We start from the raw sequence: 230,686 nt of genomic DNA, 5'->3' as shown, positions 1-230,686 counted from the left end.
GAAGGTGATGGCCCGCTGGAAATAGCCCGTCCGCGGATGGCTGTGCGTGCCGCTCTGTGTAGAGGAATTCCTTGCCCAACTCCTCGGCGATCGTCAGCGCGATAAACGCACCTTCAACGAACGGACCACAAATGTAGTCGAACTCCAAATTGGCGAGTCGTGCGGCAAGGGCTTGGGCCAGGGGGCGAATGCGTGCCGGTTGCAAGCAAAGCAGTTCGAGATAGAGCCAGAGGCTGCCGTGATGTCCTGACTCGAACAGGAAATGTCCTCGCCGCGCGGAGAGCAGTTCGAGAATCTGGTTCTGCATGGGTTGTTTCCCTAGTTAGGACTGGTACAGGACAAGAATAAGAGATGTGGCCCTTGGACAACGGATATGCTCGACGGCGGTATACTTGAGAACTATGGCGACCGGAAAAACTTTCTATATCGAGACCTTCGGCTGCCAGATGAATGCGCACGATTCCGAAAAAGTGATCGGAACGCTGGAGCAGCAAGGATATGCCCAGGTGCAGGATGAAGCTGAGGCTGACCTGCTGGTGTACAACACCTGTTCGATCCGCGATAAGGCGGAGCAGAAGGTCTTTCATCGGCTGAACGATTACAAGAAGTTTTACAAATCAGGCAAACGCTTTGCTGTGATCGGCTGCGTGGCGCAGCAAGAGGGCGAGCGCATCTTCGAAAAGGCACCCTATGTCTCGCTCGTGGCAGGCTCGGCCTCGTATCGCAAGCTGCCGGAGATGATTGCGCGGCTGGAAGCAGGGGAGTCTCGGATTACTGGTCTGGATGACCGGCAGACGGACGAGACGTTTGAGACGGAGTTCACTTCGCGGCAGAATCCGTATCGGGGATACATTACCATCATTGAAGGTTGCGACAAGTTCTGCGCTTACTGCGTGGTTCCGTATACGCGCGGCAAGGAACGCAGCAGGGGATCGGACTCGGTTCTGGAAGAGGCAAAGCGGATAGCGGACCTTGGGTATACCGAGATCCAATTGCTGGGCCAAAACGTAAACAGCTACAAAGACTCGAGCGGCAAGCTCAGCTTTGCCGAGCTGCTGGCCGCGGTTGGGCAGGTTCCGGGTATCCGGCGGGTGCGGTTTACGACCAGTCATCCGCGGGACTTTACCAAGGATATTGTCGAGGCAATCGACGCTTACGATACGCTGTGCGATCACGTGCATCTGCCGGTGCAGTCCGGCTCCTCGCGCGTGCTGCGGGCGATGGCACGGGAGTATACGCGGGATTGGTATCTGGAGCGGATCGCATGGATGAAGTCAGCGCGGCGGAAGATTTCGATTACGACGGACATCATCGTCGGGTTTCCAGGAGAGACGCCAGCGGAGTTTGAGGAGACCGTCGAATTGCTCAACGAGGTTCAATACGACGGAGTCTTCGGCTTCAAGTATTCGCCACGGCCTAATACTCCGGCGCTGGTGATGATCGATTCGATTTCGGAGGCGGAAAAATCGCTGCGGCTTCAGGTACTGTTGGATCGGCAGCGCGAGATTCAGAGAGTAAATTATGACAAACACTTAGGGGAAACCCTTGAAGTGATGGTTGAGGGAATGAATCCGACGCGAGGGCAGGTGACTGGGCGCAGTTCGCAGAATAAGCCGGTAAACTTCACGACGGCTTCACCGATTGCGCCAGCGCCTGGCAGCTATGCCCGGGTGAAAGTAACCAAGACCTTTCCCAATAGCCTGGCGGGAGAAGCGGTATAGGAGGTGTGGCATGGACGTGGAAGTTCGGGTACGCGGGTGGATGATGGATCCGAATACGAATATGCCCATCGTGGTGCTGAAGGATGTGACCTCGGATGCTGTGATGCCGATCTGGGTCGGCATCTATGAGGTGAACGCGATCGCAGTGGAGATCAATAAAGAGGTCGGTCCTCGACCAATGACCCATGATCTGGCGCGAAATCTAATACAAAACTTGAATGCCCACCTGGATCGTGTTGTTATTACAGAGCTTAGAGATGATACATTTTACGCTGTTCTGTGGTTGACTCAGAACGGCGAGGTAGTCACCGTGGACGCACGACCTTCCGATGCAATCGCACTGGCGCTGCGGGCAGATTGTCCGATTTATGTCTCGGAGCAGGTGTTGGCAGCAGCGAGATTGACTCCGCCGTCATCCATGGAAGGCCCCAGCAACGAGGACCTGCGCAAATGGCTTGAGGGACTCAATGACGAAGACCTCGGACGCTACAAGATGTGAGCTGTGTGTTTTTTCACCTCATGAGTGAAGGAACACAAGGGAAGAGATAGAAGGAATAGGGGGTTAGGCGAAGGCGCTTTTATATCGATGTTTGGTTTACAGAATATCTGTTATCGGACATGATCTAATAATCCACCACCCAAGCCCGCTTTGCTTGTAGTTGTCCATTCCTGCTGCGGTTCTGCAACATCTCGCATCATTTCATGGCAAGTTTCACAGCACGGTTGAAAAAGAATTGGTGCAATCGTTCGTCTCCAATTCCAGAACAACACGATTGCGGCCAATTTGAGGTCGTAGCCGATTCTTCTAAATAAATGAACGGGATCGGCCAGTGCCCTTTCTCGTATATGCTGCGGTACACCGTAAACCACAGTTCGGGCAGCGACTTGCAGCAAGCGAAATGAACGATAAAGGTGCGTTCCCTCCGGATAAATGTTCATGAACAGCAGGGTGGAAAACCCTTTATGTCGCAGTGGCTTCGCGCCGGCTCTACGCTCCCAAGGGTGATAAACCCGGGCGTCGCGAAGAAACATGACCGGAGAGAATTTCAAGGCCCTCAAATACAGATCCATATCTTCGTTTGCAGCAAATCGAAATCGCTCGTCGAATCCCCCGATTTCGTTGAACAGGCTGCGGCGGATTGCAAAATTACAAGACCAAAGATGGCCGCCGTCCTCGTTCTCGGGTACGACATCTGCGAAGCCGCGCATCCGTCCAGTCGCGGAAATTCTGCCTTCAAATACAGATACTTCCGGGGTCCTAAAGGACGCGGCCAGGTAGCTGTCGATCAGACCCGCGTCCGGAATACAATCGTCATCCAAAAAGATAAGCAGTTCTCCAACCGCATGTGCTGCACCGAAGTTGCGATTAGCGGCAGGTCCCTTTTTAGGCCCCTGAACGACGGCCGCCTTGAAGCCGACGCCATCGATCACTCGGCGGGTTTCATCGGCGTCACCATCGTCACTGATGATGATTTCGTAATCTGCGCTTGCATCGAGGCGCTCGACACAACGTAGCAGTGAGTCAGGGCGTCCGCGGGTTGGAATCACGATCGAGACCGCTGGAATGTTCATGCCGTCGTGACCTCATCCATGAGAGCCGTTCCAGTACGCATTTGGGCATGAGAAGTACCTGCCGGGACAATCTTGTCCTTCATGCGAAGAATATGTCGCTCGACACCATACCAAAGGCCGTATGCGATCGCTAAACTGATGGGAATGCCGATTACAACCGCTAACACGGCTGCGAATCGGGTAGATAGATGCAGAGTAGCTACCCAATCGGCGGTGAGGAATCGTACCGGATAATTGAATAAATAGAGACTATAACTCACCATGCCAACCGATCTTAGCCAGCTCATTCGAAAAGTCCTAACTGACAGGCGATCACTTCCAGCGAAGCGAATGAGGTAAAAGGTAATCAACGCAAAAGAGACGTCGGCCAGAACCAACCCCGGAGATGTTATCCAGGCCGAAGACTGGTTTCCATGCAAAGCGACCCAATATATGACGCTGATTGCCGGGATAATCAGAGCCGCCCAGTTGAAGAATGCGTCTTTTGCTCCCCAGTCTTTAAGATTGCGATTGCGCAGCCGGACAAGAAAAGCAACTACTGCCCCATAAGCCAATCCGTCCATTCGGCAGTAGAAGGTAAAGATCTCTGGAAATTTTGGCGTGTGAAAATGCCACCGCAAGAACGGCGGCAACAGGATCATCAGGGCTATCGTCAGCATCAGGCCCGGTTTTCTCAAATAACGCACGATCGGCGCCCAGATCGTGTAGAAGATCTCTTCGACAGACAACGTCCACAAAACAGCGAGGCCGGCACCGACAGCTCTCGGAATGACAGGCGGCACGGCCATTAAGGCTTTAGGCTGCCCAAGAAACAGGCTGGTGTAATAGAAGACATATTGCAGCCAGAGGTCCCAGGTTCCATGCAACCCTGAAATCATGCTGTAAGTGATATAGATCGCCAGACCGATCAAATATGGAGGAAAGATACGAAGTGCGCGCCTACTGTAGAAGACTCTGAAATAATGTGGCTTGGATCGTAGATCAAGCAATATGCTGGTGATCAAGAAACCCGACAAAATGAAGAATAAATCGACACCTAGCCAACCGTAATTGGATCCGGTAATAGGCGCCCAGGGAAGGTAATGATTGAGTAGAACAGCCAGCACAGCAATTCCGCGCAATCCATCGAGCTCCCTAATACGCATTCAGGAGCTCCTCCTCAACCTGCTTAAGCCCTTTTTCGGGAGCATCAAATCTGCCTCCAAATCCATTTAGGACGCATTTAAGAATTAAAGAACTACATCTTCGACTTTATCGTGCGGAGCTTCAAAGCACAAGGAGCCCAAAGTACTCTCGCTGAGGAGTTCTTGACAGCCGCCCGTGCCGTTGTTTCGAACACGTTAAAACAGAAGAACAGGCTCTCAATTGGCTATTGTCTCGATCCATTAAGTTCTGTGATATCAGGCTGTCTAAATCAGAACACGAATCATTTCACTGTTATCTGGCACCTGCATCTCACGAATAGCGGGGTTGTTCAAAAGCTACAGAGGTGGTTAAAAATTTGATGCCTGGTCGACCTTATCTCCACTGCGTGTTGGGCATCCTCTGCTTGTCAGGTGTGCCCCGTACGGGGCAGGCGATGGGGGATGAAGGAAATTCGCACACGATCGTACAACAGGCTGTTGCCACCGAGTTGACCGCGGACCGGAACGATCACACACACTGGCTTTACTTTGAAGTGGATAAAAAGCCCGACAAGGCGGTTTCTCAATGGGTGGCCGAGACGGCTCACGGAAATCTCAAGCGGGTTGTCGAACAGAACGGCCAGAAGGTGCCCGAGACCCAGCAGCGCAAGTCAATGGACAGCTTTTCGCAAGACCCAGATCAGGTCGCCAAGCAGCGCAAGAATGAGCAGCATGATGACGCACAGGCTACGGAGTTGCTGAAGTTGCTGCCGCAAGCTTTTGTCTGGACCAAGACTGACGAGGCGGATGGGAATATTACGCTGCATTTCAAACCGAATCCCCAGTTCCATCCTCCGGACTGGGAATCGCGAGTTTTTGCAGCGATGGAGGGCGACATGGTGGTGGATATGGCTGAACACCGCATCGTGAGCCTGAAAGGCAAGATGATTCGTGATGTGAAGTTTCTTGGCGGACTCCTGGGCGGCCTGAAGGCCGGAGGGACGTTTGATGTTGAGCGGCGCAAAACCGGCGGGAACGAATGGCAGATTACCGAGACGCATGTTCATATTCAAGGGCGGGCCCTGCTTTTCAAGAGCATTTCTGAGAACGAAGACGACGTGAAGACGAAGTTCAAAGAGTTGTCCGCCGACGTATCTCTGCACCAGGCTGAAGACGATCTGATGCATGCCGCGAGCTAGCTGAATTCCCGCATTATGCTGCTTCCCTTCCCAGGATTCGCTACCATTTGAGGTTCATTGCGGCGTCTGTTCGATCTAAGCGCTATGCCGCTGCATGGGGAGGTGGGGAGCATGACATTGAAATTTACGACCTCGTTTCTTGAGGACGCGATCGGCGTTTTTCAGCGCTACAAGAAGCTTGCGGAAGCTGCGATGACACAGGTATCGGAGGAGCAACTTGCGGTTGCGCTTGACGAGGAATCAAATTCAATCGCGATCATCGTAAAGCACATGGCTGGGAACATGCTGTCGCGGTGGACGGATTTCCTGACAACCGATGGTGAGAAGCCGTGGCGCGACCGGGACTCGGAATTCGAAGTGCCTCCAGCTAACCGGGAGGGGTTGATGGCTCTATGGGAGCGGGGATGGGGGACGCTGTTTGAAGCGCTTAATGGGCTGACGGAGGCCGATTTAGCCCGTACTGTCATGATCCGAAGCGAGGCGCATTCGGTGATGCAAGCGGTGAATCGACAATTGGCGCACTATCCGTATCACTGCGGACAGATCGTTTTTATAGCCAAGCATTTAGCGCGCGAAAAATGGAATTATCTTTCAGTTCCGCGCGGGCGGTCTCAGGAGTTCAATGCGCAGGTAGTGGCTGGAAAGATCAGCCAGCGCTGAGTTCAGAGTGTTTCCAGGGCTTCCGAGCTGGCCGAGGCCAGATTCAAGCGAGATGATGAATGGCGCCAGCGGCGCAAGAGAAGCAGTGAGATTATGATCAGCGCGAGGGTGAGCCCGATCCAGGTGCCGTAGATACCCCACTTGAGAACAAAGCAGAGGATTAGTCCGAGCGGCAGGCCAAGGATCCAGTAACCGATGAAATTGGCGATCATGGGGGTGCGGGTTTCACCCAGGCCCCGGAGGGCTCCGGTGCACACGGTCTGGATGCCATCGAAGATCTGGAAGGCGGCGGCGATCCAAAGCAGGCTGGGGCCGACGGCGAGAACTCGAGGGTCGTTGGTGAAAAGCTCGATGAGCGGTTTCGGCGCAACAACAAAGACAACCGCAGCTAACAACATGAATGCGGTTCCGAGGCCAAGGCAAAACCAGCCAGCGCGGCGAGCTTTGGCTTCGTCTCCAGCACCGATGGCATGGCCGACGCTTACCGCCGCTGCCGCAGAAATACCGAGCGGGACCATGTAGGTGATGCTTGCGTAGTTGATAGCGATCTGATGGGTGGCTACGGCAACGGGTGAAAGCCAACCGGCAGAGAGAGTGGCTGTATTCCACGCTCCTACTTCAAGAAGAATCTGCCCTGCAGCTGGTAAACCTAAGCGGCAAAGCTGTTTAATTCGATCAATTTGTGGTCTTGCCCAATGCTTGAAAAGCGGATGGCCGCGCTTACGCTCATAGCGCCAGGCGAAGAGCATGAGGAATACGCCCATGGAAATGCGAGCGATGACGGTGGAGAGAGCCGAGCCTCGGACACCCATGGCTGGAAAGCCCCAATGACCGTAGATGAGGACCCAGTTCCCTCCCCAGTTGAGCAGGTTGGCGGCGACATAGACGAGCGTGATGACGCGTACCTCGCCGACGCCCTGCAGGTATCGGCGGGCAGCGGAATAAACCAGCAGCGGAAAGAGGCTCCATACCAGAACGCGGAGATAGGCTGCTCCGGGGATGGCTACTGAGGGAGTGATGCCGACGCGGACGAAGGCGAAGCTCGCCAAAGCTGCGAGGATCATGAGCGGCGGCGTGATAAAGATAGCGAGATAGATGCCCTGGGCGAGCCAGCGATGGCATTCGTCGTAGTCTTTACGACCCTGGGCCTGAGAAACGAGAGTGTCGAGGCCGAGCTGCAGGCCGACGCCGAAGAGCGACGGGGTGTAGAAGACGGCGTTACCCACGGCAACTGCACCGATGGCCGCAGGACCGAGGCGGCCTACCATGATGGTGTCCACGACACCTTGCGCCATCCAGCCGAGTTCGCTCAGGACGACGGGAACGGCGAGCTTTGTGAGCTCGGCCAGTTCCCTTCTCCAGATATGGCTCTCTATGCGCTCGACGGCCTTGGGCATCCCTCTAATGTAACCGGTCTTGCAGTGGATTTGAGGGGCTGTCGTCTAATGCCAATTCATTGTATGTTACAGATTATTGGCGGAGTAAAATAAATATTTTCTTCATGTTAAATTGTTTTTACGAATATTTACTTTATCTAAAACCCTTGATTCTACTGTTGACATTGAATTTACTTTTCAGAAATCTCGTAAATCTCTGAGCCTGCGGGCGGGTAGGCACTGAAGACATAGCTGGAGGGTGGCTCTGACAAATGGACAGCGATGAATATGAGACACTGGGAGAGTAGAAGCTCTTGTTGGGCGGCCCGGCTGGCGTGCCCGAACCAACTTCAACAATTTTAGAAACAAGACGCCCGGCGGGTGTTCCCTGTTGTGTGGCGCAAGGCTTGCCGCTTGGAGTGCGCGGCTGAGGATTGGGAGCAGATGATCAGCGTTAGCAGTGTGTCAATGCGTTACGGTTCGAAGATTCTGTTTGAAGACGTGAGCGTGACGTTTACGCCGGGACGGCGGTATGGACTTACGGGGCCGAATGGTGCCGGAAAGTCGACGTTTATGAAGGTGCTGACGGGCGAGCTTGAAGCGCAAAAGGGCTCCGTAGTAAGGCCGCGCAAACTGGGCGTGCTGCGGCAGGATCAGTTCCAGTTCGATGCGTTTCGGGTGATCGACACGGTGATCATGGGCAATGCCCCGCTGTGGAAAGCGCTTGAGGAGCGAGATCGTATTTATGAGAAGCCGGAGCTGACCGATGAGGATGGCATGCGGCTGGGCGAGCTCGAAGGCGTGATCGGCGATGAGGATGGGTACACGGCCGAGAGCGATGCCGCGGTACTGATGCAAGGGCTGGATATTTCCGATGAACTGCATGAACGCAAGATGGGTGAGTTGCAGGGCGGACAGAAGGTGCGCGTGTTGCTGGCGCAGGCACTGTTTGGCAAGCCGGACGCACTACTGCTGGACGAGCCCACGAACCATCTCGATCTCGAATCGATTCACTGGCTGCGCGAGTTCCTAGTTGGATTTCAGGGGACGCTGATTACGATCTCGCATGACCGCCATTTTTTGAATGCGGTGACAACGCATACGGCGGACATCGATTATCAAACCATCATCGTTTATACCGGCGGTTATGACGAGATGGTGGTGGCGAAGACTCAGATTCGTTCGCGGCTGGAATCTCAAAACGAGCAGCGCGAAAAGAAGATTGCACAGTTGAATGAGTTTATCTCGCGGTTTGCAGCCGGTACTCGTTCGACGCAGGTAACGAGCCGCAAGAAGGAAGTAGAGCGGCTGCAGACGGCTGAGCTGGCGCGGTCGAATATTCAGCGCCCGTTTATCAAGTTCGATCAGCTACGGCCGAGCGGCAAGCACGTGCTGGAGTTTGAAGGGCTGGCGAAGGCTTACGGCGATCAGACGGTCATCAAGGGTTTCAGTGGCGCGGTGATGCGCGGCGAGAAGGTTTGTCTGATGGGGCGCAACGGCGTGGGCAAGACGACGATGCTGAAGAGCCTGCTGACCGGCTCGAAGGATGTGGCCGAGAAAGACTTTTCGCTCGACGGCGGCGTGGTAAAGTGGGGTCACGAGGCGCAGATCGGGTATTTTCCTCAGGACGTGACGGGTCTGATCGAGCCGGGGCTCACGGTCAATGAATGGCTGCATCAGTGGGATCCGAAGGTAACGCTGGAGGAGATTCGCGGGCTGCTGGGACAGATGCTCTTCCGCGGTGAAGAAGGACTGAAGCCGACCAAGGCGCTCTCAGGCGGCGAATCGGCGCGGCTGCTCTTCTGCAAACTGATGCTGCTGAAGCCGAACATTCTGGTGCTGGATGAGCCTACCAATCACCTCGATCTTGAATCGATCAATGCGCTGAATATTGCACTGCAGCGGTATGAGGGGACGGTGTTCCTGGTGACGCACGATCAGGATCTGATCGAAGAGGTGGGAACGCGGCTATGGAACTTTGAGCACGGCGAAATCGAAGACCACAAGGGACCGTACGAGGAGTGGGCGGAGAAGAAATAAATCTCCGCTCAGACACGGAAGTTGTCGGGACGCCAGTGCTGTATGCGCTCTTTAATCTGCTTGCGATCCAGATTCTTATCGAGCGTCGTTTCCACCAGAGAAGCCAGTTCTTCATCAGAAGCGAAGCGCAGGCCGATGAGCTGATCTTCGGATAGCTCAGGGATACGCTTACGCAGTGAATCCGGGAGAAGAGCGTCTAGCCTCAGACGCTCTTCGAGGCGGATAAGACGGTCTTGCGCTTTCAATGGGTAGAGCCGGGATTTGAAGAGCGCGATGCTGAAGATACCGAATGCGCTCAGCATCCAGGTGGAAAGCAGAGGCTCAGTTCGCACGTGCAAAACGAGAAAAACAATCAGTGTGATCAGGTTCACCAACAGCAGAACACCGCCTAAGCCGTGGAACCAAGGGTCGAACCTGGAATGATTGCGAAAGCTTTGTGGTTTTTGCTCGGACATGTTCCCTCAACCTGATCCGCGTGTTGTGCCGATGGGCAGACTGCTAGGGCTCGTCGGGAGTCTCTGAAAGATGCACAGGGACGGCAGCAGCTCCATCTTGGAGCGATACTTTCATCTCTGCAGATCCAAACGAATTTTCAGATTGCCACCCAGCACCTGTCAATGAAGGAATGGGAGGATTAACAAGTGCTGTGAGGTTGGCGGGGTCGGCTGTTGGGGGATTTTTGGGAATCAGGTTGTATCGCCCACGAATGAGATAGTCTGCGGCAATTCCGGCTGCTATATACGGATTCAGGATGACGACGGGGATGACATATCCATTCGTGACCAGGGTTTCGGCTACGCCGTGGATGGACCGGCTTTCATGGCGGAAGCCGGGAATCTGCGGTATCTCGACGATGGTCAAGCCTGCTTCAGAATGATGCTTGCCGTATTTCACGAGCACATAGGTTATGTGCTTTGGCGTGGTGATGCCGGCGTCGGGAAAGATGGACCGCTTGAACTGATGCGGAAAGTAGTGGTTGAGGATGAATCGGTCGAAGTCGGCACAGTTGTTGTAGAGGATATTGAAATGCGATCTATTGGGACGGGCATTCAACTCCTCAATGAGGGATTCATCCTGCTCCAGCGTAGTATTGAAGCGAAAGGCGTAGGTACGCCGGTCGTAGGCTGTGCCGACGAGCTCCGTCCAACCTCCGTTGAAAAATCCACCAGGAGGCAGATTTTCCCCGAAAGAACCGAGTACGGTTTCGCGGTAGTGATTGCGCAGGCGATTTACGGTTTCCTGATCGGCGCGATCCGGTACGTCTGGAAGATTTTCGACGGAATAGAGATATGGGATGAGCGGAATGGCAACCCAGTCGTATCCGTTGAGGCCTTTGTAGCGGCTGATGACAACACCGTATTCGCCTGGTGTGCAGAGGCGCAGATGAACTGGAGAATCAGCGCACGCGCGCGCCAGATAGAGCGCGGCGTGACCAGTTGGATTGAGCGTGCCGAAAACCCCGTAGGGCTGCTCCATCAGGAGTGCGGCTTGCCCGAATGCCTTTGATCCGGCGGCCGAAACTAACGCCAAGCATACTGTATAGATCACAGACCGGATAATGGAGCCTCGGGGAAAAAACATCATTCGATTTCTCCGTTGAAAAGGCAAATAAAACAAAGCCGGTGCGGCTTGTGCCTGTGCCGGCTCTGACGGAAGATAAAATCAATATCGTCATTAGCGAAAAACAGGTAGAGTCTGTGAACTACTTCCGCACAGGTGCACATACCTTGTTGTTTTGACACCAATTTCACGAGAAAAGTTGTGGCTGCGGCTGTTTAATCGCCGAGATCCTCTGACTCGTGGTCGGATCGAAAATAGCTACTTCATAGAAGTGACGATGTTTACACGGATGGTTGTATGTGGCTATTTCATGTCAAGGCATGATGATTGCTTTTTCCTGCACAAAGCACGGATAGCCGCAATGAATTGCCGGGCTCTTTTTCTTACAGCGCTGAAGGGGGTTGCCTTGATGTCTTTATCGTCGTGAATGCGCTGTGGATTTGATATGCAGAATCGGAGCGAGGACGAACGCTTGCGCGGTTTGGACTGAGGAGCTAAGCGATGGTAAACTCGTGTAGATCACCTGCCCTCTAAGATGCGGAGAGTTGGCAGAGCCCGGTTGAATGCAGCTGACTCGAAATCAGCCATACCTTTATGGGTATCGGGGGTTCGAATCCCTCACTCTCCGCCATAAGCGCTCTATTTTCGAAATGTAAAGGCTTATAGATACACAGAGAAAAGCCATCGTACGTGTGCACAACACGATCCAACTATTCGATCATCTTTGGTGCGATGCCTTCCCTGCCTGCGTAGAGTGCCTACAGATCATCGGTAGAGATGTGCACCAACATGGCGTGTCTTCATCAGACATGCCAGCAGAAGAGCAACCACTCACGGCCTTTATGTTTCCTTATCTAAAACGGGATGCTGGAGCGTCGTTGCTCGCGGCCGAGGCTGAACTCTAATTACGCCATGTCTTCGAATCGCAGGCGTCCAGCTTTTGTTGAATGGTAAACGTCCAAATACAATCGGCCGGAGATTAGTCAGACAGGCTTTATTTCTTCTTCTGGGCTGCCCATCGCCTTTTCACCGCTGCTGCAATTCGTGCTCTGCCTTCAGGCGTCAGATTGCGCTTCTTCCGAATTTTACCTGTCGGAGTCAAGGTCACAGATTGAGGGAGTTCGCCCTTTAGCAGTTTTAGTGCAGCATCAATGCGTTCGCGTTCCGCTTCAAGGGCGGTAATTATCTGATCTATGTTCATGCACAAATTCTAAAGGGAATGGGAGAACCAAATCCCAGACTTATCCTTAAGATTTGTAAAAGTCAGTCATGCGTTTACCTGCACAGACAATATCTCTTCAGGTTGTGCTTGCTCTCCAGAGGATTTTTAGTGCATAGTTACACCCGTATCTCTAACAACTAACGGCACACTGTATCGTTGGTTGTGTGTCGCACGAAGCGGGCTTGTGATGGTATGAGCAGCCGTTATCCCACACTTTCTGTAAAGAACGCAGAAAAGATGGGGCACAGCGCAATCCAGCCGCAAAAAGTGTGAATCAGATATTCATCTAACAAGAGGACCATGATTGAAAACAAATGTGTAGCCGTTTAAATCCAGGCTTACGGCAGCGCCAATTTCCATGGTTTGATAATTTCCTATACCTACCCATTGTTGTCCTTGATAGCGTTTACTCACTAAATTAACTATCTCTACATTGTCAAATTCAACACATACCCATAAACGGGAATTTTGTTGAGTAACACACTGGATAGCCGCCTTTCGAAAAGCTTCAAATACTGCGGTAATGAAGTATCGAGATTGCTCTTCGTCATCGAGAACAACATGAGAATGAGCACCGTGTCCTGCGTACTGGAGTGGGTTACTCGATGTTGCCATGTGTTTTTGGGCCTTGGATTTCATTATGTAAATGGAGTCTGTCTGATCTATATATCCGTCTGAGTGTGAAAGGTCTAAACCAGAAACATTTCCCTGTGTTATCAGGGTGCCGTTGAAGTTGCCAGTTCGTATATTCATATTCTTTAGTCCTTTTGAAAGCTGAATTAAAGTCATGAACCGCGAAGAGCAAAGTATATCTCCTCTGCAAAGTCAACTATCTAAATTTAGGAGATTGGATGATAACCATAGTCACATGATTGGCAAGCTTGCGCTCTCACATTTGACATGCAGATTGAATCCTCAACTTTGCGAGAATGGCGCGGGGACATTGTCGGGCCGATATACACTGGCTCTTTTCAAGGATGAGACGCAAATGAATCACTCCATTCTCCATTCCAAAGAGCTGACGATGCGCTGTTGCGTTGCGCTTTTTCTATCTGTACTTGTGTGCTGCGCGAATGCGTTTACTCAATCGGCTAAGCCTAGCGCTACGGATACGTATGAGCCTTTCGTGCTCTCTGCGCAATATAAAGAGGTGCAGCGACATCTGGCGCAGGGATGGAATACGTGGGACGCGAACAGCGTTACGACGCATGTGCTGCTGCCGCAGGGACTGGCGATTCATGTGAGCATAAAGCACAACTCGACTGAGTCTGGCGATGCTCTGTTGGCGGATACTTTGATTGGACGCTTCGGCAACTCTGCCGAACAGGTGAAGCCTGGGCCTCATGCGTGGGATGGGAGTTATACCGATCTGCGCGTTATGTGGATGGGGCATGCTTGGCGCGTACAGAGTGCGCATGACGGCAAAGATCTGGTGCTGCTGGCGACTCCGCTGGCGTCACAGACGAAGGCAGCGCTGGCACCTACGATCATTTTCTCGGTTGATTATCTGTGGAATCGCGAGGGTACGGTTTCGTTCACGGAAAACCATGGCGCAGGAAGCGGGATGATTGCACGGTCGGCGGCGGGCGAGGTGCCTATCTACTGCACATGCTCGCGGGATGATGGCAGTTCCCTCTCCCCACGTGTTCTGAACATTTCACCGATTACGGGGCCTTACTTTGCTACAGATTTTACGGAGCCGGTAGCGGTGACGACGGGCAAGGCTCTTAGCGTGGCTGAGGCGCAGGCTGTGGTGGAAGGCGCGCGGGTAAAGTACGAGCAGTCTCTGGCTGGCGACAAAACGACACAGCCGTTAGAGGACGCAATCGAGACGACGCTGGGGTGGGACACGATTTATGAGCCGGAGAAGGGACACGTGGTTTCTCCGGTGAGCCGGGTATGGAGCGTGAACTGGGGTGGGTATGTGATTTTTGACTGGGACACGTTTTTTGCTGCGACGATGGCTTCGATTGGCAACCGCGATCTGGCCTATGCCGATGCGGTGGAGACGCTGCGTGAGTCGACGCGCGAGGGCTTTGTGCCGAACTACGCGCGGGCTGGCAACTGGAAGAGCTATGACCGGTCCGAGCCTCCGGTGGGGGCGATCACTGTGCTGGGGCTGTATCGCAAGTTTGGCGATCTGTGGTTTCTAGAGCAGACGTTTCCACAGTTGCTGAAGTGGAATCGGTGGTGGGCACAGCATCGCGATGTGGATGGGTATCTGACCTGGGGCAGCGATGGTAAGAATCTGCCGGGAAACTTCGATGACGATTCGCGCGGGACGCGGGCGGGAGCGATTCTGGAGTCCGGGCTGGATAACAGTCCGATGTATGACGATGCGGTGTACGACGAGCGGACGCATCTGCTTGAGTTTGCCGATGTGGGCCTGATGAGTATGTACATTGCTGATTGCGAGGCGCTGGCGAAGATTGCGGATGCCCTGCACAAGGACGCCGAGGCGCGGGAGCTGCGCGAGAGGAGCGGGCACTATCGCGCAAAGTTGCAGGCGCTATGGAATGGGGATGCGGGGATTTTTGAGAACAAGGACCTGCATACGGGGAAGATGAGCAGCCGACTGTCGCCGACCAATTTCTATCCTATGCTGGCTCATGCAGCGACGCCGCAACAGGCACAGAAGATGGTGGACAAGCATCTGCTGAATACGGATGAGTTCTGGGGTGAGTGGGTGATTCCGTCGATAGCGCGGAATGATGCCGCATTCAGAGATCAGAACTACTGGCGCGGACGGATTTGGGGGCCGATGAATTATCTGGTGTATCTGGGACTGGAGAACTACGACGTGCCTAAGGTGCGACGGGAGTTTGCTGAGAAGTCGTATGCGCTATTTCTGAAGGAGTGGACTGAGAAGGGGCACGTTCACGAGAACTACAACGCCGTACTTGGGACGGGGGATGATGTTGGGAGCAGCGACCGGTTTTATCACTGGGGCGCGCTGCTGGGGTTTGTTGAGTACCTGGAGCAAACGACGGGTAAGTGAGCACGGCCTGGAACGTCGCATGTCACAGAGGCCCTCTGTATAGTTGAGGGCCTCTGCGAATTGCGCTAGTTTTGTGCCGGTTCGGCTAGTCGTAGTATTCGAGGCCGAGGTGCGTTATCAGGTCTTCACCCATGATGTGGCGCAGGGTGTTCTTGAGCTTCATGAGCTGAATAAAGAGATCATGCTCGGGATAGAGACCGGGAGCGGTTTGCGGGCTCTTCCAATAGAAGCTGAGCCACTCCTGGATGCCGATGTTGGCGAGCTGCGGAGTTCGCTTGGCGAGATCAAGGAACAGGACAAGGTCGAGCGCGATGGGAGCGGCGAGGATAGAGTCGCGGCAGAGGAAGTCGACCTTGATCTGCATGGGATAGCCTAGCCAGCCGAAGATATCGATGTTATCCCAGCCTTCTTTGTTGTCGCCGCGGGGTGGGTAGTAGTTGATGCGGACCTTATGATAGATGTCCTTGTAAAGGTCGGGATAAAGCTCGGGCTGCAGGATGTAGTCGAGCACGCCGAGCTTGGACTCTTCCTTGGTTTTGAAGCTCTCAGGGTCATCGAGCACTTCGCCGTCGCGATTGCCGAGAATATTGGTTGAGTACCAGCCGGAGACGCCGAGCATTCTTGCCTTGAAGGCCGGAGCAAGGACGGTTTTCATGAAGGTCTGGCCGGTCTTGAAGTCTTTGCCGGTGATGGGAGCTGAGTTCTGTCGGGAGAGCTCAACCATGCAGGGCAGATCGACGGTAAGATTGGGTGCGCCGTTGGCGAATGGCACTCCGCACTTGAGAGCGGCATAGGCGTAGATCTGCGAGGGCGCGATGGAGGGATCGTTATCGACCATTCCCTTTTCGAAGGCGGCAATCGACTGGTGAACTTCGGTCGGCTCCAGGTAGATTTCAGTCGAGCCAGCCCAGAGGACGACGACGCGATCGACGGTCTTTTGGAAATTCTGGATGTCAGCTATGACCTGCTGGGCGAGATCGCACTTGTGCTTGCCCTTCTTGACGCGCGTACCATTGAGGCGCTTGACATAATGCTGATCGAAGACGGCTGGCATGGGCTGGATGGCCTCAAGAAAGGGGCGAATCTGCTGGAGATGGTCGTGGTCCAGTACCTTGGCGTGAGCCGCTGCTTCGTAGACGTTGTCGTCGAAGATATCCCAGCCTGTGAAGACGATGTCGTCGAGGCTGGCAAGGGGCACGAAATCCTTAATCAACGGCGAATTGCCGTCGGTGCGCTTTCCAAGCCGGATTGTGCCCATCTGGGTCAGTGATCCGATGGGCTTTGCCAGACCGCGCCGAACTGCCTCTACTCCAGCGATGAGCGTGGTCGCAACGGCGCCCATGCCAACAACCATAATTCCCAGCTTGCCCGTTGCTGGCTTGATGCCGGCGGTCTTCTGGCCGCCTTGTGCTTCTACTGCCATGTCTACCTTCCCTTCTACTACTTCTTCAGACTGCAGTGCCCTGATCTGGCACACGCAAAAACAGCCCGCGCTGTGGCAGGCCGTCTATGCGTCGAGTCTAAGCTTCGTTAAGAGCTTGTCCGCGCTTTTTCCAGTGCGTCCAGACAAACCAGACAATCCCCGCAACGAGCGCCAGTTCCACAAACAGATGGAAACGGTGAAACCACTCGTGAAAGCGGGGATCAGTATTCCATCGGTCGCCTAGCTGCTTTCCAACATAAGCCAACGCAAAGCACCATGGCCACGAACCGACGAAAGTATAAATGTGAAAGCGTAACTGCGGCATCCTGGCGATTCCAGCGGGAAAGGCAATGAACGTCCGCACTACTGGCAGCAATCTGCCAATCAATACCGTGATCGAGCCGTATTTCTCGAAGTAGGCATGCATCCGGTCCAGATCATGCGGACTCATCAGGACGTATTTGCCATAGCGGAGAACCAGCGGACGGCCACCCCACGCGCCGATCCAATAGGCGATCACGGAGCCGAGGTTGCAGCCAATGGCGCCGGCAGTCGCTACCCAGACCAATCCCATGATGGCATCGCCACCGCCAAATCTTCCGGTCGAAACCAGGTATCCGGCAAACGGCATGATGACTTCCGATGGCAGTGGAATACAAGCGGATTCGATCCCCATCAGAAGAGCGACACCCGCGTACCCGGTGGATGAGATCGTCCAGATGACGAACTGCACAATGCTGGCGAGGATGTGTTCGGTCACAGGCCTTCAGTATACCGTTCGGTACCCTGTTGCGAATGGCCGATCCGATCCTCGCCAGGAATGCGATAGAGGCTAATAATTCGTCTTTGCGTCCACGAAGGCATGGGCTATGGTGCGGACAAAATTCTGAGCGCCTTGCGGCACGGCCACGTCCCCGCGAAGAATGGTGCGGAATCCGTAGCTCTGGCCGTAGTACACGCCGGTATCAGCGACATTCTGGCTGACGGTAGCGCCGTTCAGGTCAATTCCTGCAAACAATCCCTTGCTGCGCGAATAGGTCAGCAATTCGGCATTGAGCTTCCAATCGGTGGCTGCCTGTGAGTTTCGTCCGACCGGTCCGGCCGTCGCTGCCACATCTCCGCCGAGCTTAAATTTGCTCTTGAGCAGATCCTGAAATCCGTGGTCGTTCACTGCAACCAGCACCAGATCTGTCGCCTGTCCGCCAGCCTGGAAGCCAAAGGAACCGCCCGCGAGACGAATGAATACTGGCCCACTCCAGCCATGTCCGGTTCGGCAGGTGACCACACCCTGCCCGTATTCTGCTCCGATGAGGAAAGCTCCCTTTTTCAGGCTTGGAATTACGGCCACACAAGTCGCCATCTTCAAAATATTCATCGGGATACCGTTGTCAGGCGTCTTCAAAATCTCGTCCAGCACAACTTTGGCGGCATCAATCCGATCCTGAAGATCTTCCCGGCTCGAGGCCGCGTTGGCAGCGGGCGCGCAAGCCCAAATCCCCATGCAGAATAGCAGAGCTGCGGAAATCCATTTCTTCATCATCTTTCTCCTTATATCCGGGGCCTCTTGGGGCCCGTTTTGCAAATACTTTGCTTTCATCCTGAGTCCATTCTCAAAACCGGGCTCAGGTACTCAATTTGCAACCCTATTTGACTTTACAAACGCCGGGGACGAATTCCGTTGAATTCCCGGGCAATCCGGCGTGACTGCGCACCAAGGGCGTCAACCCACGCCAGCCTACATCGCTGACGCATTCCTTACCGGAAAGTCGCTGTGGGAGAAAGCAATGGACCAAATCTATACACAGCTGATGCCGCAGACATGGCCGGTCCGCGCGATGAGCCAGGACGCACCAGCCTGGTCTGTGCACTCAGCTTTGAGCAAAAAAGAGGACTTCAACAGAATGCTGACGAGTCAGCACTCAGCAGAAGTCCTTTCCCCAGATCTGCGTTGTTACTGTAAACATTGTCACCAGTGTCCGAGAATGCAACAACATAACCAACGTGCAATGTCTTGAAGTAACTCATATCGGTAATTAGAGCTATTTTATGAATGATTACATGACATATAAATCATGTGTTCTAAAGCATGAAATCTAAGTGCGTACTCCAAAAGAACCTTAGAAGATACTTGGACAATGAAGTTTGAACGAGGCTTGACGCTTCGGTCGGGCTTCCGCGGTCTCCTACTCGTTCCATGGAAACGCAGAATGGATGGGATATATGCTGGGCGATGATCCTTAAGTTTCTACGTGAACCTAAACACAGGCACAATAGGCCCAGAGGGCGCGAGGGTAATTCGCAGGTTCCCTCTTCTTGAACCTAAAGTTGAGAGTGTAAGAACGATGAGTGGGTCAAAACTTATTAATTGATGCTAATTACCATAAGAAACTTCCGTCGATCGTGGACCTGCGATCACGGAGTCTCCCAGGGCGCGTTCGATATCGCAGAGTTCCAGCCGGAAACTGCGCGTTGACTTCGCATCGATTCCTGCATTTTCTGTATCGAAAGCGAGACCCGGTTCTCGGCTCCTGTCTTGCGCAACAGGCTTGCTACATAAGCCTTGACGGTGCGCTCCTCGATCCCCAGTTCATCTGCAATTTCTCGGTTAGAGCGAGCCGTCATGATGAGATCCAGCACTTGCTTTTCTCTCGGGCTGAGCGGAGTTGCCGGGGATGTGGCTAATTGCTGCTGGTTCAGATATTTATCAGCCAGAAGCGAGAGAACACGGCGGGGAGCCCAGATCGTGCCCTGGATCACCGACTCCACGGCGCGCCGCACTGCGAAGGCACCTGAACTGGAGTGCAAAAAAGCTCGCGCACCAGCCATGATGGATCGCAGAATCATCTCATCGCCTACACCGGGCCCAAGAACGATCTGCCGGATATCCGGACGCATGCTGCGAACCATTTGCTGCATATCGATCCATCCATCATGATCACTCAGGTCGAGAATGATATAGCCCAGACTGCTATCCGCGAGCAGTTCATGGAGCGTAGCGTTCACCAATTCGATCGACGGAATCTTCTCGAAAACTGTTTCCAGTCCCGCTAGCCGTATTGGCTCCCTCGACACCACTCCAATGCGCGCAGTAACTTCCCTTAACTTCCAATGCATGACCAGCCCCCGAGGTCAGCCATTTGTTGTCCTGCGCTTCGTCATCAAGGCATCTTCCGAATTACCCGGTCTACTGCAATTCGGAAAATGCGTTAGCCCCCTGGCACGAAACACATAAGACACACATTTCCTATGTTGAGATATTTGTCCAATCGAATGGAGATGGTGGGAACAGGAAAATTCAGATAGCCCCGTGTTCTTTCACAACCCGATTCCGGCTAAATATCAAATGATGTATTTAACAAATAATATCGACGTTATACTTCGACACGTCAAATCGAAGTTAATTCGCCTCTTTTCGGGAAGAACACGAATCAAACTACATACCTGTAATCCATGCCCGCCAAAGCACGAAGGAACCATCTGCGAAGATTGTTTATCGATGCTCACAGCAGACCCGATCTTCGGTCAGATGCCAATCCCACATATTTGGAATCGACATCTGACCGGTCTGTGTTAACGGGAAATTGACGCTCAAAGGCGCGGAAGCACAATTCCATGTTGTTTCTGGTATTTGCCCTTGCGGTCCGCGTAACTGACCTCGCAGGGCTCATCGCCGCGGAAGAAAAGAATCTGGCACAGCCCCTCGTTGGCATAGACCTTTGCGGGCAATGGAGTCGTATTGGAAATCTCCAACGTTACGTAGCCTTCCCATTCCGGCTCGAAGGGGGTTACATTCACGATGATTCCGCAGCGCGCATAGGTGGATTTACCCACGCAGACGCTGATCACATCCCGCGGGATCCGGAAGTACTCCACCGACCGGGCGAGGGCAAAGGAATTTGGGGGCACGATGACCGACTCGGCCTGCACACTCACGAACGAACGCTCATCGAAGCTCTTCGGATCGATGATGGCATTGTTGACATTGGTAAAGATCTTGAACTCGTCCGAGACGCGCAAATCATATCCATAGGAGGATAATCCGTAAGAGATGACGCCCTCACGGACCTGTTTCTCGCTAAAAGGCTCAATCATTCCATGTGTCAGAGCCTGTTCCCGAATCCAACGATCACTCATTATCGACATGCTTTGCTGTTTCCTCTCGTCAGGCTGTTTTGCATCAGCCTCGATATGTTGTGCACCACCGGTGGGCTCTGACTGCCGACCGGATTGCATCTCTCCACACCTTACCCTATGGCGACCGGAACTGTAGCCAGCAAATATGCCGCATTTTCCAGAAGAATGGGACCGAAGTGCTTCAAATTGTTTATGGTATTGGAGTAGGCCCGGATTGACAACGGCCCTGGCTCCCAATAGCATCTCGCCAGTGGCTGCTTCCATCGAGGCCTCAATCTTCCGATCGAAAGGCGACGACTTTGATCAAGCAGGATATCGTGCATCATGTCATCGAGCGGACCGGTTTGCCGCGCGCAAAGGCAGAAGCGGCAGTGGACACGGTATTCGAAGGGCTGAAACAAGCGCTGGCTGCAGGTGATCGAATCGAGTTGCGCGGTTTTGGCGTCTTCAGCGTCAGGCCACGAAAGACCGGCATTGGCCGCAATCCGCGCACCGGTACTGAAGTGAGCATTGCGCCGGGCAAGGCCGTTCGTTTTAAGCCGGGCAAGGAACTGCACGCGTTGCATACCGACACACCGCATTCCTAGAGCACTTCCTAGTGAGGTTCTTCCACCCACGTGCTGTAGTGTTTGTTAATCTCTGCGGCGGCGAAACGATTCACGACGTCGTTTCGGCCGCCCGAACCGAGCCAAACTGGCACATCGCTGACCGCAGCCAGATTGTCTGTATTGAATCACCCCTCCAGATTCTTCATGCCTGAAATACGAGCACCCCGATGGCGCACCTTTGGGATTCCCACCGTGCTGCTTTTGCTGAGCATCATCACGACAACGGGGATTGGCGCCCGGTTCATGCAGAACTATCACGATGGCCTGCCGCTCGTTGCGCATGAATCCGATTTGTGGCCATGGCCATGGCTGTTGCAGAGCCCTGCTCGATTCCTGCTGGGGTGGCCTTTTTCAGTAGCGCTGCTCTCTATTCTGCTTACTCACGAATTTGGCCATTACATCGCCTGCCGTTTGCATTCCGTCGATTGCACCCTGCCGTGGGTTCTGCCGGCGCCTACGTTAAGCGGCACGCTGGGGGCTATCATCCGTCTCCGTGGACGGATTCCAGATCGCCGCGTGCTTATCGATATCGGTGTCTGGGGGCCAATTGCCGGATACGTGGTTTCGATTGCAGCGGCCATGATAGGAATGAGTCTCTCGCTTGGCCACGTCACTTCTTACGTTCACTCATCGATGGAGATCGTCAACTTCAGCCCGCCATCTTCCCTGGAGCTATTGCGGTCCATGATGGAGCATCTTTTTTTGGCCCATCGGGTACACGCGAATGTTTCGGTCGATCCTGCGGTCTGTCACCCGATTCTTCTTGCGGCATGGATTGGTTTGTTCATTACTTCGCTCAATCTCATCCCTTGCGGCCAGCTAGACGGAGGGCACATTTTGTACGCCATCTCGCCGCACCTGCACCGCATTGTGAGCCGGGTATTGCCGGTTGTGCTGCTTGTTGCGGCTTGGTACTGCTGGGTTGGATGGGCTGTCTGGGGGATCATTCTTCTGATCCCGGCCATGCGCCATCCACGCGTTCTTGGCGACGCTCCACCGGGAGCCGGACGGAAGATGCTTGCAGTATTTGCAATGGTGATCTTTGCGCTCACGATTACTTCAACGCCGTTTCCCGGCAACGCGATCCGGGATCTCTTCCTGTCTCAGTAATGGAAGAGTGATGGCCGATTCGGTGCCGTCACGCGCTTTGCTTAATGTGTACTTAATTTTTTTCTGAGGCTAATTTGCAGCGGCTTTCGACAAATCAACAGGCGCGCCTGCTACAGGCCGCGCCACAATTCCGTCCACATGATCGTGCTTCACTTTCTGCAAGCGCCCCGTGCGGGTAAAGTCCAGCTTCCATTCCATTGCGCGAACGCCAGGCGTTACATCGGTGAACTCAACCCTTGCCGTGCCGTCTTTTGCGAGATTCAGTTGTGCGGGTGGATACAGCGGGAATTGATCCGGAACTTCTGAAACGAGCGCGGCACGCACATGTCCGCCAGCCAGCGCAGCGTAGCAGAGCCCCAGCGTCAGCCAGTCCGGAGAGAGTCCCGAGCCGCCTTCCAAGACCATGTGATTGAAGTCGTTCAGCGTGATGGCATTGGAGGAGGATGGTGTCCAGAGGGAGTAACTTCGACGCCACACTGGAATTACGCGGATGTGCCCTTCTCCGCGAGGAATCGCAACGGAGAATAACGTGACGTCTCCGCGACCGTCGATTCGGCTGTAGTCAAGGATGAGGTGGTTCGGGAACACGGGACAGACTGCCTGCTCGTAGCCCCAGCCGCTGCCTTCCGCCAGGTTGAAGCCCTGGAATGCAGCGCGGCGCGCAATTTCACCCTGACTTTGTTCTGCCAACTGGCGATCCGCGGCTGTCATCTGGTCAGGCGTCAGAAACTCAAGTTGCGTCCTGGCGGTCGATTTGTCGTCTGCTGGGAAAATTGTCGCTACCGGTTTGTTGTCCAGTTGCTTGACTGTGATGCCCAGCGGGGATTGAGACGATGTGCTGGAAGGGCTTTGCCCACGCACGATCAGCCCAGAGGTAACGAGAATCGACGCAATCACGAGGAAACGCGATCGGAATGGGGGAATTCTCATCTTGACATCAGCTTACCATCCGTAATCCGCACGCCATGGTTAAAGGCATACAGCCTGAGCAAACAAAACAGCGCATCCACAAGGGATGCGCTGTTTCTCGTACTCTCCTGATGCAACAGTTTTAGTTGGAAGAAGAACGGTGGTGTGCCGCGGAGGGCTTATGCGCCGGTGTCTTCTTTTCGCCCTGCAATTCACCGTCGCGCATGATGATTTCTTCCGGATTCTGCGTATAGGAATCAAAGGTGCCGATCAGATTCGTCTCATCGGTTCCCACAGCCAGCTTTGTTTTCTCCGCAGCCGTCAGAGGCTTTTTCAGGTTGATGGTGAAGTCAGGCTTCTTGTCGGCCTTCGCATCATCGGTTACAGCGATCTTGACCTGCGTGCCGTCATCGCTCACCGACATTATGGTGCCCGGAATCTGCGCAACCTGATCCTTCAGCGTCGCCCAGAGCTTATCCGCGTTGTCCTTGGAAGCGTTGGCGAGGATGTATTCCTTATCCTGCAGGGCAAGAGTCGTCAGATCGGGTGTGCTGGCCACGACGCCATCGGCAATGTCTTTAGGCGTGGGAGCCGGGGCAATCGTGAACCCGTCCGGCGGGAAGACCGAGTTGGCTGAAGCGGCGAGCACGGCCTCAAAGCTGTCTTCCTTGCCGTGGTAGCGCTTGTACCAGTAGCGGGCCTGCTTGTCGATCTGCGGCTTAAAGTTGGCTGGCGCGAAGTTCTCGGCGCGGGTCAGGAACCAGACGCCGTTGATCATGTCGGGAGGCGTGAGCTGGGTGTAGGTCTGGCCCAGCAGCAGCGTATCGTTCAACCCCGGCGGGACCTTGGTCAGATCCGGGTTATTCTTGGCCATCCACTCCAGCTCTGTGCGGAAAGCATCGACGGCTGCCTTGAGATCCTTCTTCGAGTAGAGCTGGTCGTTCGAGAGGATGGAGTAGAACACAGGGAATGTCGCGGCGGTTTGTTTGTCCCACCCGTCCTGCTGCACATCGGCAGGCTTGGTTGCGGCAAGGCCTTTGCTTGCCATCGCCGCAGCATCATCGAGCAACTGCGCAGCCTGGCCTGGATTGGCCGCAGCCTGCTGCTTCTTGAGCAGAGCAATCAAATAGATGGATTCGAGATTGTTGGGCTCAAGTTGCAACAGACGCTGTGCAGCGTCAATCGTCTTGTCGGTATTGTTGGGAATCTGAGCGTCGGCCTGAACGAGCTGCTCCAGAACCGTCTTTTTCACTATGCTTTGTGGATACTGCTGCAGAAACGACTCACATGCCGAAGCCTTGGCCGCAGGACTGGTCTGCGTGATGGCGTTCTGATATGCGTTGAACTCCGCAGGATCTTTAATTGTGATCTGGTCAGAGGAACCTTGGGCTGCCTGGGCAAAGGCAGTAGGCGCCGCGACCGTCATGACCCCTGCACTCAGCAGTGCGGAAGTCGTCGCGGTCGCGAACAGGGATGCGAGAAAAACCTTCTTCATTCAGTGCTCCTGGGAGATCGAGAAATCCTGCTAATAGCAATCAACCGCATCGGGCCATCTCCCCTGGCAAGTCCAGAAGACGATTTTCCATGGTGAGCAAGATCAGGTCCTGCCTTCCTTGCGGCGATGTGGGGATTATAGAAACACGCGCACCATGTGACAAGCCACGAATCGAACACTTTACATTTCGGCCTCACGGCGCACGGGAATTCACGGAGATCTAATGTGCTCGAAACGCGCCCGGCTGGCGCTCTCCGGCAACGAGTGGTTTATCCGATTCCATTCACCAGCCTGACCAGTTCAGCCTGTTCGGAGAGAAATGCGTCATGTCCGTGATCTGAAATCATCTCGCAATAACGAACGTTTTTCCCACCTGACGAAACAGCGTTTCGCACAGACTCCGCCAGTCGGCGCACATCGGTTTCCGGAAATAGCTGGTCCGAACTGATTCCGACGAAGGTCATCTGCGCCTGAATGCGTCCGAATGCTTTTCTCGCATCGCCAAACTCGCGCTCCGGTTCCCATGTCTCCATCGTTCTTAGGATCGCCAGATATGCGTTCGCGTCGAACCGCTCCACGAATCCCCTTCCCTGATAGTCGAGGAATCCGGCTACATCGAACCGTCCGCCGGTGAGTCCACCGCCGTGGTCGTCGAGAGACCAGGGATCCTCCCCGTTCCGGTTCGGATTTCTGCCAAACCGCTCGGCAAACAATTGCGGTGACTTATAACTCAGCGTTGCTATTTCCCGCGCCAATGCGAGGCCTTTTCGGGGCTGTTTATGCGGCCAGTAGCGCCCTTCGAGCCAGTCAGGATCGCTCTGGATGGCCTGCCGTTGCAGGTGATTGAGTGCAATCGCCATCGCGCCCAGCGGCGCAACACCAATCACTACGGCCTGCTCCACTCGCCCGGGATAAAGAATCGCCCAGTCCAGCGCCTGCATGCCGCCGATTGATCCGCCGATCGCGAGCTTCCATTTTGCAATTCCCAGCGAATCCATAAGCAGAGCCTGCGCGCGCACGTTGTCCGCAATGGAGATCAGTGGAAACTCAGGTCCGTATGGCTTACCTGTCTCCGGATTAATCGACCCTGGCCCCGTCGATCCATAGCAAGAGCCAAGCAGGTTGATGCAGATAACACAATCTTTCTCAAGATCGACAATGCCGCGAGCTCCTGCAATGCCCTTCTCACTTAATCCTGCCTGCGATGTTTCTAACTTTGAAGCTGACTCGATCTGCGAATCTCTTGCAAATAACTCAGGCCACCACGAACCAACCAGGGCCGAACCGGAAAGCGCGTGGCAAACCAAGACTGCATTGCTGCACCCGGCATTCAACCTGCCATAAACGGCATAATGCAGCGTTGGGCGCACCAATGTGCGTCCGCATTGCAACAGCAAGTGGTCTTCAATAATGAAGTCCCCTTCATAGGTCGGCGCAGGAACAGCTTTGACCGACTTATTCACTCTCTTAGGCACGAGCATAGGACGACCCATGAAGGAAAGCGTAGCTTCCTTAGCTACACTTTCCTCTGGTTTGCTTGCTTCCGGCGGCTTTGCCAGCTCTGTCTGACTCACTTCGTCACCAGTTCTTCTTTCGTTCCTGGAGTTGCTTTGACCAACGCCTGATTCAGATCGGCCAGAATGTCCTTGATGTCTTCTATGCCGATCGACAAGCGAACAAGTTCCGGTGTAACTCCCGCATCCGCTTGTTCGGACGTCGTCAGTTGTTGATGCGTCGTGGATGCCGGATGAATCACCAGAGATTTGGCATCACCGATGTTCGCCACATGAGAGAAGAGCTTTAGCGAATCGATCAGCGTCTTCCCGGCTTCGTAGCCACCCTTGATTCCGAAGGTGATGATGGCGCCCTGTCCATTCGGAAGATACTTCTGCGCCCGTGCATAATATTTGCTTGACTCCAGGCCCGGATAATTCACCCATTCCACGCTTTCGTTCGCCTCTAGCCACTTCGCCACGGCTAACGCATTTTGCGAGTGACGCTCCAGTCGCAGATGCAGCGTTTCAATTCCCTGTAACAGAAGAAAGGAGTTGAATGGAGAAAGTGCAGCGCCGGTATCGCGCAGCCCCTGCACGCGTGCTTTCAGGATGAACGAAAGATTGCCGAACGCTTCCCAGTAAGAGAGCCCGTGGTAAGACGGATCAGGCTCCGTGAACTCGGCAAACCGACCGGAAGCCTTCCAATCGAACTTTCCTGCATCCACGATTACGCCGCCGATGGTTGTTCCGTGTCCTCCTAGAAACTTGGTAGCCGAGTTGACTACGATGTCGGCACCCCACTCGATCGGACGTACCAGAGCAGCGGACGGCGTGGTGTTGTCGATCACCAGCGGTACCCCGTGCTCATGCGCGATCGCCGCGAGCTTCTCGATATCCAGCACATCCAGCTTCGGATTGCCGAGTGTCTCCGCGTAGATCGCACGCGTCTTGCCTGTGATGGCAGCTCTCAGCCCGTCAAAGTCATCGGCATCCACAAATTTCACTTCAATTCCGAGCCGCGGTAACGTGTAGTGGAACAGGTTGTACGTGCCGCCATACAAAGAGGTAGTCGAGATAATTTCATCGCCAGCCTTCGCTAACGTCGTCAAGGCAAGCGTGGTTGCAGCCTGTCCACTGCCTGTGGCCAGCCCTGCCACGCCGCCTTCGAGCGCCGCCACGCGCTTCTCGAACACGTCCGTTGTCGGATTCATGATGCGCGTGTAAATATTGCCGAACTCCTTCAACCCAAAGAGCCGGCCGGCGTGGTCCGAGTCCTGAAAGACATACGATGTCGTCTGATAAATCGGCACCGCGCGAGCTCCTGTAGCTGGATCGGCTACCTGTCCGCCATGCACCGCAATCGTTCCCAACCCCTGCTTTGCCTGTTCCTCGCTCATGCTCATTCATCTCCTCATCTCATGTTTCCCAATAATCCTGGCACGCCAGCCATGCTAGCTCTGCCGCCGCTAAAAGCAAAACGGCCCGAGTCCATTTAGACCCGGGCCGTTTGTCTCAAACCGTTTGCGCTTATCGCATGCGCCGCTTCTGAGCCAAAGGCACGGATCCCCCGCACATACACGTGCAGCACATGCACACGGTATCTCCGGTTTGGCGCAGAAAAGACATCTTTCTCAGTATCTGTATACCCCCTTGTTAAGTCAACAGCAGCGATACAGTCTCGTGCGCCAGCCTCTGCCCTTCAACTCCGGATGTTACGATGAATCCGCCTGAGGAGAGGACCTGTTCAACGATGCCGCCTATTGATCTTCCCCGCCGTAACTTTCTCCGAACCAGCAGCTTTGGCCTTGCCGCTGCCGGTTTTCCAGCTGCCGGTCTTGCGTCACAGCTTTACCATTCTGAAGGAGAAGCGCCAAATCGTACTGGATTTACCGGAACGGCCGGCATCTTTGATGTACGCAACTTTGGTGCGAAGGGCGACGGCAAAACGCTCGATACCGACGCCATCAATCGCGCTATCGATCAGGCATTCGCTTCGGGCGGCGGTACTGTGCTCTTTCCCGCAGGAAGTTACCTGACTTTTTCCATTCATCTCAAGAGCAACGTTCATCTGCTGCTGCAGCAGGGCTCGATCATCCTTGCCGCCGACTCGCCCAAGTCCGGCGATAAGACTGGCTACAACGGCGGTACATACGATGCAGCCGAGCCAAACGACCCATGGGAGCCATACCAGGACTACGGCCACAACCACTGGCATAATTCGCTGATCTGGGGCGAGAATCTGCACGACATCAGCATTACCGGGCCTGGTCTCGTCTGGGGCCGGGGGCTATCGAATGGCCGTAATCCCAAAGGCAACGTTGTGTTTTTCGTTGCCGAGCAGGCAGGCGTGGGCAATAAAGCCATCGCGCTCAAGAACTGCCGCAATGTTACTCTCGCTGATTTTTCGATCCTGAAAGGCGGCCACTTCGGGCTGCTGCTTACGGGAGTCGATAACCTCATCATTGACGGCCTTACCATCGACACCGACCGCGACGGGATGGACATTGACTGCTGCCAGAATGTCCGCGTCTCCAACTGCGCCGTCAACTCGCCTTGGGACGACGGCATTTGTCCGAAATCCAGTTATGCGCTCGGGTACGCGCGGCCCACGCGCAATCTCACGATCACGAACTGCTACGTCACCGGCCAGTATCAACTCGGCACGCTGCTTGACGGTACATTCAAAAAATTCGCCCCTGAAGAACATGTCTCCCGCACTGGCCGCATCAAGTTCGGCACCGAGTCCAACGGTGGCTTCATCAACACCACTGTTTCGAACTGCGTCTTTGAAGGCTGCCAGGGGCTTGCGCTGGAAACAGTCGATGGCGCTCTCTTTGAGGACATCGCAATCACCAACATCACGATGCGCGACCTCTCGGCGTGCCCGATCTTTCTGCGTCTGGGAGCGCGGCTGCGCGGTCCGAAGGAAAGCACAAAGGTGGGGACGCTGCGGCGGGTGCTCATCAGTAATCTTGAGTGCCACAATGCACCGTCGCGCAATGGCTCGCTTCTTGTGGGCATTCCCGGCTACGCCATCGAAGATGTGAAGCTTTCAAATATTTTCATTGAATCCGCGGGTGGCGCGCCTGCGGAATCCGTGCAAATCAATCCCGCGGAGAACGAGACCAAGTATCCCGAGCCCAACATGTTCGGCGCAACGCCGAGTCATGGGTTCTTCCTGCGCCATGTGAAGCATCTTGAGATGAGTCACGTTGAATTAGCCACCATTGCACCTGATCCGCGTCCTGCCTTCTACCTTGAAGATGTGGACCGCGCTGACTTTTTTGCCATCACTGCGCCTAAACCCTCGGGACCAGGAGCGGCGGCGGGCAATTTCGCCATGCGCCAGGCGAAAGATTTGCGCATCGGCTGGAGCAGGGCGGCGGCGGACTTCACCTCGTCGAGTTTCGACGGGATTCTCTAGCTCAGCCTTATCGGTATCACACCAATCTTTCCGTGCCTCATGGGAAAGATTGGTGTGAACGACGCTGTGTCTGCGCCTTATGCTCGTCCTGGAGCATCTCATAAACTCAAACTCAAGCCATGATCTCCAATCAGACTACGAGCAAGCCCATCAACACCCCGCGCCAGGTGCTTTTCGCCAGCCTAGTCGGCACCACCGTTGAGTTTTTTGACTTCTACATCTACGCCACTGCCGCTGTTCTGGTCTTCCCTAAGCTGTTCTTCCCCACCAGCGATCCGGCCACCAGCACACTCGCCTCGCTCGCAACCTTCGGTATAGCTTTCCTTGCGCGGCCCATCGGCTCGGCACTCTTTGGGCATTTTGGTGATCGCATCGGACGCAAGCGTACCTTGGTTGTCGCGCTCTCAACGATGGGTTTCTCCACCTTCATCATCGGCATCCTGCCTTCTTACCAGGCCATCGGCATTGCTGCACCGCTGTTGCTGGCGCTGTGCCGCTTTGGTCAAGGCATCGGGCTCGGCGGCGAATGGGGCGGCGCCGTGTTGCTTGCTGTCGAAAACGCGCCGCCTCATAAACGCGCTCTTTACGGCATGTTTCCGCAGTTAGGCGCGCCTATCGGATTCCTGCTTTCCGGAGGCATCTTCCTCCTTTTGTCTGACGTGCTTACGGACCACCAATTCTTTTACTTCGGCTGGCGTCTGCCCTTTCTTGCCAGCGCCGTGCTGGTGCTGCTCGGCCTTTACGTCCGCCTCACGATTACCGAAACACCCGTCTTCCAGAAGTCGATCGAGCAACACCGCCCTACGGGCGTTCCTCTCTGGTCAGTCTTCCGCCATAATTTCATGGCGCTCGTTGCGGGGACGCTGGTCTGCATCTGCACCTTCGTCCTTTTCTACTTGATGACAGTCTTTGCGCTTTCATGGGGCACCAGCGCACTTCACTATTCGCGCGGAACGTTCCTGATCATTCAGCTCATCGGCATGCTCTTCTTTGCAGCTACGATTCCGCTCGCTGCGCGGCTAGCCGAGCGCGGACGACGGCCTGTGATGATTGGCGTCACCATCGCTATCGCTCTCTTCGGACTCGTGCTTGCGCCGCTGTTTAGCGCGGGCACCCTTGGAGCTACAGCGATGATGGTACTTGGGCTGTCGCTGATGGGCATCACCTACGGCCCGTTGGGCACGGTCGTTTCTGAACTCTTCGCTACCAGCGTGCGTTATACCGGCAGCTCTATCGCATTCAGCACGGCAGGCATTCTTGGAGCTTCACTGGCCCCGTACGCTGCTACATGGCTTGCCCAGCATTGGGGTCTGGCATGGGTCGGTTACTACCTTAGTGCATCAGCGCTGCTAACTTTGCTGGGACTGCTCATGATCCGCGAGACCAAAGATGCCGCGCTCTAAGATGTTGACAGCTACGCATACCTAATTCAGGCGATTTGCATCCACCTCATTGCCTGGTTTTGGGTTCATCCGCCATCATCGTTCCGTCACAGCAAAGGAGTTCCATGTCCACTGCACACCTCTGGACCGACGAAGAAGCTGCAACGAACTCACGGGTAGCAGCTGTCTTCGCCGATATCCGCGCCACGCGAAAATCTGATTTCATCAACAATTTCTGGCGTGCGCTTGCCAACCAGCCCGATCTGCTGGAGCGCACCTGGAACACAATCAAGCAGGTCATGATCGCGCCCTCGGCGCTCGACCCGCTGACCAAAGAGATGATCTACATCGCCGTCTCCAGCGCCAACAACTGCGGTTATTGCATCCATTCGCACACTGCTGCTGCACGTGCCAAGGGCATGACCGAAGCTCAGCACGCTGAGTTGAATGCCATCCTCGCCCTGGCTTCCCAGACCAACTCCATCGCAACGACCCTGCAAATCCCCATCGACCCCGTGTTCCTGATCGAATAACATCAAATCGCTGCACAGTGGCGGAGTCGTGGCCACATTTCGGTATCAGATTTGCTCAAGGGGACCACTGATGAAACTCCTCCTCGCCGTCACGCTCTTCGCCATCTCTGCACCCATGCTTCATGCTGCCAATTGCGCTTCGCTCAAATCCGTTCATCTGCCGGAAACCGCGATTGCGTCGGCAGAAGACGTCACCGGTGGCACATTTCTGCCGCCCGACGCAGATCCAGCGAAAGACAAGCCATTCGCCGATCTTCCGGCCTTTTGCCGCGTTACGGGTAGCTTCCATCCATCCGCTGACTCGGACATACAGTTCGAGATATGGCTGCCGGCGAAATGGAATGGCCGCTATGTCGGCGCGGGCAACGGAGGCTTCGCCGGTTCCATCTGGTACAACGAGCTTGCAGCGTATGTGCAGAAAGGTTTTGCCGTCTCTGGCTCCGACGCTGGTCACCGAGCCGGCGGTGAAGATGCGTCGTGGTCCCTTCACCATCCAGAAAAAGTCAAAGACTTCGGCTGGCGCTCCGTACACGTCACTGCGGAACGTACCAAAGCGCTCATCCAGGCCTACTACTCCAAGCCTGCCACAAAGGCATATTTCGACTCCTGCTCAGACGGCGGCCGCGAAGCCCTCATGGAGGCTCAGCGCTTTCCTGACGATTACGACGGTATCCTCGCCGGCGCGCCCGCTAACAACTGGTCGCATATGCTGGCGTCTGGCGTCGATATAGCCCACCGCACGCTCAAAGATCCGGCCAGCTATATCCCCGCGGCCAAGCTGCCCGCCATCGAGCGCGCCTCACTCGCTGCTTGCGACACACCGGCAGGCAGCGTCGACAATCTTAAGGACGGTATCGTCAGCGACCCGCCGCACTGCCACTTCGACACATCTGTTCTGCTCTGCAAAGGCGCCGACTCCAACGACTGCCTGACGCAGCCACAGATCGACGCTCTGAATGCGTACTATTCTGGCGGCAAAGACAGCCACGGCAATTCGATCTTTCCCGGCTATGTGCCAGGCGATGAAGAGGGTTGGGGACAATGGGTTGTAGGCACCGGTCCTGGCTCAGGTTCCGGATCGCACTACATCCAGAGCTACTTCCGCTACATAATCACCGGCAATCCCAACTGGGACCCGGTGACCGCCAGCGTCGATGAATCACTTGCGCAGTCCATTGCAAAGGGCGGCCCTGATCTCGACTCCACCGATCCCAACCTCGCACCTTTTGCCGCTCATGGAGGCAAGCTTATTCTGTATCACGGCTGGAACGACCCGGCGGTCTCGCCGTGGAATACCATTGACTACTACGAGAACGTCCAGAAGACCGTTGGTGAACAGAAGACCGCAAGCTTTGTTCGCCTTTACATGCTTCCCGGCGTGGAGCACTGTGCTGGCGGGCCTGGGCCAAATCTTTTCGGCCAGTTTGGGATACCGGCCCAGGGGCACGGGATCTTCGATGCGCTTGAGCTTTGGGTGGAGAGCGGCACAGCGCCCTCAGGCATTGTAGCTGCCAGCTATAACGACGATCACACGGTCAAGGCCACGCGTCCGCTCTGTGCGTATCCCACCATTGCGGCTTACAAAGGCACGGGCAACACCAATGAAGCAACCAGCTTTACCTGTGCAGCGCCATAATTGAAAGAAGCGTGAGGTGCAAAGCCTGGAAATTCTTCAGCTGTGCCTCACATTTCTATGTTTGTTCCACCACTCGCTCCGCGCCGCGGAACAGCCTTCTTAGCGCCTTCCACACAAACCGCATCATCAGGACAACACCCACAACCAGCGCCAGCGCTATTCCGCCTGCTAAATAGGGATGCACGGTTGCAAGCCATGTCAACCCCACCGCACACACATCCTCTGCCGTGCTCAGCGCCGCATTGGAAAATGGCTCTGGCGATGGAGTAACAGCCGCTCGCGCTGCAGTTTTGCCTCCGTGTGCGGCGAACGCTATCGTCCCACCGATTGCCGCAGCCGCAGCCTGCTCCAGCGGAGAAAGTCCGCTCGATGCCTGATATGCCAGCAGAGCCGCGACAGGCACGCGAATAAATGTATGCAGCGCGTTCCAAACCAGATCGAAAGCCGGGACTTTATCGGCAAAAAACTCCACACCAAATAAGACTGAGCTTGCACCGATCATCCACCAGTTCGTAAGCAGGCTGAGTGAAGGCGGCAGCTCCAGCCAATGCGTGTGCCCGAGCAAACCCAGCGTCGCAACGGTAGCGTAAACGTTCAACCCCGCGGCAAACGAAATCGCCACCAGTATCGCGACGGGCCCCTGCCCCGGAAGCGCCAAGAGAGAAAATCCAGTCGATCGCACGCAGGCAGTATAGACCGGCAGGTTCACTCAAAGAAGACACAGCCTCGGCACAATCCGCTACTATTCTTCCGGCACAAAAATCTTTTGCGAGACACCCATGAAACGAATCATCGCCACCCTGCTTGCTTTCGCAGCTACTGCTGCAACCGCTCAATCGCCCAAGTCCGTTGACGTTTTCTCCGCCGATCAGATCAAACATCAATTTGCCCAAGCCCTGCTGCAAGCCAACCAGAAAGGCTCCGGCGGAAGCGTGCTTGCGGACTATGGCAATCATGACATGCGCGTCTCAACCCGCACTGCCAACGGAGGCGCGGAGGTCCACGCGCATTTTGCCGATGTCTTCTATGTCGCTTCGGGTTACGCCACTCTTATCACTGGCGGGACGGTCGTCGATCCTACGACCAAAGCGAATGGCGAAACTCTCGGCAAGTCTATTCAGAACGGTGTCTCGCGCAAGCTCGGTCCGGGCGACTTCGTCCACATCCCAGCCGGTGTTCCCCATCAACTTCTCATCCCCAAAGGCAACGTCTTCAACTACCTGGTGGTCAAAGTCCACGAGTAATCTGCCATAGCACTAAAAACGAATTCTTCTGGATGTGCGGCGCATGCCGGGAACCTGGCCTCGCCCGGCTGTGCATGCTAACGTCCTTTCCATCGTGAATCTTTGCCGACTGCTTCTCGCACTGGGCAGGTTTTGCCTGTGTACTTTCCGTTACAAAACTCTGTTTTTCATCCGCTTCTATTGCCCAAACCGCTCAATCCGGCGCTGAACCGACAGCTGCGATCCTGGTTGGCATAGGCCGGCCTTCAAACTCGCTCTCGCTCATCACATAAAAATTGCATACGGTGTTGATAACGACGATGTTGATGAGTCCGAATCTCGCGATTTGGTGCGCTTGTTGCAGGTAGCATGACAACGTTGGGCGCTCTGCAAGCCGCAACCGTCAATGCGGCAACCATGTTCAGTAAAGAGAAGCAGGTCGGAACCGTCGACCGGCCGGATTGCCGATATCGTCGCCGTCACCGGCAATCCGCTCAAGGACATTACCATCATGTATCACGTTAACTTTGTGATGAAGGGCGGGTCAGATTATCAAAGATCCGGCGTATCCAGATCGCAATCCAGTGATACATGTTCCGTAGCAGCGATGAGCGAGAGGAATACAGATGCCGTCAGAACAACGCGGTTACGGCTATTGAGTCAAAATCAACGCAGGGCTGCCTTTCTTCATGGCACATGTTTCCTATTTGGGTACCGGAGATCCGCAAAGGACTTGATATGCACCTGTTTCAGAAGGAAGACGATTTCGTTTTCCGGGATGATTCGTCCAACCCATTGCGATTTGGGCACTCTGCACATTGTTAACAATTTGGTTCGAGTGCCAATTTGACGGAATGCGTAAACTAACAACGTTTTTTCGTTCAAGTTTCCTTTGACACTCGTTGCTTGATAACGACATCTTGTTAACTGCATAATTAACGTAGAGGATACCGTTTTCAATTTCACAAAGATCTCATAACTTCTGTTTCGAATTGACCAGAACTTGCACGGTTTTACCTATCATTGTTTGATATTCTTCCCAAAGGACTTGGAGGTCCGACTCGATGCGCGTGCTCTTCCTGAATCCTCCGTTTCATCCCCGGTTTTCGCGAGAACAGCGCAGCCCGGCAGTGACCAAGAGTGGGACTCTTTACTATCCGAAATGGCTCGCAACGGCTGCAGGAGTTGCTATCAAAAATGGTCACGAAGTTGACCTGGTCGATGCACCCGCGGCTGAATACTCCGTCCAAACTGTGCTTGATCGCATTGCGGCCAAGAATATCGAGGCAGTGGTCTGCGATACTTCCACGCCAAGCATTATCAATGACGTTCATGTCATAGAACAGCTAGTTGCAGCGCGCCCTAATTTGCATGTGTTAATGGTTGGCCGCCATGTTTCCTCACTCCCGAGGGAAACCCTTGCCATGTCCAATTCCCTGCAGGCAGTTGCGATCCGCGAATATGAATACACTGTGCGCGACTGGCTGGAAGCCAAAGCCTGTGGGGCAGATCTGTCGGATGTTGACGGGCTGGTGTGGCGTCGCTCCGCAACGGGAGAGGTCGTTCACAATAAGCAACGGGAAGCGATCCATAATCTCGACGAATTGCCGTTTGTAAGCGAGGTCTATAAACGATTTCTGCACACTCCAGACTACTTTTACGGGCACTCCCTCTGGCCTCTGGTCGTATTCGACACGAGCCGTGGTTGCCCTTATCATTGCTCCTTCTGCGTGTACCCGCAAACCTTCAGCGGTCACACGATGCGTTATCGATCAGTGAGCAACGTTGCCGACGAGTTTGAGTTTGTCGCACGCGAAATGCCCGAAGTCAAGACCGTCATGCTCGAAGACGATACATTCATCGTGAGCAAGCCGCGTACTCTCGAGCTTGCAAATGAGCTTATCCGGCGCGGAAACAAGTTGCCGTTCGACGCCAATTGCCGCGCCGATATCGGCTCAGATGTTGAGTTTCTCTCGACGGTTCACAAAGCAGGAGCGCGGCTCTTCTGCGTTGGCTTCGAAAGCGGCGACGTGGAAGTCATCAAGGGCATGCACAAAAATAATGATGACCGGCGCGACTCAAAATATCACGACGAGGCGCATAGGTTCGTCAGGCGATGCCAAGATGCCGGCATCATGGTGCATGGCTGCTTCATGGTAGGCAATTTAAATGAGACCCCGGCCAGCATGGAGAAAACGCTTAATTTTGCTAAGAAGCTGCGCCCCGATACTGCGCAATTTTTCCCCATTATGGTTTATCCCGGCACAGTAGCCTACCAGGAAGCTAAGAAGCGCGAATATATTCAGATTGAAGATTGGAATGCGTGGCTCACGAAAGATGGACTTCACAACAGCGTTGTGACACTGCCAAATATCACGCATGAACAACTGGTCAGTTTCTGTGATCGGGCGCGGCGCAGCTTTTATCTCGCTCCATCGTATCTTGCATACAAGCTGAAGCAATCTCTGAAGGACCGGCGCGAATTGCAACGAAATCTGAAGGGATTTATCACGTTGTCGAAATATTTGCTGCGAGGCAGTCAGCACAAGAAGACAGACGTCACTGCAAAACAGGGCGAAGTAGCAGCCTAATGCAAGGTCAAAATGACCTGCTCGCTTCTGAGCATGCCACCCAGCGTTTGGTGCCCCAGACATTGGTGGCATTGAGCTTGTATTCTTCATCAAGATTTCTTCTCTCTGCTTGAACGGGGTGCGCCATTCCAGACCAGTTCATATCTGTCATCATTCCTACCTTTAACGGCGCTTCCAGAATTTCTCACTGTATCGATGCGCTGCTGCATCAATCCACAACGAATAGCTTCGAAATACTGATTGTCGATGATGGCTCAACAGACGACACCGCAGGGGTAGTGCAACAATTCCCCCGCGTGCGCCTTCTCCGGCAGCAAAACGCTGGACCTGCGACCGCACGCAATCTCGGAGCACGCGAAGCAAAAGGTGAGATTGTGCTCTTCACCGATGATGACTGCGTTCCGGTGTCTGACTGGATCGAATCGATGATTGCACCGTTTCGTGATCCAAAGGTTGTGGGTGCGAAGGGTATTTATCGCTCAAAACAGCGTGAGCTTGCGGCTCGATTTGTGCAGATCGAATATGAAGACCGATATCGCCTGATGGCGATGCTGCCATCTATCGACTTCATCGATACATACTCGGCCGCATTTCGCCGTGACAACTTTCTTGCGATGAATGGCTACGATACGTCTTTTCCGGTGGCGTGTGCGGAAGATATCGAACTCTCTTACCGTATGTCCGCGCGCGGGTGGGTCATGCTATTTGCGCCTGATGCGATTGTGTATCACACGCATCCTAACTCGTTCGGCAAATATTTAAAGAAGAAATACAAATTTGCTTTCTGGCGCGTGCTTGCCGTCCGTAAAAATCCGGCCAAAGCGGTGAAGGATAGTCATACTCCACAGATCATGAAGCTGCAATTGCTGTTTCCGCCAGCGCTGCTGGCAGCCGTTCTGACGGACGCAATCCGTCGTTCTGCACTTTTTTCACCAATTGTTTTGGGTGCCTTTCTTCTCAGTACTATTCCTTTCGCGGCCCGGGCCTTTCGTAAAGATCCTGTAGTCGGCATCCTTGCTCCATTTGTGCTAATCGCACGAGCTTTCGCTCAGTTTTCCGGTGTCGGTGTCGGCTTGATTCGGGCGAGGCAAAAGCCGATAGAGGTGGTCAGCGTCCGGCCCGCATAAATTTCCTTACCGGTATTGAATCGAACTTCCAGTTTCGATCCGGGGTCAGACATTTCTCTCAACTTATGCACTTTTTTGCTGTGAGCATGCACTCCACTCTGGCTAAGTTCGCTGTATCGCGTCTTAGATTTTCGGTGTTATAAGACCTGCAATCATCAGTGCCAACGATATCGCTTCTCCCATTTTGGTGGAGAGATTCCAATCTGGTACTGACCTATTTCTCTGGGCTATTTGGACCGCCACAATCCTCTCTTCTGCGTGGAAGATTGGCTTAGATGCATCGGAATGGCAGACGTTGCCGAAACGCCTATTCAAGCGGATTTTCACCGCTGATCAAAGCGCTTCCGATCTAAGCACTGTTGAGCAGCTTGTGGCTCATAGAAGAACACCACGCCATCTGCCGGATATTCCGGCGCGGCACGGTTAAAAGACTGGCCCAGTCTGCACATACTTTTTCTCCCCAACCGCGAATTAAGTTCCGGAAAAGAGATCTATGTCCCTGGCAATGGAATACGACCATTGGAAATCCGTTGTGCGCGGCCTGAGCAAACCCAAAGTTCCCATCGAACCTTATGTTCCGGTTGATCGTCGTTCCCCATCGAGACATCTTCCGGTTCCTTCCGCCTGGGAAGGTATTCCATCTATACTTGCCGACATCTTTCAACGCTTTCGGCTGAAAACCCGGCTTTGTCTGGAATTTGGAGTTGAGTATGGCTATTCGACTGTGGCCCTCTCCTCGTTTTTTGACCACGTCATCGGTGTCGATACCTTTGAAGGCGATAAACACACCGTCAACAAGTCAAACATCTTCGAGTTGACGCAGGAGCGGCTCTCCGTCTATCCAAACATCTCTCTGGTGCGCAGCGACTATCGGGACTACATCCGAAACGAAGTCAGGAACTTTGACCTGATCCACGTAGACATCGTCCACACCTTTGCCGACACCTATGCTTGCGGTCTGTGGAGTGCGCAGCACTCACACTGCACACTGTTCCATGACACCCAGTCTTTTCCGCAAGTAAAGCAGGCGGTGCGAGAGATTGCGCGCGCTACAGGAAAGCGGTTCTATAACTACCAAGAGAGCCATGGCCTTGGCGTGCTCTTGTAAATGCCAGAACCCGTTGGTTGTTATAGGAAAATCGCCGGCTTGCAGCGGAAGCCGGCTCTGATTTGATACGTTTCGAGGCTAGTTTTTCCGTCGCGAAATCTCACACCTTGCGAGTGAATTCAATGTTGTCACCATCGATTTTTCCCGCGTAGACAATGCGAACTTCATCTCCGCTCATATCCAAAGCTTCGACGAATGTGATATTGTCTCCGTCGATCTTTCGCTCTTTCAGCTCGGGGACGCTTGTGGAGGAGCGAGATGTTCCCGGAAACGAACGGAAAGAGCCTTTCCGAAAAGCATATGCTCCATGGTTTTCCGATCCACATTCTTGGGCGTGAGTAGACTTCACTGGTTGGGTTTTTGTTGGCTCTTTGAGCTGTTCGGTTTTCCATCGCGGCTGATTTCAAGCGAGCGCATCATCTCCACGTCACGCTCATCTTTCTTGTTCTTCACTTCGTCGAATCGCTTTGACTGTTGTTCCAGGCGTGGATCGCGAGTGCGGGCGTACAACAGCAGCAGACCGTAATTGCCGGCGTAGTTATCCGGATCGAGTTTTACTGCACGATCAAGATATGTCGAAGCTTCTGTGTTGTCTCCTTTGCTCACCGCGATCTGCCCCAGCTCAGCCAAAACGCTTGCCTGGTTCGGAAGCAACTGCAGTGAGTCCTTGAGCTCGCCGGTTGCTTCGCTGATATTGCCCTGCAGGCGGGCGATTCGCCCAAGATAGTAGTGCGCTTCTGCGGCCGTAGCCGGGTGCACGACAGCCTGCCTGAGCCACGTCAGCGCTGTGTCGTAATCCTTGGCGCGAAAAGAAGCATCACCTAGCGCCAACAGTCCGTTTGGATCCTGCGGCCGCAGTGTGTGGTACTTCAGTAGATAAGGCATGGCCTGTCCAGGATCTTCAGAAAAGGACACCACAAGGCCCATTCCGTGGTTGTAATCGGGATTGTCTGGTTCAATTTCGAGAGCTGCGCCGATTGCTTTGCGCGCTTCGGCATACAAACCCATACGCAGGCATATGACGCCAAACTCGTATGGGAGCGTCGCGTCCGTGGGTCGCAGATCGCGCGCATGCGCCAGGTACCCCAAAGCTCCCTGGTTATCGCCGGCGGCTTTAGCCACGCGAGTCAGGTCGATCAGAATCTCGACAGAAGTACTATCTGCGGTAAATGCTTTTTCGAGCGTGGCTCGCGCCTGGCCGAGTTTCCCATCCGCCTCCTGCGCCAGACCCAGCATTCGCAGCCCCGCAGGTGACAGCGGGTGCCTCTCCGCTGCAGAGGACAACAACTCCTCGATCAAGACCGCGCGATGTGCAGCACGTAGTGCAGACACGCAGGGATTGGCGTCTTCTTCGGTAAGGTCAGTATTGGACGCCAGCATATGTGCGGCTCTGTCTGTAGCCTCGCGATGTCCAAGTGCGGCATGGTCTTCGCAGATAAGCGCCTGCGCGCCAATGGCGGTCTGTGCCTGGGGACTCAGTCGCTCAAGCTCCGCAAGCGAGCGTGCGTAGTTCTTTTCCCATGCAAGAATCGTAGCGATCTGATAATGCGCTTCGTCATTCGCAGTATCCATCTGCACTACTCTCTCGCTCATGCGCAGGGCCTCGGCGCGGGCTGTCGCGTCCTTTGCAGCTGTTTGCATATCCAAACGGCTTAAATTCATGTATGCGCCAACCAGCCGCGGATCATGGCGCACAGCTGCCAAAAATGCCTGCCGCGCAGCAGTCAAATGCCCATGCTGAGCCTCGATCACACCCAACAGGTTTTCAAGACCGCCATTGTTTGGATATTGCTTTTCCGCCTGCACAACTGCTGAGCGCGCGCCTTCAAGGTCGCCCGCGTCGATCTGCTGCTGAATAGCCAGCACGCTCTGCCGGTACGCATCTCCGCTCTGTTGCGCAGCGGCAGTGAACGACACGAAGCCGACAAGCACCAGCAGGAACGACCTACACTGCGCGCTAAGCCATAGGCTACGACGGGCCATTGCTATAAAGCTCTCCACTATACTGATCCTCATGACCTCTCGGAGTGCATTGTTGCTGGCACCGCTGCTGGCTCTCGCATTTATTGAATTCGCATCGCCATCTAATGCCTCTGCACAAGCAACCGAGGATGCCACGCCGCGTCTTTCTGCCATTGCCTCGCTTGGACTGCCCACTCCGCGCGCCGCTGAGCTTAAGCAGGCTATAGACGCACACAACTATCCTACAGCGGAAAAAATTCTGCTCGCTGAGATTGACCGCGATCCACATTCGGCTTCTGCCGGGCGCATGCTCGCATTTGCTGGTGTAGTTTATTTTGTCGATCAGGATTATTTGAACGCCGCTATCGCCTGGAAAAAATCTAACGCAATTGCTCCGCTCAACCCCAACCTTCGCTTCTCTCTGGCGATGAGCTACATCCGCCTCTCTCATTCGGATTGGGCGCGTCCTGAGCTCGAGTCGTTGTCGCAGCAAGACCCGCGCAATGCTCTGTTTCCTTATTGGCTTGGCCGCGTCGATTACGATGCTCATCAGTACGAGGAAGCGATCCATTACTTTCAGCATGCCATTGAGCTGGATTCTTCTATGGCCCGGGCCTACGACAATCTCGGCCTCTGTTACTACTACAAGAATCAGAACGCACTGGCTATCGAGAACTATAAGAAAGCCATCGAGCTTGACCGCAGCTCGCAACATCCTTCTCCTTGGCCCTATCTGAATCTAGCGATCGTGCAGCAATTCCTCGATCAGCCTAAAGATGCCGAGGCCAATCTACGTGAAGCGCTTCGTCTTGATCCGTCACTCGCGCCAGCACACTTCCAGCTTGGCACTCTTCTTGAAGGTCTCGGTCAATTGGATAATGCCGTTGCTGAACTTCGCGAAGCAATTCGTTTGAATCCGGCCTACCCGGAGCCGCATCTGGTCCTCGCCCGCATCTATCACAAGCTCGGCCAACAGCAAGCAGCACTAGACGAAGCAGCAACTTATCAGAAGCTTCGCCCGCATGCTTCCACACCATAGTCTTCCGGTGCCGCTTCTGCAGGATCGCAATCTACGGCTGCCGTACATCTGCCCGATGAAACAACGCCATCAGGCTGAAACCAGCCTGATGGCGTGTAAGTGATGCGCTAAAGTTAACGGCCAGCTTAGAATTCAAACCGTCCCGCGAACTGGATCGTACGCGGCGTCGATGCGTCGCCATTCCAGGTTCCAAAGGCCGGGTTGGCTACATCTGTGACAAACGCACCACCGGGGCCGTTTCCTTGCGAAATCAGTGCGTGATAGTTGAGAGCATTGAAGAAGTTTGACGAGAACTTGAAGTTCAGCCTTTCGGTGATCTTCGTGTTTTTGGTGAAGGACACATCCAGGTCTTGATAAGAGGGTCCATAGACGGTCGAGACCCCCTTCCCATAGCCCGTGTATCCGAAGGCGGTGAAGGCGCTTTGGTTTTCAAAGGCCGCGGCGTTGAGGTAGTTCGACGCATGTGCTGGATTGAATCCATCCCGTCCGTGTGGCTGCGTCGGCTGCCCTGGGACGACGCCCGGTACGCAACCTTCGCGGAAGGAACCTGCGACAGTGGACGTGGTGCAAGTCGATGAGCTGAACGAGAACGGTGTTCCGAACTCGTACCGGTAGATTGGGCTAATTTGCCACCCACTTGCCAGTTTGTTCATCGCGCCGCCTCCGTTCAGGAGCTGCTTGCCGGTGCCGAACGGCAGATCGTACACCACAGCGAGCGATCCGGTGATCGGAACGTTATCCGGAGCGATGGCCCAGGCACGCCCGGGGTTATAGGGAGAGAACGCCGAAGTGTTGCCAGAACCACCTGAGTTCCCCTGCGTTGAAAAGGTGCCATTGGTGTAGAGCTTCGCAAGGGTAATCGAGCCCAGCAGGTACAGGCCGTTGTTGATGTGACGCTCGATCTTCCCCTGGAAAGAGTTGAAGATGGAGTTCGCGTGTCCCTCGTTATCGCCCTGCAGGTCACCGCAATACTGCGGATATGGCAGCAGTGCCTGCTGAATCGTCGGCGAGCAACCTGTCATCTGGGTTGCCCAGCCTACGTAGGGAACGGCTATACCATCCTTGGCAAAGGTCGCTGGACCATCGGCGGCGGTGTAGCTTACGTTCAGGTCGCTGCCGAGTGCAAAGATTGCCGGATTATTCGGGTTGAGTACGTTCAGTGGGCTGAGAGCCGACGGCAGGTGCGTCCCCTTCGTACCTACGTAGGAAACGGAGGCATAGAAGTTGTGAGGCAACTGATGCTCGATTGTCAGGTTCCACTGGGACGAATACGGCCTCTTGTTTCCGTCTAAAGGACGATACAACGATGGGCTTGTTCCGTTGTCGAAGCCGGAGTTAATGTTGCTCGCCGTCGACCCAGTCTGTCCAGCAGAGATACCGTTATTGAGGTACAGAGCCGGTACTTTGAAGGAGCCGCTGGGCGATTCGCTCAGGTTCAGATATTTGTTGAATCCATCCTGGCTCATGCCGCCACCCCAGCCCGGGTAGAACGCCTGGCCGAAGTAAATGCCGTAACCGGCGCGCACGACGGTCTTATCGTTAACCGCATAAGAGAAACCGACGCGCGGAGCCAGATTGTTGTGGTGCGCCATTTCCGGAAAGTCGGCGCCGTAGCTCGCCGCGCCCCACTTGGTGCCGGCAAATGCCAAACGCCCGGCAAGCTGGGTGCCGCTTGTTGTCACCGCATCCGGATTCGCGCCCAACGGATCGAAGAACGAGAGATTGTCGAACTTTTCCCGGAATGGCTGAATGTAGTCCCAGCGCAGGCTGTAATCCAGCGTAAGCCGGGGATTGATGCGCCATGAGTCGCCAATGTGCGCGGCGTAACCGTCCTGCCGTGGATATTCCGCATGCACGTTGTAGTACGTCACTGAGGCGCCGCCGACGGCGCCCAGATAGAAGCTGGCCATCGGATCACCAGGGCAACCCGCAGGGCAGAGGGCCGTGCTGGTGGTGCCGGTGGTGTCGGCGTTGAAGTTGAAGGTGCCGCCTTGGTTGGTTCCTTCATGGATGGAGGTTCCTGCCAGGCGCCATTCAAAGCCGCCCTTCAACGTATGCCGACCGATCACGCGAGTGGCTACGTCGTTCAGAGCATAGGTGCCACGAGTCGTCTTCGTCTCAGCCGAGTCCGGCGGATCGTTGTTGCCCAACTGGGAATAGTAGCTGCCGAACGTCATTTCCGGTAGATAAGCCGGATTGGCTACGCCGGAGACCTTGGGCAGACTAGCGTGACCGTTCAGCGCATAGTAGCCTTCGTTACGGTTGAGGTAACCGAGGGTGAGATGGTTGGTCATCACATCGGAGAAGTTATGCTCCCAGTTCAGTCGTTGGATGGGCGCATTCTCCGGGTTGGCTGGGCTGGCAGTCGAAAGCGCGATCGGCAGGTTGGTCTGGGCATTGATGCCGCTGTACTGCCACCAATAGGTGTAGTACAAGTGATCCCTGCTACCCAGGTTGAAGTCCGTACGCCAGAAGTAGACGTTCTCACTGCTTGTCAGCGATCCCTGTCCGGCAACCGGAATGTAGTAGTTGTTGATCTCTCCGTTGTTCGTTGGGGTGGGCATCGCCGCGATCCAGGCCGCCGCGATCGGGTCCTCGTAGATGGGATTGATCTGATTCGTCACCCCGTTGTAAGCGATGGGAGTTCCAGCATCAGTACCATACTTGGCGGGATCGTTCGGGTAATACAACTGCGATCCCCATCCGCTGAAGTTGCCGTTGCGGTCAGCTGCCGAAGCGATCGACAGCGTTGACGAGTTGGCACCGCCGTGGTCCTGGAAACCTTCCCAGTTGAAGTAGAAGTATCCCTTCGCCCAGGAGTGATCGCCGTGCAATTTAGGCAGCCAGATCGGACCGCCAATGTTGGCGCCGAAATCATTTTCCTTATCCGGCGGCTTGGTGCCTCCGTATGGCGTCGCGTTCAGATCGTCATTGCGGATGTATTCGTAAGCGCTGCCGTGGAACTTCTCTCCGCCGCTCTTGGTCTCGACAATGAGCTGACCGGAAGTAGTGTTGCCGTATTGCGCGTCGTAATTCGCGGTCAGGATATGCACTTCGCTCGTGATATCGGGCGACATGCCGAAGTCGGTCTCCAAGCTCACCATGCCGCTCTGGTTCATGAAGCCTTCCATCGCGGTTGCACCGTCGACAATAGCTTCATCTCCCGAAACCAGGCCGCCGTTGCTGCGTGAGTTATAGGCATTGCCACCGCCACCCGTCGTTACGCCGGGAAGGAGGATGGCAACCGTTACGGAGGAACGTGGCGCACCTGAAATAGTCAGAGGGAAATCCTGCAGGGTTTCCGGTGCGATACCGCCCTCCAGGGTTGGGTTGTCGTAATTGATCAGCGAGGCGTCGCCGCTTACCGTTACAGTCTCGGCCGCGTTGCCTATCGCGAGGTGTAGGTCCAGCCGGGCCGCCTGGTTGATCGCCAGCTCGATTCCCTTTTGTGTAGACGACTTGAAGCCTGTGGCCTCCGCCGCCAAGTCGTACTTGCCGGGAGTCAGGTTGTGGAATGAAAATTCGCCGCTTGCATCGGAAACGAAGTTCGTCTGGAAGCCTGTCGCCAGATTGGTCAGCGTCAGTTTCGCTCCCGGAATAGCAGCATTGTTTGGATCGGTCACTGTCCCTTCGAGGGAAGCGTTTGTATCCTGGCCGTATCCGCGGGAACCCGCGAACACCAGAAACACTCCCAGGAAAAGAAGCAATAAGCTGTGCTTCTTGGATGTGAATTTTTTCATGGCGTCTCCTGGTAAATCTGTTGATATCGGATCCCGGTCGTAAATCTTTCTGCCCGGCTAAGGCCAAGGCAGATCAGCTTCTGAAGCTGCCTCTAACAGACCAATCCGGATCTATCTTTTACCGAGATTCCATAGCTCCGACGCTTGCTTGCCGTCGCGCTCCTACATAGAACCCACTGCTTGCGTTTCCATCCTCTCCGTTTTCTGCCACGGGGCAGGAATTACAAGACACATTGGAAACGTTTTCAGCGGCGTCGAAAAATATACGCCATTGCGATCAGCACTGTCAATATCGTTCCGTATTACGGGTTTTATGGGCGTGAACCTGCTGAATATGTATACGCTTGCTTTGGCCCAGTAAGGAATAAGAAATCAGCCATATTGAAGATCCCTGGCCAAGCGGTATCGTGCAGCATTTTGGCAGTCCGACCGTTGACCGTAGCCTGCGAAGCGCTAAAGAAGGAGTGTCTGCCAAAATGTTCAGCGCGGCTCCACCATCGTCAGCACCTGGTCCGCTTTTACATTCGTCAATGTCTGCTTCACGCCTGTAGGCCAGGCCAGTTCGATCCGTTCGATCGTCGTGGCTTTACCCAGTCCGAAATGTACTCGCTTATCACTCGATGAGTTATAGCCCACCGCTGTGGTCGCTTCGTTGTACTGAACGCCTTCGCTGGTCGTAATCTTCACCTTCGTACCCAACCCATCACGGTTGTCCCTCGTTCCCACCAGCTTTAGGAGAATCCAGTGATTCCCATTCGCTGTCCGATTCATCAGGATCTGAGGGCGGGCGTTGATCGAACTTGTCACAATGTCAACCGCACCGTCGTTGTTAAGGTCGCCGAAGGCCGCCCCGCGATGCGACCGTAACGCCATGAATGCGGTTCCGGCCGTGGCGCTGGCATCGGTAAACGTAAAGTTGCCGTTGTTGTGCAGAAGGCCGTTCGGCTGCAGTGTTGGCCGATGCAGCACCTCCTGCTCGTTATCCAGGATCGCTCCGCCATCAACGAACAAGTCTTTCCATCCGTCGTTATCGAAGTCATACGCGCCCGTGCTCCAGGCCGTCATGCGACGACTGAACGCCGTAATTCCGGAAGTATCGGTGATTTCGTTGAATTGTCCGTTGTCATTTCTGTACAGGGGAAATGTATTGCCATACATTGCCGTGTGAAAAATGTCGGGCTGGCCATCATTATTCAGATCGCGAAAGTCCGTGCCCATGCCTGCGACCAGCGATCCATTCGCGGTGTACGCTACACCTGCTTCAAGCGCTACATCCTCGAAGGTTCCATCGCCGTTGTTGTGCAGCAGGAAGTTTGGAAATGAATCGTTCGACACGAACACGTCCGTGAATCCGTCGTTATCGTAATCGGCAAACGCGAGTCCCATGCCCTTGCCCACGTACTGCGCAATGTGCGACTGCTTAGACACATCCGTGAATGTGCCATCTCCGTTGTTGCGATAGAGAATGTTCGGTGTTCCCTTGAAGTTCCCAGGGGCGCAATAGGTTCGCACATCGCCTATAGAACATAGCTTCGCCGTAGCGATGTTATAGTCGAGATAGTCGATCACCAGCAGATCCAAACGCCCGTCGTTGTTGTAATCGAACCAGCCTGCCGTCACCGCCCAGGGCTTGCCATAGCCGGGCAGAATGCCAGCTACGCCTGCTTTCTCCGTGACATCGGTAAACGTCCCATCGCCGTTGTTGTGGAGTAATTGATTTCGGTTGACGCCTGTCACGTACAGATCCACAAATCCATCGTTGTCGTAGTCGCCGGCCGCCACGCCCATGGAGTAGCCCACCCCTTGCACACCCGCCTGCACCGTGACGTCCGTGAACGTTCCATCGCCATTATTGCGGTAGAGCCGGTTCCAATACCTCGGATTGCTCTTTTCCAACGAAGGGATCGTCGCTCCATTCGTAAAGAAGATATCCAACAGCCCATCATTGTTGTAGTCGAACAGCGCCACGCCAGCCAGCATGGTTTCGATCGAATAGCGTTGCGAACTGAGGCTATTCGTAAGCTGGAACCGGATGCCCGATTTTTCAACCAGGTCTTCGAAGCGAATCCGGTTCTCTTGGGTCGCGTTGTGAGCATTGTTTTTTCGAGTTGCGTCCGCTGAGTTCTGATAAGCCAGACTTCTAACAGGATAAAAAACAACTAAACTGGCGATCGCCCACGTTACAAGGATTGCAAGATACCGTGCTCTACGCGGCCATTGCGACGCCATGCAAAGGCGGCTGTTGCGCTTTTCAACCTGCCTCCATGGCAGTAAAGCGCGCAAATATTTACCGTGGTTCTTGAACATTTGACTCGGCATTAGGATATCGTGGCAGTTCACTGTGGCGACGGTTAATAGTGACGCAACCTGGCCAACGTCAAATGGTGGTTTTTCGCCACTATTTGACCACCACCTCAAGGCGATCCCAGCTGAAGCGAAACCAAGCAACGCCAAAAGTAGCATGGGAGCAGCTTAATAAGGTTTTAGTAGAGGAGCGAATCATGTAAATGACGCACTCTATGGTGCCCGGAGGGGGATTTGAACCCCCACGGCCTTGCGGCCTGCGGATTTTAAGTCCGCTGCTCTTACATTTAAGATATTTATATTGAATGGTTTAGTGATCATGCCCGTGTTGACTGTGTAAGAGAATGTGACAGTCGTCGGGTTTTCCGATGAATTTCATTTTTTAAATGCTTTTTGATATTGATTTGTTGCGAAGAGGGTTTTGCGCGTACTGTCGGGCCTGGGCATCCAGACACGATTTTTTTTCGCTGGAACAAAGAATGACGAAACTTGTTGGGCGTACACACCGACCCATAAGGTCAGGGATCGATTGGTGCCATCGGATAACAATCATCGTTGTGCTAAGTGAACGAGAATTCCTTGGACCGGCAATGCACCGAAAGCAAGACGCGAGGAAGCTAACCTCACACAGCAAGAAGCGGCATTAAGGCTAGGCCTCACGCAAGCCTACCTGTCGATGCTCGAACGAGGGCGTCGCCCCGGTGATTACGGAACTTGTTGCAGAGGCAGCGAGTGTATTTTAGCTGCCGCCCAGAGGCCTCCCGCTTAGGGTTGGTTCACCTCCGGCTTTGGACGATAGCGCGTTCAAGTAGGAACTGGGTGCGCTGGGATATCCAGGTTTTTGTATCTGCTACCTTACCCGCGTCTGTTGAACGCGGGCCTGCGTCACATCTTGTACAAAGCCCTGAACTTGGTGACTGCCTGAATCGATCTTCGCTGCTCGAATTCCTACACGATGGAATCTGTTACGCCTTTCCTGCTCGCCGCTGATATAAATCCGCCGTGGATTTGTCCCAAACACTGGGAGATACCCATTATCCTTCGTTTTGGTGAAACCAACGATACCCCAGCCAAGTACGCTCAATGGTATAACTAATAGCATCCTTCCTTTCTCCCGCGCGGAGAGTTTTGCATGTCTGCTATGCCTGGTGATGTCACAGAACTCCTGCAAGAATTAAAGCGAGGCAACAAAGCTGCTGAGGCGAAGCTAATCCCCTTGGTTTACAAGGAGTTGCGCCGCATTGCAGCAATCTACATGCGCCGTGAGTCCCCCGGGCACTCTCTGCAACCTACGGCGCTGGTTCACGAGGCTTATCTTCGTCTTACCGGCATACGTGAAGTGGATTGGCAAAGCCGGTCTCACTTTTTCGCGGTATCGGCGACAATTATGCGCCGGATTCTAGTGGACCACGCGCGGGCGAACCAGACGAGCAAGCGGGGCGACGGCTGGGACGCAGCGAGCCTGAATGATGCTATCTTGCCATCGCCGCAAAAAGCTCCCGAAATTCTGGCATTGGATGAGGCGCTTGACCGTCTCGCGCTGCTTGATGAGCGCCAAGCGAAGATTGTGGAACTGCGATTCTTTGCCGGAATGAGCGAGGAAGAGGCCGGGAGCGTTCTGGGAATTTCTTCACGGACAGTGAAACGCGACTGGCGGGTTGCGAAGGCCTGGCTCTTTAAAGAGTTGAGCTGCTAACGGAATGGCATGCTGACGATTTTTCCGAACTTCTGTAGATACTATGACCCCGGACCGATGGAAAACTGTGAATGAGATATTTCACGCTGCGCTGGAACTCCCGGAGGCTGAAAGGGGGGGATATGTCACGGCTGCCTCCGGCGGGGACAGGCTTCTCGAACAGGATGTTCTGAGCCTGCTGAAAGCAGATTCACAGGCGGAAGACTACCTGGAGATACCTCTTTTGGGATATGAGGCCAGCGAAAATCCCTATTTTTTAACTCCTCCTCTCGCCGCTGGAGACATTCTCGAGCGACGCTTCCAGATTGTTCGTTGCCTGGGGTCTGGAGGGATGGGGCATGTTTTTGAGGCAGTGGACACCGATCTGAAGATGCGGGTTGCAGTGAAGGTAATTCGCCCCGAGATTGCGGCCAATCCTGTGGCTCTCGAGTATTTCCGGCGCGAGGTTCGGTTTGCTCGAACGATTACGCACACGAATGTCTGCCGGACGTACGAGTTCGATAAGGGATGGGCGAGCCGGGGGGAGGAAGAGACGATCGGCGAACTTTACTTTCTGACGATGGAGTGCATCGACGGGGAGACTCTGGCTGCGCGGATCCAGCGCGAGGGCAAGCTGACGCCAACCGAAGCACGGGAGGTTGCCGTTCAGATTGCCTCCGGATTGAATTCGGCACATGCGGCTGGTGTAATTCACCGCGACATTAAACCGGGAAATATCATGCTGGTCGAAGCGCGCGAGGAGGATCGGCCTCCTCGCGCGGTGCTCATGGACTTTGGGTTGGCCCGTCGCGACCCGATTCATGCATCGGGCAGCGACTCAGGGTTTAGCCAAGCCGGAATGGCGGGCACGTTTGCTTACATGGCTCCGGAGCAGATGGAATCTGACAACAGGGTCTCGCCGGCAGCGGATATATACGCCTTTGGGCTTGTGTTGTATGAGATGGTGACGGGCCGGAGGGCGTTTCCGACAGACAGTTTATTGAACAGTGTGGCGCAGCGCTTGAGCGGAGCTATCCCGAGTGCGCGCAAGTTCACACCCGATCTTTCGGAGGCGTGGGAGCGGGCCATTGAAGGATGCCTGCGTCCCGTTGCATCGGATCGATTCCAGTCCGTTGAAGAGGTTATTGAAGTACTTGAAGGCAGAGGTGCAGCACAGGTGGCAACTCTGCTGCAGAAGGCTGAGGCTCGCTCCGGCCGGCACAAACGAAGAATATGGATTGCGGCTGGTGTGGTCTGTCTCTGCATCGTGTCCCTGTTTGGCGCATGGTTTCGCATAATCCGTCAGGAAGCAAACGCAACGGTTGCTTCGGGTTCGCTTGTCTATCTCACTCCGGTGAGGAATCAGACGGGGCATAAGGAGCTGGACAATCTCACGGAGCTGTTTCGGGCAAGCTTAAGCCAGTCCGTGCAGATCAATCTTCTTGACCAGGGACGCATTGGTGACGCCTTGCAGTGGATGACAAAACCTCCGGACACGGTAATTGATGCGCCAACGGCGCGCGAGATAGCGATGCGTACGGGCGCACACCGTGTGGTGTTCGCGAGCGTGACCGGATCCGGTAGGATGCGGCAGCTGAATATCGACATTGAGCAACCTGGAGATTCACCAGAACGCTCAGAGAATCAGTGGAGGAACACCTTTTCATGGCAAGAAGCGAGCGCGCCTTCAGAGACAATTCCGCCAGAACTGCTCAGTGCAGTGAGAAATGCATCGGAGTGGGTCCGATCCAAAGCAGGCGAATCGAAGAAGGACATTGCACAGTTCAACTCTCTGCCGGGCGATATCACAACGGCGAACTGGCATGCGCTGGAGCAGTTTGTATATGCAACGTCGTTGGACATGAAGGGGGATGCGGAAGGAGCGCGAAAAGAACTGTCGCAGGCGGTTCAGACAGACCCGTCGTTTGCCCTGGCATATGCACGCATGGCGGATATCGATTACGAGCTTGGCCATGCCAGTGATGGATTTGCTGCCTATCAGCGGGCACTCGATCCGGGATTGAGTGTTCGGCTGACGCGGCGCGAGAGAGACAGGATCCTCGGTATGTTTGCCATCGATACTATGGATTTTTCTGCTGCGAATGCGGCCTTCCGCGATTACACATCGTTTTATGGTTCGGATTACGCAGGGTGGGCATACCGCAGCTACCCTCTGATGATGCTTGGCCGAATGGACGAGGCTATCGATGCTCTGCACACTGCGATGCAGATGGATCCCAATCGACATTTTGCGCCGGAAATGTTAGCGAGATATTTGCTAATTGAAGGGCGCTATGGCGACGCCGCGCTACTGATTGGAAAGATCCGAGCGCTGGGCGACGGCACTTTTGCGGACGCGATTCAAGGCCAACTGAGCTTTCTGCGAATGAATATGGGACAGGCCGAGCAAGCATTTGCTCAGATCACGAATGCCTCCAATCGTTCACGCCAAGCCGAGGGGCATGCACTGCTGGCCAGGCTGTGGGCGGAGCGCGGAGAGTATGAGAAAGCGTTGGCAGAACTCTCTATCAATCTCGAATCGAACGACACGAAATCGAATTTGCACGAATTGGCGCTGCGGCGCGTAGATATTGCCTACGTTGATATGCAGCTTGGTCGAGATAGCGAGAGCCTGAGGAATCTCAAGGAAGCTGTGGCTAGCGATTCCGACCTGTATGTCCTTTTTAACGGCATTGACATTCTAGACATGATAGCCACGAGAAACCCAAAGCCAAGAGTACGTCAGGAAATCAAATCAATCCTCACGCTCCTGGTGCGATGGATCCACAAGGACGAAGAGAGTGTAGCCGATACAATTTTGCGCGCGAGGGTGAGTGCGACGAAGGCCCTGTTGTTGGGTAATGCTGTGAAGGCGGAGAAGGCGTTCCGAGAGGCGGATCAACTAATGGCCCCTGCTGTGCCACGTACGTCTTTTGCGGTTTTCCATCTAGCAGCCGCACGGCAGGCTGGTGACGTGCGTCAGCGAGACCGAGCAACGTCTCTTGCGCTTGCGGCATACAAGGTAGCCGCCGATCGGCCGGAATCTATATGGGGTAGGCCTCTTCAGTTTCCACCAGGCTACTATCTTGCGAGTGCAAAGGCTTATCTGCAACTTGCCAAGAAGCTACAAATCTCCGACGCGAGCACAAAAGTCTGCAAGGAGCGAATGGACAAATTCCTGTCCGCCGCAGCTCTTAAATCGCGAGAGCGCGGGGAATCGCAATTTAACCGATCACCATCTAGAGGAGGAGAAAGACAATGGCAGATGATCCAGTAATGCAAAGCCAGCTTCTGCAGCTTTGGACGATGCTCACCACAAACCCCGATCTTTTCGTTGGCACCACGCCGGTAGACTGGAACGCAACCGCTGACCAACAACAGAATGCTGCTCAGCCTATCGTCGATGCATTGAAGCCCTATATCGATTCGGTTAACAGCCCTATTTTGGTCGAATTGATCGGCAAAACGCTGATCCGCGGGAATCCAGACTCTCCGGAACCCGGCACATGGGAAATGATGAAATACACCCGACAGATTTATCAAACGTACTCTCAAATGTTCTGGAGTGGGGGAACACCGCATCCTGGTGGCAACGAGCTTGCGACATTCTTCAACGAGAACCTCGTTTCCAACCCTGCCAGCGAAGAATAAAGAAAGGACGAAACGGCCATGCGCTTCGGTGCAATTCGAGTGATCGTGCTATGTGGAGCAGCCATCTGTTCCATTGTTGCGCTCTTGGGTCACATGAAGAGCGGGCCGTTCCATTTAGCTACGGCGGAAGCGAAGGAACCGGCAGCCACACACGTGGATGGACAGCCACAAATGCCACTGGAGGAGGCGACCAAAGATCTCAAGTCTCTGCTGTTTCAGGCATCGGACACCAACCCCATGCCGGACAAAATGTTCACGTGGTTTACGAAATGCGACCTAGGTCTGGAACCGTGCACTTCCTCGAAGCCCAGTGTCTTACTTGACGAGGCCTGCGCAAGCCTTTCAATGAGCAAACCTGCCGGAGGAGCGGTTGTTTCCGCGCACACACCAGTTGCACCGTTCCAGTGGAAACCGAGTCAAGCGGTAATCGATGCTGCGGATGCCGCTTTTGAACCCGCCAAACAGGGTATAGGCATTGCCGAACATAACTCCGAGACTAACTCGCAGGTTCCTCAACAAGCATTCAACTCTGTTTTGTACGATCCTAAAGCGGCGTGTACGATCCGACAGCTGGGCAAGAGCCAGGCCCAGGTGTACACGAGCCTGATGAGTGCGGCTCAGTCCGGAAATAAGCCGAGCCTGAACTTCCCTGATGGCGCCACGGTCGTGAAGCTGATCTGGGAGGTTGCGCCGAACGTCTATACCGGAAAAACAATTACGCAGATTCCAGCTGTGGAGACCGGCAATCTTGTGGTAGCAAATGGGAAATCGCAAGTACTTCCGACGCTTCCACTTGGGGGCGGCGGAGCCTTGCCTCCGCTCTTTCAATGGTCTACTAACAATTTTGTCGCAAACATTTCCATACAGAATGCGAATAAGCCGCCATGCGCCGATTCACCGAAGTCATATACGTTTTCGCCTTCCTGCTTTACCTTCATTAAAATTCCGCCGGATATGGCTGCAAGAATCGTCCAATGGGGCGAACAAGGTAAGATTGTGTTTGCCCCACATGCGTCAATCCAAGATATGGGCTATCTGGTTCTAACTGGAATCAACGTGATGAAGTTTCAGAGCAAGACTAAGCAGTGGCTTTTCTCTGCCTTCTGGTGGGCACAGCAGCGTCCGCATACAGCGTTGTTCGCACCATCGCAATGGGTGCATTTTAGCGGGTGTGCAGTCCAGCAGGCGCGCACTGGTGGTATATCGGAGGACAATGTTTGCCTGAGTCCGTATCTGGAGGGGCTGGAGAACCCAAATGGCGCATATTCTAACTGTGCTAACTGCCATAATGCAGCAAGTTTTCAGGCGGTCAGTGGGCTTCCGAGCGTCGCTTCTCAAAGCGGGCTTCCACTGCATACCAATTATCTAAGCTGCAAAAGCCTACTCGACCCAAAAGGCAATACTCCGGACTGCAATTCGGTGCCAGACGGAACTGGACCTGCGGTTGATACGCATCAGCTGTGGAGTTTGGCGGATATTCCTGTGCCGTCTACATCTGCGGTAGCGAAGACACAGAGCAAATAAGACGATCTTCTACCTGTTCAGAGCAGGAAACGATTTGAGCCGGCACGCCTCGCGGGGATTTCGCGTGGCGTGTCCCGTTTTGATGCGCCTTTGCGCCTTTCTTGGCATAGAGACTCGATAACAGTCCGGCACCGGACGAAGAGGACTACGCGCAGAAACAGCGAGGAACTCCAAGAAAGGCTGTGTGTTATGGCAAGGTTTGTAGCGCTTCCTGCAAGTCAATGTCATCTGCTTCCCTACTCGCGTTTGGCAGGCCAAATCGATCATTCGACGATTGCTTCAATCACCGTTCGCGTGCGGTCCCGGGGAGATCTGAGAGAGCTCAAAGAGCTTGTCGAAACCCAGGGCTCCCAGGTGCCAACGCGGCGGAAGTATCTGACGCGGGCAGCCTTTGCATCGCGCTATGGAGCGCGGCCTGACGACCTCGATGCGGTGGAGCGCTATGCATCCGGACACAATCTGTTGATCGAAAGACGGTCTGCTGCGGAGCGCGTGCTGAAGCTCCGTGGCGAGATGGGCGATATTCTGCGGGCGTTTCCAGCGCATGTGAGGCTGTACCACCACGCGCACGGAACTTATCGCGGGCGCTCCGGAGAGATTCAGGTTCCCGCGCATCTGAGCGAGATTGTGACGGGCATCTTCGGGTTCGATACGCGGCCGCTGCGCCGCAGGGGATTTCGTCAGCGGGTGTCGAATGGCGGACCGGGCGGCGACAACGGCGTTGCGGCCAGCTTTTTTGCGCAACGATATAACTTTCCCGTGGAGTACAACGGAAAGAAGCTCGATGGCGCGGGACAGAGCATAGGAATTGTCGAGCTTGGCGGCGGTTACGACGTGAAGGATCTGCAGGACTATTTCAGCACGGTCAAGGCGCCCGTGCCCAATGTTGTGCCAGTGTCCGCAGGCGCAGACAACAGCCCGGGTTCGAGCTCGGATGGCGAGGTAATGCTAGATCTAGAAGTTGCGGGCACGGTAGCGCCTGCCGCAAATCTGGCGGTTTACTTTGGCACCAACACAGGCCAGGGCTTTCGCAATGCGGTCTCTGCTGCCGTGCACGACGACCAGCGGCAGATCGATGTGATCTCGATTAGCTGGGGCAGCCCGGAGCCGCGCGGCGGTATTACACAGGAAGTGCTCGACTTTAACAGCATCTTTCTTGAGGCGGCATCGCTAGGCATTACGGTTTGCGTCGCGACCGGCGATTATGGCACGGCAGACAATGAGCCGGCAAACTGGGACCGCCAGATCCACGTTGACTATCCTGCGAGCGATCCATATGTGATTGCATGCGGCGGAACGCAGATTGACCAGACCTCCGGCCAGGATGTGGTCTGGAATGATAATGAGCCATTCGATCCGGACTTGCCGGACAGCGGCGGATGGACAACGGGAGGCGGCATCAGCAAATGTTTTACGGATATTCCAAATTACCAGAAAAACGCGAATCTGCCTGTGTCCATCGACGGGAATACACAGGGACGCGGAGTTCCAGATCTTGCCATGAGCGCGACGAACTACTTTGTGCAGGTAGACCAAGCTGTGTATGCGAGCGGAGGCACGAGCGCGGTAGCGCCGCTAATGGCTGCGCTTGTGGCCCTGTGCAATCAAGCCAAGAATAAGAGGTCGGGTTACCTCAATCCGGTGCTGTATGCGAATCCGCAGGTATTCCACGATGTTGTGAGTGGGAACAATACAATCCCACCCTCGGCGTCGGGCACCGACGGTGCACAGGGTTACAGCGCGGGTCAAGGCTGGGACGCCTGTACAGGCCTTGGAACACCGAATGGTACGGCCATCCTCAATCTGCTGTAGTACATGATTTATGTCTGCGGCCGCCGCAGCTTTCTGAGCACTTGCACGATCAATTTCGATTTTTCCTGAAGATGAACGACGAAAGCGTTCATGTTGAAGCTGTGCTTCGTATTGCTGCATCCACCTGGTGATTCACGCAGCCTAGACCGGCTGTGATGTGGGCAGATTCGGATGTCGGGCACCCCCAGTTTTCTTTTTCTTAGCTTGATCATCGGCATTGATCCTGCTCAACGCAGACACATCTCCTGATCTTCTTTGTCACATTTCGATCTCAGCCACCCGACACTCACTGAGTTTTGCTGTCTCGTTGCGCCGCCGTTTCACGCTATGATCTGGAGAACTTCACCAGTCTCCAATTCCGAGTGAGGGAGAAGGTTCTTCCGGTCGATCCGACAAATCCTTAAGTATCCACGAACCGTGAGATAGTCGACAGTTCGAACGCAGATGACAAGGCCGCCGCACCGCCCTCGGATTGCTATCCGCCTGGTTGCCGACCGACCTTGGCGAGCCTCAACTTGAGGTAGGTCGCTTCAGGGGTTCCGAGACACATCCGTGATTTCTCAGGCGGATGATCCCGATCTGTCGATAGGTCAGTGATCATGGTTACAGGGGATGACAACGATGCGGACTCGTGTTCAGCAGAGCCTCCTGTCCGCAGCTCACCTTTGCCCCAGCGCGGGCTGTGGACGCCTTGTCACAATAGTCGGCACTGCAGTTATTTAGATCCTAGATACTCCTTCCGGCGCCGATGCGGCTTGAGATCATCGGCGGCGCCTATTGCAACATCAGTGTGCGACTGTCCCCTTCTCTACGCGCTTATCGCCTATTAGGACAGGACCATATGTGGTCTTCGAGAAAGGATCAGCGAAACATGAACACTATACGGAAAGCAGCACATCTCACCCAGTTGGATGCCAGAAGAAAATCGCCTGTTAGGCTCGATAACCTGTTCCGTTCCTTCGATTCGCCAGGCGCAAATGCTAGTGGGGTCGCTGTTACCTCCTACGGCCAAGGGCAGGTTAGCGGTGTCACCTACACGGTGCCGGCGCACGGGGAAATCGAAGTTGACTTCGAGTTAAACATTTTCTGCGTCACTCCGCAGGACGTAGCCACGCTGAGTGCTCTCATTCGTTCCCTGCTCGACGCTTCACACCAGCACCTTTTCGACGAGATCTCGCGCACAGACATCAGCGGTGGAGCAAGTCTATTCGGGTTTTTCAGTTTTGGCGTTTCAGCGTCTTACAGCGATACGAAACACACTATGGACAGCTGGGGCCTGAGCGAGGCAAACCAAGAAGCGATCGTAAACGCAATGATGAAAATCGCCCAGCAGACGAGCAAGTTCAATTACTCGGGCACCGTTTATAACCGTGACTACGATTATGACGTCAGCGGCAATATGTTTGCGATTGTCATGGACGCCGCGATTCAGCAACAGCAATACAATAATCAGCTTCGCTTCCTGGCGCCGAACCCACATTTGCAAAGCACGGACGGCAGCATCACTCTGCCGAGCGTCGGTAACCTCTACTGATGAACGAAATGTCTCGGCGGAATTCCTAGCCTCGGTTACCAGACTGGGGATCCGCCGTTCTCGCTCGACGGGAGACGCAACTATCATGACGAAGTGTTTTTGTTGTGCGCGACTGTTGCTCGTAGTAATTCTCATTACAGCTAGCAACCCGTGGCTTCACCCCCAGACTCCAGCATCCACTGGCCCTAGTGAACAGTTATTATCGTTTAGGCCAAACGAAGGATCGATATTAGTTAAAGGAGCTCCTCTGTCTTTTACTGCGGACGTCGTGCTTGTCCCTTCCACGTCTGAATCAGTTCAATATGTAGCACTGTTGACAGTCTCTCGGAGACACTATCGTCCTTTTACCACGTTATTAACTCAAAGCACGGCTCAAGGCTCCGTAGGCGGAACCGAATCAATGACATGGGACACTCGGGTACTGGGTCCAAAGCATATGACTGTCCAGTTGACTCTGACCGGCATTGGGCAGTCGTCCCGTGTTCATTTCAACTTCGCCGAGATTCGTAGGACCTATTTAGTTAAATGCAATTCCAAGCAATGGTGGCCATTCAGGAAGCTTGACGCTCTCTTCGGGTGTTGCTCTCAGTAATTAGCGCATGAAGTCATCGACCTCGTTGTGTACTGCCCTAGGGCGGCCAGGGCCTCATTTACCTAGGTGGCGCGAGTACGGAAACGACTTGACCGACTATCTGACGAGACACTGAGGGTGCTTTGGCAGACGACGCATACTCGCGTGCAACGGCTGCAGGTGTTTCCTTGCTATCACCCAAATCTTGAACGTGGCGCTGCCCATCGGGCATCTTTACAGCTGCGCTAAGGGGCCGACCAGGCTCAACCTCAATGGATTCGTGTTAGCCCATGTCGCCTACCGGGAGCACGTGTTCTTCAGCACGAGGAAGGGGGATGAACTTATGCATCTGGCCCGCACGGGAAGACTTGTTTAGCACATTCAACCTCTCCCTATCCCATTTTCCGGTTGTTGGTCCCGAGCAGATGCCGTTGCTACGCTGAATGAGCCTCGCTAGGATCACTCAGTTTCCTCGTTTTATTCCAATGAGAAGGCGTACAACATCGCCGAGACGGTTTTTCATAGATCTCTCGGGTTGCCGAGAAGTGACCCTCTTGTATCACGGCTGCCACCCACTATCACGGTAATGGAAGCGGGCATGTCCCCATTTGACGAGCATCTTCGCTTAAGAAAGTGAGCTCGATCTGCGGAGCTTTCCTCAGTTCAGTTCAATTCATTGGTAGTTGCGCACCCTTCAGGAGGCAGATGGGTCGTCTTTCTGGCGTTGAGCGCTGCGATGGCCGGAGAGAGCATGAAATTGGGGTTGCCTGTGAGCACGCACCATAGGGTCAACATCGCTGATTGGCCAATCGATTTCCTTGAGGTCAGTCAACTTGAGATAGGCCTCATGAACCAACGCCGTGGCTTGGAACGAATGACCCGCTCTTTCATGGCGGAGATTGATCGAGGCAATACGGCGCAACTCATTGTAAACAAGGGGAATAAGCCTCTGTTCGGCGTCCGGGTCGCCTTGTTTCAATTGTTGCAGAAGACGTGTGACCTCGCCTTGCGCCGCATTCACGGAAATCCTCTGGGAAAATCGGGTTATCCCAGCTTATATCAGTCCGAATGCAGATTTCACCGCGCCTTTGCGGCCAGTTGGACTCGTAGACGCTATGCCTCGGGGCTCTAGCGAGAGATAGATACGCAGAAGCCTCCTTCGAAAGTCTTTGTCCTCTTTTTTGGTAGGTTCCCGCTTATCGAGATAACAAGGCAGTTTTCGCCGCGATGGCCGAGTCGCTCACGGACGTTCCTGTGCGGTTCACCACTTCCGACGAAGCTGCGCACTCTGTGAGGTCTCTCATGCCCCGATTCGTTCCGTTGCCTGGAAGCATACGTGTACCGCTTCCGCACTCTCGTCCCGCAGGACCGGTCGACCGGTCTCAGATGGCCAGCATCACGGTTAGAGTCCGCTCAGCCGCCCCACTGGCTGAACTAGAAGACTACATCCGCACTGAAAGTGCCATGCCTCTTGCACAGCGGACTTATCTGTCTCGCGAGGAGCTGGCGAGCCGCTACGGTGCGGGCCCCGACGACCTAACGCGGATCGAACAGTACGCGGCGTGCCACAACCTCTATGTCGTGAGCCGTAGCGCAGCGAAGCGCTCCATCGTACTGCAGGGTACGCTCGGCGACTTACTGCGAGCTTTTCCCGCCAAAGTGAGTCTTTATCACCATAGCCTGGGTTCTTATCGCGGTCGTATTGGTGCGATCCAAATCCCGGAGGAACTGGAAACAGTTGTTACAGGTATCTTTGGTTATGACACGAGGCCCAAACGAAGGTTGGTTTTTGGAAATCGTGTCTCCGCTGCGGGCGGTCCAGGCGGCGACAACGGACAACCGGCCTCCTTTTTCGCGAATCGTTATAACTTCCCCAAAGACTTCCAGGGCACACTACTTGACGGAACTGGCCAGAATATCGCGATCATCGAGCTCGGCGGCGGGTTCCAGACCAGCGACCTAGAAGCTTATTTCAATGAGATCGGCTCACCTGTGCCGTCTGTCGCGTTCATCTCGGTCGACTGCGCGACGAACAATCCCGGCGAGGATCGGAACTCAGACGGGGAAGTCATGCTGGACATTGAGGTCGTCGGCACGGTCGCTCCGAAAGCCAACGTATTTGTTTACTTTGCGCCGAATACCGACCAAGGCTTTATCGACGCCATCAGTGCGGCGGTCCACGATACCGAGCGACAAATTGACGTGATCTCGATCAGCTGGGGAAGTCCTGAGCCCGACCTAATGGCGAATCCCGATGAGAAGCAGGAACTAGATGCGTATGATCAAGCTTTCCAAGCTGCTGCTGCTGTGGGCATAACGGTGTGCGTAGCCACCGGCGATCACGGAACGGCGGACGAAGAGCAATGGGATGGTAAGATCCACGTCGATCACCCGGCTTGCAATCCTCGAGTGATCGCATGCGGGGGAACACAGATCGACGCTGCTTCAGGCAACGATGTCGCATGGAACGAGGGTACGGGATCCGATCCGAGCGCAACGAACGGAATCGGATGGGCTGGCGGTGGAGGAATCAGCAAGTGCTTCTCTGTGCCGTCCTACAAGCGAATGCCAATCTGCCTGGTTCGATCGATGGTGGCAACGCAGGGCGTGGCACGCCTGACATCGCCATGAGCGCCACGAACTACTTTGTCCGTGTCGATTCAGCAGAATTTGCCAGCGGAGGCACAAGCGCCGTAGCTACGCTGATGGCATCGCTTGTTGCGTTAATCAACCAAGCAAAGAAAAAAAACGTGGGATTCCTGAACCCCTTCCTCTATTCCATGGCGGGAGTTACCAAGGATGTCACTCAGGGAACGAACGGATTCCCGCCGTCGGTGCAGGGCTATAGTGCTGGCGCCGGATGGGATGCTTGCACAGGCCTTGGCACACCTGACGGGGCCGCGATCTTGAACCGGCTCTAATTTCCCACTTTCTACAAAGGTCAACTGTCCGCAGCGACCCTCGCGAAGGATCGGTGCGGACCCTGAAATCCAAGCTGGAGGGTTATTATGCGATCAAAATCGATGATCTTATGGATGACGACTGCGCTTGCGCTCCTCACACTGCAGCTCGATCTTTATTCACAAACTACTTGCTCCTACGCGGCAGTGAATGGCAACTGCAGGCTTGAACTAGATCGCATCGATCCAATGGCCCCACCGACGATTTATGTCAGGCATGGCAGTAAGATCCAGATCACTGTGAAAGTTAACAGTCCGCTGCCATTTGAGCATCTCTCCGTGGACCTTAAGTCGGCAGCGGAGAAGGTTCCGGTAGATCAGTTCGCAAGCGGTTTTCAAAACATAACTTCGGCGCTGGGTGGATTGGAAATCGTCACTACTCCCGCAGGAACTAATATTGCGCATATTTTCGGCGCGCCGCTATGCCCAAGAGGAACCACAGACCACCCTCTTTCTGCTGCCACGATCTTGGACTGCCAAAACACCACCTCGAATCAACTGAAGGACGCATTGAAATTCGATGTCTCTGTGCCGGACCACCTAAATTTTGCCTCTTGGACCTACGTCCGGTTGTGCCGGGTTCGCAGCCTGTTCCTTCCTCTCGACTCCAGCGCCGTAAGTCCCGGCGCGGGGCTGAAGGCTTGCGAGGATCTAACTGGCTCTTTGTCGTCTCCCGACGTTCCTAAAACCCCGGACGCTCTGCAGACCTGGAAGCAGGATTTCGATATAGGAAGCGAGGTGCTCACGAAACTGAAAGCCGATGATCTCAAGAAGATTTTGGACAACCTTGACGTGGATATAGCTCAGTCGAATAAGACCACTCTGTCCGCACGCGATGCCGCTCAGATATCTGCCAATCAGCAGGCGCTCCGCGTGGCGCTCGGCACCTATACTTCCGTTCAAAAGAAGATGTCGAGCCTGAAGGAAAAGGTCGACCTATTGGGGACCCGTGATGAACCCTCTGTGTTCACAATCAAAGACATTCAACCGAGCGACAAGAATGATGTGGTGCAGACCTGGGATTTGAATGCAGCGAACGCTTTGTCGCGTGTCGCAAGCGCGGTCAAAGCCGATAAGTTCGGGGATAAGATCGGGGCTCTCTTGGCTGCTCTAGCCGACGCGCCGACCAAGCAGACCGTTGTCGAATTCAAGATTCAATTCACCAACGAGCCGCACGTCGAAATCTCGGGAGGTCTCCTTGTTCCCTTCCGGCCTTACCACAGCTTCACGGTTGCATTGCCCTATACATCAGCTGTGGCCGCTACGGGTTGCACAGCGGGCACAGGGACTTCCACCACACCTCCGACCAATTGCCCCATCGTTCAACAGTCGCTTTCGACGGCTATCATTCCGGACGTATCGCTGAATTTCCGTCTTGGTCCTGATTGGATTGTTGGCAAGCAACGTAGCGCGATCCTGTTTACGGTTGCGCCAGGCTACAATTCGGCCACCACCACGGCAGCCTTTGGTGTCGGCCTCTCCTATTCGTATCGCTCTATGGTATTCAGCCCATTGGCCGTGATTGACCGGGATGTGCATCTTACCGGTGGATATGTGGTGAATGAGTCCGCGGGAACTGCGACCGCCCCAACCACAACAAACTACTGGAGAGTCAGCCCGTCCTTCGGAATCAGCATGCGCGTTGCGCTGGGAGGCGGAGGCAAATGAGTCGCAACCCAGCGGTAGTCTCCCGTGAAAGATTTTAAGGAGTGAACCCATACATTCAAGAGTTAGTGGATTTGGAGTTCGTCATGAATATCTCCTCGCTGTTCCGAGTTCTCGCTGTAGTTGCAGTAGTCAATGCTCTGATCGCCCGCGCAAACATAGTCGCCACGCCATGCCGTGATGATGAGATGACTCGCATTGAGGCTGCCGATGGGAAGTGGCGAACCTATGTCAAGTGCGTTCGCCTGAGCGCCGACGAGGACGTCCAAGCCCTCTATCTCATCCCGAGCCAGCTTACGGGGGCAGGAACATCGATCCCAGCATCCAACATCCGAGTCGTACAACCGCAGCCGTTGAAACTAGACAAAGGCAATGGGCAGCCAGTGTGGCTCGAAATTGATACTTCTCTCGCCCAAGGAGACATTCGCGGCATCCTGGCGGCATCCACTGCGGCGAACAAATCGAATCCAATCTCCTTGGGGGAGATACGACTTCGCTTGGGAAAACTGAACGTGACAACCTTACCAGCTACGTTCTCGTTCCAGTTGACTCGCTGCGGCAACGCATTCACCTGCTGGATCGCGGACCGTCTGCCCGAAGCGCTGCGGAATCCCGACCGGCAATGGGGATTTCAGAATCAGGGTTCGGCGGCGGTGGCCTGGATCCCGGAACAACTTATAGTTCGTGGCGACAAGTCGGCGACGTTCTCCAACATCGGAGTGCTCGATGAGCACGGAAAACAGCTTTCAGAGTCAGTCCCGCTTCTCCCGGCGTCAAAACCGACTGTCTTTCGATTTGCATTCTCTCGCGACTCCATCGAAGCGGATCATTACCAGGGGCAATTCTTGGCGAAGCTAAAGAATGTAGACGATCTCGATGAGGAAGGACACAAGGAAGTCGCTGCTTTCGACGCCATCTCCGTGCCGTTTGCTGTTGACGTGCGCGACGGGCCTCTTCTCGCTCTCGTCGTACTTGTTGTCGGCATTGCGCTCGGACGACTGATTCAGTCATCGAACTCACCCCAGGCACAGGCAAGGGTGCGGTTGATGCAAGCTTTTACTAAGGTCTCAGCCGATGTCAACGCCGTTCGCGACGTCCGGGCGAGGGGTTTTCTGCAGCTCCGACTCAGTCAGATTCTGATAGACATCGAGTCCGCGTCGCCGGACGAATCAGCTCTTTCCAGCCAACTCGTCCTCATAGCGAGACTCATGGCGGATTGCGAAAAGCTTGACGACCTTGCACAGAAGATTTCCGCGTTGACGGATCCCGACCTCAAAGCAAACTTAAGTTCGCTTTTGAGCGACGCACGAGCAGACATCCTGATTCCAGATGCAGTCGCGGCTGAGACGGCAATTCAAAAAATGGACAGCCTGCTTTCCGGGGGTGCAGTCGCCGCAGCCGTGCCGGCAGGCGCAGCTTTCGCAACCGCCCCTCCTTTGTTACCAACACCGGCAACCGGACCTATTTCAAAGGCTCTTTCGTGGCTCTCGGGCGCCGCACCCCAAGGCGGAGAATGGATGTTTCGATACGGCAGACCGCTGATGTTCCTCCTGCTGCTCGTCCTTCTCGCATTTGTTGGACTCTACAACTCTTACGTCAAAAATGCGACGTTCGGCTCCGAGGGATTTTTCGACTACCTAGGTTTGTTTCTTTGGGGAATTAGCGCCGATGTGGCCCAGAAAACACTTCAAAACCTCACACTCAATCGATGACACATATGTCTATACACGCTTTGAAACTAACAAAGAAACCTAATCTACCCGAGCGCACGCTAAAGCACGCCTTCGAGTGAGAAGTCAAAAGGCCCCGATCTCCATGAGGCTCTCGAACACACATTGCGGGAAGAGAGAGTTCACTTGAACGCAGATGTCGAGGCTGCGGTAATCGAAGGCGTGACCTGCCCCCAAGTACCGTACAGGTGATTCAGTAAATTTAGCCCGTAGCCGGAGCTGTGGGAAAGTTGAAAACACCGTGAGTGTTTTCAAAGTGGGCGGAGCCCACGTCTTTTCCATAGCTCGGGGTTAGTGCCACGCGTGCAAACTCAGCGGGCGTTCTGTAGCCGAGGCTGCTGTGGGGCCGTTGTTCGTTGTACTCCACTTTCCAATCAGTGACCTTCCGTCGTGCGTCGAACTGATTCGTGAACCAGCTGATCCGCAGGCACTCTTCGCGCAGGCGGCCATGGAAACTCTCGACGTGTGCGTTCTGGGTGGGCTTACCTGGTTGGATATGCCGCAGTTCGATCTTCCATTCCAACGCCCAGGCCAGGAAATGGCGGCTCGTTAGCTCCGGGCCATTGTCACAGCGAATTGCTTGCGGACATCCGCGACGAGCAATGATCTGCTCCAGAACCCGCGTCACTCGACTGCTGGCAAAGCCCGTGTCCACCTCCAGTGCGAGACACTCCCGTGTGAAGGCGTCAACCACACTGAGTACGCGGATGTTGCGACCCGCAGCCAACACATCGTGAGCGAAATCGAGCGCCCACTCCTGGCTGGCTCCAGTCAGCATGGGGCGCGGCGATCCAACGCGTACGCAGTGCCGGCGCTTCTTCCGCTTCAGGCACAACCCTGCCTCGCGATACACCCGCCACAACCGTTTATGGTTCACTCGCTCGCCCTCCCGTTTCACCAGCACCTGCAATCTCCGATAGCCATAGCGCGGCTTCTCTCTGCCCAGCCGAACCAGCTTTTCCCGCAGCGATTTATCCGATCGCCGCGACTGATACCGATAACTCGACACTGCTATCGACAGCAGCCCGCACACCCGGCGCTGGCTGACTCCATAGTTCATGCAGAGCCAGTGAGCGGCCGTCCTCCGGTCTACGAGCTGAGGCCGTTTTTTGAAATCACCGCCTTCAGCATCTCCTTGTCCAAGCTCAGGTCCGCAACCAGACGCTTCAGACGCGAGTTCTCGTCTTCCAGCGATCGGAGCCGCTGGGCCTCGCTCACTTCCAGGCCACCGTACTTGGCCTTCCATGCGTAGATCGTGGCTCCGCTGACTCCACACTGGCGGGCTACATCATCCACCGTGCGGCCTGCTTCAACTTGCTTCAGTGCAGCGATGATCTGCGCCTCCGTATGCCTGCCCTTGTCCATCTCGTTCCCCTCCCGCTTCCAGAAATCCTAGTCGGTTCTGTGCGGATCGAGGGGGTAGGTCAGGCGCCGTCTAGCGTCTTCGCCTAAAGTCTGCTCGAAGCCGAATCATTACGAATGTGGGTCGCTCGATCTCAAATCCACATCTAGATAACAAGTAGACTGCAAGCATCGGCTTTCGTTCCTACTCACGCATCCGAATTGACCTTCCGGCATTCGTTGGTATCGAAAGGTACGAGTGAGGCACAAGCCGACATTGGGACAATCGACGAAGGAGCATTACGGGCTTGTCATTAGAGAGCCAGAGCTTTCGCGATAGAAGCTTTGGCTCTGCAGACTAACATCGACGAACTAGTATTCACTTCGAAGCCAACGACCGGCTGAGACGATAGCTTCATCTGCCGCTGCTATCTTGTGTTTCTCGAATCAATCCTATCGATACCAGATAGAGCATCCGGTACACCCTTTCATCCGAGGTCATGGATTCGAGGGGGCCCCCTCCGCTACCGCTTCCTTTGAAGTCCACTAAATCTAAATGGGAAATGTCGTGCCCACCGCTTTTTCGAACTACCTGGATCAGGTCCCGGTTTATCTGGCCGATCCGTTTCATACGCTCGTCCACGCTAAGACGGCTGACCGCGGCAATTGAATCCACACCTCCCAGATCAATATTCGGCTCTGTCCTTCCGGAGAGCCGAAGAAATCGATCCACTGCTCGATGATTGCCAAATGTGTTGTATAGGATGCTTTCTATTCCGACCCATTTTTTCAACCATGTTCTTCGGGCAAGATTCTCATCATTCTTCGGCAACAGGGCGTACGCAATAGGGAGTTGATGACCGAAGTCTTCAAATAGCTTGCGCCTTATTCTTAAAATCTCGTCTTCAAGCGAACACCCTATGAACACAACGTGATATTTCAGCATGACGGCCGAGAGGAAGGCCGTGATCTGAGGGTTCATGAGGTACGCGCGATCATATTCCTCAGTCGACAGTACGATGGCGCCGCCGTTTGAAGATCCGTGCAGTTTTACGAGGAATGGCCCCTGGGTTTGATTACCGAGCAGCGAGCCTATCGCAGGTTCACCAGCGGAGTAAGATGCCGCGAACTGTTTTTTAAAGCTTGTAAGCGCCGCTTCGATCAGCTGGTCATAGTTCGTGGTAATGAATCCAGCCCCTCGCCTACGGTGACTTGTGCCTGCCGCGGTCCGAAACGGAATCCGTCTCGCTGCTGCCCCAATGTCTTCCTCGGTGGTAGGGCTCGTCTCTCATTGTCTTCGGGCATTCGCAGTGGATGCTGTTATTGCAACAGTCAACAGACTTGAAAATGTGTAGCAAAGGCGCAACCCGTACGTGCTCTTGCATCTTTAATTAAGCGCAATATTATCAGCTTGATACGGCGTGCACTCGTTGACCATATGAGGCATGAAGTCCGCTGCGTCTATCGCCAAATGTGTCTTGCAGCCAGAAGTCGATGCCAGCTTGTCTCAAGTTTAAAGGGATTTGCGGTGGTGCCCGGAGGGGGACTCGAACCCCCACGCTCTGTCACGAGCGACGAATTTTAAGTCCGCTGCGTCTGCCGATTCCGCCATTATAATAAACAAATTACATAGACAAGCGATACGTGTGTGTAGCAATATGTGCAAGTTTCGACGTTCTTCAGAATTTTAGAACGCTTCGCCTTCGGTCCAAGACTGACCTGCATGCAAATCCTAACTTCAAAACCTGCGCACCGTCGGGGGTGTTCTCACACGCGAGTTGTACGATATGGCTTCAGACCGACGGCTGAGATCTGATGCTCCGCTTAGCTTCTAAATCTCGCCATCTCAGCTTTGATTCATCTAAACTTTGCTTCAGCGCCTCCAGACGGGTCTGCCGTTCCTCGTCCTCTCTCTGAAATTCCGCGTCTTCTCGTTCCCATTCTCGAAAGCTGAGTTGAACCTGCTCAAGCCCCTCACGTGCGTTTCGGGCGATGTTCACAAGTCCGTTATAAGAAGTCCATACCGTTTCAGAGCGCTCTCTCACGAGGCGGATGAGGTTCGCCCGATAGTGCTTCATTTCTGCCTTATCAATGCGCTTCTCAATCAGTTTCCCAATCAATAGCATCACTACCAAGATCGTTGCCGCGAGCAAGCCTTTTCTGTCCTCCATTCTTAGGATTCTCCACAAATGCTCTCCGCCTCGGTGAATGAGATCTTCAAGTACCTTGTCCACCATATAACTGAGCACCAGTAGCTGAACCAGCACCCGCCAAAGCTCTAGACGCAACCACGAGACCTGAGAGACGAATGGCACCTTATAAACCCGCTCTTTTATCGCTTGTATTTGAAATATGGAAAAACTGTCTACAGCGTCGCGGAAGGATTTGCACGTTGCGCTCAATTCGGCAGATGACTTCTGCAGCCGCTCCATCATGGCAAAGGATTCTTCCGCCTGCTTGTTCTGAGCAACGGCCATCTCTCTTAAATGCGGATTAGATATTTCGTCGATTTCGTCTTCGGACAACAACTCCGGTTTCCCTAACGGGTGGTCTTCCTGTTTAGAGAGGCTCGCAAACAGCTCTTCTTGCCTCTTGATATCGCTAATTGCGGCGTCTCCCATCTGCTTGATGCGGATATCGGCGCCTTCCCTCCTGAACCTCAGGATGATCTCGTGCCGGAGCCTTCTGGCCGCCTCGAAAGAATCGAGTTCCTGAATTTTTTCCATGTAGTCGCCTAATATCTCCAGGGTGCTTTCTCCATCTGAAAAGCCAGAGACCAGAGGGGCGAAATCCTCGAGAACTGCCTTCGCAGCCATGAGTGTTTTCCTCCCCTCGGTTGGAAAAGCCGTGAAGGTGAAATTGTCCAACCACATTTCGATGACGCTCACCGCCTCCTCGTATTTCCGTTCGAGTTGGAGGCATAGCACCATTCTGAGGACGGCGCTTTCCTTGAGATTCGCCAGATCGACGCGAATTTCAGAGGGCATTTGGTCAAAAGCTTCAAGCGCTTGGGTTAGCCAATTCCTGGCTTCTTTAAATTGTCCCAGCTCACTAAGAGCGGCGCCCCCAAGATTGAGATAGTTGCACAGTCGAATTCGGTCGGATGGGTCGACCACCTCTGAAACAGCGATCCAACGGGTCAAACGCTCGGTCTCAATCCTTAAGTTCTCGATTCCGTCAGAGAATTCGCCCTCTGCCAATTGTTTAAGTGCCCTAGCTCCGTACGGCCCAGGAATAGTCCGGGAACTGATGATTGCAGAGTCTATTCGACGCTCCGACGCGAACCGATAGATCCACGATAGAAAAGGAAGGCGTCGCGCCTCTTCGTCGTAGATTTTGGAAATCTCAAAATCATAAAACGCCCCCATTTCCTCCCCGGCACTCCGAGGGTTGTCATACAAGGATCTGAGGCTCTCTCGATTCTTAGTCGCCAGCAATAACGCGCAATGCTGCCAAACATTCATTTGCAACTCCTGTGCACGGAGCAAGCCGGGGCGATGCTAATACAATAGCGCACATCTTGCTGGACCGGTGGAATCGCTCTTTCCGCTTTGTGCGCACTATCGAGGGAGACATCTCGTCTCAATTCCTCGGCTGTCCTTCCGCGATCGTTGGCGATGACCTGCGCATCGAAGGCCCCTCGTAAGAGGACGACGTAGACCCTTGAAACATGGGCCGCTTGTCACCGAGCGGTTACTTCTCAATAAGTAACCGTTCGCTCCCTTTACCAAATGTCACCATTCGGTTACTCTAGTAGTGCATTGCAGGAGACTCCAGCTTATGAAAATACGGACAGCCGCAGATCTGGGCGCTTTCATCAAGGAACGCCGAGTCAAGCTGGGGATGGACCAGAGCGACCTAGCGGAAAAGGCCGGAACAAGTCGCAAGTGGATTGTGGAAGTGGAACAAGGGAAGCCACGTGCCGAGATCGGTCTTGTTCTCCGAACCCTCAAGACATTGGGAGTTTCTCTGGACATTGCCATCGATCGTACTCAGAAGGCATCTGCCGCCAGCGAATCCGGGAACGTGGATATCAACAATATTCTCAACGCCCTTAAGAAGCGCCCATGACGAACCAACTTTTTGCGCTGCTGGACGGCCGGGAGGTCGGGACAGTCCACTACAAGGACTCCCGACTTTCATTTACTTACAGCGAAACGTGGAGGGACGACCCCAATGCGTATCCGCTCTCGCTCTCCATGCCGCTCGGCTCGGCGACGCACGGCCATGCCCGGATAGAGGCGTTTCTTTGGGGATTGCTGCCCGATAACGACCGAGTTCTCCAGAGCTGGGGCAAACGCTTCCAGGTGTCGCCAAAGAATGTCTTCCGACTGATCACCCATGTAGGCGAGGATTGCGCCGGAGCCGTTCAATTTGTCAGCCCTGAACGGCTTGATACGTTAATCGCGGAGCCGAACGCAAGAGAAATTCAATGGCTCACAGAAGAGAATGTGGCGGAGCGCCTGCGCACCTTACGCGCCGACCATTCTGCATGGCGAGCCGCAAGCGATACAGGACAGTTCAGCCTTGCCGGCGCACAGCCGAAGACGGCCCTTTTATTTGAGCGCAGGCGGTGGGGAGTGCCATCGGGCCGTATTCCGACCACTCACATCCTGAAGCCACCGACCGGAGAGTGGGACGGCCACGCAGAAAATGAACATTTCTCCCTGCAACTGGCACGATCGGTCGGCCTCATTGTTCCGAACTCCAACGTCCTGCGCTTTCAGGATGAGATCGCTATTGTCGTCGAGCGGTATGATCGCGCGCGCGCTGGAAACAGATGGGTGCGCATCCACCAAGAAGATATGTGCCAGGCCCTTGGACTTCACCCTACGCGTAAATATGAAAGCGACGGCGGTCCGGGAGTGCGAAGGATAGTGGAACTTCTCAGGGAGCAGTCCAGCAGCCCGGATGAGGACGTTCAATCTTTTCTCGACGCCATTGCCTTCAATTGGCTCATCGCGGGCACAGATGCTCATGCCAAGAACTATTCTCTACTGCTTGGCCAGAATGGGACCGTGCGCTTAGCGCCTCTCTATGATCTGGCAAGTATCCTCCCGTATTCTGCCGTGGACGTAAGCAAGGTCAAGCTCGCTATGAAGATTGTCGGGGAGTATCGACTTCGAAACATCGGCTTGCGGCATTGGCAGAAGCTCGCGGTCGAGTTGCGCTTGGACGAGCTCAAACTCATCGATCGAATCAGAACAATGGCTCAGGCTTTGCCAGATCTCGTCACAACCATTCAAGAACAAATCGAAGCACAGGGCCTGTCGCATGTAACGGTTAGAAGGCTCTGCACGCGGCTCAAGACGCGAGCGAGCGCCTGTCAAAAGATCCTGCAATTCTCTGGTTCAAGTTCTCGTCGATGATCAGGACTAATCGACGTTTGCGGCCCGACAAGGGATAAAAGCGACGTCATTGACCGCCGCGATCTGTCGCCTCGCTGGTCGTCGAGCATCGAAGTGGCTTTCCGGTCGCGCAAGCCCTAACTGCCTATTCCGACTCCCATTCCACGAGTGCGCAGAAGTTGTGGCGATTGCGCGACTTCCTGTTGCATGGGAGAAATTGTCTTCTCCGGCTTATACGCACTCTCGTGAGAAACGTCTCGGCTTAACGCCTCGGCTAGCCGGCTTCGATCATTGGTGAAGATTTGGGCGTCGGAGGCTCCGCGCGAGACGGCGACGTATGCCATGCGATTATTAAGCAGGTCTTTCGCCGGAAGATCGGTATCGACATGGATCAGAACGCGATCAGCAGTTTGCCCTTGACCGGAATAACTCGTAACGGCATAACCATGATCCAGATGCGGGTGGCGCTGCGGATCGATTTGCAAGTCCCGCCCGCTCTCAAGCCGAATCGCCATTCTCCCGCTTTCATCAATGGACTTGATTGTTCCAAGCTCCCGGTTTGCAATTTTTAGATCCTGATTCGGAGCTGTGAACTGAACCCGATCGCCGACGGAGAAAGCTCGCTGCTCATCACGGTAGACCGATACTCCGGTGTGCCGGCGCGGATCATACGTGCGTTCACTCCCATCCACCCGTAAGACGGTTAGCAAGTTGCTGCGCGTGTCTATGCTTGTGACGCGCGTGTACTCCCCTTTTTTGATTCCGGTCTCATCAGAGGTGCGCGAATATCGCAACACATCGTTTACCTGGTACCTCTGCGCCCAGCTGCGGTCGGCACCGGTCAAGTCTTGGCGAGAGACGAGCGTTATCACCTGATGTTCTTGCCTGCTCACTGCGCCGTGCTCCTGGAGTTCCTTACGAATCCGTTCATTGATCTCAGTCCGCGAGCGGTTATCCGGCGAAATCACTAATGTACTGCCAGGAGCCTTCACGTACTCATGTGCGATAGCCGCGATTCGATCTGCCCGCAATGGCATTTCGATGACTCGTCCCTGCCGCTCTAGGCCGGCTACGGCTGCCGTCACATCTCCCTGGGCCAATTGCTCTACAACCTGTTTCAGGGCTGGGTCGCGCTGTCGCACGATCTCGTCGAGCTGCACTGTTTTAATTCCGTGCTCTTGAAGTTGCGCAAAGGGGCGACCCGCTTCGACCGATTCGTGCTGCCGGGTGTCTCCCACTAGCAACACTCTGTCGTTCACCTTCAATCGGCTTACAAACGCATGCATCTGCTTCGTGGATGCCAACGAGGATTCATCCAGAATGTAAAATCGCCGACCGCTGGTGTCCGGCTGCTCACCAAGAGCGAGGTGGCGCTGCAATGTTGAGGTTTCGATTCCTGCCTCGGCAAGTTTCTGCGCCGCACGAGATGTTGGTGCGAATCCTTCAATGCGATAGCCTTCGGCCTCAGTTGCCTCGCGAACAACCGAGAGGGTCGTTGTTTTCCCAGCTCCTGCTCTGCCGTCAAGACCGATGACCTGTTCTCGCGAATTCAAGATTTCGCTAACGGCAGTCCGTTGCGCGGAATTCATCTCAGGGTGATGCTTCAGTATCGAAGTGCTCGTCTCCGAACGAACTAGCGGAGGCTTCGTCACACCGCGTCGATTGCCCTCCTCAATTCGCGCGATTGTTTCCTTCTCAAGCCAAATCATTTCAGCCGTTGAGTAACGTCGACCGGGCTCTCCACCCTGCGGCTCAAGTATGCGAAACTCCCCCGCTTTCACCCGCCGCTGCAGTTCCTCTCGCGCATCCTGAAAGCTGATTTGGCCCATTCCACGATCGAGAGCTGAGTGTAGGACCATTCGTTCGTCACGAACAGCGGCGCGTTCAAAGACATGACTGCGAGCGTACGTCACTGCCTGTTGGGCGATCTTTTCCGGTTGCTGAGAGTGTGTCGGGCCATGCTTGCGGGCCTCGGCGACAACTCGATCCGGTTGATGCCCGTATTGTGCAGACAATTCGCGATGCCGCTTCAGAACGTCCTCCGGGGAAAGCAGTTCTTTCTGATCCCGGGTTCTGTGGGCAGCTACCTGGGCGGCACCAGCACCCTCCATTCCTATTGATTGCAGGTGTTCCTTGATTTGCTCTCGCCGCGGACTGGAGGCATTGAGGTATTCCTGCGTATACCCCTTTATTTCCGGTTGTCCATACTTCCCCCGCTCAATCGTGTAACCAAGATCCTTAAGCCGAAGGGCGAGTTCCGATCGGTAAACGCTCGTCACATAATGCTGCGATTGGAAGAGGCTGCGTTCTTGAAGCGCTCTCGCCTGACCGTTCTCGCGGACTGTCACGTTGAAAATGACAGCATGGGTGTGCAGTTGCGGCGCCGCATAGCCTTCAACAGGCCGCGCCGTGTCGTGTTCGAAGGTCGCCGCTATGAACTTCCCTGTAGTTTCCGGAATCCGTGTGTTTCCCATTCTGGCCTGCGTATACCGCTCTAATTCTGTCAAAGCAATACGAACGCTTTCGTGATGTGCTTCGCGGATTCGATCATCGCCGCCAACCAGAGCAGTTAAGGAAACGGACTTAGGCGCAGAAAAGGTCGCATCCCAACCAGCACGATGTTCGGAGCTAGTGATCTGCCTTCCATATTCGTTCTCATACGTTCGAGCGGGCTGATGTTTAATAAGCTGTTGTCCAGTCTCGGGATGTTGACCTTCGCTCAATTGCGCGAAATGAGATGCCCCCACTGAACCCTTGAGATCCCACTCTTCAGCGAGTCCGCCACGCCATTCGGTATGTGTGCGCTGGTTTTTGCTCCAATAGTTCTGTTCTTCTGAAGCGAACTCCTTAGAGTGGTACGTCTGCGCCTGCCCAGCCGAGAGCGCCTTTGAAATGGTCAGCATATTCTTCAACTCCAGAGTTCAATGCATCTCAGAGCCTCTTCAAATCGGGTGGTTAAGGTTCAGTCGATCCATTGGGATTCTTGCCATTCGGCGGGCTCGGCATTCACGATCTGCCGCTGCTGAGCAAGGGGGAACATACCGCGCCTGCCGTCGGGATCTTTCGATGGCATCGGGATGACAGTGTCCTGAGCGATTGATGGAGCGGTCTCTCTTATGATCGTTGGCTTCGGAGGAGGCGGAACTGCTCTTTCGAGAAACGCTGGCTGGCGGGCAATAGCCTTGATGTATGCAAAACGGACCTTGGCCACGAGATTCTCTTCTTTGACATAACCGTTCAGTGGTTCCAATCCAGCAATTTCCGAAGCCATCACAAGCGGCTTGTTTGCGATCTCCATGGTGTATTGACGGCTACTAGGCAGCAAGCTGTGCCGCCGCGACTCCTTTAGGCGCTCCACTTCGATCTCCCCAATCGCATCCGAAACCCACTTCGAAGAGTGCGGCTCCGAAGTCTTCAGAAAGACCTTTGTAGCTGGCTGGGACAGCATTGTCTCAGCGTCCTTGCCGTACCTCTTCTCGATTTGGCTACGACCTTGGAATCCGAGCACTACTGGATTGCCGGATTTGCGAGCTTCGGTCACAGCCGTATGAAGCTGAGGAAGCTTATTGAGGCTCGCAACTTCATCAAGAACAAACCAGACGGGTGTGGCAGTCGGGATCGCGCGCTCCATTGTGCGGAGGATCAGCATATCCAGCCATGCACTATGAAGAGGCAGAATCTTCTGTCGAGAGGCCGGGCTAGAAGTGAGGAATATCCACCCGCTTCGTTCGTTGTTCCAGCGACCCGAGGAATAAACTGGACGCGCGGCGTCGTTAGAGGGCAGGAGTTCCAGGCTGTCGGCGATCATATTGAAACTTGAAAGCACGCCCCCTCTCTGAGCAGGGGCACCAGGGTCAAGGAATGACGCGTAGGGGGTGCCTTTCGCCATTGCTTCTATTTGGTCGGAATCGCTCATCCACGCGATCAACTGCTGAGGGCTCGGCCTACTGCGCATCAGGAATGTAAAGACACGGCGGGGAGCGTCGGTGAAATAGTCCTTCTCGAAGTCCTTGTCTGGAAAGAGAGCGGCCGCCATAGCGGCGTTGGCGTCGTCGGATTCGGATTCCTCCGCGATATCCCAATAGGGGCACCTGGCGTCCAGAGGATTCAGAATAATGTCGCCCCGCTCTGGCGAATAGAACTCGGGTGTGAACTCCAGAGCTGGGTCGTATACGACCGCGACGGCTTGCCGGGACGATACTTGTCGAAGTATTTGGCGCATTGCGGAGGTCTTCCCGCTTCCACTGTCGCCCATGATCAAAATGTGGTTCGATTCGAGATTTCTGCGAATCCCAAGGGAAGTTCTGTGCAACCGAAACCGGAGACCATCTGGCCGAAGCCGACCGTTCCACTCCGCTGGTGAAACCAGCTCAGGCCCCTTGGTCCTCCGTCCATGCCGCTCCTCTTCTCGCCTCGGCGAACTCAATCTTCGCTTAATAGCGACGACCACGATTGCGAATGCCACAACTGCAAGGAAGCCAAGTACTAGAGGTTCCCCGATAATCCACCTGGCACTGTGACCGTTGAAGATGCCCGCCTGCAGTACCGCATGCAATTTCGCAGAGTCCACTTTCTCCGGCGTACCCGCTTCGATGCCCGTCCAGCCCTCGTCATGAGCCGCAGTTGAGAGGCCGAGACCCAGCTTCGCTCGGGTTTCAGCCTGAACGTCGCGGTCCTGAAGCAGAGTGCGATGTCGGCCCGGCGCGACCTTGTAAAGCCAGGCAATCGGGGTCGTTGGGCTGCTTCGACGGAAGATCGTCGAGCTTTCGAGGTAGGGGAGCAGGTAGTGCCGTTGCAGCGGCGGCTCAATCAGGAATGTCAGGGAACCAAGTAGTGGGATCGCGGGCAGCACGAACAACAGGCCCAGAAGGAGGACGAATATGGAGAGGGACTTGCGAGGAAATCCGAGCGGCGGCAAAGTGTGACCTCCTAGATCTTCCCTGTCTTTCCTTCCTTTCGGCTTGCGAGAAATTCTTCAGCTTTCTGGAGCTTTATCGAATCCGCATACGCTGTCATCTTACGGATAGACTCGTCGGTGAGCGGACCCTTCGAGGCGGAGGAAAACAGGTTCACGAGCAGGTTCCGCATCGCCATCAACTCTGCGAGCAGGACAGGGTCCGTGCCGCCGGATTGCTGTGCACGGCACTTGGCAAGGGCCACCTCGCGGAGCCATTCGGAGACCTTCTTCCCCTCGGCCGAGGCAGCTGCTTCAATCTCCGTGAACTCTGCCTCGGTGATCCGCGTGGCGATGGATTTGGCCCGAAAACTCTCACCTGCGCGGGAAGACGGCACAGCTGGAGGGACCAAAGAAGGCGGTCTGGATTCGGGGGAAGACATCGTGCCGTCGCCTTACACGCAAGCTAACCCCGAGCTTCGTCCCATGTCAAATGAGGACGGTCTAACCTGCTCAATCCAAAGATGTTCACATTTATAGGCTTCACGAAGCCGGCCTGTTTACAAACGAGAAGCCGATTCCCTCAAGTCTCTCAAAAACCATGTGTTCACATATCGAGGTCCAGGCCATCCCATTCGGGGATGACGTGTCAATCCTCCACCCGCTGCATAGCAGCGCGCTGCGATTGGCGATACCGGAAAACCCCAATCCATCTCGATTTCGCCCTGTCTGAACCCCACCGCATTTGTCTCGCCACCGGTGCGACAAATACGGATGTCCTTCCTCCGGCCCTGACCAGAGCGGCGCGATCAGAACACCGCGACTTTTTGTTTCATGAACGGAAAATGTCACAGAGAGAATCACGATAAACTGCAAGCGCCTCCAACGGTCTCGCTCTTGCCGCGGTTTCCGCGCGGTCAGCAGGTCACATAGCCAACTCCTCCAGCAACTAACGCATAGACGTTTGTGGGGAGACGCGCCCCCTCTCCCCACGCCCCTCTACCCCACCTTCCCCGGTTCGCACTAGACCTAGATTCTTCGGGGGCCCGACACCGAAACAGAGAAGCGACGGGATTCGATCGAGGGAAATGCTCGTTCGGAGCTTCCCGCTCGCTAACAGCATCGCGGCTATTTTCTAAAGCGAAAATAGCTCTGGACACATGCCGGCCTCGTTGCGACCTTTCCGGTATCAGAGGCGAGGGACGAATTTCAGTGAGGATAGTGCCGTCCGACTAAGACGGGCAGCAGCGCGTCAAAATGCGGTACTGTTCTTGCCAGGTTCCGGGACATTGGTCATTGATTGGTCGTTATTCTGCTACTCTCTTGCAGGGTTTGGTCTCGATCTTGCTTAACCTTTCTCCTAAATCGCATCCACATCCAATTTGCGGTAACGCAGCTCGCCGAACACAATCTCGAAGCCATCCTCGGTAAGAGGCCGTACCAACAGGGGCGAGAGAACGCCCTGGCTCGGATGTTTTCGACCAATTCCTTGAGGGCGGAATCTTCAAAAGTGCGGCGTGGGTTGGTGGCGGACTCGGTGAGGACGGCGAGGGGAAGGTTTCGGTATTCAGTCGCGGTGTTCGTGTTCATGGATTGCTCTCTTTGAGCGGTTGGGTTTGCGGGGAGTTGAGCGGACGGCGCGGGGCCGTCCGCATCTTCCAGGTCGCGGTTAGCTGGCTTGCGCCAGTTCCGGCTCCGGATCTTCGACTGTCACCGCTTCGGATTTTTCGATTGCGGAGAGAATCACGGCGGAAGTTTTCTGGATCACTTCCAAGCTCTCGGTAAGCAGGGCGACGTTTCCGTGATACAGCTGGATGTAATCCGCCGATGCCCTGCCGGTTTCAAGGCCAATGGTCTTTCCGACCACAAAGGCCACGGCCTCGGCCTCGGTTTCGCGTACGGTCTTGGTGGTGGCTGTGCGGCGTTCGGCTTTGTGCAACATCTCATGCGCCAATTCATGCACAAGGGTTGAGAACTCCTCGGCGGAAGACTGGCCAGGGAGTAAGGCGATCTTGCCTCCGTAGCTCATTCCAAGGGCAGGTGCAATGCTCTCTTTGAATTCCAGTGCGATGCCCTGAGCAATAACAAAATCCACAAGGCGGTCGCGGTACTCTCCGGCGCAGCCGGAGACGCGCTCGGAGAATTCGGGAAGCTCCTTGCCTTCCGTCTGACTCACGTCGAAGACATAGGCAGCGCGGAATCCTATCAAAACGGCCTGATTCTGGGTGCGGACGTCCTTTTCGGCTTCCTCGTCCTTCTTGCGGCGAATTCCGATCACAGGAGCGAGAATGCGGATGCCGTGCTCACCCTTCTTGACCTTGCGGCCAAGCTGGTTCCACGCGTGGAGGCCGGCAACGCGGGTTGCGTCCGGTTTCTGCCGTGCAATCTCCAGAATGTTGCCAAAACTGTAAGTGTGAAACCTGCCCATTGCGGTCAGGTAGGCGGTGAGAGTTTCGGAGTGTCCCTGCTCCAACTGCTCGATCAGGGCTTGCACGTTGGCCGCGATTACTTCTTTCGCGGTCTGCTTCTGCTGCTTGTTTGTGTTCGTGCTGGACAGGTTGACGGCTGTGACGGTGGTGTTCATGGGTGCTTCCTCCTTGGGCTGTTGCACTAGCCTTTGCCCTTAAATCGGGCGGCGGCGTGTACATACATGCCGAACGCCTCCTGGCGAAGGCGGGGGGTAGCAAGCGCAGGGGGAGGGGGATCTCCCACCCTTGAAACGAAGCGAAGCGGGAGTGGAAAGGGCGGAGCGAAGCGGAGGGCTGCACAAGCGAAGCGCGGAAGCCTGGGGAAACCCCTTGCGGGCGCGAGGGGCGGAGCTCCCCTTAGAAGTTCTGGCTTTTGCCTTTCACTAGGTCAGGACAGCACTCAAACTTAGGTCTATTCAACAGTTGAAAGTGCGATTGGTCACGCCATATCGATAGCAACTCGAAGAGATTTCGAAGTAGAAAACTGCAGCTCTTCGAGAGCTGTCCGGAGTGGGATAGCGCGATGCCCACGCAAGGGTTCAATCAAATCGTTCGCCTCGCCAAGTTCGATCCATGCGATTGCCTGGATTAGATACAGAAGCAGCCGCGAGACAGTGTAGAACCGATATAGCCGACAGCGCGACACAATCTGAGAGCCCCAATCTTCGTGGTCAGGAACTTGGTCCTCACCATGGAAGAGAAAGTTTCTGAACTCTCGGCAAATTTCGGCCGCTGTAATGAAGTTGTGGCCCGAAAATCGAGTCTTCAATCGATCCAGGCGCTTGTCGAGCAATTCACCTTGCCTGCACTCGTACACCGCAAGGCGAACGAGGTCCTTCAAACCTGCAAAGCGATCCGAGAGGTCGGGGCGCGCTTCGAATAGCCGCCGTCCGCGTTCCCCTAGGCGCTCTCCCTTCAAAAGTCCAACGAGTTCATTCGGGGCCGCAAGAGCAACCGCCGACTCGTAAGCTAGCCAAAGGAAGTTGAAAATCGTCGCCCCTGCAACATATTTGGATGCCATCTCGCTTTGAGCGTTTTCGTAGTCAATCGTTGGCTCGCAGAATTCGAATACCAGAGGATCTTCGACATATCCTGTATCAGCGATTACGTCCTCAATGCTCGCCGCCATGCGTAAACCGTAAAGCACTCCGAACCATCCTGATGACTCTGAGACCGCCATCTCCTCAGACATCAGACGGGAAAGCAACTCATGCAATCCGGCGATATGTTGGCGAAATGGACGTAGACGAGCGCGCGTGCATTCCGGCTTGCCGCAGGTGCAACTGATCGCTTCGTCGGCAGGATCTATCGCGGTGTACCGAGTAACGTGCTTTCCCTCGGCTGACCTCACTTGGCGTTCGTAGCGGTGGTCCTCCATCAGTACTACCTCCCAGCTCGCAACCGAACCATAGTAGCGGATTCCCCGGAGAGTTCGGCGCAGGCACCAGACAGTCCTTCACCTCATTGTCTAGCAAATGCCGGGTCCGGCAGTTGTTGTTTGTAGGGTCCGCCTTGAGCGAAACGACGGCAGCTAACTGCATCTGTTATAACGTTATGTACTTCCGATTTTGTGGATCGGCTAGCGTATTCCTTTCGGCGGACGGTAAGCGATGGGTGCACCCGATCTCGTTCGCCGTTGATCCACGGAACGAGGGCAGGATTGAAATTGGCAGACTTGGCGCTTGGTTTGCAGTTCCGAAGTGGACAGCACATCATAGCAAGGGATTTCTACGCTCGGTGCCTCCCAATCAGCAGTTCATATAGCCGAGCTGTTGGATTCTTTTCTTCCTCAGTATTCCTTTGCTGCCCCAACGAATTCCATTCGTTCTTTGCTGCCGGTGGCAGAATGAGGCTCGTCACCTCGCCACACCTTCAAAGCGCTGACATTTCTGCGATTGCTTCTGGGTACCGCGATTCCCCAACACTTACCAAAACCAGCAAGTTGGATCTTCTCCTAAAGCCCACTTCAATCCTGCGATCGAGACTTCCTGAGTTTGTATCGTGGCTGATAGCTACACGGCGCCTTGATATACGCATCGCCTTGGTTACCGACGATGACACAGAGCGGATGATCTACCACGAAAAATTAGGCATTTTCGAAGATGTTACCGGGCAATATATCGCTTTCAGTGGATCAGCAAACGAATCAAGAGGAGGACTGGAAGACAATTTCGAGGTCGTAGATATTTACCGATCGTGGGAGAAGTCGGAAACCAGACGCGCCCAAAGAAAGAAAGAAGACTACCTGGATCTGTGGAGGTCGGGAACTCCGCGCCTAGAGGTGATTCCATTCCCAGTGGCGCTTCGTCTTGGAAAATTACGCGCGTCGAACGGGGATGACGAAACCAATTCAGTTCCATCCGACCCTAAAACGGTGGCAGTCATAACGAACGACCAAAAAGGGATCGAGGAAACACTAGGGATTCCCGGTGACATTGCATTACGAAAGCACCAGATCTCGGCAGTCGAAGCTTGGTTCAAGAATAATGGCCACGGCATGCTTGAGATGGCTACTGGAAGTGGCAAAACCATTACTGCACTGTCTATCGCTTCAACGCTCTACAACACCGTGGGTGCGCCACTCTTCATAATCATCATTTGCCCATATTTGCATTTGGTCTACCAGTGGCGTGAGGTGGCCTTGGACTTCGGGCTGGATCCGATACCTTGTGCGCACTCAACATCGACATGGCGAGAAGACCTTGCCACTCGTCTTTACAACGCAAAAGTGGGCAGCCGTCGGATCGTAAGCGTCATCACTACCAATGCAACATTTAGCGGAGAACATTTTCAGAAGCTAATGCGCGCATCGGGTCTTCCGCTGCTTTTGATCGCGGACGAAGTGCACAATTTGGGAGCCGAACAGCTACGATCTGTGCTTCCGCCGTCTGCGAAGTTCCGACTTGGGCTATCTGCGACACCAGAACGCTGGTACGACGACGAAGGAACTAAGGCGCTCATCAGCTATTTTGGTGACGTAGTCTTCGAATACACTCTCGCACAGGGTCTGGCTGATCACATCCTCTGCCCATATAAATATTACCCACTGCTCGTCGCCCTAACTGATTCCGAAATGGAGCAATATTACAAGCTCACCATTGAAATCGCGAGGTTGAGCGGAGGCGCGAGTAGCCCAAATCAGAAGGAACCATTAGTCGAAGCCTTACTGATTAAACGTGCGCGTCTAGTCGCGACAGCGGAAAACAAGCTGCCTTTGCTCCGCTCACAGTTCATTTCTTTACGGGGATCTACCCACAACCTAGTGTATTGCGGTGACGGAACTGTCGAATCACCGGTCGATTCTTCCATCACCAGGCAGATAGAGGCAGTGGTCCGAATGCTCGGACGAGACGAGGGCATGCACGTAGCACGATATACCGCTGACACTGAGCTGTCGAGGCGCAGCGATCTGAGGCGACACTTCGCTTCAGGGGCTCTTCAATGTTTAGTAGCGATTCGTTGCTTGGATGAAGGAGTTGATATCCCTGAAACCCGCCGCGCATTTATTCTGGCGAGCAGTACAAACCCGCGCCAGTTCATCCAGCGTAGAGGGCGTGTTCTTCGAAATGCTCCCGGCAAGGAGTTCGCAGAGATATACGATTTCGTTGTTGAACCGCCACTAGAAGTTTCCGGGCCTGGATCTCCGTATTTCAACATTACTCGTAGCCTGTTTTCGAAGGAATTGGATCGAATCTCCGAATTTGCAGCGTTAGCAGTCAACGGCCCAGAGGCTATGCACCGACTATTAGATGTAAGGAAACGGATGCATCTTTTGGATCATGAGTGAGGTAATTGAATGTCAGAGCAGAGTGACAAGACACTGAAAGATCGCGCGCAAGAGGTTCTTCGTGAACTCAGCAAGGAAGAACAACTCCTCCTGGCTGGAGTCGTTAAGGCAGAGCGAGACAAGCTCCACCTGAAACTCCCACGGGGAATTAACGACGATTTGTGGAAGGTTCTTACGGAGGTGATCAAGTGATCTTTCGACGTTTGACCTTGCAGAACTTCCGTCAGTTTTACGGCTGCCACACAATCGAATTTGCTGGCACCGGCAAAGCCAATGTCACTGTGATTCATGGCGCGAATGGCGCGGGCAAAACGACTCTGTTGAACGCCTTCACTTGGCTGCTCTACGAAGCGACCTCCCCGGACTTTGAGGATGCTGAAAGGCTCGAATGCGAGCGCACATTTGCCGAATTGCAAGCTGGAAGCGACTTGGAAGTGATGGTTGAACTAACCTTCGAAGACCGCGGCTTAACCTACATGATCAAGCGGAGCATGTTGATTACCAAGGACTCAGAAGGCGCACGCCGACCGCGTCCGACAGTCCTCATCGTTCGCTTTGCTGAAGAATTCGGTGAATTCCGTGAACCGAGTAACCCTCAGAATTTCATTGAGCATCTCCTACCCCCTGCCTTATATCCTTTCTTCTTCTTTAACGGCGAACGCATTGAGCGCCTTGCTGGCGAAGGTGCTTGGAAAGAGGTCGAGAGCGGCTTGAAAGTATTGCTTGACCTCGAACTCTTTGACCGAGCAATTAGCCATTTGGAAGGAGACACCTCTCGACGCCTCAGAGATGAAATCACAAATCACTCCGGCAATGAGGGATTGCAAGTCAAGCAGGAGAGGAATGGCCTTGAAGCCCAACTCGCCAAACGACAGTCGGAACTCGATCAATATCAAGTCAATCTCGTGGCATATCTTGAAGAGCGCGAAGCTATCGATGCTAAACTTTCAGCAATGCCGGAGCTCGCTAGGCACCAAGCAGAACGCAAAGCGGTGGAAGCTGATGTTGTACGGGTTAAGCAGGAATTGATTGAAGCCAAACAAGAGATTGCGCGTCAAGTGTCAAGAGATGGCTATCTAATCCTCGCTCGCCCGGTATTAGCATCTGCGCAAGAGCTCTTAGAGCAAGCTCACCAAGCAGGTCAACTACCAATTAAGATCAAACGGCAATTTGTTGATGAGCTCCTGGAAAGCGGAGTCTGCATCTGTAAACGCGACCTCATAAAAGAGTCACCTCCTTATGAAAGTGTATTGGCTTGGAGAAATCTCGCTGCATCTGAGGCATTGGAAGCGGCGGTGACGGTAACAAAATCTGAGATACCTGCGTTACTTGAAAGACGCGAACGTTCGCTCAAAGAGGTAGATCGCCTTCAAGAGAAACGTGAAGTTCTTCGACGGGAGCTCCGGACTTTAGGAGAGCGCGCAGATGAGTTATCAACTCTCATCAAAAAGAATGAGCATGGGGAAGATCAGGGAAAACTTGAAGACCGTCGCACCAAGCTGGATGAAGATAGCAACAAAGTCAGAATTGAAATCAAGCTTGCACAGTCAGCGATCGCGGACATTCAAGAACAGTTGAAGGCAGTTGACCAAAAGCTGAAGAACATTGCAAAAGTTGACGAGGCGGCGAAGTTAGCTGAAAGCCGACTTCAGTCCGTCACAAACGTAGCTTCAGCTCTGCGCAAGATTCGTGAGCTTAGACACGACGATCTGCGCAACGACCTCTCCGAACGTGTTGGCGCCATCTGGAGTCGAATCTCGGTCAAAGACTATCGCGCGGAACTGGATGCAGATTACCACCTCCGGCTTACCAAGCCAGTGGGAAGCTCAATGGAACCAGTCCGTGGTGCTTCAACTGGAGAAAAGCAGATTCTGAGCCTCGCCTTCATCGGCAGTCTGGCAGATAAAGCGCGCGAAACTTACGAGCATCATGGGGCTCAGGAAGGCGCTTTATTTCTCGGCGGGCTGTATCCGATTGTCATGGACTCAGCTTTTGGTAATTTGGAATCCGAATACCGGCGCGAAGTCGCAAGCGGGATTCCTAGTCTTGCACCACAGGTGATCATCTTGGTTTCCGAAACTCAGTGGCGCAACGAGGTAGAGCAGGAGCTGGACGCGCGGATCGGAAGACAATACATTTTGCGCCTTGCAACCCAAAAGAAGAAAGGTCGCCCAATCCGACTCCGGAATCGCGACTATGAGTACATTTTGGAGACATCCGACATGTTCGACAGCACAAATGTGATGGAGGTGACCCAATGATTGACGACCGAAGATTGCGGCCCGCGGAGCGATACGAAAAAACGTTAGACGCGATTACTTCAGGCCATCCATTCGACACCAAACAGGCAGCAATGATGTTTGCGGCCGCTCTAGGGCGTTCCCTTCCTAAGCGAGAAGAGCTTGGTAAAGCTGGAGAAGGTGTTCGATGGCAAGTGTTCGAGAGAAGCCAGGATGCTGCATTCGTCTACGCTCTGGGCCTGAGTGAGAATAAGGCGATCGACGTTCTGTCTAGTGACAAGGAAGAGGAATTGGTCCAAATATTCGAAGAATATGTGGCGGCGGGACTACAACATATTCAAGAACACTATCTGGATAGACCTGGCGACATTCTTGACAACATACTTTTATTGCTCGCAGACGCTCGCCATGCTGACACTGCAGCAGTTCCAGGCCTTGAGGGCTTATCCACTGCCGATTTGAGTTTGCTTGGCGGGTTAGGCGCGTGATGCCGGTGTAGTTCAACGCGTCATTCGGTGCCGGCGAACGGTGAGGTCAAAATATCCGCCAGATCTCGAACAAGCTGATCTTCAGTCGATGAAGTATCGTCCTCTAGATTTTCGGCGTAGTTCGTCTTCATTTCTAAAACCTCGATCGACGCGGCTACATCGCAAAGCCGTCGCATGTCCCAGCTATAAATCCATTTTTTAAGATGTTGCCGCATTCGCGTGCTTGTCAGTCCGTTTTGATCGTTAGATACGTTCGGCTGCCAATCGTAAGCGTCTGCGTATAATTGCAGAACCCGTTCAAATGTTCCCTGTAATTCCGTTGCAGTCGGGGATTGAAGAGTCGTAACCCCGTTTAGCAACGCATCCATTCCGCTCACAGCGTCGATGGATGGCACTCCGTCTCGGAAACCAATGTGGTCCCACGTTGGAATAACGTTTAGATCCCTCTTTCCGTACAGTATCGCAGACGAAAAGTCATCCGTAACGGCAAACACGGAGAAAATCCCGGGCGACTTTTGCTTGACGCGGCCCAAAAAGCGCGCGATCTCAGCGTATGACTTTGCCCTTTGAAAGAGTCCGTAGCATCCAATGAGTTCTATTTCGTCGAAGAGAATTACCCAACCAGCATAACCGGCAGTCCTGATTAGGCGAGATGCAAATTGGATCTTGTGGAGAGCCAGGTCTCTTGCGCGAATGGCTGGAAACCGAAAGTCGGGCGCCTTAGGAATTCTCGCGAGATGCTGGCGAATTTCCGGAAGTCCCATGGATTCACCGGACCAGAATCGTGTGATGCGATCCACCAGTTCCCCATCCGCTCGCGAATGCTGCAGCAGATATAGTGTCGCAGCAAGTTGGGGGCATCCGCATTGATTCACCCACGTTACTAGGTCCGCGAACTCTTTGGACCTAAAATCCACGCGGGAAATCACTTCTTGTAAGGCCGCGCCACGACGATCCGGTAGCGTAGCAGAGTAGATGGCCTCTTGATACAGCTTTTGCGGATGATATAGCGGCGTCTCTTTGCTGATTGACACCTTGCTACAAACAAACCCTTTCTGGAGCGCGACATTCTGCATCCCGAGCAAGGTATGTGATTTACCTGCTCCGAAGCCGCCTTGAATCACAAATCCTGTAGATTGCTCTTCTTTCTGCGGTGTAGTCCCAATTAGATCAAGGCTGGTTGTGAAACGCAAGAGAGCGTCGGGTTGCCCGCTTCCTAGCATGGAAACGACGGCGGAATTAGGAACACCGCAACGAAGCGCTTCGATTGCCCTAATTGCTGCTAGCCGCTCAGCGCGCATTTACACGCCCCCAAGCCGATAGTCGAACGAGTGGCGCAACCGGGTTTTCGTGTCCTCTTACCCTTACGTCATCCCATACACGCATTTTCAGAGCTCGGTACACGTCAATTCCCCGCCGCGGATCCTCTAAAAATGCCGGAGGTGCAATCACAAGAATTACGATTCCGCTTGCTCGGTCAATGTCATCGATGCACTCCCGAAGCACCTCGTAAAGATCGCTCGTGTTAGCGGGTGAATAATACAGGCCATCAGTCCTATCGGCGACCTTCACTGCCTCCAAATATCGGGAAATGTCCAGGCACAAAAGAAGGCCGTTGGAATCGCACTTGCGATTCCACGCGGCGAGGGAGTGCAGCAAATGCCGACCGTTGTGTCTTCCGATTCTTTGGAAGATGGACGCCCTGCGCAAGGATACTACTGAAGGAACAATACCGGTCAGCCAACCAATAATTCCGTCCTGCAAATCAGAAAGAGGACGACCATCACGGTATATCTGGGCGAGACATAGATGCATCGCAGCAAAGCGAAATTCAATGCTCATATCTAGATCATCGATGATTGTACTCTTCAATAACTCTTGTAATTTGCTCGATAGCACAGCAGAGCTTAGCTTGTTTTGTACGGCAATTTCATTGAAATCAAGCCGAGAGCCGGCAGAATCAACTCGATACCCGAGTTTGTGCAGTTGAGTTCCTACAAATCGTCTTGCCTGCTTCGGCCAATCGATCTTTGCAGCGATCCCATAGAACAACTTGTCGATCAGATGTAACTTGGTGTCGACCGCAGCGAGAGAGATGAATTCGTAATTGTCTGTCCTGGCAAGGCGGGACAAAGACTTTTGGACTTCGTCAAGCAACATCTGTTCCGACGTTACGAAGCGCACGCATGAACCGCCCGCCGACACAAAGTCCGCTAGGTACTCATTGCGAAAGATCCGAAGCCAGGTCTCAGAGTTCATTGCCCGTGTGTTGTTGCTGTAAAGCTGATTCCGTAATACACCATCTCCGCACCGGTTTCGGTGACCACGACAAGTATGTCACCGATCGCTCGCGTTCCTGAGCTCGCGGAAAACGACAACAAAGCGTTCTCTTTCGTTGTATTGATTCCACTCTTGTCCAACAGATAGAGGTCGCGAGAAAACTCCTCAACACTGTACTCTTTAGATGTTCCGGGAAAAATGGTCAAAAGATCGTAGATTCGAGCAAGTGCTACTACGAAGCCGGAAGCCGCTCTAGGCAAGTCATTTGGAAGCGCTAACAAGTATGCTTTGTAGAGTAGCTGCAGAAATTGTTGGGGCTTGAGGCGTAGCGGCTTACGCTGTTCTTGCTGCAGTCGGCGAACTAATTCGGAAGGCCGTAGACGATTGTCACGCTTCCTACTTATCACAATGGAGTCTTCTTCCGGCAAAACTCTTACGATCTGCGGAAAGCACAACAGCAGATGTCCCCTCTCATGCATCGTCAGGCCAATCGTCCTCGCTGCGTCGAGAACTTCCGCGAAATATGCCCCCGAAGATAGCGCTGAATGAAGGTCAAACCGCGCTGCATTCGAAGCGCTCTCCCCAGCAGCATTCAATCTGGCGCTGAGTGACGCGAAGGCCTCCGAAGACTTCCGAATCTCTTGGAAGTCTCCCTCTTTGGCTGCAGCTTCCAATCTTCTGAGCGCTGTCGTCAGAGTTTTTAGGACGAGAAATGCGTCTCGAACATGACTCTCGACCTGTGCACAAGTCTCTTCAGCTCCGAGCCCACGACGCACTTGGGCGGACTCTCCTGCGAAGGAAACGGACGGATTCAACTCGCTATTTGACTCTTCCATTTTGCTCACAGATTATCACGTTGATTGTGGCTCGATGCGGTTAATCGGAATCAGCTCGTGTCCGATCAGCTTCCATCCTTTGCGCCGAACAGACTCGTTCCACTGCTCTTTCAAACCGATCGTATTGGAATCATCTAGGAGACCATGACTGATCTCTGCCTCAGTCAATGCTTCGAAAAGCGCACGATTTGGATAGTCACTTGGCACGAACAGTTCCTTGCGATGAAGCACTGGAGGATTGCTTGAATCCTTGAACTGCCGGTTCTTGATGTTGAAGGACCTCAGGTCAATCCGAACTGAGAACTCAATAGACGGATGTGCGTCAATATCAAATGTCGGGTAGCCAAGATAGGATATTTTGGGCTCATCACGCCGGAGCTTGACTATCGTTGTCCCGGCAACCTCACCGGAGAGGACTCTTGCACATCCTTCGTACACTCGAAGAACAGGTGTGAGTTTGTTCATCCCCGTCACATGCACGTAAAGCGCCGACGGCATAAGCTTTCCAAACTCAGCTTCTGCGCAGGCACAATTGACCCTCTTCATATTTCCAGCCTCGAACAAAAGCGCATCTCCAGCTGAGGCAGCCGCTTTGTACGATTTAAAGAACGACCTAATGTCATTCTGTAAATCGCGCGGTAATGCCGAAAACTTGGGACGTCGCGGAAATCGTCCTAGTGCCAAATAGACAAGCAGGTCTGTCCGGCGCTCTTTTGCAATTTGTTCCCATTGTTCTCTGCCTGTGACTCTGCGAATTATCTGAAATGCCCGAGGCATACTGCCAAAGATGGAAATGAGCTCTTGCCCGGTTCCGATTTCTTGTTGCTCCGGTAATCTTCCGCGTTCAGTGACGAAGCTAATCAGTTCCTGAAGTTGGGTCTGGTGTCCCTCGAATAGTTTGTCGCTGATCCGTATTCTAGGTGCGGTTATTTGGCTTCTATACCTCGATGCCACGAACTGTTCTCGTTCGTTCGGATCTCTGAAGATATAGAAGATACCTGGCGCTGCCGCCACAGGTGTTTCGCCTAGGACTTCCTGAATCCACTCCCGTAATTCCTGCTGTTCAAAAAACTTCTGAAACGTTTGGAGTCGCGTTACATATCCGTCGTCAAGGATCTCAAAGTCCTTCAAAACGAGATCAGATTTTAGGCGCGCAGCAAGAATCAACTTTCCGCCAGTAAAGTTCCACGCGCTGCGCACACAGTCCGCACGCTCTGCCGCGTCTTCAATTACGTTTACAACGTATCCGAGGTTCACGATGCTTGCGCGTCTGCGGGGACCGTCCGGACGATGTGCCGGGTCCCAACCAAACGCATTGATTCCCGCCTGTTCTAAATACCGAATGTCATCCCCATGACCGCAGCCGTAGTCTAAAAGGTCTATGTCAGCAGAGATAATCCCATCACTCAAGGCCGTTCGGATCGGCCTTGAGAGATCGTTTCTTCGGATTGCTGTACGATCCCGCGCAATCATTTCCGCGCCTAGTCAACCTCTTTTTGTGGGTCTGCTGCTCGCCTAACCAGGTCCGCAATGTTCCTCATACGCTTGTCAGCAGCTAGCGTACCGATTCCACGATGCAGGTGAAGACGAAACTGAGCGTTGAGAATATCTTCCGATGTTCCCATTCCGTCACGGCGGCAACGCTCCTTTAACAGACCTAGATAAATCTCGTCATGTGCACCGCCGAACACCTTCCAAGTCATTTCGACCGAGCTGTCGGCAGGTATTTTTGTAAGTGTCGGCAGCGATGGATCAGCGATCGAAACACAGAACGCCCATCGGCATAGAACGTTCCAATTTTGAATCCCCGTCGTGCGCTTTAGGCGCGTGAGTTGATCCTTCGCTCTTTCAGATACGCGTATGTGGTCAAGAGACATGCATACTCTCCCGTTCAAAGTAGCCCGGTTTGACGGATGACGTTCGATCTATTTCGTTGAACTCAAGAAGATAGGAATGACCAATGCACGGACGAATTGCGTCGAAGTACTCTCCGCGAATTTCCTCGTCGGTCGAAAGCAGAAGCACTTGGTGGCTTGCATGAGGGAAATAGCGCTGAACCAAATGGCGACGATGCGATGAATCAAGACGCCCCAATGGAGTGTCGATGATGGCTGGGAGCGGTCGACGAGACGCCTTTGCCAGCCCCCATAGGAGCGAAACCGCTAGTAATTGACGTTCTCCCGCCGATAACCGGTCCGGGTTGATCATCTTTCCGTCAGCGGCTCGCAATTGTACGGCGAACGTCCGACTATTAATATTGATGGAGGAGAGCAGCGCCTTCTTCCGCACGAGGTACCGAAAGCTTTCGAGTACGTGATCCTGGATCGATGCGATATGACGTTCGATTACCTTCGCTCGAAATGCTCGAAGCGTGTCCTGCGCCCGGTGTGAATGGTGCTTGATCCTCGAGACATCTTCCTGTTCCAAATCGCTGTGTGTTGCCTCGTCGCGGAGCCGTGCCATGGCTGATTCCTTGCGACTGATGTCATTCCCGAGTCGCCGCAGTTCCTCTTCCAGGTCCGCTCTCTTTTGCTCCAAGGCAGTGCACTTGTCCTCCTGACTCTTCCGATCAGCTTCGAGAGGCGCGATTGCGCTTTCTTCTGGCACCATACTGAGTTTGCGCTCGACTACAGATAGTTCCCCGGACAATTCTGCTCGATGGCTAAGTTCATACGTCATCTTGAGCTGAATATCAGGCAATCTGAAGGAACGTAACTCCTGAAGTACCGACTGGACGTCCTCGGAGAAACTCAAGTATCGCGGCGTATTTGTGGCCTTGCTTCGTTTGCTCCGGTCCTGCGCAAGTAGGTTCGAGACCTTTTCTACCAATGATCCAATGGCCCCAACATCCTTGAGGCTCTTGAGCACCAGGGCGTCGCGCTCCTCTAAGACTCCACCAAGGAGATCTGCATATGCCGCAGCGCGTTCTCGGCGGCTTTGTTGGTGCGCCGATTCAAGAAGATCCCCGACCAGAAGTAACGGCGCGTCACCGCCCGCCTGATCTCGCAGGATAGCGTTGCTCGCATCAATCTCCTCCGAAAGGCGGGTCCGCTTCATTTCAAGGAGGCCCTTCTCTTTAAAAAGGTCCCCGCCTTCAGCTTGCAATCGTTCGATCGTTTTCTGGCGAAGATACCGCGCTTGCTCCAATTGTGACTTTATCGAAGCGATGCTCTGGACCAATTCATCTTTTCGGGATATAAGATCGGCAATTTCTCTCTGCGATCGATCTTGCGCCGTAACGGTGTCTGCGTCCAGTTTAATCAATTTGTTCTGACGGTTTGCCACTACGTCAAGATCAGTGATCAGCCTATCGACAATATCGAGGCCAAGGAGAGTATGGATGCCAGATCGGAGGAGTTCCGATGCATTCTCCAAGTCGGCCAAGGCCTCAATCTTCTCACCGTCGAAGAAGAATAAGTGGGAGAGTCGGGCAGGGATAAATTCTTCGGCGTACTCAGCCCAGGAGTCAGAAACAACCGCATCGTGTGTTCCGTCGACAAATACGTCGACAGCTTCCTTCAGGCCATTTGCGTTCTCGTGCCAATGCCGGCACACACGATAATCATAGGTGCGTCCTTCTATCTCGTGATGGAAGCTAACTTCGATCGATGCGCCAGCCGAAGGCGCCACGTACCGGTTAATACAGGATCGTAGAAAGTCATCGTAACTGCCGCTTCCACGGTTTGAACATCGAGCCCTCTTCCCGTGCAAGGCGAGTTGAAGTGCGTCCAGGATCGTTGTTTTACCGGCGCCATTCATACCTCCAAAAAGAACAATTGACTTCTTTCGCGAAGGAGGAGTCAAGGTAATAACTTGCCTGTCCCTGTAGATTCCGAAGTTCTCCACAACCAACTCATCCAGCGTCATTCTTGGATCCCTTCATTTGTCTCAACGCTTCAGAGTCAGATTTGGACGCAACGATGGAGAGTCTGGGCTCCTCTTCGGGCTTAAGTGCATGGTGTCTTCTTCTTGCTCGATCGACGGCATCTTCTTCACTGTCATAGAAGCTGCGACGAATCGCGTCTTCGAGAGCCTCGTAGAGTCCTGCACGCCGAGACGCTGTTCGGTACCTCTGCTCGACGTGGAGAAGTTCTCGAACCATCTGATACTGCAGATCATTCTTCGTTTCGCATACATCACGCAGAGATTCAAATTCCTCTGGTCCCCATGGACTGCTCTCTAGTGCTGTCGGGAATGGAAAGTCATCACCGGTCTCTGTCTTGTAAATAAGCGGGAGCAAGTCTTCGATCTCGTGTTTCTCTATCACCCAGTGACGGCGTATCTCACGCAGTTCCTCAACCGTAATCAATTCGATACTGCGAACTGCCTGCGGTGCTTTTGGATTTTTGCGAATCGTGGCTTGAGCTCGGAGAACCTCGCGCAGCCAATCTGCACGTGCTTGTTGGGTATAAGGGCCCGGGATCGGATCGTTATGAAAGATCTGGACGAGTCCGCTCATCCTGCGGAAATCGCGAATTTCTCGATCATTTGGTTGATCTAGTTGATTACGCAGAGACAGGAGAGGAAGCATCCAATCCTTCTCTCCGTCGTTCTGAATCATTGCGCGCATCGACTTGTCCTCGTCCACAAGCGTGCAAACCCAACAACCGAATCTACTGTCACCGCAACTAGGAGTACTCGTGTCAACCACAAGTGGGCACTCACCGTCCTGCGACGCACCTTGGTACATCGTTAAAAGGTCCTTGTTGTCATAGCCCCACGGATTCTCTGAGAGCATGAGGAACAGCCAAACATCATCATTCGACCAGTCCTCTATTGGCGAATAGACCAAACAATTCGTAAGACTCGCGTTGGGGCTAAGACGTTCACGTACACGTTGGGCCGCCAATCGATTCATTGAACGTGCGCGAGCCTGGCTCTCTGCTTTTCTCGTTCCCAACACAAGAATTGCTTCACCATTCTCGGCAACCACGCCAGTAATAAAGCTGTTGGATGGCTTAATCTTAAGGCGCTCAGTACACCATCTAAACTTGGGCCTTGGCGCTGGGTAACCACGACCAATGAGATTCACCCAGAAGCTGTCATTGACGGACGGCGTGAGCCTGTGCGGCTGAATCGGAATATTTTCCGTTGCTGCGCTACTCTTCATCGCATCGAGAGAGTTAGTGACCCAAGCGGCAACTACAGGGTTTTCTACGAGGGTGTCAGTGCTGATTACGTGAATCGGTTTCTTTCGCTTTTCGGGGGGGAGTGACCTAAGCGCCTCCCAAACCAATTGGAGACATGCGGTCGAATCTTTGCCGCCGCTATATCCGAGTATCCATGGAATGTCATCGGCCTGATATAACGCGTGGATTTCCTCAATGAGTGCCTGGACTGTCTCTCTCCGACCAAGACCATCAAAGGCGGATCTGCGCTTTTGTGACTGTTCAGTTGCCATTTCTTCCCTTCACATATGCGTCTTCTACACGCCGCTCTTCTGGCGATAGAGTGAGCCCTAAGAATTTCTTGATTAGATTTGTGGTCAAGGTCACGTTCTGGTCTGCCTTTTGGACACGTCCGCCAAGCATAGCTCGCCCTTCCCAGAATTTCGTATTGGATCGGGCCCAATTTACCTTCTTTAACGCCTTGAGTTTCGGCTTCCACGGAACCTTCGAATCGCGAATAAGAGCGCTCCCCGCCTTACCGAGCGCTTGCAGAACTATTCCGTGCGAATGAATGTAATCTTGCCGGACCTCTCCTGCAGAAATCTTTCTTTCACGAACGAGTGTCCATTCCGGAAAGTGTTTTGCCACTTCGTCCCAGTATTCCGACGCCAACCTACGCTTATCTTCGAAGCCTTGGTTGGCGTCCAGACCGCTCACGAGTGAACTGGTTGCGTTGTAGATTGCGCTTAAAGTGAAAAGCTTCCGCGATCTCATCGAAAGCGTGCTTCGCTCCATTTCGACGACGTCTCTAAAGAGCGGCGAACTTAGTACGACTAGCCGAGCCAACTCTGCCGGTTCATCGCGATGGTCATAGAGCACGCCAATCGATCGGGAGGGACGCACTGCATACCTGTTTAGATCGGCGAACATTTGCTGGCAGCGTTTCAGTCCGATGTCTAAGAAGAGCACCACAGCGATGGTTTCATCCCCGAGATCAGGTGTCTCACGAAGTGCCATTTCTATCGCAGCCCTTCGATGCTGCCCATCGTTGATTATGAAGCGCGCCTTCATTGGAATGTGAAGCAAACCAACTCGGCTTCCTTCAGCTCCGCTTGCTAGAGGTTCAAAATTTACCTCAGCGTCAATCGATGCCGTAATAGCTGAAAAAATGTAGCCATCACGGTTCCTCGTAATGTAGCGCGCGATCTCGGGTACCCTAGCTTTGTTTAGTACTCGTTGTGCCCGAAGCTCGGGCACCAATTCCTCCTCGTCAAAGATGAAGATCTTTGGGATCAATCTCAATGGACACATGGAGATGTAATACTCACGGCTTGCCTGAACCCCCCGAATTGCAGGAAAGACGTACTCAAAGGGTGCGTCCATATTTTTTGCCCCAGCCGTCAAAATCGTCGAAAGAATTATTGTATGTCAAAATGAAACAAACAACCACCCTGTTGTGCGAAAATGTATGTGTTCTTCTCGGACGGTCGCCAATGAGTGTTTATCTCGATTGCAACGCAACGACGCCCATGGATTCCGCCGTTCAGTCCACAATTCTGCGGTTCATGGCGGAAGAATTCGGAAACAGTGGCAGCCGAACCCACGAATATGGCAACCGCGCCAAAGTGGCAGTTCAAAAGGCTCGTGATCAAGTGGCGGAAGCGATCGGCGCGGACCGTAACGAAGTCATCTTCACAAGCGGTGCAACCGAAAGCAATAACCTAGCCATATTGGGGCTCGCACCATTCGGTGAACGATCAGGCAGGCGACACATCATTTCAACGGAAATTGAGCACAAGGCAGTTCTGGAGCCTCTGGAGAATCTTCAGCGACTCGGATTCGATGTGACACTGGTGGCGCCCGAGCCTGGAGGGTATGTGAATCCCGACACGCTACGACTGGCGCTTCGCCCGGACACTCTACTGGTTTCGGTCATGCACGTAAACAACGAAACTGGCGTCATGCAGCCGCTCGACGAGATCTGTTCATTGCTCGTGGATCATCCTGCCTATTTGCACGTTGACGCGGCACAAGGGTTCGGGAAGGCAACCGCACAACTCAGAAATCGTCGGATCGACCTTATAGGTTTGACCGCGCACAAGATTTACGGTCCAAAAGGAGTCGGTGCGCTAATTGCGCGTAGACGGGGATTTGATCGTCCGCCGCTTGCGCCCCTAATGTTCGGCGGAGGTCAAGAACATGGAATGCGTCCTGGAACTCTGCCGGTTCCTTTAATTGTCGGCTTTGGACTGGCCGCCGAACTTGCCGACAAGGGAGCTGGACGTTGGCACGAAAAGTGCCTTGCCTATCGATCGCAAATGCTGAGGGGCCTTGCTTCATTGAATCCTGAATTGAATGGAGATCAGGGGCGGGTTCTTCCGAACACTGTCAGCCTGTCCATTCCAGGTCTCGATTCCGAAGCGTTTATGTTGGCAACAAAAGGCCTGATTGCTGTGTCGAACGGCTCTGCATGCACTTCTCAAAGTTATCAGCCAAGTCATGTGTTAATCGCAATGGGATTGGGCAGAGACCGAGTTAGTAGCACTGTCCGTCTTTCATGGTGCCATCTGACGCCTCCGACAGATTGGGATGAAGTGGTCGCAGCTCTCAAGAGGGTTCTCTGAACGCGAAATGCTATGCCCTATACTGTTGATGTGATTGGTCTAAGGTTCCTCTGACCCTCAGACTTGGAGACAGTTATGGCAAGTGGGCACTTCAGCTACCCCGCTCTTCTTGTGCGCCAAGGTCCCGATGCACCTCCGCTTGTACTGTTCTCGGCGTCGGCGGTTGAAATGGACCAGTGGGTCGGGATTCCGCAAAAAGCTAAGATGCTGGAGGGCGAAACGCTTGGCTTCCAGCGCGATAGCAATCCCTCACGTGTTGAACAAATTGCCAGGTTCTACGGCGAACCGCGAAATGTCATTCACAATCCCTTGCTTTGCGCGATCAGGGAGGCACTTGACGTAGAAGTATCGTTCAAGCCGACTTCGAAGCCGAGCGGGGAAAGCCGCCTCGCGATTCCTGGGAACCTTACGATCAAGATGCCAGATCGGAGAGACCTGCCTCTTGTGGATCTATTGAATCAAGCTCGTGTCGCGCTTGAGAAACGCGTGCCTGAGCTCGCCAATCATACCCAGCCAACCGAGCTGATCGCGAAGTTGCGTAAGCAATACGACGCTCCTGGCCAGCTTAGCGACGAGGACGAAGAATCGGATGATGACTTCGATGAGGATAGTGTGGACGAGGCTGGGAACGGACCCACGTCGCCGGAAGAGGCTCTTTTCGAAGAGTCCCATATTGGAGACTTTTGGTGTCAGCTCCGAGCCCGCGAAATTCTCTTGGGACAACTCGGCGATCAGTTTCATGATGAGACATTTCTTGGATTCGGTCGCGAGGCAGTCGAGGCATACCTTCGTCCAATAGTGTTGGTTGATGGGCAGCACCGACTCTTGGGTGCCCTAAAGGCAGCACGGGACTCGGTAGACGAGGATCCAAAGGTAACCCCAAGAGTTGCAGCCAGCTTGAGGTCAGGTACGTCTCGTGAAGATATCGCCAACAGGCTGCTGATCCAAAGGGCGCGTCGACTTCCAATCTCGATGTTGTTGGATCCTGCGCCTGGCGAACATGTCTTCCAATTCGTGGTGGTGAACCAAAAGGCGACACCAGTCCGTCCAGCACTGTTGGCGACCATCATTTCGACCAGCCTGTCCGAGGCAGAACTTGAGCCGATCACCGAGCGACTTGAAAATGCTGGAGTCCCCCTTAAGAGCTCGCGGGCAATCAGTTACCTAACCAAGAATCCCAAGAGCCCCTTCGCGAATCGAGTCACGCGAGGCCTTTCGGAAGAGGGGGCCGATCTCCTTCCATGGACTGTCCTTGGCCAGCTTGTTGCAATGTTTCGAGATTTAAGGGGCGCAAAATTCTTCCATGACGGGAAAATGGACTACGCAGACATATGGCGCAGACGCTTCCTGACCAATTCAAAGATATTGGCCAACGATTTCGAAGATAGCAAGGAAGCCCACAGCGCCTGGCGCGTCCCCGATGGGCCTTGGAGAGATGTGTTCATCGCCTTTTGGTGGGCCGTTCGGAAGAAATTTGGGGATTCTGAATCTCAAGAAGCCCACAATTATTGGGGCAAGCCGCGCACTTCTAACTTGTTCAACAAGCCGTCCCTTCTAACTCTTGCCACGGACTTTTTTGCGTACTTAGTGCAAGCGCGAAAGACGATCGATTCAGCGGAGGGCGTGAGTGTTCTTGTCGATGAATGGCTAATCGATGTAGACCTTTCCTATTTTGCGCGAGACTGGAAGTTGGTAAACGTCAAGAAGGACTCCTCCGGAACGAGAAAACAATGGTCGAAACTCTGGTATGGGTATCGACAAGATCCGAAGAGTCTTCCCAACATCAAATCGTTTTCGCTCATATACAAGGAATCGTAGGCGTCCGTGTCACTGGAACGAATCAATCAATACCTGACGAGCACACCTCATGGACCAGCAAGTATCTGGCGCATGAGCGACTTGTTAACGATTTCGGCAAATGCATTCCCTGATGAACTGCTTTGCCGAAACGACACGGTCTTGCGAGCCGACATATTTGCACTCTGGTTTCGCTGGTTCACAGAAGGACTTTGTAATCCACTGCACTATGTCAGGGATGAAACAAAAACCATTGTGGACATCATGGCTGACACGTTTTCTCGTGTCAATTTGATCTTTTCGCATGAGCCAGAGCCAGAGCGAATGAAGCTGACTGAACAACTTGCGATTCACATTATGGCGGAAGTCACGCGCCAACGACAGTTGGGACGGACGCACGCTACACTCGCCGAGAAACAGGAGCTCATCGACGACTCTGGAGACAAACCGAGATGTTGGATCTGTGGGTTCGCCTTCGGCAAGGACGCTATTGATAGATTCTTGAAGAAACGCAGTGGAATTCTGCTCGATCCTCTCGAATTCGTTGATATTCTCATGCCCCGCGGCCTATCCTCACGCGACATTAGCATCGAAGTGGAACATAAACTTCCGGTAGCCAGTGGGGGCGGCGGAAAAGACAACTTAGCCCTTGCGTGCGGTTGGTGTAATAAGAGTAAAGGCGCCCGCACGTCGATCTACGACGCTGATGCCCGGGCGCCCCGCTGTTCATATACGTTAGGTCCACATACGTGGCACGAGCTCCCCCACCCCTTTTGGACTGTTCGCCTTTTGGCGACTCGCGGGAAGTGCGAATTTCATTCAGGCTGCTCGGCAGATGTTACCAATGCAGAACTCTTCATAGCACCCAGCGATCATCGTGGATCACCCAATCCATGCAATCTCCATGTTTTTTGCGGTCAACATGATCCGTACGCGACTCATAGGTTCTATGGGCGCGAGGTCGTGAGGCGGATCTGGGATGATCGAGCTCGCGCTTCAACGTAGTGGACCGTCCTCTGCAGACGAATCCGTGTCGTGCATCGTCAGAGCGCATTGCCGATAGCTTGAGTTGTCGGAGTAGGGTGAACAAACTCGGCGGGCCGACGTCTTGCTCAATTGCGCTCCAAGCATATGGCCTAGCCGTGCATAGTCATCGGCAAATACGGTTACATCGTGACTTGCGCGGGATACTGACACATAGCCGAAGCGAGAAATAAGCACAATGCCTTCCTGAAGGAATTGGGTTTGCCATTGTTGCCGTAGTTCGTGATCCAAAGCCGCCAGCAGATGGTAGCAAGTAGTCTCACCCGACACTGTTTGGAATGACTTGATACTGAATGTCGCCAAACGTGTTCCAAGCGGATTTGACCTGGCCCGTCTACTGTTCACATTCGCGGATTTGAAGAATGGTTTCGTCGTGCTCTTTGATCGCATCTCGCGCGTACTCTACGAGAAGTGTTCCAGCCGGCGTAGGGCTTATTGTTGTCCATTGTTTGCGCAGAAAGATCTGAAAACCAAGTTGCTCTTCGAGCATCTTTATGGTCCTACTCACGTGCGACTGTCGCAAATCGAGCCGATCCGCAGCGCGAGAAAAGCTACCTTCATCTGCGATGGCAACAACAAATCTGAGATGACGAAGCTGAAGAGAATCGGACATAACGGCAGACTCGCGACAATGAAGTTGGGCCGCGATGCGCCAAAAACCGCGCTCATGCCGCACCCCTGTTTGATACAGAGTCCGATCCTCTGAATCCGTTGTCAATCGGGTACCTGTTGGTGCCCGGTGGATAGACGGTTGCCCCTGTACCAACGAGTTCTTTGGGCCTACAAGCAGCCATGAGGCTCAACTCGCAATTTCGACCGCACAAATGATAGAGTCATATGCACGCGTCGACGCGGGCTTGCCTGCAGTACGATTCACATCAGCAGCTCGCATTCGCGAACGAGACAATCCAAGCAAAAGCAAGAGGTGAGACAAGCTAAGACCATCCCACAAGCGAGGACATTCCCCCGATGAGCATCCTTCATGTCTCCTCAAAAGCGGCGAGTGCTGCGTGGTCCGCAGCACAGTTTGTCAACAAATCCCTGCCCGAATCCCAACTGCCAACACCTAGTTGGTCAAACTCCCCACTCCGAAAGAAAAAAGAACGCACTTTCCCGCCTCTCGGTCCACGTTGGACCCGCTCGGTTTGTCCGAAATGCCTGCTCGAAATTCGGAATGACATTCTTCATAACGGCCTGCCTGAACATAGCCTGACAGATGAAACCGCAGCCGTAGAAGCTGAGGTTTTGGAAGAAGCAGGTAGAGTTCTCCTACGCAAATCCTGCGATCGTCACGGGCCGCTCGAGGACGTGCTCGCGTCGGACGCGCAGTTCTTTTGGAAAATGGAGCGTCTTTACCCTGGATGTGACTACGAACGATCCGATACAGACGCACATGGCATCCACGCTGTTCGTTATGGTCGCGGCTCCTACGTCTTGGTCGATTTGACGACGCGCTGCAATATGAAGTGTAGCCCTTGCTTCATGGACGCAAATCAATTGGATCATGTATATGAGCCTGATTTGCCGGAAATCAAAGCCCTATTGGACCATGTCGCATCTGTTCGACCGAAGCGGGAGTTCAACATACTCTTCTCTGGCGGAGAGCCAACTATTTCTCCGCACTTTCTTCCGGCAGTTGAGTATGCAAACAGCATTGGGCTGAAGCGGCTGCACGTCGCAACAAATGGCATTAGATTCGCCGAAGACGTTGAATTCGCACGCGCCGCTCGTGCAGCTGGCCTGCATGGCGTATTCCTTCAAATAGACGGAATGACCGAAGAGAAAAATGCCCACCGCGGCATCGCCAATTACGTTGATGTCAAGCTGAAAGCAATTGAAAACATCAACGCGGCGGGCATGCGGGTCACACTGCAAGTCACGGTGATAAACGGGGTGAACAATGACGCACTCGGATCGATCGTTGAATTCGCCACCAAGAACAGCGGCAGCATTTTTGGCGTCCTGTTCCAACCAATCATGTTTTCAGGGCGAGATGAAGAAGTCGATAACGAGACCAGGTATCGGAAGCGGTACACACTGTCACAGCTTGCCAGCGATCTTCAAATACAGACTGAAGTCAACTGGGAACCGCTCCGCGACTGGTGGCCGATGGCCAGTTACAGTGTCTTTAGTACTTTTGCGGACATGCTCCAACCAAATCGTGACCGAGGAGCGGTTGTTGTAAATTCCCATCCCGACTCTGCTGTATTTAGTGCAATCATCGTGAATCGGGAGACCGGAGAATGGCATCCGATTGGATCGTTTTTTAACGTTGAACAATTCCTAGGAGACCTCGAACAAATTATCGACGCTGCCCGCGGCCCCTTACTCTCACGAGCGCAAGCGCTTTTCTCGGTCTTGAGGAACCTCGATGTTTCCAAGGCTCCGAAAGACCTCCGTGCAATTGATTTGTTTCATGTGTTCCAGCAATGCATGGTTCGGACTGCATCCGTTGGAAGTGATTTGTGGTCGACACGACTTTATGACAATGACCGGTGGGGCATCATGTTCATTGGCGGAATGTGGTTCCAAGATCTATTCAACTATGAACTGCCGAATCTCGAGACATCGACGGCGGTCGTCGCAGATGCAGGCCTAGATCCTACGCGTTTTGTCGGCGCGGAAGTTGCATTTGCGTTTAAGAATGCCGGTGGCTGGCGCCAGATTGTCGAAGCAGTGCGTTGCGCTCCGTCTTTAGCCAAGTGGCATAAAGAACGTGGCCGACACCGCATTTTCGCCAATCGTCAGTTCGTTCCAATCGAACAGCTTGCTGCATCCAGATGCGCCAAAGAATGGGCGTGTTCAAACTCCGAAACCGTAACCCAGGCTTCACAAGAAGCCGAGATCATCTCTCACTGAGTTGGAATCACAGCCTACCAAAATGTGCCCTCTTCAAGTGGCGGCCTGATAGTCAGCAGGCTGCCACTTTCACTAAGAGCAACTTGAACGGTGCCTTCAAATCACTTGGGGAGCACCAGCTCCGCATTTCTTTTACTTATCGGTGTTGCGCCTCATCGCTGTCCCAAGCGCAGTGCGCCATTTTTCAGCCATGTCACGAGTGAGGCGATCATGCAGCTCGAAATAAACTCTGCTCCTGCTGCTCGCTTTCGCTTGTTTGGGTAACCTGTAGATGTAGAACCGAATTTTCGGCTTAAACCGTATGTCAGCGTACACGTCAAATCCATCTCCGTGGAAGACGTAGCTATTGTTCCGGCCCTCTACTACTTTCGCTAGGCCGAGCTGATTTACGCGTTCTTCGGCCTTCGCAAATTCCTCAGCGTTCCGAACTTCTGAGAGAAGATGCAAGTCTTCATCGAGGAGCAAACCGGGCATACGAGGAGCGAGCCGGTAAAGCTGCTCGCACTCACGTCTTTCAGTGCGCTCCTTCGCGCGGATCTCGTGAACTCGCCGAAACCATTCGTCCGTGAGATCTTCTTGAATGAATGGTTCTCTCCCTGCTGAATAAGGGCTCCGTTGGCCGATGCGATAGAAATGCTTCTCCGCTGCTTCGAACTGCTGGTTCCTCCTTTCGCCAAGCCGAAGTCCGGGGGCTAGAGCCGCCCTGCCAATCGCAGCACTGAGGGCTGGAAAGAAATTCACGAAATCTGAGCCATCATCAATTTCTTGGAGATGGGCTTGGCCTCGATATTGCGCCGCAATGCTTTCAGCAAGGACGTCTTCCGAATCATAAAATGCGTTCACCACTCGTACGCCCGCGTTGGTTAAGGTGTGGCGAATCCAAGAGTATGACTCCGAGATGCCGAAGGTCTCTTGCAAATCGATGAGAACTAAGCCGATCGAGTGCCTTTCGAGGTCTGCGAGCAGTTTACGCAATTGCGGAAAATCATCACGGGGATAAAGCGGCTTCGAGCGTGGATAGTTCAGGTCAATGTAGGTATAGCAATCCCCCAAAACTAGGCGGAATTCATCCTTCGATCCAAGCAGTGATTGGTATCGCTCAATTCGCATCCGTTGGAGTTCGATCGGCCTCGGTTCGCGCAGAGGTCCGTGGCCAACGAGGTATATAGCCCAAGCGGTTCTCGATGCGGTTTCGCTCATATGCTCTCGGTAACGATCTATCGCAGTTTGGCCGAAGCTGCTTACGTCCGGCAATACCGGCTCGATGTTTCAACTGATGATCCTCACTGGCGTGCGCGCGCGTTGTGTCGGTGGCAGTATGCCGCACTGAACTCCAACGATTGCGTTTCACACTCCGCCTCGAGGCATGGAAACAGCGGAACGGCATGGCGGAAACATGGCGCCTCGCGTTTCGTTTCCAACACAACAGGCTCTTGGAACACAGAACAGCAGATTCGTAGTGCATCGCAATCCACCGGCTCCGCCAGAGCCGCATCCACGTATTCATCGACGAGCTGGCTATACCCGGTCTTCATACCGGATTTGATGCCAATAGTGAAGGATCAGGCAATAGTGCTGGAATGTTCTTGGAGTGCTGAACTGAAGGACGGTGACTCAATTGCGATTCTGAGTTGAATTGCCCGCCTCTGTCGTTTTCTGGGCAAGCTGTCTATACTTCTCTCAGCCCGGACAAGCTCGCAGTAAACATCAGTGCTTCGAAAAGTGTGCGCCGCAATACTAAGCCGAGGGAGCCGACATGACCGAAAACGCAGCTGAGTATTGGTATCATAGAGCACTCACGCTGACCGACCAATCGCAGTACCTAGAGTGCTTCCAATGTCTTGAGCGAGTGGTGTCTACCGATCCGGCTCATGTGCAGGCAACGTACGCCATCGGACATCATTATCTCCATGGCCATGGCGTCCCTCAGGATTCACCAACCGCAGCCAAATGGTTTCGGAAGGGGGCCGAACTGGGATTCCCACCTGCCCAGGACAAGCTCGGCACAATGTATGAGCACGGTATTGGATTGGCGAAGAACTGGAGGGAAGCTGCTAAGTGGTATCTGAGCGCCGCAGAAAAGGGACACCCTGACGCGCAGTATCACCTCGGTGTCCTCTATGGTAACGGCCAAGCATTTCCGGTGGATCATGCCGAATCAGCAAAATGGTGCCGCAAAGCTGCAGAGCAGGGACACCGGGATGCTCAATTCACGCTGGGAAGAATGTACACAGTCGGGTTCAACGGCGTTCCGCGCGACGCTCAGGAAGCCTCAAGGTGGCTCTCAAGATCAGCAGAGCAGGGCGACGCTGAGGCACAATTTCACCTGGGTCTCCTTTTCGAAGAGGGCGATGGTGTCGAACAGGATTTGGAAGAAGCGGCACGATTCTTCAGCTTCGCCGCCGAGCAAGGACACACGAACGCGCAATGGGGACTGAAGCGCATAAACATGACGCTGGGTAGATACACCCTTTCCACAGAGCCTCTTCCTGATGAGGATGAGTTCGAGTTCAATGTGCGTCGCATGATTGAATCAACGCGGTTCGAACGTCGAAAGGAACCCAAATAGCATCATCGATTCGAGCCATGCCATTTGATTTCACATTACGACCGCCTCGACCCCAAAAGAGCGATCGGCTTTTTCGGCGCGATCAAGTAGACGATCCGGGTAATGCTCGTCTGAGATCGGCTCCAAATGCCTACACGCTCGGCTATCGGCGCGCGGCTGACCGCCTAGTGCAATACGCTATGGCCAATCAGGCCGAGTGCAACACACTGGCATATCCAATTGTTTTCCTATACCGACATCATATCGAACTAGCGCTGAAAAGAGTCATTTATTGTGTACCCGGCGTTCTGAGGCGTGAGCTGACAAGCCAAGAGCGTGAGCATCTCGGGAAACACAAACTAGATCTGCTCTGGCACGATCTGGAACCGATATTTGAAAGCATTTGTGAAGCTGTTGGCTGGGAGAAGCCAAACAGCGCGGACGTAGAGGGCACACGCGAGTATATCCGCCAACTATCTGAGGTAGACCCAATTTCCATGACCTTCAGGTACTGGGCGTCAAAAGATGGTAATCCGTCGCTGCCGGCGAACCTCGATGTGTTTAATATTCGCCACTTCTCAGAAATGATGGGGCGGCTTGCTGATTATCTTGAGGCCTTGGATATAGCGACAACGGCGGCTGACCAAATGCTCGACGACCTTAACAATGCATATTGATGAAGCAAGGTTAAGTTGCGTCTTTGGCACTAATCCCTGAGCGCCTAAGAAGTGTGGTGCGGGCGGAGGGACTTGAACCCTCACGGGGCTTGCGCCCCAACGGATTTTCTTACCATCTGCGGCTTTCGCCGCGCTGCCGGAGAACGCGTCCAAGGGACGCTCCGACAGTTTTGTGGTCTGGACTATACCTTCACCGTAACCGTTCGGTCCGTCGCCGTTCGGCGGTAGGTGCTGCCCGTCTAGTCTCTACACCTTCCCCTCCGGAGTTCTCCGTCGGGGCTTGGCTCGGGGTTGCCATTTCAAAGGGTTCCCCGAATTTGAGCAGTTCTGCATCGCCGATTTCCCGACGAGCACTCAAGTTGCGCTTAAGTCCGGTGCGTCTGCCGATTTCGCCACGCCCGCATGGTCACCTTAAGTATAAGGCTAAGTGCCGGTGCGAAGTTCCTTTGCCGCCTGCCTCGCAACCTTCTTCTTCCGCGTGATATTGATCGCGGCCGCATCAAGCCTGGTTTTAATGTGGGAGGCATAGAACTTCTCGATCATCTCGACAGAAGTCCTGCAGTTCTTAGCAATTTGGTAAATATCGGCTCCTTCCATCAGGCGCAGGCAAATATAGGTATGGCGGAGGCTGTACGCTGTTCGCGCTTGGCCATCTCGATCAGCTCTCAATTTCTCTTCGTCGAGAATCGTCTTAAACAATTCGCGCTGCCATTTAGGAAAGAGCAGGTCCGTAGGCTCAGGCAAGCGAGTCTCCTTGTTTGTTCCTCCTCGTCCAGGCTCGTCGATTCGCAAGGGGCGTTGGCGACTCTTTAGGCGCTCGAACGGCCTGACCGCGCCCGGCATGCTCTTGCAATAGCCAACGCCTCGTTTACCTCTCACCTCGATCTCAAGGATCTTTTCGCCGGTGGCGTCGTCCTTCACAACACTGACGTCGCGGAATTGCAGCCCCCACGCCTCATCGGGCCGTAGCCCGGTGTTCACCGCGAATAGCACGTAATCGTGCAGCTGTTCACATTCCCATTTGAAGCGCGCCTGCTTCGGCTCATTCGCGCGCCGGCGCGTCGCCTCGTAGAGCTTCTTGTACTCCTCCGGCGAGAACCACGCCCGGTGCACGATCTTGCCGGAAGTTTTGTAGGGTACCGACATGTCGGGGAGGTACTCGATCCAACCGTGTCTCCTGGCCGTTTTCAGTACCTGACGAATACAGACGATCTCCTTGTGTACCGTGCTCCGCGCCGGAGTGCCGCCTGTCTTGCAATTCTGCGCGCGCCAGATGCGGTATTCCTGAATGACGCCGGATGTGATTTCGGTCAGGTATTTCTCGCCCAGAAATGGAAGGATGATACCGCTCAGTTTCGACTCATGCTGATTTAGCCAAGTCGGGCCGCGCTGGCCCTGCGTGAGGATAGGAGCCTCTTCGAGGAATTTCGCAGCGGCTTCCTTGAATTTCTTGCCTTGCCGTCGGGTATTTTTTTTCGAGAAGCCCGGCGTGCGCTTTGCCGCGCAAGGCGAGATACCAATCTTCGGCGAAGTCCTTCGCTCGACCGAGGCTGTCTTCGTGCGTTGAGACTCGCCAGTTGCGCCCGTTAAGGAAAGTCGAGCACTGCCAGTTGTCGCTATTTTCGCGGCGGTAGATGTTGACCTTGCCGCCCATGGTTTTGTGGGTTTCTGCTTTGGGTTTTGGGCTTTCTAGGGTTTCGGACATTGGTAGCTCCTTCGCGCCTCAAAAATGCCGTGCACATGTGTAATTGTGTAGCAGATGTGAAATAAAAAGTAAAGCTACAAGCAATTGATTTTAGACATTTTATTCATGCATAACTTGGATTTTAAGTCCGCTGCGTCTGCCGATTTCGCCATCCGGGCTGAGTTGTTCGAATCATGTGATTTCTACACGGCTGTTTTTTAGGGCCGGTTTCTCAATTTCGATACTGGAATGAGATTTGCCGGTAATGCAGATATATCTCTGATCTCCAAACAATGGCTCACGTATAGCTTATTTTACCGCGCCTGCGCTTTGGGCAAGCGGTTCATACTGAGTGCTGCACGAATCTGTGCGGCCGCCTGGTCGCCTTGAATTTTCGATCCTGCGTCATTGAAATGGATGTCGTCTTTGTAGAGGTCTCTATGCTCCATCATCAAAGCATGCTGGTCATCCAAGGAAATTTTCGCCGATGTGATGAGAGCAAGGGCGATCTTGTTGCGCTCATCCACGCGGGCGTTTGTCGGGCCAACTTCTTTGTCTATGCGCACAGGCGTTGTGCTGGCCCATATGAGGGTGCTGGATTCCAAAGTCAGAGCACGGACAGTCCGCATGAACGCCGGAAAAGCAGCTTTATACTGCGCCTCAGAATAACCCCAGCCATGCATGCCGTTATTGAAATGCACAACCTGGAACCTTACGCCCTCCATCGTGGCAAACTCAGCGATCTGGTGCTCGATGCGTGGATCGCCTACGCAGGTTGAGGAAGCCATCAGGTAAACATTGGCTACCCCGGTGAGATCTTGTGTCACCTCTGGAAAGTAGTTGCGCGTAATCGAGTCGCCAAGCAAGAGGACATTCGGAAGTTTGGCATCCGCGTGCGCGGGACGCACCTCCCATGTCCATTCAATCTCTTCGGGAATCTTTGCCGCGTCTTGCGCGGCCAAAGACATAGCAGATGCAAATCCCAGAAAAACGAAACCAAGCGACACGCACAACCGAAAACAAAAGAGCTTCAAGAGACTCTTATGCACTGTAACCTCAAATTTGGAAAACGTCGAACACCTTGAATGATACAGGCACAGCAATGCAGCGAGCCTTACTGATCTATACAGATGGCGCGAGCTATTGTGGAGCGCGGTAACGGATTGTCTCGCCATCGAAGCCGAATTCTGCTGAGCAATTGTCGCCGCCGCAGATCATGGTTTCGAATCCGTGCAGTTGCCGTCGAGTGATCAGGCCCACGGTGCCACATCCGGGACATGCAAGGACAGCGACGAAAGGATTGCCGCCTTGCCCTACGGCATTCGGACCTTCTAAAAGGAAGACCGTGCCAGGTTCCATCTTCTCGGGAATCCATGCTTCGAGGAACTGCAATTCAGCCGTCATTCTGCCCTCCGTTGGGTGAATTCGACCTGCTATGCGACAAAAGGTGAGCCGCAGTCTTGCGTATCAAGCACCTACCTATGCAATGGAACCCTGTCTTTACTCATCAGTTGCGGTTATACGTGATGCCAGTGTTGCCTGTTGTTCTGAAAGCGTCAATAACATACTTGTTAATTTCAACTGCGATGTGTCAAGTTGGCATCTCCTTGTGCATGCTTTCCAGTGCTCGTCGATCCTATTCTGCTCGTGTTCGAGGATGTGAGCGGAACCACTACGGCCGCTGAGAGTCCCGCCCATCGATACCGCGGATTCCTGCTGAGGCTGTTGTCGCTTCTGCGCGCTGTGTAGTGTTAGCAACCTTGGCGAATCGATCGATATCGCGGTACATCTCCTGATTGCGCACGATTGCTTCCACGTATTCACGTGTTTCGGAGAAAGGTATCGACTCAACAAATTCGTCGATACCTGTATATGGACCGGCGGCCTGCCAATCTGTCACGCGGTTTTCGCCCGCATTATAGGCAGCCAACGCATATTCCGGAACACGACCGAAGTGCTCCATCGTCTCACGCAGGTAGCGTGTGCCGAGACGAATGTTGAGGACGGGATCGAGCAATTGACGAGTCTCTATCGAGCCAAGGCCCTCTTCACGCGCCATCTGCTTACCGACCGAAGGCAACAATTGCATCAGCCCGTAAGCGTTGGCATGAGAGATAGCCGAAGGGTTGAACTCCGATTCCTGCCTTATCAAGGAAGCAACAAAATACGGATCGAGCCCGTTCTTGGCAGACTCGGCCTGAATCGTATCCCAATAAGGCTGCGGGAAGAGAATGCGCCAGTAGGCAAGTGGTATGGACTGGATAGGCGCGGAACTGGCATACGGTAACGCACGCTTTAACACACGCATCGCGTGGAAAGCGTCTCCATAGGAAGCGTAGAGCTGCGCTTCGGCGATCTTGCTCCATGACTCGCTGCCCGGCGCCGCCGCGATTTCTTCGGGCACATACTCCGTGAGCCCTGCATTCACGAGCAGATGGGCTTTGACCAGATGCGGATCGTCTGCTGGAAATGTTGCGTCCAGCCTGGGCACAGGCTGCGCGGCGAATTTATCGAGAGCCGGAATGGATACCGGAGTTGGATCGCCGAGAGCTGTCAGACGCATACTAGCCATATTCGCGTAGAAATAGTGCGAATAGGCTTTTACTATCGTCCTGTAGTGAGCTGCGGCTAAGCCCGGCTGATGATCCTGTTCTTCGTACATCCGTGCGCGCCAATAAAGCGCGCTGACGGTCTCCTTGGCTGACGGATATAACCGGATCTGATCCGTAAAGATTTTCTCTGCCTGCGGATAGAGTCCTTGCCGGTAAGACCACCAACCTGCCCGCCAGTGTGCTGCAGCAGCGTTCGAATTATCCGGAAACTGTTCGGCAAGGTCGCTGTAATACTTCACGGCTTGCGGATAGTCTTTCTTCAGCAAGTACATATTGCCGCTAGAGAAAAGCGCCTCGGCAAGCCACTGGCTATGCGGAAAGCTCGTCGTAAGCATATCCACATAGCTTTGCTGCGCTGTCTCGTCGTCGCGATTACGCGCTAACTCCATCAGCAGGTAGAGGCGGCGTGCGCCGTTTTCATCATTGGTCTGCGGCAGAGCTTCCGCTTCTTCGCGGGTCAACTTCTTCAGCTTTAAATCGCACGCCGCTGCCGCAACGGCGAACTCATTTCTCTGCTCGGCAGATATTCCGAAAGAGCGCGCAAGTGCGTGATATTGGTCGGAGGCTTCATCATACTTACCGGCCTTGTAATAGGCATCACCGAGACTGCGCAGCTCGGCTACCGTCAACGTCGACTCCATGCCAAGCTGGGTCAGCTTGGCCCGAGCCGTTTGGCCTTCATAGGAAAGCGGCCAGCTCAAAAGCACATTCTTGTAGACTTTGACTGCTTCGTCAGTTTGCCCCTGGGTCTGATCAATCTCTGCAAGCACAAGTTGATAGCCGGGGCGATCGGATGATTCCGGAGCTGCCAGAAGGGCTTTTCGAGCCCCCGCTGGATCCTTCACACCAAGTAACACCTGCGCTTCGAGCTCCGGCGTGTCATCGACAAAGATGCTGTCAGGATAACGATCGGCGAAACCCTTCAAAAGAGCCTCGGCAGCGGCGTCATTTCCTGCGCCATGCAGAGCCTTCGCACCTAAATAGTCGTCATAATCCGCCAGCGAATCGCCAGCAGCCTTGGCCATGCGAAAGTTCTGAGCCGCTTCGTCGTAATGGTTGTCGGCCAGGTACGCGTGCCCCAAGGCGAGATAGGCTGCCGCAGCTTTTTCGCCAGTGTGGGAATGCGCAAATGCCGTCACGCCTGCATACGCCGCAGCAGTTCTTGTAGCGGCCAGTTGTTGCGCCATGGGTCGCAGTTCTGTTGAGGCAACAAACGCCACGCGCAATTTTGCGGCTTCACGGGCACGTGCAGCGCGACTCCCGCGCCGGCGGCGGGTTCTGGCTTTGACTGTCTTCTTACTTGCAGACGTTTTCGAACTGACAGTCTTGGGCTTGACGGCAGTGTGATGCTTCTTCTTCGCAGTAGCCGTTTGCGTGTTGCCGAATGGCCTGGCCGGTTCTCCAGTAGCCAGGATCAAGCATCCAGCCATTACAGCAGCTGCCACGCGAAGCCGCTTTAGCCAGACCGACCGAAAGAACATACAAATGCGGGCGCAAACGAAACCGCCCGCAGAACCCATCCGGACAAGAGAATCGCCCCGAGATACCGCCATGCATCCACTTTAACGGCATTTCTAAATTTCTGCGCGCAGGCCGGCAGGAACGAACCACTCCCGTTACGTTCCACTCGTTTTCTTTTGGACAAACATTTCCGAAATGAATCGAACCAGCTTTTGGGCGGATGTATTTAATTGACTTAGTCAATTATTTTTGATGATAATGGCAACATGACAGAAACAATCCCGACTCAGGACGATCTGACTCACGGAGCCGCCGCATTCAGGCGCTTCAATCGCATATATACGCGATTCATCGGCACGCTTAACGAAGGCTTGCTGGAGACTAGTTTTTCGCTGACCGAGGCTCGCATTCTGTATGAAATTGCCACACGAAAAGCGGCGAACGCTCGCGCAATTGCCGAAGCCTTGAGTCTGGACCCCGGCTACCTCAGCCGCATCCTTGCCAGGTTTGAGAGCGATGGCCTGACGGCTCGCAAGCCATCGCCTCACGATGCGCGAGCGTCGATCATTTCCCTCACCCGCAAGGGCAAATCTGCATTCACTCAGCTTGATAGCCGCTCCGAGAGGCAGGCGATGGACGTGCTGGAAAGCTTGCCACTGACCGCCAGATCTGAACTGCTGAACGGCATGCAGACCATTGAGCGGCTGCTTGTCTCTAACGAAACAGGCCGACCGATCGTTACGCTTCGACCGCACCGCGTGGGAGACATGGGCTGGGTGGTCTACAGCGAAAGTACTGGGTATGCCCGCCAATATGGCTGGAATGAGGAATTTGAATCTCTGGTAGCGAAGATCGTTGGCGAATTTCTGACAAGCTACGACCCTGCTCGCGAGCGCTGCTGGATTGCGGAAATCGATGGAGCCAGCGTCGGCCACATCTTCCTCGTAAAGCATCCGACCGAACTGGATACCGCCCGTCTGCGCCTTCTCTATATCGAGCCTGCCGCCCGCGGGTTGGGTCTTGGAGAGACCCTCGTCCGCGAATGTCTTCGCTTTGCCGAAACTGCGGGCTATACCCGTGTAGTTTTATGGACCCAGAGCATTCTCACGGCAGCGCACAGGATCTACGCAAAGGCGGGCTTCCGATTGGTAAAAGAAACGCCACATACCAATTTCGGCAAGCATCTCACCGGGCAGGAGTGGGAACTGGCGCTTCCCTCCCCCGCATTCTCCTAGTCTGTTTCATTGCAGTTAAATCTCGCTGCACAATTACTCTCTGTCCGGAGTTTTGGATAGAGCTATCTCGTCCAGTACACTAGGGTTTTGAAGGTGGGCCGGCGCCCCTCCGATGGAAAGGCAGCGATTTTTCGCAACCAACCTGCATGGCTACCATCCAACAAATAGGAGAAAACGAGCAGCATCCCGATGTAGCACTGGTAAACAGTGCTCGCGCGGGCGATGTTCAGGCTTTCGAGACGCTCGTCAATAAGTACGACCGGCAGATCTTCCGTATTGCGCAGCATATTACGCAAAACCGTGAGGACGCGCAGGACATCGTGCAGGACGCGTTTCTCAAGGCTTACGAGAAGCTCGACCAGTTCCAGGGCAACAGTAAGTTTTATACCTGGCTGGTGCGAATCGCGGTGAATGAATCGCTCATGCGGCTGCGCAAGCGGCGCACGGGAAAAATGGTTTCGATTGACGACGATATTGAGACCGAAGAAGGCAGCGTCCCACGAGATCTTGCCGACTGGAGTCCCAATCCGGAGCAGAATTACAGCCAGGCGGAACTAGCCGAGATCCTACGTAAGACGATCCAGGGATTGCCGCAAGGATTCCGGATCGTGTTTGTTTTGCGTGACGTGGATGGACTTTCCACGGAAGAAACGGCAGAAACACTCGGGTTGAGCGTTCCTGCTGTAAAATCGCGGTTGTTGCGAGCGCGGCTACAGTTGCGCGAGCGATTGAGCCGCTACTTCCGCAAGAAGAAGGCTGGTGAGAAGTGACCTGCACTGAGTTTATTGCGCTCCTCGATGAGCTGATTGACGACTCCCTGCCCGCTGAGACGCGCGCGCAATTGCAAGAGCATCTGAGCGGCTGCGAACACTGTGAGGTGACTCTCAGCACGACGCGCAAAACCATCGAGATCTACCGCTCGCATGAGGTCTACGACCTGCCGGATACGATTCGCAAACGGCTCCACGACGCAATCATCGCCCGCTGCAAACACGGTTGCTGAGTTCCTTCAGCAGCCTCTTTCACCGATCAGAGATAAAGAAATTAGCCTGCGTTGATGCGGGCTTTATTTTGTGACCCACGCATCCGTGTTTGCTGATAATTTACTTGACCGCAGTGCGCCACCAGGCCGACTTTTCAAATCCCAAGAAATGGGTTTTCGCTCCACGGGAGAGATAGAAGTCCTGCACCTGATTTGCCTGAAATGTCGAGCAGTCAGGCCAGCTTCCGTCTTTATCGAGACGCGTTGCGGTCTGGTGCGGATCGACCAGCACAATCTCCCTGGGCGAACAGGCAACCACTTTTTGCGCCTTCAGGCTGAAGGCGGTACCGGAGCCGGAGTCTGCCGGAACGCGGTTGGCCAGATCCGTCAGCACCACAATGAATAGAAAAACGACAGCGCCAATCAAGATCTTTTTCACAGGTCCACCAAACCGCTCCCAAGTGCAACGGCCTTGACGTCCGCACGCCCGGTAGTCCTAAAACCTCTCCAGCGGTTCCACCACAGTATAACGCCAGGATCAATATTGAGAGCAGTTCTCTGAAACGAGGAAGCCGGGCTGTAAACCCGGCTTCGCGTCCACTCTCGATTGATCCTGATTTCTACTAATTGTCCTCACGTCTATGTAGGGTTGGCTGGTCACTCGTGTTCGAATTCGGGTCCTGCTGCCCTTGTGCTGACGAATCATCTTTTGTATTCGCGCGACGCAACGACGGCTTCTTGGTGCCTTTGTCATTGAGCCGCCGCTTGTTCTCAATTCGTGCCAGGCGGGCCTTGACGTCATCGAACTCAGAGGTCGTGACCATGTATTCGTCTTTTGCCGGCAGGATGTGGGCAATCTCTTCCTGTGTATGCCCAATGCGATCTGGAGTCTGCGGGTGATCGGAAAAGGTCTTTGCTACCAGCCCCGGCTTTCTCTTTTCCAGCGCCTGTATCTTTTCAAAGAAGCTGATGTAGGCTTGAGGATCGTATCCGGCGCGGTACATGTATTGCACGCCAAGATAGTCCGCTTGTGCCTCGAACTCGCGTGAGAAGTGCAGGAAGGTGATCGGGACGCCGATCGATGCGGCCTCGTAGATTCCGTAACCAGTCCAGCCACCAATGAAGATCAGAGGAATTGTACCCAGCTGCGCGTAGTTGGCGCGCGTCATCTCCCGCGCGGCGTGGTGGGCGCAGACATGCGCCACTTCGTGCGCCATTACGCCGGCTAGTTCGGCTTCCTCATCCGCATTCAGGATCAGGCCGGAGTTTACATAGAAGAAACCACCCGGCAGAGCCATGGCGTTGATCTCGTCCGTATCGATTACCTTGATGGTGAATGGCACCTTGCAGTCGGAATTCTTGACGATGTTCTGGCCGATGCGGTTCACATATTCCGTAACGACCGGATCGGTGATGAACTTGGTGCTTTTCTCGATCTCCGCCGCGTATTGACGGCCCATCTTGATTTCAGAGTCCGTAGAGTACCAGTTGCCTACGCCGCGGCCGCCGATGTCCCTGTTCCCTACCGCGCTTACATCGTCAATGCTTCCGGGCTTCACCTTCTCCATCTGGCTGCCGGGCTCCACCACCGGGGTTGGAGCGGTCGCAACATCTTTCGTGTCCTTCTTATTCTTGCCGGAGTCCTTACTGTCGTCCTTGCCATCGGTTGAGATCGTCGCGTCGGCCGGTTTGGAGCTTTTATCCGCAGTGGAATTATCCGTGGACACAGCGGTACCCTGTGTCCCGGAAGATTTCTGTGTATCCGCTGTAGTTGAGGTTCCAGCCTGGGTACCCGTCTGGCTTGGCTGCGTCGAACTGCTGGAGGTTCCCGTCTGCGATCCGCTCTGGCCTTGAGCCACCACCCCGCCAGCCCAAAACACGCTGGCCAGAAGTCCCATTGGGAGCCCACTCTTGCGAATCAGATCAGCTGTTTTCATGTGAGTCGCCTCCTGCGCAGACGAGCCGTGCCAACGATCAGACACAACTTCATAACGTTAGACGACAGTATGCACCTGTTCGTCATACAATTTCGACTGAAAACAAGTTGGCCTGCTGTCAACCGCTCGTCCCTGCCGTAAGCCGTCGAATATTCTGGTCCGATGGTTCGGATCAGATGCTTTCCGTCCTTGCCTGTTCCCAAACTGTAGCCTGTTCAGGAACACCTGCCGTCTATGCAGGCATACTTCCGGTTGGAAGCGCCACCCGTCTGCTGTAAAGTGAGGGCACGATGCACGTTTCGCAATTTTTGCGCCGAATGAGGTTGTCGCTTCCAACGGCTACGAAGATCCGATCTCTCGCTCTCATTTCCCTGTTTCTCGTCCCGGCTGCAGTGCACCCACAATCCGCCCACCAAAGCCCTGACCATCCTCTTCGTCCTCACGAAAGTTCGCCTGGATTTCTCCTTCCTCACCCGCGGGTTCATCCACCCTCCGGCGAGGTGCCGACACCGGGAACGCAGGTCGTTTTTGACGCCTCTGGCATGGGGCGGCCGCTCGCGCTCGATCACAATTGGCGCCTTGGCATCTCGCCTGGAATCGATCCAGCCAAAACAAACTTTGACGACTCAAACTGGCCTATTCGTGATGCCAAGCAAGCCCTAGCCGAAGTTGATGAGTCGGCCGCCGATAACGACGAAGACCATCGTCCTAAAGATCAGCACGACCACCTACATGGGCCGCATGGACGCCCATTTGCCTGGTTTCGCATCCACATCAAACTGCCCCAACACCACGGACCGCTCGTGGTATTCGTGCGCGTGCCCGTCTCCAGGAATGCACAGGTTTCGTTTAGCGATTCTGTCGGCATAGGTATGGATCTTTTCGTCAATGGAGAGCTTGTAAACCCAGAAGGCCCTAACGGAGAAAACCAGGAATCCTACCAACAGATCTCCCGCATTTATCCGATCAATATTCCAGACGATCAGACGGATGTTGTTCTGGCTGCGCGCATTCCATTCGTGCCCTTTGGTCTGGACGCTTACACTTCGTTCTTTGCTCATCGAACCTTTTTCATCGGGTCGCGCCAGGATTTAGTCGACCATCTCCAACTCTGGTATCACGCCATCCTATTCGAGCGTCTACCTGCACTTGTAGACGCCGGACTGAAACTGCTGTTGGCTCTTTTCCTGCTGGTTCTGTTCTGGACTCAACGCGATCATGCCGAATACCTGTGGCTGGGGCTTCAGATGATCTGCGTTGCACCACTTGCCTACCTGGGTTTGATTGGCAGCCTCGGCCAAATCGATCAGATTTATATGGCCGCATACTTCTTTCAGCTCCTGCTCATCTCGGCATTTCTATACTTTGAGTTTCTGGTCTCTTTCCTTTCCCTTCGCAAACGCTGGTATATCCTTGCGCTTCGATACACTTCCCCTCTTTTGTTGACCCTAGGGCCGCTGTTCCTTCTTCTTCGCAGCGGAAGCAAGGCGCTAGGCATAATGCTTGTCGTCTCGATTCTCTTCTGCCTTCTCTGGATCTGTGCGTGGATCATTTTCGTTGGATTGACCTTAACGATCGCAGCCTTTAAACGGAACTACGAAGCTGCTCTTCTGCTTCTGCCCCTACTTCTTAGTGTTGTCGGCATGATTGAACTGGCATCTACAGCCGCCGCGTCGAGTTGGGTCGGCGCCCCCGTTCAATCGCCGCTTAGCTTCGAGGTAGGTCCTGTTCCGATTCACCTGGCCGACGTTGGTGATTTTGTTGGTATCTTCGTCATTATTCTCATCATTTTCGTCCGCTTTCTGCGCATCCATCGTGAACGAGAGCGCGCCTCAAGCGAACTGGCTGCAGCACGCAGCGTACAGGAGCTCATGATTCCTCGCGAAACTCCGAATACACCCGGATTCGACGTGGATACGGTCTACAACCCGGCCGCGGAGGTGGGCGGCGACTTCTTCCACATCAAACCTACTCCCGATGGAGGGCTGCTGATTGTCCTGGGAGATGTAGCGGGACACGGCTTACAGGCTGCGATGAACGTTTCCATGCTGATGGGAGCGTTACGACGCGCGCCACAAACCAGTCCGGCGAAGACTCTTGCCGCATTGAACGATGTTCTGGTTGGTAATTCGAGTTTTACGACCTGCCTGGTTGCCTACTTTCAACCGGACGGCGGAGTGATCGTTGCAAGCGCCGGACATCCTCCTCCATACCTGAACAGCCAGGAGATAGAGCTTCCGGGGGGATTGCCCTTGGGTGTCACTCCGTTCGTCTCCTATGAAGAAACACATCTGTATCTACACCCAGGCGATCGCCTGCTGATGATCTCTGACGGAGTTCCCGAGGCACGCAAGTCCGACGGTGAACTGTTTGGCTTCGACAGGGTCCGCAACCTGAGCGGCCAATCTGCTTTCTTCATTGCCGACGCTGCCAGAGCTTTTGGCCAGGAAGACGACATTACGGTACTGACCATCAGACGATTGGCTACTGCCATCGCTGCTTGAACGGAGTTAGTCCAGCCCGATCATCCCGCGTATAGTTCAGGCTCTTTCAACGCGCATTGGATGCTCTGTTTCCTCGTCTTTGAGGAAACAAAGCACTGATCTTCGGCTTGCAGCGTGAAAGATTTCTAGCCGGGATCAGGCAGCCCGGATCAAAATCGCAGCCTGTAGTGTTTGTCACAGTAACGCACTTGTCGTCGAAAGAGCCGCAACGGAATGTTCTATTCGCTGGCTAAGCTGCATCAAAGTTAAAGCGTGTTCTTGTCATCCTGGTCAATACACGTCGCGATGATATCGATGATCCTCTTTGAGAATACCGACATACTCTTCCGCGGCTTGCCCCGACATTGCACCTTGTTCCTGTACGATTCGACAGAGGGTGCTATGCACGTCTTTCGCCATCCGCGAGGCGTCGCCACAAACATAAATACTCGCACCGTTTTGTAGCCAGCTCCAAAACTGCTGCGCCTGCTCGATCATTCGGTCCTGAACGTACGCTTTGTGACTGTGGTCACGCGAGAACGCAGTATCCAAGCGCGCCAGATGACCGTCCACATACATCGATTCAAGTTCATCTCGATATAAATAATCAGTAGCTGAGCTTCGTTCACCAAAGAAGAGCCAGTTCTTACCTTTATGACCAAGCGCCCGGCGTTCATGCAGAAAGCCTCGAAACGGGGCAATACCGGTTCCTGGGCCAATCATGATGATGGGTGCGTCTGAGTCAGACGGTAATTTGAATTTCTTGTTGGGCTGAATATAAATCGGGAGCCGGTCCGCAACAGAAGTTCGGTCTGCAAAGTATGTGGAACATACGCCGCCACGATCGCGATTGTGGGCTGTGAAGCGCACAACGGCGACTGTTGTATGGATCTGGCCAACATGCGCAGCCGGACTGGACGAGATGGAATAAAGCCTTGGTGTGAGCTTAGGCAGCAAACCCACTAGTTCGTTGGGATCGTCAATTACGCCAGGGTACTCGGTAAGCAGATCGATGAGGCCACGATCGTAAGCATAGGCATCGAGATCGATTTGATGTTCAGGCAATAGAAGATCCAGAAGCGGCGTGCAATTGCCACGAGTGGCAAATCCTTGAATGATCTTGCGATTCAGGCGGGTAATTTGGCGTTCATGCGTCAAGGCATCGTGAAGAGTTGTAGTACTTGTCTTTACACCCGGAACGCGCTCATTGCCATTAAAGCGCATTTTCTGCAGTATCTCAGCGACGAGGTTTAGATCATTCGTTGGGATAACGCCACAGGCATCACCGGCTTCATATCGAAGTCCTGTGCCTTCGATCGAAAGGGCGACATGAAGTGTGGACTTTGTGGATGCCACATGTGTCAGAGATTTCTTATCGATTACGGACGCGAGCAATGGATGATCGCGGGTGAACGCCTTAGCTGTTGGAGCTTCGGGATTTCCGGAAGATTCCGCCAATTGTAGGGCGTTCAATTGCTTCGTTATTCCTGGTGCCTTTCTCGATGAAAGAGGCGAATCCTCATTTAGGCGTGCAATCATCGCCGTTTTCCATTGAGCAAACGGGGCTTCTACATCCACATCGCAATCGACGCGGTCTGCAAGGCGGTTCGCACCCAGGGAGGCGAGTTTGGAATCGAGATCCTTACCGAACTTGCAGAAGTGCTCGTAATGCCGATCGCCGAGCGCGAAGACTGCATAAGACAGTTTATCCATGCACGGGAAGTGTTCCAAGCAGAGCTGTTCGTAGAAGGGCTGTACGCCGTCTGGGGCATCGCCATCGCCGTACGTGCTTGCAAGGATCAGCGCGCACGATTCCGTGGCAAGAGCCGCTGGCGTATAACCTACCAGCGTGGAAAGAGCGGGTGCGTGGCCCTGCGCCTTCAATTCCTTGGCTAGCTTCCGTGCCATGCTCTCCGCCGTTCCCGATTGCGAGCCATAGAGCACCGCAACGCGTCTCGATGGCTTAGCTGTAACTGCCGCCTGTGGTGCGCTCGAAAACATCCCTGCGAGCAATCCGTTGAGCCAGGCTCTCTGCTCTTGCGTGAAAGGAGCGTTGTCGGGAATGAAGGGAATAGTAGGGGTCATTGCGAGACGGACTCCTTCAAGGTCAGAAACGATTGCAGTTCAGGAATGGTATGCCGACGGCTGAAATCAACGAAAGACTCGCTTGGATTGCGCAGTTCTTCGAATGCCGCAAAAAGGCCTTCCAGCATTGGAGGAAGCTCAGAGTAGGCGACAGAAGGAATCAGTTCGCGTGCCAGACCTTGATCCTGGTCGCATCCACCGCCGATCACAACTTGATAGCCTTCCTCACCTTTGACTTTGGCACCTAAAAGGCCGATGTCTCCAACATAATGTTGCGCACAAGAGTGGGGGCAGCCCGTGACGTGAAGATTGATCGGCTGATCAATCTTCCACCTGGCATCGAGAAGGTTCGCGAGTTCAATGGCATGCGTCTTGGTGTCGGTTGCCGCGTAGCGGCAGCCACGGTTTCCAGTGCACGCCACGGTCCCGCGCAGAACCGCTCCCGCAGCACAGTCAAGCCCCGCAGCATGGAGACATCCAACAGCTGCGTCTACCCGTTCTGAAGAAATGTTCGGAATAATGAGATTTTGCCAAACAGTCAGTCTCAACTCCCCGTTGCCGAATTCTTCGGCAATATCGGCCAGAGCGCGCATTTGGTTCACTGGCAGTCGTCCAACCGGAACAGATACGCCGAGGTAATGTAGTCCCTCCTGAATCTGCGGGTGAACTCCTATATGCGCCGCGCGATTGACCTGGCTCAGCGGTTCGCACTCTTCAGCAGATACGCGCAACAAAGGAAAGGCAAGGCGCTTCTCCGTCTCGGAAAGAAACCGATCCACTCCCCATTTATCAACCAGATATTTGAACCGCGCTTTTTTCCTGTCGGTGCGATCGCCATGTTCGATGAATACGCGAATCATGGCAGCGGCGACAGCGATCAACTGCTCAGGACGCAACAACAGTCCGCAGTCAGAAGCAAACTGCTTATGTCCTGTGATGCCGCAAAGCAGTACACGAAAATACACACCAGCCGGAACAATGCGCCCCTCGCCAATGCGCACCGCGCAAAAGCCAATGTCATTGGTATCGGCGACTACACTGATAGTGCCACCACCATCGAATGCAACATTGAATTTGCGCGGCAATTCATAGAGGTCACGCGAATTCAGAATGTAGTGATGGAGAGCTAGTGCAAACGGGTTCACGTCTATTAATTCATTCGGATCAATGCCGGAAAGGGGTGAAGCCGTAATGTTCCGGATGTTATCGGCGCCGGAGCCGCGCGACGTGAGCCCGAGCGCTTGCACGCCTGTTAGGACGCGCACAATGTTCTTCGGCTGGAACGCGCGTATCTGCAGATTCGCGCGCGTTGTGATATCAGCGCGGCCTGCTCCCCACTGTTCAGCTATATCAGCCAAACCTCGCATCTGATGCGCCTTGATAATCCCGCCAGGCACACGCAGCCGCAGCATGAACGAGTCCTGCGCGGGAGCTACGTAGAACAAGCCATGGTACTTGAATCGAAAAACGTCTTCGGCTTCGGGAGCGCGGTCCTCGTCCGCATGCGCGATAATCTTGTCCCAGATATCGAGAGGGTTCTGCTCATACTTCCACAGTTCTTCCCGGCTCAGGTCCGATGCGGGCGTCCCGTGAACAGTTTCCTCCGCTGGCTCTGCGCAATTGACAGAGCCCAACGCGGGATCATCCGTCAGCAGACCTGCTGCGGTGTAGCCTGCGAACGGCCGAACGGCCCGCTGCATTGCGCCCGCAAAGAAACCGAGAAGATATTCCTTCTGGTCGGAATTGAATGCCGCCGGATTGTTGGGTGCAAGAGATTCCATGCCGAATGCCCTTTGCTTGTGAAACAGTTGTGCTGAAGCGTCTCGACGATCGCCTGAAATGACGGCGATAACGGCAGCGAGCGTTGCACGTTGCAGCGCGTGACGCAGTGATTTTTAGTTCGAATACCCTGGCACGGCATGGTGCAGGGCTAGCAGGAAAGGGAGACAGCCGAGTCTCACCTTGAGAAGTATCTTATGCAAAGTTGCCTTCAGACACAAGTACCCTGTTGGATCCGTAGGCTGGCTTATGCTCCAGAAGACACATCTTCTTCGCTCACCTGGCCCGCCAATGACCACCGCGTTTTACGCAGATCGTCATTCAGCAGGATTGCTTCAGCGATGTCGCGCATTGATTTGCGGCGCTGCCTGCTCTCGCGCTGCAGGGCTTTGTAGGCAGTATCTTCATCGAGCCCGAAGTCGCGCTGCAACACTCCCTTGGCTTTCTCAATCTGCTTCCGGGATTCCAGGCGGTCGGAGAGTTCCAGATTCTCGCTTTCCAGCCGGGCCCGCTCCAATTCGGCACCGACGAGATATCCTGCTAACGTAAGCAACCGCACTTCCTGCTCGCTGTGGTAATAAGGCTTACGGTGTTGCAAGTTGATCACGCCGATCAATTTACTGCGACACAGGATCGGTACTGAAAGGAATGCTTCGAAGGTGTCTTCCGGCAGGTTCTTGAAGCGCTGGAAACGCGGATCTTTGAGAGCTTTTTCAGGAATGGCGACGGGTTCGCGATGCCAACCGACCCACCCTGTGATTCCCTGGCCGAGCCATATGCCAAGACGATCGACAAGGTCAGAGTGAGGATTCTTCGACGCGCGCAATACCAGTTGATCGCCTTCCAGGACATAGACAAAACAGGAATCGCATTGGATGAGAGAACATGCGAAGTCGACAATTCGATTCAGCACGCTGTGCAGTGGATCAGATGCCGCCATCCGGCTGCCAATCTCGTGAAGGAAGTCCACGCCGGAGATCGCGGGCTTGGCAACCTGAGAACCAGCGAAATCATTCGTGAGAAGCGGGCTTATCGCCCCTGTGGTGCTGTTCGAGACATGAAGAGAAGCCGCCGCACGCTTTTGCTTCAGCAGCTTCTCAGCATTTTCGGCAATTTCCTTGACGAGAAACCCCATCTTCGACTGCGATGGTTCGAAGTCGGGAGTGAGCCGATACATGGAGAGGCCCTCGGTCGTGCTCGGCCCAATAGAGCCGATCACAGTGGAACGAAACCCCTCATAAAGCGCCTCGGTATACCCCATGCGCTCCGCCATGAGGAAGAGATGCGCAACCTGTCCAGCGTTCATAAAGAGCACGACATCGACATGCCCGTGAGCTAGTGCAATGACAGCCTCGCGCAACGGCTGCATATCTTCTGGCAGAGCCCACTGATAGACCAACACCCGCGTAATCGAAACGCTCTTTTCTGCAAGAGCGGTGAGAAGTTCGGGATTGGAGGTGCCATATTCCTGAACGGCGATGTTCATTCCATTCAGATCACCTCCAAATTTTTCCTCAATCGCTTGTACGAGAGCACGCCATGTGAATGGTTCCGGGGCGACTACTGTGGCGGGAATTCCAGCCTCGCGGAGAGCGCTGGATGATTTCGGCCCACGAGCGGCAATCTTCGCGGAACGCAGCGCACTGAGAAACTTCTCGCGGTCAGTGCGCTCTGAAACTGTCTTGATAAGGGTTCGAACGCCGACGCCCGTCGTGAAAATGACGAGATCGAATGCTCCGCTTATCAACGCTTCAGCAAACTCGATCACAGGCCCATCGGAATTCAGGGGGATTTCCCGCATCGCGGGAGCGGAGAGCGGTTCGCCTCCATACATGCGAATCAGCTTGCCCGCTTCAACGGCGCGGCGCGACTCAAGACTGAGGACACGAATGCCGCTGAAGTTTGTCGTCGCCATACAGTAACTCGTTAAATGGGAATACGAAACAAGCCCACAAGTTCTTCTTCATAGAAGAAATCAGAACCGGTGATTTGACACTCTACGCCCCTCGGGTCGATCAACTGACTTCAGTTTATCTCAGCGGCTTTCTTCCGCCGTTCCCTTAAGACACTAAGAATAGACTTGCCGGAATGCGATAAAGACACTGCAAGTACCCGCCCAAACAGCGCGATTTCGATTTCCGCTTGCACAGAATCTAAATTATCGTTATGCTCTGACGCAACTACTCCCGAGCGAAGTGAGTTCTCCGAATTCGCTTCGTTCCTTACCGGCTCAGAATGCCGGCAGCCTCCGAAACACGGGAGTCGGAATCAGTTGGCTCCGCGAAGAGCCCGGCCCGAGCGGCCGATGATCGCACGCACATTCTTCTGACACTACAGCGCCACACTCACTGTGTAGACGCCTGCGGGAAACTGTGCCTCAACATCTCTTCGCAATTAACAGGAGCCAGCTTGGAACTTCCTCTGCTTACACAAATTTACGAAGACGGAAATTTTCTTCGCCTGACTAACGCGAGCTCCCTTGTGCCGACGGATCAGGCTGAAATATCAGCACCCTCTTCCTGTGGAGTAGGTGCGGAAAATCGCATGCCCCGCACTCCTGGGCATGGCGAACAATATCGCTTTCATTTCGACATGACGAAATGTATCGGTTGCAAGTGCTGTGTCGTAGCCTGCAATGAACAAAACGGCAACCCTGCAGATATTCTCTGGCGGCGTGTCGGTGAAATCGAAGGCGGCGTATACCCACAGACGCGTCGCCACTACCTGTCGATGGGCTGCAATCACTGCCTTGAACCCACTTGCATGACTGGATGCCCAGTGGAAGCGTACACCAAGGACGGCCTGACTGGAATTGTGCGCCACAGTGCGGATGCCTGCATCGGCTGTCAATACTGCACGTGGAACTGCTCCTATGGTGTACCGCAGTACAACGCCGAGCGCGGCGTGGTGGGCAAATGCGACATGTGTTATGGAAGGCTTACACGAGGTCAAGAGCCTGCGTGTGCCGCCGCATGCCCTGAAGATGCTATTCGTATCGAAATAGTAAAGGTCGCCGAATGGCGAGAACATTACCGGGGGCCAGCCAACTCTCCAGGCATGCCTTCAGCCGATGACAGCATCTCGACGACGCGCATTACTCTCCCGGCAAAGCTGCCAGCCGATGTGAGCAAAGTTGATCTGAATCAGCTTCACCCGGAGCATGCGCACTGGCCGTTGATTGTGATGACAGTACTTACCCAACTCTCCGTCGGCGCATTCACTGCCATCTGTTGCTTGCAGGTTTTTGCGGCCCAATCGCATCGTACCGCGGCGCTGGTCGCTCTTCTGATGGCGATGCTCGCCCTTACGGCATCCACTTTGCATCTCGGCAGACCTATCCACGCGATGCGTGCCTTGAAGATGTGGCGCCGGTCGTGGCTCAGCCGCGAGGTGCTCCTCTTCACACTGTTCGCCCTTGCGGCAACAGCTTATTCGGCAACTCTCTGGTTTGGCGTTCGCGGCACAAGCTGGCTGGGTGCGTTGACGGCTGTCCTTGGAATGTGCGGAGTCGCGGTGAGCGCGAGACTCTATCTAGTGCCGGGACGCCCTGCATGGAAGTCACCACTCACTGTTGCTGAGTTCGGAAGCACAACTGTGTTGTTAGGAGCTTGCGGAGCCGACATTCTCACTCGTGGTGCAGAAGACGCACGATACGCGGTCTTTTGGGGCTTCATCCTTGCACTTATGACCATCGGACTCAAACTGGCACGCCTGGGCCGGTCCAAGGTGCACGAATTGCACGGTTCATGGCAGCTGCTTACCGGAGTCTTTTCGAATCATTTGCTGATTCGCATCGCGTTGGCGTGTACAGGCACTGCGCTCCTGCCGCTCGCGGCTACTACCTGGATTCGGATCACGATCGCATTATTGATGGTCAGTAGTGAATTCATTGGCCGTTATCTTTTTTTCGTAACGGTGGTTCCCACGAACATGGCCAGCGAGTACTTGGCGCAGGAGGCGGCATGAGCCTGATGCGCTGGTTCGCGCGTAAAGCCGGCCTCGATATCCGCTCCTCAAAGTACAGCTATAGTGAAGACCCCGTGCTGGGCTTTACGTCTTCGCGCAAGCAGGCTGATCGCTGGGTCAATAGCACGTGCGGCTATTGCTCTGTCGGTTGCGGAATGCAGTTGGGCGTCAAGGATGGCCATGTTGTGAGCGTGCGCGGTAATCGTGCCCATCCGGTGAATGCCGGCAAGCTCTGTCCCAAAGGACTGGCGGAACACTACACGATTGAAGCGGAGGGGCGCGCCAGGTTTCCGCTTCTGCGCAAGAATGGCCAGCTTGAGCGCGTGAATTGGGATGATGCAATTGGGACAATGGTCGAGCAGTTCCGCGCGGTACAGTGCAAATACGGACCGGAGTCACTGGGCATCATCAGCACTGGTCAGCTTGTAACCGAGGAGTTCTATGCGCTGGGCAAACTGGTGCAGCTTGGTTTCGGTACACGGAATTACGACGGCAACACCACGCTCTGCATGTCCACAGCCGTGGCTGGATATAAGCGATCCTTCGGCAGCGATGGGCCACCCGGCGCTTACGAAGATCTGGAACATGCAGACGTAATCTTGCTCATCGGAGCCAACGTCGCAGAGAACCATCCCATCCTTTGCACGCGGCTAGAGGCAAACCAATCCAAGACACTAATTGTCGTCGACCCGCGCGTAACCAAAACTGCAATGATGGCGGACATCTATCTGCCCGTGAAACCGCGCTCCGATCTGGCGCTCATCAATGGCCTGCTGCGCATCGTCATCGACGAAGATCTCTATGACAAGAGCTTTGTCGCATCACATACGTCGGGATTGGAAGATTTACGGGAGTCTCTGACTCCATACACACTCGACTACGCTGCGCAGATCACAGGCCTCGAACCGGAGCTAATTCGCAAGACCGCGCTCCTTTATGCCAACGCAAAGGCCGCGTTCATCGGCTGGACGATGGGGGTGAACCACAGTACCAAAGGCACCGAAACCGTAAACGCTATCAACAACCTCGCGCTAATCACTGGGAACATCGGACGCAAAGGAGCTTCTCCTTTCTCCATCACCGGTCAGTGCAACGCAATGGGCACGCGCGAGACCGGGTTCACCTCGGGCATTCCTGGATATCGCAAGTTTGAAAGCGAAATGGATCGCCGGGAGATTGCCCGCTTGTGGAACATATCAGCGGAGCGCATTCCAACGCAGCGTGGTCTCGCCTACCCCGATATCATCGAGGGTGCCGTAGCCGGCAAGATTCGCGCGCTTTGGATTCTCGGAACCAACCCGCTGGTTTCATTCCCGAACATCGACGTGCTGAAACACGCGCTCGGGAATCTGGATTTTCTTGTTGTGCAGGACGGATTTCATCCCACTCCTACGACGGAACTGGCCGACCTCGTCCTTCCCGCAGCAATCTGGGGCGAAAAAGAAGGCACCTACACCAATTCTGAGCGCCGTGTAAGCAAGGTGAATGCTGCTGTTGCGCCGCCTGCGGAAGCGCGCTCAGACTTCGATATCTTCCTCGCCGTCGCTGAACATCTGGGTTGTCGGGAAGAACTGTTTCCCGACTGGCGTGAGCCGCGCGATGCCTTCGATGAGTGGCGTCGCGTGTCCGCAGGTCGCCTCTGCGACTACTCTGGCATGACCTACGAGCTACTCGATCAATCGTGCGGTGTTCAGTGGCCATATCCTATCGGAGAGAAATCGAGGGCGACCGCTTCGCGCCGGCTCTACAGCAATGGGCAATTCGAAACCGATGATGGGCGGGCGCGCCTCTTGTCGACTAGATGGGAACCATTTCCGGAACAGCCAAATTCTGAATTTCCGTTGATCCTCAACACCGGCCGCACTGTGGAGCACTGGCATACACGCACCAAGACAGGAGCCATATCCATTCTGCAGCGTATGTCACCGCGCGCGTGGCTCGAAATGAATCCAAAGGACGCACAGCAACTTAATCTTCAGGCGCATGATCGGGTCGAGGTGATTTCTGCGCGCGGGCGCGTAAGCAAAATCGAGTTGCGTATCACCGAGATTGTTGCTCCAGGGCAGGTCTTTCTGCCATTCCACTTTGCTGAAACGAATGCGAATCAAATCACTCAAAGCGCATTCGACCCCATCTCGCGCGAACCTAACTATAAGCAATGCGCTGTCCGCGTAGAACGTTCTTCAGGCAATCCCGCATAGCTCAGATCGTGAACATACCAGGTCACGCAACTTTCGTTTAAAGACCAGCCCGGCAAACGCACTTGTTGCACCAAATTATTCAATGATTCTGTTGATCGCCATCGATATAGGAGTTCATCTCAAATGAACAAGAAATCGTTTCTTGCGAGCGGCCATCTTCCCACGCTCGTCTCTGCCTTTCTCTATTTCGACGTCAGCTTTATGGTGTGGGTTCTCTTCGGACCTTTGACTCCTTTTATTGCGGAACAGATGCACCTTTCAGCAACGCAGAAAGGACTATTGACCGCTATTCCATTATTGGGCGGTTCATTTTTTCGTCCTATTCTTGGAGTCGTGGCCGACCGCATCGGAGGACGCCGCGCCGGCTTAACCGGCCTTTTATTTTCGCTGATTCCACTAATCGTTGGGTGGCACTTTGCTTCGCAATTATGGCAGTTCTATCTCATCGGATTTCTGCTTGGCATTGCCGGCGCTAGTTTCGCCGTGGCTCTGCCGCTGGCTGGACGCTGGTACTCTGCCGAACATCAGGGCTTGGCGATGGGTATTGCAGGAGCAGGCAACGCCGGTTCGCTAATCGCCACATTCTTCGGTCCGCGTCTGGCTCAGCATTATGGTTGGCACTCTGTCTTCGCGCTCGCGTTGATTCCTGTCTGTTGCGTGCTCGCGTTTTTCTTTCTATTTGCAAAAGATAGTCCAAACCGATCCGCTCCAAAACAATGGCCGCAATATGCTCAACTGCTCATCACGGTTGACACCTGGCGGCTCTGCTTTCTCTATAGCCTTACCTTTGGCGGCTTTGTCGGGTTGTCGAGTTTTCTCACGATGTTCTTTCACGATCAGTATCACTTAAGCAAAGTACAGTCGGGCGATTTTGCCACGCTTGTTATCGTCGCAGGAAGCTTCCTCCGCCCGGTTGGCGGTTGGATTGCCGACAGAATTGGAGGCTATCGTCTTTTACTTTTATTGCTTGCGGGCGTCTCTATCGCTCTCACAGTCATCAGCAGTCTTCCTCCCGTTTCTCTTGTTGTACCGATGCTTTTCCTGGCGATGGGCATGCTCGGAATGGGCAATGGTGCTGTTTTCCAAATCGCTCCGCAACGGTACTCTGCTCATATTGAGATCATGACCGGAATCATTGGGGCGGCTGGAGGATTGGGCGGATTCTTCCTTCCCTCTGCGATCGGCGCTCTGAAAGATCTTACCGGTAGCTTCGGTACGGGTTTATTTTGTTTCGCTTTGCTCGTGCTCGCTGGCGCCATGTTGCTTCTCGAATTCGGTGTACATTGGAGCACTACTTGGACACTGGATGCGTTGCGCCAGACGAAGGTCTTTCGTTATAGGGCCTACGGCAGGAGGCAAGCCGAGGATGCGCCGCTCTCCGGTGAATTGCAACCGTCCGAAGAGTAGAGCAGCAGAATTTCAGGGTCGATAGACTCCTTACGATGAAAACATCGCAATGCTTGTTTTAAGCAGTGCGGATGCGAAGTCCGATACCGTTGCGGAGCCCTTTTCGGACATTAGGACAGAGTCAGGAGTATGCGCGCTTAAATCGTTGCGTATACTCGCCCGCGGTAATCCCCATCACGCGCTGGAATGTGCGACGCATCGAATCTGCAGATCCGAAACCACATGCGTCAGCAATCTCCTTCAACCCCATAGAAGATCTATCAATCATCTGCTGCGCAGCTTCCACACGCAGACGATCAACAAACTGCCCTGGGTTCATCTTCGTCTCGCGCAGGCAAACGCGTGCGAAGTGTCGTGGACTCATCCCCATCTTGTCGGCCAGAGCTTCAACAGATAGGTCTGCACGCAGGTTCTCAAGCATGTAGACTTGCAGTTCTCGCAGAGGTTCGTGCATTGTCGCCTGCCGAGAGAGCATGTGACTATACTGAGCCTGACCACCAGGACGCACAAGGAACATGACCAACTGCCGCGCCACCGCAAGAGCAGCCTGGTGTCCGTGATCTTCCTCCACTAACGCGAGTGAAAGATCGATTCCAGCTGTAATGCCTGCTGAGGTGTAGATTGTGCCATCGCGAAGAAAAATGGGATTCGGCAGAACGTTCACTTTAGGGAACTCTCGCGCGAGCCGATCGCAGAAATTCCAATGTGTCACAACCCGCTTCCCATCGAGGAGACCTGCAGCCGCAAGAATGAACGCACCTGTGCAGATCGATGCTATACGTCGAGATCTGCCTGCCATCTCTGAAATCCAGCGAAGATATGCCTCATCGTACTGGCCACTCTCTGCGCCTGGGCCACCGGCAACGACAAGCGTGTCGATGGAACCGGAGATACAATCGCGAGGTACTGCGCCCCCCAGATTGATGCCTCGATTGGTCTGGAGTTGGGCCGAGCCATCAGTGGCGACAATCTCTATTTGATAATCCGGAACATTCGAGAAGACTTCCAGTGGACCGGTCACATCCAAGACTTGGACTGGTGGAGGACCTGTGATCACAATTCTTCTCATGCCTTCATTCTATGCAAGCGTCAGCATCACTTCAGACTGCGTTGACAGAATGTTTGCCATATTCTTGATACCAAATTGCTCTAAACATCGTTCGTGGTTTCCGCGATTCGTGTATTCGTTCGATGGAAAGCCCGAGTCGCTTTGGCGGTTGCGTGTGTCAGCAAATATCGGTTTGGAATGCACTTCGATGCGCACATGACCAGATCGGATCGCATTATGCCTCATTTTCCTCCTCGATCTTTTAATCGAGGAAGCTGACAAATTGATTTCAAGAATTGACTGCGTGAGCAGGCCTCACTTTTTCGAATGAGGCCTTTGATTAAAGCTTGAATACTGACGGGGCTTAGCTGATCCAGCCGGAGCCGCGAATGACACTGCAGAAGTTGCCGCGCACAAACTTCGGATCTTTGTCTGCGAGTACATCCGCTTTTACATTGCCGAAGGTGGTGTCGGGTTTCTTATGGATGCCGTTGTAGAACGCTTGAATAATGTCTTCCTTAAAGTTTGGAGTGCGAGGGTACTCAGAGACGACAGCGTTACGCACCTGGTCGGAATACTGAGAGTAGGTCAATCCAAGCACATCCATCTCTACGCCCGCTGTTACAAGTGCGACAACTGGATGCATGTACTCGGGGACGCCTGGAGTTGTATGCAAAGCAATCGCAGTCCAAACCGTATCAATATCTTGCTGTGGAATGCCGCGAGACCTAAGGAAGTCGCGAGCCGCATTTGCTCCATCCACCTCGAAGCGGTCTGCAGGACTACTATGGCTCGCCATCAGACCGATATCGTGGAACATCGCGCCTGCGTAGAGCAGTTCAGGGTCAAAGTTCAGCCCGCGCTGTTTACCGGCGATCGCCCCAAAGTAGTAGACACGGCTGGAGTGGTTGAAGAGTAGCTCTGTCTCTGTGTCCCGAATAAACTCCATAATCTCTCGCACCAGTTTTGTATCAGGGATAGTGAGACCGGTGATTGACTTCACCGAAGCAAGTCCAGAATTTGAAGTAGTCATTGCATTTCTCCTGTGAGTCTTCTCACAGAAATTACGGTAGCTTGGCCTTGAGCGAATCACCATGACATGAATACAGCAATTTCGGACATGGCCATTCGTTAACCGATGCGTTCACCACTTGCTGCGTTGAATCAATGCGGATAAGCATCTTCGAAAAGCACTCAACACCCTCTATCGGCGATAGGCTCAATGTTCGAAAAGAATGTATTTATGTCGTTGCAATCCCCTACCCGCGGCTAGGTTCCGACCCCGGAGGCGCAATGGTGACGATAGAAGGTTCAACCAGATATGCACTCGACGTCGAAGCAATCTCTGTCCGAGACATGCAGGTTAGACTTTATGGAGTTGGGTTCACAGGGGTGAAGCAATGGCAGAGATGAAAGCAATGGAGTTTACTGACAAATTGACTCTACGGCTGTCAACACGTCTGGTTCCGCAGCCACAAGCAGGCGAAATCCTAATTCAGATCTACGCCGCTGGAGTGACTCTTACAGAGAAACTTTGGTATCCCACCACACATTATGCAGACGGCTCGGTACGATCCAAAGCGATCCCAGGACACGAATTCTCAGGCGTTGTTGCCGGATTAGGTGCGGGAGTGAACCGCTACCGTCTGGGCGATGTTGTTTTTGGCTTGAACGATTGGTTCGCGGAGGGAGCGATTGCTGAGTTCTGCATCACGAAACCATCGAATATCTCACTGAAGCCATCCTCTCTCTCCTTCATTGAAGCGGCCTCAGTTCCTATTGGTTCCCTCACGGCCTGGCAGGGACTACACGATCACGCAAAATTACGAAAAGACGAACGAGTCCTCATCCATGGCGGCGCTGGTGCAGTAGGACTCTTCGCTGTTCAACTAGCAAAACTGCAAGACGCGTATGTGATTGCCACGGCGTCCAAAGCCAACATAGATTTTGTAAAAAAGCTTGGAGCGAATGAAGTCATCGATTATCGTGAACGCCGTTTTGAAGAGGTGGGCATGGTCGACGTGATCTTCGATACCGTAGGAGGAGAAACATTAAACAGATCTTTGGATATTCTCCAATCAAGCGGCAGGTTAATTACGATTGCTGCTGATGCGGAATCGAGCACTGATCCGCGGGTAAAGAACGCTTTCTTTATCGTTGAACAAAATGGAGATCAGCTTGCTTCACTGGGTAAGCTTTTCGATTCTGGGCAGTTGATAGCTTTTGTCAAAGCTGAGTTGCCAATGGAAGAAGCAGACCAGGCTTATAGTGGCTCGATCTCCGGCAATCCCGGCAAGCTCGTAATTCTAATTCGATAATTCGGTTCTGTTACCGCGATCTATGCTTCCGTGGATGTTCAAGCCGTTAACCAAGAAGCGCGCATCGACAACGACGCAATCAAACACAGGAGAGGATGATATGGGATTTGTTACAACCAAAGACGGAGCAGAAATTTTCTACAAGGACTGGGGCCCAAAAGATGCTCAGCCCATCGCCTTTCATCATGGCTGGCCGCTGTCCTCAGATGATTGGGATGCGCAGATGTTATTCTTCGTGGCCCAAGGTTATCGTGTCGTCGCGCACGACAGACGCGGGCACGGGCGTTCTTCACAAATAAGCACCGGCCATGATATGGACCATTATGCTGCTGACGCATCAGCGGTTGCCGAACACTTGGACCTGAAGAATGCTATCCACGTTGGGCACTCGACCGGCGGCGGCGAGGTTGCGCGGTATGTTGCCAAGTATGGGGAGCCACAGGGCCGTGTAGCCAAGGCTGTGCTACTCGCGTCGGTTCCACCGCTGATGGTGAAGACGGATAAGAACCCCGGCGGCACGCCGATTGAGGTGTTTGATGGTTTTCGCAAAGCGTTGACCGCAAATAGGGCGCAGTTTTTCCTTGATGTGCCCACCGGACCTTTCTATGGGTTCAACCGGTCCGGTGCGAAATCCTCACAAGGCATCATCGAGAACTGGTGGCGACAAGGAATGATGGGTAGCGCGCTCGCTCATTATGAAGGCATCAAGGCATTTTCTGAGACCGATCAGACAGATGATCTAAAGAACATCACAGTCCCTACACTCGTGCTCCAGGGGGACGATGACCAGGTCGTCCCCTACAAAGAGGCTGCATTGCTACAGGCTAAGCTGCTCAAGCATGGAACACTCAAGGTTTATCCGGGCTATCCGCATGGCTTGATGACCACACACGCCGATGACATCAATGCCGACATCTTAGAGTTCATTAGAAGCTAGCCTGTTGGGGGCCACATTATGCGGCTCCCACTCATTTCCCAACAATCAAGCAAATTGAAAGACTGTGCTTTAGAAGTTGACAGTCCTGATTAGCATCCGGAAACGATGACTCAGCACTGCGTGATGAAGTGCGCTCCAAATTATTGTGATTTGAGCGCCAGACTACAACTATGATCTCAGACGAAGAATTGCTTCTGGCTGCCGAAGCTGCAGGCAAAGATGTTCTTGCAAGCGGCGAATTCGCACGATCATCTGTACAAGCAAGGTTGTTCAGATGATCGACCTGCCGCCCTGATCGCTCTAGCCCATCGACGTATGCCCGTGGCGACGTGTACACAGATGCCGAATTGGACTTCGACCGCAATCAAGCCTTTCGGCGGCACATCGAATCAAGTGCCATGGTTCTTTTTGAAACCAGACGACATTCGGGCCAGGGACAACTAGATATTTTGTTGCTGGGATGCTTATCAAGACGCAACTTATACAGTCTCTTATATCGCCTCACGAAGCATCCTGTCGGCTTCCTGCAGCGAAGGATAGTGAATTTCATATGCTGGAGTCAGGCTAATCAATCTCAGAAACTTCTCGAAGCCGTCTCGCGCTACACGCCTATGAAGCAACATTCCTCCGTCGATGAGACAACGAAGCGTCTGGAACGGCGACATGGATTCAACTCGCGCCTTAGAGCCCGGACAGTAGTGGGGAAATACAATCTGTGTCAAGCGGCGAGCCCTGGATGAGCAACGCTCTTTCGACGGATGCGCCAGTCGGATCTTTGTGCCGTCTGAGCGGATATGAACTGGCGCGCTGGCGAGATCCGGCCACTGCCGCTGCAGGACGGGCCAACTTCCCTGCTTCAGGCTGATAGGTACGCTGAGAGACTTGACCGACCACGTATCGAGATCCAAGAGAGCTGGCTCGTCGGTCAAGAGGTCGAATCCTTGAGCCACAAGATGCGCGGCGAGGGTGCTCTTGCCGCACTCGCGCGCGGCGCAAAGCAGGATGCCGCGGTCCTCTTGCGCCGCCATCGCGGCGTGGAAGGCGACATCGTAATCGCCCTGGACATTTAGGAAGGATCGCGCTGCGTGCATCAGGCCCAGTCCAAGCTGTTGTTTCCTTTGCAAGACCAGGAACTCACAGTCGTTGACGTAGATCGCCCAGCCGTTTCCCGTCTGCTGTGCAGAAAGGTAGCAGCGTGGCTGCCTGTTGGTGATCGGGCAGCCCCGGAAGTAATCCAGGCACAAGCGCGCAAGCCGTCCCGGTGGGTAACGAAGAGATATAGGATTGCCATCGATTTCGATGGTGACGTTCGCTGGATCTCCGCATGAAGAAAGATTCAGGGTCGGCCATTCCGGTGATGCATCCTCGTCGGGGAAGGTGCCTTGAGACAGCTTATAGACAGTTTGAAGTTCCTCGCCTGAAGTGGAGGTGAAGTGATCCGCATCAGGTATCGTGCGCAAATCTTCCAATGAGGCGCCTGCTTCAAAAGCGCGATACGCAGAAACTCCCGCAGGATTAAGACCGGCAAAACGGTTCTGCAGCTCGGAGTAAACCACGCCGCCCTCCCCGAGCAGGTAGAGCCATTGACGCGGGCAGGCGCACGCAACGCCCTCAACGTCGTAGACTGCAATCGAACATTCCTCTACAACATGCATAGCAGATGCAACCTCCGAGAGAAAACTGCTTCACTGACTGCAGCCCAACTCGCAAGCAAGCCGATGAGATTCAACGCGCTATTGCTCCGGAAATAAAACTCGCCATACCCTCCCCAAACCATATTTGTGCAGCAGCCGAAAGGGCCTGAGAATGACCATAAGCCCTGGGTAGATCCGGTGGCTCCGCGCCCATAGATAATCAGTGTAGGTGGGCCCGAGGTAACCAAATCGATAGCGCCATCGCTTTAGGGCGCCCGGCTCCGCCTGCAGATAGAAGCTACGGAAATCATTAATCACAACTTCCAGGTTCTCCGAGAAGAGCCTCGCTGCAGCGTGGCGCGCACGCTTGGCTGCTTTGGGCGACATGATGATCACCGCATCCAACGCTTCCGGCAATTGTTGTGGAAACATTGAGCGGACAACCTCGCAACCGATGAGCAGGTGCGGCTCCAGACCCTGTCTTCGCGCCTGCCGCATCATCTCTTCATAAGCGTTGCGATGCCACCCATGGAGTGACCGCGCAACATCGAGGATCCAGATCAGCCTTGAAAAGCCATGCTTCAAGCCGTGGGCACAGAGATACAGAACCAGATCGATATCGGACATCGCCCGAACAAACTGGCCACAAAAATCGGCGGGACGAGAACGTCGCCAGATACCGTCAACATCCAATGGGAAATCCCTGTATGCGGCAAGCTCAAAATGCAATTCGACAAGAAGCCCGTCGCGAACAAATCTGCGGTCATGTTCGCTTGCCGGACCCAAAGCGATGAAGCCCTGGTTTATCAGCCACACTTCACAGCGCAGAAAATCGTCATGGCGCACAAGCAGGTCGAGGTCGTTGGATGAACGTAGCGTGACATCCCCGTAAAGCGCTAGCGCCAACGTCGGCCCCTTGAACGCTAGTGCTTCAACATGAAGTCCCTGAAAGCCGCGCAGCAAGCACTCCAGTTCACCTGCAAGCCGTTCGGCAGCGGCCCGGCACTCCGCAGCGGCGTCGCGGAAGAAACCAGGCACATCGGCGCCTAGCGCAAGCAGCGCTTGCTGGAGGAGGAGAAGTACGCCATTCTCTCTTGCCAGATCGAGTAGGAGCTCCCAGTTCGTATCTTCTGGAACGATGCATGGCAGCCCGCGCAAACACGTAATGAGCAAAGCGGCTTCGTCAACCGGCTCATGACTGCATCGTCTAGGTGCGACCGTTGTATTCGCACGCATTGCAATTCCAAAGGTTCTCGACGCTGACATGTCGATTATTCCTTAATAAGTGAATGGACGAGTTGCGCCAGATCGCTAAGTTGCGATGGTTCGATCGTGCAGCCCAGGGGAGGGGTCGCTCGCGTCGACGGGGACTGCACTATGGCGGCCTGTTCGGCCTACGGTTTGCTGTGGATCGCGTGTGCCTTCGAAGCAAACAACAGTAATGGAGTTGCTACAAGGGCATATTTGCCGTAGCGTTCGATGAGTTCGCGCCGAGTTGAAGTCTCCGTCGTTATCTCATCCCCGGGCGAAGATGTGGGTGCAACATCCTGTCCTTCCTGAGTCGGCATCTCTTCCGGTTTATCTTCCATATCCGAATTGACCTCCTTTCCTCACAACTACATGAATCATGCTCTCGGCGTCATTGCACCTAGTGACGGTGTCCTGACGTCTTCGGAATTGCTTGATGAATCCGTGTCGGTACTGTTCGGCGAGGGAATGATCTGGATTGCCGCGCCGGAAGTGAAACGAACCCGGCATAAGCACTGAAACCCAGGTCTCGGACAGCTTAACTCCTAATCTCTGCCGAGGCAGTTGGATACCGTGATATTGGGGCTCCCGCAGAGGTCGAAGTCTTCCACTGCAACCGGTCATAGACGAACGCCCTTGAGAGGGACCGCCGAACGTGCAGACTCCACGGCTTCCAGCCAACACCTGATCGACGGTGCCGCAAGTATAGATTGAGACCACTCAGTCTGCAATGCCGTCGTCGTAACTCAAGCTTTCTCGAAGTTGCATTTGTTATGCGATTCACCCAGTAGGAATCTTACCTATTGCCAAGAGCAGCAATTCGCTGAATACGCCATATTGTAGTTACCCGGTTGTTTCGATTATGCTGATCCCTCTCTATGCCTCACGGATTCGACACCTACCGTGTGTTTATTTCCGCCCCCGGAGATCTCGATGTGGATCGCCAGGTCTGTTACGACGTCATCGCAGAGGTCAACGAAACGACGGCCATGCCGGCAAAGATATTGCTGGTTTCGGTCGGTCTGCGGGATAACGAGCACATCGCAACATATCGGAGCATTGTTTCAGACAACGCCCGCTGGAGCTCTTACTTTATTCAGATCTTTCAGGATGACTGGGGACCGCGCGATCTCTTTCGCAAACTGTTTATGCTGGCAGCCGAGTGCCGGGATGATTCTGCCATGCCGATGCGCGATATCGTGATCTGCTTGAAAGATGCACTCCACGAAAGCGACGCGGAGATCTTGGCGTTTCGCCGAGAATTGGAAGAGCGCAAGGACCTGAGCGTGTTTCGCTACGCCGACGCCGAAGAACTGCGAGCTCGCCTCGTCGAGGTTTGCGAGGCGTGGACACGGAGCTTGATTGGCGCCGCAATAGAGGCGGCCATCCAGTCTCAGGTTGAGCCCTAGCCCTCACGTTGAACGCGGCACGACCGATTCCACCAATGCGTAGACCTTCTTTACGTTGCTACAGCAACGGCACGGGACGCCACTCCAGGTAATAGTGCGTCTGATCCTCCCGTACGATGGAGAATCCCTGGCGTTGATGGAAGCGCAAAGAGCCAGGATTAAACCGAAACACGGAACAGCGAATGGGCAGCCTAGCTTTGGTGGCTTCCTGTTGCAGCCGTTGGATCAGCACGGTTCCTATTCCTTTGCTTTGCAGCTTCGGATGGACGGCGATATCCACCAAATGAAACTCGCCGTCTCCTGGCGCGAACCACAACCGGCCTGCCGGCTTGCCGTCGAGCAGCACCAAGTGGTAACAAGAGTTCGGGTACATCTGCGCATACGCCGACATCTGAGCTTGAAACTGCATCCGGATGAGGTGTTCTTTTTGCGTCGCCGAGATCGGCGCGATCGCGAACTCTGGACCGCGGATAGCCGAGTAGAGGTCGTACAGAAATATCTCATCCTGCGGCAGCGCAGGGCGAACAGCAAGAGTCGACATAGCTCAAGTAAACTGCAGACCGGCCTTCGAACCGGTTTCTGGCTGAGAAAGTCTGCTAACTGCGCGGCGGGAAAACTCCTTGCAAGGCGATGCAGAAATTGAGCGTAAGATACGGCATCATGTTGTTATGCGGTTGACTACCGCCCACTGGCGACACCATATTCGCGGCCATAGACTGATTCGGCACGGCGTTGTTGGCGTAAGCATTTGCCGGTGCACCCCCAGTCTTTACAAGAATTGAGTTGCCTGGTTGGCCGGTCTGCCCTCCAACTCTGGAGCCGTCGACGCAATTGATGGTATGAGTGTGAATCGGGATCTCGGAGGTGAGCAGGCTGACAGTATTCGAGCCGCCTGTTTCGCCAAGATCATGCAGGCTAAGGCCGGGACCTTGGCCAGGAAACATGGGAGCGTTTCCCTGCAGATTGGGCAGCGCAAAATTACTTTTCCCGTCTCCGCCGTATGTGGTTCCAAGCAGGGAGAAGACTGCCGTGTTCTGGGCAATCAATAGAAGCTGGCCGTTGCAAAACGCCCACCCTTTGGGCGCAAAGTTGAACGGGAAAATCCTTATCTCGGCTACAAACGGATCTGCCATGTTGCGTTCTCCTGACGGCTAGTTCTGACTGGGGAATATTCCCTGCAACGCGATGCAGAAATTCAACGTGAGGTAAGGCTGCATATTCTCATGCGGCTGACTTCCCCCAACAGTCGCTAACGTGCCGGGGTACATAGCCACAAGATTGCTGGCGGAGCCGTTATATTCCGGGGCCGCCCCCAACAGATTGGAGGTCGGACCGGGTGCGTTAGCGGCGCTATTGGTCGCAGCCCAGGTGTGAGTGTGGTTGGGGATCTCGGCGATCGACAGCGTGTGATTCGGCTCGCCACCGCGTTCTCCAAGAGTTTGTCCGTTGCCCATGTGTGTGGGGATACGGCCCTGCAGATTCGGCAACCCGAAATTAACTCGGCCATCGCCGCCGTAAGTAGTCCCGAGCAGAGAGAAGATGGCCTGGTTCTGGTTGATGGGCAGCAGTTGCCCGTTGCAAAGCGCCCAACCCTTGGGCGCGAAACCAAAGCTGAAAATCTTGATCTCAGATAGGAATGGCGTACTCATCCGCGGTTCTCCTTTAACTCTCGGCTAACTCTGACTGGGGAATACTCCGAAGAGAGAGAGAATAAAACTGACGCACAGGTAGGGTTGGAAATTGCTGTGCGGCTGGCTACCCCCAACGGACGAAATCGCCGCGGCCATCGTTGCTGTTCCGGGTTTGTTCTGATCGTAGACGTCGGGGCCCGCAGCCAGGTAATTGCCGCCTGGGAGAGAAGCAGTATTCGGATTCGTCGTGGCCAGGACCGTATGGGTGTGCGCCGGTACCGTGGTCGACGTCAGAGTAACGTTTTCCGAACCGCCGCTCTGGCTGAGGACGAACCCAGACCCCATATGCACAGGGATCCTGCCTCTCAGGTCCGGAAGAGCGAACGTGGATTGGCCATCGCCGCCATAGGTGGTGCCGATGAGGTTGAACAGGACTTCGTATTCGGAGATGGGGAGCAACTGCCCCTGGCAAAACATCCAGCCTGCTGGCGCGAAGTTACCACCAAACATCCGTATCTCACCGACATAGGGCTGAGACATAGATCATTCCTCCCAAACTCAGGATTCCGAATTGATCGGCTGCGGATTTTTTGAGGTCAGCGTTTAAAGTGTGCGATGTGGCAGTCACAAACCGTACTACGGAATTCTGCTGGTTCGCAAGAAAAAAACGGAAAAATAAAAATAGATAACAGAACCTCATATGTCGGCGCAGTTACGCCTGACTTAATGGTGTGCGAAGGCTGCTTTTTTCTTTTATTCCTTGTCTTGACTGGTTGTGCTACACTTCCCGCGTTCCAGCCCCGCTTGCACGTCACTCCCACAATTTCAACTTGCACATGCGAGGGGTTCATCTCGGTCCAATTGCCATTCCAAGCCTGGCCTGGAGTAGGTGAAGTGTAGCAGCGCTCACACCTCGGAGGGAACATATGCACGAAATGAGAGCGAAGACGGCCGTTCGGTCTGTCATATCCCTAAGCTTTCTGTTAGTTCTGTCGACCGGAATCCTCTGTGCGCAGACATTCTCTAACTCAGGGTCGATCAGTATCACTCAAGGCTCTGGCAACACGGTCCCCTCTGTGTACCCAAGTTCGGCTGCACCCTCAAGTTGCACCAATGCCGCCTGCATCACCGTCAGCGGCCTTTCCGGTACCTTAACGTCGATGTCGGTGACGATCACCTACAGCGCCCTCGATCTGGACCAAAGCTTTATCGATCCCGCGCTCCTCATCCAGTCACCCGACGGAACACACATGTTGGACATGCTATCCGACGCTTGCGGAACGACCCAGGCGATGGTCACGGCTGCCTCCAATGGCGGCTTCACGGTGACGCTTGAAGATTCGGCGAGCGCTCTGTTTCCTAACGCTAGCGTATGCCCCACCCCGTTTTCGTCCGCCTACCAACCTGCCCACTACAACGCCGGCACGGCGGATAATTTCCCCTCGCCGGGTCCTGGAAGCTCGGGATATAGCATCGCGGGCAACGGTACGGGCGGCACGGGCACCAGCACATTCACGAGTACGTTCGGGTCTCTCACCGGCGGGACAGCAAATGCGGCCGGGAGTCTGAACGGGACTTGGAGATTGTTTGCCGTGGACCAAGGGAACGACGATAACCCCACGGTTATCTCGTCCTGGAGCATTACGTTCGTCGTTACAGGCGGCAATGCTGCCACTACAACGACACTGCAGGCGGGCTCTCCGAACCCAGCCTTTACGTCGGGGACCGGGAGTTCTGTTTCCTTCACTGCTCATGTGGAGAAATCAGACAATAGCGGTCCTGCGACGACTGGCACGGTGACGCTGCATGACAATACCACCAACACAAATCTCGTGACTGCCAGCGTAGATTCGTCGGGAAATGCCACCCTTACCACAACATTCGCAACCGAAGGCACTCACAACGTGGATGCCGTTTACAACGGTGGAACTGGATTCGCGGCCAGCGCCGCCTCGAACACAGAAAGCCAGATCGCGGTCAACCACGCGACGAACCCGAGCAACGGGACTTTCTGTAACACCGGAGGAATCACGGTCTCGTCCAACGCCGGCGGGACTCCGTATCCATCAATGATCGTTCTGGGCCCTACAAACATTCCCGGCGACACTGAGCCTACTCTCAGCGGCACCATCGAGAGCGTTACTGTGAGCCTGAATGGTTTCAATCTGCAGAACGGCCAAGAATTGGACGACCTTGGTTTTCTGTTGCAGGCGCCTGGTTCCAACACTACGAATCTCTCGAGTTCCGGCAACGCCTTCGAGTTTCTCTCCTGGGCGGGGAACCCCTTCAGCAGCGGTTCTCTTACGCTATCTGACACGGGTACATCGCAGATTCCTGCATTCTCCGCTCCAACCTGCTCCACCTGTCTGCCGACTGACAATCACGATGAGGTAGGCTCGAGCAATTCAGACTTGTTCCCCTCTCCTGCGCCGACGTCCTTCGTCACTGCCGCTCCCACCGGTTCGGGCACCTTCCTAACTGAGTTCGGAGGCGGCGGGGTGAGTGGTACCTGGAGCCTGTATCTCGACAACCGGATAATCGAAAGTGGAACCCTCGGGACGATCGGCTCCTGGTGCCTTAATTTCACAACGCAGGTGAATGCGCATCCGACCGCGACGACAGTCAGCGGATCACCGAATCCAGCTAAATTCACCCCGCCCGCCACAACGGCTAGCGTCAATCTCACCGCCACGGTTTCTGTCACCGACAGCTCTGGATTGACAGTGAATGCGGGCACGGTCACCTTCGTCGACGGCAGCACCAACCTGGGTTCTGGCGCAGTTTCAAATGGCGTGGCGACGCTGAGCACAACGCTGGCGGAAGGCACGCACCATATCGTCGCCAGCTACAGCGGGACCGACACTGGAACCGAGTTCGGTATTAGCTCTGCGACGTTCGACCAACGCGTTGACACAGCGACGACCAATCCCAGTACTGGATCGGGGGCCGGGCCGTACACGTTCTGCAATACTGGCGCAATCACGGTCCCGGGCCTTGGCGTCGACGCGGGCGCGGCTTCGCCTTATCCTTCGAACATCTTCGTGACTAATTTGCCGGGCACAGTGAATGCGGTGACGGTCTCTCTGGATAACTTCAGCACCAAAGATCAGGGTGATCTGCTCTCGCTGCTGGTTGGCCCGAGCGGCAATAATCTCGATTTCTTCTCGCTGACGGGCACCAATGTCTCCTCAGCCCCAACAATCAACCTTACCTTCTCCGATACGGCGTCAAGTCTGGTCACCGGAAATCTCTCTTCTTCCGGCAGCTTCAAGCCGACGAGCTTGAACACGAGCCTCACCTACCCGCAATGCCCGCCCAATGCAAGCGATTGCGCCAACCCGCCGGTGGGACCGCCGTTGGCTTCGAACCCGTTCACTCCGACCAACAAAGCTGCGACCACCGGGACCGCTATTCTGGGCAACGCGAATGAGGCAGGAGTTTTTGGTGGCACCAGTTCCAGCACCTATAACGGAAACGGAACCTGGAGTCTCTACATGGATGATGGCGGCCCCACTGGAGGGGGCGAGGTGAGCAACCTCTCCGGCTGGTGCGTGGGTATCACAGTGAATCAGCCATCCGTATCTGTGACCAAGTCACACACTGCTACTTTCACACAGGGCCAGCAGGACGTGCCGTTCATAGTCAGCATTACCAACAACGGACCGGGCGCGACGGGCAATCCCACGACGAACAGCGCTAACGCGTTTACCGTCACCGATACGCTGAACTCTGCCTTCTCTTACGCGGGCTTCTCGGGCACCGGCTGGAGCTGCTCAGCGGTCGGACAGACGGTGACGTGCCAGAACGACTCCGCCGTGGCCCAGGACAGCAGTTACCCAGCGCTGGTGATCGACGTGAATGTAAGCCCGACCGCGAGCACCACCACAAGTATCTCGAACCAGGTCTCGGTAAGCGGCGGCGGAGCCAACGCCACAACTTCCAATACCGACTCAGTGACGATTTTGCCGGCTGCGGTGCTGGCAGTTGTGAAGACCCATACGGGCACCTTCACGCAGGGCCAGACGGCCCGATGGAACATAGACGTGCAAAACACAGCATCCTCCGGCTCAACCTACGGCACTATCTCTGTGTCGGATTCGCTGCCCTCAGGCTACACGCTCAACTCGTACACATCCACAGGCAGTGCATGGAGTTGCAGCGGCACCACTGCGATCACTTGCACTACGACAGCGGGGATATCCGGTGGGTCCAATTCATCGATCTTCCTAGTCGTGAACGTACCGGCCAATTCACCGATCTTGGTAAGCAACACCGCGAACGCATGGGGTGGCGGCGATGTGACTCATACCAGTTCGGCTACGGCCGTGTCGTCGACTGATGTCGTGACCGTGGTGCAAGTGCCGACCGCCGTGACCCTAAGCAGCGGTAATAATCAAAGCGCGACGATTGATACGAACTTCGTAAACCCGTTGATCGCACTGGTAACCGATGCCGGCTCAAATCCGGTCCCCGGTGTGACGGTGACTTTTACTGCGCCGACGGGGCTCACATCAAGTCTGCTTTTCTCGAATGCATTAACGACCACTGCCGCAGTGACGAACGGCCTCGGACAGGCGAGTTCCGGTTTCATGACTGCCAACGGTATTCCGGGCGGTCCATACAACGTGCAGGCCAGTGCTGGCTCGTTAACGAACAACTTCCAGCTGACAAATCTCGGCAAATCGCTGACGTCGCTCGCCTCGTTAAGCGCAACCGCGGCTACCATTGATGTCTTCGGCTTTGGGTTGACGCCGCCAAGCGGACAGCTTGCCTTCACCGACCTGACTACAGGCAACCCGATCACAGCTCCAGTTACGCTGAATACTTCCAATGCTGTCACGGCGGTACAGCCGCAGGTAACTACCAGCACAGGCACAAACTCGCTTCCCGACTGGACCGAGCTCGGTGACATTAACGGCGACGGCAAGCTCGATCTGATCGCGTCACTCTACCAGACCGACTCGATCCGCGTGCAGTTGGGCAACGGGGACGGAACCTTCCAGGCGGCGACAGACATCCCCATAGTCACAGGCTTTGGTCCGGCGGAGGCTCATCTGGTAAGCCTGCGCGGCAACGGCACGCTCGACCTGATCGTGGGCAGCTTCAACGTGAATGAGATCGCTGTCCTTCTGGGTAATGGCAACGGAACCTTCCAGACACCCACCTTTTACACCGTCGGCTCGGCGACGAACTACACCTTGTCGCTTACCACCGGCGACTTCAACCACGACGGTCATTTGGATGTCGCGGTAGTCAACGGAAACGACAACAACGTGAGCATCCTCTTGGGCAACGGCTCGGGATCATTAACTTTGCAATCGCCGGCCATCTCAGTCGGACACGATCCGGTTGCTATTCGAGCCGGCGACTTCAATGGAGACGGGTACACCGATTTGGCCGTGGCCAACTATAACGACGGGACGGTCACCACTCTGTTGAATAACGAGAATGGGACCTTTACCAAGACTTCGTTCACCGTAGGCAGCGGCGTACATTCAGGCCCTGAGGCGCTTGCGATGCAGAGCTCAGGCAGCAGCCTGCAACTGGCCGTTGCCAACTACAACGACGATACCGTCAGCGTATACAACAGCAACGGCAACGGCACCTTTGCAGCTCCCAAGGTCACCGGCGTTGGCAAAGGGCCCGATGACGTCAACTTTGCAGATTTCAACGGCATTGAAGAACTTGTCGTCACCAACTACACCGATGGTTCGGTCGACCTGCTGATACCTTCAGGCTCGACGTATACGCTCTCCGGCCCGTTCAAGGTTGGTACGGGTCCTTACTCTTCCGCAGTAGGAGATATCGACCTCGACGGCACTCCCGATTTAGTGGTTTCCAATTGCTTCAGTAATAACACTGGAGTGATGCTGAGCGGGACTCAAATCTCCGTCCCGTATACCGGTCTTTCCTTAACTGCCGGCGATTCGGTCAGCGCCAGCTATACCCCGGATGGCAGCAGTAAATACGGATCCAGCACATCGTCGACCGCAACCGCTTTGGCTCGGCGAAGAATAGGACGTCGTTAAAAACTCCAATCGACGCCCGCTTCGAGAATGGTGGGTTCAGGAATCGTGTTAAAGGTCTTCTCATGGAAGGCCAAAGCACAATTCCACGACAGATGTGGCTCGGCCAAGATCTAGTCCCATCGAGCTGCTTCGTCGAATGAAGTTCTAAACCGGCGGATTTCATTCGATCGTCGGCCGTCAGCTCAATGTGGTCGAGCAGATAAACCAGACCTGGACTTTTGTGGCGGCGCTCTCTGTCACGCGCCGATCCGTCTTTATTCAATTGCCTGCTTTAATCGGTACCGGCCTAGACGCCACCACCTCGCAGTGAACGCCCAACCTCGCCAGTTGCCGGTACACGACGTAGCCTGTCGCTCCCGCTTCATAGCGGGCCTTCATCTTTTCCGCCGGGTCAAGAGCTTCTTGATTAGCTTGCGTAGTGATTCCACGCGGTTCCGGATAGTTCCTAGGCATCGCACCTAGCCATCCGGCTCTGCGATCGCTGCGGCGATCGTCTCCGCATCGACATCCAAACCTAAAAATCGCAACTTCTCGTGCATGACCTGCTCCCCTCCGCTTGTGGCTCTGAACTGTGCGTTCTTTTGAAGACACAGCCTAACCCACGATCAGCGCATCGGCGCCGGTCACTCCATACTGACTGTTATCGCCAATTAAGGTTCCCGAACACTCGATAAAATCCATGATCGCGAGATCAACCAGGGGAGTAATTCGTTCCTGACTGCGTTGTTGGCGCGTCAGATTCGAAACTGGCGCTTGATCCTCTCACTTAGGCTCCGGCGGCATTCTTCGTATTACTAGCTCATTGACCGAAACAAAGAGTTTGGCCCGATGCTACTTGCCCTTAGGCAAGCGTTCTTCAACTGTTGATAAAACACCCCTTACTCGAATCGAGGTTTAGATGCTACACTTTCGCAACAATCTTGCAAATCGGGGCCGTGGCATTCTCATAGCGCACGGAATCTTTTCGCTTCCATCGGGGGATGGTCTGAATGACTAAGCTGTTTGCGCGTGTTTGCCATGCGGATGTTTTGCGTCTTGGGTTGCAACTCCGACACATTGCTGCCTTGCTTACCATCATGTTGACTGGCTTTTGGGTAACTTCGTCAGCGATGGATTGGGCCATTCCGGTCGAAGCGGCAAGTAAGACGTCCACCACAACTACATTGACAGTCACCACTGGAACGGGCAGCACCACTAACGTCACCAAGGGAACGACCGTCACGCTGACGGCAAAGGTAACTCCAGCATCGGGAACGATCTATGCGGGTCAGGTAAACTTCTGCGACGCGACAGCGGAGTATTGCACAGATATTCACGTATTGGGCGTGGCGCAGGTAACATCAGCAGGCACGGCGGTGTTGAAGCTTCGGCCGGGCATCGGTTCGCATAGCTATAAAGCAGTTTTTCCGGGAACAACCAGCGAAGCAGCGAGTTTTTCTGCTGCTACACAACTGACGGTAACTGGGACCGTAGGGACCCTCGCAAGCACAACAGCGATTGCAGAAACGGGAGGTTGGGGAAGTTACCAGCTTACCGCGACAGTAACCGAGGCCGGAGGGACTATAGCGATTGCCGGCCCCGTATCGTTTCTGGATACCAGCACTGGGAATTCGGTGCTGGCAACAGGACAGCTGGGAGCGGCTGCTCCTGGCATCGCATGGCCAAATCCGAAATCGCTGCCGGGCGGCTTGGACAACTATTTCGAGACGGTGGCAGACCTCAACGGAGACGGGATTCCCGATCTGATTTTGGGTTCCAATTACGTTTCGATCTACCTCGGCAACGGTGATGGGAGCTTTACTCAGGCAGCCACTCCCTCCCTGCAGGGGCCAACCAACTACCCGATCGTTGTCGCCGACTTCAATGGGGATGGCATTCCCGACCTGGCCGTACCGATGTACGGCTCGAACGTGATATCGATTCTGCTGGGAAAAGGGGATGGCACCTTCGCAGCACCGGTTGCAGCCACCGTACCCGGCACCCTCGTCGATATCCCGCAGATCATCACCGGAGAATTCAATGGCGATGGCATTCCCGACCTGGCGGTGATCGACACTCAGAATGCGGTGGTGGATATTCTGCGGGGTAACGGCGATGGGACCTTTACCGCGCAAGCAACCCTGCCTCCGATCTCCGACGTTCCGACCCGCATCGCAACAGGAGACTTTAACGGAGACGGCAAGGCCGATCTGGCAGTCTCGGAGAGCGGTGACACGATTGCTATTCTTACTGGAAACGGGGATGGCACCTTTGCAGCGGCGGGGATAGTGCATTCGGGAAGTCCTGGTTCTCCTGTAGCCGTAGCGGACTTTAACGGCGATGGCAAGGTTGATCTGGCGGTCGCGACGGGCGGCTCGGGGGGCGTCGCCGAGACGGTGACGATACTCACCGGTAACGGAGACGGCACCTTCAACGCGCCGTCCTCGAGCCCGAGTTCGAATGAAACGGCCGTCACCTGGATCCAGGTCGCAGATTTCAACCAGGACGGCACGCCGGACGTGGTTTTGGGAGACTCGAACGGGACCGCCACCGTTCTGTTGAACGATGGGAGCGGCTCACCCAGCAAGAGTTTTCTGGTCGTATCGGGTCTCAGTGTTCCTTACTATCTCGAAGTTGGCGTGGGCGATCTCAATGGAGATGGATACCCGGATATCGTTGCCGGCGGCTATTACGATAGCTCTCTCGGGGTATACCTCACCAAACCGACAGAAACGACAACGGCGACAGCGAACGTATCCCTGCCCATTGCCGGCCAGCATCAAGTCGATGCGAACTACGGGGGAGATAACCAATACAACGCCAGTTTTTCAGGAACCATTCCTTTGTGGGGCGTGCCTCCTGCGACAACAACTTCGCTGAGTATTACTTCCAGCGGAAAAGCGGTGACCAGCGTTGCTCCGAACACGGTGGTAAAGCTGACCGCAACGGTAAAAGCCGGGGCCAGCGCGGTCACGGCTGGGCAAGTCAACTTCTGTGATGCTACGGCGACATACTGCACGGATGTTCACCTGCTGGGAACGGCGATACTTTCCGCCAACGGAACGGCGTCCTTCCAATTCGTTCCGGGAGCAGGCCAGCACAGCTACAAGGCCATCTTTGTTGAGGATGGATGGGGCATGAGCAGTGCGTCGAGTGCTGCTTCGCTCACCGTCGGTCCGGCGCCCAAGCCTGTTTATACCGATCAGACAGCGATCGCCGTCCAGGGAAACCCGGGACAGTACTCACTGACCGCGACGGTGGACGGATTTGGCGGAACCGCGCCGTTGACCGGGAAGGTCTCATTCATCGATACCAGCTTTGGAAATACGGTGCTGGGGACAGCATCTCTGGGTACGAGTCAGGCTGGAATGGGGTGGGAGATTTCGCAGACTCCAACCTTCGATAACGACCCTATGGCTCAGGTGACTGGAGATTTCAACGGCGATGGCATCCCGGACCTGGCCGTTCTCTGGTCCATCTCAACCTACAACGGTCCGAGCGGGTTGACAATTTTCTTCGGCAACGGAGATGGCACCTTCACGGCCGGTCCGGCAACCACTTTGGCGCTCTCGAACGATCAGAACGGTTATCTCGTCTGCGGCGATTTCAATGGAGACGGCAAGGCGGACGTGGCGGTACTTACCTGGGAAAACAGTACGTCGTCCAGCATTGTGGTGACGCTGTTAGGAAATGGAGATGGAACCTTTGCCGCGCCGCAAACGAGTCTGGCATTTCAACAGGGCATTGTGGGTGGCGATGGCATCACAGGAGCCATGGTCAGCGCCGACTTCAACGGAGACGGCAAGCTGGACCTCGCTGTCGTAGGCGACTATGTCAATTCCGGTGGAGTCACCGTTCTTCTGGGCAATGGCGACGGAACCTTTAAGATCCTCGGACCGAATCTTGCATCGGATCAAGGATTTAGTACGGTAGCGACCGGAGACTTTAATGGCGACGGCATTCCAGATCTGGTGGCCAGCGAGTATTTCGGGCCGGGCGGCGCGATGGTGTTTCTTGGCAAGGGAGACGGGACATTCGCAACGCCCACACCGCTCGCCGCCGATTCCTTTGCCTATTCCATTGTCGCCGGCGACTTCAATGGAGATGGCAAGCTGGACCTGGCCTTTGGTTATAGCGGCGGGGTGGGGCTGTATCTGGGAAACGGAGACGGGAGCTTCAACGGACCGACCAGCAACAATTCCGGCTCCGGCGAAAGTCTGTTGATGGGGGACTTCAATCACGACGGCAAGATGGACCTGGCGGGGCTGGATACGTACAACGATCAGATCGATCTGTTTCTGGGTAACGGGAACGGAACATTTGCAGAAACAACCACCATTCCGACGGTAAGCCAGACCACAGTCGGCCCGTTTGCCCTTGCCGCCGCTGATTTCAATAGCGACGGCGTTGCCGACCTGGCAATGCTGACACGGTACAGCCAGACGGCGTCCATCCTGCTGGCCGAGCCGAGCCAGACGACCACCGCAACCGTAAATGGAATTGCACCGGTGGGCGTGGGAACGCATAACGTGAAGGCAAGCTACTCGGGAGACGGTAACTACCCGGCGAGCGATTCCATCACCGCTGCGCTGTCGCCGGGGCTGGCGCCGGTGACATTCTCGCCTGCAGCGGGCACGTACACATCGGTACAGACGATTACATTGAGCGAGTCCATTCCAGGAGCAACAATCTACTATTGGGCCTCGGGAGCGCTCTCGACGAGTGGATTCGTACCTTATACGGGCCCCATCACTGTGTCCGGCGCAGGGGCTACCTCGATCGAGGCGTACGCGACCGAAACGGGCTACGCGAACAGCTTTTACGCGTACGCGCAGTATTCTCTGCAACTACCTGCGACGGCTACCCCAACGATTTCGCTGGCGTCCGGCTACTACGCCGCGCAGCAGACGGTGACAGTCACCGACTCCACTCCGGGAGCAAAGCTCTACTACACAACGAACGGGACCCCTCCAACGGTGAGCTCCAATCTCTACACCGGTCCCATTGCTGTTTCTTCTTCCGAGACTCTGGTGGTGGCCGCCCTTGCATACGGCTATTCGCTGAGCCCTGCGGCATCAGCGCAGTATGTCATCGGATCCTCTTCTACATCGTTCATCTACACGATTGCCGGCAGTGGAACGCTCGGATACCTGGGCGACAACGGTTCTGCAACGCTTGCACAAATCGATTATCCGTACAATGCTGTCCGGGACGGCTCGGGCAATGTCTATTTCAGCGACTCAGATAACCATGTCATTCGAAAGGTGGCGGCGAATACGGGAGTAGTGACCACAATTGCCGGAACAGGCAAGGTCGGATACAAAGGAGACGGAGGGCCTGCAACGAACGCGGAATTGGCATATCCACAAGCGCTGCTGCTGGATTCGCAGGGTAATCTGTACATCGCGGACGACAGCAATGTAGTGATTCGGAAAATGAACCTGGCAAGCGGCATCATCACCACCTATACCGGCAACCCGAATGCAACGGCTCTGGGAGATGGCGGACCGGCGACGGCTGCCAGCATTGGCTACGTGACAGGCCTGGCCATGGACAGCGCCGGTAATCTCTATCTCTCTGAAGAAACAGCCGGAAGCATTCGCGAAGTAACGGCGAGCAACGGGATCATCCAGACAATCGCGGGAAATGGCATGAACGGATACGCCGGAGATGGCGGACCGGCCAGCAGCGCTTCTTTCCGCAATCCCGAGGGGCTGGCGTTCGACAAGAGCGGCAACCTTTACATCGCAGACAGCGGTAACGACGTTGTTCGCAAAATTACGGCCACAAGTGGCGTCATCACCGGCAGCAGCACCATTTCGACAGTGGCAGGCGTGGTCAAGGTGGTGAATGGGTATCCGCAAGGGGGCTATTCAGGAGATGGCGGACCGGCGGCGAGCGCGCAACTCAGCGAGCCAGTCGCAGTCGCCACGGACAATGCCTCGAATCTGTATATCTCCGACTCTGGAAACAACGTGATTCGCATGGTAGCTGCAGGCACCGGGAATATTTCCACGGTAGCTGGCAATGGCTCTGAGTGCGCATCGTATGGAGGCGATGGCGGAAGCGCAACCAGCGCATCGCTGTGTGTTCCACAAGGCATCGCGGTGGATAACGCGGGAAATATTCTCATCGCCGACCAAGGAAGCAATCGTATCCGCGAAGTATTTACCGCAGCGGCGCCGAGTGCTCCGGCCGCTACGCCCACGTTCAGCGTATCCAGCGGCACTTACGCAAGTCTGCAAACCGTGACCGTCGCGGATGCTACACCTGGAGCATCCATCTACGTAACCGTCGACGGAAGTACTCCTCTAACTGGAAGTTCGCCCGGGTACAGCCTGCCGATCGGCGTCGCCGGCAAGGTGACGATCAAGGCGATCGCCACGGCGCCCGGCTCTCTCACCAGCGCGGTGGCTTCGGCTACGTACACGATCGCAGCGTCTTCGCCGCAGATCGCCACCATTGCCGGATCCGGGGTCTCCGGATTTTCTGGAGCCGGCGGACCTGCGCTTGACGCGGAATTCAATTATCTGCAGGGCGTTGCCGTCGACAAGGCGGGCAATGTCTATGTTTCGGATATCTACAACAATGTTGTGTGGCTGATTTCGGCAGCTACCGGCAAAGCTTCGGTGTTTGCCGGTTCCAGTAGTGGATACGCTGGATCTGGCGGCGACGGCGGCCCGGCCACCAGTGCATCTCTCGCAGAGCCCATGGGGATTGCACTCGACAGCACAGGCAATCTCTACATAGCGGACTCTGTCAATGGCAGAATCCGCATGGTCAACGCGGCTACCGGCATCATCACCACGGTTGCGGGAAATGGAACATTGGCCGAAGGGAACATAGGCGACGGCGGCCCGGCGACTGCCGCTTCTCTGGCTGCTCCCATCGCCGTTGCTGTCGACGCTGCCGGCAACATCTTCATTGCCGACACAGAACACTACGTGATTCGCGAGGTATCAGCGAAGACCGGCATTATCACCACTGTTGCCGGAGATGGAACAAATATCTTGAGTGGCGATGGAGGAACTGCCACCAGTGCCGGAATCGAGAGCCCAAGTGTATTGGCGGTCGATACCAACGACAACATCTATCTCACCGCCTGGGGAACTGGAACTGTGCGCAAAGTGACTGCCTCGACCGGCTTAATCACGACGGTCGCAGGGATTAGCGAGATCTTCGGAGCTACCGGCGACGGGGGCCCTGCAACCAGCGCGGAAATCGATCCGGAATGGATTGGCTTGGACTCTGCCGGCAACCTGTACATCTCCAACTGGCCGGGCACGATCCGCGAAGTCAATGCAAGCTCGGGAATCATCGCCCGGGTTGCAGGTATAGGCTTCGGCGGTTTTAGCGGGGACGGGGGAGCCGCGCTTGCAGCAGAGCTGTACGGCCCCTCGGGCCTCGGCTTCGATGGCTCCGGCAACCTCTATTTCGCAGACAGCTACAACTACCGGGTTCGTAAAGTAATGTTCGCAGCGCAGAGCGCGGCTACTCCGGTGTTCAGTCTTCCCGGTGGCGCATATAACTACGCGCCAAACGTGACTATCACCGACGCTACCGCGAATGCCGCCATCTACTACACCCTGGATGGCAGCACGCCCACGTCGTCGTCGTCGCTGTATTCCGGACCCATCGCCGTCAGCTCTTCAGAAACGATCAACGCCATTGCCCTGGCAGCTGGATACAATCCTAGTTCCGTGGCGAGCGCGGCATATGTCATCAGCGCCAACCCCTCTGCGCCGGCGTTGAGCAGCCTCTCCCCGGCATTCGTATCCGCGGGCGCAGGGGCGTTTACGCTGACGGTGAACGGAACCGCATTCACTCCGGCGTCCACGATCCTGTGGGGCGCGAACGCGATGACGACCCAGTTCGTAAGCACCACGCAACTGGCAGCGCAGGTTTCGGCAAGAGATGTGGCAAGCGCTGGAATTGCTTCCGTGAGCGTACAGACACCGGCTCCAGGCGGAGGGACGTCCAACACGTTGGAATTCGAAATCGATTCGGCCGGAGGTAATGGCTTTCCTTCGTTCCCGTCGCCCACTGTGACCGTGACCGCGGGCAGTACTGCAACGTATGCCGTGACACTGCCGTCGTCTGCAACCAACGTCAGCGTAAACTGCCTCAACTTGCCGGTTGGCGCGGCATGCAGCTATTCGACACAGAGCAGTTCCCTGGTGATCACGACGGCGGCTACGACTCCGAGCGGCACGTATCAGATCACTGCGGTCTTTACGGAGATGCTGCCGGGCGCTGCCACAGGGTTCGTCCTGTTGCCGATCATGCTGGCTCCGTTCGCGCTGAGGAAACGGCGGCGAGCGATGCGTGTCTGGCTCATCGTCTCGATCGGACTTGTTGCCGCGATGGTAGTTGCCGCAGGAGGATGCGGAGGAGGAGGATCGACGCAGACTTCGCCACCCCAGACTCATCAGGTGACAAATTCAGGAACGGTCACGCTTATTGTGAAGTAGCACAGTCACGAATTACGACCGAGATTCACTGAAAGACTGCAAAAAGGATGATTCCGCGCCGAGAGATCGTTCCCTTCTTGTCGCCGTAACGCCCTGTGCACGATATCAATACAGACTGCGTAGCTTGTGTTTGCGGAGGTCTTTTGCTTTTATCGGAAAAAATCGCCATTGCCGACATCTATGTACCTAATCAGTTGAATGCCGCTAGCTAGAGCTTTTCTGCATTGTTTTGACGGTCGACTCCCAACGCAATGCCGCATTACCTCACGGATTCGACTAATTGATCTTTCTTGTTGCAATGCATTTCATCCCCCCTTCCACACTCTTTGAAAATCCCCTCTGGATTTTCACATTCTCACGGACTCGACGACTGGATATATATTTTCTCGTGCCCCTTAACGTGAAACAACGCCATCGCAAGGGGCTTGTGACGGATGTCTCAAGTCCACAACGTAATGCATGTCCCGGCACACTCAGATTTGCGGAAGACATGGGTTTTCCGTCTTTCGGAACTCGCCACAGCTATCGGTCAGCGGAGCGATGGGGCTCAGCGTCGACCTCTGGAAGGCGAGCGATTACATCATCCAATCATTAGGCGTTCCCTACTGAAATGAGACGTTATGGCATATCAGACGAGATCACTCAGAAACGTGTCTCGCAAATTTGCGATGCTTCGGTATCAACTCAGCCCAGCGGAAGGCAGCCGCAAGGAAAACACTTTGCCTGTGGGTCTCCTCAGGAATTTACCAACAGAGAAAACGGCATGGCGTCAGGTGGACAGTAAGCGTCCGATTGTCCCACCCTTGACGGGGTGGGAAGTCTCTTAATAGGTGTCCATCTATTTTTAGATGGACGCTTAGTATGAGTGTCTAAGCAGCCTGGGAAGAGTGGGTCTGGAGAGAAGCAGCCAGGTTCCAGGGCAGAAGTTCCTGTATGCGAGATATCGGATGGTCGGCGATCTGAGCCAGGACTGAGCGCAGGTAAGCTTCCGGATCGAGCCCGTTGAGCTTGGCTGAGCCGATCAGGGTGTACATGGCGGCGGCGCGGTGTCCGCCGTTATCGGATCCGGCAAAGAGGAAGTTCTTCCTTCCAAGGGCAACGGCACGCAGCGCCCGTTCGACCGCGTTGTTGTCGATCTCGAGCAGGCCATCATCCGTGTAACGGTTCAGTGCTCGCCAGCGAGAGAGTGCATAGCGGATCGCAGCCGCAGTCTCACTCTTGGCCGAAAGCGAGCGAAGCGTCTTTTCCATCCACTTGCGCAAATCATCGAGCAGTGGCCTGGCGCGCGACTGGCGGATCGTGAATCGATGCTCGACAGGCTTGCCGCGAATCTCTTCCTCGATCGCATAGAGTGCGCCGATGCGGTTCAAAGCCTCGGTCGTGGTCGGTGAAGCATGTACCTGGTGGATCTCGTGGAACTTGCGTCTTGAAGGTTGACATCAGTGTTTGTGCGCCCGAGAAGTCCATCGTTCCCTGCGCGTGAGCTGCGGTGGCAAATGCCATCGCGAATAGGTAAGGTGCGAACAAGCGTGCGAGGTGGTAGGGGTTGGGCTTAGAGACGAATCGTTTCCGTTTCTTTGCAAGCGGGACAAAGGTGTGGGATATTTGGGGCATTGGCTCCTCCGAACGGCATTGTTCTTTGCCGTCATGTTTCGGAAGGTAATGCCGTCAGAATTTTTCGTCCAAGACTTCTTATCTATGGCGCTATTGCTTTGGCCAATAGCGGATTTGCTCGGAGGATTGCCCCCTCATAGGTCTCACCGATTCACACCAAAGCTGCGCCATTGAGCTCCGCTCAATAAGCGACTCGGCGATTATGCGTCAGTCATCCCCAAGCGAGCGATAATAAGGCATGACTGCGGACAGAATTCCTCAGAGCGCGAAGTTCCCTATACGTTCATCTGTACGTATCAAAGGTAGCGGGACGTTGAGAGCTTTCCAGCTCCCCGATAGACTTCGCTTTCCGCCATCAGAGGAGCAAGTAGCATGCGGCGGTCAAACTGATTTGGTTCGTCGCATTACGTTTTCCGTCCAGGGAGACGTCATCTACGAATTGGAATCAGCGCCTGGCATGTGGCAGGAACAATTGCTAGAGAAACACGTTACATACTCCCCATTGCCTCCCCACGTCCAGGAGGCGCTGAAAGGCATCGAACCGAGCCACGACGGTGAACTCCTCTATTACCCATGTCGCGCAGTTCTTAAATCCGGCGAGGCTTGCGATACGGTTTATATCGTGTCAGAGAATCCATATATCAAGTACTGGGGTGTGTATCCAGAGAATGATCGCGGCAAGAGATGGATCAAGATGGAGGACATTGCGGAGGTAGCGGAGAGCCCACTCCGTCTCCCGGCTCAGTTTGCGAACGAAATATATAGAAATGGGGAGTCGGGTATGGGCTACACAATCTTTACCGTCGTGTTCTCAGACGGTTCGCGGCAGGCGTACGGCATGGGAAACGCTGTAGATTTCGTTCGATATCCCAACGGCAAAGGTCCAAGAAATGTTGTTGCCGTGATCCCCCACGAAGGCAGGAACGACACAACTCGGGTGGATGGGTCTGACTATTGCTGGTGCCTTTACTCAGCATAGCCCCAATATTTGCAACTGTTAATCACAGGCCAAATCACTCTTTGAGACGATCACTTCGCGTGTTCTGGATCGGCAGCCATCGAACCAGCCCGTCAGTTCGCTATGCCATCAGTTCCAGCTGAATCGGTTTCAATGGGCGCTGGTGCGTGGGCATCTTGCGGGCGGTCGTCCGCTTGGCTTTGGGAAGATGTCGAAGGAGAATTGAGAGGGCAATATGACTTGCGCTCATGTGATGCACAAATGCCGTGTCCGCCGTCCACCGTGCTCCCGCAATTGGCCTGGAGGTGAGGTCGGATGCGAGTGCGATTCTCTCGTCGATGAGCGCAAGACCACACCTGCTTTGCACCATCATCTGAATGTCTGCCGGCGTCGCTGCCAGGCACGACGCTTCCGGCCGAATCCCGATTTCCAATAACATTTCCATTAGGCGATGGTGTGCAGCAGGATGAGTCTCCGGGTCGCGAAACACTTTCAGCCGACCTGCCAGTTCCGATGGTTGCACCTCGTGGCTTGACGCCAAGGGATCGTCCACCCTCATGCAGACTACGAGAGGATCGGATGCGACATGTGATACAACCCAATTCGCTCCAGTCACGGGCAGTGGCAGGATCGCCGCATCGAGGGACTTTCCTTCCATCCTGTCGAGCAGCTGTGCCGGATGACCGCCCGTCATTTGGATCGGACTATCAGGGAAGAGACGCGTATACGCTTGGCGCAATGATTGCACGGAATCCGGGTTGATAAAGCTTGAAAGGCCTACGCGCAGGACGGGTATTTCGCCTCGATCCATCGCGCGAGCTGCGCTTACAACCTCATCTCGAAGTTCCAGCGCCTCCTGCGCATAAGCGTAGAGCATCTGCCCAGCCGGCGTCAGACTTACGCCTTCCCGTCGTCGAACAAAAATCTGAACTCCGATCCCCTCTTCGAGAGCAATGACCTGTTGACTGAGTGTTGGCTGCGCCAAGAATAACCGCTCGGAAGCTCGCGTAAAGTTGGCCGTTTCCGCGATCGCCACGATGAATTTGAGCAGCCTGAATTCAAGTAGGTCCGACACAGGTTTGATCTCCTGGCTGATAGTTTTGGCAGAAGCACATCGCGCAGGCCCCAGTGAAAATCGACGACGAAACTAGAGTCCCTTGGATGAATCAAGACTGTCAATCGGGCACCTTCAGGTACCCGCTCTGAATTAGTCCCGGTGTGCCTGCAATAGAAAAAAGCAATAGTTCTATTGCTTCAAAGTCTTGGACTCCGCAAATGCTGTGACACAAAATCATCGGAAGGCACACGGGCTTGCGAACGTGTTCCTATCAGCGATGAATCGCTGACCGGAGGAATTGTGATGGTCCCCGAACCCTTCGTATCAGCTCAGGAAGCCGCCAAGTTCGTCGGAATCAGTAGACGGTTTCTCATTGAACTCGCGCGGCGCGGAATCTCCGGTGCCTATGCGATCGGAACAGGCGATGTACGGAAAACATGGGTATTCCGTCTTTCCGAACTCGCCGCTTGTATCGGCAAGCCAAGCGTCGGATCAGAGCGACGACAACCGGAAAGCGAACGAGCGTATCATCCAATCATTAGGCGTTCCTCACTGAAATGAGACGTTATGGCATATCAGAGAGGATCTCTCAGAATTGTGTCCCGCAAGAGCGGAGATGTCTGGATGCTGCGGTACAGGCTCAACACGGCGGATGGCAGTCGCAAGGAGAACACCTTGCCGGTCGGTCTTTTCAGGGATTTTCCAAGTGAGAAGGCTGCCTGGCGCGAGGTGGACAGGCTCGGCTTGCTTATCCGGATCAACAGTGAAGAATCTGCAACGCGCATTCGCTTCAACACTCTTGCGGAATACTACCTAAAGGCTGATTTTGGCGAAGATGCCGTCCGTCCAAAGTCAGTCAACACCATCCCGATTGTGGAGCATTACGTTCGGGACTACCTTATTGCCCGCTGGGGTAATGAGCTCGCGAGCGACATCGGGCCTCTGGAAATTCAGCGTTGGCTGAAGTCGCTTCACACCGCAAACGGACTGGCATGGACGACCGTTTCAAAGATTCGTGGAATTATGCACCGCATCTACAAGGTCGGAATCCTGCATGAGCGCATCGAGAAAAATCCAGTAGAGCATGTCGAAACGCGTTCGCAGTCCCTTTACAAGGCAGTCGTCATCACACCCCAGCAAACCCTGGCTATCCTCAATAAACTGACAAACTCGCTCCATTACACGCTTGTCCTGACCTGTGCTGCTACAGCGCTTCGCGCGTCTGAAATCGTCTCGCTGCGCTGGTCAGACATCCTGTGGACCGACGAGCAAATCCGTGTATCGAAGAGATGGGCCAAGGGGCACGACGGTGAAACGAAGACGGCGGCATCGAACGGCTACGTGCCGATGCATCCGGTACTGGCGCAATACTTGAAGGAATGGCGCGCGCAGAGCCCTTATTCGAAAATCGACGACTTCGTCTTTCCGTCGCTAATCAAGGACGGCAAGGTCCCAGTCAGGGCATCGACTTTCGTGCAGGACCATCTGCGTCCGGCGGCAATCAGCGCCGGAATCGTACTTGCAAAGGGCCAACGCTTCGGTCTTCACAACCTGCGGCACAGCCTTAGCACCTGGCTCGTGAATAAGGGGAAGGTCGATCCGAAAACGGTTCAGGGAATCTTGCGGCATAGCGATATCCGCACGACCATGAATCTCTACACGCAGGATGATCGCGACGAAAAGCAAGCAGCGCAGGGCGCTTTCCTAGACGCAGTAGGACTTGGAAGTCGTCTAGTGCAGTAATTTGTGGATCGGATTGTGGATTGTCACTGAAGGAGCCATACAAACTTAAGTTCTTTGTTTTGTATGGCGGGGACGACGGGGCTCGAACCCGCGACCTCTGCCGTGACAGGGCAGCGCTCTAACCAACTGAGCTACGTCCCCAAGAATGGTTCTTTATTTAACCGGGCTGCTCAGGGATTGAGCTGCCGCAAGTATCTTGCTAAACAACTTCTTAAGTGTAACACAGTGATCGGATCTCGTTTAGAGAGCGCGCCATCGAGGTTGAGGAAATTCGACGCCTTCGAAAAACACCCTCATAGAGTAGAGATAGCACCGACCGTCATTTCCGCAGGAATACAATTCAGCAAGTCAATAGTCGTGCTGCCGTTGTAGCATCATTCTTTCTCTTGCGCTTCGCAGTCGCCAGAGTGTGTGCAATTCAGGATTTTCGGAGCTGTTTTCATGGAATTTCATATTTCCCGAGCTATTCGTTCTCAACTCGACTTCGACGGGCTCCTCTTCAGCTATACGGGCAACGTGGTCTTTGCCAATGTGGCTGCGGCTCGCAAGCTGGCTGCACAGTTCAATGCGCTCCATCTCCCAGGCAACGCTCCGGAAAAGATCATCAACGGCGGTGCTCTTTTTGCCATGGGACTGATCGATGAGCTGAATCACGCGTTGGTAGCTCGTTACCGCGAAGAGGTCGACCCTGCCGTTCTTTCTGAGGCGCTTCGTTGGTTCGCGGATAAGGTTGGTCCAGAAAATGTCGATCATCTTCTTCTCTCCTTTGTTGAGCACTTTCCGACCGTCGATGTCTACCAGGGTCATCTCAGCGCCAGCCAGTGGCTCGCCGGCAACACTGAGAATCGCTCTAATCGTGAAGTAGCTCTCGAAGAGCTCATGCTGCTCTGGCTCACCAACATCAACCCAGCCTTCAGCAATTTCCGCGAACTCTTCGACGACTCCGCGCTTAAAGCCTCGACGCCATACCCCGGCGTCACCTCGGGCTTACCTGCCTACCTCGGAACCCGCCCGCCGCTCGCCCCCGAGGCAGGCAGCCTCTTCGAAGCGCTCTCCGCGCCCATGCGCTCTGCGCCCGACTCTCTCACGGGCCAGCTCGACTTCATCCGCGAGAACTGGTCCCGCTACCTCGGCGAAGACCTGCGTCGTGTTCTTCTTGCTATCGACGTAGTCCGCGAAGAGGACCTCGCTATCTGGATGCGCTTCAACCCTCCTCAACCAGACTGGCATCGTCACGCCGCTCCCGGTTTCGGCGGTGAAGGCTTCATCGGGGACGAATACGTCGGTTTCGATCAGGAATTTGGCGGCGAATACATCATCGATGCAGACGGTGTCCGGCGCCGCCGCTACGATCACGACTATCAAGCTCCTCTGACCGAATATGAAGCCTTCAGCGCAGATCAAAGCTGGATGCCCAATGTCGTCCTGATGGCCAAGAGTACGTATGTCTGGCTTGAGCAACTTTCGCAGAAGTACGGCCGCCATATCCACCATCTCGACCACATTCCAGATGAAGAGCTTCACCTGCTCGCGGAACGCGGTATTACTGGCCTTTGGCTCATCGGCCTCTGGGAACGTAGCATCGCCTCCCGCACCATCAAGCGCCTGCGCGGCCACAGCGATGCCGTGGCCTCTGCCTATTCCCTCAAGGAATACAACATCGCCGAAGACCTCGGAGGCACGACGGCATATAGCCATCTTCGTGACCGCGCAGCAGCCTTCGGCATACGCCTGGCCAGCGACATGGTGCCCAACCATATGGGCATCGACTCGCCATGGGTTATCGACCATCCCGAATGGTTTATCTCCCGCCCCGACAGCCCTTATCCGGCCTATTCTTTCAACGGACCTGACATCTCTCCTGACCCGCGCGCCGAAATCAAGATCGAAGACCACTACTACGATCAGTCCGACGCCGCCGTCGTCTTTCGCCTTCGCCATCATCACGACGGCTCGACCCGCTTTGTTTATCACGGCAACGACGGCACCTCCTTTGCCTGGAATGACACCGCGCAGCTCGACTATTCCAAAGCTCGCATCCGCGAACACGTCATCCAGACCATCCTCCACGTTGCGCGCCAGTTCCCCATCATCCGCTTTGACGCCGCCATGGTCCTCGCCAAGCGCCATGTCCAGCGCCTCTGGTTCCCATTGCCCGGCGTAGGCGGCTCCATTCCCTCGCGTGCCGAATACGCCATGCCGCAGGAGGCCTTCGACGCACTCATGCCTCACGAATTCTGGCGTGAAGTCGTAGACCGCGTCGCCGCCGAAGTTCCCGGCACGTTGCTGCTTGCGGAAGCTTTCTGGCTGCTCGAAGGCTACTTCGTTCGCACCCTCGGCATGCACCGCGTTTACAACAGTGCATTCATGGTGATGCTGCGTGACGAGGAAAACGCCAAGTTCCGCTCCTACCTGAAGAAAACCATCGAATTCGATCCCGACATCATGAAGCGTTACGTCAACTTCATGAGCAATCCAGATGAAAAGACCGCCATCGACCAGTTCGGATGGGGCGACAAATACTTCGGCGTCTGCACCATGCTGGTTACGCTTCCCGGACTGCCCATGTTCGCGCATGGTCAGATCGAGGGCTACACAGAACGTTACGGGATGGAGTTCAAACAGGCCCGCATGAAGGAGCAGATCAATGAAGGCCTCGTCGGCGGTCACATGCACTTCATCGCCCCACTGCTGCGCAACCGCGCGCTCTTCGCCGAGAGCCATAACTTCGTTCTCTACGACTTCTGGACCGACCACGGCACCGTAGACGAGAATGTCTTCGTTTACTCCAACCGCCTCAACGATCAGCGCTCCCTCGTCATCTATAACAATCGCTATGGCGGCACGCGCGGCACTATCCACACCTCCGCCGCATCCATGGACAAGTCCAGCGGCAACCTGCGTCAGACCTCACTCGCAACAGGCCTGGCTCTCACCGATAACGGTAGTGCCATCTTCGCTTATCGCGATACGCACGGCGATCTTGAATACCTTCGCCGCGCCTCCGATTTCTATCATCACGGTCTCACGCTCGACCTTCGCAACTACCAGACCGTCGTCTTGCTTAACTGGCGTGAGCTGTACTCCACCGCCGAGCAGCCATGGGATGCGCTCTGCGACGCACTCGCCGGTCGCGGCGTTCCCAGTGTAAACGAAGCTCTCCTTGAACTACGTTTCCGTCCTGTTCGCCAGGCTCTGCGCGAAGCGATCAGCTTAACCAATATTCACCGCTTCGCCGAGGTTGCTGCCGACCCGCATCGCAGATTTGCAGCACAGATCGGAAAGCAGCAACTTGATTCCGCCGCGAAACCGGCCACCGAAACTCCCTTGACGGCTGCCGAAAAAACAGCCCCACTTTCAGAAGCCATCTCTGAAACCGAGCCGATAATCGAGACCCCATCACAACCGACAGAATCCGATGCGACCGCGATACGCGTCGGATTCGACATTCGCCTGGCTGCATTCCTCGAGCAAAGCAGTCAGGTATTCGAACGCATCGCAGAACACCTGCCGGAAGAGCTGCACGAAGCTGTAGTGCAATCTTCTCTGACACACAACGAAGAAACCAATTCGAGCTCCGCAGCGGCTACTGCACCGACCAAGTCTCTCGCACAGATTTACGCAGCAGCCTCGACTACCCTCGCCGATTCCGCTGCGCGTCTACCCCATCTGGAGCGCAGCTTCTCCGACGCTTGGCCTTCTGCAATCCGGCTCGTGCTTCCGAGTAACGCGCCAGGCATCTCGCTTGAGCGCACCTGGGCTCCCGTCCTCGCGTGGATCACTCTCCAGAGCGTACCCGCCAAAGGCAGCCATCTCACCATCTTCGAGCAACTCCACTTGCGCTCCGCCCTCGCCGAGGTCTTCTCAGCTATCGGATTGGAGCCCGCCCGGACCTGGCATCACGCCGCAATGGTATATGTTCTGCAGCTGCAGTCCGATCATCCAACTGCTACCTTCGACTCTGAAGAGTTCTGGTCCGATCCCGATGTCCGCTGGCTCGTCGGTGTAAACGAACACGAAGGCAAACTGTACTTCAACAAAGAACTTTTCGAGGAGCTTCTCTGTTGGATTCAGCTTCCCGCACTCCTGGCCATAGCCGAAGAACCCACACGCAATCTACGCGCCCTCGCTCTCATTGAGGCAGAGGTCGCATCGGCTATCCGACGCGCTCACGCCGCAAGCTTCGACCTGCGCAAATACCTCAGTCCGAACGCAACTATGGAAGTCAGCCGCAAAACCACCGAAAACACAAGCTTGATTCTTGAAGAGGAAATTGACGCGGATGAAACTTCAGAACAGTCGATATCCAGTTAGGCTCGAGCCCGGCGTTCATGGCTGTGAAACCCCGCAAGCCGCATCGTGATCATAGCCGCGGGCACCAGGAAGACCGTAGATCCGAAAACCCACATCACCACTGCGCCCAGCACCTGGTCATCCAGCTGCGACACCTGAAATAGGTTCCCGTGCGTTAGGTAGTAGGAATAGACTGGCCGCCCGCAGAACGCGAGAAATGCCGACAACATCGTGTTCACCGCATCAGCCGTAACCAGGTACAGCAGAATGCCCCAGTTCTGCTCCTCTTTCTTTGCAGGCCAAGGCCGCAGCACGCACCACCAGAACAGCAGCGACGTGCTCAGAAAGCACAGATGCTCCACAACATGCCAGTTCTCGTGCTCCAGAGCGAAGTTGTAAGCTGTCGGCACATGCCACCCCAGCAGACTCAAATTCATCAACAGCCACGCTACCGGCGGTTTCACCAATCCATGCCCCAATGCACGCAGCCATCGCCGCCTCAACAGCGGGCCGCCAACGCGCTTCACTACGACGCGCGGCAATCCACGCAACAGTGGCACCACCGGCATGCCATACAACAGCAACGGCGGCACCACCGACATTAGCAGCAGATGCTCAATCATGTGCGCGCTCAACAACGCATCAGCAAATCCATCCATAGGCGAACCGATCGCCAGCCACAGTATTGCCAGCCCTGACAAGAACGACATCAGGTGCATATCGGTGAACTGTTCTTTGCGTGTCTTCCGGATCGCAAACCAGCCACGCACATATAGCAACGCGGCAATCAACACCGATAATGTCAGCCAGATCGGCAGCGTCCACTCGTTGAAGATTTCTTCAACCGCCAGAGACATCGTCTATGGCGTCTCCGGCAGCGGTTTCGAGTTGAGCCATTGCGGCCGCTGCAGTTCGCTCGTATCCGTCAACTTGCGCGAAGCATTGATCGCAGGCCCATGATTCCCTTCCCGCAGCGTCATTAGAAACGCCACCAGCGCCTTCGTCTCCGCAGGATTGAGCGCGTTGCCATAAGCCGGCATATTTCCGCCGCCTTGCAGCACCTGACGGATCATCTGATCCTCCGTCATCCGCGAAGCAATGCCGTCGAGCGCCGGCCCACGCAGTCCGCCCGTACCGTCTAGAGAATGGCAGTTACGGCACTGCTTCTGCTGGAGCACCAGTGCGCCCTGCCGCTCCAGCGGCGTGCGATCATGCAGATACTTCACTGGTACCGCATCGCCTGACCACGCATCCATCACAGGGCTCCACGGTGTATACATGCCAAGCTTCTGAAACGCCCCCAGTGCCACCGCAATCACAAGCAGCATCAGCACCGCCACCGGCCTGCGCGACCAGTGCCGCTCACCTTCCGGCGAAACCAACGGCAGCGCAAGCATCGCGATAATCGCCACCGCCGGAACAATCAGCAGAAATGGCGTTTCCATCGACGGCGGCAAAAACGCCAGCAGCGCATACAGCCACAGAAATGGAGGATCAGGCTTCGGTGCCGTCTGGATGATCGTCGGATCAGGCTGCCCACCCGGTCCGAAGGGGCCGAAGAAATAAGCGCATGCCATCACCGCCAGCAGGATCACGGCAGCAAAAACAGCATCCTTCCACGCCGCATCCGGCACAAAAGGAATGCCCGACTTCTCAGCGAGTTCGTGATACTCCTTCTGGTAGGTCGACTTCGTAACGATGCGTCCCGGCATCGGCCAGTCACTCACGCCATGAAACAGCGTCATCCAGATATGCAGTCCCGCCGCGCCAAGCAAAATGCCCGGAATCACAAACACATGCAGCGCAAAAAATCGTGACAGCGTAGCAGCCCCAATGATTGGACCACCCAGCAGCAGATGCACCAGTGGCGCGCCGACAAACGGCACACGGGACATGATCGATGCACCAATACCAAGGCCCCAGTATGCATCCTGATCAAAGCGCATCACCTGCCCGGTAAACGCCATGCCCAGCGTCAGCAGCAAGAGACCCACGCCAAGAATCCACGTAAACTCGCGCGGAAACTTGTACGACCCGAACAAAAAAACCTGCACCATGTGAATAATCACAATGGCGACCATGAAATCCGAACCCCATCCATGCATTGCGCGCAAAAACCACCCCAGCGCAATGTTGTGATTGATGAAATTCAGATTGCCCCAAGCCTCATTCGCCGACGGGCTGTACACCAGCGCGAGGAGAATGCCCGTTACCACTTGCAGCACCAACAACACAGTTGCTGCGCTGCCAAATACGTACATCCAGCTTGCGTTGTTCTCCGGCGTCGGATGCATCGCCGCCTTGATCGTCGGCCCGAAGAGTCCCAGCCGCTTCTCAAGCCAGTCATATACACCCACGCTGGCGCGTACCAGTGGATTGCTCGGCTTCTTATCGTCGCTCATGCTTCCGACCTCGTATCCGCCGATTGAATCTGTACCAATTTCTTCTCTCGGTCCGCCCCTCCGCATGACGCCTGCGTCGACAGCGTTGGCATATCGCCCGCATGAATCGACAGCGTATTCCCGCTCACCTGATAGCGGTACTCAAACAGTCCGCGCTCCGGCGGTCCCGAAGCTCTCGACCCATCCTGGTAATAAGCGCCGCCATGACACGGACACATAAACAAATGCGACTCCGGAAACCACCGCACCGGGCAATTCAGATGCGCGCAATTGATCGCAAACACCTGGAACTGCTGCTGCGCAATCCTGCGCACCCAGCACGCTGTCTTCGCTGTCTCTCCGTCGCCAATCCGCGCCGTCGGGCTCACGAACTCTGCCAGCCGTGTCTCACCGACGGGAAAGCCATCAAGAGTTCCAAGCGAAACCCAGCCGCCTACATCCGAGCTTTTCTTCATCGTCGGACCCAGCAGATAGCCCACCACCGGCACCGCCAGCACAGCACCTACCGCAGCGTTCAATGCTACAGAGAGCTTAAAGAGAAACGTCCTGCGCGAGTGCTCCGCTGCTTTCTGTTCCGGCGTCTTCACCGGCGCGCTATCCATTGCTTCTGGATGCTCCAAATGCTCGCTCATATCCGTCCCCAATCCCTCTTACTAGTGCTGATATACCTGGCCCGGTGTCTCCACGCGATGCGAAGCCAGCCACGCAACAATATCGGTAATCTCCTGATCGGTCAGTACATGCGTAGCATCGCCCACCTTCGCCGACTTCCAGTCCGGCATGCCCTGCACGGGCTGCCCACTGATGATCACACTGCGCAACCCCTGATCGCTCACTAGCGCCAGATAGGTCGGATCCACGATCGACCCAATATGCTTGTCCGCAATCCCTGCGCCATCGCTGCCGTGGCATCGACCGCAGTACGTACCATACGCGGCCTGTCCATGCGCCGCGTCGCCCTTACTCGTGCTTGCATACGCTGGAGGTTTCACTTCACCTAGCTGCGAAGCATTCGACCACGACTTCTCCATCCCTTGAACAAGCGCATCGATCTGCTGATCCGTCAGCATTCCTCCCGCCGACTTTGCAAACGCAGGCATCGCAGTGCCCTGCACACCGCCAGAAATAATCCGCTTCAGATCCGCTTCACTGGCCATCGCTAGATACACCGGATTGGCCAGCGCAATCGCCGCCCCATTCTGTCCATGCTCTCCGTGGCAACCGGCACAGTTGTGTGCATACAGCGTCTCAAAATCCACCACTTGTTCAGGACGTGTCACCGCTTCGCGATTCGAATTCATCGCCTGATAACCGGGCGGCGTCTGGCAGCCAATCACAGCCAGCGAACCCAATAGCATCGGAATGCTTAGCAAGCGCAGCTTCATGCCTGATTCTCTTCCTCATTCTTCTTCCCGGCTGCATCATCTGTCGGAGCACCCGTGCCCGGCCCCATTTCGAAGCCGGCGCGAACCGCGAACGGCAACGCCTGAAACTGCGGCGTGCGCACCTTGTCATGCAGGTTCACTACAAACCCGCACACCAGCCCAAAGAAAATCTGTGAAGCCACAAACCAGAACCACTCAATCCGTTGATTCAGAATCGGGCTCACCACGCCGATCGCAGTGTGCATCAACCCCGTAAAGATCAATGGCACTACGAAACCGGCGGAAAGGATCGGATACTTCGGGAACATATGCAGCATTGCCACATACAACAGCCCAACCAGTATCGAGATCATTCCGTGAATCGCCGTCGCCGCCAGCAATCCCCGAAGATGAAACTCTCCCAGGAACTGATTGCTCGCTCCCGCCCAGCTTACAAATCCACCCGCTGCCATCAGGTTTACGGCATACCAGAAACTGTGATACTTCACCACGCTGAAGATGCCCGCAGGCACTGTCATCGCAAAGCCGCCTGCAAGACCACCTTTGATACCGCTCGAAATGCGAAACGATTCAATCGGCAATATCTTGCGCCGCTCATCGCTGATGGGCGCCGCTTTCAGTAACCGTCGAGCCGTCTCGACGCGAATCTCTTCCGTCTCCACCGGCACTGGCTCGTGCGCCTCATGTGGCAGCACCTGGCGAAACCAGCCCACGCTACCCATCAATATCAGCACCAATCCCAGTGCACCGATATAGACCGACGTCACCAGTGCTGTCACCAGCAACGCGACGCCCAGAGCGAGCACTATCGGCCATACCGTCGGCGTCGGCAACTGAATCTGTCCCGTTGTCGTCGCATCATCGTGATGCATAGCTTCTCCTCATTCAACCCCTCACAGCTAACGGCAGAACACGTATACCACCAGGAACACCACGATCCACACCGCATCTACAAAATGCCAGTAAAGCGACAGCACCTCCAGCTTCTCGGAGTGCGCGCTCGTCATCTGCCCCGTGAGCGAAAAAATCAGCGACAGCGACAGCATGATCAATCCCACAATCACGTGACTCGCGTGCAGCCCTACCAGCGAATAGAACGTTGTACCAAACAAGTTCGTGGAGATCGTTAGCCCATCGTGATAGATCAGCTGATACCACTCCTGACCGGTACCAACTAAAAAGATTCCACCCAGCAGCACCGTTAACGCCAGCCACAAAGACGTCGCATTCCGCTTGCCGTGATGCAGCGCTGAACCCGCAAAGTGGACAGTAATGCTGCTCGATATCAGACATATCGACGTGAAGATCGGCAGTTCCAGAACCTCATGCGGCGTTGGTCCGCTCAGGCTCTTTCCTGCGTAATACAGGTAGGCCACGATGAAGATGATGAAGATCGAAGCCTCGGCAATGATCAGGCATGCCATACCAACCACGCCCTTCGAGGGCTGCTTCCATTCACCGACCGCACTGTGAGGAATCGTTGCAACGTTGCTCATCGTTTCGTCCTCACCCCTCGTATTTGCTGTCCGGATCGTTCGGATGCTTCAGATCCCATAACGGCCTGCGGCTTTCCACCGTCGGTGTCTCAGCGAAGTTGTACGCTGGCGGCGGCGATGCCGTCGACCACTCCAGCGTCCACGCATCCCACGGATCAGCGCCTGCTTCCTTGCCCTTGAAGTACGAATGAACAAGGTTATAGACAAAGATCAAAGTTGCAATCCCCTGGATCGCACCTCCAATCGAAACCGCCATATTCAAGCCAGCCCATCCGCGATCGGCCTCGTAGGTATAGATCCTGCGCGGCATGCCTAACAGACCCGGAATATGCATCAGGTCAAACGTCACATGAAATCCGATAAGGAACAGCCAGAAGTGCCACTGTCCAAGTTTCTTGTCGAGCATGCGTCCCGTCATCTTCGGATACCAGTAATAGAACGCCGCGAAAATCATGAAGACAATCGCGCCCACCAGCACATAGTGAAAGTGCGCAACCACGAAGTACGAGCTTCCAAGCTGCCAGTCAAACGGCGAAACCGACAGCATGATGCCCGTCAGACCTGCCACAACAAACTGAAACAGGAATCCCAGCGAGAAGAGCATAGGAACTTCAAAGTGAATCTTCCCGCCCCACAAGGTCGCAAGCCAGTTGAATACTTTAATGCCCGTAGGCACTGAGATAACCATCGTCGAAAAAGTGAAGAATGCATTCCCCGGAGCCCCGAGTCCAACCGTAAACATATGGTGGGCCCATACCGTAAGACTGATAAATCCAATGCCCACCGTAGCTGCCACCATCGCCGGATAGCCAAAGATGGCCTTCCGTGAGAACACAGGAATAATCTCGCTGGCAAATCCAAACGCCGGCAGGACCAAAATGTAGACCTCTGGATGCCCGAAGATCCAGAAGAAGTGCATCCAGAGCACCGCCGATCCACCAGCCTGCGTATCGAAGAAATGCGCCCCCAGATACCGGTCCAGCATCAGCATGATCTGCGCCGCGGTCAGCGGGCTGATCGTGACAAACACCAGCCCAGAAGTCACTAGGTAGAGCCATGCCAGCAGCGGCAGCCGGTTCATCTTCATGCCTGGGCACCGCATGCACAGAATCGTCGCCACAATATTTAGTGCCGTTCCGATACTGCCCACGCCGCTCACCAAGATCGAGAGCGTCCAGTAATCAGTACTATGCCCTGGCGAAAAAACCCGCGCCGTCAGAGGCGCATAGGCAAACCAACCCACATCCGGTGCACTACCCGCGCCATACATGCCGCTACCGCCAAAGTAGCTGTAGTACAGCAAAAAACCACCAAATGCCGAGATCCAGAAGCTGAAAGCATTCAATCGCGGAAATGCCATATCCCGTGCGCCGATCATCAGCGGCACGAGATAATTTCCAAACCCAAATAGAATTGGCATGCCGGCGAAAAACACCATCGTCGTGCCATGCATCGTAAACAGCTGATTAAAGGTCTGCGGCGAGACGAAGTGATTATTGGGAACCGCGAGCTGGATGCGCATCATCAACGCTTCCACGCCGGCTATGAGTAAAAAGATCAACGCATAGCCGATATACATCAGCCCGATCTTCTTGTGATCGACCGTCGTCAGCCATTCCTTCACTACATCGAAGACGCGGCCGCGTGGAGCATGCACCGTGCGATCAACGACTGCCGTGGTTTGCGTTGCCATCTTCCGCTTTCCTTCCCGCTTCTACTTCAGTGATGTAAGGTACGCTGTCACCAGATCCAGATCGTGCTGATTCAAATGCATCGCTGGCATCAACGCTCCCGGCTTAAATGCCGCTGGATCATCGATAAATGCGCGAATGTTCTCCGGAGTGTTCTTCACAGCGCCGGACGCAATAGTGTCCCGACTCGCCAAATGCGTGAGGTCCGGACCGAACCGCCCCGTCGCAACCGTTCCCGAAACTGTGTGGCAACTAATGCAGGAATTGTGCTCAAACACTGCCTTACCTGCTGCAACGCTGGTGTCGTCTGCCGCCGGTTTCTTCTGTTGAGCGACCCACGCAGCAAACTGATCTGGCGTATCCACGTACACGCGCAACAGCATCTTCGCATGCTGCGTGCCGCAGTACTGCGCGCACTGCCCGAGATATAGACCCGTCGTCTGCGGGTCCACCCACATCACGTTGACCTTGTTGGGAATCACATCCAACTTGCCCGCAAGCCGTGGCACCCAGAAGCTGTGATCCGTATCCGCGGAAGACATCGTCAGATATGTCGGCAGCGGATCGGACGCACTGCTCACCGGTATGTGGAGCTCATTCGCCGTCACCACCCCCAGCTTCGGATACCTGTACTCCCACCAATACTGATGCCCGATCACCGTCACATCGATTCGTTTCGCCGGCTTCGGAATGCTCTCCGTAGAAAAAATCACGCGTGCTGTGGCGAGAAATAGCACCACAACTATCAGAATCGGAATCACCGTCCATGAAAGCTCAATCTGCATGCTGCCGTAGATTTGGGGTGGTTCATGGTCGGCCTGGGGACTCGACGGCTTGTGCCTGTACCGGATGAGTACAAAAATCAACAGCCCATATACCACCAAGAAGATTCCGCCCGTAATGCTGAGCACCAGCATGGACAGATCAAAGATGGAGTGCGCAGGCGTGGCCGATGGAGAAAAGATCGAGGTCGGCGACTGAGCCGCTAGAAAATCAACGATGCTTGCCGGAAAAAGTCTCATAGACGCAACTATCGTCATCACCATTCGAAGCCTGTCGAATCACCGGGCTTCAGGTTTTCGTCAATCGCATCTGCCCTGAATTATTGTTGCAGGCCGACGCGGATGAGCGCGAATAAGCAGCTATTGAACAACACCGGGGCCAGCGCCTTCATACTAGCACGCACTCCAATGCCCAACACTACGAAGATCGACAGATTTTCATCACCAACTGGGATGTCTGATCTGCTTCTATGGTTTCGCGCTTTTTCAAGGCCGGGTTCAATATGCGGCACGAAAAGGAAATTCCCTGTAAATACACGGTATCTGATCCCTGCTGTACAAAACAGGGACGTGTGGTTAAAGCCTCATCCGACAGGAATCAGGATGGCTGCCTTCCGGCAGGTCTGTATCCGATCAATCGTTATCCGATGCCCATCAATTGACCGACGTTGCTAATCTCGCTTGCCTGAAAGGCGAAACTGCAGTAATAAAATCGCCCGCAACCAGATCAGCCCAGGAAACGCCTAAGCCTGTTCACGCGGCCGATATGATTCCAGTCGGAGATGTATACATTTGCCTCGCGGTCCACAAAACAGCCGTGAGCCGCGCTGAATGTAGCAGGCGCGATCATCGCCGGATCAAGATCGTAGTTGGCCCACTGCTTCTTCTGGGGATTGTCGCCCAGGAAGGCGACCGGAACATTGTCTAGATCGAGGATAACGGCACGGCCTTCGAGTTCGGAAACAATCGCATAATCTCCGTAGAAGCTGACCTGGCATGGACGGCGAAGATGCTCCGTCACGGTGCGTACATATTTGCCGTCCAGGTCAAAGTGGCAAAGGCGGCGATTCTCGCGGTCGCAGACCAGCAGAAGCGGCTGGTTGTAGCGCGTGTCCAGAGCGAGGCCATGGCTGCAATTCAGCAATCCCGGATCTGACCCCTTCCCGGAATAGCTCTTGAGGAAATTGCCGCTGCGGTCAAAGCGAAAGATACGGGAATCGCCATAACCATTGGCTATGAAGATGGAGCCATCGGGCGCAGGCAGAGCCGCGGTAATGCGCCATTCGTTCGGTGTCTTGAAGCCCGCTTCTACAGGCGCAGTGATTTTCAGCACCGGAGTGCCATCCGTCCGCATTTTGACGAAAAGCCAGTTTTCTTCCGGCGTGCCCTTTTGAACGGTTGTGTAAAAGTACTCTTTGCCGCCTTCTTCGGCGTGCACCATCGAGTGCACTTCAGGAAACTCGTGCGCGATAGATTTGAGTAGCCTGCCTTCCCGTGAATAGACGAGGATACCTGTTTGGCTCTGCGTGCTGACGTAAATATTGCCTGCGTTGTCTTGCGCAACAGCGCCATGCGTTCCACCGAAAGCAGTACCTTCCGTAAGAGCCCCCCAACCCGGCATGACTTCGTAAGTCCACTCTCCATTTCCGGTCATCACGGTCTGTGCGAAGTTGTCGCCAGCACTGGAGCGAGCAAAGGCCGGCGTGACAGAGGCAACAGCGGCAGTGGTGCAGGCAGCGGCTATGAAGGCGCGCCGCGAGTTTTGATTGCTGTGGTGAGTCATGGTGTCTTCCTTGCAGAGGTATCGTCAGGCTGCGCCGCTGTATTGAAGAGATACACATGACGCAGGTTCGGCATCTTCTTGAGCACTGTGACAGAATCCGGCGTCACTTTTGTGCTGCTCAGGTTGAGATAAGTCAGTTGTGAGAGCGCACTGAGCTTCGCAATGCCAGTACCTGTGATCGATGTTCCTTCCAGATGCAGAGCACGCAGATGCGTAAACCTGCTCAGCGTGTCAAAAGCGGCATCCGTTACCGCAGTGCGGCCAAGTTCGGCTTCCACTATATAAGGCGCGAATTTCTGCAATTGCGCAAGCTGCGCGTCTCCAAAGGTTGATGAGATATCGACAGTGCGAAGAATCAGCCCGTCGGATGCCTTGCCTGAGACAGGCACGAGCTTGGCTCCCTGCCCTTGCTGCATACGCAGAATTTCGGGCATCAGCGCACTGTAATCATCGACAGGCTGCGGCGGTGGCTCGCTGTGATCGGCCGCAATGTTAACTCCGGGAACCGTGGTGGCAATAGGAGATGCTCCAGCAAGAATCCATGCTCGAATCCAGGAGATTTCTTCGGTCGTAAGCGGTGTGCGTCCCTCGGCTGGCATGAAGTGCCGGTCGGTATTCGGAAGCGTTACTCGCTTGAGCAGCATGCTGGCGTCCGGCTTACCAGGCAGAATACTCGTTCCGTCCTGCCCACCGCGCATAAGCCGATCGTAGGTGTCGAGACGCAGCCCGGCCTTAGCATTACTGGCGCTGTGGCATGAGACGCATTTAGCGTCAAGCACAGGATTAATATGGCGCGCATAAAAAGAATCGGGGCTGACGTTCTCGCCGCTGCTGATTCTCAAAAGCGGGCGCAGCGCTGTGGGCATGTAATGGGTAAGATAGTCGCTGCCGTGCGAGATGGAGCCACCCTGATGCGATGTCCAGACAAGCACAAGCAGCGTGGCCACGAGCAACGACGGATAGATGTTGGCTTGCGCGCGAGCCGCCCACGCGGGACGCATCAGCACGCACAGCATGAGTCCGATGCAGAGCGCAATCGCCCCACTCATATGAAGCGTAACGGTTGTGCCTGAGTCGCCTGCTCCATAGGCCAACATATAGCCGAGAGCAAGTGTTGGCAGCGCAACAATCAGCGCGACACTAAGGACAAAGCCTGCGGCTTCGCGAAGCGCGGGGCGTTTCACTCCGGTGATTTCAAGCACCGGAACCAGAACGATGAGCCCGATCGGTAAATGCAGCAGAACAGGATGAAATCGCCCGAAGAATTGCAGCCAGTCGCCATGTGCTCGGCCATCGAGACGAAATACGAATGGTAAAGCAATGAGCATAACGCTCACGCCCAGAACGCGAATCCATGCCGATCGTGCGATAGAGGTACGTCGTACAGTGATCTTTTCGGCAGCGATCACGCGAGCAGATCCTTGACGACAAACGCGGGCAAGGGCCCGGTAAGCCGTTGGTCAAGCCCCTGGAAGTTATAGGTGAGCTTGTTGTGGTCGATGCCGAGGCAGGCGAGAATCGTCGCATTGAAATTGCGTACGTGAACGGGATCCTTGGCCACGTTATAGCTATAGTCGTCTGTCTCGCCGTAAGTAATGCCAGGACGCACGCCTCCGCCAACCATCCACGTCGTAAAGCAGCGCGGGTGGTGGTCACGGCCGTAATTATCGGCGCTTAGCCCGCCCTGGCTGTAGACAGTGCGGCCAAATTCACCAGCCCAGATGACGAGTGTATCGTCGAGCAGTCCACGGCGCTTGAGGTCCGTGACAAGCGCATAAGAGGCGCGATCTGTCTCCTGACAAAGGATGGGAAGTGTGCCCACGACATCGCCGTGAACATCCCAGCCACGCTTGTAGATTTGCGTAAAGCGCACGCCGCGCTCTGCCATACGGCGTGCGAGCAGACAGTTGTAAGCAAACGTGCCTGGCGTCTTTGCATCTGGCCCGTAAAGATCCCAGGTCGATTGCGGCTCTTTGCTGAGATCAGCCAACTCCGGAACTGACGCCTGCATACGGAAAGCCATCTCATACTGAGCGATACGTGCATTCGTTTCCGGGTCGCCGACTTCGGAAAGTGTCTGGCGGTTAATCTCTTCCACCGCATCGAGCATCTTGCGGCGAACTTCGCGATCGATGCCATCGGGATCAGCCAGATAGAGCACAGGATCGCCGCCCGAGCGAAGGCCAACGCCTGCATATTCAGACGAAAGAAAACCGCTGCTCCACAGACGTGAAGAAACAGGCTGATTATTCTCCTTCGGATTCGTCTTCGTCTGCAGCACGATAAATGTGGGCAGATTGTCGTTCATGCTGCCCAAACCATAGGCAAGCCATGCACCCATGCAAGGTTTGCCGGGATTCATGTTACCAGTATTGATAAACATGATCGCGGGCTCATGGTTGATGGCGTCCGTGTTGGTGGATTTGACGATAGTCAGATCATCGACCATGCGTGCGGTATAGGGCAGCAGATCGCTGACCCATGTACCGGTCTGACCGTGCTGTTTGAAAGCCCAGTGCGAGGGTGCAATCGGAAAACGCGACTGCCCTGCCGTCATGCCCGTAAGCTGCTGGTTGCCGCGAACCGAGTCCGGCATATCCTTGTTGAATTGCGAAGCAAGGTTCGGCTTGTAGTCGAGCATGTCGAGTTGCGGCGGCCCGCCAGACATGAAGAGATAGATAGCTCGCTTGGCCTTTGGTGCGAAGTGAGGCAGACCTAGATTATTGCGCGTCAGAAGCGCTGGATTCTTTGCGTCCGCACCATGGCCGTGCACCGCGGATTCGCCAAGAAGACCGGCAAGGGCAGCCCAGCCAAGCACCTTACCTGAGCGGCCAAGAAACCGGCGGCGTGTCTCCACGGCAGTCCATTCGCGCTTTAGCCCTACGGGAATCGGTAGCTGAGTAATATCGAGTTCTCGTTCGCAATCGGTACAGAGTGGGTGCTGCTTCATGGTTCCTCGCTACTTATTCAGCGTTTCGTCCAGATTAAGCATTTCGTTGGCGATCATCGTCCATGCGGCCAGCTCAGGTTCGGCAATATTGGTTGCGGGCTTACTTTCACCTTCATGCGTGAGTGCATGCGCAGCTTTAGGATCGGCGGTGTAGTGCTGCTGCATCTGTGCAAGGGATGACTCGAGCACCGCCGTCATCGATGGGCTTGCATCGTGCGCGAGAAGAATTTCGCTCATGCGATTAATGCGCGCTTCGGGCTTGGCTCCCGCTTCATGAATGGCGCGTTCGGCAAGCCCTCGCGCAGCTTCGATCCACTGCACGTCATTCATCGTAACGAGCGCCTGCAGCGGCGTGTCCGTGCGCTGCCGGCGAGTGCAGACAGTATCTCGCACGGGAGCATCGAATGCGTCCATGCTCGGCGGAGAAGCCATGCGCTTCCAGTATGTGTACATGCTGCGCCTGTAAAGTGCATCGCCATGATCCTGCACGTAAACAAGCGTATCGCTTGTCGGATAGCTCACCTGCTCCCACACATTCGGCGGCTGGTACGGTTTAACGCTAGGACCGCCGATACGCTCGACAAGCAGATCGCCCGATTGCAAGGCAATATCGCGAAGCATCTCCGCATCCATGCGGAACCGTGGACCATGTGAGAGAAGCAGATTGCGCGGATCTTTTGCGATCTGCTGTGGCGTCGATTTGGCGCTCTGGCGATACGTGGCAGACATCACCATCAGCTTGTACATATGCTTGATATTCCAACCGCTCTCGCGAAACTCCACGGCCAGCCAGTCGAGCAGTTCTGGATTGGTCGGACGCTGGCCCATGATGCCAAAGTCTTCCGTGGTTTCAACAATGCCCGTACCGAAGAGCTCATACCACATGCGATTTACGGTCACTCGCGCGGTAAGCGGATTTTTCGGACTGACAGTCCAGCGGGCAAGCGCAAGACGATTGCGTGGAAGACCCGCAGGAAGCGGCGGTAGATAGTGAGGCGTGTTGGCTTCTACGCGTTCTTCACGCGCCGCGTAGTTGCCGCGCTGCAGCACCGACGCATACGCAAGCGTCGGCTTTTCCCACGCAACTTGCGTGATATCGCCGCCGGCAGAGAGTTGGTCAAGCTGCGCATCCAACGCATTCATCTGCGCTTGCGTCTCACGGAAAGCTGGATCGACGCTGTTGAGGTAATACTCGGAGACAACATGCCACTGGTCCTCCGTCCATTGCGATGCTGGCTTCGACGTAATCTCAGCAACATAGTCTTCGAACGGTAGCCGGCGCACTTCATCCGAAGAGACTGAGCGGCCATAGAGCCGAATGTCCTGGTAGCGAAGCTCTTTCGCTGGATTGCTCTCCGGCGAACGCCATCCAAGCTGCATCGGGGCACTGGTGCGAATGCTCTCGCCGTTCAGCGTATCGGACTCGACTTGAGTTGCCGTGGAGTTGCCGTCCACAAAGATCTTCACACCCGATGCGCGGCCCGAGCCGTCATAGGTGAAAAAGATATGTCGCCATTTGCCGTCAGTTGGTAACGGCGTAACGGTAGAGACTCGGATGGCAACAAGCGGTGTTGTATCCGGCGGCGGCTCTTTCTTCGTAGGCTTTTTCTCTTCCTTCTTCTCGTTCTTTTTCTTCTCTTCTTTTTTCTTCGGTGGTTTGTACGCAGCCAGTTCTTGCTTGGTCAGATTTTCCGGCGAAGGATATTGAAACTGCTCTTTCGTATCGGAATGCTTTTTGTCCTTCGCATCCTTGGGCAAAGAGTGGACTAGTTCGACAGTAAGAATGCCGTTGCGAACAGTAAGATCCCAGCCGCGATCATGCTGCGTTACATCCATCTTGGAAAGGATGGCGCCAGGTTTGTCATCCAGCGCAAAGTACGGGGCCGAGCGGAACATCATCCACCCGCCGCCAGAAAACGCCTGGTTGCCCTCAAAGTCTCCGGCATGGTCAAGAACCACGTGTGTGTTCGACTGCATGCGGAAACTCGGCCAAAGCCATGTAGTCTCCCCCCATTGAGGAACGACCGTGGTGGCCTTGAATGTGGCTGGATTCGCCTGCGGCGCGCTGTTGTGAAGTACATCGCCGCTGCCCTCATCGAGACGGAGACGAACAAGCAGCTTGTCTGCTGAAACAGATTGCGGCGGGTTGCTATGCGACGCAAGCCAGCCCTGAACAAGACCACGCTCCTCCAACCGCATCGTACGCAACTTGGCGAGCAACTCGGAATGCTTTGCGTATACCCGATCGTAGGCCTCGCGATTCTGCGCCTTGGGTATGCGCACAACCGGCGTCCACACCGGGCGGTCGCCGTTGAAAGGCTTTTCGTCAATGTTGTTGAAGAAAGCGGAAAGCGAATAAAAGTCTTTTTGCGTGGTGGGGTCGAATTTGTGATCGTGACAGACGGCACAGCCCACCGTCAGCCCCAGAAAAGTAGCGCCATATGCTTCGGTGCGATCCCGGGCAATGTTAAAGCGCAGCTCTTCTGCGATAGTGCCGCCTTCATTCGAACTCTCACCCATCCGTACATAACCGCTGGCAATGAGAGGATCCAGCCCCTTGGCAGGAAGCAGATCACCGGCAATTTGCTCGACGGCGAATTGATCGAACGGTTTGTTGCCGTTAAAGGAACGAATTACATAGTCACGCCAGGGCCAGATATGGCGGCTGTTGTCGTAGTGCAGACCATAAGTATCAGCGTAGCGGGCATAATCCAGCCAATAGCGAGCGCGCTGCTCTCCGTAGGTCGGGCGCGCAAGCAGGTTATCCACCAGGCGCTCATACGCATTCGGTGAGTTGTCCTGCACGAAGGCGCGAACTTCATCAGGCGTCGGCAAAAGACCGGTGAGGTCGAGCGTGACGCGGCGAATCAACGTGGCTTTATCCGCCTCTGCCGATGGGGTAAGGCCAGCTTTGTCGAGTTTCGCAAGAACAAAGTTGTCGATAGGATTGCGCGGCCAGTTGGGATGCGAGGCCGGCTGCGGGACTGCTGGACGCGTGGGAGCCTCAAACGCCCAATGCGGCCGGTAAACGGCGCCTTCCTTTACCCACTCTTTTAAAGTGGCTATTTCACCGGCGCTCATCGGCTTGGCTTCGCCCTCTGAGGTTTGTGGCATCAGATAGTGCGAATCATGCGACTCGATGCGCTTGATCAACTCACTTCGTTCTGGATGCCCGGGCACAATCGCATCCGGATGGCCTGAACGTTTCTTCAGGGCATATTCGGCGAGGTCCAGTCTCAGCCCTCCCTTGCGCATCTCTGGATCAGGACCATGGCAACTGAAGCAGCGGGCGGCAAGAATGGGCTGAACATCCTGGTTGAAATCGAGAGAACGGCCCACCGTTTGTTTTTTGGTTCCGTGACATCCGGCAAGGAGGCCGGCAACCAACAACAGGCTCCCTAGCCGCACTACCGGTAATCGGAATACTTTAGGAATTTCTTGCGACCGCAAGTTGAAAACTGCAAGCAACTCAGCGCACTCCCTGGAATCTCTTCTATTTCGACGAACCAACGGACCACGTCCGGAGAAAAACGGGAAGCAGCAAACCCTCTCCGCTCGGAGGCCAAAAGTTTCTCATCCCGAAACAACAACTGTCTACGTATCTCTTATGTGCAACACAGGCTTTGTGTTGTCATTGTCGAAAACCTCAAAGATTGGCCGCGAAAAAGTCCCTTATTTCTGGACCTGATACTCGGCGCCAGTGTCCAAAAAGACTCACATCGACACGGCTCACCAATTTGTATTGCGTGCACCAGAAACTCAGAAGATACACGCCCGCTTCTACCTATCGGCATTCGTGCCTGTGGATCCTCAAAATCACAGAACGCGGTGAGGTCTTCTCGGGTAGCGATAAATTCATGGTTTATACTGACCTCATGTCTTGTCCCAACCACACCAAAATATGTTGCACCGGCGGACTTTGGCGTCGCTGTTGTTGCGGCATTGGCTTTGGCGTGTCTCGCGGATAAGGTCTCTCAACACAGCCTCATCCTGATCTCCTGAATGCCCCGATAGATGTGTGGCTGGACGCTCGGCCGCAAGCCGCCGTGGCTTCCTCTTCAGCACAGAATCACTACGCGGGTTCTCCAGCGGTACGGTTTTCCAGTCAAGACAGGCTGTCTATGATTCTCATCTCCGATAGCAGAGTCCTCGCGCACGTCCAGCACCGCTCTCCGCGGTTTCGGGCTCTTTGTCTGGCTGCAGATATGACCTCGTGTTGTCGCATCTGAGAGACCGCCTCGGTCCCTGCCTCTCTTGTCCTCCATTCCTTGGCCTTCTTACCAGTTCACATTGATCCATTTTCTGAAAGGTTAAACATGCCAGTATTCGCATACACGGCCCATGCTTTTCGCCCGAATTTCCGTTTTATTCGATCCAGGTTCTTCTTCGTCATACTTTTCGGGCTATTCGCAATCTCCGAACATCGCGCCATCGCACAAGTCGTCAGCGCCACTTTGCAGGGCACTGTGCAGGACACAACAGGAGCAACCGTCTCTAAAGTTAACGTGGAGGCGCTTAACGTCTCCACCGGCATCGTGACTCGCGCGGAAACAAACGACAGCGGGCGCTTCGTCTTCGCATCTCTAGCACCTGGCGGCCCCTACACCCTCACCATTGAAGCGGAGGGTTTCAACACAGAGGTCCGTTTCGGCATTCATCTCGCAATCAACCAGGTCATCGATCTGAATATCCCGTTGCACATCGGGGCCTCGACGCAAAAAGTGGAAGTCACATCTGACGCCACACAGCTTGAAACCTCAAGCGCCGCAGTCGGTCAGGTCATCGGAAACCGTAGTGTAGAGAATCTCCCGCTCAACCAGCGCAATGTCTGGTCCCTACTTTTCCTGACACCAGGTGTTACGGGAAGTGTGACCTATCAGTACAACAGCATGAACATGTCGGTAAACGGTGGTCGCCCCGGCTCAACAAACCTGCTCGTGGACGGCATTCCTGGCTCTCCACCACTCATCGTTCCTATCGGCAGCCTTGGCATCTTTCCCTCGGTAGACTCCGTACAGGAATTCAAAGTCCTCACCAACGGTTACTCCGCTGAGTTCGGCCGCAGCGGCAGCGGTATTGTCAACGTCATCCTCAAATCAGGCACAAACCAGTTTCACGGCAGCCTCTTCGAGTTCCTGCGCAACTCAGTGCTCGACGCTAACACCTACTTCGCCAACCAGAGTGGAACAAGTCTGCCCAGCTTCAAGCGCAGCCAGTTTGGCGGCAGTGTCACCGGTCCGGTCGTTCTGCCAAAACTCTACAATGGCAAAGACAAAACCTTCTTCCTGTTCTCCTATGAAGGCCTCCGCCAGGGCACAGAAAGCGAGCTGACAACCACGGTTCCCACCGCTCTCCAGCGCGCAGGCGACTTTTCCCAAACCCTCAATGCAGCCGGCAATCCTGTACTCATATACGACCCTGAAACAACCGTGGCCTCCGGCTCAGGCTACGTACGTGAGTCCTTTCTCGATGAAACCGGCAAGAACGTCATTCCCGCTGGTCGCATCGATCCCGTCGCAGCTGCGATTGTTCAGTACTACCCTTTACCTAACCAGACTGACGGCGCAGGCGGCGTCAACAACTACTTTGCGTCGGGTGTGACTAAACTGAACATCGATACATATGACGCCAAGGTAGACGAAGTCATTAACGACAAGAACCGTCTCTTCGCCCGCTATTCTCGCCGCAACCTGACCTCGCCGCCACTCGTGCTCTTCCCCAAAGCAGATGAAATTGCCGAAGGTGGCCAGTCTCAGCCTCAAACATCCAACAGTGCGGCCATTGATTACACATGGACGCCAAGCCCCAACTATGTCCTCGAAATCCCCTTTGGATTCTCGCGCACGGCAATTAACTTCACGCCGCTAAGCGCCGGTTTCAACCCATCCACCGGGCTAGGTTTTCCCGGCTACATCGCAGCCAACGCCGATCACCTGCTCTTCCCCGGCATCGCACCAGCGAACTACTACACTCTCGGCGACGCCGGGCAGGGGCAGACCCGCGCCGGTGGTTTCACCGTCTTCTCTCTCGGCGTCAACAACACAAGAATTCTCGGCAATCACGTTCTAACCTTCGGCGGCGAAGCACGCCTCCTGCAGGCGAACGACGTCGAATCGGGCGCTTCCACTGGCAACTACAGCTTCACCAATGCCATCACCCAGGGACCGAATCCCAACGCAGCAACTGCAACAGCCGGCAACGCTATCGCATCGCTTCTCCTCGGCATCGGCAGCGGCACCATGCAGATCAACACAAAAAACGCAGCCACGGCCAGCAAATATTACGGCCTTTACATCCAGGACGATTGGAAGGCGTTTTCGCGTCTCACCGCGAATCTCGGTCTGCGCTACGACCTGGACATTCCGCGCACCGAGCGTTACAACCGAATGGAAACCTTCGACCCCAACGCTATCTCGCCGCTCGCTACGCAAACCGGCCTCACCAGCCTAACCGGAGGCGTAGTCTTCAACGGCGTCAACGGAGTAAGCCGACGCCAGTTCTCTCCGCAGTGGAAGAACTTCGGCCCGCGCATCGGACTCGCGTATCAACTCGACAACAACACAGTAGTCCGCGCCGCCTATGGCGTTTATTTTGGCCCATCGATCCGCTCCGCCTTTGCCACCATCGGCCAGGAAGGCTTCGGCAGTTCCACCACCTATACCGGCAGCGCCAATGGACTCACGCCTTCTGTCTATCTCAGCAATCCGTTTCCCAACGGCCTCAATCTTCCATCAGGAAGCTCGCAAGGCCTGCTCACCGGCATCGGCTCTTCCTTTGAAAATCCACTCCGCTATGACAACAAGGTTGGCTACACGCGGAACTGGAACCTCGATATTCAGCGTCAGCTCCCCTTCAACCTGCTTCTCGATGTCGCCTATGTAGGCAGCTTCGGCCTGCATCTCAACAAGTCCGGTGAAGCCGATTGGAATGCGGATCAGCTCGCTCCGGCAGCACTCGCGCTCGGCAGTCAGCTTCAGCAGACCGTAGCCAATCCCTTCTACGGAATCATCACTACTGGTCCAGAATCAAGCAAGACCATCGCACGCAGCTATCTCGAAGCGCCCTTCCCGCAATTCACTGCCGTCGATCTCTCCTATCTTCTCGGCGGATACACACAGTACGACTCCTTCCAGCTCAAAGTGAACAAGCGCATCTCACAAGGCCTGAACTTCCTTGTCTCGTTCACCGGCCAGAAGCAGATCGACAACTACTCCGGCATTCAAAATGTCGGCAACATCACTGGTGGCATTCAAAACATCTACAACCCACAGGCCGAGCGCGCCGTCTCTTCCAATGACATCTCGAAAAGCCTCGTTATTAGCGGCGTCTATTCCCTTCCTTTCGGCCGCGGCCAGCAATTCGGATCGAACTGGAATCGTCCTCTTGACCTAGTCTTCGGCGGATGGCAGTTTAATGGAATTGCCACCGAGCATACTGGCTTTCCACTATCACCATCCACACAGAACACCGCAAATGCCGGCAACAATGTTCTTCGTCCCAACCTCACGGGCCTAACTCCCGTCGTACATGGCTCAGTTACATCACGTCTACATAACTACCTGAATGCCGCCGCCTTCTCGCAACCTTCGCCATTCACCTTCGGCGATGCGCCGCGCACGCTTTCAAACGTACGTGCTCCCAATGTGGAGAACGTTGACTTCTCCGCCTTCAAAAACTTCCGCGCAACGGAAAAACTCAATGTCCAGTTCCGCGCCGAAGCATTTAACCTGCTCAACCAGGTGGTCTTCGGCAACCCCAACATGGTTTTGACGTCTGGCCAGTTTGGCAGCATCACGACTCAGTCCAACACGCCGCGCGAGATTCAATTTGCACTAAAGATTCTCTTCTAATGACAGAAGAGGCGCAGATCGAAACCTTCCCGCCTCTCAACGCGGGAAGGACTCATATATCAAAGGGGATCAACGTGACAATCGACGAAAAATCAGGCGCCACAACGCGTCGCGAATTCATGCAGGGAAGCCTCGCCGTGGCTGGAACACTCCTCGCCTCGCAGCTCAGCGGCCCCGTAGCCTCCGCTGAGGCTCAGCCGAAGCGTCCTAACCTCGTTTTTTTCTTCGGAGAAGGCCAGCGCCACAACGCCCTCTCCATCGCAGGTAATTCGATCGTAAAAACACCCAACCAGGACCGCATCGCAAGAGAAGGCATTCGTTTCCAGAACGCCTTCTGCACCAACGCACTCTGCGCTCCCGCCCGCGCAACCGCGCTCACCGGCCTCTATTCTCGTTCTACTGGCGCTTTGTCCAATGAGCACAATCATGTCCCGCTTCCATCGGACATTCCTCTCTTCACAGACCTGCTTCGCGAAGCAGGTTACGAAGTTGCCATCCTCGGCAAAATCCACATCCGCAACGGGGTCGAAGAGCGCTACTGGGACTACTACTTCGGCCATAATTCGCCCGGCAACGACTACGCTAACCCCATCTTCAAGGAAGGCCGCAGGGGCAAAATCGGCGAGCAGAAGCAGTACTTCAACGTCTACCCCGACGATCTCACCGTGGACCGCGCCCTCTCATGGCTCGCAGAAGATCGTGGCGATAAGCCATTCTGCCTGCTCGTCTGGTTCGTCGCCCCGCATGAGCCCTTCTTCCGTCCACGCAGGCATCTCGATCTCTACGCCGATGGAGTCATCGTCCCAAAACCAAAAACCTTTGATGATGATCTCAAGGGTTATCCCGGCAAGCCAAAGAGCTTTGGCGAAGCAAAAAACAAGATCGGAACTACCTCAAGCCATGTCGCCGCATCCTCGCTTGAAGGGCTGGCAAAGAACTACTACGCAGGCCTCGTTGCCGTCGACGAAAACATTGGCCGCATCCTGCAATATCTTGAACTGAAAAATATCCTCGACGACACTGCCGTCGTCACCAGTTCCGACCACGGATTCTTCCTCGGTGAATGGCGCATGTTTGACAAGCGTCTCATGCACGAGCCATCCATCCGTGTACCGCTCGCCATTCGCTATCCCAAACGCATCCCTTCCGGAACAGTCAGAAAAGAAATGGTCATCGACACCGACCTCGCGCCCACGCTCCTTGATCTTGCAGGTGTCACCATTCCAGGACACTTGCAGGGCAAGAGCGTCCTTCCCCTTGCCAAAGCTGCCGACCCCTCCTTTCGCAAGGAGTGGTACTACGAGTACTACGAATGGCCCAATCCCGAAGGCGTGCGTCCGCATCGCGGCATTCGCACCGATCGCTATAAACTCATCCACTACGTCGAAGACAATGCCTTCGAACTGTATGATCTTGCCAATGATCCCGAAGAGACCAACAACCTCTTCGGGCAACCGCAATCCGCACAGTTGCAGCAGGATCTTCTGAGCAGGCTCGAAAAGCTCAGAGCTGCAATCCCGGAAAGAAAAGTCCCAGAAAACCTCATACCGGCAAAGCATCCGGAGCGCACGGGGCCATTCGAAGGAGTTTAGCTTGTCAGAACACTGCCACCACGAAAGCGAAAATGTAGAGAGCGGGCCCATGAAGCCCGCTTCCTGCTGCGCTCCCTCGACGTCGCGTACCGACTCGCAACCGCCCCAACTTATCGAGCCTCGGCAAGAACCTCTGCCGAGCTCGATGGTCCCGCTTCCCGGTGGCCAATTCCGCATGGGCACCGGCTACGCCGACGGTTTTCCCGACGATGGCGAAGGTCCCGTAAGGTCCGTCGTCCTCTCTCCATTCGCCATCGACCAATATCCCGTAACCAACAAAGACTTCGCCCAATTTGTCGAAGCAACCGGCTACCGTACTGACGCCGAGCGCTTCGGATGGTCCTTCGTCTTCTGGAGTCACATTCCACAGGAACGCGTCGACGAGCTCGTCGAAGATACGGCTGCGTTTGCACCCTGGTGGTGTAAGGTTTCCGGCGCATTCTGGCATCAACCTGAAGGCCCTGGCTCAGACCTTGACAATCGCAGCACACATCCCGTCGTTCATGTCTCTTGGAACGACGCCGCGGCCTATACGGCATGGGCGCATAAGTCCCTGCCCACCGAAGCGCAATGGGAGTACGCCGCGCGCGGCGGTCTGGATCAGAAGCTTTTCCCCTGGGGCGACGAACTGACTCCAAACGGCCAGCATCTCTGCAATGTCTACCAGGGCAACTTCCCTTTTGAAGACACCGCAGAAGACGGCTACACCGGAACCTGCCCAGTTGATGCTTTTGCACCCAACAATTACGGTATCTATTCCGTCATCGGCAACGTATGGGAATGGTGCGCGGACTGGTTCCATATCCCCAATCCCACCGCACTCGAGTTACGCGATCCTGCAGGCCCATCCGAAGGAGGTAGCAAAGTAATGAAGGGCGGCTCATTCCTCTGCCACGCATCCTACTGCAACCGCTATCGCGTTGCAGCTCGCACCCGCAACACCCCTGACAGCTCCGCCTCCAACGTAGGCTTCCGTTGCGTTCAGACACTGAAATAAGCAATGCTTTTGTGCTTGCTTTTCCGTCTGCCATCCCCGGCATCCAGATTGCCCGAGTCTAGGGTTGTCGGAACTGAGCTGTGATACATGACAACCCTACGCTTTCGGCAGACGTTCATATCCTTGCGACAAACCTCCTACGCCTTAGCACTAGCAGAATGGCTCGATTGCTTCTAGAGGCGAAGCACGCAAAATGCGCCCGAAGGGGAATACCGGCGCAGGAGCCACGGCGGTGCTAGTGACGGTAGTTGTAACGGTCGGGGTGGTCACCGCCGTAGTCGTGGGCGTGGACACTGCTGCCAGATCGGCCGCTAGATGAGGAACCGCGGCAGAAACGTTTGCGACTACTGCGCCTGCGGGATTGCCGACGTCGGATCCGGTGCCTCCGGGGAGCAGTTCGACGGCGATGACACTAAGTGCAGAGTCGGTCGGAAGGTGGATGGCGGTGAGGATTGCCTCGATCTGAGCTTGATGGAATGCTGCGAGCGCAATCCGATTTGTCGAGTTCAGCGAGTTGATAATGATCGTATTGAAATAAGGCTCTAGCGCAGCATTCATGGTATCGAGCGTGCGGGTTACGAAGACGCCAGGCTCGATGGCGATGAGCACATTGCGCATGGATGCACCATCGGTCTGGACGGTTTGCGCGTAGAGCAGGAACCACATGGTGGTGTGGGGCGGCTGAATTGGAGAGTATAGTGGCGTTCCATTGAGCGTTGGATTCGCGTAGGGTGCGGTGCAGACGATCATGCTGGGGGCGCCGGTCTTTGGGGTCGTCAATGGAATCAGCGGCGACAAGACCTGTTCGACATGGAACGGGCAGTCCGCGGCGAGGAATGCAGCAAGGACTGCGGAGGCGGAAGCGGCGGGGATGTTGACGCGTCCCGCACGGCAGGCAAGCGCAGGCGCAGGATGCTGCACTCCAACGACTCTAAGCGGCGATCCGAAACGGCCATTGGCCGTTGACCACCATTCGAGCTGACCAAGTTGACCGGCATGCCCAACGCGAAGCTCGTACGTCCAGAAGCCGAAGAGCTCCGGACTATCAGCATCTATGCCCGGCGGGAGCGGCAAGAGGAAGTGGGTGTCGGAGGTGGACGACGGCGTGAGCTGGGTCATCGCGGTGATGCCGGCGCGATCATCGGTGTCGTCAGGGATAATCACCCGGACCAGTTCCGGATCCAGGGGCAATGGCGGGTTGCTGTCAGCAGGGGCCTGCGGTGTTGCGTTGTAAAGCAACGGGTCAGCGCCGTGCGAGAGGACGCGCGCGAACAGCGCATCGCCAGCTTGGTTGGCTATGGGATCGGTCAACTCGATCCAGAGAGAACGCTGCCGCGAAGTGGTGGATGCATAGAGTGGTCCTGCTACGTAAGGCGAAAGCGCAAGACCGACGGACGCGATACCTGGAACCTGCGTAGGCGGAATGGCGATAGGCAGGGTGAGATCCAGAGGCTGGTCGGCGTAGTCGGTTCCAGTGAGCGAGGGCGGTGGAAGGGTATAGACGAAGTTCGGAGTGCCGGGCGGGACAGTTGGTCCAGCGGTGGTCCGATTCGGTTTGACGAACCAGCGGTGCTGCAGAGCTTCGGGGAACTGACTGGACGTAGGCTCGTGTGGATCGATGGCGTCAAGGAAAATGAGCCTCGTACGTGAACGTGCGAGGTCGGCGGGTTGAGCCGTGGCAGAGGGGCCGAGGATTTTAGGGATGGCAACGTTGCCGACTGCGGTAGCGGTCGCTTCGGTATCAGTTGGACTGCCACGAAGTATGGTGAATGCGGGAGTTGCGAGGCCGTCCCAGGTCCAGTCACGTTCGAGGTCGAGCACGATGGCAACAACCCAGTAGCGGAGTAGTTCGGCAGTTGAGCCGAAGGTGAGTGTTTCGCCATCTGCTGAGATCAGCGTGCGCAGTGCGAGCGTTGCGCCAAACACCACGCGCATTCCAGGCGGCGTGGTGAGTGAATTCCCGTTGGCTACGATACCGAGCTCTTCAGCTAGCTGTGTGACCAGCGCGGGAGCGGTGACACCGGCTGGACGACGGAAGAGATATCCAGTGATAGGCTCGGCCGCGTCGGCCTGGCCAAGTAGCTCGGGTTCGCCTGCAGGCTCGACGCGAACGAGTATGGTCGTGGCCATGGATTGCGAGGCCTGCGAACCGAAGTAGGGTAGTGGATCAGTGCGCAGTAGGCCGCGGACGGTGATCTGGACATCGCGTCCGCGCGGAATCAACAGCGGGCCCGTTATCGGCTGCCCCGCCGCAGACACATCGACAATAGATGGAGCGTCGATGAAGACGACAGGAATAGTGGTGCCTGGATCGGTGAAGAGCGGCGCAGTCCCGGTGGTGGCGTTCAGTGTGCGCGTCGTGGTGTAGAGGCTGACGAATGGGCCATTGTCAGTGCCAGTATCGTTTTGCGGATGCCGCACCAGAACCTCGATAGAGACGGCCGCGACATCGGGATCAGGCAAGCCTGCAACAGCGGCGCTGCCCGGCGCTGCGCTTTTTGCACTGGTGACGAGCGCGGTGCGAATGGTATTGCGCCATGCAGCCTCATCGCCGAGGTGGGTGTAGAGCAACTCGGGATAAACGATGTTTGGCCGCTTGATAACCAGCGATGCCGGAGCGCTGGGTGTACCAGGTTGGGCAGTGACGGGACTTCCGTTACTCGCGAGTTGAGTAACGAGCGGAGCCTTAGGCGGGACGAGTCGCTGGAAGGTCTGGTTTGCCTGAGACGCGGGGCCCGGGTTGACGGGAGCATCAGCCAGGAGCGGTCCGCCACTGCTCAGGTCCCCAAGGCGAACGCGGAATGAGTAGGTGTGTCCGTAGGAAAGAAGCGTCGTTAGGCCAGCGGCGGTACGCGCGGGTGTGACGGGATTGGAGCGTGAAGTGAGCGCAGTGGGAATCGGATCAGGTTCGCAAAGCGAGCCCCCGCGCCAGTTGGCGAAGTACATGGGTAGCCACGCATCGCCGGGGGTGCTGGATTCTGGTTGCGCGGCGACAGGCTCGATGGTGAGGTCGCCGGTATAGTTGCCAAGTGACGCGGGCAGGGATGTACTGATGCTGCAGAGCGATTGCCATGATGGTGTGAGAAATGGACCGCCAGGAGATGCCGGTGTGATGTCGGCAACATCGACACGATAGCCGAGCACGCCAAGCGGAGCCTGGGTTGCGGTGTTGAGCGTGCCGCCGGTGCGCGCTGCAAGCAGGGCAAGCTGATCGTTCTGCCACTGGACTACCTGCTCGTCATCCCAACCGATCTCGATTCCGAGGTCGCTGCCAGGAGGAAGCTGACCATCGCCGACTGCGGCAGCGGCGTTCTGCGGCTGACTGGAATGAACGAGCTTCGCGAAGCCATCCGAATAAACATCAGCGATCTCTACGTTGGTATCCGATGGCGTTGGGCCTTCAGGTGGAGTGGTCTGCAACGGGAAGCCGATGGCGGCGAACAGAGCACGCGGCGCCGACGTGAGCGGGGGAACTCTCGCCGCATGCGTACGAATAGAACCGGCATTCGTCAGTGCGGCAACGGCCCAGGGATCGGACGCAGCTAGCTCAACGTAGACAAAACCCCCAGAGGCAAGAGTATTGGCAGCAGGAAGCTTCACTGAGAGCTGATAGATGAGGCCGAGCTTGAGGGCAAGGAGCGGCTGCCTGAGCGCATAGGAGATGACCTGGCCCCATGTGGTGCTCTTGGGCGGGGTTGTGGGGAGTGGCGTGGGCGGAGTTCCACGTAACCCGCAACCGAAATCGTCTAGGGTAGTCGTGAGGTTGCCGTCGGGCGGTCCTCCGCCAACCGCGAAATATGAAGCCGGCAACGCTTTGCGGATGCGAGGAATCGCCAACGGCGTTACTGTGCCTAGAGTCGCGCCGCTTGCTGTCACGGCGCTTTGCAGGACAGCAAATGTCGCTGCGGGTGAAGCGGGAGCAGAGATGACGGTCGGTGCCAGAACAGTAGTGCCGGGAGGTCCGGGCTCAGCTGCTAGCCCAGCATCGATAACGACGCTGAAGGTCGGTGCACCATTCGCGAATGAGGGCGATGTTGTGCCGATAAGCGGCCCTGGCAGTGGATCGACAGAAGGAATGAGAACGACATTAAGCGTGAGCGTTCCGGTGCCGTCCCAATGCTGCGGAAACGTCATGACGGCAAGGCGAAGTGCATCGGACATCGGTGTATCCTCCTATATCGCGACCGTCTCGCTGAATCCCCACGAGCCATCGAACGAGATGCTGATTACCCAGCAGATACTGATGTGAATGCCGACGGAAACCTGAGCGCCCAGTGTTGCGTGTGTCGGCGGAATGTCGATTGTGATCATGATGGCGGCGCTCAACGTGAGCGACGCACTCGCGAGACCGCCAAGCACGTCAACCTCAGCATTGCCGGTGAGCGCTGCGCCTATGGAGATGGCGCTGGTGCCAATATCGAGGCTGAGGCTGACGACAATGGAGGCGCTTCCCGATGCGACCGCAACACTGATGGAAAGTCCCAGGCCGAGACCAGCCTCGATATAGCAATTCAGCCCGCCGTCCTGAACACCAAGTACGATGGCGCCGGTTCCGGACAGTGGTGAAACAACCCACTGGAACGGATCCTGCTGACTACCAAAGCCAACGCTGAAGGACAGATTGTTCGGGATCGTGGCGGAGAAGCCGAGATTGAGGCCGAGATCAGTGATCTGGCCGAAGCCCAGAGGAATGGTAGGCAGCGTGAATCCTTGCTGCACGCTAAGTGTATTGCCAGAGAACCCGACGTCGAGATCGGCGCTTCCACCAAGGCTCGCGGCAAGATCACTCAAGCCGCTAAAGATATCTTTTACAGCGCTGAGGCTGTCGCCGTAATAAACCTGCAGGCCAGTGCTACCAGGAATGTCGAGTCCGACGAAGCTGGGAGGCGTAGAGGAGCCGGCCTGAAATCCTCCGCAAACAGTCAGCAAAGTTCCGAACCCATCTACCTTCGCGATGAAGGAGAGGTTCTGCATACTGAGCGACCAGGTTGTCGGGCTGGTGGTGGAATCAAGGGTCAGAGTTCCGATGAAATCGATTGGATTGCCGTCTGAATCCTGGGCGACGTAGGACATCACCATGTGAACGATGGCGATGTTGAGCAGAGCGCGATCAGGCGGCTGCGCTGATGGTGGAGTGGCTCCGGGCCCCCATGTGTACGTTTGGGTGAATCCGTCACCCTGAATCGGCAGGCCGTTGCTCGAAGGGATATCGAGTGCACTGGTGATGTCGGGGAAGATACTCGCGATTCCCAGTAAAGCGCCGACATCAGCAAGAGTGGGGTGATTGTTAAAGCCGATGCCGGTGCCTGCATCATTGATCAGCGGGTGCTCATAGAGAGCTTTCGACGTGCCGGTTCCCTGCATGATGCCGTAATAGGTGTTCGGTGTGTTCACCTGTTGCGCATCTTCGGGATCAAGCAGACGGAAGCACGTGGCGGCAAACGAGCCTACGCCGGTGGGCACGGTCGTTCCCGCCGAGGTGCCCTGAGTTAATGGAACCGGCGTGGTCGAGCTGACGGCGACAGGCGAAGCGGCGCTCTTGCCGCGTTTCGAAACGCTCCACTGGCCGTCTTTTGGCAAATGCGGCGTGCCAAAAATTGCGGTCTGCAGTTTTGGCGTCGATCCGGTAGCGATTGCAGCACCAAAGGAGGTTGCCGTCATGGTGAACTGTTGTGCGCCAGTACCGCCAAGACGCGCGATAGCTCCCGCTGTGCCATAGACGCGTCCAACCTTTTGCATCAGTGCAATGATCTCGGCAGGGCTGATAGCTGGATTGAGACTGGTACCGGTTGCAACGGTGTCATCCGCGTATCCCTGAATACTGGTGCCGAATGCAGTAGCCGCAGGATTCTTGCCATTGGCAGCGATCTTTACGTCCGATGAGAATGCAACATCTGCATCGAAAGTGCATGGCGTGTAAGTATTGGTGCCGACTGTAACCTTTGCGGTTGAGAACTGAATGTTGCGTACATTGCTGAGCTGCTGAACGGGTCCAGCGAGAATGCTGCCAGTGAGCAGTTCAAACGCGCCAACAGAAACCGCCTGCCAGCCGGTGTCGTGCTTGACCACTTCGCCTTCATCGGAACGGTCGAAGGTGATGGTTCGCTGCAACCGAATGCACCATGGCAGAATCCACGTCTGTGCGGTGATGATTTCGTGCGCGGTGCGGCCAAGCAGAACATTGAAGAGCGCGCGAACGATGCCAACATCAGTAGTGGATGGGTCGTGCCAATCCGAGAAAAGGGTGGTGCCGTAGCCTGAGAGATCGATTCGACTGATGGGAATGAATCCCTGCTTTCCACCAACTCCGAAGTCCTGATCCCAGAAGCTAGCAACACTTGGCAAGACGAGGCCAAGAACCTGTGCACCATAGGCGGAAGTGCTGAAACCGCAGGTAGCCGTACCAGGCAGCGTTGGTTGTGTCGCGGCCGCTCCAGTGATTGTGAGAACGCGTGCGCCTGTGAGCCCGTTTTGCGGAAACTTGACGGCAGGAAGGGCGTAAGTAGGGCCCGCTTTCGGAGGCGTGGGCTCAGAGAGATTGGCAGTGATGCCAAACGGAAGTGTGAAAGCTGCCGATGTAGCGACAGCGCCGGCAGCAGCCTGATATTGTTCGAGCGCAGGAACCGGCGCGATGGGTGCGGGCGTGGTGACGGCCACAAGGAACGTAGTGGGCGTTCCATCGTCTGGTGATGAGGCTGTAAGCCACGCAGGTGCACTGGTAGCGTCGACTACGGGCTCCCAAGAGATACCGGGCACGGTGAAAACGCTGGTGCCTGCCGATGGCGACTGGAGCTGCAGACCATCGAATGTGAAGTTCTCGGCACTTGCGAGAGAGATTTCAACTCCCCACTGATCAGCATTGCTCGAGACGTCAAGAAGCCGGAAGCCTGTCGGGTTGACATCGAGCGTTGCTACCGTTCCGATCGGAGCGGCGCCCGCAGCCGTGTTGTGGATGACATCGATGGTCAGCGCAGGAGCGGTGGTAGCGGTCCAGCTGATTTCGGCTGCAACCGAAGCGATGTTTTCGTAGGCCGACTCTTCGGCGTAGGAGGCGACGTACGGATCGGGGAATGTGGGGATGATGATGGGTGATGGAAAACCGATAGCGAGTGCACCGGCGATCGTGTTGCCTGTGAGTGTGCCATAGAGAAGGAAGCCGTTGGGCGAACCAGTGGGAATCAACGCGTTCTGGGCCATGAGCGCGAGCGTGGATTGCGCGGCAGGAGTGAGCCCGGATATGACCTCCACCGTGATTCGGGTAGCAGTGTGAGTTCGCGTGGCGAGCGATGGACCTGCGAGTACGATGCGCTGACCGCTCGCGTTGAGAGGACGATCGACCAACGCATTGAGGACAGCCACGGCAACCGTAACTTCCTCAATGGGATTAGAGCTGAAGCCCACGAGGGTGCCGGGAACGAGATCGAGCGTGATTTGCGGCTGCGGTAGAGCGAGTGGTGGCTGCGTGGGTGGAAGCGGCGATGGAGAAGCCGGTGACGTCCACAAGAGATAGGTCTCGCGAGCGCGCACTGGGCCGTTGGCTACGAGGCCGTTTAGTCTGGCTGGGGTCAACGCGAATGAAGCGCCTGAAAGAGGAAGCGGCGAAGTAAGAGGCGCGATGGTGGCAGAAAATCCTGCACCTGTTACGACAACTGCTCCCCACGCGTCGGAAGGCGTGGGCAGCGCATTTGCAGCGGCGTTATAGACAGGAAAGACAACGCCTCCGCCGACTATGGGGGCCGACCCGGCGAGAACGATTTCAGGTGATTTCGAGCTTGTGACTGTGAAGGTGGTCTGCGTGACCTTGGCCGGGATTGCGACGTACTGGATGCCGAAGGTGAGCAGTCCAGGTGTGTCCGTTGGAGACGGCGAGAGTGTGAGTGTTTCTCCGTAGATAGCGGCGGATGCGTTGCCGGTGAGAGCAATGCTTGCACCCGCCGGGGCAAAAGCTACGCTGGCGTTGGGAAATGGCGTCAGTTTTCCAGCTAGGAAGTCCTGGCCGACCGGATCGCCGCTGGCTCCTGTGGCCGGCGAGATAGCTGATGCGACATCGAAGGTGAGAGTGGCTGACGCATCGAGAACAATGTCGCCTCCGCTGAACGTGACAGATCCACTATCCGTCATTGTGGCGCTGGCGAACGGGATGCCCGCGAAACCAGCGACAGAGGAAAAGGAAGCGCCGAAGAGCGATGCTTCAACCCAGAGCGTGCCGCCTTTCAGGGCGACGTTTACCGCAGTTGGCGCGGGCTCGCCCGAGAGGGTGATGACATAGCCGATAGTAGTAGTGCCGCGTTTGATAGTGGTGGTGATGGGGATGTGAATCGGAAGCGGTATCGGTTCCGGCACCGGAAGCTTCGATGGCAACTTAGCGCGTATGGGAGCCAGCTGCAATTGCAACTGGGAGAGTGGACTCCCGTCCAGGGTTTGCATACCTGTTCTCCTCCGACGCTCGGCTTCGATCTGCGCAGGGCAAATCCCGAGCAAGCTGGTGTCTGCGAGAGGTACTGGATCCCTGATGAAATTGACGATGAACTACTGGAGTGTTTGCAGATGAGTGGATGGAAAACCAGGCAAAACTGTAGTACGGATCTGACCGAATTGTCAAACCATTGTGCAGGAATTCTACCGGTGCTGATGGTCTGCTGGCGGACCGAACAAAGCCGGCGATGGGGATGAAGGTGATATAACGGTCGAATCGCACGTCTCTGCCTTAATTTGAGGAGCTGTTGATGCTGCAGGTGATTGATTCGCCGAAGGAGTATGACGTCTGTATTGTGGGCTCCGGCGCTGCTGGCGGAACTGCCGCCAAGGTGCTCACCGAGGGCGGACTGAATGTGGTGATGCTGGAGGCAGGGCCACGGCTGAATCCCTACAAGGACTACAAGGAACATGTCTGGCCATATGAGCTGGCGCATCGGGGAGCAGATGTTGGCGGCAGGGCGCGGCATGAATGGAATGACGAATTCTTGGCTCCCAACGGTTTTTGGGAAATCGATGGAGAGCCTTACACAACGGCGCCTGGGTCAAGCTTTCGATGGTTTCGCTCGCGTATTGAGGGTGGAAGGACTAACCACTGGGGGCGCATTGCGCTGAGAATGGCGCCTGTCGATTTCAAGGCCCGATCAACAGATGGCATGGGCGACGATTGGCCAATCACGTATGAGGAGCTGGCTCCGTATTACGACAAGGTAGAGGCTTTCATCGGTGTCTTTGGAACGAAAGAAGGCATTCCAAGCGCTCCGGATGGGATATTTCAGCCGCCGCCGAAGCCGCGATGCACGGAGACAATCGTCAAGAAAGCGTGCGACAAGCTGAAGGTCACATGCGTGCCTTCGCGGCTGGCGATTCTGACGGAGGCGCACAATGGACGGCCGGCTTGCCATTACTGCGCTCAGTGCGGGCGAGGGTGCATGATGGCGTCGAATTTCAGTTCGAGCCAGGTGATGATTCCGCCGGCGCAGAAGACAGGCCGGTTCACCATGATCGCCAATGCCATGGCACGTGAGATTGTGGTGGGAAAAGACGGCCGCGCCAAGGCCGTTTCGTATATCGACAAGACGACGCGAACAGAACAGCAGATCCATGCCAAGGCGTTTATCGTGGCGGCGAGTGCATGCGAGTCGGCGCGGCTGTTGCTGAACTCACGCTCCACACTGTTTTCCAATGGGCTTGCGAATTCTTCGGGCGTGGTCGGACGCTATCTGACGGATTCCGTAGGCAGCGATGCGGCGGGGTATTTTCCGCAACTGGCCGGGATGCCAAAGCATAATCACGACGGCGTAGGCGGCATGCACATGTACATGCCGTGGTGGAAGTTCGACAGGAAGAACGAGTTCCTGCGCGGGTATCACATCGAATTTGGCGGGGGGCGCGGCATGCCTGGGGTAGCAGAGTTCGATGGCGTCTGCGACCAGCACGAGGGTTATGGAGTTTCGCTAAAGCAACGTTGCCGCAGCGACTATGGAACATACATCGGGTTTTCCGGGCGTGGAGAGATGATTCCGAATGCCAATTCGTTTTGCGAGATCGACCCGAATGTAGTGGACAAGTGGGGAATTCCGGTCTTGCGATTCCATTTTGCCTGGAGCGAGAACGAGATCAAGATGGCGAAGGATATGCAGGAAACCTTCCAGTCGATTGTCGAGGCTGCTGGAGGGACATTTTATGGCGATCTGCGGGCAGGCGGAAAGTCGCCCTATGGAATTTCTGAAGGCGGAACGATTGTTCACGAGCTTGGAACGGTGCGAATGGGGAACGATCCGAAGACTTCAGTGTTGAACAAGAACTGTCAAGCGCACGATGTGCGGAATGTGTTCGTCACCGACGGGGCGAGCTTTGTCACCGGGCCTGAGAAAAATCCGACGCTGACAATTATGGCGTTGTCCTGGAAGGCGTCGGAATATCTGATTGAGCAGTCGCGAAAGGGCGAGCTTTAGCGATGGATAAGAATTTTGCTTCGCGCCGGGATATTTTGAAATCGCTCTGCACCGGGGTGGCAGTAGGCTCGGTGCTGCAAGCAATTCCACTAGAGGCTGCGGAATACGCGCACAGGCTGATCGCCGAGGAAAAGGCCGCCAGCCCGAACGCGCAATACATGCCGAAGTATTTCGCAGCAGAGCAGTATAAGCTCCTGTGCGCGCTATGCGGAACAATCCTTCCGGGCGATGCCGACTCGGGCGGCGCTGTGGAAGCGGGCGCACCGGAATATATAGATTTGCTGACTAGCGAGAATGCGGAGTATCAGAGGGTTCTGGGTGGCGGATTGATATGGCTGGACTCGGCTTGTGACGACCGTTACGGGCACGCATACCTTGAGTGCACTCCACAGCAGCAAGCAGAGATGCTGGATCAGATCGCATACCGCAAGAATCTGGAGCACAACCCTGAAATGAGCCACGCAATCGAGTTTTTTGCGCTGCTACGAAAGCTTACGGCGGACGGGTTCTTTACCAGCAAGATCGGGATTGAGTACCTGGGTTATGTTGGAAACGCGTATGTCCTCAAGTTCGAAGGGTGCCCGCCCGTGCCTGGAGTTTGAACCAGTCATGAACCGATCATGCTCGTGGATCGAAGAATTGCGCCACATATAGGAGATGAAAGTCAATGGAGAGCGAAGGCTCATTTTGGAATCGACGCGATTTTTTGAAGGTGGGTGGCACATCCGCGGCAGCGCTGGGCGTTGCGGGAGCGAAGGCTGTGGCGGCACCAACGACTCAGGAGCATGCGGGGCAGACGGCCATGCCGGCAGATACGCCCTATCCCAAGCTCTCGATCATCACTCCGTACTCACCGGAGAAGTTTGCGTTTGCAGCGCAGGCCGGTTACGAAGGCGTGGTGGTAACGCCAGGTCCGGACTTTAACCCGAATCTAAGCGACAGCGCCATCGATCGGATTCTGGCCTCAGCTCGCAATGCGGGCATACGCATTATCAGCATCGAATACTTCGGCCCCAACCACACGGACCCCGATGCAGGTAAGCGCTCGGCTGCGAACGCTGAGTTTGTTCGTGCCCTGGAATTTGGCCATCGCCTGGGCTGCAAGTTTGTTGGAACTTTCAGCGGCGGGATGCCAGGCGCGAGCATGGATGATCAGGCCAAAGCCTTCGCCGATGTCTTTCACGAGAAATACCTGCCGGTTTGCGAAAAACTGGACGTGTCGATGGGATGGGAGAACTATCCGAACAACGCTAATTTCGCCAGCACTCCGGCCGCGATGCAGGCTATATTCGACCGTGTGCCGAGTAAACGGCTGGGGCTGGAGTTCGATCCTTCACATTTTGTCCGACAGTACATTGACCCGATCAGCGTGGCGTGGCAGCTTAAGGACCGCATCCTCGCCGTACATGCCAAGGATACCGAGATCATCAAGCCGGTGCTGCAGCAGGTGGGCATTGCCGGGCACGGATGGTGGCGCTACCGCATTCCCGGCCAGGGCATCGTAAAGTGGCCGGAGTTCCTCACGGTGCTGCTGCAGATCCAGTTCAACGGCGGCATCGCGGTAGAGCACGAAGACGAGTTCTGGGATGCGCCCCACAGCGGCAACCTCCCCGACTTCCCGCAGCAGCGCAAGGACGGATTCATCCTGGCGCGGCGTTTTCTGGGACAGTATCTGCCAGGACGGCTGGTGTGATCGGAGTGCGTCACAGAAGTGAAACAAGCAATGTCAGAGGGTTGGAGAGACAGAGTCATCATCGGCAAAGGCAAATCTGGCCTGTTTATCAGTCACATCAAGACAATTGAAATGTTTTGACTTGATGCAGTGTCCCTGTCGCTTTTCGATTTTAAGTGAGCGCAAGTCTCGCATGTGCACCCGTCCAACCACTTTTCGCTGCTGTAGCTAGCAGTCTTTATCTCTGAGTGGCAAATGCTGAATCGAGAACAATCCTTACTCAATACGCTGAGCGTTCATATAGCGGAATCCCGCAGCGCAATCGGTATGCTTGCCGCTGCGGATGTAGCGAGTGAACTTCGCATGTGTCTTGAAAGGCAGACAGGGGTGCGCATGATCTTTGCCGCTGCACCCAGTCAGAGCGAGATGCTCACCGCCCTGCGTGGGGAAAGGGGTATTGATTGGAGGCGTGTCACTGCCTTTCAAATGGACGAATATCTAAATCTCCCCGCGGATGCACCACAACGCTTCGGCCATTGGCTGTGCCGCGCTATTTTCGATCATCTACCCTTTGCTGCGGTGCATCTAATCGAGCCCGATTACGATCCCGAGCGAGCCGCAATCGACTATGCTGCAAAACTCAATGCCGCGCCGATTGATATAGTCTGTTGCGGTATCGGCGTTAATGGCCATCTCGCATTCAACGATCCTCCTGCCGATTTCGAAGATCCACTCACTGTCAAGGCTGTCAATCTCGACGCGCAGTGTCGCCAGCAACAGGTAGACGATAAATGCTTTCTCTCCATCGATGACGTACCCAAGCGTGCACTCACCGTCACCATTCCGGGACTCCTTGCCTGCCAAGCAATTTTCTGCACTGTGCCTGGCGCTCTTAAAAAAGAGGCTGTTCGCCGCACGCTCCTGGAATCCATTAATCCCATGTGTCCAGCTACCGCACTGCGCACGCACCCCCGCTGCAGGCTTTATCTCGATCCTGAATCCTCCAGCAAGGTTCGATGGGAAGGAAGTCGATTCTGCGACACATAGTTTGCTGAGGTCGCAACACATCTGAGTAATGCGTCTCCGGCATCTCTTGGAAGACTTTCCGGACAAAGTCGGTCAGATCCCATCGTGCTTGTTCTACGGATACGCTGCTGTCGTCCGGTGCAAAGTATTCGCGGCGCACAAGCGCAGATTTGTGCGAGCCGGGCTCCTCGTGCCACTCCAAATTCGCCAAATGCGTCTTTCTCCGGGCACCGCCGGACACTGTCGACGTGGTGAGAACGCAGAAAGGCCTGATTACAGGATTTCTGCTGTCAAATTGAAACTGGATGAGGTTCGGTGGCAGCGGTACATGGTGGGCAGAGAGGGACTCGAACCCCCGACATCCTGCTTGTAAGGCAGGCGCTCTAACCAACTGAGCTATCCGCCCGCGCCATCATGCAACCGACTCTGGCGAGTCTTGTTCCATCATACCAGCAATAATCCTTTCGCATCCGCCGTCCACTCCAGGCTCCTGAGCTGTTGATACACTCACCCATAGTGAAACGGCTCATCGTGAATGCCGACGACTTCGGTCTCACCCATGGCGTCAATCGCGCAATTGCCGAGCTCCATCGGTCCGGCTCGCTCTCTTCCGCGACTCTGATGTCCGTTGCGCACGCAACCTCTGAGGCAGCCGATATTGCACGCGCAACGACGTCCCTCGGCGTCGGCTGCCACGTTGTTCTCGTCGATGGAGTATCTGCGCTGCCGTCGTCTCAATTGCCCACGCTCACTGAGCCCGATACAGGCCGCTTCCGCAAAACTCTTGGCCGCTTCGTTCGCGACCTCATGCTCGGCAAAATCCGGCCTGAAGAAGTCGAAGCCGAAGCCTTCGCGCAGATCGACCATCTGCGCTCACTAGGCGTCACCCCCACACACGTCGACACCCACAAACACACGCACATGTTTCCCGGCGTCTTGCGGCCATTGCTTCGTGCGGCCCGGCAAGCCGGAGTCAAGGCCGTCCGCAATCCCTTCGAGCCCGCGTGGAGTCTGCGCGTCACATTTGGCGCGCCTCTGCTGCGGCGCACCCAGGTCCACATCCTCAATCGCTTCCGCCACACCTTCCTCGGCCATGTCGCCGAATCCAGATTTCAAACCACAAGCGGCTCCATCGGCGTGCTCGCCACCGGCACCCTCGACTCCGAAGTGATCCGTTCCCTGCTTGCAAACCTTCCAGACGGCACATGGGAACTCGTCACTCACCCTGCCTACAATGACACTGACCTTGCCGCCGCTGGTACCCGCCTGCTCGCCTCGCGCGCTATCGAGCTCGACGCACTTTCCTCCATCGCATTGCCGCCAGACGTCGAATTAATCGACTTTCGCGCTCTTTCTCAGGGGTAGGAGCCGCCTGTCGATAAATACTGCGGAACATCAATAATGACGCTGGTGGTAACGTTCCCGTAAACTAGATATATGTTGCGGTTTTTTCGCCCCATTCCCACGGAATCTCTGCGCCTGATCGTTTTCGATCTTGACGGTACGCTCATCGACTCGCGTCAGGATCTTTGTAATTCGGTAAATGCAATGCTCGCGCATTTTGACCTGAAGCCGCTCAGCGACGACGTCATCGCCAGCTTCATCGGCGACGGTGTAGCCATGCTCATTCGCCGAGCGCTCGCGGTTCCCGGCGAGCTCCCAGCCGGTCTCGACACTCCAGAGCATCCGTTTTTCGATGAAGCGTTTGCCTACTTCCTCGCGTACTACCGCGAACACAAGCTCGATTACACCCGCGTCTACCCCGGAGTCCTCGAATCGCTCGAAGCCTTGAAGACATTTCCCGATGGCAGTCCGCGTCCCATGGCGGTTTTGACCAACAAACCGGTCGGCCCAGCTCGCGCCATCTGCGACGGCCTCGGCCTGTCTCCTTATTTTTTCGCGGTCTATGGCGGCGACAGCTTTCCGGTCAAAAAACCGGATCCATTCGGCCTGAATACCCTGATCTCCCAGGCCGGTTCCACTCCACAGCAAACCCTCCTCATCGGCGACTCGGATGTGGACGTTCGCACAGCCCGCAATGCCGGAGCCTGGTCGCTCGGCTGCACCTTTGGTCTCGCACCTGATTCACTCGAACATACGCAACCCGATGCCCTGGTCGATCACGCAGCGAACTGGGTTACTGCCTTTGGAACCGTGGAAATTCGCGCATGAACAAAATCCACTGTTGAAACGTCTTAATTAAGACCACGTCTGAGTGTTACGACGAACGGTTCCCTAAATCTTCGCTTTTCTCCTGACAGGAGTTGCCATGGTATCCCTACGCTCTCGTTCACGAATACTGCCCTATCTTGTATTTGCCTCCTTCATCTCTTTTATTTCCATTAACTTAACCGCATCGGCAGCAAGCTCCAACCGTCCTGCAGATCTAGCCACCGCACCAATCGCGGGGTCCATCACCGCTGCCGCTACTGGCGCAGCCGATGGAGAGGCAAAATCTTCCGCCCCGGTTCGCGGCACCGTGGCAGACCCCACAGGCGCGATCGTTCCCAACGCCGAGATTAACCTTGTTGATTCCTCCGGCGCTGTCAAAGCCACCCTCCATTCCGACGGCGAAGGCAATTTCCAGATCCTTGCTCCGCTGGGTGATTACACCCTGGTCGTTTCTGAAGCGGGCTTCGATACCGTTAAGACCATCGTCAAGCTCGCGCCACAGGCAGCTCCCATGCTGCACATCGTGCTGCCCATCTCCACTATGGCCACTACGGTCAATGTGAACGCCGGCAACAGTGTCGACCTGACCGCAACCGACGCCAACTCCGACACCTCCGTCCTCAGCGCCACAGATCTCAAATCGCTGCCGATCTTCGACAACGACTACTCCACAGCCATGAGCGCATTCCTCGACGCAGGCACCGAAGGCACCGGTGGAGCAGGACTGCTCGTCGACGGCGTCGAAGCCAATTCTGCCACCGTCTCCGCCAGCGCGGTTCAGGAAGTGCGTATCAACGAAGACCCCTACTCCGCCCAATACTATTGGCCCGGCCGCGGCCAGATGGAGATCATCACCCGTTCCGCCACCGACCACTATCACGGCGAATTCAACTTCTTCTTCCGCGATTCAGTTCTCAACGCCCAGACTGCCCTCGCCGCCTCAAAGCCATTCGAGCAGCGCCGCGTCTACGAAGGCCATCTCACCGGGCCAATTCCGCACTCCAAGAGCAGCGGTTTTCTTTTCTCCTTCAACCGCGCCGAAGAAGATCTCGATTCCGTGGTCTTCGCAACCGAGGCACAAACGCCTGACAATCCCACCGGCATCTTCCAGGCCAACGTTCCAGCCCCCACCCGCGAAACCGATCTCAGCGCTCGCGCTTCTCATCAATTCGGCGACAAGAACTCCGCCTATGCGCAATACACCTATCACAGCTGGGATGCGAAGAATCAAGGCGTTGGCGGCCAGGCTCTGGCCTCAGCCGGCTACGAAAATCAGTACCACGAAAACGACGCGATATTTCATATCGACTCTACGCTCTCGCCTGTGCTGCTCAATCAGCTATCCATCGTAGCCGAACAGGACCGTGGCCAGAATCAAAACGCCGATGAAGCCCCTCAGGTCAGTGTTGCCGGTGACTTCGTCGGCGGTTCAGCACAGAACGATTCCACAAGCACGGAATACAACTTCCGCCTCAACGATACCGTCACCTGGATCAACGGTCATCACACCGTCAAGATAGGCGCAAACGTTCCGCACTTCTCGCGGCGCGTCTTCGATGACAACACCAACAATCTCGGCACGTACACCTTCGCTCCAACCCTGGCGTCTGACGGTGTCACAGTCCTCGCTTCCGCCCTCCAGAACTACGCCAACAACCTGCCCTCCGCCTTCACGGAAAATAGCGGCCAATCTCACTTCGTTTACCACCAGCAGGAATTGGGCGCATTCATTCAGGACCAATGGAAGGTCAGTCCCGTCTTCTCGATAACACCTGGCGTTCGATATGACTGGCAGAACTTTCTCGCCCAAGACCGCCTCAGCTTCTCGCCGCGCGTTTCCTTCGCCTGGGTACTTAATCAGAACACCAAAACTGTAGTGCGCGGCGGTGGTGGCGTCTATTACGATCGCTTCGGTGGCAGCCCGTTGCTTGACCTGGCGCGCTATGAAAATGGCGCACGCCGATCAGTCAACGTCTCTCTCGATCCTTCTACGCTGCCCGCCTCCGGCTGTGTGCCCATCCTTGAGTGCACAACTGTCAGCGACGCTCCGGCAAACCTCGTCCGCATGCAGTCCGGCGCGAGCGTCCCTTATCAGATTCAGTATGGACTCTCCATCGAGCGCGGCTTTGGCAAGAGCGCCACAGGCGTCATCAGCACCTACTCTGTCAAAGGCGACCACCGCTTCCGCTCCATCGACATCAACGCTCCTACGCCTGAATCTGACTACACCGAGCGTCCCGATCCCGACTACGGCCGTATCCGCGAAATGCAGGCCGAAGGCACCTTTATCGGCAACGGCCTCGACGTTTCTTTTCGCGGTACCGTCAACAAATACTTCACCGGCTTCGGCCGCTACACATGGTCTCACTTCGAATCCAACCAGGAAGGCATCGGCTGGTTCCCGCAGAACCAATATGATCCGAACGCCGAGTGGGCCAACTCAAGCTGGGACCGCCGCAATCGTCTCGGCATGTACGCCATTTTCAACCGCGAAAGCGTAGCCAACCTCGCCGTCGGCGTCTTCGCCAACTCGGGCCAGCCCTGGAGTATCCTCACCGGAGCCGATCCCTACGGCGATGATCTCTTCAATGCCCGCCCCGATGGCGTCGCACGTAATACCGAAAGCCTTCCCAGCTACGTTGACCTCGATCTGCGCTGGGGTCACGATTGGCATCTGACCAACAGCAAACAAGATGAATCACCGCGTGTTGGCTTCTCTGCCGGAGCATTCAATATCCTCAACCACGAAAACATCTCCGGCGTGGATCAGGTCGAGAGTTCTAGCTCCTACGGCGAGCCCACCACCGCTTCTCCGTCGCGGCGCATCCAACTCGCCATGCGCTTCGAGTTCTAACAGCAGCGATTCGAGGAGTAAGATCCGCGCAGAATCCCCTTCGGGCAACTGCTCTATGTAGAGCAGTTGCCCGAAGCCAGAAGTCACCGATCTAAATTCCAACTACCCTCAAGCCCAATAAGAAACCGTACCTGCACTCTGCGCTCGTTCTTCCGCCGAAGCCGGGTTCGCCTCTTGCCGATTCCCTGCGCTCTCATCCGACCCCGCTCCCGATCCCGCACCGCGGCCCCAGTTCCCTATCATCGAAACGGCGTCCTCGTTTACATCCAGCCCCTCTCCCTGTGAGATTGCCTTCAGGCGTGCAGCGGCTTCTCGTAGCTCTCGCGCTCGCTTCAAAGCCGCAGCCGCTTCCGCCGCGTGCGCTCCCGTCTGCATCGTGCTGTTTACATTGGGCTGATGCCCATGAACATGCATAACCTATTCCCTCCACGGGAGCAGCAACCGGCCGCCGCCTTTGGCTGCTAGACAATCCCGGTGCATGACTCTCCAAATGCATAACGTGCCATCACGCAAAATGCATCAACGATGCCAGGCCTGCACCGTAAAGCTTTGGAAATCTCTTACCTGCCACGTGCTTTTTCCAAACCATCCTCGGAACTTTGTTTCTGCCGCGCACGTACCTCTCCATCAAGGAGTCATCCGTGCGACGATCACTCTCCATCCCCACGCGCCTCTTCACCGGTCTTCTGGCTGCTTGTGCTCTACTTCTTTCCGCCATTCCTGCTCACGCCACTAAAGACGCCGTTCAGTTCGGAAGTGACATCGAGGTCGGACCGCAGGAAGCTATCCACGACGCTGTCTGCTTCTTCTGCAACGTCAACGTACGCGGCGTAGTCAATGGCGATATCGTAGTGTTCTTCGGAAATGTACACGTCTCCGGTCAGGCCAACCATGATGTCGTCAACTTCTTCGGCGATGTCACCGCTGACGACAAGACGTCTATCGGTCACGACCTCGTTAACTTCTTCGGCGGAGTTCACCTTGGCCAGAATGTCACCGTCGGCCAGGACACTGTCGTCATGTTCGGCGGTCTGCGCGCACCCGACTCTGCAAGCATCGGCGGCTCACGCGTTGTCGAGCCCGGCTGGATTTTCTGGGCGCCATTTATTGGACTTTGCCTGGGTATTTACTTCCTCATCCACAGCATCCGCGACAATCGCCGCAGACGCATGTTTGGCTACTGAGCTTCAGCAGCTCTTAGCCCCTAGACCCAGCCTGCATCGATGATGTGGCATTGCCCTGTAATTCCTGCGCTGTCATCCGCAGCCAGGAACAGCGCCAGCCGCGCTACTTCCTCCGGCTCCAGCATCCGCTTCAATGACTGCGCAGCCAGCACCTGAGCCTCATACTCCGCCGTCAGCACAACCTTCCGTTGTTTCTCGGTGGCAATCGCTCCGGGGCAGATCGCATTCACGCGAATCCCGTCCTTGCCTAGCTCCCGCGCCAGCGACCGCGACATCGCGGCAATCGCCGCCTTGGCCGCCACATACACCGGCAATCCAGTCGATGGAATCATCCACGCGATCGAACTCATCTGCACAATCGATGCCGCTTTCGACTGCCGCAGTACCGGTAGCGCAGCCTGCGTCACAAAAAACTGATGCCGCAGATTCACCGCCATCAGCGCATCCCACATCTCCGGCGTTACAGCTTCCAGTGCGTGCCTGCGATCGTTCGCTGCATTGTTCAGCAGCACATCCAGGCCTCCAAGCCACTCTACTGCTTCCGCAACAAACGCCCGCACCGCATCCAGATCGGTCAGGTCGCAATGCCAATACCGCAGCCTCCCAGGGCCATGTGCCTCCAGCCGCTCGGCCAACACGTTCCCGGCCGCGTCATCGATATCGCAGAAAGCAACCTGTGCGCCCTGCCCGGCAAAAGCCTCAACAAACGCTTCACCGATCCCCGAAGCTCCACCCGTAATCAGCACCCGCCGCCTATTCAGGCTCGGATACTGCGCATAGCGCAACTCCCCCACAGTTCCTCTCCCCGTCTACTTGGCTGGTTTGAAATCCATCATCGTTTCCGCGCCTCTCACACTTCACACTCGCACTAGCTTTTCACCGCGCGGGGATCGTGAACACAGCCAGCGGCAAATTGCGCACAATCCACCACGCGATTACAACAGCCGTAAGCCACCACGTCCAGTTCACCGGTAGCTCAAGCGTTGGCCCGTGCCATATACCTAACCGCCGCAATGCCTTCACTCCAAACAGAGCAAGCATATATGGCAGCGTCGCAACCGCGAGAAAATTGCATTTCAGCGCCGTAGCAAACTCCATGTTCAACAAATGATGCAGAGCCCGCGTCGATCCACACCCCGGACAATACAGTCCAGTCAGCGCGTGAAAAGGGCAAGGCGGCAGATGCAGGCTGCCTGGCGAATAACTCCGCAGCATCGCGGCCCCAGCTATCAGCGCAACCGTACCTGCAGCGAACAACCACCACTCGCCGCGCTTATCAATCCCATCGCCATGAAGGACGCTTGTCGCCATTCCTGCTATCGATTCGAAGCTGCAATACCGATGATGTAGATCGCTGTGATCACGAGCCCAAGACAGGCCGAAACAATCAACCATGTCTTTCCGGTGTTATACGCCGACTGCGCTCCGGCAAAGTTGCCCTTCGCCCACTCTGTCTTAGCCTTGTTGCCATAGATCAGCCCGACAATACCGCCCGGCAGGCAGCACAGCAGCAGCACGGCAATCGCCCATCCCGTTAGGCTGGGCGGCTCGGCAATCGGCGGCTGTCCGCCAAACTGCATCCCCGGCTGTCCAAACTGAGGCGCCTGCTGTCCATACGGAGGGTATTGCTGAGGCGGCACAAACGGAACAGAAGCCTGCGGCTGTGCCGGAAACCACGGTTGCGTCGACGCCGGCTGCCAGTTCGCCATGCCATCCGTCCACACATAATCCGTCGCAGCGAGCTGTCCCGTCGTCGCCATCGACTGAATCGCTTCGAACGACATTGGTCCCAGCCTCTGACCGCCCTTCTGCACATACCAGTTGTTCATCGCACAGCCTCTCTCGCAGTTTCGACCTCAGATGTTGGGGGCATCTTAACAAAGGTACAGCGTACTATGCTCCGTCCTTTGCTCTATTTTCTTGTCAACATCTGTGCTAATTCCAAACCTTATTGGTTCGCGATTTGTACCAGATTGGCAGGCATCGCATGCAGCAGCACTGCCAGCGCCACCAACAGCGCGGCATAATACGCCCACGTGCTCCAGTCTTGCTCTTGTGGTCTGTCCCGGGTGAATAGCCTCCAGACAAAGCCAGCCGCGGCAAACAGAAAGATCGTCTCGCCGGAGTAAAACCACAGCGCCACGCACATCACCATCAGCACACCGCGCTCCATCGCTCCCAGCGAATGCGTCGCCTGCCCGCCATCCAGCACCCATACAGGAATCAGATTCAGTACATTCAGCACCGCGCCCGTTCGCGCCAGCGCCGCCCACAGCGGATCGCGTGTCTGCGCATAGATCAAAAAGCACACCGCCGCTGCAATCCATCCTGCTAGTGGCCCAGCCAGTGAGATCTGCGCGATTTGCTTCCGCGTCACCCCCATCGATGTCCAGCGCACGTACGCACCCAGCCCCGGCAGAAACACCGGCATCTCCGCCGGCAGCCCGCGTCTCTTCACATCGATGTAGTGCCCCATCTCGTGAATCAGGATGGCAGCTGAGATGCCCAGTCCAAATCGCCACCCGAACAGTGAGACATACAGCCCGATGAACAGCAGAAAGCTGAAAAGAAACTTCAGCTTCAACAGCACAAACAACAGAGACTTGATCTTCGCCAGCAACAGCACCAGCGGACCGAACGGCCCCAGCCGTTTCATCCATTTAGCCTGTCTTGCCGTCGGCTGTTTCTTCGCCGCCGGATCCGGCGGCGGTGGCGGATTCTGCGCCGCCTCCAGAGCCCTCAGCCGCTCCTGCACCCAACTCACCTGCTTCGACCCCTGCGGCAGCAGCGTCAGCGAATACTCCCACAGTTCGCTAGCCTGTCGAAAACTTCCCCGCTGCTCCAAAGCACGCGCATCCCGCGCCAGCTGATCCAGTCGGTCGCCATGTACAAGCGCGCTGCATTGCGGGCAGGCCAGTGCATCCAACGGCAGCTCAGCCCCGCAGTTGGCGCAGCTACGAATCAAAGAAGGAGTAATGACTGACAAGGATTCCTCAAGACGATCATACCGGCTGCATCAATGGTTCGGAATGCGCGCTTATTCTTTCCACTGGAAGCGAAGTCACAAACGATTCAGCAATTGGCACATCCTGTCAGCAGAGATGCAGAAGCACCTCAGGTATTCCCCTTATATTCGCCCAATCCGCTATACTCTTCTGATATGGATTTCCAACTGGTCACCAACTACAAACCCCGCGGCGACCAGCCCCGCGCAATCGACGAACTCGTGCAAGGCGTCGCCGCCGGAGAGCAGCATCAGGTCTTGCTCGGTGTCACCGGTTCCGGCAAGACCTTCACCATGGCCAAGGTCATCGAAGAGCTCAACCGCCCGGCGCTCATCCTCGCGCACAACAAGACCCTCGCCGCTCAGCTCTATAACGAGTTCAAGCAGTTCTTCCCATCCAACGCCGTCGAATACTTCGTCAGCTACTACGACTACTACCAGCCCGAAGCCTATATCCCCTCCGGCGACCTTTACATCGAAAAAGAAGCCACCATTAATGACGAACTAGACAAGCTGCGTCTCTCCGCGACACGCTCTCTCTTTGAGCGACGCGATTGCATCATCGTCAGCTCCGTAAGCTGCATCTATGGCCTCGGCTCGCCTGAAGCCTATTACGGTATGCTCCTGCTCCTCGAAAAAGGCCAGCGCATCCATCGCAAAGACATCGTGCGCCGCCTCGTCGAAATCCTCTATGAGCGCAACGACCACGACTTCCGCCGAGGCACCTTCCGCGTCCGCGGCGACGTCATCGAGGTCTACCCCACTTACGACGAAACCGCTTACCGAATCGAACTCTTTGGCGATGAGATCGAATCTCTCTCACAAATCGATCCGCTCTTCGGCACCGTCAAGCAGAAGTTCTCCCGCCTGCCCATCTATCCCAAGAGCCACTACGTCGTGCTGCCCGAGCGCAAAGCACAGGCCATTGAGACCATCGTTGCCGAACTCACTGACTGGGAGGCCGACCTCGAAAAGCAGGGCCGCATGGTCGAAGCCCAGCGCATTCATCAACGCACCCGCTTTGATCTCGAAATGATCAAGTCCATGGGCTACTGCCATGGCATCGAGAACTACTCGCGCCACTTCAGCGGCCGTCTTCCCGGCGAGCCCCCTCCGACCCTCCTCGACTACTTCCCGCGCGACTTCCTGCTCTTCGTCGACGAATCCCACGTCACCGTTCCGCAGGTCCATGGCATGTGGTTCGGCGACCAGAGCCGAAAACAAAATCTCGTCGACTATGGCTTCCGTCTTCCCTCCGCGCGCGATAACCGGCCGCTCAAATTCGAAGAGTTCGAGAACCGCATTTACCAAACCATCTACGTCTCTGCCACGCCCGGCCCTTTCGAACTGACGAAGGCCTCCGGAGTTGTCGTTGAACAGGTCATCCGCCCCACCGGCCTCCTCGACCCTCAGGTAGAGATCCGACCTGTCAAAGGTCAGATCGACGATCTCCTCGGCGAAATCCGCGACCGCGCCAAGCGCAACGAGCGTGTCCTCGTTACCACCCTAACTAAGCGCATGGCCGAAGATCTTGCCGGCTACTACACTGAAGTCGGCGTACGCTGCCGCTATGTGCACTCCGAGATCGAAACCCTGGAGCGCATCAAGATCCTCACCGGCTTGCGCAAAGGCGAGTACGACGTACTCATCGGCATCAACCTCCTCCGCGAAGGCCTCGACCTGCCCGAAGTATCCCTCGTCGCCATCCTCGACGCCGACAAGGAAGGCTTTCTCCGCTCCACTGGCTCACTCATCCAGACCATAGGCCGCGCCGCCCGCAACGTCGAAGGCCGCGCCATCCTCTATGCCGACAAGATGACCGACTCCATGCGGCGCGCGATTGATGAGACCAATCGCCGCCGCGAAATCCAGCATGCCTATAACGAGGAGCACGGCATCACGCCGCAATCGGTCCTAAGCAAGGTCGAGAACTCCCTCGCCGCGATCCTCAAGGCCGAATACGGCGACCCGCTCGAAGAGGCCACCGAAGGCATGCCTGAGTTCAAGTCCCAGGAAGATCTCGACAAGTACCTCACCGCCATGGAAACCGAAATGCGCGAAGCCGCGAAGAAGTTCGAGTTCGAAAAAGCCGCCAAACTGCGCGACGCCATCAAAGAACTGCGCTCACGCGAGTTTTTGTTTGGATAGACAACTTGAATTGGCTCACTCACTCCTGCGCAGGCAACCGTAGCTCGTCCATCTACATCTGATTTTTTGTGTACTTCTGACCACAGAAGTCATTGCACGCGGGCCGGGTCGCGTGGTTTTGGGCTCTATGGATTCAATTCTGTTAGTGGATGACAACCCCCTGCGTGCCTCCATGCGCAAGACACTCCTGGAAAGCAGCACCCCAGCCGTCTTTCGCGCCGTTGATGCCGCCGATGCACTCTGTCTCATTGAGTCGCATGAGTTCGCGCGCAATCTTGCTCTTGTCATCACCGGCCATAGAATGACCGGCATTTCCGGTCCCGAATTTGTCGCCGAGGTTCGATCTCGCCTACCCCAGGTTCCTATTCTCGTTCTCAGCCTCATGTCCGGCGCCGATCAGCTATACCTATCCATTCCCAACGTCTTCATCTCACAGAGCGATTCTCCCGAAGAACTCCGGGCCTTGGCCGTGCACATCATTGGCGTCGGCCATCGCCAGACCGCCTGATTTCGATTTCCCATCCGGAAATCGCATCGCACCTATCTGCTCTCACCTTGCGTCCCCCATCGCAGTCCAACCGTCTGTGAATAAAATCTTCATTGACATCAACCGGTTTCCAATTTACTTTGCAATGTAAAGTGAGCGCGCCATGGACAACCTGAATAAGGCCCTGCTCGATATCCGCGACATTCGCACCCAAATGGCCCTAAGCACCCAGTTCCGGGGCTATGGGCCGGCCACGCTTGTTGCCACCAGCTGTATCGCTCTCACTGCCGCCACGCTCCAATCTATCTGGATTCCCGACGCCCTCCACAGCACCTCTGTCTATCTGGGCATCTGGGTCGCCACGGCGGTTGTATCCGCTTCCCTCATCTGCATCCAGATGTTCGCCCGCACCCGCCGCATTCACTCGGGCATGGCCCAGGAAATGATCCGCACTGCCGTCGAGCAGTTCCTGCCTGCGATCGGCGCCGGCGGTCTCACCACCTTTGTGATCGCACGTTTTGCCCCCTCCGCCGTCTGGATGATGCCCGGCCTCTGGCAGGTCATCTTCAGCCTGGGCATCTTTGCATCCTGCCGTTTCCTTCCCCGGCTTACCATGGCCTGCGGAGCCTGGTATCTCGTCACTGGCCTTTATTGCCTCTCTCTGGGCGATGCCCGCGCTCTTTCGCCCTGGGCCATGGGCATCCCATATGCTGTCGGGCAGTGTCTCGTCGCAGCGATCCTATTTTTCAACGCACCGGAGAATGCTGATGAAGCCTGAACTGAACTCCCCTGAAGGCCGCTTCGCCTATGAGGGCCGCTTTGCCTATGAGGGTTTGGACCGCGTCATTCACGAGCGCGCCCGCCTCAGTGTCCTTACCTCGCTCATCACCCACACCAAGGGCGTCACCTTCAACGATCTGAAACAGCTTTGTTCTCTTACCGACGGCAATCTCAGCCGCCACCTGCGTGTCCTCGAACAGGAAAACATCGTCGAGATTGTCAAAGGCCACGAACATAATCGTCCGCAGACCCTCTGCCGCATCACTCCCCATGGCCACAAGCGCTTCCTCGAATACCTCTCCACGCTGGAACAGGTTGTCAAAGACGCTGCTAAAGTCAGCAAAGACGAATCCCCTTCCCCTGCCCTGCCCAACGGTCTCGCCCCCTCGCGAGCCTAAATTTTTTTGTCCGCTTACTTTGCATTGCAAAGTTAATTGAAAGGATAACGAAATGAGCGAGTTTTCAGTCACAAACCCTCCCATACAAATCAAATTTGGTTCGCGTTCTATGGGAGTCAAGCTTGTCATCGTATGCGCCCTGGCCCTTGTCATGGCCATCCCCGCATTCTTCGTCGAATCGATCGTGAGCGACCGAACCAGGAATGCAGAAGAAGTAGTACAGGAAGTCAGTAGTCACGTTGGTGGAAAGCAAACCTTTCTGGGACCCACACTCGCAATTCCCTACACGATTCCGCCGCGGTCCAAGACTGATTCCCCCACCCGCGCTGTCTATTTCATTTTCCCTGCGGAAGCAAATGCCGAAATAGCTACAGCTACTCAAGAGCGACAGCGTTCACTCTTCCGCGTTTCCGTATTTCAGGCAAGCCTGAATATGGGCGCTACTTTTGATCTCTCGCACTCGCTGTCCTCTGCTCCCGAAGGAACACAGCTTGATTGGGATCATGCGGAAATTCTCGTCGGCGTTTCCGACCCTCGCGGCGCTCTGGCCGACGCTACACTCAATGCAGGCGGAAAGACGATCACGTTTACGCCCGCACAAACGGCCTCAGACCTCATCTTCGGAAAAGACACCGCTCAATCCCTCAGACTCACACTCTTCGGAGCCTCGATCAATGGGCTAGTCAGGCCAAATGCCCAATTTCAGCTCTCAGCCAATATGAACTTCTCCGGCGCGCAGCGTATAGCCGTCCTCGCATATGGCAAGACCACACATGTTTCAATGCAGGGTGACTGGCCAAATCCAGGTTTTGATGGTGGCTTTCTTCCAGTAAGTCGGAATATCTCCACGAATGGCTTCACTGCTCAATGGACCATACCCTACATAGCTCGCGGAGTCCGCGCCGAGAGCACAGACATTTCTACCCTTGGCCTCGAACAAACCTCTCTTGGAATTTCTTTCATTGAGCTCGCTGATCCATATCAGTCCGTCAACAGATCGCTCAAGTATCTACCCTTGTTTCTAGGTTTGTTGTTTCTCACTTACTTCCTTTTTGAAGTGACCTCCCGCAAGCGCGTTCATCCGGCGCAATACCTTCTTGTTGGCATCGCGCAGATCATCTTCTACCTGCTCTTACTTTCGTTCGCCGAGCGAATCGGCTTCGACTTTGCTTTTTTGATTGCAGGCGTCTCCACTGTCATTCTGCTCTCGCTTAATACAGCGTGGATCTTTGACTCGCGTAGGCAAGGAATCCGCGCATTAGCAATCCTCGCACCGCTATACGGCCTTATCTACACACTGCTGCGACTCGAAGACAATGCACTGCTCGTGGGCGCTATCGCTAGTTTCCTCGCCATTGCGGCAGTCATGTATTTCACGAAAAGAATCGATTGGTACAGCTCACTTCCACCGAATACTTCTCCCCAATCCGCATCTTCATACACTCCATCGGGCGTCATCTAGAACCCGTACTTTTCACTTGTTTCAATAGCGAGGAATCCATGACCACCTCTTCTAAAATCACGCCCATCAACTTTACATCGCAAAGCAACCGCAGCCTCCACGTCGCCATCATCATGGATGGCAACGGCCGTTGGGCTGCGCGCCGCAATCAACCACGTGTCTTTGGCCACCGCGCCGGAGCCTCCGCAACCCGCAGCGTCATTGAGCGCGCCTCTGACCTGGGCCTCGCCTGCCTTACGCTCTACGCCTTCTCCTCGGACAACTGGCGTCGCCCCATCTTTGAAGTCGACCGCATCTTCTGGTTACTCCGCGCCTATCTCCGCAAAGAAGCAAGCAATCTCCGTGATCGCGACGCTAGGCTCCAGATCATAGGCCGCCGTGATCGCCTGCCTCTGCCGCTTCTCCGCGAAATCAGCCGCGCAGAATCCATCACCGCGCAAGGCAGCGGCCTTCATCTCCGCGTCGCCATCGATTACTCTTCGCGTGATTCCATCGCTCGGGCCGCATCGCTTGCCTTCCGCTCAGGACTGCAATCAACATCATCCGCCCAGATCGCTCGCCGCATCGACCGTGAACTTACAGGCGAATGTGGTCCCGTAGATCTCCTCATCCGCACCGGCGGCGAACAGCGCCTCTCCGACTTTCTCCTGTGGGAAGCCGCCTACGCCGAGCTCTATTTCACCCCACGCATGTGGCCCGACTTCACCGGCGACGACCTCGAATCTGCACTCCACAACTTCCACCATCGCGAACGCCGCTTCGGCGCACTCCAAACCATCCCGCAGGAACCGTCTTCTTCCCCGTCCAAATATCCCGTACCGCTCACCGGAGCAACACAATGAGTGAAAGCTTCATGGATCGGCTTATCTCCATCGATTCCCTCTCCGCGCTGAATTCAGACGGTCCGCGACATTGCGCCCAGTTGCTTCCCCCACGCAATCACCCGCTCAAGATCAAGTTCATCCTGCCTGCGCTGACCGAAGCGACAAGTCCATACTGGCGCCCCATCAAGTACTCGCTCTTTCCGCCGCTCGGTCTTGCTACTCTGGCCGCATATCTTCGTCCCGATGATGAGGCCATGATCGTTGACGAACACGTGGAACCGCTCACCCTCAACGATGCGCCCCATCTCGTCGTCATCCAGGTCTACATCACCAACGCCTATCGCGCCTATCGCATTGCCGATCACTATCGTGCCATCGGAGCCTTCGTCTGCCTCGGCGGACTACACGTTACCTCACTCCCGCATGAAGCAGCGCCCCACGCCGACGCGATCTTTACCGGCCCCGGTGAGCAAACCTTCCCTGCTTTCCTCGCAGACTTCCGTACAGGCTCACCTCGCCACATCTACAGTTCCAACTCCGGACGAACCCTCGAACGCGTTCCCCCCATCCGGCGCGATCTCATACACCGTAGCTACTATCTCGTTCCTAACTCCATCGTCGTCACCCGTGGGTGTCCCCAGCACTGCGACTTCTGCTACAAAGACGCCTTCTTTCAAGGCGGACGCGGCTTCTACACGCAGCGCGTCGATGATGCTCTGGCTGAGATCGACAGGCTTCCTGGCCGCCACCTTTATTTCCTCGACGATCATCTTCTCGGCGACCGTCGCTTTGCCGAATCGCTCTTCGCGGGCATGCACGGTATGCGCCGCATTTTTCAAGGCGCAGCTACAGTCGATTCCATCCTGCGCGGCGATCTCATCGAACGCGCCGCCGAAGCTGGCATGCGCAGCATCTTCGTTGGTTTCGAAACTCTCGCGCCTGAGAATCTTCGCCGCAGCAACAAACGTCAGAATCTCAACCGCGATTACAAAGCAGTGACCGACCGCCTGCATTCGCTCGGCATCATGATCAACGGCAGCTTCGTTTTCGGCATGGATAGTGACGACCCCACTGTCTTTCGCCGCACCGTCGACTGGGCCGTCGAACACGGCCTCACCACTGCCACCTTTCACATCCAGACGCCCTATCCAGGCACGCGTCTTCATGCGCAGATGCAGCGCGAGGGCCGCATCATGACCAACAACTGGGATCTCTACGACACGCGCCATGTCGTTTATCGCCCCGCGATCCTCGACGCCGAAACCCTGAAGGAAGGCTACGACTGGGCCTATCGCGAGTTCTATCGTTGGAGCGCCATTGCTCGCGCATCACTTCATCACGGCACACTCAAACATCACTTCAAGCACTTCTTCTATGCTTCTGGATGGAAGAAGTTCGAACGCCTCTGGGACCTTATGATCCGCGCTCGCCGCCTCAACCGAATGACGCCAATGCTCGAAGCCGTTCTCTCTCGAATCACTCGATCGGATCGTGCCGCCAGCCTCACAGATATAACTTCTGCGCCATCTCCGGACGCAACCCCTGAGCGCATCGCATGAACCCATACACGCACACCGGAGAACATCTACGCGCCATCCGCATCTGGCTCGCCACGTTCATCATTGGCCTCGTCCTCAGTGGTATAACGGCCTTCCCCCTCGAATCCGAACTTCACTGGTTTCTCGGCCTCCTGCAAACGAACACCTTCAAGCCCTTCGCAGAATCGATCCACCTGCTCCCCTGGGTCGATCGTGTCTACACCGCGGAGGCCGTCACGAATCGCCAATATCCCTTCCTCGCCTACGGCACAGACTGGCTCGCCTTCGCACATCTCATTATCGCCATCGCCTTCATCGGACCATATCGCGATCCCATCCGCAACCGCTGGCTCTTCGACTTCGGCCTCATCGCGTGCGCCGGAGTCATCCCGCTCGCGCTCATTGCCGGCCCCATCCGCGGCATTCCATTTCCTTGGCGTCTCATCGATTGCAGCTTTGGCGTCTTCGGCTGCATTCCGCTTCTTCTCTGCAAAAAACATCTGCGCGCCCTTGAGGAAGCGCAGATCGCTACTACTTCTCCCAAGTTGTCTTGAGCGAGTCTAAGCCACCATCACCGCTGTGCGAATCTCATGCTTCCGCACCGTAAGCCGCTCCACAAGATCGGTCCGTACTTCATACCCACGGCCCGGCGTATCCGGAATCACAATCTCACCCTTCGGCGACACCGTAACCTCAGGCTCAATGATGTCCTCAGCCCAATACCGCTTCGAAGCCGACACATCACCCGGCAGCACATAATTCTCCAGCGTCGACACAGCAATGTTGTGCGACCGCCCAATGCCCGACTCCAGCATCCCGCCGCACCACACCGGAATCCCCCGCTCATACGTCGCGTTGTGTACTGCAATCGCTTCCGAGAATCCGCCCACGCGCCCCAGCTTGATATTGATAATCCGGCAAGACTCCATCTCAATCGCCGCCAGCGCATCGCGCCGGTTGCGAATCGACTCATCCAGACAGATCGCTGTGTTCAGCTGCTTCTGCAGCATCGAATGATAGTAAAAATCGTCATGCCACAGAGGCTGCTCGATCATCAGCAAATCGAACTCATCAAAGGTCGCCAGATGATCCGCATCCTTCAACCGGTAAGCTGAATTCGCATCCACGCTCAGCGTAATATCCGGAAACTTGGCCCGCACCCGCTCCAGCACATTCACATCCCAGCCGGGCTTGCACTTCAGCTTGATCCGTTGATATCCCGCCGAAACCTCGCGTTCAATCACATCCAGCAGCTCCGGAATCGACGACTGAATCCCAATCGAAACACCGCATGGAATGATCTCTCTCGTCCCGCCCAGCAACTGGCTCAGTGAAATGCCTTTCCGCTGCGCCTCCAGATCCCAGATCGCATTTTCCAGCGCAGCCTTCGCCATGCGATTGCCGCGTACCTGCGCCAGAATTCGCGGACACTCCCCGCCATGCTCCGGCGAAGCCCCCGCCAGTGTAGGCCCAAGCTCATCCACAATCACCTGCCAGCACGTGTCCACTGACTCTTCAGAAAAATGCGGATGCTCACCCGCCGTACATTCACCCCACCCGACCAATCCCTCGGAATGAATCTCCGCGAGCACAATTCGACGATTGCGCGTTGTGCCAAAACTGGTTTGAAAAGGCCGTACAAGCGGCAGATGGAGTTCTCGTAGGTATATAGCGTCAATCTTCATGTTGGCTCAGTCCTGAACTGCTGATATTCATCCCCGCAAACCTTGCTCTCACGGTGACTTGCTATGGCGAAAGAGAGAAATCTCCCCAATCTCCGCTCAAACGCGTGATAAATCCGCTTCGACTCCGTTTTCTTCTCTACTTGCCGGCTGAACTTCTGGCCGCATTCCTGGTTCCGTCCATCGGCCCAGATGATAGGTTCCGTTGCCCTCGGCATCGCGGGAAAACCCAATCACCGCCAGTCCCGCCGCAAACGCCTTCTGAAATTGAAGCCTGTTCTCAGCTTGAACCTTTTGCGCCAGATGCCGCTGCTCATCGTCAGCTTTCCACGCATATATCGCCGCCGGCACTTCAATCTTCGGCGGCAATCCCTGGTGCAAGTCTTCGAAAACAAAGCCCTTTGGACCTTTTTGTGTTCCCTGGATCGCTGCCGTCACCCTGGGAGACAGAAGCCACCACTCGGCCACCAACCGGTCCGTCTGCAGCCCGCCTTGAAGACGAGATGAGGATACACCATAAAAATTCTCCTCATAGTGCCGAACAATCGCACCCAGCTTGTGGATATTGAGGAAAGCGTTCTTGATCTCCACCGGATCGAAGGTCCACTCCATCCGTTCGAACCCGCGTGCAATCGCGTCTTCGCGCTGCGCCAGCTTGAGCCTAGCCCCAATACTTTGGTTACGATACCCCTCCCGCACCGCCAGCATATGCGAGTGCAGATAAGGCTCTGGCTTTCCCGTCCGCGACTCAGCTCCGGTCTTCACCCCCGGCAGTCCAAACGCAAACCCGATCATCGAGCTCGCATCGCCCGGATCATCCGCGCTCTTTACGTCAAACGCGCCAATCACCTGCCCGCCAATCTTCTTGGCCACCAGAAAAACCCGCCGCGGAATCACATCGCCGTCGTTGTAGCCCCAGACCTCAATCTGCAAATCCACGCAGGCCTGCAGCTCATCAAAGCCCTTGCACTCGCGGATTACAATCATCCCTTCACTCCAGCCATCGCCGTCCCATCCATCTGCTTCAGCTTATCTTTCGCCGCAACCCAAAGCACCTCAAGCTCCGCCGGCTCCAACTCATTCAGTGGCCGACCAGCCGCTTGCTCCATCAACCGGAAGCGCTGTCGAAACCGCGCATTCGTACCACGCAACGCCATCTCCGCATCTACACCCAGATGCCGTCCCAGGTTCACCACCGTAAACAGCAGATCGCCCAGTTCGCCTTCGATCTCGCCATGCCTGTGAGCCGCATCGGCCGGCAGATCTGCCGCCTGCACCAGTTCGCCAGTCTCTTCCTCAAGCTTCACCAGCAGATCGCGCCAGTTGGTCCAATCAAACCGGATCTTTGCCGCCTTTGAACCCAGCTTCGCCGCCTCGGCCAGCGCCGGTTGCGCTCTCTGCACCTGGTCGAGCAAAGATTCATCCACAGTCGACTTCTTCTTTTCCGCCTGCTTAATCTGCTCCCAGTTCGCGAGCACCCGCGCCGCCGAACCATCCACATTCGCGTCCACCCTCACGCGATTTCCGGCAGCCGCCGACGCAGCCTCTCCAAATACATGCGGATGCCGCCGTATCAACTTTCGATTCAGAGTCTCAAGCACATCCGTAATTTCGAACCGCCCATCTCCCGGAGCCATCTCGCTTGCCATCTGCGCATAAAACAGTACTTGCAGCAGCAGATCGCCCAATTCTTCGGTCAAATGAGGCCAGTCGCGGCGCTCGATCGCATCCAGCACCTCGTACGTCTCTTCTAATGTGTATTTGCGAATCGTATCGAAGTTCTGTTCGCGGTCCCACGGGCATCCACCCGGCCCACGCAAACGAGCCATAATCGCCACGGAATCCGCAAAAGCACCAGCCGCTTCGCGGTACGCGTCCGCTTCCGTCACCACTTCCGCCGCCGGGGCATCGTTCTCCGGCATCGTGGGAGTCGTTCCAGGCTCCATGCTATTACTGTAACCTGCCAGTGGCAGCAAAACGAAACTCTGTCCCGCACCGAAACAACACTGCCGACCCGATCACACACCGCGTCGAAGGAGCAAGCCATCATCATTACCGACGCATTTCAGCTCACTGTAACTCTGTTCGCTTTTTTGCTGGGACTAGCCTTCGGCAGCTTTCTCAACGTCTTCCTCATCCGCTTTCCTGAAGAAGAGAGCTTAGCCACACCACGATCCCACTGCCGCCACTGCGATCACACCCTCGCCTGGTGGGAGAACATCCCCGTCTTAAGCTGGCTCATTCTTCGCGGACGCTGCCGCCAATGCCGCGCCGCCATCGGCATCCGTTACCCAGCCATCGAGTTCCTCGTCGGATTACTGTGGGCCGCATGCTTCTTGAATGCAAAGCCGACGGATTATCCCAGCCTCAGTGCCAACATCGCCCAAATCTTTCTCGAAGCCATCGGCTTCTCGATCCTCTGCTGGCTCCTCGTCGCCCTCGCCGTTCTCGACTTCGAATACCTCTGGCTTCCCGACGTTCTCACTCTCCCCGGAACGGCTCTGGGTTTCGCTTTCACTCTCGCCCGCTTCTGGCCTCATGAGCAGTTCCGTGAACTCCCCGCCATTCTTCATCTCGCCTGGACATCCATCCTCGCCATCCTCGCGGCCACCGCCATCGTTCTTCTCATCCGGCTTCTCTATTGGATCGTCCGCCGCCAGGAGGGCATGGGCCTCGGCGATGCCAAGCTCATGGCAATGCTCGGCGCATGGCTGGGCCTCCAAGGCTCTATCGAAACCTTTATTCTCGCCATTTTTGCGGGGAGCGCCGTTGCCCTCATCTGGCTTCTCGCACTCACGTTCCGTAAGCAATCCGGTGGATGGTCCACTCTGTCGCTTCCCTTCGGCACAGTGCTCTGTGCATGCGCCCTGCTTGAGATCTTTTCTCCGCACTGGTTAATGGGTAATTGGCAACTTCTGATTTGAAAGAAAATCAGGATTCCGTCTTGGCCGCACTCGGAGCCGTCTGCGCCTTCGCGTATCGAACCGTCGCCCTTAACTGCGCCAGGTGATGCCTCGCGTGTACCGCGTGATACCGTCGCCACTCGTCCACGCGTAGTGCTCCATACACAGGATGCTCTCCGCACACTTGTATCCCGAACTTTTTCCGTGCCTCTACCAGGCACAGATCCATCTGTTCGGCCATGCGCAGAAATCTTCCAGCAATTGCCGGCCCATCCTCCGCTGCAAATTCTTCGGGGCGAAATGCACGTATCGCTGGAACGCCTTGAGGCATGTGCCCAAACGCTATCGCTTGCATCCGCACAAATGACTGAAGTACGCCTCGGCGATGCTTTGGCGGCTTTCCCGACTTCAGTTGTTTTCCGACACTCGCAATCGTCTGACAGTATGTGAGCATTAGATGCTCCATGATCTGCTGGACAGACCATCTGCCGGGGCCAGGCAGCGGGGCAATCTGGGCTTCATCCTTGCTCACATTTGCGATTTGTTCAGCCAGGGGTTCCAAGGCAGACTTCAACACAGGATGCATGCGTATCCGCGTAAATCATCCCTTCTTTATCAGTTCCCAAGGCGAACTTACAATGACGCACGGTGATAGGTGCAGCAGGATATGTCTGTGAAAATCTATTAAGAAGAAGTATATAGAACTAATTTCTTATAGTTGCCGCTATTTTTTACTCAGCCCGGGCGAATTCAGCTTGGCTTCCACTTCCTCAAGCGCTTTGCGCGCCTCTTTTCCATGAGGTCCACCCGGATCGTAGACTAGAAGCAGCTTGTAATGCGTATCAGCCTCTTTCAGCATCCCTAAGTGCCGCTCCGCTTCGGCCAGTCCCCACACCGCATCCGGATTTTCCTTATCCGCGGCAAACGCTGAGGAAAATCGCGACTGAGCCGCTCGCCAGTTTTTGCTTTGAAGATAAAACTTCCCTACATTCAGATCTTCCTGCACATTCTCTACAGGAACAGGCGGCCTAGCTTTCCCCGCATCGGGAGCAGGCACATCGTTCACGCCAGACAGGCTTGAGCTGAATCCATCATCCGATCCGGCATCGCCCGCATAGTGCCCCTGCCCATCCGGCGACCGTACCGGATCTCCCTCGGAATCACGATGCCCCGGCGTACCCGAACCCGCGCTACGGCCCGTTCCGGAAGCACCCGATCCCGATGTACCCGTACCCGGCTCGGTTGGAATAATAGGCGCATTCGAGTCTTCACCCGGAAACGGATTGTCGCTCGACTTCTTCGGAGCAGCTTGATCCTGCGAACCCGCCGCAGGCTTTCCCGCATCCGGCTGCGGAGCCGGTGCCTGCGGAGCCTCGCCAGGAAATGGATTATCACTCGTCGGCTTTTGGCTTTCTCCGCTAGAACTCTGCCCGCTCTGCGCGACTCCCAACACTCCAGCAAATACCCACACCGCCGCGGCCAACACAACCAGCTTCCCGCTGCTCATCAGCGTCTGCTTTGCCGCACTCAGAATGATGTACTTTCGCCGCATGATTCCAATCATCTCCGCTTCATCTCAGACATCGCTTTTAACGTGCTGCCATCAATGGTAGGATGCGTTCTTAAGGCATCGCAGGACACATCTCCGATCTCTTAAACACTCCCCACCGGATACCGCCTCACACACAGAATATGGGATTGATCGTTCGCTCGTCAGCCATCCACGCCGCCGGTTGCTACACCACTACGCCTGTCCGTAAAGGCGAGCGCGTCGCCGAATACACCGGCCGCCACATTTCTAAAGACGAGGCCGACAAGCTCTACGTCGACTCGCCTGTCACCTATCTCTTTGGACTCGGCGAAGGAGACATCGTCATCGACGGCTTCTGCACCGCCATGTTCATCAACCACAGTTGCGACGGCAACTGCGAAACCCGCGAAGATGATGACGGCCGCGTCTGGGTCATCGCCCTGCGCGATATCCGCGCCGAAACCGAAATCACCTACGACTACTGCCTCTACGACGGCGGCGACGACCCCTGCACCTGCTACTGCGGCGCATCCAACTGCCGAGGCTCCATGTATTCAACCGGTGAAATCCGCCGCCGCAAAGCCGAGGCTCGCAAGGCAGCAAAAAAACGCGGCAAGCGCAAAGCCGTCAAAACTCGCACCCAACGCTGATGCCGCGTTAGCACAAAGAGGTTGTCCCCGGTCTCGCTTCTGAGACGGAGGCAACCTCTTAATCCTTGGCAAAAGTCCTTCCTCAGCGGTTTACAATCCTCATCCATGACCCCAGCACGCACGCTCTTCCATTCCGCGCTTGCCGTAGCCTTTCTCGCATGTGCCCTGCCGTCTCCGGCCGCAGTTGCGTCAACACCGGAAGAAGACGCCGTCCTCGCCCCCGTCCATCAGCTATTCAACGGCATGTCTGCCCATGACGGCTCAGCCATCAAAGCCTCCGCCATCCCCGGCGCAAACATGATCCTCATGCGCGACGGCAAGCCTCACCAGATGACGATCGAATCCTTCGCCGACCGCCTCAGCAAGCCCAGCCCCGACGGGAAAGACACACCCATCGAAGAGAGCATCCACGATCCCCTCGTCCGCATCGACAACGACCTCGCCGTAGTCTGGGCTCCCTTTGAATTCCTTTCCAACGGCAAAGTCGACCACTGCGGCACCGACCTATTCAACCTCATCCGCGTCGATGGCAAATGGTTAATCGCCAGCGTAGCCGACACCGGCCGCAAAGACTGCCCAGCACAATAACCCCTACTTGCCGGGAGCCGTTCCCTGCTACGGCGTCTGTCCAAGAGGAGTCGCATGCAGCGGCTGGATCTCTCTTGAAAGTGCACCGCGGTATTCGAGTTTCACTTGTCTGTGGCCTCGCGGGCGAAAGATCGAATCGCAATCTGCACTCGGCTGGCATGACGCATCCGGTGAACGCATTAGAAGAGTCATCATCAGAATCTCGGGCATCTGCTTCGGAATTTGGAAAATCACAAACTGATCGACATCGTTGCCATCAAGATAAGACAGCTTCAAAAAGTGATTCCGCCTACGTTGCTTGATCGTCTCAATCAGAACCGCTGGCGCCCATCCCATATGCACCGCAACTTCCTTCGTATGTTCAAACGCCTGGATCTTCTGAAAGGGAATTTCCAAATTCCCCCCTGCCGACTCAAACACCAGCTTCTCCGAATCGGTCAGTACCAACCGCCCCGCCGCTCCCGGCTTGACATGCGTCACACTCCCGCTCTTGAACACCACTCCGCCACCGTCTTCGGCATACAGCGGTAACAGCGATACGAATAGCAACAGCACGAAGAATATCCTTCTTGGCATTGATCCCCTCCAGTGTTTCTCTGGTGGAGAATCTACTCATACCTCAATCCGTCATCCATTCGCCTTGTGTCACTTTCGCAACTGTCACATCGGCAATCGTCCACAGCTCAATCCATCTGCGCCAGCAATAATTCCCGGTATCGCCGCAACTCTTGCAGCGATTCCTCCGAGACAACCGAAAAGGAAATTACGCCGCGCCGTCCTTTGAGTTCTGCCGCGATCAATCCATCGCAAACCACCACCGCTGCCGCCTCCAGATCCTGCAACCATCCAGGCTCGCGCGCGTCCCGCACTACAAGATTTTCCGAATCAAATCCCGCCGCCACCAGCATCGTCCGGCAGGACCGCAAAAACTCGCCCCAACGTGATGCCACGCCGATCAACAAGTCAGTCGGTGCAGGTAGATAACCTGTCAGGCTCTCCGGGATCGAGCGCACTTTCAGCGTCAAAAAATCTATTCCCTGCGGCAGCGCTGCTCTAACCATCTCGCTCTTGCTGGGCAATACTACCGGAAATGCTCCAACCCACCGCGCCATCTCCTGCATCTCTTGCAGCGAACAACCGGCAGTTTCCAGCCCTGTCGTCTCAATCTCAGTCATCAAAATTCGCCGCAACTCTTCATCCGGCTCAACAACCAGCACATGATCTGGTGGCTGCATCGACATCCATCGCTGCATCCGCGCTCTCACATCCGCCAACGGCACTCCTATTTCACGCGCTGAACGAAACACCCCAGCGATTAAACTGTCCAGCATCAACTCAGGCCGCTCGGCTGCTTCCGGTTTCTTTTGCTGTACATATACGCCGCTCCCATGCCGGACTTCTACCCATCCCTCGCGCTCCAGTTCCCGATATCCCGCATTCACCGTGTTTGCGTGCAGATGAAATCGCCGTGCCATCTCGCGAGTGCTCGGAAGCCGTCGCCCCGGCTCCAATTCGCCAGATACGATGCCAAAGATAATCTGCGTGACAAGCTGCTTATGTAGCGAAACCTCACCATCGCGTGCAAACCAGAACCGCATAATGCAGCCACTCTATCAGTCACACGCTCCCCGCGCTCCGTGCTTGGTTTTCCACCAGCCGCAGCCGAGCACGCCATCATCCAACCGTTACAATCCATCTGGGAGAAACCTCACAATGGGCTATCAGGTACTGGCGCGCAAATACCGTCCCCAGCGCTTTTCGGACGTAGCCGGCCAGGACCACGTCACCCGCACCCTCACCAACGCTCTCACTCAGGGACGCATCGCCCACGGCTACATCTTTTCCGGCCATCGCGGCATCGGTAAGACCACCATCGCCCGCATCCTGGCCATGGCCCTCAACTGCCGCAATACCGTCGGCTCACCCGAGCGCCCGACCGTTGAGCCTTGCCTCAAATGCCTTCCCTGCCGCGAAATCTCCTCCGGCGGCAACGCCAGTGGCGAAGAAGCCCTCTCGCATTCCTTCGATTTCATCGAGATCGACGCCGCCTCCAATCGCGGCATCGACGACGTTCGCTCTATCATCCAGCAGGCCGAGGTCCGCCCCGCCCGCGACCGCTACAAGATCTTCCTCCTCGACGAAGCGCACCAGATCACCGACGCAGCCTTCAACGCCATCCTCAAAACCCTCGAAGAGCCCCCCGACTGGGTCATCTTCATGATGGCCACCACCGAGCCCGAAAACATCCCGCAGACCATCCGCTCGCGCTGCCAGCACTTCAGCTTTCACGCCGTCAAGTTCGACGATATCCTCGGCCAGCTTCGCGCCATCGCCGAGCACGAAAACGTCGCCACCGACGAAACCGCGCTTTCCCTGCTCGCCGAGGCTGGCGACGGCTCCATGCGCGATGCCCTCTCCATAATGGACCAGGCCATCGCCTCAGCTCCGCTCGAAAACGGCCGTCCATTGCTCAATGGGGAACAAATACGCGAACTCATGGGCTCCGTCCCCAACGCCGTCTTCGAGCGCCTCATGGAGTCCGTCAGCGCACAGGACACTGCAAAGCTGATGGAGGATCTCGACAAGCTCCTCAGCGTCGGCAACAGCCCTTCCGCGCTCGCCCGTCAGCTCGTCCGCTACTTGCGCAACTGCCTCATGGCCAAGCTCGGTGGCGAAAACACCCAGCTGCTCGCCATCGCGCAGGATGAGCGCTCCCGCGCTGCTCGCACCGCCCAGCTCTTCACCGAAGACGACCTCACTCGCAATCTACAGATCGCCCTGCGCACTTTCGACGACCTGAATTTTCGTCAGGAGCAGCGCTTCCACCTCGAACTGGGCCTCCTCAAGCTCATCCAGGCCCAGAAACTCCTCCCCGTCGAAGAAATCCTCAGCGGCATGGCCTCATCTGCCTCGCGCCGTCCATCGACTCCAGGCGGCCCAGCCCCGGCCCGCACCTCACCGGATTCATCCTCCATCCGGCCCGCAGCACCGGTGCAGCCGCGCCCTGCGACGCCGTCTTCGCCGACTATCTCACCCTTCGGCAACCCGCGCTCCGCACTCTCCAGCACATCTGGGCCAACGCTCGGCCCCATCCCAGTCCCCGACCTGCCGCGTCACGCGCCAGAACCCGTTTCCGGCCCTACCACGGCGACCACAGCAGGCGCACTGGCTCTTGAAATCCCCGAACAGCCCGCCATCGCTCAAGATCTAGCCGCATCCGCTCAAGAGCCACCAACGGCTCAGGCACAAATCGCTGAATCGGTTCCCGATGACTCGCCGCTACCGTCGCCTGTCCTGCCCCTGGAGACATCTTCTTCCAGCCCTGCGAATGAAACCGCCGTCGAAATTTCGACATCTGCCGAAATCCCGGAGGAAGCAGGAAGCTTCAGCCCCCTGAATGAAGCCCCCTTAAACGAACGGGCTTTAGCCCCGGCGAAGTTTCCGCCGTTGTCCGCCGCACCTCAACCGGCAGCCGCGCCGGACAATCTCGACGCCATCATCACCGCCGTCGCTCAAGCCTTGGCGTCCGGCGGCCACGGCACCGCCGCCACTCTCGTTGAGGGTGGTAAATGGGCCATTGAAGGTGGAGTCGTCCGCATCGAAGTCGACTGCAAAGCGAAGATGATCAAACTCACCTTCAACGCAGTCGCCGAAAAGCTAATCCGTCAGGGACTCACCGAATCAGGCGCGCCCACCCGCTTCATGATCCTCCCCGGCGAAGGCCTTGCCACTCCCGGTGCGGCAAGAGTCCGTGCACCCCTCGGCAGCATCGAACAGGAGGCGCGCAATAATCCCCTCGTTCTAGAAGCGATGTCTGTCTTCAATGCGGAGATAGTCAGCGTCATCGATTTGCGCAAGGATTAGGATCAAGAGAGGGCCAAGAAGTCCTCACGTACATCGGAGCTTGTCATGTTCAACCCACTCAAATTGCAGGAGATGCTTTCCCAGGCCAGCCAGATGCAGGAAGAGGTGCAGCGCAAGCTCGCCCAGACTGTCATCGAAGGCACCAGCGGCGGCGGCGCCGTCACCGCCACCATGAACGGCAAGAAGCAGCTTCTCAAACTCCACATCGACCCCGCCGCCGTCACCAGCCTCACCGGCAGCACCGCCGACGTAGAGATGCTCGAAGACCTCATCGTAGCCGCAGTCAACGATGCCGGCCGTAAAGCCGAAGAAGCCCTCCAGGGCCAGCTCAAAGGCATGTTAGGCGGCATAAATCTGCCCGGTATAAGCTGATCTACCCTTGGGCAATCAAAGCGCACACCGGATACGAACGCTGTTACTTCCTTTGTACTCACTCTGCTGATCAAGTGAACCGCGTTTCACAGGACTTATCTCATCGGAGCTTGAGCGTCACCGGCCATCTCGAAGCTCGCAAACAGTTCCGCTGCGCGAAGAGTGACCGACGCCACTTCGGATAGGTCATTTACATCAAGGTGCAGGGAGCAAGTGATGAGGGCAAGCGCGTTACATACGTTGCGAAGGCACATTCTATTGACGTGTGGGACTGTATCTTGTCCTGCATGCGGCCCCATGCGATGGGCGATCTGCATCAAGCCGCCATGCGTTAGATCATTCAGAGCACCTGTATGCGTAAATATGCGTCTTAGCAGGCCGCCTGCCTTGTGATGACCTTCGATGGCACCCATCATCTGGTCAAGCCCAGGCCACCCCTTGTCCTTGCCGCGCTCAGCCACCACGTTCTCAATATCATCTTCAGTTGCGACCAGCAGAAGCCATGTTCCTCGCACGGCACTCTCTACACAACTTCTCAGCAAGGCAGCAGCGCTTGAAGTTCGCGAGAAAAGGAGAAGCAGGCAGACCGACGATACATGTTCGGAAGTCACCTCATATAGCGAAGCTGAATAGACTCGACGGTGATCGATGGCTGTCCATTTATGGCCAGAAAGCTTGATGGTTTTCCGAAAATCCAGAACCCGATCAATATCTCGACGTAATGGGCCATGTTTCAACATCGAAGTGAAGATAACCTCTTGATCTCGATCATTGTTTTACACACAGGCAAGCGCGACGCTAGTCTGAAAATTACGACGATCGTTTATACAGGCGATCGTAACCTACCTCATAATCATCGGCTGAGACCCAATCGCGTGTAGTCCGCCAGATTTCGTCAATTCCGTCGGGGATTTGAATGTTCTGCATCATCGGGGGAATATCGTCTTCCCACAGATCTTCAGAGTAGAAATCGAGAAGAACCAATTTAATTTGTTTTTGGTACCTGTGAAACTTTTCTACGGCAGCATTGAGCTGCTCTTGGATTTCTGAAGGAATCCCTTCAATTGCCGCCTTCCGTTCAGAGCCGCCCAGGCCCATCGAACCAAACTCATTGATGGCGATTCCTTTGAAGTCCTCGTCTTCCTCGCCCGGTTCTATAGCTCTGAACCACCACTCGATCGGTTGACCCCTTTGAATCGGCAAGTCCGCTGGTGTGAGCAATGAGACCGCTTCGCCAATTTGTCTACCAGCATCCCTGATTTGCTTACCGCTCATGGCTCTTAGCTCAGCAGACCGTATCGACAACTTGTAACCAGCCTCATGAAAATGGCCCTTCGCGCCTTCCCATACCAAACCAGCAAATTCATGTCCTAGCCCATGTTGATAGATATAGGATTTCGGCCACACGACTGACTTTCGTTCAATCACCATTTGAACGCTTGTGCTTGTATCTGTTAAAAGCACTTCCGGCTCTTTCGGGGTCACCCGAAATCCTAACAACGTCCAGGCATTCGGTCAGTGCATACTTTGTTCCAGATATCTCGTTATAGTGCTTTACGAATGCGTCGAGGGCTCCGCCTCGCCATTCACACTTACCGGGGTCATCATAATGCGTGAACAAATGCTTCCTCCATAATCCCCGTGGCGTCAGGGTTCGAGCATGATCGCTATCGGTAATGATAAATGGGATGAGCAGGTCCTCCGCAGGAGGAGCAGACTGTTCCCATGAAGAAGCCTACGCAACACCTCATCGCAGAAGTACCCCGTAAGCGTGGCCAGGTAGAGCTGACGATCGGCATCGACCTTGG

170 protein-coding genes, 3 tRNA genes and 1 pseudogene (1 of these 174 cut by a window edge) are annotated in these 230,686 nt (G+C 55.3%); 80 read left to right on the top strand and 94 right to left on the bottom strand.

What is annotated here, in order from left to right; genetic code table 11:
- Positions 1-307 carry the 5' end (the start) of a hypothetical protein gene (locus OHL22_RS25185; RefSeq protein ID WP_263332236.1) on the bottom strand. It extends 764 nt beyond the left edge of the window, so the window shows 307 of its 1,071 coding nt (coding positions 1-307); its start codon is at positions 305-307; its stop codon lies beyond the left edge, outside the window.
- A 94-nt stretch (positions 308-401) separates the two neighbouring features.
- On the opposite strand from OHL22_RS25185, the gene miaB reads away from it, so the two are divergent.
- Positions 402-1,721, top strand: a complete 1,320-nt coding sequence (miaB, locus tag OHL22_RS00855; RefSeq protein WP_263332234.1) for a tRNA (N6-isopentenyl adenosine(37)-C2)-methylthiotransferase MiaB — start codon at positions 402-404, stop codon at positions 1,719-1,721.
- Positions 1,722-1,731: 10 nt separating this feature from the next.
- Positions 1,732-2,220: a bifunctional nuclease family protein gene (locus OHL22_RS00850; RefSeq protein ID WP_263332232.1), complete on the top strand. Its 489-nt coding sequence runs from the start codon at positions 1,732-1,734 to the stop codon at positions 2,218-2,220.
- Between the two features lie 110 nt (positions 2,221-2,330).
- On the opposite strand, the gene OHL22_RS00845 is transcribed toward OHL22_RS00850, so the two are convergent.
- Both OHL22_RS00845 and OHL22_RS00840 read right to left on the bottom strand, forming a co-directional pair.
- Positions 2,331-3,293, bottom strand: coding sequence for a glycosyltransferase family 2 protein (locus OHL22_RS00845; RefSeq protein ID WP_263332231.1), 963 nt, complete (start codon positions 3,291-3,293; stop codon positions 2,331-2,333).
- On the bottom strand, positions 3,290-4,438 hold the full coding sequence (locus OHL22_RS00840) for an acyltransferase family protein (RefSeq protein WP_263332229.1): 1,149 nt from the start codon (positions 4,436-4,438) through the stop codon (positions 3,290-3,292). The genes OHL22_RS00845 and OHL22_RS00840 overlap by 4 nt, the downstream gene beginning before the upstream one ends.
- 359 nt (positions 4,439-4,797) lie before the next feature.
- Here OHL22_RS00840 and OHL22_RS00835 point away from each other — a divergent pair, with 359 nt between their 5' ends.
- Entirely contained in the window at positions 4,798-5,616 is an 819-nt protein-coding gene (locus OHL22_RS00835; protein WP_263332227.1) for a hypothetical protein, read from the top strand.
- 111 nt (positions 5,617-5,727) lie between these two features.
- Complete coding sequence (locus OHL22_RS00830) at positions 5,728-6,276, top strand: DUF1572 domain-containing protein (RefSeq protein ID WP_263332225.1); 549 nt, start codon at positions 5,728-5,730, stop codon at positions 6,274-6,276.
- Between the two features lie 2 nt (positions 6,277-6,278).
- Here OHL22_RS00830 and OHL22_RS00825 read toward each other — a convergent pair whose 3' ends face one another.
- Entirely contained in the window at positions 6,279-7,673 is a 1,395-nt protein-coding gene (locus OHL22_RS00825) for an MATE family efflux transporter (protein WP_263332223.1), read from the bottom strand.
- 423 nt (positions 7,674-8,096) lie between these two features.
- On the opposite strand from OHL22_RS00825, the gene OHL22_RS00820 reads away from it, so the two are divergent.
- The gene (locus tag OHL22_RS00820; RefSeq protein ID WP_263332221.1) at positions 8,097-9,692 is read left to right on the top strand and encodes an ABC-F family ATP-binding cassette domain-containing protein; all 1,596 of its coding nucleotides are present in this window, start codon (positions 8,097-8,099) and stop codon (positions 9,690-9,692) included.
- 8 nt (positions 9,693-9,700) lie between these two features.
- On the opposite strand, the gene OHL22_RS00815 is transcribed toward OHL22_RS00820, so the two are convergent.
- Positions 9,701-10,147, bottom strand: coding sequence for a DUF6526 family protein (locus tag OHL22_RS00815; protein WP_263332219.1), 447 nt, complete (start codon positions 10,145-10,147; stop codon positions 9,701-9,703).
- Between the two features lie 43 nt (positions 10,148-10,190).
- Positions 10,191-11,276 carry a hypothetical protein gene (locus OHL22_RS00810; RefSeq protein WP_263332217.1) on the bottom strand — a complete coding sequence of 362 codons (1,086 nt, stop codon included), beginning with the start codon at positions 11,274-11,276 and terminating at the stop codon, positions 10,191-10,193.
- 515 nt (positions 11,277-11,791) lie between these two features.
- On the opposite strand from OHL22_RS00810, the gene OHL22_RS00805 reads away from it, so the two are divergent.
- Positions 11,792-11,883: transfer RNA gene (locus tag OHL22_RS00805), tRNA-Ser, on the top strand.
- A gap of 363 nt (positions 11,884-12,246) precedes the next feature.
- Here the strand turns inward: OHL22_RS00805 and OHL22_RS00800 are convergent.
- Together OHL22_RS00800 and OHL22_RS00795 are read right to left on the bottom strand one after the other, a co-directional pair.
- Positions 12,247-12,453 carry a hypothetical protein gene (locus OHL22_RS00800; protein WP_263332216.1) on the bottom strand — a complete coding sequence of 69 codons (207 nt, stop codon included), beginning with the start codon at positions 12,451-12,453 and terminating at the stop codon, positions 12,247-12,249.
- 303 nt (positions 12,454-12,756) lie between these two features.
- On the bottom strand, positions 12,757-13,263 hold the full coding sequence (locus OHL22_RS00795; protein ID WP_263332214.1) for a hypothetical protein: 507 nt from the start codon (positions 13,261-13,263) through the stop codon (positions 12,757-12,759).
- Between the two features lie 199 nt (positions 13,264-13,462).
- Between OHL22_RS00795 and OHL22_RS00790 the strand changes: the two genes are divergently transcribed.
- Positions 13,463-15,472, top strand: a complete 2,010-nt coding sequence (locus OHL22_RS00790) for an alpha,alpha-trehalase (RefSeq protein WP_263332212.1) — start codon at positions 13,463-13,465, stop codon at positions 15,470-15,472.
- Between the two features lie 85 nt (positions 15,473-15,557).
- Here the strand turns inward: OHL22_RS00790 and OHL22_RS00785 are convergent, their stop codons facing one another.
- The 5 genes from OHL22_RS00785 to dcd form a co-directional block, all read right to left on the bottom strand.
- Entirely contained in the window at positions 15,558-16,895 is a 1,338-nt protein-coding gene (locus OHL22_RS00785; protein ID WP_263332210.1) for an inositol-3-phosphate synthase, read from the bottom strand.
- A gap of 97 nt (positions 16,896-16,992) precedes the next feature.
- Positions 16,993-17,655 (bottom strand): DedA family protein, encoded by a 663-nt coding sequence (locus OHL22_RS00780; RefSeq protein ID WP_263332209.1) that lies wholly within the window; start codon positions 17,653-17,655, stop codon positions 16,993-16,995.
- Positions 17,656-17,727: 72 nt separating this feature from the next.
- A complete protein-coding gene (locus OHL22_RS00775; protein WP_263332208.1) occupies positions 17,728-18,432 on the bottom strand; it encodes a lipid-binding SYLF domain-containing protein in 705 nt (234 codons plus the stop codon).
- Positions 18,433-19,307: 875 nt separating this feature from the next.
- Positions 19,308-20,009, bottom strand: coding sequence for a response regulator transcription factor (locus OHL22_RS00770; RefSeq protein WP_263332207.1), 702 nt, complete (start codon positions 20,007-20,009; stop codon positions 19,308-19,310).
- Between the two features lie 474 nt (positions 20,010-20,483).
- The gene (gene dcd, locus OHL22_RS00765) at positions 20,484-21,038 is read right to left on the bottom strand and encodes a dCTP deaminase (protein ID WP_263332205.1); all 555 of its coding nucleotides are present in this window, start codon (positions 21,036-21,038) and stop codon (positions 20,484-20,486) included.
- A 290-nt stretch (positions 21,039-21,328) separates the two neighbouring features.
- Between dcd and OHL22_RS00760 the strand changes: the two genes are divergently transcribed.
- The gene (locus OHL22_RS00760) at positions 21,329-21,616 is read left to right on the top strand and encodes an HU family DNA-binding protein (protein ID WP_263332203.1); all 288 of its coding nucleotides are present in this window, start codon (positions 21,329-21,331) and stop codon (positions 21,614-21,616) included.
- Positions 21,617-21,781: 165 nt separating this feature from the next.
- Positions 21,782-22,747, top strand: coding sequence for a site-2 protease family protein (locus OHL22_RS00755; RefSeq protein WP_263332201.1), 966 nt, complete (start codon positions 21,782-21,784; stop codon positions 22,745-22,747).
- A 69-nt stretch (positions 22,748-22,816) separates the two neighbouring features.
- Here OHL22_RS00755 and OHL22_RS00750 read toward each other — a convergent pair whose 3' ends face one another.
- The 4 genes from OHL22_RS00750 to OHL22_RS00735 form a co-directional block, all read right to left on the bottom strand.
- A complete protein-coding gene (locus OHL22_RS00750) occupies positions 22,817-23,677 on the bottom strand; it encodes a hypothetical protein (protein WP_263332198.1) in 861 nt (286 codons plus the stop codon).
- Positions 23,678-23,798: 121 nt separating this feature from the next.
- The gene (locus OHL22_RS00745) at positions 23,799-25,151 is read right to left on the bottom strand and encodes a hypothetical protein (protein ID WP_263332196.1); all 1,353 of its coding nucleotides are present in this window, start codon (positions 25,149-25,151) and stop codon (positions 23,799-23,801) included.
- 269 nt (positions 25,152-25,420) lie between these two features.
- Positions 25,421-26,725 (bottom strand): homoserine O-acetyltransferase MetX, encoded by a 1,305-nt coding sequence (metX, locus tag OHL22_RS00740; protein WP_263332194.1) that lies wholly within the window; start codon positions 26,723-26,725, stop codon positions 25,421-25,423.
- Positions 26,722-28,044, bottom strand: coding sequence for a homocysteine synthase (locus tag OHL22_RS00735; protein WP_317890873.1), 1,323 nt, complete (start codon positions 28,042-28,044; stop codon positions 26,722-26,724). Before OHL22_RS00735 ends, metX begins: the two co-directional genes overlap by 4 nt.
- Positions 28,045-28,397: 353 nt before the next feature.
- On the opposite strand from OHL22_RS00735, the gene OHL22_RS00730 reads away from it, so the two are divergent.
- The 4 genes from OHL22_RS00730 (at position 28,398) to OHL22_RS00715 (ending at position 33,622) form a co-directional block, all read left to right on the top strand.
- Positions 28,398-30,071 (top strand): rhamnogalacturonidase, encoded by a 1,674-nt coding sequence (locus OHL22_RS00730; protein ID WP_263332189.1) that lies wholly within the window; start codon positions 28,398-28,400, stop codon positions 30,069-30,071.
- 119 nt (positions 30,072-30,190) lie between these two features.
- On the top strand, positions 30,191-31,474 hold the full coding sequence (locus OHL22_RS00725; RefSeq protein ID WP_263332187.1) for an MFS transporter: 1,284 nt from the start codon (positions 30,191-30,193) through the stop codon (positions 31,472-31,474).
- A gap of 104 nt (positions 31,475-31,578) precedes the next feature.
- Positions 31,579-31,986: a carboxymuconolactone decarboxylase family protein gene (locus OHL22_RS00720; RefSeq protein WP_263332185.1), complete on the top strand. Its 408-nt coding sequence runs from the start codon at positions 31,579-31,581 to the stop codon at positions 31,984-31,986.
- A gap of 70 nt (positions 31,987-32,056) precedes the next feature.
- A complete protein-coding gene (locus OHL22_RS00715) occupies positions 32,057-33,622 on the top strand; it encodes a tannase/feruloyl esterase family alpha/beta hydrolase (protein ID WP_263332182.1) in 1,566 nt (521 codons plus the stop codon).
- 55 nt (positions 33,623-33,677) lie between these two features.
- On the opposite strand, the gene OHL22_RS00710 is transcribed toward OHL22_RS00715, so the two are convergent.
- A complete protein-coding gene (locus OHL22_RS00710) occupies positions 33,678-34,280 on the bottom strand; it encodes a DUF4126 domain-containing protein (protein WP_263332180.1) in 603 nt (200 codons plus the stop codon).
- Positions 34,281-34,401: 121 nt separating this feature from the next.
- On the opposite strand from OHL22_RS00710, the gene OHL22_RS00705 reads away from it, so the two are divergent.
- From OHL22_RS00705 to OHL22_RS00690, 4 genes are all read left to right on the top strand, one after another.
- Positions 34,402-34,866, top strand: a complete 465-nt coding sequence (locus tag OHL22_RS00705; protein ID WP_263332178.1) for a cupin domain-containing protein — start codon at positions 34,402-34,404, stop codon at positions 34,864-34,866.
- Positions 34,867-35,909: 1,043 nt separating this feature from the next.
- Positions 35,910-37,436, top strand: coding sequence for a B12-binding domain-containing radical SAM protein (locus tag OHL22_RS00700; RefSeq protein ID WP_263332176.1), 1,527 nt, complete (start codon positions 35,910-35,912; stop codon positions 37,434-37,436).
- A gap of 125 nt (positions 37,437-37,561) precedes the next feature.
- Positions 37,562-38,563 (top strand): glycosyltransferase, encoded by a 1,002-nt coding sequence (locus OHL22_RS00695; RefSeq protein ID WP_317890882.1) that lies wholly within the window; start codon positions 37,562-37,564, stop codon positions 38,561-38,563.
- 493 nt (positions 38,564-39,056) lie between these two features.
- Positions 39,057-39,671, top strand: a complete 615-nt coding sequence (locus OHL22_RS00690) for a class I SAM-dependent methyltransferase (protein WP_263332174.1) — start codon at positions 39,057-39,059, stop codon at positions 39,669-39,671.
- Between the two features lie 345 nt (positions 39,672-40,016).
- On the opposite strand, the gene OHL22_RS00685 is transcribed toward OHL22_RS00690, so the two are convergent.
- The gene (locus OHL22_RS00685) at positions 40,017-41,654 is read right to left on the bottom strand and encodes a tetratricopeptide repeat protein (RefSeq protein ID WP_263332172.1); all 1,638 of its coding nucleotides are present in this window, start codon (positions 41,652-41,654) and stop codon (positions 40,017-40,019) included.
- Between the two features lie 31 nt (positions 41,655-41,685).
- Here OHL22_RS00685 and OHL22_RS00680 point away from each other — a divergent pair, with 31 nt between their 5' ends.
- Positions 41,686-42,672 carry a tetratricopeptide repeat protein gene (locus OHL22_RS00680; protein ID WP_263332170.1) on the top strand — a complete coding sequence of 329 codons (987 nt, stop codon included), beginning with the start codon at positions 41,686-41,688 and terminating at the stop codon, positions 42,670-42,672.
- A gap of 125 nt (positions 42,673-42,797) precedes the next feature.
- Here OHL22_RS00680 and OHL22_RS00675 read toward each other — a convergent pair whose 3' ends face one another.
- Both OHL22_RS00675 and OHL22_RS00670 read right to left on the bottom strand, forming a co-directional pair.
- Positions 42,798-46,412 carry a carboxypeptidase regulatory-like domain-containing protein gene (locus OHL22_RS00675; RefSeq protein WP_263332168.1) on the bottom strand — a complete coding sequence of 1,205 codons (3,615 nt, stop codon included), beginning with the start codon at positions 46,410-46,412 and terminating at the stop codon, positions 42,798-42,800.
- A 480-nt stretch (positions 46,413-46,892) separates the two neighbouring features.
- A complete protein-coding gene (locus OHL22_RS00670; RefSeq protein ID WP_263332166.1) occupies positions 46,893-48,731 on the bottom strand; it encodes a CRTAC1 family protein in 1,839 nt (612 codons plus the stop codon).
- Positions 48,732-49,290: 559 nt separating this feature from the next.
- Here OHL22_RS00670 and OHL22_RS24960 point away from each other — a divergent pair.
- From OHL22_RS24960 to OHL22_RS00640, 7 genes are all read left to right on the top strand, one after another.
- Positions 49,291-49,485: a helix-turn-helix domain-containing protein gene (locus OHL22_RS24960; protein WP_377819864.1), complete on the top strand. Its 195-nt coding sequence runs from the start codon at positions 49,291-49,293 to the stop codon at positions 49,483-49,485.
- 363 nt (positions 49,486-49,848) lie between these two features.
- A complete protein-coding gene (locus tag OHL22_RS00665) occupies positions 49,849-50,412 on the top strand; it encodes a sigma-70 family RNA polymerase sigma factor (protein WP_263332164.1) in 564 nt (187 codons plus the stop codon).
- A 43-nt stretch (positions 50,413-50,455) separates the two neighbouring features.
- Entirely contained in the window at positions 50,456-53,668 is a 3,213-nt protein-coding gene (locus OHL22_RS00660) for a serine/threonine-protein kinase (RefSeq protein ID WP_263332162.1), read from the top strand.
- On the top strand, positions 53,650-54,042 hold the full coding sequence (locus tag OHL22_RS00655) for a hypothetical protein (RefSeq protein WP_263332160.1): 393 nt from the start codon (positions 53,650-53,652) through the stop codon (positions 54,040-54,042). The genes OHL22_RS00660 and OHL22_RS00655 overlap by 19 nt, the downstream gene beginning before the upstream one ends.
- A gap of 18 nt (positions 54,043-54,060) precedes the next feature.
- A complete protein-coding gene (locus tag OHL22_RS00650) occupies positions 54,061-55,566 on the top strand; it encodes a hypothetical protein (RefSeq protein ID WP_263332158.1) in 1,506 nt (501 codons plus the stop codon).
- Positions 55,567-55,755: 189 nt separating this feature from the next.
- On the top strand, positions 55,756-57,378 hold the full coding sequence (locus OHL22_RS00645; RefSeq protein ID WP_263332156.1) for a S53 family peptidase: 1,623 nt from the start codon (positions 55,756-55,758) through the stop codon (positions 57,376-57,378).
- 748 nt (positions 57,379-58,126) lie between these two features.
- Entirely contained in the window at positions 58,127-58,912 is a 786-nt protein-coding gene (locus tag OHL22_RS00640; protein WP_263332155.1) for a hypothetical protein, read from the top strand.
- Positions 58,913-60,177: 1,265 nt separating this feature from the next.
- On the opposite strand, the gene OHL22_RS00635 is transcribed toward OHL22_RS00640, so the two are convergent.
- Positions 60,178-60,504 carry an ECF-type sigma factor gene (locus OHL22_RS00635; RefSeq protein ID WP_263332153.1) on the bottom strand — a complete coding sequence of 109 codons (327 nt, stop codon included), beginning with the start codon at positions 60,502-60,504 and terminating at the stop codon, positions 60,178-60,180.
- A 281-nt stretch (positions 60,505-60,785) separates the two neighbouring features.
- On the opposite strand from OHL22_RS00635, the gene OHL22_RS00630 reads away from it, so the two are divergent.
- The 4 genes from OHL22_RS00630 (at position 60,786) to OHL22_RS00615 (ending at position 65,820) form a co-directional block, all read left to right on the top strand.
- Positions 60,786-62,114 carry a S53 family peptidase gene (locus tag OHL22_RS00630; protein WP_263332151.1) on the top strand — a complete coding sequence of 443 codons (1,329 nt, stop codon included), beginning with the start codon at positions 60,786-60,788 and terminating at the stop codon, positions 62,112-62,114.
- Positions 62,111-62,404 (top strand): S8/S53 family peptidase, encoded by a 294-nt coding sequence (locus OHL22_RS00625; protein ID WP_263332149.1) that lies wholly within the window; start codon positions 62,111-62,113, stop codon positions 62,402-62,404. The genes OHL22_RS00630 and OHL22_RS00625 overlap by 4 nt, the downstream gene beginning before the upstream one ends.
- Before the next feature lie 87 nt (positions 62,405-62,491).
- Positions 62,492-64,111 (top strand): hypothetical protein, encoded by a 1,620-nt coding sequence (locus OHL22_RS00620; RefSeq protein ID WP_263332147.1) that lies wholly within the window; start codon positions 62,492-62,494, stop codon positions 64,109-64,111.
- Between the two features lie 83 nt (positions 64,112-64,194).
- Positions 64,195-65,820 carry a hypothetical protein gene (locus OHL22_RS00615; protein WP_263332145.1) on the top strand — a complete coding sequence of 542 codons (1,626 nt, stop codon included), beginning with the start codon at positions 64,195-64,197 and terminating at the stop codon, positions 65,818-65,820.
- Positions 65,821-66,040: 220 nt separating this feature from the next.
- Here the strand turns inward: OHL22_RS00615 and OHL22_RS00610 are convergent.
- The 3 genes from OHL22_RS00610 to OHL22_RS00600 form a co-directional block, all read right to left on the bottom strand.
- Positions 66,041-67,203 (bottom strand): IS3 family transposase gene (locus tag OHL22_RS00610; protein WP_377819806.1). Its coding sequence is split into 2 segments (ribosomal slippage): positions 66,041-66,951 and positions 66,951-67,203, totalling 1,164 coding nucleotides; the frame shifts between segments, so codons are not numbered across the junction.
- A 391-nt stretch (positions 67,204-67,594) separates the two neighbouring features.
- The gene (locus OHL22_RS00605; RefSeq protein WP_263333281.1) at positions 67,595-68,365 is read right to left on the bottom strand and encodes an SIR2 family NAD-dependent protein deacylase; all 771 of its coding nucleotides are present in this window, start codon (positions 68,363-68,365) and stop codon (positions 67,595-67,597) included.
- 607 nt (positions 68,366-68,972) lie between these two features.
- Positions 68,973-70,643 carry a hypothetical protein gene (locus OHL22_RS00600; protein WP_263332142.1) on the bottom strand — a complete coding sequence of 557 codons (1,671 nt, stop codon included), beginning with the start codon at positions 70,641-70,643 and terminating at the stop codon, positions 68,973-68,975.
- Between the two features lie 316 nt (positions 70,644-70,959).
- Between OHL22_RS00600 and OHL22_RS00595 the strand changes: the two genes are divergently transcribed.
- Positions 70,960-71,250, top strand: coding sequence for a helix-turn-helix transcriptional regulator (locus tag OHL22_RS00595; protein WP_263332140.1), 291 nt, complete (start codon positions 70,960-70,962; stop codon positions 71,248-71,250).
- Positions 71,247-72,548 carry a type II toxin-antitoxin system HipA family toxin gene (locus tag OHL22_RS00590; RefSeq protein ID WP_263332138.1) on the top strand — a complete coding sequence of 434 codons (1,302 nt, stop codon included), beginning with the start codon at positions 71,247-71,249 and terminating at the stop codon, positions 72,546-72,548. The genes OHL22_RS00595 and OHL22_RS00590 overlap by 4 nt, the downstream gene beginning before the upstream one ends.
- A 116-nt stretch (positions 72,549-72,664) precedes the next feature.
- Here OHL22_RS00590 and mobF read toward each other — a convergent pair whose 3' ends face one another.
- The 5 genes from mobF to OHL22_RS00565 form a co-directional block, all read right to left on the bottom strand.
- The gene (gene mobF / locus OHL22_RS00585) at positions 72,665-75,430 is read right to left on the bottom strand and encodes a MobF family relaxase (RefSeq protein WP_263332136.1); all 2,766 of its coding nucleotides are present in this window, start codon (positions 75,428-75,430) and stop codon (positions 72,665-72,667) included.
- Positions 75,431-75,489: 59 nt separating this feature from the next.
- Positions 75,490-77,445, bottom strand: coding sequence for a type IV secretion system DNA-binding domain-containing protein (locus OHL22_RS00580; RefSeq protein ID WP_263332134.1), 1,956 nt, complete (start codon positions 77,443-77,445; stop codon positions 75,490-75,492).
- Positions 77,446-77,456: 11 nt separating this feature from the next.
- Entirely contained in the window at positions 77,457-77,864 is a 408-nt protein-coding gene (locus OHL22_RS00575; protein ID WP_263332132.1) for a plasmid mobilization protein, read from the bottom strand.
- 1,226 nt (positions 77,865-79,090) lie between these two features.
- Positions 79,091-80,005 (bottom strand): ArdC family protein, encoded by a 915-nt coding sequence (locus tag OHL22_RS00570; RefSeq protein WP_263332130.1) that lies wholly within the window; start codon positions 80,003-80,005, stop codon positions 79,091-79,093.
- Between the two features lie 323 nt (positions 80,006-80,328).
- Positions 80,329-81,267, bottom strand: coding sequence for a hypothetical protein (locus OHL22_RS00565; RefSeq protein WP_263332128.1), 939 nt, complete (start codon positions 81,265-81,267; stop codon positions 80,329-80,331).
- Positions 81,268-81,735: 468 nt separating this feature from the next.
- Between OHL22_RS00565 and OHL22_RS00560 the strand changes: the two genes are divergently transcribed.
- Genes OHL22_RS00560 through OHL22_RS00545 form a run of 4 tightly spaced genes read left to right on the top strand, consistent with a single transcriptional unit; the run spans position 81,736 to position 86,404 of the window.
- Positions 81,736-83,676 carry a DEAD/DEAH box helicase family protein gene (locus OHL22_RS00560; protein WP_263332126.1) on the top strand — a complete coding sequence of 647 codons (1,941 nt, stop codon included), beginning with the start codon at positions 81,736-81,738 and terminating at the stop codon, positions 83,674-83,676.
- Positions 83,677-83,685: 9 nt separating this feature from the next.
- A complete protein-coding gene (locus tag OHL22_RS00555; RefSeq protein ID WP_263332124.1) occupies positions 83,686-83,868 on the top strand; it encodes a hypothetical protein in 183 nt (60 codons plus the stop codon).
- A complete protein-coding gene (locus OHL22_RS00550; protein WP_263332122.1) occupies positions 83,865-85,937 on the top strand; it encodes an AAA family ATPase in 2,073 nt (690 codons plus the stop codon). The genes OHL22_RS00555 and OHL22_RS00550 overlap by 4 nt, the downstream gene beginning before the upstream one ends.
- On the top strand, positions 85,934-86,404 hold the full coding sequence (locus OHL22_RS00545; protein WP_263332120.1) for a DNA phosphorothioation-associated protein 4: 471 nt from the start codon (positions 85,934-85,936) through the stop codon (positions 86,402-86,404). The genes OHL22_RS00550 and OHL22_RS00545 overlap by 4 nt, the downstream gene beginning before the upstream one ends.
- A gap of 20 nt (positions 86,405-86,424) precedes the next feature.
- On the opposite strand, the gene OHL22_RS00540 is transcribed toward OHL22_RS00545, so the two are convergent.
- The 8 genes from OHL22_RS00540 to dndB form a co-directional block, all read right to left on the bottom strand.
- Positions 86,425-87,705, bottom strand: a complete 1,281-nt coding sequence (locus OHL22_RS00540; protein WP_263332118.1) for an ATP-binding protein — start codon at positions 87,703-87,705, stop codon at positions 86,425-86,427.
- Entirely contained in the window at positions 87,695-88,663 is a 969-nt protein-coding gene (locus tag OHL22_RS00535) for an ATP-binding protein (RefSeq protein WP_263332116.1), read from the bottom strand. The genes OHL22_RS00540 and OHL22_RS00535 overlap by 11 nt, the downstream gene beginning before the upstream one ends.
- Entirely contained in the window at positions 88,660-89,460 is an 801-nt protein-coding gene (locus tag OHL22_RS00530) for a hypothetical protein (RefSeq protein WP_263332114.1), read from the bottom strand. The genes OHL22_RS00535 and OHL22_RS00530 overlap by 4 nt, the downstream gene beginning before the upstream one ends.
- A gap of 75 nt (positions 89,461-89,535) precedes the next feature.
- Positions 89,536-90,993, bottom strand: coding sequence for a DNA phosphorothioation-associated putative methyltransferase (locus OHL22_RS00525; RefSeq protein ID WP_263332112.1), 1,458 nt, complete (start codon positions 90,991-90,993; stop codon positions 89,536-89,538).
- Between the two features lie 8 nt (positions 90,994-91,001).
- Entirely contained in the window at positions 91,002-91,397 is a 396-nt protein-coding gene (gene dndE / locus OHL22_RS00520; RefSeq protein WP_263332110.1) for a DNA sulfur modification protein DndE, read from the bottom strand.
- Positions 91,387-93,387 carry a DNA sulfur modification protein DndD gene (dndD, locus tag OHL22_RS00515; protein ID WP_263332108.1) on the bottom strand — a complete coding sequence of 667 codons (2,001 nt, stop codon included), beginning with the start codon at positions 93,385-93,387 and terminating at the stop codon, positions 91,387-91,389. Before dndD ends, dndE begins: the two co-directional genes overlap by 11 nt.
- Entirely contained in the window at positions 93,374-94,921 is a 1,548-nt protein-coding gene (gene dndC / locus OHL22_RS00510; protein WP_263332107.1) for a DNA phosphorothioation system sulfurtransferase DndC, read from the bottom strand. Before dndC ends, dndD begins: the two co-directional genes overlap by 14 nt.
- The gene (dndB, locus tag OHL22_RS00505; protein ID WP_263332105.1) at positions 94,911-96,011 is read right to left on the bottom strand and encodes a DNA sulfur modification protein DndB; all 1,101 of its coding nucleotides are present in this window, start codon (positions 96,009-96,011) and stop codon (positions 94,911-94,913) included. The genes dndC and dndB overlap by 11 nt, the downstream gene beginning before the upstream one ends.
- A 110-nt stretch (positions 96,012-96,121) precedes the next feature.
- On the opposite strand from dndB, the gene dndA reads away from it, so the two are divergent.
- Positions 96,122-97,252 (top strand): cysteine desulfurase DndA, encoded by a 1,131-nt coding sequence (gene dndA / locus OHL22_RS00500; protein ID WP_263332103.1) that lies wholly within the window; start codon positions 96,122-96,124, stop codon positions 97,250-97,252.
- Between the two features lie 75 nt (positions 97,253-97,327).
- Positions 97,328-99,070 (top strand): ParB N-terminal domain-containing protein, encoded by a 1,743-nt coding sequence (locus tag OHL22_RS00495; RefSeq protein ID WP_263332102.1) that lies wholly within the window; start codon positions 97,328-97,330, stop codon positions 99,068-99,070.
- Between the two features lie 975 nt (positions 99,071-100,045).
- On the opposite strand, the gene OHL22_RS00490 is transcribed toward OHL22_RS00495, so the two are convergent.
- Genes OHL22_RS00490 through OHL22_RS00485 form a run of 3 tightly spaced genes read right to left on the bottom strand, consistent with a single transcriptional unit; the run spans position 100,046 to position 100,762 of the window.
- Positions 100,046-100,396 (bottom strand): hypothetical protein, encoded by a 351-nt coding sequence (locus OHL22_RS00490; protein ID WP_263332100.1) that lies wholly within the window; start codon positions 100,394-100,396, stop codon positions 100,046-100,048.
- A gap of 31 nt (positions 100,397-100,427) precedes the next feature.
- A complete protein-coding gene (locus OHL22_RS24955; RefSeq protein WP_377819868.1) occupies positions 100,428-100,661 on the bottom strand; it encodes a LysR family transcriptional regulator in 234 nt (77 codons plus the stop codon).
- Positions 100,598-100,762 (bottom strand): hypothetical protein, encoded by a 165-nt coding sequence (locus tag OHL22_RS00485; RefSeq protein WP_263332097.1) that lies wholly within the window; start codon positions 100,760-100,762, stop codon positions 100,598-100,600. The genes OHL22_RS24955 and OHL22_RS00485 overlap by 64 nt, the downstream gene beginning before the upstream one ends.
- 300 nt (positions 100,763-101,062) lie before the next feature.
- Between OHL22_RS00485 and OHL22_RS00480 the strand changes: the two genes are divergently transcribed.
- Positions 101,063-102,952: a radical SAM protein gene (locus OHL22_RS00480; RefSeq protein ID WP_263332093.1), complete on the top strand. Its 1,890-nt coding sequence runs from the start codon at positions 101,063-101,065 to the stop codon at positions 102,950-102,952.
- A gap of 132 nt (positions 102,953-103,084) precedes the next feature.
- Here the strand turns inward: OHL22_RS00480 and OHL22_RS00475 are convergent, their stop codons facing one another.
- The gene (locus OHL22_RS00475; RefSeq protein WP_263332091.1) at positions 103,085-104,062 is read right to left on the bottom strand and encodes a hypothetical protein; all 978 of its coding nucleotides are present in this window, start codon (positions 104,060-104,062) and stop codon (positions 103,085-103,087) included.
- 646 nt (positions 104,063-104,708) lie between these two features.
- Between OHL22_RS00475 and OHL22_RS00470 the strand changes: the two genes are divergently transcribed.
- Together OHL22_RS00470 and OHL22_RS00465 are read left to right on the top strand one after the other, a co-directional pair.
- Positions 104,709-105,521 (top strand): tetratricopeptide repeat protein, encoded by an 813-nt coding sequence (locus OHL22_RS00470; protein ID WP_263332089.1) that lies wholly within the window; start codon positions 104,709-104,711, stop codon positions 105,519-105,521.
- A gap of 17 nt (positions 105,522-105,538) precedes the next feature.
- Positions 105,539-106,177, top strand: a complete 639-nt coding sequence (locus tag OHL22_RS00465) for a hypothetical protein (protein ID WP_263332087.1) — start codon at positions 105,539-105,541, stop codon at positions 106,175-106,177.
- Positions 106,178-106,600: 423 nt separating this feature from the next.
- Here OHL22_RS00465 and OHL22_RS00460 read toward each other — a convergent pair whose 3' ends face one another.
- From OHL22_RS00460 to OHL22_RS00440, 5 genes are all read right to left on the bottom strand, one after another.
- Entirely contained in the window at positions 106,601-107,323 is a 723-nt protein-coding gene (locus OHL22_RS00460; protein WP_263332085.1) for a site-specific integrase, read from the bottom strand.
- Positions 107,324-107,537: 214 nt separating this feature from the next.
- Positions 107,538-107,882, bottom strand: coding sequence for a hypothetical protein (locus tag OHL22_RS00455; RefSeq protein ID WP_263332083.1), 345 nt, complete (start codon positions 107,880-107,882; stop codon positions 107,538-107,540).
- A gap of 293 nt (positions 107,883-108,175) precedes the next feature.
- Entirely contained in the window at positions 108,176-108,829 is a 654-nt protein-coding gene (locus OHL22_RS00450) for an SGNH/GDSL hydrolase family protein (RefSeq protein WP_263332081.1), read from the bottom strand.
- Between the two features lie 172 nt (positions 108,830-109,001).
- A complete protein-coding gene (locus OHL22_RS00445) occupies positions 109,002-109,265 on the bottom strand; it encodes a hypothetical protein (RefSeq protein ID WP_263332079.1) in 264 nt (87 codons plus the stop codon).
- 268 nt (positions 109,266-109,533) lie between these two features.
- Positions 109,534-111,903, bottom strand: coding sequence for a transglycosylase SLT domain-containing protein (locus OHL22_RS00440; RefSeq protein ID WP_263332077.1), 2,370 nt, complete (start codon positions 111,901-111,903; stop codon positions 109,534-109,536).
- 297 nt (positions 111,904-112,200) lie between these two features.
- Between OHL22_RS00440 and OHL22_RS00435 the strand changes: the two genes are divergently transcribed.
- The 3 genes from OHL22_RS00435 (at position 112,201) to OHL22_RS00425 (ending at position 114,172) form a co-directional block, all read left to right on the top strand.
- Entirely contained in the window at positions 112,201-113,169 is a 969-nt protein-coding gene (locus OHL22_RS00435; protein ID WP_263332074.1) for a bifunctional helix-turn-helix transcriptional regulator/GNAT family N-acetyltransferase, read from the top strand.
- 146 nt (positions 113,170-113,315) lie between these two features.
- The gene (locus OHL22_RS00430) at positions 113,316-113,939 is read left to right on the top strand and encodes a sigma-70 family RNA polymerase sigma factor (RefSeq protein WP_263332072.1); all 624 of its coding nucleotides are present in this window, start codon (positions 113,316-113,318) and stop codon (positions 113,937-113,939) included.
- Positions 113,936-114,172: an anti-sigma factor family protein gene (locus OHL22_RS00425; protein WP_263332070.1), complete on the top strand. Its 237-nt coding sequence runs from the start codon at positions 113,936-113,938 to the stop codon at positions 114,170-114,172. Before OHL22_RS00430 ends, OHL22_RS00425 begins: the two co-directional genes overlap by 4 nt.
- A gap of 100 nt (positions 114,173-114,272) precedes the next feature.
- On the opposite strand, the gene OHL22_RS00420 is transcribed toward OHL22_RS00425, so the two are convergent.
- Complete coding sequence (locus OHL22_RS00420; RefSeq protein ID WP_263332068.1) at positions 114,273-114,590, bottom strand: hypothetical protein; 318 nt, start codon at positions 114,588-114,590, stop codon at positions 114,273-114,275.
- Between the two features lie 184 nt (positions 114,591-114,774).
- Positions 114,775-116,088, bottom strand: coding sequence for a M48 family metallopeptidase (locus OHL22_RS00415; protein ID WP_263332067.1), 1,314 nt, complete (start codon positions 116,086-116,088; stop codon positions 114,775-114,777).
- Between the two features lie 500 nt (positions 116,089-116,588).
- Between OHL22_RS00415 and OHL22_RS00410 the strand changes: the two genes are divergently transcribed.
- Entirely contained in the window at positions 116,589-118,592 is a 2,004-nt protein-coding gene (locus tag OHL22_RS00410; protein ID WP_263332065.1) for a PP2C family protein-serine/threonine phosphatase, read from the top strand.
- A 270-nt stretch (positions 118,593-118,862) separates the two neighbouring features.
- Here the strand turns inward: OHL22_RS00410 and OHL22_RS00405 are convergent, their stop codons facing one another.
- The 3 genes from OHL22_RS00405 to OHL22_RS00395 all read right to left on the bottom strand — a co-directional run bounded on the left by OHL22_RS00405 (position 118,863) and on the right by OHL22_RS00395 (position 124,350).
- Positions 118,863-120,656 carry a diflavin oxidoreductase gene (locus tag OHL22_RS00405; protein ID WP_263332062.1) on the bottom strand — a complete coding sequence of 598 codons (1,794 nt, stop codon included), beginning with the start codon at positions 120,654-120,656 and terminating at the stop codon, positions 118,863-118,865.
- Positions 120,653-122,437 carry a NirA family protein gene (locus OHL22_RS00400; RefSeq protein WP_263332060.1) on the bottom strand — a complete coding sequence of 595 codons (1,785 nt, stop codon included), beginning with the start codon at positions 122,435-122,437 and terminating at the stop codon, positions 120,653-120,655. The genes OHL22_RS00405 and OHL22_RS00400 overlap by 4 nt, the downstream gene beginning before the upstream one ends.
- 245 nt (positions 122,438-122,682) lie before the next feature.
- Positions 122,683-124,350 (bottom strand): uroporphyrinogen-III synthase, encoded by a 1,668-nt coding sequence (locus OHL22_RS00395; protein ID WP_263332058.1) that lies wholly within the window; start codon positions 124,348-124,350, stop codon positions 122,683-122,685.
- Positions 124,351-124,979: 629 nt separating this feature from the next.
- Here OHL22_RS00395 and OHL22_RS00390 point away from each other — a divergent pair.
- The 3 genes from OHL22_RS00390 to OHL22_RS00380 all read left to right on the top strand — a co-directional run bounded on the left by OHL22_RS00390 (position 124,980) and on the right by OHL22_RS00380 (position 130,009).
- The gene (locus OHL22_RS00390; protein ID WP_263332056.1) at positions 124,980-126,401 is read left to right on the top strand and encodes a DmsC/YnfH family molybdoenzyme membrane anchor subunit; all 1,422 of its coding nucleotides are present in this window, start codon (positions 124,980-124,982) and stop codon (positions 126,399-126,401) included.
- Positions 126,398-128,602 carry a molybdopterin oxidoreductase family protein gene (locus tag OHL22_RS00385; RefSeq protein WP_263332054.1) on the top strand — a complete coding sequence of 735 codons (2,205 nt, stop codon included), beginning with the start codon at positions 126,398-126,400 and terminating at the stop codon, positions 128,600-128,602. The genes OHL22_RS00390 and OHL22_RS00385 overlap by 4 nt, the downstream gene beginning before the upstream one ends.
- 123 nt (positions 128,603-128,725) lie before the next feature.
- A complete protein-coding gene (locus OHL22_RS00380; RefSeq protein ID WP_263332052.1) occupies positions 128,726-130,009 on the top strand; it encodes a nitrate/nitrite transporter in 1,284 nt (427 codons plus the stop codon).
- Between the two features lie 121 nt (positions 130,010-130,130).
- Here OHL22_RS00380 and OHL22_RS00375 read toward each other — a convergent pair whose 3' ends face one another.
- Positions 130,131-131,078, bottom strand: coding sequence for a GlxA family transcriptional regulator (locus tag OHL22_RS00375; protein WP_263332049.1), 948 nt, complete (start codon positions 131,076-131,078; stop codon positions 130,131-130,133).
- Between the two features lie 343 nt (positions 131,079-131,421).
- On the bottom strand, positions 131,422-132,090 hold the full coding sequence (locus OHL22_RS00370; RefSeq protein ID WP_263332047.1) for an HD domain-containing protein: 669 nt from the start codon (positions 132,088-132,090) through the stop codon (positions 131,422-131,424).
- 367 nt (positions 132,091-132,457) lie between these two features.
- Here OHL22_RS00370 and OHL22_RS00365 point away from each other — a divergent pair, with 367 nt between their 5' ends.
- Together OHL22_RS00365 and OHL22_RS00360 are read left to right on the top strand one after the other, a co-directional pair.
- Complete coding sequence (locus tag OHL22_RS00365) at positions 132,458-133,375, top strand: NADP-dependent oxidoreductase (RefSeq protein ID WP_263332045.1); 918 nt, start codon at positions 132,458-132,460, stop codon at positions 133,373-133,375.
- 100 nt (positions 133,376-133,475) lie between these two features.
- Positions 133,476-134,312 carry an alpha/beta fold hydrolase gene (locus OHL22_RS00360; protein WP_263332043.1) on the top strand — a complete coding sequence of 279 codons (837 nt, stop codon included), beginning with the start codon at positions 133,476-133,478 and terminating at the stop codon, positions 134,310-134,312.
- 491 nt (positions 134,313-134,803) lie between these two features.
- On the opposite strand, the gene OHL22_RS00355 is transcribed toward OHL22_RS00360, so the two are convergent.
- From OHL22_RS00355 to OHL22_RS00345, 3 genes are all read right to left on the bottom strand, one after another.
- Positions 134,804-135,967 (bottom strand): hypothetical protein, encoded by a 1,164-nt coding sequence (locus OHL22_RS00355; protein WP_263332041.1) that lies wholly within the window; start codon positions 135,965-135,967, stop codon positions 134,804-134,806.
- A gap of 78 nt (positions 135,968-136,045) precedes the next feature.
- A complete protein-coding gene (locus OHL22_RS00350) occupies positions 136,046-137,182 on the bottom strand; it encodes a nucleotidyltransferase domain-containing protein (protein ID WP_263333279.1) in 1,137 nt (378 codons plus the stop codon).
- 158 nt (positions 137,183-137,340) lie between these two features.
- Complete coding sequence (locus tag OHL22_RS00345) at positions 137,341-137,535, bottom strand: hypothetical protein (RefSeq protein WP_263332039.1); 195 nt, start codon at positions 137,533-137,535, stop codon at positions 137,341-137,343.
- A gap of 537 nt (positions 137,536-138,072) precedes the next feature.
- Between OHL22_RS00345 and OHL22_RS00340 the strand changes: the two genes are divergently transcribed.
- Positions 138,073-138,603, top strand: coding sequence for a hypothetical protein (locus tag OHL22_RS00340; protein WP_263332038.1), 531 nt, complete (start codon positions 138,073-138,075; stop codon positions 138,601-138,603).
- A 58-nt stretch (positions 138,604-138,661) separates the two neighbouring features.
- Here OHL22_RS00340 and OHL22_RS00335 read toward each other — a convergent pair whose 3' ends face one another.
- Genes OHL22_RS00335 through OHL22_RS00320 form a run of 4 tightly spaced genes read right to left on the bottom strand, consistent with a single transcriptional unit; the run spans position 138,662 to position 140,774 of the window.
- Complete coding sequence (locus OHL22_RS00335; RefSeq protein ID WP_263332035.1) at positions 138,662-139,144, bottom strand: GNAT family N-acetyltransferase; 483 nt, start codon at positions 139,142-139,144, stop codon at positions 138,662-138,664.
- A 55-nt stretch (positions 139,145-139,199) separates the two neighbouring features.
- Complete coding sequence (locus tag OHL22_RS00330) at positions 139,200-139,736, bottom strand: phage tail protein (protein ID WP_263332033.1); 537 nt, start codon at positions 139,734-139,736, stop codon at positions 139,200-139,202.
- 18 nt (positions 139,737-139,754) lie between these two features.
- Positions 139,755-140,252, bottom strand: a complete 498-nt coding sequence (locus OHL22_RS00325) for a phage tail protein (protein WP_263332031.1) — start codon at positions 140,250-140,252, stop codon at positions 139,755-139,757.
- A gap of 24 nt (positions 140,253-140,276) precedes the next feature.
- Positions 140,277-140,774 carry a phage tail protein gene (locus OHL22_RS00320; protein WP_263332029.1) on the bottom strand — a complete coding sequence of 166 codons (498 nt, stop codon included), beginning with the start codon at positions 140,772-140,774 and terminating at the stop codon, positions 140,277-140,279.
- Between the two features lie 386 nt (positions 140,775-141,160).
- Between OHL22_RS00320 and OHL22_RS00315 the strand changes: the two genes are divergently transcribed.
- Complete coding sequence (locus tag OHL22_RS00315) at positions 141,161-146,263, top strand: beta strand repeat-containing protein (protein ID WP_263332027.1); 5,103 nt, start codon at positions 141,161-141,163, stop codon at positions 146,261-146,263.
- A gap of 258 nt (positions 146,264-146,521) precedes the next feature.
- Here OHL22_RS00315 and OHL22_RS00310 read toward each other — a convergent pair whose 3' ends face one another.
- The gene (locus OHL22_RS00310; RefSeq protein ID WP_263332025.1) at positions 146,522-146,716 is read right to left on the bottom strand and encodes a hypothetical protein; all 195 of its coding nucleotides are present in this window, start codon (positions 146,714-146,716) and stop codon (positions 146,522-146,524) included.
- Between the two features lie 536 nt (positions 146,717-147,252).
- Between OHL22_RS00310 and OHL22_RS00305 the strand changes: the two genes are divergently transcribed.
- Positions 147,253-154,713, top strand: coding sequence for an FG-GAP-like repeat-containing protein (locus tag OHL22_RS00305; RefSeq protein WP_263332023.1), 7,461 nt, complete (start codon positions 147,253-147,255; stop codon positions 154,711-154,713).
- Between the two features lie 869 nt (positions 154,714-155,582).
- Here OHL22_RS00305 and OHL22_RS00300 read toward each other — a convergent pair.
- A pseudogene (locus tag OHL22_RS00300) lies at positions 155,583-156,143 on the bottom strand (IS66 family transposase); the annotation flags it as partial.
- Between the two features lie 575 nt (positions 156,144-156,718).
- Here OHL22_RS00300 and OHL22_RS00295 point away from each other — a divergent pair.
- Positions 156,719-157,306: a hypothetical protein gene (locus tag OHL22_RS00295; RefSeq protein WP_263332021.1), complete on the top strand. Its 588-nt coding sequence runs from the start codon at positions 156,719-156,721 to the stop codon at positions 157,304-157,306.
- Between the two features lie 100 nt (positions 157,307-157,406).
- On the opposite strand, the gene OHL22_RS00290 is transcribed toward OHL22_RS00295, so the two are convergent.
- Positions 157,407-158,360, bottom strand: a complete 954-nt coding sequence (locus tag OHL22_RS00290; RefSeq protein WP_263332019.1) for a LysR family transcriptional regulator — start codon at positions 158,358-158,360, stop codon at positions 157,407-157,409.
- 549 nt (positions 158,361-158,909) lie between these two features.
- Between OHL22_RS00290 and OHL22_RS00285 the strand changes: the two genes are divergently transcribed.
- Positions 158,910-160,085 (top strand): tyrosine-type recombinase/integrase, encoded by a 1,176-nt coding sequence (locus OHL22_RS00285; RefSeq protein WP_263332018.1) that lies wholly within the window; start codon positions 158,910-158,912, stop codon positions 160,083-160,085.
- A gap of 64 nt (positions 160,086-160,149) precedes the next feature.
- Here the strand turns inward: OHL22_RS00285 and OHL22_RS00280 are convergent.
- A tRNA-Asp gene (locus OHL22_RS00280) sits at positions 160,150-160,226 on the bottom strand.
- Between the two features lie 300 nt (positions 160,227-160,526).
- Between OHL22_RS00280 and OHL22_RS00275 the strand changes: the two genes are divergently transcribed.
- On the top strand, positions 160,527-164,399 hold the full coding sequence (locus OHL22_RS00275; protein WP_263332016.1) for an alpha-amylase family glycosyl hydrolase: 3,873 nt from the start codon (positions 160,527-160,529) through the stop codon (positions 164,397-164,399).
- On the opposite strand, the gene OHL22_RS00270 is transcribed toward OHL22_RS00275, so the two are convergent.
- The 12 genes from OHL22_RS00270 to OHL22_RS00215 all read right to left on the bottom strand — a co-directional run bounded on the left by OHL22_RS00270 (position 164,396) and on the right by OHL22_RS00215 (position 180,122).
- Positions 164,396-165,235 carry a cytochrome c oxidase assembly protein gene (locus OHL22_RS00270; RefSeq protein ID WP_263332014.1) on the bottom strand — a complete coding sequence of 280 codons (840 nt, stop codon included), beginning with the start codon at positions 165,233-165,235 and terminating at the stop codon, positions 164,396-164,398. The two genes, OHL22_RS00275 and OHL22_RS00270, sit on opposite strands and share 4 nt — an antisense overlap.
- Before the next feature lie 3 nt (positions 165,236-165,238).
- Complete coding sequence (locus OHL22_RS00265) at positions 165,239-166,780, bottom strand: cytochrome b N-terminal domain-containing protein (protein WP_263332011.1); 1,542 nt, start codon at positions 166,778-166,780, stop codon at positions 165,239-165,241.
- On the bottom strand, positions 166,777-167,412 hold the full coding sequence (locus OHL22_RS00260; RefSeq protein WP_263332009.1) for a QcrA and Rieske domain-containing protein: 636 nt from the start codon (positions 167,410-167,412) through the stop codon (positions 166,777-166,779). Before OHL22_RS00260 ends, OHL22_RS00265 begins: the two co-directional genes overlap by 4 nt.
- A 21-nt stretch (positions 167,413-167,433) precedes the next feature.
- Positions 167,434-168,165, bottom strand: coding sequence for a c-type cytochrome (locus OHL22_RS00255; RefSeq protein ID WP_263332007.1), 732 nt, complete (start codon positions 168,163-168,165; stop codon positions 167,434-167,436).
- Positions 168,162-169,037: a cytochrome c oxidase subunit 4 gene (locus OHL22_RS00250; protein ID WP_263332005.1), complete on the bottom strand. Its 876-nt coding sequence runs from the start codon at positions 169,035-169,037 to the stop codon at positions 168,162-168,164. The genes OHL22_RS00255 and OHL22_RS00250 overlap by 4 nt, the downstream gene beginning before the upstream one ends.
- A 27-nt stretch (positions 169,038-169,064) precedes the next feature.
- Positions 169,065-169,661 carry a cytochrome c oxidase subunit 3 gene (locus tag OHL22_RS00245; protein WP_263332003.1) on the bottom strand — a complete coding sequence of 199 codons (597 nt, stop codon included), beginning with the start codon at positions 169,659-169,661 and terminating at the stop codon, positions 169,065-169,067.
- A 10-nt stretch (positions 169,662-169,671) separates the two neighbouring features.
- Positions 169,672-171,354, bottom strand: coding sequence for a cytochrome c oxidase subunit I (gene ctaD / locus OHL22_RS00240; protein WP_263332001.1), 1,683 nt, complete (start codon positions 171,352-171,354; stop codon positions 169,672-169,674).
- A 21-nt stretch (positions 171,355-171,375) separates the two neighbouring features.
- Positions 171,376-172,374 (bottom strand): cytochrome c oxidase subunit II, encoded by a 999-nt coding sequence (coxB, locus tag OHL22_RS00235; RefSeq protein WP_263331999.1) that lies wholly within the window; start codon positions 172,372-172,374, stop codon positions 171,376-171,378.
- A gap of 487 nt (positions 172,375-172,861) precedes the next feature.
- Positions 172,862-173,917 (bottom strand): NHL repeat-containing protein, encoded by a 1,056-nt coding sequence (locus OHL22_RS00230; protein ID WP_263331997.1) that lies wholly within the window; start codon positions 173,915-173,917, stop codon positions 172,862-172,864.
- Complete coding sequence (locus OHL22_RS00225) at positions 173,914-175,326, bottom strand: c-type cytochrome domain-containing protein (protein ID WP_263331995.1); 1,413 nt, start codon at positions 175,324-175,326, stop codon at positions 173,914-173,916. The genes OHL22_RS00230 and OHL22_RS00225 overlap by 4 nt, the downstream gene beginning before the upstream one ends.
- Positions 175,323-176,867, bottom strand: a complete 1,545-nt coding sequence (locus OHL22_RS00220; RefSeq protein WP_263331993.1) for a DUF1501 domain-containing protein — start codon at positions 176,865-176,867, stop codon at positions 175,323-175,325. The genes OHL22_RS00225 and OHL22_RS00220 overlap by 4 nt, the downstream gene beginning before the upstream one ends.
- 9 nt (positions 176,868-176,876) lie before the next feature.
- Entirely contained in the window at positions 176,877-180,122 is a 3,246-nt protein-coding gene (locus OHL22_RS00215; RefSeq protein WP_263331991.1) for a DUF1553 domain-containing protein, read from the bottom strand.
- 15 nt (positions 180,123-180,137) lie between these two features.
- Here OHL22_RS00215 and OHL22_RS00210 point away from each other — a divergent pair, with 15 nt between their 5' ends.
- The 4 genes from OHL22_RS00210 to OHL22_RS00195 all read left to right on the top strand — a co-directional run bounded on the left by OHL22_RS00210 (position 180,138) and on the right by OHL22_RS00195 (position 187,306).
- Positions 180,138-180,269, top strand: a complete 132-nt coding sequence (locus tag OHL22_RS00210) for a hypothetical protein (protein ID WP_263331989.1) — start codon at positions 180,138-180,140, stop codon at positions 180,267-180,269.
- Positions 180,270-181,183: 914 nt separating this feature from the next.
- Positions 181,184-184,717: a TonB-dependent receptor gene (locus OHL22_RS00205; RefSeq protein WP_263331986.1), complete on the top strand. Its 3,534-nt coding sequence runs from the start codon at positions 181,184-181,186 to the stop codon at positions 184,715-184,717.
- Positions 184,718-184,791: 74 nt separating this feature from the next.
- The gene (locus tag OHL22_RS00200) at positions 184,792-186,309 is read left to right on the top strand and encodes a sulfatase family protein (protein ID WP_263331984.1); all 1,518 of its coding nucleotides are present in this window, start codon (positions 184,792-184,794) and stop codon (positions 186,307-186,309) included.
- Between the two features lie 145 nt (positions 186,310-186,454).
- A complete protein-coding gene (locus OHL22_RS00195) occupies positions 186,455-187,306 on the top strand; it encodes a formylglycine-generating enzyme family protein (protein ID WP_263331982.1) in 852 nt (283 codons plus the stop codon).
- 150 nt (positions 187,307-187,456) lie between these two features.
- On the opposite strand, the gene OHL22_RS00190 is transcribed toward OHL22_RS00195, so the two are convergent.
- On the bottom strand, positions 187,457-191,467 hold the full coding sequence (locus OHL22_RS00190; protein WP_263331980.1) for a hypothetical protein: 4,011 nt from the start codon (positions 191,465-191,467) through the stop codon (positions 187,457-187,459).
- 12 nt (positions 191,468-191,479) lie between these two features.
- Entirely contained in the window at positions 191,480-195,733 is a 4,254-nt protein-coding gene (locus tag OHL22_RS00185; RefSeq protein ID WP_263331979.1) for a hypothetical protein, read from the bottom strand.
- Between the two features lie 299 nt (positions 195,734-196,032).
- Here OHL22_RS00185 and OHL22_RS00180 point away from each other — a divergent pair, with 299 nt between their 5' ends.
- From OHL22_RS00180 to OHL22_RS00165, 4 genes are all read left to right on the top strand, one after another.
- On the top strand, positions 196,033-197,739 hold the full coding sequence (locus tag OHL22_RS00180) for a GMC oxidoreductase (protein ID WP_263331976.1): 1,707 nt from the start codon (positions 196,033-196,035) through the stop codon (positions 197,737-197,739).
- 2 nt (positions 197,740-197,741) lie between these two features.
- Positions 197,742-198,341, top strand: coding sequence for a gluconate 2-dehydrogenase subunit 3 family protein (locus OHL22_RS00175; RefSeq protein ID WP_263331974.1), 600 nt, complete (start codon positions 197,742-197,744; stop codon positions 198,339-198,341).
- Positions 198,342-198,406: 65 nt separating this feature from the next.
- A complete protein-coding gene (locus OHL22_RS00170) occupies positions 198,407-199,432 on the top strand; it encodes a sugar phosphate isomerase/epimerase family protein (protein ID WP_263331972.1) in 1,026 nt (341 codons plus the stop codon).
- A 234-nt stretch (positions 199,433-199,666) separates the two neighbouring features.
- Positions 199,667-200,458, top strand: a complete 792-nt coding sequence (locus OHL22_RS00165) for a glucosamine-6-phosphate deaminase (RefSeq protein WP_263331969.1) — start codon at positions 199,667-199,669, stop codon at positions 200,456-200,458.
- A 308-nt stretch (positions 200,459-200,766) separates the two neighbouring features.
- Here the strand turns inward: OHL22_RS00165 and OHL22_RS00160 are convergent.
- A tRNA-Val gene (locus tag OHL22_RS00160) sits at positions 200,767-200,843 on the bottom strand.
- A 110-nt stretch (positions 200,844-200,953) separates the two neighbouring features.
- On the opposite strand from OHL22_RS00160, the gene OHL22_RS00155 reads away from it, so the two are divergent.
- The 3 genes from OHL22_RS00155 to OHL22_RS00145 all read left to right on the top strand — a co-directional run bounded on the left by OHL22_RS00155 (position 200,954) and on the right by OHL22_RS00145 (position 205,463).
- Positions 200,954-201,802 carry a ChbG/HpnK family deacetylase gene (locus OHL22_RS00155; protein ID WP_263331966.1) on the top strand — a complete coding sequence of 283 codons (849 nt, stop codon included), beginning with the start codon at positions 200,954-200,956 and terminating at the stop codon, positions 201,800-201,802.
- Between the two features lie 72 nt (positions 201,803-201,874).
- The gene (locus OHL22_RS00150; RefSeq protein WP_263331964.1) at positions 201,875-202,609 is read left to right on the top strand and encodes an HAD-IA family hydrolase; all 735 of its coding nucleotides are present in this window, start codon (positions 201,875-201,877) and stop codon (positions 202,607-202,609) included.
- A gap of 97 nt (positions 202,610-202,706) precedes the next feature.
- The gene (locus tag OHL22_RS00145; RefSeq protein ID WP_263331962.1) at positions 202,707-205,463 is read left to right on the top strand and encodes a TonB-dependent receptor; all 2,757 of its coding nucleotides are present in this window, start codon (positions 202,707-202,709) and stop codon (positions 205,461-205,463) included.
- A 108-nt stretch (positions 205,464-205,571) separates the two neighbouring features.
- Here the strand turns inward: OHL22_RS00145 and OHL22_RS00140 are convergent, their stop codons facing one another.
- Positions 205,572-205,877, bottom strand: coding sequence for a hypothetical protein (locus OHL22_RS00140; protein WP_263331959.1), 306 nt, complete (start codon positions 205,875-205,877; stop codon positions 205,572-205,574).
- A 227-nt stretch (positions 205,878-206,104) separates the two neighbouring features.
- On the opposite strand from OHL22_RS00140, the gene OHL22_RS00135 reads away from it, so the two are divergent.
- Complete coding sequence (locus OHL22_RS00135; RefSeq protein WP_263331956.1) at positions 206,105-206,647, top strand: hypothetical protein; 543 nt, start codon at positions 206,105-206,107, stop codon at positions 206,645-206,647.
- Positions 206,648-206,667: 20 nt separating this feature from the next.
- Here OHL22_RS00135 and OHL22_RS00130 read toward each other — a convergent pair whose 3' ends face one another.
- The 4 genes from OHL22_RS00130 to OHL22_RS00115 all read right to left on the bottom strand — a co-directional run bounded on the left by OHL22_RS00130 (position 206,668) and on the right by OHL22_RS00115 (position 209,633).
- Positions 206,668-207,441 (bottom strand): SDR family NAD(P)-dependent oxidoreductase, encoded by a 774-nt coding sequence (locus tag OHL22_RS00130; RefSeq protein ID WP_263331953.1) that lies wholly within the window; start codon positions 207,439-207,441, stop codon positions 206,668-206,670.
- 82 nt (positions 207,442-207,523) lie between these two features.
- Positions 207,524-207,958: a DUF2752 domain-containing protein gene (locus tag OHL22_RS00125; protein ID WP_263331950.1), complete on the bottom strand. Its 435-nt coding sequence runs from the start codon at positions 207,956-207,958 to the stop codon at positions 207,524-207,526.
- A 5-nt stretch (positions 207,959-207,963) separates the two neighbouring features.
- Positions 207,964-208,476, bottom strand: coding sequence for a CD225/dispanin family protein (locus OHL22_RS00120; RefSeq protein ID WP_263331948.1), 513 nt, complete (start codon positions 208,474-208,476; stop codon positions 207,964-207,966).
- A gap of 119 nt (positions 208,477-208,595) precedes the next feature.
- Complete coding sequence (locus tag OHL22_RS00115; RefSeq protein ID WP_263331945.1) at positions 208,596-209,633, bottom strand: site-2 protease family protein; 1,038 nt, start codon at positions 209,631-209,633, stop codon at positions 208,596-208,598.
- 174 nt (positions 209,634-209,807) lie between these two features.
- Between OHL22_RS00115 and uvrB the strand changes: the two genes are divergently transcribed.
- From uvrB to OHL22_RS00075, 8 genes are all read left to right on the top strand, one after another.
- Positions 209,808-211,799 (top strand): excinuclease ABC subunit UvrB, encoded by a 1,992-nt coding sequence (uvrB, locus tag OHL22_RS00110; protein WP_263331942.1) that lies wholly within the window; start codon positions 209,808-209,810, stop codon positions 211,797-211,799.
- 127 nt (positions 211,800-211,926) lie between these two features.
- Entirely contained in the window at positions 211,927-212,307 is a 381-nt protein-coding gene (locus OHL22_RS00105) for a response regulator (RefSeq protein ID WP_263331939.1), read from the top strand.
- A gap of 142 nt (positions 212,308-212,449) precedes the next feature.
- On the top strand, positions 212,450-213,064 hold the full coding sequence (locus OHL22_RS00100; RefSeq protein ID WP_263331937.1) for a hypothetical protein: 615 nt from the start codon (positions 212,450-212,452) through the stop codon (positions 213,062-213,064).
- A complete protein-coding gene (locus OHL22_RS00095; RefSeq protein WP_263331934.1) occupies positions 213,054-213,464 on the top strand; it encodes a transcriptional regulator in 411 nt (136 codons plus the stop codon). Before OHL22_RS00100 ends, OHL22_RS00095 begins: the two co-directional genes overlap by 11 nt.
- Positions 213,465-213,516: 52 nt before the next feature.
- Positions 213,517-214,926, top strand: a complete 1,410-nt coding sequence (creD, locus tag OHL22_RS00090; protein WP_263331931.1) for a cell envelope integrity protein CreD — start codon at positions 213,517-213,519, stop codon at positions 214,924-214,926.
- 38 nt (positions 214,927-214,964) lie between these two features.
- Positions 214,965-215,768, top strand: a complete 804-nt coding sequence (gene uppS, locus OHL22_RS00085; protein WP_263331929.1) for a polyprenyl diphosphate synthase — start codon at positions 214,965-214,967, stop codon at positions 215,766-215,768.
- A complete protein-coding gene (locus OHL22_RS00080) occupies positions 215,765-217,309 on the top strand; it encodes a B12-binding domain-containing radical SAM protein (RefSeq protein ID WP_263331926.1) in 1,545 nt (514 codons plus the stop codon). The genes uppS and OHL22_RS00080 overlap by 4 nt, the downstream gene beginning before the upstream one ends.
- Positions 217,306-217,842, top strand: coding sequence for a hypothetical protein (locus OHL22_RS00075; protein WP_263331921.1), 537 nt, complete (start codon positions 217,306-217,308; stop codon positions 217,840-217,842). The genes OHL22_RS00080 and OHL22_RS00075 overlap by 4 nt, the downstream gene beginning before the upstream one ends.
- Before the next feature lie 6 nt (positions 217,843-217,848).
- On the opposite strand, the gene menC is transcribed toward OHL22_RS00075, so the two are convergent.
- The 3 genes from menC to mazG form a co-directional block, all read right to left on the bottom strand.
- Positions 217,849-218,973, bottom strand: a complete 1,125-nt coding sequence (gene menC, locus OHL22_RS00070) for an o-succinylbenzoate synthase (RefSeq protein WP_263331919.1) — start codon at positions 218,971-218,973, stop codon at positions 217,849-217,851.
- 96 nt (positions 218,974-219,069) lie between these two features.
- On the bottom strand, positions 219,070-219,957 hold the full coding sequence (locus OHL22_RS00065; RefSeq protein ID WP_263331917.1) for a GNAT family N-acetyltransferase: 888 nt from the start codon (positions 219,955-219,957) through the stop codon (positions 219,070-219,072).
- Positions 219,954-220,916: a nucleoside triphosphate pyrophosphohydrolase gene (gene mazG, locus OHL22_RS00060; RefSeq protein WP_263331915.1), complete on the bottom strand. Its 963-nt coding sequence runs from the start codon at positions 220,914-220,916 to the stop codon at positions 219,954-219,956. Before mazG ends, OHL22_RS00065 begins: the two co-directional genes overlap by 4 nt.
- A gap of 147 nt (positions 220,917-221,063) precedes the next feature.
- Here mazG and OHL22_RS00055 point away from each other — a divergent pair, with 147 nt between their 5' ends.
- Complete coding sequence (locus OHL22_RS00055) at positions 221,064-221,894, top strand: prepilin peptidase (protein ID WP_263331913.1); 831 nt, start codon at positions 221,064-221,066, stop codon at positions 221,892-221,894.
- A 7-nt stretch (positions 221,895-221,901) separates the two neighbouring features.
- Here the strand turns inward: OHL22_RS00055 and OHL22_RS00050 are convergent, their stop codons facing one another.
- Positions 221,902-222,459 (bottom strand): DUF1569 domain-containing protein, encoded by a 558-nt coding sequence (locus OHL22_RS00050; protein WP_263331911.1) that lies wholly within the window; start codon positions 222,457-222,459, stop codon positions 221,902-221,904.
- 138 nt (positions 222,460-222,597) lie between these two features.
- Positions 222,598-223,425: a tetratricopeptide repeat protein gene (locus OHL22_RS00045; protein ID WP_263331910.1), complete on the bottom strand. Its 828-nt coding sequence runs from the start codon at positions 223,423-223,425 to the stop codon at positions 222,598-222,600.
- A 140-nt stretch (positions 223,426-223,565) separates the two neighbouring features.
- On the opposite strand from OHL22_RS00045, the gene OHL22_RS00040 reads away from it, so the two are divergent.
- Entirely contained in the window at positions 223,566-224,054 is a 489-nt protein-coding gene (locus OHL22_RS00040) for an SET domain-containing protein (protein WP_263331908.1), read from the top strand.
- 105 nt (positions 224,055-224,159) lie between these two features.
- Complete coding sequence (locus OHL22_RS00035; protein WP_263331906.1) at positions 224,160-224,642, top strand: nuclear transport factor 2 family protein; 483 nt, start codon at positions 224,160-224,162, stop codon at positions 224,640-224,642.
- Between the two features lie 27 nt (positions 224,643-224,669).
- On the opposite strand, the gene OHL22_RS00030 is transcribed toward OHL22_RS00035, so the two are convergent.
- Both OHL22_RS00030 and OHL22_RS00025 read right to left on the bottom strand, forming a co-directional pair.
- Complete coding sequence (locus tag OHL22_RS00030; protein ID WP_263331904.1) at positions 224,670-225,218, bottom strand: hypothetical protein; 549 nt, start codon at positions 225,216-225,218, stop codon at positions 224,670-224,672.
- Between the two features lie 107 nt (positions 225,219-225,325).
- Positions 225,326-226,240, bottom strand: coding sequence for a GntR family transcriptional regulator (locus tag OHL22_RS00025; RefSeq protein ID WP_263331902.1), 915 nt, complete (start codon positions 226,238-226,240; stop codon positions 225,326-225,328).
- A gap of 115 nt (positions 226,241-226,355) precedes the next feature.
- On the opposite strand from OHL22_RS00025, the gene dnaX reads away from it, so the two are divergent.
- Entirely contained in the window at positions 226,356-228,506 is a 2,151-nt protein-coding gene (dnaX, locus tag OHL22_RS00020; RefSeq protein ID WP_263331900.1) for a DNA polymerase III subunit gamma/tau, read from the top strand.
- Between the two features lie 45 nt (positions 228,507-228,551).
- Positions 228,552-228,878: a YbaB/EbfC family nucleoid-associated protein gene (locus OHL22_RS00015; RefSeq protein WP_263331899.1), complete on the top strand. Its 327-nt coding sequence runs from the start codon at positions 228,552-228,554 to the stop codon at positions 228,876-228,878.
- A 95-nt stretch (positions 228,879-228,973) separates the two neighbouring features.
- On the opposite strand, the gene OHL22_RS00010 is transcribed toward OHL22_RS00015, so the two are convergent.
- Both OHL22_RS00010 and OHL22_RS00005 read right to left on the bottom strand, forming a co-directional pair.
- A complete protein-coding gene (locus OHL22_RS00010) occupies positions 228,974-229,618 on the bottom strand; it encodes a DUF6988 family protein (RefSeq protein WP_377819854.1) in 645 nt (214 codons plus the stop codon).
- Between the two features lie 70 nt (positions 229,619-229,688).
- Positions 229,689-230,363 (bottom strand): hypothetical protein, encoded by a 675-nt coding sequence (locus tag OHL22_RS00005; RefSeq protein ID WP_263331895.1) that lies wholly within the window; start codon positions 230,361-230,363, stop codon positions 229,689-229,691.
- Positions 230,364-230,686: the final 323 nt, after the last annotated feature.

The organism is Acidicapsa dinghuensis, assembly GCF_025685685.1.
GTDB classification, from domain to species: Bacteria; Acidobacteriota; Terriglobia; order Terriglobales; family Acidobacteriaceae; genus Acidicapsa; species Acidicapsa dinghuensis.
Note: the sequence above shows the minus strand (reverse complement) of the source record. Positions and strands in the feature narration are given on the sequence as shown.

Excerpts from the sequence above, each read along its gene's own strand:
- miaB (WP_263332234.1), top strand. The coding sequence starts at position 402 with ATGGCGACCGGAAAAACTTTCTATATCGAGACCTTCGGCTGCCAGATG.
- OHL22_RS00850 (WP_263332232.1), top strand. The coding sequence starts at position 1,732 with ATGGACGTGGAAGTTCGGGTACGCGGGTGGATGATGGATCCGAATACG.
- OHL22_RS00845 (WP_263332231.1), bottom strand. The coding sequence starts at position 3,293 with ATGAACATTCCAGCGGTCTCGATCGTGATTCCAACCCGCGGACGCCCT.
- OHL22_RS00840 (WP_263332229.1), bottom strand. The coding sequence starts at position 4,438 with ATGCGTATTAGGGAGCTCGATGGATTGCGCGGAATTGCTGTGCTGGCT.
- OHL22_RS00835 (WP_263332227.1), top strand. The coding sequence starts at position 4,798 with ATGCCTGGTCGACCTTATCTCCACTGCGTGTTGGGCATCCTCTGCTTG.
- OHL22_RS00830 (WP_263332225.1), top strand. The coding sequence starts at position 5,728 with ATGACATTGAAATTTACGACCTCGTTTCTTGAGGACGCGATCGGCGTT.
- OHL22_RS00825 (WP_263332223.1), bottom strand. The coding sequence starts at position 7,673 with ATGCCCAAGGCCGTCGAGCGCATAGAGAGCCATATCTGGAGAAGGGAA.
- OHL22_RS00820 (WP_263332221.1), top strand. The coding sequence starts at position 8,097 with ATGATCAGCGTTAGCAGTGTGTCAATGCGTTACGGTTCGAAGATTCTG.
- OHL22_RS00815 (WP_263332219.1), bottom strand. The coding sequence starts at position 10,147 with ATGTCCGAGCAAAAACCACAAAGCTTTCGCAATCATTCCAGGTTCGAC.
- OHL22_RS00810 (WP_263332217.1), bottom strand. The coding sequence starts at position 11,276 with ATGATGTTTTTTCCCCGAGGCTCCATTATCCGGTCTGTGATCTATACA.
- OHL22_RS00800 (WP_263332216.1), bottom strand. The coding sequence starts at position 12,453 with ATGAACATAGATCAGATAATTACCGCCCTTGAAGCGGAACGCGAACGC.
- OHL22_RS00795 (WP_263332214.1), bottom strand. The coding sequence starts at position 13,263 with ATGACTTTAATTCAGCTTTCAAAAGGACTAAAGAATATGAATATACGA.
- OHL22_RS00790 (WP_263332212.1), top strand. The coding sequence starts at position 13,463 with ATGAATCACTCCATTCTCCATTCCAAAGAGCTGACGATGCGCTGTTGC.
- OHL22_RS00785 (WP_263332210.1), bottom strand. The coding sequence starts at position 16,895 with ATGGCAGTAGAAGCACAAGGCGGCCAGAAGACCGCCGGCATCAAGCCA.
- OHL22_RS00775 (WP_263332208.1), bottom strand. The coding sequence starts at position 18,432 with ATGAAGAAATGGATTTCCGCAGCTCTGCTATTCTGCATGGGGATTTGG.
- OHL22_RS00770 (WP_263332207.1), bottom strand. The coding sequence starts at position 20,009 with ATGCATTGGAAGTTAAGGGAAGTTACTGCGCGCATTGGAGTGGTGTCG.
- dcd (WP_263332205.1), bottom strand. The coding sequence starts at position 21,038 with ATGTCGATAATGAGTGATCGTTGGATTCGGGAACAGGCTCTGACACAT.
- OHL22_RS00755 (WP_263332201.1), top strand. The coding sequence starts at position 21,782 with ATGCCTGAAATACGAGCACCCCGATGGCGCACCTTTGGGATTCCCACC.
- OHL22_RS00750 (WP_263332198.1), bottom strand. The coding sequence starts at position 23,677 with ATGAGAATTCCCCCATTCCGATCGCGTTTCCTCGTGATTGCGTCGATT.
- OHL22_RS00745 (WP_263332196.1), bottom strand. The coding sequence starts at position 25,151 with ATGAAGAAGGTTTTTCTCGCATCCCTGTTCGCGACCGCGACGACTTCC.
- OHL22_RS00735 (WP_317890873.1), bottom strand. The coding sequence starts at position 28,044 with ATGAGCGAGGAACAGGCAAAGCAGGGGTTGGGAACGATTGCGGTGCAT.
- OHL22_RS00730 (WP_263332189.1), top strand. The coding sequence starts at position 28,398 with ATGCCGCCTATTGATCTTCCCCGCCGTAACTTTCTCCGAACCAGCAGC.
- OHL22_RS00725 (WP_263332187.1), top strand. The coding sequence starts at position 30,191 with ATGATCTCCAATCAGACTACGAGCAAGCCCATCAACACCCCGCGCCAG.
- OHL22_RS00720 (WP_263332185.1), top strand. The coding sequence starts at position 31,579 with ATGTCCACTGCACACCTCTGGACCGACGAAGAAGCTGCAACGAACTCA.
- OHL22_RS00715 (WP_263332182.1), top strand. The coding sequence starts at position 32,057 with ATGAAACTCCTCCTCGCCGTCACGCTCTTCGCCATCTCTGCACCCATG.
- OHL22_RS00705 (WP_263332178.1), top strand. The coding sequence starts at position 34,402 with ATGAAACGAATCATCGCCACCCTGCTTGCTTTCGCAGCTACTGCTGCA.
- OHL22_RS00700 (WP_263332176.1), top strand. The coding sequence starts at position 35,910 with ATGCGCGTGCTCTTCCTGAATCCTCCGTTTCATCCCCGGTTTTCGCGA.
- OHL22_RS00690 (WP_263332174.1), top strand. The coding sequence starts at position 39,057 with ATGTCCCTGGCAATGGAATACGACCATTGGAAATCCGTTGTGCGCGGC.
- OHL22_RS00685 (WP_263332172.1), bottom strand. The coding sequence starts at position 41,654 with ATGGCCCGTCGTAGCCTATGGCTTAGCGCGCAGTGTAGGTCGTTCCTG.
- OHL22_RS00680 (WP_263332170.1), top strand. The coding sequence starts at position 41,686 with ATGACCTCTCGGAGTGCATTGTTGCTGGCACCGCTGCTGGCTCTCGCA.
- OHL22_RS00675 (WP_263332168.1), bottom strand. The coding sequence starts at position 46,412 with ATGAAAAAATTCACATCCAAGAAGCACAGCTTATTGCTTCTTTTCCTG.
- OHL22_RS00670 (WP_263332166.1), bottom strand. The coding sequence starts at position 48,731 with ATGCCGAGTCAAATGTTCAAGAACCACGGTAAATATTTGCGCGCTTTA.
- OHL22_RS00665 (WP_263332164.1), top strand. The coding sequence starts at position 49,849 with ATGTCTGCTATGCCTGGTGATGTCACAGAACTCCTGCAAGAATTAAAG.
- OHL22_RS00660 (WP_263332162.1), top strand. The coding sequence starts at position 50,456 with ATGACCCCGGACCGATGGAAAACTGTGAATGAGATATTTCACGCTGCG.
- OHL22_RS00655 (WP_263332160.1), top strand. The coding sequence starts at position 53,650 with ATGGCAGATGATCCAGTAATGCAAAGCCAGCTTCTGCAGCTTTGGACG.
- OHL22_RS00650 (WP_263332158.1), top strand. The coding sequence starts at position 54,061 with ATGCGCTTCGGTGCAATTCGAGTGATCGTGCTATGTGGAGCAGCCATC.
- OHL22_RS00645 (WP_263332156.1), top strand. The coding sequence starts at position 55,756 with ATGGCAAGGTTTGTAGCGCTTCCTGCAAGTCAATGTCATCTGCTTCCC.
- OHL22_RS00640 (WP_263332155.1), top strand. The coding sequence starts at position 58,127 with ATGCGGCTTGAGATCATCGGCGGCGCCTATTGCAACATCAGTGTGCGA.
- OHL22_RS00630 (WP_263332151.1), top strand. The coding sequence starts at position 60,786 with ATGCCCCGATTCGTTCCGTTGCCTGGAAGCATACGTGTACCGCTTCCG.
- OHL22_RS00625 (WP_263332149.1), top strand. The coding sequence starts at position 62,111 with ATGAGCGCCACGAACTACTTTGTCCGTGTCGATTCAGCAGAATTTGCC.
- OHL22_RS00620 (WP_263332147.1), top strand. The coding sequence starts at position 62,492 with ATGCGATCAAAATCGATGATCTTATGGATGACGACTGCGCTTGCGCTC.
- OHL22_RS00615 (WP_263332145.1), top strand. The coding sequence starts at position 64,195 with ATGAATATCTCCTCGCTGTTCCGAGTTCTCGCTGTAGTTGCAGTAGTC.
- OHL22_RS00600 (WP_263332142.1), bottom strand. The coding sequence starts at position 70,643 with ATGAATGTTTGGCAGCATTGCGCGTTATTGCTGGCGACTAAGAATCGA.
- OHL22_RS00595 (WP_263332140.1), top strand. The coding sequence starts at position 70,960 with ATGAAAATACGGACAGCCGCAGATCTGGGCGCTTTCATCAAGGAACGC.
- OHL22_RS00590 (WP_263332138.1), top strand. The coding sequence starts at position 71,247 with ATGACGAACCAACTTTTTGCGCTGCTGGACGGCCGGGAGGTCGGGACA.
- mobF (WP_263332136.1), bottom strand. The coding sequence starts at position 75,430 with ATGCTGACCATTTCAAAGGCGCTCTCGGCTGGGCAGGCGCAGACGTAC.
- OHL22_RS00575 (WP_263332132.1), bottom strand. The coding sequence starts at position 77,864 with ATGTCTTCCCCCGAATCCAGACCGCCTTCTTTGGTCCCTCCAGCTGTG.
- OHL22_RS00570 (WP_263332130.1), bottom strand. The coding sequence starts at position 80,005 with ATGAACACCACCGTCACAGCCGTCAACCTGTCCAGCACGAACACAAAC.
- OHL22_RS00565 (WP_263332128.1), bottom strand. The coding sequence starts at position 81,267 with ATGGAGGACCACCGCTACGAACGCCAAGTGAGGTCAGCCGAGGGAAAG.
- OHL22_RS00560 (WP_263332126.1), top strand. The coding sequence starts at position 81,736 with ATGAGGCTCGTCACCTCGCCACACCTTCAAAGCGCTGACATTTCTGCG.
- OHL22_RS00555 (WP_263332124.1), top strand. The coding sequence starts at position 83,686 with ATGTCAGAGCAGAGTGACAAGACACTGAAAGATCGCGCGCAAGAGGTT.
- OHL22_RS00545 (WP_263332120.1), top strand. The coding sequence starts at position 85,934 with ATGATTGACGACCGAAGATTGCGGCCCGCGGAGCGATACGAAAAAACG.
- OHL22_RS00540 (WP_263332118.1), bottom strand. The coding sequence starts at position 87,705 with ATGCGCGCTGAGCGGCTAGCAGCAATTAGGGCAATCGAAGCGCTTCGT.
- OHL22_RS00535 (WP_263332116.1), bottom strand. The coding sequence starts at position 88,663 with ATGAACTCTGAGACCTGGCTTCGGATCTTTCGCAATGAGTACCTAGCG.
- OHL22_RS00525 (WP_263332112.1), bottom strand. The coding sequence starts at position 90,993 with ATGATTGCGCGGGATCGTACAGCAATCCGAAGAAACGATCTCTCAAGG.
- dndE (WP_263332110.1), bottom strand. The coding sequence starts at position 91,397 with ATGTCTCTTGACCACATACGCGTATCTGAAAGAGCGAAGGATCAACTC.
- dndD (WP_263332108.1), bottom strand. The coding sequence starts at position 93,387 with ATGACGCTGGATGAGTTGGTTGTGGAGAACTTCGGAATCTACAGGGAC.
- dndC (WP_263332107.1), bottom strand. The coding sequence starts at position 94,921 with ATGGCAACTGAACAGTCACAAAAGCGCAGATCCGCCTTTGATGGTCTT.
- dndB (WP_263332105.1), bottom strand. The coding sequence starts at position 96,011 with ATGGACGCACCCTTTGAGTACGTCTTTCCTGCAATTCGGGGGGTTCAG.
- dndA (WP_263332103.1), top strand. The coding sequence starts at position 96,122 with ATGAGTGTTTATCTCGATTGCAACGCAACGACGCCCATGGATTCCGCC.
- OHL22_RS00495 (WP_263332102.1), top strand. The coding sequence starts at position 97,328 with ATGGCAAGTGGGCACTTCAGCTACCCCGCTCTTCTTGTGCGCCAAGGT.
- OHL22_RS00485 (WP_263332097.1), bottom strand. The coding sequence starts at position 100,762 with ATGAGCGCGGTTTTTGGCGCATCGCGGCCCAACTTCATTGTCGCGAGT.
- OHL22_RS00480 (WP_263332093.1), top strand. The coding sequence starts at position 101,063 with ATGAGCATCCTTCATGTCTCCTCAAAAGCGGCGAGTGCTGCGTGGTCC.
- OHL22_RS00475 (WP_263332091.1), bottom strand. The coding sequence starts at position 104,062 with ATGCGAATTGAGCGATACCAATCACTGCTTGGATCGAAGGATGAATTC.
- OHL22_RS00470 (WP_263332089.1), top strand. The coding sequence starts at position 104,709 with ATGACCGAAAACGCAGCTGAGTATTGGTATCATAGAGCACTCACGCTG.
- OHL22_RS00465 (WP_263332087.1), top strand. The coding sequence starts at position 105,539 with ATGCCATTTGATTTCACATTACGACCGCCTCGACCCCAAAAGAGCGAT.
- OHL22_RS00460 (WP_263332085.1), bottom strand. The coding sequence starts at position 107,323 with ATGTCGGTACCCTACAAAACTTCCGGCAAGATCGTGCACCGGGCGTGG.
- OHL22_RS00455 (WP_263332083.1), bottom strand. The coding sequence starts at position 107,882 with ATGTCCGAAACCCTAGAAAGCCCAAAACCCAAAGCAGAAACCCACAAA.
- OHL22_RS00450 (WP_263332081.1), bottom strand. The coding sequence starts at position 108,829 with ATGTCTTTGGCCGCGCAAGACGCGGCAAAGATTCCCGAAGAGATTGAA.
- OHL22_RS00445 (WP_263332079.1), bottom strand. The coding sequence starts at position 109,265 with ATGACGGCTGAATTGCAGTTCCTCGAAGCATGGATTCCCGAGAAGATG.
- OHL22_RS00440 (WP_263332077.1), bottom strand. The coding sequence starts at position 111,903 with ATGGCTGGATGCTTGATCCTGGCTACTGGAGAACCGGCCAGGCCATTC.
- OHL22_RS00435 (WP_263332074.1), top strand. The coding sequence starts at position 112,201 with ATGACAGAAACAATCCCGACTCAGGACGATCTGACTCACGGAGCCGCC.
- OHL22_RS00430 (WP_263332072.1), top strand. The coding sequence starts at position 113,316 with ATGGCTACCATCCAACAAATAGGAGAAAACGAGCAGCATCCCGATGTA.
- OHL22_RS00415 (WP_263332067.1), bottom strand. The coding sequence starts at position 116,088 with ATGAAAACAGCTGATCTGATTCGCAAGAGTGGGCTCCCAATGGGACTT.
- OHL22_RS00405 (WP_263332062.1), bottom strand. The coding sequence starts at position 120,656 with ATGACCCCTACTATTCCCTTCATTCCCGACAACGCTCCTTTCACGCAA.
- OHL22_RS00400 (WP_263332060.1), bottom strand. The coding sequence starts at position 122,437 with ATGGAATCTCTTGCACCCAACAATCCGGCGGCATTCAATTCCGACCAG.
- OHL22_RS00395 (WP_263332058.1), bottom strand. The coding sequence starts at position 124,350 with ATGGCGACGACAAACTTCAGCGGCATTCGTGTCCTCAGTCTTGAGTCG.
- OHL22_RS00390 (WP_263332056.1), top strand. The coding sequence starts at position 124,980 with ATGCCCCGCACTCCTGGGCATGGCGAACAATATCGCTTTCATTTCGAC.
- OHL22_RS00385 (WP_263332054.1), top strand. The coding sequence starts at position 126,398 with ATGAGCCTGATGCGCTGGTTCGCGCGTAAAGCCGGCCTCGATATCCGC.
- OHL22_RS00380 (WP_263332052.1), top strand. The coding sequence starts at position 128,726 with ATGAACAAGAAATCGTTTCTTGCGAGCGGCCATCTTCCCACGCTCGTC.
- OHL22_RS00375 (WP_263332049.1), bottom strand. The coding sequence starts at position 131,078 with ATGAGAAGAATTGTGATCACAGGTCCTCCACCAGTCCAAGTCTTGGAT.
- OHL22_RS00370 (WP_263332047.1), bottom strand. The coding sequence starts at position 132,090 with ATGACTACTTCAAATTCTGGACTTGCTTCGGTGAAGTCAATCACCGGT.
- OHL22_RS00365 (WP_263332045.1), top strand. The coding sequence starts at position 132,458 with ATGGCAGAGATGAAAGCAATGGAGTTTACTGACAAATTGACTCTACGG.
- OHL22_RS00360 (WP_263332043.1), top strand. The coding sequence starts at position 133,476 with ATGGGATTTGTTACAACCAAAGACGGAGCAGAAATTTTCTACAAGGAC.
- OHL22_RS00355 (WP_263332041.1), bottom strand. The coding sequence starts at position 135,967 with ATGCATGTTGTAGAGGAATGTTCGATTGCAGTCTACGACGTTGAGGGC.
- OHL22_RS00350 (WP_263333279.1), bottom strand. The coding sequence starts at position 137,182 with ATGCGTGCGAATACAACGGTCGCACCTAGACGATGCAGTCATGAGCCG.
- OHL22_RS00345 (WP_263332039.1), bottom strand. The coding sequence starts at position 137,535 with ATGGAAGATAAACCGGAAGAGATGCCGACTCAGGAAGGACAGGATGTT.
- OHL22_RS00340 (WP_263332038.1), top strand. The coding sequence starts at position 138,073 with ATGCCTCACGGATTCGACACCTACCGTGTGTTTATTTCCGCCCCCGGA.
- OHL22_RS00335 (WP_263332035.1), bottom strand. The coding sequence starts at position 139,144 with ATGTCGACTCTTGCTGTTCGCCCTGCGCTGCCGCAGGATGAGATATTT.
- OHL22_RS00330 (WP_263332033.1), bottom strand. The coding sequence starts at position 139,736 with ATGGCAGATCCGTTTGTAGCCGAGATAAGGATTTTCCCGTTCAACTTT.
- OHL22_RS00325 (WP_263332031.1), bottom strand. The coding sequence starts at position 140,252 with ATGAGTACGCCATTCCTATCTGAGATCAAGATTTTCAGCTTTGGTTTC.
- OHL22_RS00320 (WP_263332029.1), bottom strand. The coding sequence starts at position 140,774 with ATGTCTCAGCCCTATGTCGGTGAGATACGGATGTTTGGTGGTAACTTC.
- OHL22_RS00315 (WP_263332027.1), top strand. The coding sequence starts at position 141,161 with ATGCACGAAATGAGAGCGAAGACGGCCGTTCGGTCTGTCATATCCCTA.
- OHL22_RS00310 (WP_263332025.1), bottom strand. The coding sequence starts at position 146,716 with ATGCCTAGGAACTATCCGGAACCGCGTGGAATCACTACGCAAGCTAAT.
- OHL22_RS00305 (WP_263332023.1), top strand. The coding sequence starts at position 147,253 with ATGACTAAGCTGTTTGCGCGTGTTTGCCATGCGGATGTTTTGCGTCTT.
- OHL22_RS00285 (WP_263332018.1), top strand. The coding sequence starts at position 158,910 with ATGGCATATCAGAGAGGATCTCTCAGAATTGTGTCCCGCAAGAGCGGA.
- OHL22_RS00275 (WP_263332016.1), top strand. The coding sequence starts at position 160,527 with ATGGAATTTCATATTTCCCGAGCTATTCGTTCTCAACTCGACTTCGAC.
- OHL22_RS00270 (WP_263332014.1), bottom strand. The coding sequence starts at position 165,235 with ATGTCTCTGGCGGTTGAAGAAATCTTCAACGAGTGGACGCTGCCGATC.
- OHL22_RS00265 (WP_263332011.1), bottom strand. The coding sequence starts at position 166,780 with ATGAGCGACGATAAGAAGCCGAGCAATCCACTGGTACGCGCCAGCGTG.
- OHL22_RS00260 (WP_263332009.1), bottom strand. The coding sequence starts at position 167,412 with ATGAGCGAGCATTTGGAGCATCCAGAAGCAATGGATAGCGCGCCGGTG.
- OHL22_RS00255 (WP_263332007.1), bottom strand. The coding sequence starts at position 168,165 with ATGAAGCTGCGCTTGCTAAGCATTCCGATGCTATTGGGTTCGCTGGCT.
- OHL22_RS00250 (WP_263332005.1), bottom strand. The coding sequence starts at position 169,037 with ATGCATCACGATGATGCGACGACAACGGGACAGATTCAGTTGCCGACG.
- OHL22_RS00245 (WP_263332003.1), bottom strand. The coding sequence starts at position 169,661 with ATGAGCAACGTTGCAACGATTCCTCACAGTGCGGTCGGTGAATGGAAG.
- ctaD (WP_263332001.1), bottom strand. The coding sequence starts at position 171,354 with ATGGCAACGCAAACCACGGCAGTCGTTGATCGCACGGTGCATGCTCCA.
- coxB (WP_263331999.1), bottom strand. The coding sequence starts at position 172,374 with ATGAGACTTTTTCCGGCAAGCATCGTTGATTTTCTAGCGGCTCAGTCG.
- OHL22_RS00230 (WP_263331997.1), bottom strand. The coding sequence starts at position 173,917 with ATGACTCACCACAGCAATCAAAACTCGCGGCGCGCCTTCATAGCCGCT.
- OHL22_RS00220 (WP_263331993.1), bottom strand. The coding sequence starts at position 176,867 with ATGAAGCAGCACCCACTCTGTACCGATTGCGAACGAGAACTCGATATT.
- OHL22_RS00215 (WP_263331991.1), bottom strand. The coding sequence starts at position 180,122 with ATGCGCAAGGGAGGGCTGAGACTGGACCTCGCCGAATATGCCCTGAAG.
- OHL22_RS00210 (WP_263331989.1), top strand. The coding sequence starts at position 180,138 with ATGGCAACTGAAGCAGCGGGCGGCAAGAATGGGCTGAACATCCTGGTT.
- OHL22_RS00205 (WP_263331986.1), top strand. The coding sequence starts at position 181,184 with ATGCCAGTATTCGCATACACGGCCCATGCTTTTCGCCCGAATTTCCGT.
- OHL22_RS00195 (WP_263331982.1), top strand. The coding sequence starts at position 186,455 with ATGGTCCCGCTTCCCGGTGGCCAATTCCGCATGGGCACCGGCTACGCC.
- OHL22_RS00190 (WP_263331980.1), bottom strand. The coding sequence starts at position 191,467 with ATGTCCGATGCACTTCGCCTTGCCGTCATGACGTTTCCGCAGCATTGG.
- OHL22_RS00185 (WP_263331979.1), bottom strand. The coding sequence starts at position 195,733 with ATGCAAACCCTGGACGGGAGTCCACTCTCCCAGTTGCAATTGCAGCTG.
- OHL22_RS00180 (WP_263331976.1), top strand. The coding sequence starts at position 196,033 with ATGCTGCAGGTGATTGATTCGCCGAAGGAGTATGACGTCTGTATTGTG.
- OHL22_RS00175 (WP_263331974.1), top strand. The coding sequence starts at position 197,742 with ATGGATAAGAATTTTGCTTCGCGCCGGGATATTTTGAAATCGCTCTGC.
- OHL22_RS00170 (WP_263331972.1), top strand. The coding sequence starts at position 198,407 with ATGGAGAGCGAAGGCTCATTTTGGAATCGACGCGATTTTTTGAAGGTG.
- OHL22_RS00165 (WP_263331969.1), top strand. The coding sequence starts at position 199,667 with ATGCTGAATCGAGAACAATCCTTACTCAATACGCTGAGCGTTCATATA.
- OHL22_RS00150 (WP_263331964.1), top strand. The coding sequence starts at position 201,875 with ATGTTGCGGTTTTTTCGCCCCATTCCCACGGAATCTCTGCGCCTGATC.
- OHL22_RS00145 (WP_263331962.1), top strand. The coding sequence starts at position 202,707 with ATGGTATCCCTACGCTCTCGTTCACGAATACTGCCCTATCTTGTATTT.
- OHL22_RS00140 (WP_263331959.1), bottom strand. The coding sequence starts at position 205,877 with ATGCATGTTCATGGGCATCAGCCCAATGTAAACAGCACGATGCAGACG.
- OHL22_RS00125 (WP_263331950.1), bottom strand. The coding sequence starts at position 207,958 with ATGGCGACAAGCGTCCTTCATGGCGATGGGATTGATAAGCGCGGCGAG.
- OHL22_RS00120 (WP_263331948.1), bottom strand. The coding sequence starts at position 208,476 with ATGAACAACTGGTATGTGCAGAAGGGCGGTCAGAGGCTGGGACCAATG.
- uvrB (WP_263331942.1), top strand. The coding sequence starts at position 209,808 with ATGGATTTCCAACTGGTCACCAACTACAAACCCCGCGGCGACCAGCCC.
- OHL22_RS00105 (WP_263331939.1), top strand. The coding sequence starts at position 211,927 with ATGGATTCAATTCTGTTAGTGGATGACAACCCCCTGCGTGCCTCCATG.
- OHL22_RS00100 (WP_263331937.1), top strand. The coding sequence starts at position 212,450 with ATGGACAACCTGAATAAGGCCCTGCTCGATATCCGCGACATTCGCACC.
- OHL22_RS00095 (WP_263331934.1), top strand. The coding sequence starts at position 213,054 with ATGAAGCCTGAACTGAACTCCCCTGAAGGCCGCTTCGCCTATGAGGGC.
- creD (WP_263331931.1), top strand. The coding sequence starts at position 213,517 with ATGAGCGAGTTTTCAGTCACAAACCCTCCCATACAAATCAAATTTGGT.
- uppS (WP_263331929.1), top strand. The coding sequence starts at position 214,965 with ATGACCACCTCTTCTAAAATCACGCCCATCAACTTTACATCGCAAAGC.
- OHL22_RS00080 (WP_263331926.1), top strand. The coding sequence starts at position 215,765 with ATGAGTGAAAGCTTCATGGATCGGCTTATCTCCATCGATTCCCTCTCC.
- OHL22_RS00075 (WP_263331921.1), top strand. The coding sequence starts at position 217,306 with ATGAACCCATACACGCACACCGGAGAACATCTACGCGCCATCCGCATC.
- menC (WP_263331919.1), bottom strand. The coding sequence starts at position 218,973 with ATGAAGATTGACGCTATATACCTACGAGAACTCCATCTGCCGCTTGTA.
- OHL22_RS00065 (WP_263331917.1), bottom strand. The coding sequence starts at position 219,957 with ATGATTGTAATCCGCGAGTGCAAGGGCTTTGATGAGCTGCAGGCCTGC.
- mazG (WP_263331915.1), bottom strand. The coding sequence starts at position 220,916 with ATGGAGCCTGGAACGACTCCCACGATGCCGGAGAACGATGCCCCGGCG.
- OHL22_RS00050 (WP_263331911.1), bottom strand. The coding sequence starts at position 222,459 with ATGCATCCTGTGTTGAAGTCTGCCTTGGAACCCCTGGCTGAACAAATC.
- OHL22_RS00045 (WP_263331910.1), bottom strand. The coding sequence starts at position 223,425 with ATGCGGCGAAAGTACATCATTCTGAGTGCGGCAAAGCAGACGCTGATG.
- OHL22_RS00040 (WP_263331908.1), top strand. The coding sequence starts at position 223,566 with ATGGGATTGATCGTTCGCTCGTCAGCCATCCACGCCGCCGGTTGCTAC.
- OHL22_RS00035 (WP_263331906.1), top strand. The coding sequence starts at position 224,160 with ATGACCCCAGCACGCACGCTCTTCCATTCCGCGCTTGCCGTAGCCTTT.
- OHL22_RS00030 (WP_263331904.1), bottom strand. The coding sequence starts at position 225,218 with ATGCCAAGAAGGATATTCTTCGTGCTGTTGCTATTCGTATCGCTGTTA.
- OHL22_RS00025 (WP_263331902.1), bottom strand. The coding sequence starts at position 226,240 with ATGCGGTTCTGGTTTGCACGCGATGGTGAGGTTTCGCTACATAAGCAG.
- dnaX (WP_263331900.1), top strand. The coding sequence starts at position 226,356 with ATGGGCTATCAGGTACTGGCGCGCAAATACCGTCCCCAGCGCTTTTCG.
- OHL22_RS00015 (WP_263331899.1), top strand. The coding sequence starts at position 228,552 with ATGTTCAACCCACTCAAATTGCAGGAGATGCTTTCCCAGGCCAGCCAG.
- OHL22_RS00010 (WP_377819854.1), bottom strand. The coding sequence starts at position 229,618 with ATGTTGAAACATGGCCCATTACGTCGAGATATTGATCGGGTTCTGGAT.